The sequence below is a fragment of the Pseudarthrobacter sp. Hb11 genome, assembly GCF_059383655.1.
Window position 1 is genome coordinate 1 of sequence record NZ_JBWZCM010000004.1, and the last position, 227,529, is coordinate 227,529.

The window sequence follows — 227,529 nt, forward strand, 5'->3', positions numbered from 1 at the left end:
CCAGCCCAGCGTCAGCAACTACGCCTTCACCACCCTCAAACCCATCCCATACCAGATCGATGGAGAAGTGAAATCCGTGGAAGCGCACACACGGGTCACCATCGAATCCGCCCCGGCTGCCCTCGCCACCTTGGGCTAACGAACAAATCGAACCACCCCTTTAGGAATAGGACACCCGGTGCACGCCGCAACCGACCAACAACCCGACACTGAATCAACGCCTTACCGTCTGCAACCAGTGCCTTACCGTCTGCTGGGTCCCGGGAGGGGCCCGCGCCTCACGCCCAGGATCGTCACCACCAACTCCTTGACCTCCCACGTGCACACCCTGGCCGGCCCGCCGGATTCACCGGGTCCGGTCTTTGTGCTGCTGCACGGCATCGGCATGTCCCACCGCTACTACCGCCGGCTCCAGGCCCTTCTGTCCCGGCACGGGAAAACCCACGCCATCGACCTGCCCGGCTTCGGCGGAACACCCACCCCGGCCCGGCAGCTCTCCATCGCCGACTACGCAGCCCACACCGCGGCGACACTTGAAAAAATGGGCGCCTCCCGCGTGGTGCTGATAGGGCACTCGATGGGCACACAGTTCGCGACCGAGCTCGCCGTTCAACGCCCCGATTTGGTCTCCCACCTCGTGCTCCTGGGACCTGTAGTCGACCCAACCCGCCGAACAGTTCTTCAGCAGAGCCTGTCCCTGGGTCTTGACTCACTGCTCGAAAGCCCCGCTGGCAATGCCATCGTCTTCCGCGAGTATGCCCGGTCCGGCCTGCGCTGGTACCTCACCGAACTCCCCGTCATGATGACCTACGACCTCAACGCCCGACTGGCCCTGGCAAACCAACCCACTCTGGTCATCCGCGGATCCCGGGATCCCGTGGCACCCCGGCTCTGGTGCCAAAAACTGGCCGCTACCGCCCCGGATGGGCACTTCCTTGAAGTACCGGGCAAACCCCACATCGTCCAACACGGCGGCGCCGCCGCCACAGCCGCAAGCATCCTGGCACTAACCCGCCAGCAGCTCTAACAGCCAGGACCAGGGGCCATCGAGAAACACGCAGGGTAAGTTTCGACAGCGCGTGAAGCAGACGCGGAGCTTGGCCTGTCTTTAGCAGAGCGGAAGTCAGCTAAAGTCCGGGTGGTCCCGCTTGCAGTATCAACGTGCTCCGCCAGCGGCGCAGTCGCTATTGACACTGCTGCCACCTTGCACCCGTTTCGCTGCGTAGGAACTGGGCACACCCCCAACCTGACACAGAGGGCCTTGTCGGGCTCCAGAATAAGGGACCTCAACCCAAGTCCACTGCGAAACCAAGAGCTGCCAACCTGTGCCGTATGTGCAAAGTGGCTCCATTCCCCGGTGGTAGCGTGACCGCTATGCGTTTCGTGCCCGCTGTAAAGCGAAGAATTTCTGCTCTGACCGGGCTCGTATTGGCGACGTTCCGGGCCTCGTCGTCGGTGGCTAATGATGCAGTTCAGGCGCTCTCGCCTAAGCACCCCGCCCAGGTCATCGTGCTGGGCTTCGCCGCCGCCGTGGCGCTAGGAACCGGTTTGTTGATGCTGCCGGCAGCAAAACAGAGCCCGGGCAGCGCGAGCTTTTTGGAAGCCCTGTTTACTGCGACATCCTCGGTGTGCGTGACGGGGCTAATCACGGTGGATACCCCGGTGTTCTGGACCGGGTTTGGACACGTCGTAATCCTGGCGCTGATCCAGGTCGGTGGTTTCGGTGTGATGTCCTTCGGCACCCTCCTGGGTGTCCTCATGGCCCGGAGGCTGGGGCTGAGATCACGAATGACGACAGCGACCGAAACCAAAGCCACCGGTTTCGGCGACATCACGAAGGTCCTGCTCGGCGTCTTGACGATCACCGCCATCGTGGAACTCCTTCTCACCGCGATCCTCACCGCCCGCTTTATGGCCGGCTACGGCTACCCCTTCGGACAGGCCCTGTGGCACGGGTTTTTCCACTCGGTGTCCTCGTTCAACAACGCCGGTTTCGCCCTGTATTCGGACAACCTCATAGGGTTCGCCGGCGACCCCTGGATCTGCCTGCCCATCGCCTTTGCGGTGATCATTGGCGGCCTTGGTTTCCCCGTGCTGTTCGAGCTGCGCCGCCGGTACCGGACGCCGGTGCACTGGAGCATGAACACCAAACTGGTCCTGACCGGCACCGCAGTCCTCTTGACCAGCGGAACGGTGTTCCTGACAGCCGTTGAATGGGCCAACCCCGCAACCCTGGGAGCCCTCCACCCTGCCGACCGTGTTCTGGCCGGGTTTTTCCAGTCCGTCATCACCCGCACGGCAGGGTTCAACAGTATCGACATCGGCCAGATGCACCCCGTCTCCTGGCTCGGGATGGACATCCTCATGCTCATCGGCGGCGGGCCCGCCGGCACCGCCGGCGGCCTGAAAATCACCACGTTCGCCGTCCTGCTCTTCATCCTCACCACCGAACTGCGCGGAGACACCGCAGTCAACATCTTCGGCAAACGCCTCTCCCGGGCCGTCCACCGCCAAGCCATCACCGTCGTCCTACTGGCCCTCGCCCTCATCGTCGGTTCCACCATGTTCCTGATGCTCATCACCGACTTCGGGCAGGAACGGATCCTGTTCGAAGTCATCTCAGCGTTCGCGACCGTCGGCCTATCGACCGGCATTACCGCTGGCATGCCCCCTGCCGGGCAGGTCGTGCTGATCCTGCTGATGTTCATCGGCCGGCTCGGCCCGGTCACCCTCGGCGTGGCCCTCGCAGTCCGCACCCGCCCGGTGCTCTTCGAATACCCCAAGGAAAGGCCCCTCATTGGCTAAGAAACTCTTCTCCCGCGCCCCCGAACGGCTCGCCAAGGCAGACTCAGTCGCCGTCATCGGGCTAGGACGCTTCGGAGGCTCACTGGCCCTTGAACTCGAAGCCCAAGGCACTGAAGTTCTCGGCATCGACACGGACGAAAGCATCGTTCAGTCCTTCAACGGCCGCCTCACCCACGTCGTTAGGGCCGACTCCACCCAGGAAGAAGTCCTCCGGCAACTCTCCGTCCACGAGTTCGACCGCGCCGTCGTCGGCATCGGGACGGACATCGAGGCCAGCATCCTCACCACCTCCCGGCTCCTGAAATTTCAGGGACCCCAGATCTGGGCCAAAGCCATCTCCGAACCCCACGCCGAAATCCTCGACCAGCTCGGCGTCAACCACGTCATCCGCCCCGAACACGACATGGGCAAACGCGTCGCGCACCTGGTCCGCGGCGGAATCCTTGACTACGTCGAGTTCGAAGACGACTTCGTCATGGTCCGCACCACTCCCCCGGCCGAAGCGCAGGACCGACCCCTGGGCATCCTCGGGCTACGGGACAAATACGGCATCACCATCGTCGCCTTCAAACGCCTAGGGGGAACATGGGGGCACACCACAGCCCAAACCGTCCTCTACGACGATGACCAAATCATCGTCCAAGGCAGCAAAACCGACGCCGAAAAATTCAGCACCCTCCCCTGAACAAGCCACGCATCCCTACGCCCAGTGGCTCCGGGCTTAAATGCAGTAACCGGGTTAGGCACACCCCGACCTGACAAACATCCCCATGCCTGGACTGCAGAAGCAGTGGGAACTGATTCTCCGCTCTACCGTGAAGAAGTATGCTGCCGCCACCCACCGCCGCGGACAATTCTCATAGTTATCCACCGCTAATGCTGCAAAGGAGCTACCCCAATGCTCCCACTTCCAGCCGTGCATAACCTGAATTGACCCCAGCCCTGGACGGGTCAAAGTCGCCACCCAATTCCGGCCGCGTAATCAGCACGGTGTTTATACATGAGCGGGAGTCGAAGTTACTGTGCGAACTCCCGAGCCTTGCCGTAGCGGCAAAACCCATGAAGCTCGAAACCCCACCACTGGCTCCTGGAGCATCGAACAGACACAGAAGAGACGATGACAAGAAGGCCAGGATGTCAGTACTGTCAATTCGTTTTGGGCGGCAGTGCGAGCTTGCAGATCTTGGCCCAGGTGGAGCCGACCTGCTTCCAAATGGGGCCGGTGGTGTAGATCAGTCCGTAGCGCTGGCAGATTTCGCGGACCTTCGGCGCGATTTCTGCGTACCGGTTGGAGGGCAGGTCCGGGAAAAGGTGGTGTTCGATCTGGTGTGAGAGGTTGCCGGTCATCAGATGCATGAATTTGGACCCGGAGATGTTGGCGGAGCCGATCATCTGGCGGACGTACCAGTCGCCGCGGGTTTCGCCTTCCACCATTTCTTCGGTGAAGGTGTCCGTGCCTTCGGGGAAGTGGCCGCAGAAGATCACGGCGTGGGCCCAGAAATTGCGGACGGCGTTGGCCGTCAGTGTGCCGTAAAGTGCCTGCTTGCCGGAGCCGGTCAGCATGGCCACGGCGGGGGTCGCGGCATAGTCCTTGGTGAACTGCTTGAGGGCCTTTCGCCCGAGGGCTTTGAGGTCCTTGACCAGGGCCTCCTTGGACTTCTTGCCTTCCTTGTATTCGGTCAGCTCAAGATCGTAGATAGCGATGCCCCACTCGAAGACCGGCGCCAGCAACGCGTTATAAAGCGGGTTGCCCAGGTTGAACGGCGTCCATTCCTGCTCAGGGTCCATTCGCAGCAGGTTGAATCCGACGTCGTTGTCTTTGCCCACCACGTTGGTCCAGCGGTGGTGCGAGTCGTTGTGGGTGTGCTGCCAGGCACGGGAGGGGGTGACGAAGTCCCACTCCCAGGTGGTGGAGTGGATGTCCGGGTCCCGCATCCAGTCCCACTGGCCGTGCAGCACGTTATGCCCGATTTCCATGTTCTCGAGGATCTTGGCCATGCTCAACAGGGTGGTGCCGGTGACCCACGCGGCTTTGTGCTTGCTGACCAGCAGGGCGGCGCGACCGGAGATCTCCAAGCCGCGCTGAATCTTAATCATGCGGCGGATGTACGCGGCATCGGAGGCACCGCGCTTGGCGAGGATGTCGTCACGGATAACGTCCAACTCGCGGCCCAGTTCGGCGACCTGCTCGTCCGAGAGGTGCGCAGCGGACGGAGGGCGCCGCGTGGGGCCGCCGGACTCGGCAAGAGCGCCCGGGCGGATCTTCACCGCACCCGCTGCCTTCTTCGTCGGGGCATCGTCTGGCACGGCGTCCCCGGAAACGTCTGGTTTGTTGGTAACTGTGGTCATGCGGTGGTACTCCTGCTTTTTTCGAGGTTCGCGGGTCCGGCACCTGCCGTAGGCCCCGTATGGATTAGTTACGCGGCCCGATGTGAGGGCGAGCTGGTTGGGGTCGCGTTGGTTCAACCCAAGAACAGCTCAGTCCGGGGGTCCGCTGCCGTCCGGAACGAAGAGCCACGGCGGCATGAAGCTGATGAGTTCGCGTGCAAGGTCGTAGGCGGTGTGGGGTTGGCCTGTCCTGAAGGCGTGCATCACTCCACTCACGATCAGCCCGGCGAACGAGCTCGCCATGAGATCGATTCGCGCGTCCGGCCATTGCGGTCGGGCGATCGCCATGATCGGGCGGCAGCCCCGCGCGAACCCTTGGATGGCTCTGGCCACGGTGCCGCCGGCGTGCTCGGAGAGCAGCAGGTGCTCGTAGAGTTCCCGGTTCTCGAAGACGGTCTGGAGGATGAGTTCGAGAGCGAACTCGGAGACGGCTTGCCCGTCGGCGCCGTGCACGGTCCTGGCCTCGATATCGAGGGCGGCAATCTCGGCGACCAGGTAATCGAGGATGAATAACGCAAGCTCCTCAACGCTGGCGAACTGCTCATAGAACCCGCTCCGGCTCAGCCCCGCCTCAAGCGCGATGCGGGTCACCGAAGCGGCACCGAAGCCTTCAGCCTTCACTACCTTTGTTAGCGCCTCCACCAGAAGGCGTTGCGACGCGACCGCCCGAGGATCCGTCGATCCCCTCCGCGTCACGCGGGCCTGACTGCGTCCGTACTGTGCCATGAACACCATTCTAAGGGAGTTACTGCACAGGTGTGCAGTAACTGGTCCCTTAAGGCATTTGTCAGCCCTGCTGACAGTCTGCATCGCACACATAGGCCCACGAAACAGGTGGTGATCCGGCGTTACGCTGCAGCCTGATTCCTCAAGCTCCGGATTGAACTACACCCCAACCTGACGTCAGGCAAGTACTCAAAACTTGTCAGAGTAGGACTTGCGCCGCCGTTTCCTGACACGCGTTTGAGACTGTCATAGATCTCATCCTGACACCTTCCGCGCAGGAGATTCAGTGTCAGGTCAACGAATCAGCTGGACCGGTTCGCGCACAATCTGGATGACCTGCGCGCCCTGGTCCAAAAGATGACCAACAAAGAAGCAGCCCAAGAAGTAAGGGGCAGCAGCAGCTAGGCCACGGGCCACTTGTAATACAAGTACCTTACTTGTATCCTAACAGGGCGGGCGAAGGAGCCCGGCGCCCGCCCAAAGGAGAACCAATGAGTACCGTCGATCTGATCCGGCACGTCAAACTGTCCACCGCCAAGCTCCCCCTCGCCGTTCCCATCAGCGACGCTAAAGTCTTCACCGGCCGGCAAAAGCCCATGACGGAAGTAGTCTTCCTCTTCGCAGAGATCACCACGGAACTGGGTCACACCGGCGTCGGCTTCAGCTACTCAAAGCGCGCCGGTGGTCCCGCTCAGTACGCCCACGCCAAGGAAGTGGCCGAGGGCATCATCGGCGAGGACCCCAACGACATCGCCAAGATCTACACCAAGCTGCTCTGGGCAGGCGCCTCTGTGGGCAGGTCCGGCGTCGCCACCCAGGCCCTCGCCGCCATCGACATCGCCCTCTACGACCTCAAAGCGAAGCGAGCCGGCCTGCCGCTGGCCAAGTTCCTCGGTTCCTACCGCGATTCCGTCCAGACCTACAACACCTCCGGCGGCTTCCTCAACGCCACCCTGGAGGAAGTCAAGGCACGCGCCACTCAGTCCATCGAAGAAGGCATCGGCGGCATCAAGATCAAGGTAGGCCTCCCGGACAGCAAAGAGGACCTGCGGCGCGTCGCCGGCATCCGCGAACACATCGGCTGGGACGTTCCGCTCATGGTGGACGCCAACCAGCAGTGGGACCGCGCCACCGCCCTGCGGATGGGCCGCCAACTGGAGGAATTCAACCTCATCTGGATCGAAGAACCCCTGGACGCCTACGACTTTGAGGGCCACGCGCATCTGGCCAACGTTTTGGACACCCCCATTGCCACCGGTGAAATGCTTGCTTCCGTGGCCGAGCACAAGGGCCTTATCAGCGCCAACGGCTGCGACATCATCCAACCGGACGCACCGCGCGTCGGCGGCATCACCCAGTTCCTCCGCCTCGCCGCCCTGGCCGACGAACGCGGCCTGGGCCTCGCCCCGCACTTCGCCATGGAAATCCACCTGCACCTGGCCGCCGCCTACCCGCGCGAGCCGTGGGTCGAGCACTTCGATTGGCTCGACCCCCTGTTCAACGAGCGCCTCGAAACCAAGGACGGCCGCATGGTGGTCCCGGACCGCCCCGGCCTCGGCGTCACCCTTAGCGACCAGGCCCGCGCCTGGACCACCGACTCGGTGGAGTTCGGCGCCTAACCCGGAAGCCATAACGCAAGCCATAACAATGAAGCCGTAATCTTGAAGCCATGAGCCGGAACCTCACCGCGGACCTCGCCGCTGACCTTCGCACCCGCATCGTCGACGGCGCCATCCAGCCGGGAGAGAAGCTTCCGAGCGAAAACACGCTCATCAACGATTTCGGCGTCAGCCGGACCGTTGTCCGGGCCGCGCTCACCCGGCTCCAGGCCGAGGGACTTGTGGAAACCGAACGAGGGCGCGGCAGCTTCGCCCTCACCCCGCCGTCGGACGGGCCCCAGGCAGCACCCGGGGCCCGTCCCGTGGCCACGATGGAGGACCGGCTCCACCTGCTCGAGTTCCGCATGGGAGTGGAAACCGAGGCCGCAGCACTGGCGGCAAGGAACCATACCGAGCGCCAGCTGCGGGCCGTCACCGCCGCCCTCGACGAGTTCACGGCGAGCGCCGGGCACCCGGCGCACGCCATGAAGTCCGACTTCGAGTTCCACCGGGCCGTGGCCGCCGCCTCCGGCAACCCCTTCTACTCCGACTGCCTGGCCGCCCTGGGCCAGACCATGATCGCCATGCCGCGCACCCGGTTGATGACCGGCGTCGAACACTACGCACGCGACCACTTCGACCAGGTGGTCCAGGAACACCGCTCCATCTCCGACGCCATCGCGGACGGTGACGAGGCTGCCGCGGCGGCTGCCATGCGCAGCCACCTGGCCAACTCACGACGCCGGTTCAAGGCTTCCGCGCGCCCGTAACCAGGGCGCCCGTAACCCCAGCAGGTTCCTAGCTCATACCTGCTCCGCCTCCACCAGTGCCGGCTCAATAAGGTGCAGGAGCCTCAGCACCGCCGGATTGTCCGTTTCCTCGTTCCAGGCGAGCTCCAGGTCCACGCGGTTCAGCTCCTGCATGCCGTGCCGGCCGTCGATCTCGTGGAACTCCACTCCCGGCGGGGCGAAGGCCATGGCTGAGGCCGGCACCAGCGTCACCCCAAGGCCCGCCTGCACAAACGCCAGCAGCGCCGGGACCTGGCTGGCGTACTGGGTGATGTTGGCGTGGGCGCCGGCGCTGGCAAACAGGCGGAGCACCAGGTCGTGGAAGTAGCGGGCCTCCTTGGTGGAGTACATCAGCAGCGGCCGCCGGTCCAGTGAACCCAGGGGCAACGGCTCCCCCGCGGGCGGCACAGAACTCCCCAGGATGGAGCTGCCCTCCGGCAGCGCCACCACCAGGCGGTCCTGCATCAGCGGCCGCGAAACCACCCCCGGCCGCGCCACGATGGGACGCAGCAGGCCAATATCCACGCTCCCCTTCACCAGGCCATCCATCTGGTCGGTGGAAACCAGCTCGCGCAGAACAAAGGAAACCCCCGGCATCCCCTCCGCCGCCCGCCGCAGCATCATCGGCAGTGCACTCTGGCCGGCAATGGCGGTGTACCCCACCGTGATGGTGCCCGCATGGCCCGACGAGACCCGGCGGACGTCCATGTCCGTCTTAATACACATGTCCAGGATCTGCCGCGCCCGCGGCAACAGCGTGGCGCCGGCGGCCGTCAGCTCCACCTTCCGGCTGGTCCGGCTAAAGAGCAGCGTGCCCAGCTTCTTCTCAAGCATCTGGATCTGCCGGCTCAGGGGCGGCTGCGTCATGTTCAGCCGCTCAGCAGCGGCACCGAAATGAAGCTCCTCGGCAACGGCCACAAACGCCTCTAACTGGGGTAGCGAAAACATTCATACCTTTACTGGATGGTTGAGTGCAGAAGTTGGCTTGGACGTGTATTGATCCCTTCCCATATGGTCAGTGACCAGGACCACAATTAGCAAGCCAGCCCGCACCGACGTCGACGAGGACACTGATGAACGACCAGCCCGCAGGCCACCCTCATGAAGCCCACCTCAACCAGGCACGGATCACCGGCGTCACCGTCACGCCGGTAGCCTTCAAGGATCCCCCGCTCCTTAATACCGTGGGCGTGCACGAGCCGTTCGCGCTGCGCGCCATCGTGGAAGTCCACACCGACGCCGGCGTCTCGGGCTTCGGTGAAACCTACGGGGATGCCGGCCACATCGCCCGGCTCCAGCTGGCCGCGGCTGCCCTGCCCGGTACTGACATCTTCAACATCAACTCCATGCGCGGTGCCATAGAACAAGCCCTTCGGCAGGACACCATCCAGGGCGGCCACGGCATGAGCGGCATGGTCACCGGCTCCAGCACCGCGGACCGTGTGCTGTCCGCCTTTGACGTTGCGGCGTTGGACATTCAGGGCAAGCTTCTGGGCCGGCCGGTCAGCGACCTCCTCGGCGGCGCCGTCCGGGACGCCGTGCAGTTCAGCGGCTACCTGTTCTATAAGTGGGCGGGCCACCCCGGCCAGGCCGCGGACACCTGGGGCGAAGCACTGGACCCGGCCGGGATCGTCCGGCAGGCCCGGACCATGGTGGACCACTACGGGTTCGGTGCGCTCAAGCTGAAGGCCGGCGTCTTCCCGCCGGAAGAGGAGATCGCCGCCATCCAGGCCCTCCGTGACGAGTTCCCTGACCTGCCCCTGCGCATCGACCCCAACGCCGCATGGACAGTGGAAACCTCCATCCGGGTGGGCAAGGAACTCGATGGCGTGCTGGAGTACCTTGAGGATCCCACGCCGGGCATCGAGGGCATGGCTGCCGTCCGCCGGCAGGTCGGGATGCCGCTGGCCACGAACATGTGCGTTGTCAGTTTCGCCGATGTTGCCCCTGCCGTTGCAGCCGGCGCCGTGGACGTCATCCTGTCCGATCATCACTTCTGGGGCGGCCTGCGCCGCAGCCAGTTCCTTGCCGGAATCACAGAGACCTTCAGCCTGGGCCTGTCCATGCACTCGAATTCGCACCTGGGCATCAGCCTGGCTGCCATGGTCCACCTCGCGGCGGCCACCCCCAACCTCGACTACGCGTGCGACACCCACTGGCCCTGGAAGGACCCTGCCGAGGACGTCATCAAGGACGGCGTGCTGGCCTTCAAGGACGGGGCCGTCCAGGTCCCCACCGCGCCCGGCCTCGGCGTCGAGATAGACCGTGATGCCCTGGAACGGCTCCACCGGCAGTACCTCGAATGCGGGATCCGCAGCCGCGATGACACCGGCTACATGCAGCGCCTCCACCCGGGCTACGAGCTCCAGAGTCCCCGCTGGTGAGCTCCGACGCCCCCAGGAATCCGGAAGCCCTGCGGATCGTCGTCACCGATCCCATCATCAGCCGGTTTGAGGACAAGTTGAAGTACGACGGCGGCGCGCACCAGTGGGACATGGCGGCGGCTTGGTCCCCTGAACGGCGACGCCGCGCACTGGCGGGTGCCGACGTCGTCGTCTGCTCTTCCCTTCCCGCCGCGGAAGCGGAGGCTGCCGGCAACCTCCGCCTGGTCCACGTCACCGGCGCCGGCTACGACAAGATCGCCCTCCACCACCTGCCGCCCGCAGCCGCGGTGGCCAACACATTCCACCACGCCCGCCCCATCGCCGAACACGTCCTGATGCTCACCCTGATGCTGACCCGCAACGTCGCCAGGGCGGACCGGGAGGTACGCAGCGGGCAGTGGCGGACCATTGCCACAGCTCCGGACGTCCCCTTCCACCCCGTCCTCGCCGACCTCACCCTGGGGCTGGTGGGCCTCGGCTCCATCGGCGGGGAGGTGGCCCGGGTGGCCGCCCTGATGGGAATGAAAGTCCATGCCGTCCGGCGGAACCCCGCTGCAGCCCTTCCCGAGGGGGTACACCTGGACTGGGTGGGCGGGAACCTAGAGCTGCACACGCTCCTGGCCGGTTCCGACGTTGTGGTGGTCACCGTGCCGCTGGATGAGGACACCAGGGGAATGATCGGGGAAGCCGAACTGGCTGCCATGAGAACCTCGGCCGTGCTGATCAATGTGGCACGCGGGCCAGTGGTGGACCAGGCCGCCCTCTATGCGGCCTTGAAGGACCGGCAGATCGCGGGGGCGGGCATCGACGTCTGGTGGGGAGCACCTGCCGACGGCGTGATCCCCCCGGCGGAGCTTCCTTTCACCTCGCTGGAGAACACCGTGCTGACGCCGCACCACTCCGGCCACGCCCGGATCACCTTTGAGCGCCGTGCTGGCGACATCGCCGCCAACATCGACCGCCTGGCCCGCGGCCTGGCGCTCAGCAACCTGGTCCGGCGTCCGGATGCTTAGGCTGCCAGAAGCAACTGCAGAATCAGCAGAACGCTCCCCAGCGCGGAAGCGCCGAGGGCCAGCGCCCTGAGCCGTCGCGGATTGAGGAAGCGGTTGACGTAGCGCGAGGCAGCGTAGCCGGCAACAACGGCCGGAACCATCCACAGCGCCAGGACCAGCATGTGCGAGGTGACCGCACCGGCCAGCCACAACAATGTCATTGAGATAATTGAGCCCACCATAAAGAAGGCGCTCATGGTGCCCCGCAGGCGTGGCCCCTCATGCCCCTGCCAGACGAGTGCCATGGGCGGGCCGCCGATGGACGTTGCCGTTCCCATGATTCCGGAGGCGGCGCCGGCGGCGATCAGGTTCACGCGCCGGGGCCGGGGCGCCCAGCCCCTGCCGGCCAGGACCAGGCCCGTGAGCACCACGGCCACCACCACCCAGGCCAGGCCTTCCTTTGAAGACACCGCCACCAGCCACGCACCCACGATGCTGCCGGGAAGCCTCCCTGCGAGCGCCCAGCCTGTCCCGCGCAGATCCAGGCTCTGGCGCTCCGTCACGGTGACCATCACCGTGACCAGCAGGGCCAGGAGGATCAGGGTGGCCGGCAGCAGCGCCGGGTCGATGATGGCGATCACCGGCGCTGCCAGCATTCCCATGCCGAAGCCGCTGGATGCCTGCAGGCAGGCGGCCAGGAAGATTATTCCGGCTATGACGGCGTATTCTGCGCCTGTCACAAGGCGCTGGCAGCAGCGCCGGTCAGGCCCTTGACGGAGTCAAGCGGGAAGTGGCATTCCGCGCTGTGCCGCCTGCCGTCGGGGGCGGTGATGACCTGGGGTTCCGGCGATACTTCGGCGCAGATATCCTGTGCCTTCCAGCAGCGGGTGCGGAAACGGCAGCCCGACGGCGGATCCAACGGTGAGGGCAGCTCGCCTTTGAGGACAATCCGGTCGCGCTTGGCCCCGCTGACGTCCAGCTTCGGGGACGCCGACATCAGGGCGGCGGTATAGGGGTGGCGGGGATGGTCGAAGACCTCCTCGGTCTCCCCCATTTCGATGATCCTGCCCAGGTACATCACTGCCACCCGGTCCGCCACGTGCCGGACCACCGTGAGGTCGTGGGAGATAAAGATATAGGAGACACCGAGTTCCCGCTGCAGCTCATTGAGCAGGTTCAGGACCTGCGCCTGGACCGACAGGTCCAGGGCGGACACCGGTTCATCGAGAATGATGACGTCCGGGTTCAGGGCCAGGGCGCGCGCGATACCGATCCGCTGGCGCTGGCCGCCGGAGAACTCCTGCGGCGACTTCCGGGCATCGGACGCGCGCAGGCCCACCATCTGGAGCAGCTCGCTGACTCTCTCCTGGCGCTCCTTGGACGTCGGGTACAGGTTGCGGTGAGTGGCCCACGGCTCGGCGATGATGTCGCCGGCGCTCATCCGCGCGTTCAGGGACGCGAACGGGTCCTGGAAAACCATCTGCACCCGCCGCCGCCAGCCCAGAAGCTCCTTGCCGCGCAGTCCGAAGGGGTTGGTCCCCTCGAAGCTGACGGTTCCCTCATCCGGGGTTTCCAGCATCATCAGCGTGCGGGCCAGCGTGGACTTGCCGCACCCGGATTCACCCACCAGGCCCAGGGTTTCCCCGCGGCCCACGGTCAGGCTGATCCCGTCCAGGGCTTTGAGCTTGGTGTTGCCGCTGGCGCTTTTGGCCACGTGGAACGTTTTGGTCAGGCCCTCAATGGTTAATAGCGGCTCAGCCATTGTTAATCTCCTCGCTGAAGTGGCAGGCTGCGGCGCGAACTGGCCGTCCCTCCGCGCTGGTGGGCGTAACCGCCTGGCTATCCTGGGCGGGTGCAACTCTGGCACCGGCCACAACGCTCGCGCCAGAGGCAGGCCGGGCCACGGGGCGGAGCGCCGGGCGCTCAGCCCGGCAGATAGCCTGCACCATAGGGCACCGCGACTGGTAGACGCAGCCGGGTGGGATGTCGTGGAGCTCCGGCGGGCTGCCGGGAATCGATTTCAGCTCGGCACCGCGTTCCAAGTGGACGGGTACGGATTCGAGCAGCCCCTTTGTATAGGGATGGCGGGGGTCGGCGAACACTTCGGCCACCGGCCCGCTCTCCACCACGTTGCCGGCGTACATCACAGCGACGGAATCAGCCTCCTCCGCCACCACAGCGAGGTCGTGGGTAATGAGGATGACCGCCATCTGGCCCTCCTCGCGGAGCGTGCGCAGCAGCTGCATGATCTGTGCCTGGACGGTGACGTCCAGGGCTGTCGTGGGTTCGTCCGCGATCAGGAGCCGCGGATTGAGGGCCACGGCCATGGCGATGAGGATCCGCTGGCGCATACCGCCGGAAAACTGGTGGGGGTAGGAGTTGACCCGGGACTCAGGCTCCGGAATACCCACCCGCTTCATCAGGTCGATCGCCTCGAGCCGTGCCTGCTTGGCATTCAGCCCGCGGTGGATGCGGAAGGCCTCACCCAGCTGCGTCCCGACTGTATATACGGGGTTCAGTGCTGTGAGCGCGTCCTGGAAGACGATGCCCAGTTCCGGCCCGGCGAACTTCAGCCGTTCCTTGGGAGTGAGTGCCGCAAGGTCGGTGCCGTTGAGGACGATTTGTCCGTCGGCGAGGTCGCAGACCGGGTCCATGATCCCGGCCAGGGCTTTGGCGGTCATGGATTTGCCGCAGCCGGATTCACCGAGCAGCGCCAGGGTTTCGCCGGCCCGGGCCTCGAACGCCACGCTGTTGACGGCGCGGATGGTGCCGCGGTGGGTGCGGATGTCCACGGCAAGATCGCGGACCTGCAGGACGACGTCGTGGGCTTTGGCCTGGGCGGCCGATGTTCCGGCGCGGGCTGCTGCTGTGGCGGGAGCTTGTTCGGCAGCTGTTTTCACGGCTGTGCCTCCTTCGCTGGGATGCGGGCGATCAGCCGCTTACGGGGAAGTGCAAGGCGCCAGCGCTGCGCGGGATCGGTGGCAATGCGCAGCCAGGCGGCGAGGACGTTGGCGGCGATGGTGGTCACAACGATTGCCACGCCCGGGAAGATGGACAGCCACCATGCGGTCTGCAGGTACTGGCGGCCCTGCGAGACCATCAGGCCCCAGCTGACGTCCGGGGGCTGGATGCCGATGCCCAGGAAGCTGAGCGAGGACTCTGCGAGCATCACGTAGCAGAACTCAAGGGTTGCCAGGGTGAGCAACGTCGGCAGCACCACCGGAATGACGTGCCGCCCGATGATGGCGTTGGGCTTCGCACCGAAGGTGCGGGCCGCGTCCACGAACGTCCGGCTTTGCAGCTCGGCGGACTCGGCGCGTGCGGTGCGCAGGTAGATCGGGATGCGGGTGAGGGCCAGGATCAGGACGATGTTCGCAGCGGAGGGGCTGAAGACGTAAAGCACAACGACGGCAAGCAGCAGGGAGGGGAAGCTCATGATCACATCGGCGATGCGCATCGAGACGTTCTCCCGCCAGCCGCGGTGGTAGCCGGCCCAAACGCCCCACAGGGAGCCGATCACCAGGGCCACGGCCACGGCCGGGAGGGCGACGGAGAGGGTGGTTCGGCTGGCCACCACCAGCCGTGCCAGCATGCTGCGGCCCAAGGAATCGCTGCCCAGGAAGTACTCCCAGCCGTGCGCCAGCGTGAACGGTGCCTTGTTGGCGAACAGCAGGTTCTGCTTGGTGGCCAGGTCCCCCATCAGCGCCGGACCCACCAGAGCGGTCAGGCCGACAAAGAGCAGGACCAGCGCCGAGGCCGCTGCAAAGCGGTCCTTGAGCAGGAGCCGGAACAGGCCCGGCTTTCCACCCTTGGTGTCCTCAGTGTTTTTGGTGGGCGGTTGGGCGGCCGGCGGCTGCGGTGCCGCGCCATCTGTCAGTGAGCTCGTCATGGTTACTCCTAGGCCTTGACCGTCACGGGACGGACGCGTGCGTCCAGCAGCGCGTAGCCCATGTCAATGAGGATGTTCAGGGCAAAGATGGCGACGGCGGTAAGCAGCACCGCTGCCTGCAGGACGGCGAAGTCCCGCTGCAGGATGGAGTCGATCATGAGCTTTCCGATGCCCGGCCAGCCGAAGATCGTTTCCACCACCACCGCGCCGTTAACCAGGCCCACGGTCAGGTCGCCGGCGACGGTCAGCGCCGGCGCCGCAGCGTTGCGCAGTGCGTGGTGGGTGACCACCCGCAGCTCGCCGGCGCCGCGGCTCCTCGCCAGCTTGATATATGGCTCGGAGAGCGCGGACACCATGGAGCCGCGGACGATCTGCACCAGCACGCCGAACGGCCGCAGGAGCAGGGTGGCGATGGGCAGCACCCAGGCGCTGGCTCCCGACACACCGGATGTCGGCAGCCAGCCCAAGGTGATGGCAAAAATCCAGATGCCCACGATGGCCAGCCAAAAGTCGGGAATGGAAGCGGCAGCCATGGAGATGAAACTTGAGATGCGGTCCGCGATGCCGTTCGGCTTCAGAGCCGCCCAGCAGCCCACCACCAGGGCGAGCACCACGGCCAGCACCATGGTGGTGGCCGCAAGCTGCAGCGTTGCGGGGAAGGCGCGCAGTGCCATCGCGGCGGCGTCCTGCCCCGTGCGGAGCGACTGCCCGAAGTCCAGCCGCAGCACGCCGCCGAAGTAGTCCGCCATCTGGACCAGCAGGGGCTGGTCCAGGCCGTTGCGGGCCGTGAAGTCGTCCCGCATCTGCTGGGTTGCGTTCAGTGGCAGGTACAGGCTGGCCGGGTTTCCGGTCATCCTGGCCAGTGCGAACACCCCCACGATCACCACCACCAGCGGCAGGGCGCTGGAAACGATGCGCTTTCTCAAGTAGATCAGCATGGCTGTCCTTCTCTTCCTGAGGCCCGGGCTAGCTTGCCGGCGTCATTTCCGAGATGCGCAGCTCGTCACCGCTGGACGAGTTGGGCTTGTAGCTCAGGGACTTGGCAAGGCCGAGGATGCCCGTCTGGTGTGAGATGTGCGCGAACTGCACCACCTTGTCGTTCTGGTACGCAAAGATGTTCTCGAATTCCTTCTTGCGTTCGTCACCCGAGGCGGCGTCGGCCTTCTTGATCATGGCGTCGAACACGGGGGTGCCGAAGTAGCTCTGTGCTCCGGTGGACAGCATGTACTGGTCCACGGTGAACGCCGCGTCGCCGGCCTGGTTGCCGTGCTGCGTCATCAGGGCGACAGCTCCTTCATCCTCCGGGAACGGCCGGACCTGGTAGGTCAGGTGCTGGCTGGTTTCGAGCATCTTGAGCTTGACGTTCAGGCCTGCCTGGCTGAGCTGCTCCTGGAGCACCTGGGCCAGTTCGGTGATTTTGGGGAACTGGGCGCTGCGGACAACCAATGAAATCTGCGCGGAAGTGTCCACGCCGTCGGACTTCGCTTCAGCCACCAGGGACTTGGCCTTGTCCAGGTCGAACGGCCAGCCCTTCAGCTCGGAGTTGTGGCCGACAATTCCTTCAGGAACCAGCTGCGCGGCCACCTGGTGCTTGCCCTGGTAGAGCGAGCTGACAATTCCTTCTTTATCGATGGCGAAGTTGACTGCCTGGCGGACCCGGATGTCGTTAAGCGGTGCCTCATTCGCGTCCATCCGCAGGGCCACGGTTTCGTTGTTCGGGTAGTCCACGCCGAGGTCGCCGATGTTGTCGTCCGGGCTCAGTCCCATGGCCACGTCCGCTTCACCGCTGGTGACCATCGCGGCACGCACGGAGCTTTCGGAGCGCCACTGGTATTCAGCCTTGGCGTACGCCGGCTTGTCACCCCAGTAACCGTCCCAGCTGGACAGGGTGATCTTCTGGCCGGCATCCCAGGTATCGATTTTGTACGGGCCGGTGCCGATGGGTTCCCGGACCTTTTCCGTGCTGCTCGTCGACGTCGGGACCACTTCAAGGAAGGAAAGCCGCAGCGGCAGGATGGGATCCGGTTCGGGCGTGGTGACAGTAAGGGTGGTTGCGTCGACGGCCTTCACGGCGAGGTCAGCATCACCGAAGACGTAGCCCTCAACGTTGCAGCCCAGCTTTGAGTTGACGGCCCGTTCGATGGTGAAGGCAGCTGCCTCGGCATTGAAGGGAGTGCCGTCCTGGAAGTTCACGCCTTCGCGCAGCTTGAGCGTCCATTCCGTGTCGCTGGTGGCCTTCCACTCGGTAGCGAGCTTGGGCTCCAGTTCGCCGCTTTGCGGGTTGCGTTCAATCAGCGGCTCGGTCACGTTCGAACGGACCACAACACCGGTGGAGGTCAGGTTCGATTCACACGCCTCCAGCGTGGGTGGTTCCTGGCTAAGGACTACGCGGACCGAATCGGTGGCGGCGGCAGCACCGCCGTCGTCCGTGTTGGCAACGGTGCAGCCGCTCAGGCTCAGCACCGCGACGGACGCCAGGGCTGGCCACTTGAGCACGGTGGCAAAGGGAAGCTTTGAAGAAGACATCTTTGGGTTCCTCCAGATCGATACTTACGGCAGCGGGACGCTCGTGTACCAGTGCAGAACACCGATAACAAGGGCTGTAAGGCCGCCGCGCTGGACTCAAGCTAATTGAGGTACCAGGGGTCCACAAGGAATTTGGGCGGCCCGCCAACCGGATGAAGGGGCGCGGGAGCCTGCCGGCGGCCCTGTGACGGTCCTCACTTGGAACGGTATTCCGCGCCAGTCCGCGGAATCGGCCGGATCGATACAGTTCCGGCATCGAACTATGCCAATTCCAAGTTGGACCTGTATGAGTGCCGAAACCTATGGTGCAGCTATGAAGAACATCGCCGTCCTCCAGGTAGGGCCACTTATGCCGATCGTCCAGGAATCGATAACGGAGGAATACGGTGCTGTCCGGCTGCCCGATCCGCCTGCGGAGCGGGAGGAGTTCCTGCGCAGCCGCGGCGGGTCCTTTGAGGTTGCGGTGACGTCCGGCAAGGTGGGCGTCGGCACTGAACTGATGCAGGCGCTGCCCAACCTCCGCGCGGTCATCAACTTCGGCGTGGGCTACGACACCACCGACGCCGCCCAGGCGTTTGAGCGTGGCATCACCGTCAGCAACACACCGGATGTCCTCAACGACTGTGTTGCGGATACGGCCATTGCCCTCTACGTCGATGTGCTGCGGGGAATCAGCGCCTCGGACCGATTCGTTCGGCGGGGTGACTGGCTGAGCAAAGGCAACTTCCCCCTGGCCACCAAGGCCAGCGGCAAAAAGGTAGGCATCCTCGGACTGGGCAGGATCGGAAAGGTCATTGCCAGGAGGCTGGAGGGGTTTGACTGCGAAATCAGCTATCACAGCCGGCACCCGGTGACGGGCGTCAGCTACCGGTACGAACCCTCACCCCGCGACCTGGCGGCTGGTTGTGACGTGCTGATCGTTGCAGCGGCAGGCGGCGCAGGCTCCGCGAAGCTGGTGGATGCGGAGGTGATCGCTGCCCTTGGACCCAGGGGCTACCTCATCAACATCGCCCGCGGGTCAGTGGTGGATGAAGAAGCCCTGGTGGCCGCACTGCTCGCGGGGAAACTGGCCGGCGCCGGACTTGATGTCTTCGCCGACGAACCCAAGGTTCCCGAAGACCTCCTGGCCCTGGACAACGTAGTCCTCCTGCCGCACCTCGGCAGCGGCACCCACGAAACACGGGCAGCCATGGCGGACCTGACCCTCGCGAATCTGCGAGCCTTTGCTGACAACGGTTCGGTACTGACACCTGTGGAGCCCTAAGGACAAAAAGCAAAAGAGCCCCGGTCTGTTGACCGGGGCTCTTCGTTGCGTGCGCGAGGGGGGATTTGAACCCCCACACCCTTTCGGATACTGGCACCTGAAGCCAGCGCGTCTGCCGTTCCGCCACTCGCGCGCAACTTCCTTCACCGAATCCCGGCCGGTTTCCCGAACCGCAACCCTGTAAAAGCAGCGAGATCAAGCATAACGGACATTGGCCGGAAAACACCAATTGAGGTCCCAAGGCCCTGCCAAGCGCCATCGAAACCAGGGCAGGGACCGACCCGCGAGACGGCTCAAACCCCAGGCGGCCCGGCGCCGCGGTCAGCCCGGTACCGAACTTTTGCCAGCGCCCGGCCGTTGTGGATTAAGGTCATTCACAGGCCTGCCCAGTAGTATCTGATGTAGGAGTGACTGCAGCACGCAGGCACACCGGCGGCTTAAGAACATCACCGCAAGTGAACTTACGGAACGAAAACTGCCCCGCAGCCGGGGGGAAAGGAGAAGAACCATGGGTCTGCTGGACAAAGTCGAGCGCGGCATCGAAAAGGCCGTCCGGGGTGTCTTCTCCACCGGCTCGCGCAACCAGGTTGAACCCGTGGAGATCGCCAGCAGGCTGCGCCGGGAAGTAGACCACAGGTCCCTTACCGTTGCCGCGGGCCGCACCTTGGTGCCCAACGTTTTTGATGTCCAACTCAGCGATGAGGACTTCAAACGGGCCCAGGAATGGGGCACACCGCTGGCCGAAGAACTCTGCGACGTGGTCATCAACCATGTCCGCGGCCAGGGCTACACCCTGCAGGGTTCGGTGCGGATCTCCTTCCGGCGTGATGCGGAACTGCGGGCGGGTGACTTCGAGATCCTCTCCTCAACGGAGAAATCCAAGGGCGCTCCCAGCGGTGCTCCGCCCCGGCCCAACCTTCCTGCCGCTCCCAGCCGTCAGCCCGTCCGCCTGCAGCCCATCCTGGACATCGACGGTCAGCGGTATTCACTCAACGCCCCGTCCATCGTGCTGGGCAGGTCCTCCGAAGCGGACATCCTGGTGGAGGACACGGGCGTTTCCCGCCGGCACCTCGAGATTCGGACCGCCAACGGCGTCACCAGCGCAGTGGACATGGGTTCCACCAATGGGAGTTACGTGAACGGACACAAGGTTTCCGGAAGCACCGAACTCACTGACGGCTCCACAATCACGATGGGACGGACAAAGATCATTTTCCGCCTGCTTCCTGCCGGCCCTGGCGGCCACGCATGAGTGAACTGACCATCACCGCCCTGCGCTTCGGCTTCCTGCTCCTGCTCTGGGTGCTGATCTTCAGCATCGTTTCCGCAATGAGGCGCGACCTCATGGTGGGCCGCAAGGCCGCCGCCGGCGCGCCAACAGCCCGGCAGGTCCGCAAGAATCCCGAGCTTGCCGAAGAGCCGCCGCAGCCCGTGAAGCAGCAGGCCCGGCAACTGGCCGTTATCGAAGGCCCGCTCAAGGGACGGACACTCCCCTTGGCCGCAAGCCCCATCCTGCTGGGCCGTGCCCAGGAGGCCACCCTGGTCCTGGAGGATGACTACGCCTCCGGCCGTCACGCGAGGCTGTTCCCGCAGGGCACCCGCTGGTTCATCGAGGACCTTGGTTCAACCAACGGCACTTATCTGGCGGACCAGCAGCTTACCCGTGCCCTGCCCGTTGAGCTTGGCGTACCCGTGAGAATCGGCAAGACGGTCATCGAATTGAGGCCATAGCCGTGGCCGCTTCGCAAACCCCCGCAACCGATTCCAAGCCGGCGCAGCGGCCCCTCATCATGCGCTTCGCGGCTAGGTCCGACGTCGGCAAAATCCGCTCCAAAAACGATGATTCCGCTTATGTGGGGCGCCATTTGGCCGTAGTAGCCGATGGCATGGGCGGGCACGCGGGCGGCGACGTCGCCTCGGCTGCCACCGTCCTGGACATGATCCACCTGGACCGCGGCGACTACACCGGGGACGCCGCCACCACCCTGGCTGACGAGATCCAGACCGCCAACTCCCTGCTGTCCGAGCTTGTGCACATCAACCCCAAATTGGCCGGCATGGGCACCACCGTCACGTCGCTCCTGCTCGCCGAGGGAAAGCTGCACTTTGCCCACATCGGTGATTCCCGGGCCTATCGTCTGCGGAACGGCGTATTTGAGCAGGTCAGCGTCGACCACACGTTCGTGCAAAGGCTTATCGATGAGGGGCGGCTCCGGCCCGAGGAAGCCGAAACGCATCCGCACAAGAACGTCCTGATGCGCGTCCTGGGTGACGTGGACGCCAGCCCTGAGCTGGACCTGGACACTTTGGACGTGGAACCGGGGGAACGCTGGCTCCTCTGCTCGGATGGCCTCAACTACGTCGCCGGGCACGCTGTTGAACGCACCGTGCGCGAAACCAAAGACCTCCGCGAGTGCGTGGAGACCCTCGTGGACCTCACCCTCGAGGCGGGCTCACCGGACAACGTCACCGTTGTGATGCTTGAAATCGTGGAAGAAACGCCCGACGACGTCAGTACAGCCGCCGTCGACGTCATTCCTTCCCTCGAAGTCACCAAGGCCGCTGCCGTGGCGCAGAACGCGGGCTCCCCCGCTGCCAAAGCACCGGATTCGGTGGACGGCGGAAAGCCTGCTGCCGGCGGTCCGGCGAGACCGCCCGCTGCCAACGCGTCAAACTCCGGCCCCGGCAAGGAACCGCCCGCATCGGAACAAGGCGACAACAGCGGCAACTCGGATTCCTCTGAAGCCGGAGCAACCGACCCGCACCTCGGCGAGCACCTCTCTGCCGAAGTCCTTCGTGACGAACTCGCGTCCCGGCCGCACGAACTCGTGGGAGCAGCCGCGTCAGCTGCGGAGTCGGGCTCCATTCCCACCATCGCCGGCCGCACCGTGGCCCGTCGCGCCGCCACCCTCCTCACCCACAAGGCTGAACCGCAAACCAGCGATGCGGATGACACCGCGGCACCTCCCAAACCACGGCGGTGGCTGACCTGGTCCATTGCCGCATCCGTGCTGGTGGTACTGACCATCGGGCTCTGGCTCGGATACGCCTGGACCCAGACCCGCTACTACGTCGGCGAGTTCGATTCCCGCGTGGCTATTTACAATGGTGTTTCCCAGCGTCTGGGTCCCATCCAGCTCTCCAGCCTCGAGACGGTCACGGCCATCCGGATGGATTCCCTTCCGCCGTTCTCGCAGCAACGGGTCCGCCAGACTGTACCTGCCCAGGACCTTTACGACGCCCAGCGCATCGTGAAGAACCTCGAACTGACGGGCACCACGTCACCTGAAGAAGAATGCGTGCCGCCGTCGGCCTCTCCTTCGGCCTCCGCCAGCCCCAGCGCGCGGGCCACTTCTTCGGGCACCGCAACTCCGGCACCCAAGGCCTCGGCCACTGCTTCGGGCACCGCAACCCCCGCCACCAGCGCCTCGACCACCCCGGCGAGCCCGTCCCCCACAGCCAGTCCCACAGTTACCTGCGAGGTGGGCCAATGAGCCAGCTCAGTACCACGCCCAAGCCACGCCGCAACGTGGAGCTTGCGTTGCTGCTTCTTGCCCTTGCAGTAGGCATCGGCGCCAACATGCTGGTGGGGGTGGACCAGGAAAAGGCCTTTGATTCCGACTTCTGGTTCCAGTCCAGCCTTCTCGCTGTCGCCGCCCTGGTATTCCACGGCGTGCTCCGCTTCCGCGCCAAATATGCTGATCCGGTAATACTTCCACTGGTGGTGGCTCTGAACGGAATTGGCTTGGCCATGATCCACCGGCTGGACCCGCCCGGAGGCGATACCGGCAACAACCAGCTCCGCTGGACCCTCATCGCCATGGCCGTGGCCATCGCCGTGATCTGGTTCCTTAAAGACCACCGCATTCTGCGCAGGTTTACCTTCATTTCGCTTGCGGCCAGCGCCCTGCTGCTGGTGCTGCCGCTGATTCCCGGCATCAGTGCGGGCGAAATCCTTGGCGCCCGGGTGTGGATCCGGCTCGGCCCCATGACGTTCCAGCCGGGTGAAGTCGCCAAAATCACCCTTGCCATATTCTTCGCCGGGTACCTATCTTCGAACCGGGACCTGATCCTGCTGGCCGGCCGGAAAATCGGGCCACTGCAGTTCCCCCGGTTCAAGGACATGGGCCCCATGATTACGGCCTGGCTGGTGAGCATCGGGGTGCTCATCTTCCAGCGTGACCTCGGCTCATCCGTGCTCTTCTTCGGCCTGTTCATTGTCATGATCTACGTTGCAACCAGCCGCATCAGTTGGGTAGTGATCGGCCTGGCCCTCATCCTTGGCGGCGGATTCGCGGCGTCGCGGGTCTTCTCGCACGTTGAACTGCGCATCGACGGTTGGCTCAACGCGTTCACCGAAGAGGTCTACGGCCGTGCCCCGGGTGGAAGCCACCAGATCGTTCAGGGACTTTTCGGCATGGCCAACGGCGGCCTCGTGGGAACAGGCCTGGGCCAGGGCCGTCCGGACCTGGTTCCATTCGCCAACAGCGACATGATTATTGCCTCCCTCGGCGAGGAACTTGGCCTGATCGGACTCTTTGCCATCGTCCTGATGTACCTGCTGCTCTTCACCCGCGGCTTCCGCGCGGCCCTGGGCACCCGGGATGCGTTCGGCAAGTTGCTCGCGTGCGGCCTCTCCTTCGCCGTCGCGCTGCAGTGCTTCGTCGTCATCGGCGGCGTCACCCGGCTCATTCCGTTGACGGGGCTCACCACACCGTTCCTGGCCGCCGGCGGTTCCTCCCTGCTGGCCAACTGGATCATCGTGGGCTTGCTCCTGATGATTTCCCATACCGCCCGCGGTCCGGTGGACACCACACCCCTGCCTGCCGCAAAGGGCGCGGAATCTGTGGGCATTGATACTCCAACCGAGGCGGTGAAGCACCTGTGAACCAGGCAATACGGCATTCATGGGTAGCAGCGATCGCGATGTTTGCCCTCATCTTCGGCGCCATCAGCTACGTCCAGGTGGTCGGCGCGGAGGAGCTCGAGGATAATCCCTGGAACCAGCGCGCCATCCTTCAGGACTACTGCAATGACCGCGGCGCCATCGTCGTGGCCGGAACGCCGGTGGCGGAGTCTGTGGAGAGCGGTTCGGAGACGTGTGCGTTCCAGCGGACCTACCCGCAGCCGGAGCTGTACGCCGGGATCACTGGGTACTTCTCCCAGAACTACGGCGCTACAGGCCTGGAACAGGCCATGCGGGAGCAGTTGGCAGGCGACGCGGATCAACTGTTCCTTGACCGGGTGGGCCAGCTTTTCCTGGGCAACCAGCCGAAGGGCGCATCGGTAGAACTCACCATCGATCCGGAGATCCAGCGGCTCGCCTACGATCTCATTCCGGATGGGCAGCGCGGCTCCATTGTGGTGACCAACCCGAAGACCGGTGCGATCCTGGCCATGGTGTCCAAGCCGTCCTACAACCCCAACCTCGTTGCCACCCAGAATCCCGCCGAAGAGTCGGCCAACATTAACGAACTCGTCAAGGTCCCGGGCATCAACCTGAACCCGAACGTCAGCGGTCCCACCGGCGAACTGCTCGCCCCGGGTTCGGTTTTCAAACTCGTGGACACCGCTGCTGCCCTTGCCTCCGGCAAGTACAACAAGGACAGCGAACTTCCGAATCCCGCCGAGATGCCCTTCCCCGGCATCCAGTACAAGCTTCCCAACTATGCAGGCGGCAACTGCTACACGCGCAACACGGCGGATTTCGCCTTCGCGCTGCAGCAGTCCTGCAACACCCCCTTCGCCAGCATCGCCCTGGACCTTGGACGCGATGCGATCGCCGAGCAGGCCAAGAAGTTCGGATTTGCCGAGGACATGGGAGACCAGCTGAAGCTCGGTTACGCCCGGGGCAATGGATTCCCGGACGATCTGGACGAGCCGGGACTGGCTCAGTCCGCCATCGGACAGCGGGACGTCCGGGCCACACCCCTGCAGGTTGCCATGATGACCGCGGCCATCGCGAACGACGGCGTGCAGATGAGGCCCAACCTCATCAAGGCCCTGCGTTCCCCTGATCTCCGAGTCATCGACGAACCGCAGCCTGAACAGCTGCGCACCTCCACCACCCCGGAGATCGCCAACCAGATCACGGAATGGATGACCAGCGCGGTCAGCGAGGGCATCGCCAACAGGGCAGCCGTTCCGGGCGTCGACGTGGCGGGCAAAACGGGGACTGCAGAGTTGGGCAATGGCGCGAACAACTCCTGGTTTACCGGCTTTGCCCCGGCAAACAACCCGCAGGTGGGTGTCACGATCGTCATGGAGGGCGTGGACATCAACACCGGCGCACAGCTTACGAGTCCGAACGCGAAGAGAATTTTTGAGGCGGTGTTGAATAAGTGAGGCCTACAACCGGAATCACCCTCGGCGGCAGATTCCAGCTGACCACGCGGATCGCGATTGGCGGCATGGGTGAAGTCTGGAAAGCCAAAGACCTCGTCCTCGGCCGCATCGTCGCCATCAAGGTGTTGAAAGAGGAGTACACGGGAGATCCCGGCTTCCTTCAGCGCTTCCGCGCAGAGGCCCGTCACACCGCCCTCCTCAACCACGTTGGCATTGCCAACGTATTTGACTACGGCGAGGAAGAGGGCTCGGCTTACCTGGTGATGGAACTGGTACCAGGCCAGCCGCTCAGCGCCATCATCGAACATGAGCAGGTGCTGTCCCCGGACCGCACCCTGTCCATCATCTCGCAGACTGCCCGTGCGCTCTCCGTTGCCCATGCCCAGGGACTGGTGCACCGCGACGTCAAGCCGGGAAACCTCCTGATCACCCCTGAAGGTCGCGTGAAAGTCACCGACTTTGGCATCGCCCGCCTTGCTGACCAGGTGCCCCTTACCCAGACCGGCCAGGTGATGGGCACGGCCCAGTACCTGGCACCTGAGCAAGCCACCGGCCAGACGGCCACGGGTTCTTCGGATATCTACTCGCTGGGCGTCATCGGCTACGAATGCCTTTCGGGGCATCGGCCGTTCTCCGGTGAGTCCCAAATCGCCATCGCCCTCGCCCAGGTCAACGATGCGCCGCCGCCACTGCCGGAATCACTTCCCACCCCGGTGCGCGCCCTCCTGATGTCCATGCTCGCCAAGGATCCCAAGAACCGGCCGGCCAATGCCATCAAGCTGGCAGAAGCAGCGGAAGCCATCCGGAACGGAGACGTCAGCGCGGCACGCGCTGCCGTCCCGGGAATGCTCCTGTTTGATGCTGACACGGGTCCCATCACAGCCCCCGTGGACACCGCAACCGCCCCCACCGGTGTGATCGGTGTGGAGCGGGACAGTTCGCCCACTGCCACGTCCGCGTTGCCGGTGTTAGGCGCTGGTGCTGCCGGTGCTGCAGCGGGAATGGCGGCCGGTGCAGGACCATCGCCTGCGGATGCTGATGAACCGCAGGGTACACTCGCCCGGGCCAACGCCCTCGCCGCCGAGCGGAAATGGGTCCCGGAAGAATCAACGTACGACGACGAGCCCGCCGATGAGCCCCGGCGCAAGGGCCGCAGCCCCTGGACTTGGCCCCTAATCGCCCTGGTTCTGCTGCTCCTGTTCGCGCTGGTCGGGTTCCTGGTGAACCAGCTCGGAGTCTTCTCCCCGTCCGGCAATCCCTCGTCCAGCGCTCCCGCGACCAGCGCCCCAGCCACCTCGGCGACCCCCACCCGGGCAACGCCGTCGGCCACACCCACCCAGTCCCCCACCGCACCCGAGCCCACCACCGCCCCGGTGCCGGAAACCGTCAACGTGATCCCGGCCGCCTTCTTGGGTGAGAACTTTGAGGTAGTTCGGACCGAGCTTTCCAATCTCGGGCTTGCAGTGACAGTGGAACCGGTCCAAACCAACACAGCTCCGCCAGGAACAGTGGTGCAGTTGAACCCCACTGGTTTGTTGCCTGTTGGATCTCCCATCACCGTGACCTATGCAGTGGCACCGCCCGCGCCCACCACATCCGCTCCGGCGCCGACAACGGCTCCGGCACCCACCACCTCCTCCGCGGCAGCAGCCCCAACTGCACAGCCGTCACTCCCGGATTGCGCCGAAGACGAGCTGCCGGGGCTGCCCCCGACCTGCCAGCCGTAATCGCCAGGACAGCCAATGAACGAGTCAGCGCGCACACCGTCGCACCGGGAGGACAACCTTCCGGTGGATAACCGGCGTGTCCTGAGCGAACGATACGAGCTGGGCGGCCTCATCGGCCGGGGCGGTATGGCGGACGTGCACCGGGGCCTGGACACCCGGCTGGGGCGGACAGTGGCCGTCAAGCTTTTGCGCCCGGACATGGCGCGTGATCCCCAGTTCCAGGCGCGCTTCAAGCGCGAAGCCCAGGCCGTGGCTGCGTTGAACCACCCGTCCATTGTGGCGATCTACGATACGGGCGAGCACCTCGTCCACGATGGTTCGGATGACAACGTCCGGGTGCCGTACATCGTGATGGAATTTGTTGAGGGCAAGACCATCCGGGACCTTATCCGGGCCAACGACGTCACCATCGCCCAAGCAATCGATTACTGCCTGGGCGTGCTCGCGGCCCTGGAGTACAGCCACAAGGCCGGCATCGTGCACCGGGACATCAAGCCGGCCAACGTGATGTATTGCGAAGGCACGGACTCGGTGAAGGTCATGGACTTTGGCATCGCCCGTGCCATTGCGGATTCCTCAGCCACTATGACCCAGACGCAGGCCGTGGTGGGGACTGCCCAGTACTTGTCCCCGGAGCAGGCACGCGGCGAAACAGTGGATGCACGCAGCGACCTCTACTCCGCCGCCTGCCTCCTCTACGAAATGCTGACCTCGCGGCCACCGTTCGTTGGTGACAGTCCGGTGTCCGTTGCTTACCAACACGTCCGTGAGATTCCGGCACCGGCCAGCAGCCTGAACCCGGAGATTTCGCCTGCGCTGGACACCGTACTGGCCAAGGCGCTGCAAAAGAACCGCGACGACAGGTTCCAGGATGCCGCCGCTTTTATGCGTGCCCTGCGGGCTGCCAGGGCAGGTATCCCTGTTCCCGCTGTCTCCGCCTCTGAAGCGCCCACCGATCCCAACGACCATGTCCCAACGCCTTCCACTGGCCCTGCCACTGAAGCGTTTGCGGTGACCGGTGCCAGCTTCCTCGACGACGCGCCCACCGGCCGGCTCGCTGCCACGAGTGCACTGGCGGACGACGGCGGCCGCATAGCTCCCGCCGCTTATGAACTTTCCACACGGGATGAGTTGCCCCTGGGCCTGCCTCCGGAACGCGAGCGGACTGCGCGGCAGAAGTCCCGCCGTCGCGCATGGATCAGCACCCTGGTGATCTTCACCGTCCTGGTCCTTGCCGGCGGCGGACTGTGGTTGTACAACATTGTGAACCGCCCGGCACCCCCGCCGCCCAAGATTGCGATTCCGGCGGTGGCCGCCATGACTGAGTCCGCGGCGCTGCAGGAACTCTACGGCGCGGACTTCGAGCCCCGGATAGTCCGTTCGCAACACGCTACAGTGCCCAAGGGCACCGCCATCGGCACGGATCCGGCCTCCGGTGTGGCCATGGACCCAGGATCCGAAGTGATCCTGAAGATCTCCGACGGACCCAGCGCCGTCAAGATTCCGGACACCCTCCCGGGCAAGACGGAAGCTGCGGCGCGGGACATGCTGCGGCAGATCGGGCTGGTGGGCGCACCCTCCACCACCACTGCCAACAGCGCCACGGTTCCGGCCGGCATCGTGATAACCACAAGCCCCGCCCCAGGGCAGAGCGTCGGCATAGGTACAAGCGTCGAACTGGTGGTGTCAACGGGCAAGGTGGCAGTACCGGAACTGCGCGGACTGACCCGGCAGGAAGCAGAAGCAGCCCTGAAGGAACTGGGCCTGGTACCTGCCGTCGCCGAGGCCGAGAACGCGCAGGTGGAACCAGGCAGGGTCACGGATCAGAGCGACGCCGTGAACTCCGCAGTGGAACAGGGAAAGACCGTCACCATCGTGGTGGCCAAAGCGCCGCCCCCGCCGCCCACCCCTAAACCAACCCCTAAACCAACTCCGACTGAGACGGAGCCGGACCCAGACCCGGATACGGAGAGGTCCGGCAGGAGGGGTTGACTCCGTACTGCCGCCTCGCATTAGCGGCCGGCTTCGGTAAGCGGCGCACTGGGCTTGTTCTGCTGGGCCCGTTCTGTCTGGTCAGTGCTGGATGAGCGGGCTCAGCTTGGCTGCCCGCGCAGCCGCGCCTTTCATACCCAGGGACTCCAGCCAGTTTCCCAGCATCTGGTAGCCGCCCTCGGTCAGCACGGATTCCGGGTGGAACTGCACGCCGCACAAAGGCGCCGTCCTGTGCTGGAGGCCCATCACCACTCCGGTGGCAGTTTCCGCTGTGACCTCCAGGACGTCAGGAAGGGTGTCCCGCACCGCAGCGAGCGAGTGATAGCGGGTGGCCGTGACGGGGGAGGGGAGACCCGAAAAAACGCTGGTTCCGATGTGCTCCACCAGGGAGGTCTTCCCGTGCATAAGTTCCGGTGCGTGGGTTACCTTGCCGCCGAACGCTTCGGCCAACGCCTGGTGCCCCAGGCAGACGCCGAACATGGGCACGCTGTTCTCGCCGCACCACCTGATGAGCTCGATGCAGACGCCGGCTTCGGCCGGGTTGCCCGGGCCCGGTGAGATCAGCACGCCGTCGCGCGTGCCGGCCAGTTCGATGGCTTCCGCGAGGGTGACGTCGTCGTTGCGGACCACTGTGGTCTCTGCGCCGAGCTCCTGGAGGTAGCCCACCAGGGTGTAGACAAAGCTGTCGTAGTTATCCACCACGAGGATCTTGGTTGTGGTCATGGCTGGCTTGCGGCACCAATCGTTGAGTCGGTGAATGCGGTGTACTCGGACATCCAGGGAAAAAGGAATTGCACCATCAATACCAGTGCCGCGGCGATGAGCACCAGCGACGCGACGATCCGCAACCACAAAGGCCCGGGCAGATGGCGGAAAATCCAGCCGTACACGCTCAGCCCCTTCCAACCGCTGCGGCCACCTGGGCTGCGATTTCAGCGGGTGGACCGGCGGACGCAGGGCGCCACGTGTCCAGCAGTGCATAGGCGATGATGCGTTCTTCCGCCCCGAAGCGGGGGTTGCAGCTGGTCATGGTGAGGAAGCTTTCCGTGGGGGTGACACCCGGAAGGGTGGGCACCGGTTCCAGGACGTCGGTCCGCGACGGCATCACAATCTGGTTGTTGCGGAAGACATACACGTAATAGCCGTCCTTGGTCTGGACGTAGATCTTGTCCCCGGGCACCAGGGTGTGGATGTTGTCCAGAACGGCGCCGTGAGTCTGGCGGTGCCCGGCAACAGCGAAGTTGCCCACCGCTCCGGGCATGGCCGTGTTGGCGTAGTGTCCCAATCCCAGCGTGTCCAGCACGTCGCCAGTGGTTCCCTGGACGATGGGCCGGGTGTAGCTTTCGCCGAACCGGGGAATGTACATGATGCCGATGGTGCCTGCATGGCCCGGTGCAGCCGAAACCACAGGGGGACCAAAATCCTGGGGAGCCGCCGGAGCTGCCGGTGCGTCAGGGGCGGCTGGAGCCGCGGCGCCGAGGTCCTGGGCGAACTCCTTGATGACTTCACTCTGCTTCGCGTCGGATTCGACATTGGTCCACCACAGCTGCCAAGCAACGAAGAGAAGAAGGATGATTCCGGCTGTTATGAGCAGCTCACCCACAACCTGGATGGTCCCGCGCAGAATTGCGACGCCGGCAGCCGGCGCAGCGGCGGGCCTCGCCTTCTCCTGCAGTACCACGGGTTCTCCTCCGGGCGGGTGCGATGGGCATTGGTGACCCATGACTACGGCTAGAATTGGCTGCTAGTAAGAATCCAGATTTGACCAAGATCGCGCAGACCGCTGGCAACATCCTTCTTGCAGGATATCAAGCCCGGAACGCCGAGCTTGCCTCAGCCCGCCAAGGAGAGCCCGTGCCCGAGTCAAAGCCTCGCAAGAAGACCGCCAGCACCCCCCAGCAGGCTACGTCGCAGTCCTACAAGCCCAACCCGGTCTGGTTCAAGCCGGTCATGTTCGGCCTGATGATCATCGGCCTCTTTTGGATCATCACGTTCTACATCAGCGAAGGCCGCCTCCCGGTCCAGGCATGGGAATCCTGGAACATCGTGGCCGGCTTCGGCATCGCGATTATCGGCTTCCTGATGACCACCCGGTGGCGCTCATAGTTCCTGACCGCGGCGCAGTCGTCAACGCTGCGGCTGCCGCCGGTGGCGCAGTGGTCGGCGAGGACGGCCTCGCCCGGCCGGCATGGGCGTCGGTGGACCCGCTCCTGCGCGACTACTACGACCAGGAGTGGGGCCTTCCTGTCACCGACGAACGGGGGCTCTACGAGCGCATCTGCCTGGAGGGATTCCAGGCAGGTCTGTCCTGGGCAACCATCCTTCGGAAGCGCCCGGCTTTCAGGGCTGCCTTTGCAGACTTCAACCCTGACACGGTAGCCCTTTTTACCGAGGCCGACATCGAACGGCTCCTGCAGGACCCCGGCATCGTCCGGAACCGGCTGAAGGTCCGCTCTGCCCTGACCAATGCACAGGCCACCCTCGCGCTGCGAAAGGAAGGCGGCCTGGTGGACTTCGTCTGGCAGTTCAAACCGGTTGATACGCCCCGCCCTGCGGCCCACTCCGACATCCCCACCCAGTCGGCGGAGTCGGTTGCCCTGTCCAAGGCACTCCGGAAGAAGGGGTTCTCGTTCGTCGGCCCCACCACCATGTTTGCCCTCATGGAAGCCATAGGCATGGTGGACACACACCTGCTGGACAGCCACCGCCGTGGTTCTTCGGGAATCTGGCCGGGGCCCCACCTCTAAGTAGTTTTCCCCAACTGTTGGGAAAGTCATCCACACTGTTGAAAACTTCGACGGGCAGATTGCAAGCAGGCTTCGTAAGCGCCCTGCAGGGCCAAACTGCTAATCACGCCGCCGATATGCAGTTATTAACAGTGTGGAAGACCTGTGGATAACGAGGCCCCGCTGTGAAAACCGTGCATCAGCCATCCCGCCGGACGGGATGGTGGCTGGTGATGGAAACCCGGTTGAACGCGTTCATGGTGATTGCCAGCCAACTGATGACCGAAAATTCCTCGTCCGTGAGGTGCTCGCGGGCGAACGCTTCCTCGTGAGCCTGTGAACGGTGGTCCGGCAACTCCGTGATGCTTTCAGCCAGGGCAAGGGCAGCCCGTTCCTTTTCGGTGAAAAGAGCCGTCTCGCGCCAGGCGGGGAGCACCGCCAGCCGCTGCCCGCTCTCGCCCGCCTTCAGCGCGTCCCTGACGTGCACGTCCAGGCAGTACGCGCAGCCGTTGAGCTGCGATATGCGGACGTGCAGGAGTTCTACAGTCTTCTCGTCCAACCCCGCCGCGTCGGCCGCCTCACGGACTCTGAGCCCCAGCCCGTTGAGTGCCCGCCACAGGGCAGGATGCTGCTTGTCAAGGAAGATGTGCTGCGGGGTAGCGCTCAAAGGATTCTCCTGGTCGGAAGGCTGGGCAGGCAGTGACAGTCAGCCTGGGGCAGGCCGGCTTGCCGGCAAGCTGGGCTGCCACCCAGCTTCAACTACCCCACCGCAGTTGTCCACTTACCAACACCGCGATACCCACAACTTATCCACAGCTGTGGAAACCTATGGGCACTGCCGGGAGGCGGTGGCTCTCCTCGCCCTGCTACGCAGGGAATTACGAAATTGCGGTTACATCGCTGTCACTTATTAACACTGTGCACAAAGTTGTTGAAAGAGGGGGACAGTCGCTCGTATATCGCCTGTATCAGGCTTTCTTTCACTGGTTCATCCACAAATCGCCCAGGTTGGTACGCTTTATCCACTTACGCACACCGGTATCCCCAAGAGTTATCCACAGATGTGGATTCCGGGAGGCACTGTAGCGGCGAGCTCCCGCCGCTCCGCGGGAAAGGTGCTTTTCCCGAATGAACTACAGTCGTGTAAGTTACCAACACTGTGGATAAGTCCTGTGGATAAGAAAAGGTCCCGACACCATCGGTGTCGGGACCTTCCCAAGAGGACGCTTGCCCTGGCCATAGGGCTGAAGGTTTATGGGCTACATGGAAATTTTGGCCCAGCTCGCGGCGGCCAGCAGCACCAGGACCGCCACCAGGCCTGCTGCCTGAACAAGACCCTGCCGCGGCCCACGGGGAGTGTAGGCGAGAACTGCCGCGCAGAGGGCACCTGTTACCAGACCGCCCAGGTGCGCCTGCCATGCGATCTGCGGGATCAGGAATCCAATCACGCCGTTGATCGCAATCAGAACCCAAAGTTGGCGGGTATCCCCGCCGCGATGGCGCTGCACCAGCAGCATGGCGCCGAAAAGGCCAAAGATGGCACCTGACGCACCTACAACCCCTACCAACCCCTGTCCCGGCACCAGGACGGGATTCAGGAGCAGGTATCCAACGGAGCCGCCTACTGCAGAAATGAGGTACAACGCCAGGAAGCGGGCACGGCCCAGGAGTGGCTCAAGGGCCTGGCCAAAGATCCACAGGGTGTACATGTTCAGGGCAATGTGCAGGACCGAGTCCGGCGAATGCAGGAAAGCTGCGGTGAGCATCCGCCACGGTTCAAACGCCCCATATTCAGGGGTAGCGAACACATTGTTGTAGGCGAACTGTTCATAGACCACTTGGCCCGGAATGAGCCACTGCAGCGCGTACATCAGCGCACAAACGGCGATGATTCCGTACGTCATCAGCGGTTTGCCCGACGCTACGGCGCCGCCGTAGACCGTCCGGACCTCCGGCGTCGTGCGCCTTGTTTCATTGACGCAGTCAACGCACTGGAATCCGACGGCGGCCGCCCGCTGGCAGTCCGGGCACGCGGGGCGCCCGCACCGCTGGCAGCGCACATAGGATGGCCGGTCCGGATGCCGCGGGCATACCGGAACCTGCGCGGACGGCTCAGCCGACGGAATTCCGTAACTCATGCGTCGAAATTACAGCTGTTCGATATCGATGCTGTTGATGGTGACGTCCTCCACCGGGCGGTCGCCCATGCCGGTGCGGACGCCCTCGATGGCATCGACTACCTTCTTGGATTCCTCGTCAGCCACTTCACCAAAGATGCTGTGCTTGCCCTGCAGCCAGTCAGTGGGAATGGTGGTGATGAAGAACTGGGAACCGTTGGTGCCCTTGCCCATCCGAATGCCGGCGTTGGCCATGGCCAGCTTGTAGGGCTGGTTGAAACTGAGTTCGGGGTGGATCTCGTCGTCGAACTGGTAGCCCGGGCCACCCACGCCGCGGCCCAGCGGATCGCCGGCCTGGATCATGAAGTCCTTGATGATGCGGTGGAAGATGGTGCCGTTGTACAGTGGCGTGCCCGTCTTCTCCTCGCCCGACTCCGGGTGGGTCCACGCCTGCTCGCCGGTGGCGAGGCCAACGAAGTTCTTGACCGTCTTGGGCGCATGGTTGCCGAAGAGGTTAACGACGATGTCGCCGAGGCTGGTGTGAATGGTTGCTTTTGCGGTTGCGATTGCAGTCATAGGGCTCATTCTTTCACGGCGGTCCGGGGTGGGGACGGCTGTGGCAACAGTTCCGCGCTGGGTGAAATCCGCCTGAAATCCGCAGAGCGAATAGCCGGTGAACATCAAGCCACGTAGGCTAACCACAGACCGTCACATTAAATCGGGAGGTAGTTGTGAAGAAATCGGATCGTATTGCCCGTGAGCTTGAGCTGTCAGTCACCAGCGCCGTAGAGAACGCCAGGGATTGGGCGGGCCCCCGTGTGGAAGCAGCGGTTGACCGCCTGCAGCACAGCCTGGATGCGGCATCTCCCAAGATCCAGGAAAGCCTGAAGACTGCCGCGCACAGGGCTGCGGACGGCGTCGCTGTGGTGACACCGCGCATCCAGGATGGCCTTGCGCAGCTCGCTCCCCGGATCAATGACGCCGTGGAGGGCGCTTCGCCGCGCCTGCATGAGGCCCTGGACCGGGCAACACCGGTCATCCTTAATGCGCGGGACCGCGTTGTGGTCGAGTACCTTCCCCGGCTGTCGGACCAGATCGGTGTCGCGTCAGGCGTGGTGCACCGGACGTTGGAGAACACGCCGGCACACGTTGACGCCGTAGCCCAGAAGCTTGGGGACGTCGGGATCATCCACGCCCTTCAGGAGCAGGCCCTGGCCACCGGCACGCAGCTCAAAGCGGCCGCAACCCAGGCCGGCCGCACGGCTACAGTCCAGCTCGCTGAGCCGGAGACGCCGAAGAAGCGCGGCTGGCTGGTCTTCGGTGTTATCGCCGCAGCAGTTGCCGCCGGCGTGGCGGCCTGGAAAGCGTCCAAGCCCGTGGAGGACCCGTGGAAGACGCCGTCACCCGTCACCGGCACCGGCGCGCCTGCACCGGTTCCGGCCACCACAGTGAACGAGGTTCCCGAAGCGACCACCGGATCCGCCTCCAAGGTGGCAGAGGCTGCCAAGGACACGGCCGGAGACGGCACCGACAAGGCCAAGCACGTAGCCGAGGACGTCCCCAGCAGCGCTGGCCCGGACAAAGGCACCGTCCAGTCCTAGCAGTCCACGTTTCTGGTGAGGGGTCCCGCCTTTTAGGCGGGGCCCCTCATTCGTCTCCGCATTGCGCCCTCCCGGCTGGACATCTGATCGGTGCTAGATTTGGACTGATGCCAGCCGACCAATCCTCTGGGGATGCCTTGAACGACGCAGCAGAACTGCCCCGCGTATCAATAGTTATCCCGGCATATAACGAGGAGAGCGTGATCCGGCAGTGCCTCATAGCTGCTATCTACCAGTCTGTTCCCGCGCACGAGATCATCGTGGTGGATAACCTGTCAAAGGACCGGACCGCGGACATTGTCCGGCAGATGCAGCTCGAGTATCCGGAAAGCCCCATCATCCTGCTCAGCCAGGACAGGGAACAGGGCCTCATTCCCACCCGGAACTTCGGCCTGGACAACGCCACCGGGGACATTCTGGGCCGGATCGACGCGGACTCCGTAGTGGAGCCGGACTGGGTGGAGCAGGTGCAGCGGGCATTCCTGGACCATTCAGTCCAGGCAGCCACCGGCCCTGTGGTCTACTACGACATGCCCATGCGCCGCTTCGGCCTTAAGGCCGATGACAAGATGCGCCAGCTCATGCTGAAGCTCGCCAAACACCAGTACCACTTCCTGTTCGGCTCCAACATGGCCCTGCGTTCATCTGCCTGGCAAATCATCCGGTCAGAGACCTGCCGTGACGAGAAGGACGAGATGCATGAGGACATCGACCTTTCCCTGCACCTGGCGGACCACGACCTGAAGATCAACTACTGTCCGCAGATGGTTTCCGGCATGTCCGCACGCCGGCTGGAGGACTCACCGCGGGACTACCGCTACTACGTCACCCGGTTTGACCGGACCTACAAGGCCCACAACGTCAAGAAGATGGCCCTCAAGGCGCCCATGGTGGTGTTTTTCTCGGTGTACTTCCCGGCGAAACTCCTGCGCGCCATCCACACGGTCAACACAGCGCAGCCCGTCCGCCGCGGCGGACAGTAGGGGCGTTTTTGCCAGGGCTTCATCAGCCGGCGAAGGGTCAGTCCGTCCCCAGTTCCGCCAGGGGACGCTCCGGCGGTCCATCAGCGTCGCCTGTACCTTTGTCCCGTACCCGCCACGCTGCCCTTCCGGGCTTCTGCCCGAGGACGACGACGGCGAGTCCCACCAGGATGAGCGCCAGCCCGGCGTACGTGCCGGCAGGAAGCACCTCGTCCAGGAACAGGGCTGCGAGCAGAGCCGCGCCGGGGATCTCCAGAAGGATGATCATCGATACCAGGAGCGGACTCATGGTGGCCAGCAGATGGTTGAAGGCAGTGTGCCCAATAAGCTGTGCGCAGACGGTGATGGCTGCGATGCCAAGCCAACCGGCGGCTTCAAACCCCACCAGCGGCTGGCCGCCAAGCAGGGCCAGAACGGCCACCAGCGCGGCACACATCCCGTAGCACAGCGTGGTGTAGGTTCCCGTGGTCATGCTTTGGCGGGCCTTGCCGCCTGCCAGCGTGTAGAGTCCGGCCAAGGCCCCGCCGGCCACCGCCAGCAGGTCTCCCGTCAGTGCTTCAGGAGAAGATCCCATGTCGAAGCCCGTGATGGCCACGACGCCGCCAAACGCGATGCCCAGCCCGGCCAGCACCTGCCAGCGGTGCCTGGTGCCCCGGAAAAGCTGGAAGACCGCGATCCATGCGGACTGGAGGCAGACCAGGGCTGTGGCTGCGGCAACGGACGTCAGCTGCAGGGACGTGATGAAGCAGGCAAAGTGCAGGGCCAGTGCGACGGCGGCCAGCACGGACCAGCGGAACTCCGCCTTCGTGACCCTCCCGAACTGGGCCGGCTCCCGAACGAGGGTGGGGGTGGCCATGACGGCGGCACCGATGGCATTCCGCCAGAATGCTATGGCCAGCGCACTGACACTGGTAGCTCCAAGCGTGGCAGCTATCAGGGGGCCGGAGGAGGCAACGCCTAATACGCCCAGGGCCGCGAAAAACAAGTTCACTGTCCAACCCTAGTGTGGGCTGCTGCGGGGCAAAACAAAAGTCCCGGCCAGCGTTGGACGCTAACCGGGACTTTCTTATGGTGGAGGCACGGGGACTCGAACCCCGAACCCCCTGCTTGCAAAGCAGGTGCGCTACCAATTGCGCCATGCCCCCATAAGAAGCAACCCGTCCATCATACCCTAGAACCACGGGGCTTCTGACCAGCCCGGGGACCAGGTGTCCGGCCTAGTCAACCGTATCGGTCGACTTGCTCCAGACTGTTTTCCGGGCTTCGGATTCCTGTGCCTTGCGGTAGACCAGGACGCCTGCGATTGCAGCTGCCAGTACCAGCAACTTCTTCACATGCTCCCCATTCCGGTCCGGCCGCAGTGATGCGAACCAAACCTCCACTTGAACCTGCACAGGTTCCGTGGGCGTACCAGGACTTGAACCTGGGACCTCTTCGTTATCAGCGAAGCGCTCTAACCGCCTGAGCTATACGCCCCGATACCTCATCGGGCCGAGACATGACTTTACAGCACATCCCGGCCCGATCTCAAATCGGGCGTCTCCACCGGCGATTAGCCGGTGAAAACACGACCTAATCGTCCGTGAGGGTAACGCCGATGCCGCCCACCAAGGTGGCAGCGATGTTGTAGAGCACGGCAGAGAGCATGGAGAGCGCGGTCAGCAGGACAACGTTCACCACGGCGATGATGGTGGCGAAGGAAGCCACCTGGCCCAGTGAAGCAACTTTCTTCAGCTCGAAGCCGCCGCCCTCGGAGCCAGCAAGCGTACCCAGCAGGCTGTCCACCTGGTCAAAGATCCCCGTGAGGTCCAGGACCGTCCACAGAACGATTGCGGCCACCACGGTAACGATTCCCAGCGCAACCGACAGCAGGAACGCCATCTTCAGCACGGACCAGGGATCCACCTTGCTGACCAGCAGCCGCGCGCGCCGAACCTTGGCCTTCGGCGCCGGCTTCACCAGTCCGGGCGTCCCCTGCGCAGGACGCTGGCCCTGTGCGGGGCTTCCCTGCGCCGGCCGCTGGCCGGGCTGGCCCTGCACCGGCCGCTGACCCTGTGCCGGAATTCCCGTGGCCGTGCGCGGGGCTGGTTGGCCCGACGCCGGACGGTCGCTTTGGACAGGCCGCTGGCCGGGAGCCGAGGGGCGCTGGCCCGGAGCAGCTGCCGGCGCTGCCGGCCGCTGCTGGGGACGAACAGGAGCGTTCACGCGGGGCGCAGCCGAGGGCCGGCTTCCCTCGGGAACAGAAGTGTTCGGCTTGGGAAATGAGTCCGGATTACTCACTCGTTACCTCCGTGTTGTCTTCGTTCGGCTCAGCGTCGCCCGAGGCGTCCTCTGACTCTACGGCCGGTGATTCTTCTGCCACTGCTGACTCTGCGGCTTCCTCCGGGGAACCGCCATCTTCAGCCAACGTTACGTCATCCTCAAGCGATTCCTCGCCCTCGAGTCCGCGTTCGCTGTTGCGTGCCACTTCGATGATCCGGTCGTTTTTGTCCGGCTTGGCGAAGATGACGCCCATGGTGTCGCGACCCTTGGCGGGGACACCAGCCACGGAGGAACGGACAACCTTGCCGCCCTCCATGACCACCAGCACTTCATCTTCTTCCTGGACGATCAGCGCCCCCACCAGGTCACCGCGTCCTTCTGCCAGCTTGGCAACCTTGATGCCCAGGCCGCCGCGGCCTTGGAGCCGGTATTCGTCCACCGCAGTGCGTTTGGCGTAACCACCCTCGGTCACGATGAATACGTACGAACCGTCAGTCACCACGTTGGCAGCCAGGAGTTCGTCCTCCTCGCGGAACTTCATGCCAGTAACACCGGAGGTGGCCCGGCCCATTGGGCGCAGGGCATCCTCTGTAGCGGTGAAGCGGATGGACTGGCCCTTGCGGGACACCAGCAGGAGGTCATCGGTTTCAGATACCAGCTGTGCGGAAACCAGTTCGTCGCCGTCGCGGAGGTTGATGGCGATCACGCCCGCGGAGCGGTTGGTGTCGTAGTCCTCCAGCCGAGTCTTCTTAACCAGGCCCCGCTTGGTGGCGAGAACCAGGTACGGCGCCTGCTGGTAGTCCTTCAGATCCAGGACCTGGGCAATGTGTTCGTCCGGCTGGAACGCCATGAGGTTGGCCACGTGCTGGCCCTTGGCGTCACGGCCCGCTTCCATCAGCTCGTAGGCCTTGGCGCGGTAAACCCGCCCGAGGTTGGTGAAGAACAGCAGCCAGTGGTGGGTGGTGGTGACAAAGAAGTGTTCCACCACGTCGTCGCCGCGGAGCTGGGCGCCCTTGATGCCCTTGCCGCCGCGCTGCTGGGACCGGTAGTTGTCGCTCCGGGTGCGCTTGACGTAGCCGCCGCGGGTGATGGTGACCACCATCTCCTCTTCGGGGATCAGGTCCTCCATGGACATGTCCCCGTCGTAACCCATGAGGATCTTGGTGCGCCGGTCATCGCCGTGCTTCGCCACGATTTCACCGAGCTCGTTGCTGATGATTTCGCGCTGGCGCTGCTCCGAGGCAAGGATCTCGTTGTACTCGGCGATGAGGGCTTCAAGCTCTGAATGCCGGTCCTGGATTTTCTGGCGCTCCAAAGCCGCCAGGCGGCGCAGCTGCATGTCCAGGATGGCCCGGGCCTGCAGTTCGTCGATGTCCAGCAGTTCCATCAGGCCGTCGCGTGCTGCCTCGGTGGTGTTGGAAGCACGGATGAGGGCAATGACTTCGTCCAGCATGTCCAATGCCTTGAGGAGTGCCCGCAGGATGTGGGCTTCTTCCTCGGCCTTGCGCAGCCGGTACCGGGTGCGCCGGGCGATGACGTCCATCTGGTGGGTCACCCAGTGCCGGATGAAGGCGTCGAGGCTCAGCGTCCTCGGGACTCCGTCCACGATGGCCAGCATGTTGGCGGAGAAGTTGCTCTGCAGTTCGGTGTGCTTGTAAAGGTTGTTCAGCACTACCTTCGGCACAGCATCGCGCTTCAGGACGATGACCAGGCGCTGGCCCGTGCGGCCGGAAGTTTCATCGCGCAGGTCGGCGATGCCCTGGATCTTCCCGTCCTTCACCAGTTCGGCGATCTTGATGGCCAGGTTGTCCGGATTCGCCTGGTACGGCAGTTCCGTGACCACGAGGCAGGTACGTCCCTGCAGTTCCTCCACGTTCACCACGGCCCGCATGGTGACGGAGCCGCGGCCGGTCCGGTAGGCATCCTCGATGCCCTTGTGGCCCAGAATGGTGGCGCCGGTGGGGAAATCGGGGCCCTTGACCCGCAGCAGGAGCTCTTCCAGCAGTTCCTCGCGGCTGGCTCCCGGGTTGGCCAGGTACCACTGCACACCGTCCGCTACCTCGCGGAGGTTGTGCGGCGGAATGTTGGTGGCCATGCCGACGGCGATGCCCGAGGATCCGTTGACCAGCAGGTTGGGGAACCGGGCCGGCAGGATGGTGGGTTCCTGGTTCTTGCCGTCGTAGTTGTCCTGGAAATCGACTGTTTCCTCGTCGATGTCCCGAACCATTTCCATGGCCAGCGGCGCCATCTTCGTCTCGGTGTAACGGGGTGCAGCAGCACCATCGTTGCCCGGGGAGCCGAAGTTGCCCTGGCCGAGGGCCAGCGGGTAGCGCATGGTCCAGTCCTGGATCAGGCGGACCAGAGCGTCGTAGATCGCGGTGTCGCCATGGGGGTGGTACTGGCCCATGACTTCGCCCACCACACGGGCGCACTTGTTGAAGGACCGCTCCGGACGGTACCCGCCGTCGAACATGGCGTACAGCACGCGGCGGTGGACCGGCTTAAGGCCGTCCCGGACGTCAGGGAGGGCGCGGCCCACAATAACGGCCATGGCGTAGTCCAGGTAGGACCGCTGCATTTCCGTCTGCAGGTCCACCTGCTCCACGCGATCCACCAGCACGTCGCCTTCAAGAACGGTGTCCGGGTTTCCGGCCTCGGGGACCGGATTCCCGGGTGTTTCGTCGCTCATTTTCTATTTCCGTTTCAGGTATATGTCAGTTCTGGAATATGCGAAGGGAGTGCGCTCAGATATCCAGGAACCTGACGTCCTTGGCGTTCTGCTGGATGAAGTTGCGGCGTGATTCCACGTCCTCGCCCATCAGGACGGAGAAAATCTGGTCCGCGGCGAGGGCGTCATCCATGGTGACCTGCAGCAGCGTGCGGTGGTCCGGATCCATGGTGGTGTCCCACAGTTCCGTGTAGTCCATTTCACCGAGACCCTTGTAACGCTGGATGCCGTTGTCCTTGGGGATGCGGCGCCCGGCTGCCTGGCCGGCAACCAGCTTCGCGTCGCGCTCCCTGTCGCTGTAGACGTAGTCGTGGGCGGCATTGGACCACTTGATGCGGTACAGCGGCGGCTGGGCGAGGTAGACGTAGCCGTTCTCGATCAACGGACGCATGTAGCGGAACAGCAGTGTCATCAGGAGGGTGGTGATGTGCTGGCCGTCCACATCGGCGTCTGCCATCAGCACGATCTTGTGGTACCGCAGCTTCGCGAGGTCAAAGTCCTCACCAATACCGGTTCCGAACGCCGTGATCATGGACTGGACCTCTGCGTTCCCCAGTGCCTTGTCCAGGCGGGCACGCTCCACGTTAAGGATTTTGCCGCGCAGCGGAAGGATGGCCTGCGTCTCGGGGTTCCGGCCGCGCTTGGCGGAGCCACCTGCCGAGTCACCCTCCACGATGTAGACCTCGCACTTCTCCGGGTCCTTGGAGGAGCAGTCGGACAGCTTGCCCGGCATGCCGAAGGATTCCAGCGGGCTCTTGCGGCGCGCGTTGTCCCGTGCCTTGCGGGCCGCCATACGCGCCTGGGCAGCGGAAATCGCCTTGCGGATCACGTCCCTTGCGGGGCCGGGGTTGCGTTCCAGCCAGTCACCGAGCCCGTCAGTGACAACGCGCTGCACGAAGCCCTTGACCTCGGAGTTGCCCAGCTTGGTTTTGGTCTGGCCCTCGAACTGGGGCTCAGCAAGCTTGACGGAAATGACGGCGGTGAGGCCCTCACGGATATCGTCACCGGTGAGGTTGTCGTCCTTTTCCTTGATAATTCCCTTTTCGCGCGCGTAGCGGTTGATCAGGGAGGTCATGGCAGCGCGGAAACCCTCTTCGTGCGTACCGCCCTCATGGGTGTTGATGGTGTTGGCGTAGGTGTGGACGCTTTCGGAGTACGCGTTGGTCCACTGCATCGCCATTTCCAGGGCAATCCGGCGTTCTTTGTCCTCGGTCTCGAAGGCAATGACGTCCTCGTGGACAACTTCCACCTTCTTGCCGGAGTTCAGGTGCTTGACGTAGTCCAGCAGGCCTTCGTTGTACTGGTAAACCACCGTGCGGTGCTCCGCGCTGACTTCGCCCTCGGTGACTACACCGTCGAGGTCCAGGTCGGCGTCCGCTTCGCTGTCGCTGGCCGAGGTGCGTTCGTCGGTCAGGGTGATGCGCAATCCCTTGTTGAGGAATGCCATCTGCTGGAAGCGCGCGCGCAACGTCTCGAAATCGAACTCGGTGCTCTCGAAGATCTCGGCGTCCGGGTAAAAGGTCTGGGTGGTTCCGGTGCGGTCGGTTTCCTCACCCTTGACCAGGCTGCCCTGCGGCTTGCCGCCGTCGGCAAAGGACATCCGCCAGACGTGGCCCTGACGGCGGACCTCGGTGTCCACTCTGCTGGAGAGGGCATTAACAACGGAGATACCCACGCCGTGCAGGCCACCGGATACGGCATAGCCGCCGCCGCCGAACTTGCCGCCGGCGTGCAGGATGGTCATAACTACTTCGACGGTGGGTTTGTGCTCGGTGGGGTGCATGTCAACGGGAATACCGCGGCCGTCGTCCACAACCTTCACGCCGCCGTCGGCCTGAAGCACTACCTCGATGTGTGTGCAGTAGCCGGCCAGGGCTTCATCCACAGAATTGTCCACCACTTCGTATACCAAGTGATGGAGTCCGCGGGGTCCGGTGGAACCGATGTACATGCCCGGACGCTTCCGCACTGCCTCCAGGCCTTCAAGGACAGTGATGTCGCTGGCGCCGTACTCGCGTGGAGTGGCAGCTTCCGCAGGGGTGTCGGGCGTGCGGGCATCCTCGACTGCGGGTTCAACTGCCAGGATGTCTGTATTGTCGTTAGCCACAGGCGCTGTCGACTCCTCTGTTCTCGATGATGGCCGACCGATTCTTTCCCCGGTTCCACCAGGACTGTCATCTGCCGGCAGGCACAAACTTATAGCGCCGGTTATTAGCTGATGGCGGAACCCGTTGCCCGCGTGCTGGAAGCCTGCGGAAAACGGACTCAGTCAACGTTTCACCCGCGCCCAGTTATCTACAACGATTCTACCGCGGGACGGGCAGTATCTCCGCATTCCAAGGGTGTGGGTGGCGGCTAATGTGCCTGTTGCAAGCCGTAGATCCCGCCTTGGGCGCCCCAACGGTCCCGCCTCTGGGTGCCTATACACCCTCCTGCTCCTGCACGGCCCTGTACGCCCTTAGCTGCCGGTTCGGAATCGCGTGCACAGGAACGTGAGCACTGCACCGTCCGTATCAGCGTTGGAGAACGGGCATCGCTCTGAGTTATGTCGAATAACGCGCATTACGAAGCGAATTTCGTCAAGCAAAAAGCGAAGCTCAGCGCCTTTACGAAACAAAGCGAAAGAAGTCGTTGTCTAAAACGCTAGAAACCGCCGGAGTTCCGGTGTTTACTGATCAAGAGTTGTCGAACCGAAACTTCTTATGGCTTGATGCCGTCGGGTACGAAGGTCAATAACTCTCAACCTTGTGCCCAACTGGCGTTTGTCCGATCTGGGAACACTGAAACAAGAGGAGCGCAATGAAGCGATACATCCGTAAGGCAGTCCTCGGCGTACTTGGAACAGCGCTCGTCGTTCCTGCCCTGGTGGTAACTCCAGCCCAAGCCGGGCCCGTTCCGGGGCAGGCCGAGGTGGTAGAAAACTATGACGTACTCGTCGTTGGCAAGACGACCGGCTTTCGTCACAGCAGCATTGATGAGGCGACGACGGCGATCATCGCCCTCGGCGAGGCAAACGGTTTCAGCGTTGATGTCTGGGACCCACCGACGTCATCGCGGAATCAGGGCCAGCCCGACCGGACGCTGCCCAGCACGCCATTCACCAGTGCCTCCGACCTTGCCAAGTACGAGACCATCGTCTTCGTTTCCACTGTCGACGGCACCAATAACCTCGATCCTGCAAAGCCGACGCTGCTCGATGCGGACGAGCTGACGGCCTTCCAAGGCTATATCCGGTCAGGCGGCGGGTTCGCGGGCGTCCATGCAGCAACAGACTCAATGCACACGATTCCCTGGTACAGCCAACTGACCGGTGGCGGGGCACGGTTTGTCAGCCATCCTGAGCAGCAGACTGCTGTCCAAGTGGTTGAAGACGGCACCCATCCTTCGACAGAGCACCTGTCAGGGACCTGGACGCGCTTTGACGAGTGGTACAACTTCACGCAAAGCCCCCGCGACAGCGTTCGCGTCCTCACGAACCTTGACGAAACCACGTACAACGCGCGCGGCAACGCTATGGGTTCCGACCATCCCCTCTCTTGGTGCCAAAATTTTGAGTCCTCCCGCTCGTGGTACACCGGCGGAGGACATACGGAAGCATCGTACGTCGAGCCCGCTTTCCTTAAGCACCTGCTGGGCGGCATTGCATGGTCAGCCGGTGCGGTAAGCGGCGGCGGTGACTGCGTCACTTGGGCCGAGGTTGGATCAACGACAGGGGACCTACTCGCTGAAGGAAAGATCTCATCGAAGGCCGCCACCCAACTGACCAAACAGCTGGACAAGGCCCAGGACCTTGCCGAAGCCGGCCTGCATGCCGATTCTGCAGACAAACTCAACGCAGCTGCTGCCCAGGTCCTGGCGCACATCGACAGTGATTCCGAAGCTTATGACCTGTTGCTCGGAAAGGTACGTGACCTGCAAACCTGGCAGCTCGGACTGGAGTAAACATGGCGTCTGGCGCATCGGCGGCTGGAGTATCCGCCAGTGCGCCAGACACCATCAGCCCGAAGTCCGGAAATGCTCCATTCACTCCGCATCGTCAGCAAGCGGAGGAACAAAACGACCTGCTTGGTCTCCGAAGGTAGTCGATCCTCTTGAACCGTTCTTCGCGCCCCTCCCGCAGAACACACATTTTTGCCCTGGCGGCCGTTACTGCCGTCCTCGTAGCCGTGACCATTACATTCAGCGATGGGCGCGCCGGCGACGGCGGCAATGCCCAAGAGGCCAGTTCAATCGAGGCGGTTGCTGAAAAGCTCGCCGCTGGCCAGGCCACCGGAAGAGCTGAGCTGAACGCGCATTTGGCTTCTGCTGCCGAAGTGGCACAGGGGCATCTGGTACGGGTCCTGCAGGAACTCGCCCTCGCTGTACCGGTGGACCCAACCATCAGTTCAACTCCAGCCAGCGTCGGTGATGTGGACAAGTGGAATCGGAACTTGGCATCTGCGGCGTCTGCACTGGAAGCCGTCAAAGACGGCACAAGTGAACAGACGGTTACCCGGGAGGCCCTCATTGGTGCCGCTGAGCTGCTGCAGTCGGCAGCTGCCGGCTACGGACAATCATTAACCGCGCCTGCTGACCAGCGTGATGCACTTGCTGTAACTGTAGCGAAGCAACGCGAGGCGGCGGTGCGCCTGTGGCAGGCCGGAGCGGGACAACTGGATACGCTCACTGTTGGGTCAGGCGGAGGGCATGTGCACGTGTTCCTGGCCCTAAATGGTGACCCCGAGGCCGTCCCGGAGGAGTTCCAGGAGCCAGAGACCCAGCAATAGGCTGGCCTGCTTCAGGAGTCCGACGGCGGGCTATCCGTAGGTGTCGCGGGGTCCCCGGCCGTTGACGGACCGGCCGCCCTTGCGCCAGCTCGGCGCGGAGGGCCCAAGGACCTGAATGCTGGTGACCACTCCATCGCCCAATTCCACCCGGAATTTCTCCAGCAGGCTCAAGCTGAGGAGCCGCAGCTGTGTGGCCCATGCAGTCGAATCGCACCTGACGTGCAACGTTGTGTCGGTGAAGCTCTCCGGCGTGCAGTGGGCCGAGATTTCCGGTCCAACCAGGGTGGCCCATTCCGCCATGACGGAACCGACAGCAACAGGTGAGGTCCAGCCACGTTCAGCCACGAGGCGGCCCACTACTTTTCCGAGGCCGAGGGGATCGCGGCCGGTGGCATGGAACTGACTGAAGCCGCGGGTGTCCCGGATTCCCCGTTTGGCCTTTTGGGATCCGGGGCGCGGTGCGGCCCGGCGGATCTCGCCCCGCGCTGCGGCAGCCTCCCGCATTCTGTTCAGTGCAGCCTGGGGCGCATCGATGCTGTCAGGGACGCGGCTGTCGTATCCGCCAGGTTTTTGGCCACCTGCCTTTTCCTCGTCCCTATTCATCGATACCTCCCGCGATGACCTTCACCCGCCGGCCGGACAGCTCTTCCGGGATATCGGCGTCGACGGCGGCAGTCACCAGGACCTGTTCCGCACCCGAGACTATTGCCGCCAGTTTACGCCGGCGCTGGACATCAAGCTCAGCAAAAACGTCATCGAGGATGAGGATGGGGGCGGAGCCTCCAGTGCGGGCATCGTCCAGCATCACGTAGTAGGAAGCGAGCCGCAGCGAGAGGCACATGGACCACGTTTCACCGTGGGAAGCGTAGCCCTTGGCGGGTGCCTGGCCCAGGACCAGTTCCAGTTCATCTCTGTGCGGGCCAACCAGTGAGATGCCCCGTTCCAGTTCCTTCCGTCGCGCATCGGCGAAGGAGCGTACGTACCGTTCCGTCAACTGCTCAACGGTCAGCCGGCGCAGGTCGTCCGCGTCTGACGAAGTACCCCCGGCTCCGGTAGCCGCATCGCGCAGCAAGGGAGCGCCGTCGTCGTCCATCTGGTCCTGAAGGGTGGAGCGGTAAACGGCATCAGCAGGCTTTGACGCGTCAGTCAGCTCGGCATAAGCCCGGGCCAGGTGAGGGCGGAGGCGCTCCACAAGTTCAAGCCGCGCGTAAAGCAGCTCGGCACCGGCCTTGGCCATGTGCTGGTCCCACACATCGAGTGTTGCTTCGTGCGCGGAGGTGAACTTCCCGGCACGGGCTGACTTCAGCAGGGCGTTGCGTTGTTTCAGCACCCTGTCATAGTCGCTGCGCGTGGCCGCGTGGTGCGGAATCAGGCTGGCGAGCAGCTCGTCAAGGAAGCGGCGCCGGTTTGAGGGATCACCCTTTACGAGAGCCAGGTCTTCCGGGGCGAAGAGCACTGTCTGGCAGATACCCAGCAGATCGCGGGCGCGCACCGGGTTACTCCGGTTGATGCGGCCGCGGTTGGCGCGGCCGGCGTTGATTTCCAGCTCCAGTACAGTGATCTGCCCGCCGCGGACCAGCCTGGCCCGCACCAGCGCGCGGTCGGTGCCGAAGCGCAAAAGCGGCCCGTCGGAACTGACGCGGTGGGAGCTCAGGGTAGCCAGGTAGCCGATGGCCTCCATCAGGTTGGTCTTGCCGATGCCGTTGTATCCCACCAGAACGGTGACCCCCGGACCCAGGGCAAGGTCAACCTGGGCGTAACTGCGGAAGTCGGTCAGGGAAAGGTGTTCTAGGTACACGCGGGGCTGGCAATTCTGGGAACCGCGGAGGTTCCCGGTGGTGGCTACTTGGCGGGACGGGTTGCGTGGCCGCCGAACTGGTGGCGCAGTGCGGACACCATCTTCATGGCCGGGGAGCTGTCCTCGCGGGACTCGAAGCGCGCGAACAGCGCGGCGGTGATGGCCGGTGCGGGGATTGCGTTGGCGATGGCTTCTTCCACGGTCCACCTGCCCTCGCCCGAGTCCTCGACGTAGTCGTCGATGTTCTGCAGTCCCGGATCCTCGTCAAGTGCCTTAACCAGGAGGTCGAGCAGCCACGAACGGACAACGGTGCCCTTCTGCCAGGCGCGGAAAGTGCCTGGCAGATCGTTGATGATGTCCTTGGAAGCGAGGAGTTGGTAGCCTTCGGCGTATGCCTGCATCAGGCCGTACTCGATGCCGTTGTGCACCATCTTGGCGTAGTGGCCTGCACCGATTCCGCCGACGTGCACGAAGCTGTCCTCGCGTTCGCCCTCCGGACGCAGGGCGTCGAACACCGGAAGTGCCCGTTCGATGTCGGTTGCGTCGCCACCAGCCATCAGCCCGTAGCCGTTTTGCAGCCCCCATACTCCGCCGGAAACACCGCAGTCCGCGAAGCGGATGCCCTTGGCGGCGAGGAGTTCCCCGTGCTTCTGGTCTTCCGTGAACCGTGAGTTGCCGCCGTCGATGACAAGGTCGCCCTCGTCGAGCTTTTCGCTGAGTTCCTTGATGACAGCGTCCGTGACGTCACCGGCGGGAACCATCACCCAGATCAGCCGCGGACTTGGAACTGCGGCGAGGAGCTCATCGATCGAGCCGGCGTCAGTGACGTCCGGGTTCCGGTCATACCCGGTGACGTCCACACCGCCGTTGCGCAGGCGTTCGCGCATGTTGAATCCCATTTTGCCGAGGCCGATCAGTCCGATGTGCACGGTGGATCTCTTTTCTGCGCAGGTTTGGCTTTTGTTTTGGGGCAGAGAATGATGGGGACTTGCGAGGCGAGGGTGGCGGTGGGGACTAGTTGGGGAGGCGGACCGGCATCACGAGGTACCGGTAGTCATCCTGGTCCTCGCCGTCGGCATCAGCCTGGGCCGTAATCATGGCTGGCTTTGGTGCCGTCGTGAACGAGAAACGGACGAACTTAGTTTCAATCACGCTCAGGCCCTCCACCAGGTAATGGGGGTTGAACGCAACGGTGATGTCGTCACCGGAAAGCTGGGCTTCCAGTTCCTCCGAGGCCTGGGCATCTTCACCGGTGCCGGCATCAAGGTTCAACAGGCCTTGGGTGAATGCAAGGCGGACAGGTGTGTTGCGTTCAGCAACGAGGGACACGCGGCGTACCGCTTCCACGAGTTCCTGGGTCTGCACTGTGGCGTGGATGGGGGTGGAATCCGGGAAGAGTGAGCGGATTTTCGGGTAGTCGCCGTCCACGAGCAGTGATGTGGTGGTGCGGCCGCCGCTTTCAAAGCCGATCAAACGGCTTTCGTCATCGGATAGGGCCAGCTGGATGTCACCGCTGTTGCCGAGAGTCTTGGCCACTTCGTTCAGGGTCTTGGCCTTGACCAGCGCACTGGTGGAGATTCCGGGCGTTACCGGCTTCCAGGGCACCTCACGCATGGCGAGACGGTAGCGGTCTGTGGCGAGGAGGGTGATGAGGTCGTCCTCGATCTCCATCCGAACGCCGGTGAGGATGGGGAGGGTGTCATCCTTGCTCGCAGCGATGATCACCTGGGAGACGGCCTGGGCAAACGAGTCACCCGGAACCGTTCCACTCACGGTGGGAAGTGCCGGAAGCGGCGGGTACTCAGCTTCCGGCATCGTGGCCAGGTGGAAGCTGCTGCGGCGGCAGGTCAGGGTGACCTTGTTCCCATCCGTCTCGACGTCGACAGGGGCCGAAGGAAGGCTGCGGCAAATGTCCGCAAGGAGGCGGCCGGAAACCAAAATGGTGCCTTCGTCACGGATGTCAGCGGCGATTTCCAGGCGCGCGGAGGTCTCGTAATCAAAGCTCGAGAGGCTGACCGTGCCTGCTTCAGCCTTCAGCAAAAGGCCGGAAAGGACGGGGACGGGCGGCCGCGGAGACAACGAGCGGGCTGTCCAGGTGACGGCTTCTGCCAGGACGTCCCGATCGACTCTGAACTTCACGGAAGGGTGCCGCCTTTCATTGCTGCTGCGATGGTGTTCCGGAAACTTCCCGCAGGAAGTCACAAAAGGAGTTGTCCCGACACCTGAACCTGCATGGTCCGTTCTGCCTGGACCACGCAGAAACCCAAGGATGGGAGCGCTGCTGACAGCTTAGCCGGAAGATCAGCGATTAACCCATCCCCCGTCTTCCAGCGCCAGCTCCTTCGGGCCATTGGTCCCTCGGTGCGGCGCGGGAGATCGGAGTTGTTATTTGAGGGACTTCAAATTTTTGGGATTAGTAGTGTTAATAACTGCTGTGGAAACTGTGGATAACCTCCTCCGCCCGCAGGATCCGGCGGTTAAGCCCTGTTCATGGGTTGTGGGTGGAGCAGGTTTTAAACAGGGTGTGGATGGGGACAACATTTTTCGCGATTTTTCGAATCCACAGGCGCCTTAAGGGTTTTAAGCCCATTAACGGCGGTTGTCCCCTTAACTATCCACAGGCTTATCCACATGCACCTGTTAATAAGGTATAGATGCTCCGCTAGGAATCGCGCTGCTGCTGCTTGATCCGGTTGGTCAGCTCTGTCACCTGGTTGTAGATCACACGGCGCTCGGCCATCAGTTCGCGGATCTTGCGGTCTGCATGGATCACAGTGGTGTGGTCGCGGCCGCCGAGTTCCTGGCCGATCTTGGGAAGCGACATGTCCGTCAGCTCCCGGCACAGGTACATAGCGATCTGGCGGGCGGTGACCAGGGTCCTGGTGCGGGACTTGCTGCAGAGCTCTTCCATGCTGAGCTTGAAGTAGTCAGCGGTCTGCGTGAGGATCTGGCTCGAAGTGATTTCCTGGGCGCCGTCGTCGGTGATGAGGTCCTTGAGGACCATCTCGGCGAGGGCAACGTCCACGGGCTGGCGGTTGAGGCTGGCAAAGGCCGTCACGCGGATCAGGGCGCCCTCGAGTTCACGGATGTTGCTCGAAATCTTGGACGCGATGTACTCCAAAGCGTCATCCGGCGCGGAAAGACCCTCGCTGAGCGCCTTCTTCCGCAGGATGGCGATACGGGTCTCGAGCTCCGGCGGCTGGATATCCGTCAGCAGGCCCCACTCGAAGCGGGATTTCATGCGGTCTTCGAAACCGGCGAGCAGCTTGGGCGGCTGGTCCGAAGTGATAACAACCTGCTTGTTGTTGTTATGCAGCGAGTTGAAGGTGTGGAAGAACTCCTCCAGCGTCCGGTCCTTGCCGGCCAGGAACTGGATGTCGTCGATCAGCAGGACGTCCACGTTGCGGTACGTGGTTTTGAAGCTGGCGCCTTCATCGTCGCGGATGGAGTTGATGAAGTCGTTGGTGAACTCTTCCGAGTTGACGTAACGGACACGGATTCCGCTGTACAGGCGGCGCGCGTAGTGACCGATGGCATGCAACAGGTGCGTCTTTCCCAAACCCGAGTCGCCGTAAATGAACAGCGGGTTGTAGGCCTTGGCCGGCGCTTCTGCCACTGCGACGGCGGCGGCATGGGCGAAGCGGTTGGAGGAACCGATCACGAAAGTGTCGAAGACGTATTTGGGGTTTAGCCGGCCGAACTCGTGGGAGGTGCTGGGCAGCATGGGCTGCGGCTTCTGCTCGATGAGCTGGTCCGGCGAGAAGGAAGGTTCGACGACGGGTTCCGGCTCTACATGGACAGGCACCAGATCGGTGTCCACATCGATGGCGCAGCGGATGTCTTCGGAGAACACGTTGTGCAGGGCGTCGTCCAGGGCGTCCTTGACCTGGGTCTGCAGCACTTCGCGGGTGAGCTCATTGGGGACGGCAACCAGAAGGGTGGAGCCGATCAGGCCCTGTGCCTGCGCCAGGATGACAAAGCCCCGCTGCCGCGGCGTCACGCGGTGGTCCTGCTCCAGCAAGGTCACAACCCGACGCCAGGAACTTCCGACAGTATTGGCGTGGTTGGCTTCGTCTACTGTCATCAATCGGTTCCCTCAAAACTTGCTTTGCCTGCATTGCCTGCAGCCGCAAGTCTTGAACCAGGATGGGTTCAGCTTCATCCACAGGGTTATGCACAGCACGTGGATAATCGGCTACTGGGCAACTCTAGGGGATGAAAAGCCTAGAAGATAGCTGGCAAGTAGCTTGTGGATAATTACACGGGTGTTGTTCTGAATGGGGCCCTGTGAGCCACTTCATCCACAGGCTGGAGGGGCCAGTTGGCCACAGTTGTGGATAGCGCACGCGGCCTGCTCCGGTTTGACTCAGGGGCTTAAATTGCCCTAACGTTGTGAAGTCCTTTGTGTCCGCTTTTTGGCCCCATCTGAACCTCTCAGACGCAGTGCGTGTGAGCAGCCGGGGGAAGCGTGCATATACAAAACTTAGCGTCGGCCAGTTCTTCCCCTTTACTGATCGGGTGGGCGCACCTTTGATCCACTGGAGTAACTAACGTGAGCAAGCGGACTTTTCAGCCGAATAACCGCCGTCGAGCCAAGAAGCACGGCTTCCGCCTTCGTATGCGTACCCGTGCCGGCCGCGCCATCCTGGCAGCCCGTCGTGGCAAGGGCCGTACCGAGCTGTCGGCCTAAATAACTGACTCGTCGGTAGACATTTCTTTGCGAGTTTAAGGTGCTGGCCACCCGTAACCGTTTGAGGACTGCAACCGATTTTTCAACAACTGTACGTTCCGGTGTCCGCAATGGACGCCGGAACGTAGTGTTATATACGGCAGCTCTTGCTGCTGACGAACCCAGCCGGATCGGGTTCATCGTTTCCAAGGGTGTCGGGAACGCTGTGGTCAGGAACCTCGTTAAGAGGAGACTGAGAGAAGCAGGTGCTGCCTCGCTGCGCGAGAACGGTACCGGTTTTGCCATAGTGGTCCGGGCGCTTCCTGCGTCTGCGTCCGCGAGCTGGGATCAGCTGTTGTCGGATTACAACGCCGCACTGGCAGCGACTATGACCCGGCTGGCAGGCCGCCCTGTACAGGCTGCTGCCAACGGTTCGCCCGGTACAACACAGGAGGGGACACTGCGTGCGTAACGCCACCGCCGTCGTCGTCACCTATCTCCGTCCTGCTGCTGCCGCTGCCGGGAGGTTTTTCTGGAACCTGCCCCGCAACATCCTTATTCTTCTGTTGACCGCGTATCGCAAGGTGATTTCTCCCTTGTACGGCCAGGTCTGCCGCTTCTTTCCTTCATGCTCGGCCTATGCCCTTGAAGCGATTACTGTTCATGGTGCCGTCAAAGGAAGCTGGCTTGCCGTCCGCCGCCTGGGCCGCTGCCATCCATGGAATGCCGGCGGTGTGGACCATGTCCCCGCCGGCCACCGGGAATGGCCTGTCAGCCAGACCCCCACGATTGTTGTGCTGAACAACCCGGACAAGTACCTGGCTGCTCGGACTGATGGAGAAGGCCGCACGGCGGCCTGACGAATAGGGATAAGTATGGACTTCTTTGAAACAATCATGTTTCCGTTCAAGTGGCTGGTGTCCGTCATCATGGTGGGCTTCCACGAGGGCCTGAGCACCATTGGCATGCCCGAAGCTTCGGGCTGGACCTGGACTTTGTCCATCATCGGCCTGGTGCTGGTGATCCGTGCCGCCCTTATCCCGGTGTTCGTGAAGCAGATCAAGGCGCAGCGCGGCATGCAGCTCCTGCAGCCGGACCTGAAGAAGCTACAGGACAAGTACAAGGGTAAGACTGACCAGCTCTCCCGCCAGGCAATGGCCCAGGAACAGATGGCCATGTACAAGAAGCACGGCACCAACCCGTTCTCCGCCTGCTTGCCCATGCTGATCCAGATGCCGTTCTTCTTCGCGCTGTTCACAGTGCTGTCCGGGATCTCGACGGCGAGCCGCGAGGGCGAGGGCATCGGCGCCATGAGCCACGAGCAGGTTGTGCAGTTCGATGACTCCACCATCTTCGGTGCCACTCTGTCCGCGTCCCTGCTGCATGGCGGCGACGGAAACCAGGTGGCAGTTTGGATCCTCTCCATCCTGATGATCCTTGCAATGACGGCCTCGCAGTTCATCACGCAGAAACAGATCATGGCCAAGAACATGTCTGAAGAAGCCATGGCCAGCCCCTTCATGCGCCAGCAGAAGATGATGCTCTACATCCTGCCCATCGTCTTCGGTGTTGGCGGCATCAACTTCCCCATCGGCGTCCTGATCTACTGGACCACCACCAACCTCTGGACCATGGGCCAGCAGTTCTTCGTTATCCGCCGCATGCCGACGCCGGGATCCCCCGCCGCCAAGGCCCTCGCCGAGCGCCGTGCCGCCAAGGGCCTTCCGGCTCTCTCGATCCTGACGGGCAAGAAGGACGAGGACGCCGACGCAGCTGCTGCCGCCGCTGCCGTGGCGCAGGCCAAGAGCCAGCGCATCCAGCCACAACGCAAGAACAGGAAGAAGAAGTAATGTCAGCCGAGAGTACCGAACACGCCCTTTCCGAAGAGATCATCGACGATCCGGACGAGTCCGTGGCCGAGGACTCCTCCGTCCCCAAGGTTTCCTCGGCCAGCCGGCTTGAGGAAGAGGGGGACGTGGCGGCGGATTATCTCGAGGAACTGCTGGACATCGCGGACATCGACGGCGACATCGACATCGAGGTCCGCAACGGCCGCACCTACATCTCCATCGTTACCGAGGAAGAGTCCGATACCCTGGACGGCCTGGTGGGTGAGGACGGCGAAGTCCTTGAAGCCCTGCAGGAACTGACCCGGCTTGCTGTGTTGTCCGCAACGGAGAACCGCTCACGGCTGGTGCTGGACATCAACGGCTACCGGCAGGAACGCACTGGCCACCTGCAGAAGATCGCCGAAGACGCAGCGGCGGCTGTGAAGCAGACCGGCGAGGCTGTGGCCCTTGAGCCAATGAGTGCCTATGAGCGCAAGATTGTCCACGACGCCGTCGCTGATCTTGGCTTGGTGAGCGAGTCCGAGGGCGAAGGCGCCGGACGCCACATCGTTGTATCCGCGGACTAGAGAATTGCTGATTCGCTAATCATGGTTGACATCACGGCAGCTGAGCTTCTGGCGGCTGAAAAGATTTTTGGCGATCGCCTGGACCTCGCTAAGCGTTATGTGGAACACCTCGCCACCTCCGGAACGGAGCGTGGGCTTATTGGGCCGCGGGAAATTCCCCGCTTGTGGGGACGGCACGTCCTTAACTGTGCGGTCATCGAAAGCGAGATCGCACAGGGAAGTCACGTTGCCGACGTCGGCAGCGGCGCCGGGCTGCCAGGCCTTTGCCTGGCGATCGCGCGCCCGGACCTGGAGCTCACTCTGATCGAACCGCTGGAGCGCAGGGTGATCTGGCTGCAGGAAGTGGTCGATGATCTGGGCCTGGACAACGTGACAGTCATGAGGACCCGCGCTGAACTTGCAGTTGGCCATGTGGAGGCCGACGTTGTGACGGCGCGGGCGGTATCTGCTCTTAGTAACCTCGCAGGCCTCACCATCCCCCTGCTCGGCGGGCATGGTGAAGTTGTTGCCATCAAGGGCCGCAGTGCAGCCGAGGAAATCGAGAAGGCAGCGAAGGTTATCCGCAAACTGGGGGGCGTTCATACATCCGTCGTTACGGTGGGCGACAATATGCTGGAAGAGCCCACCACCGTAGTACGCATCGTTGTAAACAAGTCCCAAAAGAAGGCCTAGGGTAGGCCCGGCGGCCACAGTCTGCCGGGGTAAGCAGTTAGGCTAGTCAACGGCAGCAAAAATAGCTGAACGAGAGTGAGTGTGCCCCAGTGACCAGTAGCGAAGCCTCCACGCAACGGATACCGCCGTTCGTGTCATTGGGGTCAGCGCGTTCTCTCGCTGGTGCTGTTTCTGCCGCCTCGGGTTCCCTCGGAAATCAACCGAAGCAGGTATCAAAGTCTTCGCCGGCATTTGTTTCACGTGAAACAACGTCTACCGGTAGAGCGAACGTCATCGACGCAATTGACGATTCGAGCCCTATCGCGCGCGAACTTGCCCACGAGACCCGCCGGCGTGAACGGCTAGTCGGACGTCAGCTGCCTCGTCCGGAAAAGACGCGCATTTTCACGGTGTCGAATCAAAAGGGTGGCGTAGGCAAGACCACTACTACGGTTAACATCGCTGCCGCCCTAGCCGCTGCCGGCTTGAACGTCCTGGTTATCGACATTGACCCCCAGGGCAACGCTTCCACCGCCTTGGGCATTGAGCACCACGCAGATGTGGACAGCATCTATGACGTCCTGATCAACGATGTTCCCCTGGCCGACGTGGTGGCGCAGTGCCCCGATATCGGCAACCTCATTTGCGCACCGGCAACCATCCACCTGGCAGGTGCGGAAATCGAACTCGTGTCCCTTGTGGCCCGTGAGCAGCGGCTGCGCCGGGCCATTGATGTTTACGCAAAGGCACGCGCGAAGAAGGGCGAAGAGCGCCTGGACTACATCTTCATTGACTGCCCGCCAAGCCTTGGGCTTTTGACCGTCAACGCATTCTGCGCGGCGAGTGAAGTCCTGATTCCGATCCAGTGCGAGTACTACGCCCTGGAAGGCTTGAGCCAGCTCCTCAAGAACATCGAGATGATCCAGAAACATCTCAACGCTGATCTTGTGGTTTCCACCATTCTCCTGACCATGTACGACGGCCGAACCAACCTTGCTGCCCAGGTCGCCGCCGAGGTCCGCCAACACTTCCCCGAACAAGTACTGTCTGCGGTAGTGCCGCGCTCGGTTCGTATCTCTGAAGCTCCGAGCTACCAGCAAACCGTGATGACCTACGACCCTTCATCCAGTGGCGCCCTGTCCTACCTGGAAGCCGCTGCTGAAATAGCAGAACGCTAAAATCTTCAAGAACTGCAACAACTGGAGTGCGGCCAGACTGTGCTCTACCACTGGAGGGATTTACCCATGAGCGAGAAGCGAAGGGGCTTAGGCCGCGGTCTTGGCGCGCTGATTCCGAGTTCCGCCGGTGCGAATGGGGCGGGCAACGGGGCAGCAGTTTCGCGTCCCGTTGATCTCTTTTTCCCTGAGGGGCGCAGGAAGACTGTAGAGCCCGAGGAAGTTGTGGTTACTTCACCGGCGGAGGAATCCGAGCCGACAAGTAATGGTGTCACCAAGCCTGCGGGCACCAATAATTCTGCTTCCAAGGCTCAAGGCAGCACCTCGCGTAAAACGACTTCATCCAAATCATCCGCAGCGCAGCGGGCATCAGAGTCGGCGGGCACTTCCAGCCGCTCCGGTAGCGAGACGGCGACGAAGACCACCGTCAGCACTAAGGTTGCCGGGAAAGCCGCGGTCGATACGGCTGCGGAAGCGGCGGACTCAACTGATGCGGAGAGGCCCGAACCACTTGACGCCACGACCGGCGAATCCTTGGGATCGTTTGGTTCGGATACTGGTGTGGAGCTTGTACCGGTTCCCGGAGTCCGTTTTGCGGAAATCCGCGTCTCCGATATCCATCCCAACCGGAAACAGCCGCGTGCTGTGTTCGATGAGGACGACATGGCGGAGCTTGTCCACTCCGTCCGCGAAATTGGAGTCCTCCAGCCAATTGTGGTGCGGAATTCAACCGAAGCCGGTGGCGAGCCGTTCGAGCTCGTCATGGGCGAGCGGCGATGGCGTGCGGTACAGGCTGCCGGACTGGAAACCATCCCTGCAATCGTTCGGGACACTACCGACGATGACCTGTTGCGGGATGCACTGCTGGAAAACCTCCACCGGAGCCAGCTGAATCCATTGGAAGAGGCAGCCGCCTACCAGCAGTTGCTCGAAGACTTCGGTACTACCCACGAACAGCTGGCGGACCGCATTGGCCGCTCCCGCCCCCAGGTATCCAACACCCTCCGGCTCCTGAAGCTGCCGCCTCTGGTCCAGCGCCGGGTTGCAGCCGGAGTGCTGTCTGCGGGCCACGCACGCGCCCTTCTGGCACTTCCTGACGCAGCGGCTATGGAACGCTTGGCACAGCGCATCGTTGCTGAAGGGATGTCCGTGCGCGCCACGGAAGAAGCTGTGGCACTGTACCAGGACCCGACTAAGCCGGCGAAAAACAACATTCCTCGTCCGGGAGCGCGCCATGAGCGCCTTGACTACCTCGCGTCTTCGCTTTCGGACCGCTTGGATACAAACGTGAAGATCTCGTTGGGTGTGCGCAAGGGCCGGGTCAGCATTGAATTCGCCAGCGTTGAGGATCTCAATCGGATCATGGATGTGCTCGCTCCGGGTTCTGAGAACTGAAGTGCCCAGGCGCCAGACGCTCTCGGCGTCTTTGCGAGGACTTGTGAAGAAGTTGTCGTCTTACTTTGGTAGGCCCTTGTCAGGGTTCTGTGCTGCGCTGGCTGGGTACAGCTTGCCCGCTTGGACAGTGCGGTGTGTCCCGCACCTCCATGTACTGCTCGTGGTCCACATGCCTTTGGTAACCAGCAATAAATCTTGATACCCGGCGGGTGCAATGCCTGGACTGCCCCAAGGCTGGGAGCCCGGTCCACGATGGGAACGCGTTCCGCCCGGTTTGCTGCTTGTTTCACGTGAAACAGACCGTGGATCTCTAGTCAAAAGCCTGTCAAGTGTAATTGAGGCTTCCCTCGCTGCTCACGGCCCGAAGAAGCCGCGTGCATTCGGTTGGCGGACCGTATGGGACTCGCGACGCGACTCCCAAGCCCGAACGGAACTGTGTCCCTCGGCTCATCAAGACCGCACCGCTTCTGTTCTGTGCCAGACGGCCGGTTTGGGACGCCGCACTGATCCTGCCCCGCGATCTTCAGAGCCGACCTGCAGGGTGTTGCGTTGCCGAAACAATGAAAGTGCTCAAGTCTGAGTACCTTGGCATTGCCTTTTGCTTCAGTTCCTCCCAAATCATCTGCCGTACGCACTATGGGTGCGGAGTCCGACTCACAGCCAGGCAAGTGAGTACTCTTTGGCCTTTCCAAGCAAATCCTAGGCCCGATCTTACTGATTCACGTGAAACGTTAAGACGGACGGCGGCTCGCCTTCCCAAGTGCACCAGCCCGTCAGGGTTGCGCGCCACCGATGCCCCGCCAGCTAGGAAAAGAGTGGCGTGGGAACCGCAGTGGTTTAGTACTTCGCGGTAGAACGTCATGGCGCGGCGCTAATGCTAGGGCCCCTTGGTATCGCCTGTGCCTACCCATGACAAACCGGCTCATACCGGGAAAGCAGTTACACTCCAGGCACAAGAGCTGCAGGTCTGCGCACCTTTTACCAAGAGGGCCCTTCGGTTTAGAGGGCGGCTCCAGTCACATTCTGCCTAAGCCTTCAACATCCGTCCAGCGGCCATGCCTCGGATGCGACAAGGCCAGATAGGCCAGGACCAAGCGATTTCCAGACTGTACCAAGACTCATTCATGCGTGTTGCAGTAGCTACTTGCATAGCCGAAGGCCAGAGCTGTACGGAACATCGTGCGCCTGGTGGCAGACAAACATGACCGGCGTGACTGGACCGCTGCTGTTCCAATCAGTCCCCTGGTCGGGCTACGATCTGGAGCTCTTGCATTTATAGGCGCAGCGTGCCGCCCTGGTCATTCATGCAACCCCGCTGGTGGATTGGCAGCGGCACTCCCTTTACCCCTATCCCACCTTCCATAGGTCCCGGAACGCAAGCCTCGTCTTCTCTGCTTCGCGCTCCCATTTGCGAGAGACCATAGCCCCCCTGTGGCGGAAGGTAGCAACTCCTCTTGTTTCACGTGAAACGGCGCAGGGCAGTCTTGCCTTCGTTCCGTTTGCATGGGAGCTCCGCAGTGCTGAGTCGGCGGTCTCACCCCAACTGAGTCTGTGCGGCCCAGGAAGGTGGACTCCAGGCTACCGGTCAGTCACATGCTTCATCACAAAAGGGCCACTAACGATAAAGAGGTTTGCGGTCTTGCTACTTGCCCTCCTCGCTAGTGCTTCTGCCAGTCGGAGGATCGCGGGGTGAATTGGCCGTGCCCGACTAAGTGAGCCTCGTCGCGCTCGATGAGTACAGGCGCCCAGGAGCACACGACCAGATGCGCCTTCCCCGTAGCATCACGCCCCCTTCCATTGAGCGGAGGATGACTAGGAACCACAAGGCAGGCGAGCATTGGGCAGTAGTTGCACCAGGGTGAAGACAGGACGCATCTTCATCCCCCACTTTTTGCGGGAGCAGAGGCACATCGGGTTGGACACCCGGCTGCCAACTGGCGATGCGGTGCACCTGCACAACCCAAATCTAGCAGTTCAAGTCGTGCTACCCCCGGCCGGCCGAGCGCCATAGCGTAGCCATTCACCGACAGACAAACCTCCTTCTCGGCGTGCAGGACCTAACGTCATTCTCATGAACGGCGCAGCGGACTGGACGTAACTGCGCCTGAAGAGATACTTCTCTATTCCTCGATGGTGCTCAGCGCGTGCTGACGCTGTTAAATCGGGAGACGATAATCCGTGGCAGCCGTGTGGAAAGCGCGGTGGACAAGGATGTGGATAAGTCTGTGGATAGGATCGTGGGCAGGGGTGTTTCGCGGACGCAAAGTGGTCGGCCGCGACGACGTATTTCACGCGGTTTGCCGACTCGCTCCGCTGAACGTCTGACGTGTTTCACGTGAAACACCTCGACCTCGGAAGTGTAGGAGTAGCAAGTAGACGCATTGTAGCTGCGGACAGCTGAGTTTAGCGCCGTTGTGGTTTATTTGCGCACCTGCGGGGGCTGAAAAGACTGTGCTGCCGGCCAACCTGTCGAGCAACATGATGCGCACGACTGTCGCCTCGCGCCCGGTGATCCAACCTTCGACTTCTTCCCACGGGAGAGGAACCTGTAACCCCCGCTAACGGGCTGTGGATAAACGTGGTGATAAGTCGAGCGGGCGCTGTGGATAATAGTGTGGACAAACCATCGACGGCCTAGTCTTAGTCCGGCGCAATTTGTGTACACAACGATCGTCAGCAGTCGAAAAGGAGACCGACGCTTCCGCAACTCATGACCGTCATGGTCGAATGTTGACCTCAGTCGGACAGTAGTGGCCTGGCCCTCTACGACTCGACTAGGGCGCGGCTCGCGACACCGCCGGCGATGCCCGGCACATGCTTGTTTTTGGAATGTCTCCGGCACTCCAAGTGATGAGGTCCTGCGCTTCTTGCCTTCCTGCGTTGTCTGCATCTGATGAGCGGTGCCGTGGCATTCCGAATAGCGCCAAAGGCTGAGTGTCCTTAGGTTCAGTCCACTACAGCCTCCTCGAGCGGCACTGACCGGTCTGTCCGCTGCTCTTGTTTCTCCGGGCGCCTTGCTACGAAGGGAAGCCGGCATGATGAGTTAAAGTTGTCACCTTAGCGTCACTGTAACGCGCTGGTTCATCAGTTGGGCGCCAGAGCTCGGCTGTTTAGTCATCGTAGGATTAGTTGCATGGTTTCAGTTGGGCTTCTCGAAGACGCTAATCATCTAGCCGGCCACTTATGGACAGCTCCCCATACCGATCCATGGTGTGGCTTGTAAGCACAACGTTGGCACACGCGATGTGATTAGGATCTATGAGCCGCCAAGGACCCACTGATGCCCCGCGTTTCACGTGAAACATTGAACGGAGCCCATCCTTCCTGCAATCTGAAGGGGACCAACACTTTCGTACCATCGAGAGTGATGCCGCCAGTGTTGGGTGACGGTCGAGCTCGCGGAGGTAAGTATGGACCGGAGCTTGAGGCGCACTCTCGTGGGCGCCTAGTCTGCTTGCTTGGAGATGGTTCGGGGGCTGTCCGTCTCGACTCAATGCGTCGGAATCGTGAGGTCGCAGATTGGAGCGGCCGACAGTATAGCCGCCTAGGTGCTGACGAGTACTTGTGGCAGCACTGGGGACCTCATTGGCGCGGAATAGGTAGCGCTCGTAGGGTCGACAGCCCGGTTTGGCTACTGAACATTTTAGAACCTGAATTTGATGCCCGCTTCTCGCAATTCCAGCATGAGTACAGAATGCTGCTTCAAGCCCGACCAGGTGAGGAAAGCAAACGGAGCCCCTTTCGCGTCGTATAGAGCCGGCCCCCCACTCAGAGTGTCGTTCCAATCATTCGTCACAGACGTCTTGCTTGCGCCAGCTACTTCGAAATCGCGCTACTAGAGTCACTGGCACAAACGAAATGGCTGGCGTCTATCCGCGTGGATAACATTCACGTGCCCGAGCGCTAACTGGATTACTTGGCAGACGCGTAGGTAACACAAGTCAGTATGGTCCCGGTCTCGCCGTGCCGCAGCTAGTACAGACGGGCTGGTCTTACCGGGTTCCACACCCAGGTCATGTGTTTCACGTGAAACAGGTTCATGGCTGCGGCGGCGTCGTCGTCAGCCTGAACAGCGGTACCCGTGGGAAAAAGGAGCGCAAACAGGCTGGAGCTCCTCACCTCATGTGTGCGGAACGTTCAGGACGTCGACCTAGAGGCGCACGCGATGCCGTCATCCGGAACCAACAGGAAGTTCACTCCTATTCGGCTAGTTTCGTGAAACACTGCATCGCACGGCTGACACAAAAAGTGGCCACCGCTAAAAAGCGGTGGCCACTTCAATACCACTGGACCAAGCCCAGCGTCAGCCGGTCCTAGGAAAGGACGTCAGCGAATTCCTTTTCGAAGAACTGCTTCGGCTTTGCCCCGATGACGGTGCTCTTCACTTCCCCGCCCTGGAACAGGTAAACAGCAGGAATTGAGGTAATCCCGTATTCCGCGGCGATCCCCGGATTGTCATCGACGTTCAGCTTCACAACGTCAACCTTTTCGCTGTACTCAACAGAGATCTCATCAAGAATCGGGCCTAGCTTGCGGCAGGGGCCACACCACTCTGCCCAGAAGTCCACGATAACGGGCTTATCGGAGGACAAAACATCCGTACCGAAACTTGCGTCTGTTACGTCTTTCGCTTTGCTCATAGCTTTATCTCTCTCTTCGTCTTATAACGCTTAGGACTTATGCGGACAGGTCTGCGAGGTAGTGCTCAACGTCAAGGGCGGCAACGCAGCCGGAACCAGAAGCTGTGATTGCTTGACGGTAGGTGGGGTCAATGACATCGCCGGCGGCGAATACGCCTGGCAGGCTGGTCCTGGAACTTCGCCCTTCCACGGCGATGGTTCCCTCCAGCGTCAGGTCCAGGATTCCCTTGACGAGATCCGTGCGGGGGTCGTTGCCAATGGCCACGAACACACCCGTTACGGCCAAATCCGAAACGGATCCGTCAATGAGGTTCTTCAACTTGAGACCGGTGACTTTCTGGTCACCGACAACGTCGTCCACGGTGGTGTTCCAAACGAAATTGATCTTCTCGTGTGCCAGGGCACGGTCGGCCATAATTTTCGAGGCCTTGAGCGAGTCACGGCGGTGGACAATCGTTACCGATTTCGCAAACTTGGTAAGGAACAGTGCTTCTTCCATTGCAGAGTCTCCCCCGCCGATGACAGCAATGTCCTGGTCCTTGAAGAAGAAACCGTCGCAGGTTGCACACCAGCTGACGCCGTGCCCTGAAAGGCGCTTCTCGTTCGGCAGGCCGAGCTCCCTGTAGGCCGATCCGGTGGAGAGGATCACCGCCTTCGCCTGGAAGCTTTCACCCGTGGCGATAGTGACCGTCTTTACAGGCCCGTCGAGCTGGAGCGAGGTGACGTCCTCGAACTGAATCTCAGTGCCGAAGCGTGCTGCCTGCTTCTCGAAGTTCTCCATTAGGTCCGGTCCCATGATGCCTTCCGGAAAGCCCGGGTAGTTCTCGACATCTGTGGTGTTCATCAGTTCACCGCCGGCAGTGACAGAACCTGCCAGCATCAGGGGCTTCAGGTTGGCGCGGGCAGTATAGACAGCTGCCGTGTAACCAGCCGGGCCGGAGCCGACAATAATGACATCACGTACGTCTGACGTGGTGTTTTCTGTGATGGTCACTGAACGGTGAACCTCTTCCTTATTCGACGCGCCCCGCTTTGGAGGCCGGCCACATGGCACAACTGATACTGCAGGCTGAATATTCCGGCACCAGGGCGCGGCAGATTGCCGGTGGACCGCAGTAAGCGAACTCCGCGAGACGCCTTTTCCAGATTACCGTCCCGTGACAAACCCGAACACCGCGTCAAGTACCTCCAGCCGCGGTTCCGCGGCACCCACGCGAGGCAGCGGGAGTTACTGGACCTTGACCTCGGCCAGGCGGAGTCCGTAGCTGTAGCGTGTCTTCGGCGCAGCGAGCCTGGGAAGGGAGTTGATGGAGACTATGACGTACTGGGCACGGACCGGTGTTGCAAGGGGCACGTTCAGGTCGGTTGAGGTGAAGCTGTTGGTCCCGACGGCCTTCCCACCGTCCAAGGACGGCTGGTCATTGGTGTACACGGTGATGTTTCCACCCGAGCCACCCAGCTGGGAAAGTGTCACGGATGAAACCGTTGCAGGGTTCTTGAGCTTTACCACCAGCGGCACGCCCTGGGCGGCGAGTCCGCCCCAGTTTTCGGTGGCGAACTCCATGTCTGACCAGTAGCTGGCTGCGTTGCCGTCGTAGGCCTTGACCAGGTCGCCGTCAAAAGTCGCCGCAAAATCGAAAGCACCCTGCCGGCTGACGCTTTCGATGGCGGGCGGAAGAGCGGGCGGAGCGGTGGTAGGTGCCTGCGTTGGTGCGGGGGCGGCTTCGGGAGCGTCATTGTTGGTGGCAGGAGCCGACGGGTTGGCCTGTGGTTCCGGGGAGAAGAGGCTGCCAAGGTTGGTCACGGCGAAAATAAGGCCGGCAATCAGAACGACGGCCAGCAGCCCGCCTACAAGCCACCGCATGGAGCGCGGTTCCCGTGCTGGTGCATCCCGGTCGTCGTCATAGTCGTTCTGCTCAGCGTAAGAAGGGCGGGCAGCGGCAGAAGCAGCGGCCGGGGCTGCCGCACGAGCCAAGACAGAGGACTTTTTCCGAACAGGCCGATCATCTTCCACCAGCGCATCCTCATAGCGGTCCTGGCTATCAGCGCTGGCGTAGTCGTCCTCAGACCAGAGGGACACCTTTGGCTTCCCTGAACCGGGCGCCTCCGCCTGGTTGGAGTTGGAGTTGGAGGCGAAACTGGCAGTGGCTGGATCTTCGGCGGGTCGGGTTGAAGGGCCGGCCGGGCGCGTCGTGGCGCTCGAAGCTGCAGCCCCGGCGGCGCCACCAAGGGCTGCTCCCCCTAAAGGGGACGCACCGGATGGCTTGCGGCCGGCGGGTGCCGTCGCCGGCCGGACAGGAGGCTTCTGCGGCATTGTAGGCGCGGCCCGGTAAGGATCTACCTGGCTGGGGTGGGCATCACCATAGTTGATGTAGCCCGCGTCTACGTGGTCTTCCTCGTCGTAAGGCTCGGGCTCGTGGGACCGCGGCTGACCGAAAATCTCACTTCCGAGGGTGTCCGTGAAGAAGGGCTCCACATACGGAGGGTTGGATGCGACCACGAGATCCAGAAGGTCCGCGGCGGACGTGTGATTGGTGATGAGGTACGTGGCAGCCTCGGTGACGCCCAGGTCCAAAACCTGGACCGTTCCGGGGCGTTCCCCGGTGGCAACTTCGCGGGCGCTCTGTGCAACCTGCTCCGTGTTGTCCGGTCCGGCAACCAGGATGCTGACGGGACGGTTAAGTACCTGGTCCACACCATCCAGCACCAGATCGTGGTCGTGCGAGGCCAATACAGTGGCTGTGACCTTGTAACGGCCGCCCAGTACTGATCCGACATCGATCGGGTTGGACACGTGTTCCTCCTAGACTGTCCGGTATTGCCGGCACGGATGACGCAACCACCGTTCAAGGGGGCCGCCGGGGAGGCAGATCCTTGAATGCAACTACCCCTGTTCCCTTTCGATCCTAGCCGATTGCGCCCGGCGCACCGTGGACAAAGACAGCGGCAGACCGCGCAAGAATCACTTTTTTCGGGGCCGTCGGGGCCTAAAGTGGGGGTTCTCGCCGGACTTCCCCTGGAAGGTCCGGCGGCCCGGAAGCGGGATCTCATCGCGCAGCAATCCGCCCCGTGCGGTGCTGGGCTGATCCTCACCGGGGAGATAGTTGCCCTCAGCGGCGGTGCCGTCACCGCCGTCGGACTCACGCCTGCGACCTGCAGCGCGATCCGGAGCCGGCCCGGCGCGGAAAGAGACGGCGTCGAATTCTCCTGAAATGCGCGGGATGAGCCCTGTATCAACAGAGGTGGTGGCGCGCTCCGGTGCGGAGCGCGGGCGGTCCCCGGAGGACGCACCCGGTGAGGAGTCCGACGGCGGGTTCCCGGCGTCGGTGGCAGGTGCTGCTTGCCCGCCGCGTCCCAGCCGTCCCAGGAGGGGTTGAAGCAGGTCCCGCAGTTCGGAGACCCGGAACAGCTTGAGCAGGAAGAAGTAGACCACGAGCATGACCGGGCCCACCACGATGACTGTCATGAGAGCAGTCAGGCGGTCACGCCAGGCGAACCCGTCCGGGCTGTAGCTGCCCATCAGCCAAAGGGCCCCTGCACCTGCAATCGCTGAGCCCAGGGCCGCGTAACCCATCCGGATGTAGGAGTTGGCAATCCGCGGGCCGTCCAGATGCCCCAGGAGCCGCCGCAGGAAGTAGGCGCTGATAACCACCGAGAGGATGTTGCCCACCATGTAGAGCACCGCGATGGCGTAAATGATCTGGTTCACCGGCAGGAACTGGATGGCGAAGGCCCCGGCCACGTAAACAACCGCCAGGAGCAGCTGGACGTAGAAGGGGGTCCGGGCATCCTCATTCGCGTAGAAGACCCGGGACATCATGAAGTTGGCACTCATAAACGGTGTGCTGAGCGCAAGAATGGTCAACGTCTGGGCCAGCATCACGCCGTCCTGGCGAAGGCCACCGGAGAAGAACATCCCCAGCGGCCCGGCCAGCGCAAAGAGGGCAAGGGCACCAAAGACAGTGGCCACGGCCATGGTGCGGAGCCCGTGCGACAGGGCATCGCGGAGCTCGGCTTTATTGCCGTCCTGCGAGGCACGGGTCATTCGATTAAAGAGGACTGTCGCCAGGGACAAGGCAATGATGGAGTGTGGCAGCAGGTACAGCTGGCTGGCCACCTCCAGCACGGCGTTGCCGGGCAGCAGGGTGGCGGAGGGGTCGCCCGACTGCTGAAGCCGGATGCGCTCAGCTCCGGGAATGGTGGCGATGCGCATGACGTACAGGAAGGCAAGTTGCCCGACGGCGGCGGTCAGCAATGTCCACACGCTCAGCTTGGCTGCCTGGCCCAGTCCCACTCCGCGCCAGCCGAACCGCGGGCGGAGTCGCAGTTTCAGCCGGATCACGGGGATCATCAGGATGGCGGTCTGCGACACCACGCCGATGGTGGAAAATCCGGCCACGAACAGAGTCTGGGTCTCGCCCCAGTTGTCCAGTGTGTGCGGATTGAACTCGTTCGAGCCGAAGATCCAGATGAACATCCCCAGGCCTGCGATGGCCACGAGGTTGTTAAGGATGGGCGCCCACATGGCCGGTCCAAAGGCACCGTTCGCGTTAAGGACCTGGGTAAGGAGGGCATAGAGGCCGTAGAAGAAAATCTGCGGCAGGCACCAGAACGCGAAGGCCACGGCCAGCGCTTTTTGTTGCGGGGAATACCCCTGGGTGGTCAGTTCGATGACCCATGGAGCTGCCAGCGTCACCAGGGCCGTCAGTCCCAGCAGGAGCAGGACAGCAAGCGTCAGGAGCCGGCTGATGTAGTCCGCTCCCCTGTCCGGAGCCTTGCTGGCCTTGATGATCTGCGGCACGAGCACTGCGTTGAACACACCGCCGGCCACCAGCAGGAAGATCAGGTTGGGCAGGTTGTTGGCGTTGATGAACGTGTCATTGACCGTGGAACCGAGGCCCAGGGCAGTGCCCAGCATCCAGGTCTTGCCGAATCCCAGGAAGCGCGAAACGAGGGTTCCGGCGGCCATGATGGCGCTTGACCTGGTTTCGCTCGCCTGCTCGGCGCCGGCTTGTGCACCGTTGGCGGAACCGCCGTCCGTGGACACGATCTCTGCGGGTGCGCCGTCTACGGGTCCCCCGTCCAGGGGTGCCCCATCCAATGGCGGGCCGGCCAGGGGTGCACGGTCGGGAAATGCGCCGTCGCCAGGCGCGTCGTCTCGGGCGCCGCCGGCCCGGCCGGCTTGATCGGAAGGATAATTGGAAGCTGACATCAAGTTCATCGTCTCACCCGCACGCGCCTATCATGGCAACACTTGCGCCGGCAGTGCGGTCCTAGAGGTGTTCGGGCAGGACTTCACGGGCCAGGTCGGCGATGCGGCGTTCGTTGGGGAAGGACAGCTTGCGCGCGAGTTCGTGGATGGGAACCCATGCAACGTCCACTGCTTCCTGGTCCGGATCGTTCTCGATGGTCAGCTCGCCTCCGGTGGCCCGCAGGAGGTAATGATGGACCGTTTTATGCACCCGGTGGCCGCTGACGGTAAACCAATAGTCGATGCTTCCAAGCGGTGCGAGGATGTCGCCTTCGATGCCGGTCTCTTCCGCAATCTCGCGGACCGCGGCCTGCTCGTTGTTTTCCTTGCCCTCCGGATGACCCTTGGGAAGGCACCACTCCAGGCGCCCGCCGCGGTTAAGGCGGGCGATAATCGCAACCCTCAGTTCGGCGTCGGACGTGTCCACCACGACGCCGCCGGCGGAGACTTCCTCCACCGTAGGCAGCGAGGCCGGCGCCGAATGCTGGGCAGGCGCAACGTGCGCACCGATTGCCGACGGCAACGGTGCGTTTGTCCTCCTGCCTGGAGCGCTCGGTACTGGATGGGCCATGGAGTCCACTCTAACGACTGTTGCCCGTTCGTGATGACCGGAACATGACACCAACATGGACTGCATATGACGCGCTTTGCCGTCAGTGGACGGAATGAGCAGGATCTTGACGGTATTTTGGCCTGCGCTGCCGCTGGTTTCTGACAAGCTTAAGTAACTATGGCGCACGCACATCACAAGACTGAATCCCACACCGTCGATTTCCAGGTGGACCCGGTGGTCCTGGAGCTCGGCCAGCGTTTTGTGGACGCCGGCCACGAACTGTCGCTGGTGGGCGGCCCGGTGCGTGACCTTTTCCTGGGCAGGACCTCCCCGGACCTGGACTTCACCACGGACGCCACGCCGGACCAGACGGTGGCACTCATCAAGAAGTGGGCGGACAACTACTGGGAGATCGGCCGCGCCTTTGGCACCATCGGGATGCGGAAGGCCGGCTTCCAGATTGAAGTAACCACGTATCGTGCCGAGGCGTACGACCCCGAGTCCCGGAAGCCTGTGGTGGCCTTCGGTTCCTCTTTGACGGATGACCTGCTCCGGCGTGACTTCACTATCAATGCAATGGCCCTGAAACTGCCTTCCCTGGAGCTGGTGGATCCTTTTGGGGGTGTGCGGGACCTGCACGCTTCCATCCTGGCCACGCCCGGGTCCCCTGAAGCGTCCTTCTCGGATGATCCTCTGCGGATGATGCGCGCCGCCAGGTTCGCGGCGCAGCTGGGTGTCTCCGTCCACGACGACGTCCGCCAGGCCATGACCCAAATGGCTGAACGGATCACCATCATTTCCGCGGAACGGGTGCGGGACGAACTCACTAAGCTCATTTGCGGTGTTAGGCCGCGGGTGGGCGTTGACCTGCTGGTGGACACCGGCCTGGCCGAATTCGTGCTGCCCGAGGTCTCCGCTCTCCGGCTCGAATCGGATGAGCACCACCGGCACAAGGACGTGTATCAGCATTCGCTGCAGGTTCTGGAACAGGCAGCGGAGCTGGAAACATCCGCTGAAGGCCCCGTGCCGTCACCGGACTTTGTGCTGCGTTTCGCGGCATTGATGCACGACGTCGGCAAGCCGGCTACGCGCCGCTTCGAACCGGGCGGCGCGGTCAGCTTCCGTCATCACGACATGGTGGGTGCCAAGCTCACCACCAAGAGGATGAAGGCGCTGAGGTTCGACAACGACACCATCAAGGCCGTAGCCCGCCTGGTGGAGCTCCACATGCGCTTCTACGGCTACGGGGAAGCCGGCTGGAGCGACTCCGCCGTGCGCCGCTACGTGACCGACGCCGGGCCGCTGCTGGAAAGGCTGCACCGGCTGACCCGGTCCGACGTCACCACGCGCAACCAGCGTAAAGCAGAGCGGCTGGCTTTCGCCTACGACGACCTAGAAGCCCGGATCGCGACACTGCGCGAGCAGGAATCGCTGGACGCGGTGCGCCCGGACCTGGACGGTGCCCGGATCATGGCCCTCCTGGAGCTCAAACCCGGCCCCGTGGTGGGCCGGGCCTACAAGTTCCTGCTCAACGAGCGGATGGAGCACGGTCCCCTGCCCACCGAAGAAGCGGAGGCGAGGCTGCTCCGCTGGTGGGCGGAACAGCCCGAGGCTGCACCTGCCGGAACCGGGGATGGAACGCCTCCTGCCGCCGTCGACCTTTCCTCCAAGGAGTCCAAGTGACCAATCCTGCCCTTGCCCCCCGGCCCCAGCTCTGGATCCTCCGCCACGGCGAGACCGAGTGGTCCAAAAGCGGGCAGTACACCGGACTCACTGATTTGCCCCTCACTGTTGAAGGTGAACAGCAGGCGGTGGAAGCACGCAAGGTACTGGATCCGGTCGATTTTGATCTTGTGCTGACGTCTCCTCTGCGGCGGGCGCGCCGGACTGCGGAACTCGCCGGTTTCCCTGACGCCCAGCACGAGCCGCTCGCCGTGGAATGGAACTACGGCGACTACGAGGGCATCAGCTCGGACCTGATCCGCAAGGACAACCCCGAGTACCTGATCTGGACCCACGGCGTTCCCAACGGCGAAACCCTGGACGAAGTGGCCGCGAGGGCGGACAAAATTATTGGACGCGTACTGGAATCGGGAATGGACAACGTCCTCATTGTGGCGCACGGACACTTCTCCCGGATCCTCACCGCCCGTTGGCTGGAATTGCCTCCTACTGAGGGACGCCACTTTATTCTCGGAACCGCGAAAGTGTGCACCCTGGGCTGGGATAAGAGGACTCCGGCAATTGTCCGGTGGGGTCTTTAATAGTTACTCACCAGTTTTATTGGAAAAGTTTTGCGGATTAGCTAGCCGCGGACTCTAATCGTGCTGTACTTTTATTTCTAACCCCAGAGCGTCTCGCCGGGGTCATGGCGACCGTTGGCAGGCATGTTAGCCGCAGCAACGGCAGAGCAGAAAAGGAGGTTGGGAAAAATGATTACTTTGACTGGCGGATGGAAGACGACCATCACCGCGGCCCCGGCCTCTGATGCTTTTGCGCGCCCGAATACAGGGCTCCTCGGCGCCTAGCCTTCGTTCCTGCCGCCGGCGTGACCGGTGATGACGCTTTGGTTTCTCCGGGTGCCGGTGCGGGCGTCATAAGGGTTCCCCTGGGCTACCCTGCCATTCCTTAGCCGAACGGCGTGCCTTTAACTCAACGGGCCGCCTTTGCGCTTTTGCATTGCATTTCCCTCATTTATATCCGCGTGCCCTTTTCCGGGCCTTTCCCTGCCCTGGTCCGACGAATTTCGAGGTGGAAATTGAGGGCTTTATTGCTGCGCCCAGTTTCGGGCCAATCAGTTTCGACAAGGAGGTGACCACAATGATCAAAAAGCTTCAAAAACTTCTGTCTCCTTCACGCCGAAGACGCAGCAGCCGCTGGCAATTCAATCGCCCGCTACTGGAGAAGCAGCGGGAAGACGTATTCCTCCTGATGCACCAACAACTGGGTGGCATGCGCTAACCACTCGTCCCTCCTTCAGGAAAAGCCATGTTGCACCTCAATGCCGTGCCGGAGTCCACGCGGCAACGCGTGGGCTCCCGTAGGCCCTCTCCCGCTGGTGCCCGGCTGCGGCGGTATGCTCGATGCCATGCAGGAGACCCAGCCGCCGGAGCATCGAGGTCGGTCCCGCCTGGTAGTTCCCAGCCGAAGTGATGTCCTGCTGCGCAACTTCACCGAAGTCATCGGCGGCCCCCTCGGATCAAGGGCCGCCCCGGGCATCGTCTCCCCCGGCATCTTCACCGTGGAACGCGTACTGATACTCCTCACAGTCCTGGCGGCCGTTACGGGAATCCTGGTCAAAGGGTATTGCCGTGCCAACGGCTGGGAGTCCCCCACGCAGTTCTACGCCACCTGCTATTCCGACTTTCCCGAGCTCTTTCGGAACCGTGGACTGGCCGAGGGAACATTTCCCGTCCTTGGCACCGGGAGCCAGTTTGAGTACCCGGTCCTGATTGCCCTGATCGCGGGGTTAACGGCATGGCTCGTTCCGGGGACCGGGATCTCGGATGCGAGTGTGCTCGCCTACTTCGACATCAATGTTGCGCTTCTGGCCGCCGTCACCGTAGTCACGGTCCTGGCTACCGCCCGGATGACCAGCCGCCGTCCCTGGGATGCCGCCATGGTGGCCCTGGCCCCGGGGATCGTATTGGCTGGCACCATCAACTGGGATCTTTGGGCTGTCGCGCTGCTCGCCCTGGGAATGTACTTCTTCTCGCGGCAACGGCTGGTGCTTGCCGGGGTCTTCATCGGGCTGGGCACAGCCACGAAGCTGTATCCGCTGCTGGTTCTCGGCGCGATCCTGCTGTTGGCCCTCCGGACCGGCCGGTTCCGCCCCTTCCTGGTGACAGCGGGCGCTGCCGCTGCCTCGTGGCTGGCCGTCAACCTGCCCTTCGCGGCTGCCAACCCCTCCGGCTGGGCCTACTTCTTCCAGTTCAGCGCAGAGCGCGATGCCGGGTATAGCTCGCCCTGGTTCGCCTACAACCTGGTGGCGGACCGGCTGCGGTGGACGGAACTCAGCCCGGCCGCCGTCGACCTCTTGTCCCTTGGCTTTTTCCTGCTGTCCTGCACGGCCATCACAGCTGTTGCCCTGACTGCCGCCCGGCGCCCCCGGCTGGCCCAGCTGGCCTTCCTCATCGTGGCGGCCTTCATCCTTACCAGCAAGGTCTACTCCCCGCAGTTCGTGGTGTGGCTGATCCCCCTCCTGGCGCTGGCGCGGCCGAGGTGGCGTGACTTTCTGATCTGGCAGGGAATCGAAGGCCTGCACTGGGCAGCAGTGTGGATGTACCTTGGACAGGTGACCAGCGCAGGCTCTTCCCAGCACAACCTGGATATGCCCTACTACGTCCTCGCCGTGGCCGCGCACATGGCTGCGGTGGGCTACCTCATGCTGCGCGTGACCTGGGATATTTACAACCCGGATTACGACCCCATCCGGCGGCATCACCTTGATGACCCCCACAGCGGCCCCTTCACCGGGGCGCCCGACTGGCTCCGGGTGAACCCCCGGGCCCGATCAAACTCCATCATGCCCTGGAAGGTCGGTACCAATGCCTGACGTGGCGGTGGTTGGCGCCGGACCCAACGGGCTTGCAGCGGCAGCGGTGATGGCGCGCGCCGGGCTCTCGGTGGAGCTCTTCGAGGCTGGCAAAACCATTGGCGGCGGCACACGCACCAGCGAACTAATGCAGCCGGGACACTTCCACGACATCTGCTCGGCCGTCCATCCGATGGCTGTGGCCTCGCCGTTCTTTAAGGCTTTTGAACTGTCCCGCCGGATAAACCTCATCACCCCGGACCTGTCCTATGGATCTCCCCTGGACGGCGGCCGGGCGGCCCTGGCCTACCGGTCCCTGGACAAGACAGCTGCCGGACTGGGCCGCGACGGTGCTGCGTACCGGCGGCTGATGGCACCCCTCGTCAACCGTGTGGACGACGTTATGGACTTCACCCAGAACCAGCTCCTCCGTATCCCCCGCAATCCCATAGCGGCCGGAATCTTCGGCCTGCGAACGCTGGAGCAGGGAAGCGGCGTGTGGAATGCCCGGTTCAAGGAGGAATCAGCCCCGGCGCTGCTCTCCGGAGTGGCCGCCCATGCCATTTCGCATCAGCCATCCCTTGCCGCTTCCGGAGCCGGGCTGATGCTCGGGGCACTCGGACATGCGGGAGGCTGGCCTATCCCCGAAGGCGGCTCAGCTGCCATAGCCGCCGCGATGGCGGAGGACCTCGTTGCACATGGCGGTGTTATCCATACGGATGCCCCGATCGACCGGCTGGAAGATCTTCCCGCCACCCGCGCAACTTTGTTGAATGTCGCTCCCCAAGGGCTGCTGAACATGGCCGGTAACGCCTTGTCCGGGCGTTACCGCGGTGCTTTGGAATCCTTCAGGTACGGAAATGGCTCGTGCAAGGTGGACTTCATCCTCTCGGGACCCGTGCCGTGGGCTGCAAAAGAATTGGCTGACGCCGGAACCGTCCACCTGGGCGGTACGCGGGCAGAAGTGGCACGTTCGGAGAACGAAGTAAACGCCGGCAAACACCCGGAACGCCCTTACGTCCTGGTGGCTCAGCAATCCCGCTTCGACTCCGGGCGGGCGCCGGCCGGACACCACACCCTGTGGGCCTACTGCCACGTTCCCACGGGGTCCACCAGGGACATGACGGAAGCCGTAACGGCGCAGGTGGAGCGCTTCGCGCCAGGGTTCCGGGACCTGATAGTGGAGTCCAAGGCCATCACGGCTGCGGGGCTGGCAAAGTACAACCGGAATTATGTCGGCGGGGACTTCAGCGCGGGCACCATGGACATGCTGAACCTGGTTCAAAGGCCTGTCGTATCCCGGGTCCCATGGCGGACCCCGTTGCGCGGCGTCTACCTATGTTCCTCCTCCACCCCGCCAGGGCCTGGTGTTACCGGCATGCCCGGCTATCACGCGGCGAAGTATGCCCTTCGCGACATGTTTGGCCTGTCCGTCCCCGCACTGGGACTGGCCACAACCTAGCCCCTTGTCATCCAGCGCACGCGGCGCGACATGTGCCAAATCAACCCTGAAAGCAGGGGATAATGGCGCGATGGGGATATCAACAAAACTTTCTTTAGGCATCGCTGCCGTCATTCTCGGAACATCGCTGGTTGCCTGCGACGACGGCAGGAGCGGCGCTGAAGCGGCCGCGGGGCAGTTGGCTACCGCAGTCTCCGGACTCGATGTGGGCTCCGTGCCGTTCGACGGCAAGGAATCAGCGGCTGCAAACGACCAGCTGAAAAAAGTCTTTGCGGCGCTGGATCCGCAGAAGCCCGCCGTCCAGGCGGGCGAGCTGGCCCTCGACGGCGACAACGCTTCCGCACCCCTGAACTACACCTGGAACTTCGGCGGCGCCGAGTGGAAGTACACCGTTTCCGCCAAATTCAAGAAGTCCGGGGACAACTGGCTCACGATCTGGGATCCCGCCACCCTGGCACCGGACCTTGCCGACAGCGAGATTTTGACCAAGGGTTCCCAGTCGCCCCAGCGGGCAGACATTTTGGGTGCGGGCGACGTTCCCCTTGTGACCTACCGCCCCGTGGTGAACGTCGGCATTGACAAGCCCCAGCTGGGAGGCTCGGATCCCGCTGCTTCCGCCACCAAGCTTGCTGCGCTCGTAGGCGTGGACCCGGCGGCGTACGTCCAGCAGGTACAGGCCTCCGGTGCCGAAGCCTTTGTCTCCGCGATCACCCTGCGCGAAGAAGGCCGCACCATCACCAATGAGCAGATCGCAGTGATTCCCGGGGCCCGCGCCATTCCCGATACGGTGCCCTTGGCTCCCAGCCGCACGTTTGCGCGTGCCGTGCTCGGCTCGGTGGGCGAGGCCACAGCGGAGCAAATCGAAGCCTCCGAAGGCGAGCTGACAGCGGGTGATGTCACCGGCGTCGGTGGCCTCCAGCAGCAGTACGACGACCAGCTTCGGGGGACGGACGCCGTCGTTATCCGTGCCCAGCGCGCCGACCTGACCAGGGAAGAGATCCAGGCCGCCGCAACGGACCCCCGCCGGGTGCTCTTCGAGGTGAAGCCAACGCCCGGAACGCCGCTGAAGACGACCCTGGACCCGAAGCTGCAGTCGCTGGCCGAGAGCACCCTGGAAGGTGTGGACCCGGCCTCCGCCATCGTTGCGCTCCGCCCCTCCACCGGCGCGGTCCTGGCGGCCGCCTCCGGCCCGGGAAGCAACGGCTACAACACCGCGATGCTGGGCCAGTACGCTCCCGGCTCCATTTTCAAGATGGTGGACTCGCTGGCTATGTTCCGCAATGGCCTGACCCCCGAGTCGAAGGTCGAGTGCACGCCCACGTTGACGGTGGACGGGCGGAAGTTCAAAAATGCCGAGGGGTACCCGGAGGATTCCTTGGGTTCGGTGACGCTCCGCGATGCTTTCGCGCACTCCTGCAATACAGCCTTTATCGCCGCGCGCGACACGGTCTCGCAAAGTCAGCTTGAATCGGCCGCGAGGGCGATGGGCCTTGCCGTCGAAGCACCGGCCCTCGGCGCAGCCGCCTTCCTGGGTTCCGTCCCCGGCGAGGCCGCCGGAACAGAACACGCGGCCTCGATGATCGGCCAGGGCAAGGTGCTGCTGTCACCGTTGGCGGCTGCCATGATGGCCGGCTCCGTGGCCAAGGGCGCGCCGGTTGCCCCGCAACTGGTCTTGAATCCCGACGGCGGCGCCGCCGCTCAGGGAACAACCAGCGGTTCCACAGCCCCCGCTGCGCAGCCGTCCGCCACGGCTTCTGCCCAGGCGCCGTCACAGGCGTCCGATAACCCGATCACCGCTGAAGAGGCAGCGTCCCTGGCGGACATGATGCGTGCCGTGGTGACGTCGGGCCACGCGGGCTTCCTGTCCAGCGTCCCGGGCGCTCCCGTGGGAGCCAAGACCGGAACCGCCGAGTTCGGCAACGCGAATCCGCCGAAGACCCACGCCTGGATTGTTGCTGTGCACGGTGACCTCGCCGTCGCCGTGTTTGTTGAGGATGGCGGCCTGGGCGCCACAACGTCGGGGCCGCTGCTGCAGAAGTTCCTGACAGCCGCGGGGTAACTTCCGGAAAAAGTTCAGCGGGTGCGCCCGTGGGAAGATGGAGTACGTGGCCCATATTGACGTTTCCGGTATCGATTACTTCCTCTCCGACGGCACCCAGCTGCTCAATGGGGTGACCTTCAAGGTTCCGGACGGCACCAAAACTGCCCTGATCGGCCCCAACGGCACCGGCAAAACAACGCTGTTCCGCATCATCGCCGGGGACCTGGTTCCCGATGAAGGCGTGATCGGGCGCTCCGGCAACATGGGCATCATGCGCCAGTTTGTGGGCCAGGTCCGGGATGATTCCACTGTCCGCGACCTGCTGGTGTCCGCCGCCCCGCCCGCCCTGGCTGCAGCGGCCCGCGAAGTGGACGACGCCGAGTTGGCAATGGTGGAGGACGACGACGAACCCAGCCAAATGCGCTATGCCCAAGCCATCGTGGACTGGGGAGATGCAGGAGGCTACGACGTCGAGACTGTCTGGGACGAAGTGTGCATGGCCGCGCTGGGACTTCCCTTTGACCGAGCGCAGCACCGTCCGGCGTCGACCCTCTCCGGCGGGGAGCAGAAGCGGCTTGTGCTGGAGGCGCTTTTTGCCGGACCCGACGACCTGCTGCTGCTGGATGAACCGGACAACTACCTGGACGTGCCCGGCAAGCGCTGGCTCGAGGACAAACTGAACGAATCGAAGAAGACTGTTTTCTTCATCAGCCACGACCGCGAACTGCTGAATAACGCCGCAGGGCGCATCGTTACGCTGGAACCGGGCATCAACGGCGCCGGCGCCTGGATCCACGGCGGCGGGTTCGGTTCCTACGTGGAGGCGCGGGCGGACCGGAACGCCCGCTTCGAGGAACTGCGCAAGCGGTGGGACGAGGAGCACATCAAGCTCAAGGAACTCGTCAACATGTACAAAAACAAGGCCGCATTCCGCTCCGACATGGCCAACAGGTACCACGCGGCCCAGACCCGCCTCGCGAAGTTCCTTGAGATCGGACCGCCCGAGGCGCTGCCCATCGAGCAGAACGTGCAGATGCGGCTCAAAGGCGGACGTACTGCCAAGCGGGCCATTGTTGCCGAGAAACTCGAACTCACCGGGCTCATGAAGCCGTTCTCCACCGAGGTGTGGTTTGGCGACCGCGTGGGCGTCCTGGGATCCAACGGCTCGGGTAAATCCCACTTCCTGCGGCTGCTCGCCACCGGCGGGACCGACCCGGAACGCGAGCACCTGCCGGTGTCCGATGTCGAGATTGCCGAAGTGCCGCACGAGGGCACGGTTAAACTCGGCGCAAGGATCCGTCCAGGCTTCTTTGCCCAGACGCACGTCCGGCCGGACCTGCTCGGAAAGACGCTGCTGGAAATCCTGCACCGCGGCGACGAACACCGGTCCGGCCTGGGCCGGGAGGCAGCAGCCGGTGCTCTGGATGGCTACGGGCTGGCAGCCCAGTCCGAGCAAAAGTACGAGTCCCTGTCCGGCGGCCAGCAGGCCCGCTTCCAGATCCTGCTGCTGCAGCTCAGCGGCGCCACCCTGCTGCTTTTGGACGAGCCCACGGACAACCTGGACCTGCACTCAGCTGAGGCTTTGGAGCGGGCCATCGACCACTTCGAGGGGACTGTCCTGGCCGTGACGCACGACCGCTGGTTCGCGCGGACCTTCGACCGCTTCCTGGTGTTCGGTTCCGACGGCAAGGTGTACGAGTCCGACGGGCCGGTGTGGGACGAGAAGCGCGTGGTTCGCACACGCTGACGCGCTGTGGCAGTACTGGCTGAATAAGACAACTGTGTGAAAGTAGTGAATGTATGAGCATAAATACCGGAACGGAACAGCATGCCGGCCTAAAGGCAGCAGCCGCCGCCACGTTCGTTGTCTTCGGCATCAACGGTTTGGTGTTCGCCAGTTGGGCAGCCCGGATCCCCGCAGTTACCGAGACCCTGGAGATCACCTCCGGCCAGATGGGCACCTTGCTGCTCTGCACCGCCGTTGGCTCATTGCTCGCCCTGCCTACGGCCGGTTGGGTGGTGGGCAGGATCGGCACGGCCAACACCGTGCGCTTTGGCGGACTGCTGGCCTCGGCGGCCGGTGTGGGCATCGCGCTCTCCCTGGCCGCGGCGTTCATTCCGGGCACGGCCATCGCCCTGTTCTTCTTTGGCATAGCGATCGGCCTCTGGGATGTGTCCCAGAACATTGAAGGGGCCGACGTCGAGCACAAGCTTCGGCGCACCATCATGCCTCAGTTCCACGCGGCCTTCAGCGGCGGCGCCTTTGTGGGTGCACTCATCGGCGCAGGACTGTCCAACCTCGGGGTCGGACTGCCGGTGCACCTGCTGGTCATCGCGGGCATCGTGCTGCTGGTGACGATGACCGTTCCGCGATACTTCCTTCCGCACATCACGGCACCTGTGCCGACCGAAGGGGAGCCGAAAGCCGCCAAGGGACCTTCGGCCTGGCGGGACGGCAGGACCTTGCTCATCGGCGTTGTTGTCCTCGGCGCGACCCTGACTGAGGGCGCAGGCAATGACTGGATCGCCAAGGCATCCGTTGACGGCCTGGGCACCTCCGAATCGACCGGCGCCCTGATGTTCGCCCTCTTTGTCCTGGCCATGACAGCCATGCGATTCCTGGGCGGCCGTGTCATCGACCAGTATGGCCGCGTCGCCGTCCTCCGCGCCAGCATGGCAGCAGCCGCCGCCGGGCTTTGCCTCTTCGTGCTGGCCGGGAACGTGTGGCTCGCCGCCGTGGGGGCCGCGCTCTGGGGCGTAGGCGCTGCCTTGGCCTTCCCCATGGGAATGTCCGCTGCTGCTGATGATCCCCGGCACGCAGCAGCGAGGGTCTCCGTGGTCTCCACCCTCGGATACATCTCATTCCTGGCCGGCCCGCCCCTGCTGGGATACCTGGGCGACCTCACCGGGATCCACCTCGCGCTGCTGGCAATCCTTGCCCCCATCCTCCTCGCTCTCCTGCTCGCCGGCGCGGCCAAACCGCTGAAGGTCAAGTAGGCGGCACAGCCGGAAGGAGGGCTGGCGAGCCGTTGACGAGGCGGCAGCCAGGCACACCGGCGGCGGTATGGTGAGGGCATGCAGAGGAAGTGGCATAAGGGCCATCGCTGGATCAGCCGTACGGACAGATACCTTGTACGGCATGTATCAAGGCTGCCGGGCGGGAACCATGATGACTTCTTCCGGTGGCTCTCTGCTGCGGGGAACCACGGAAAACTCTGGATGGGCGTCGCAGCCGTCCTCGCCACCATCCCCGGCTGGCCACGACGCGCGGCACTTCACGGACTGATCGCGCAGGCGGTGGCCTCCGCTGTTACCAACGGAATATTCAAGACCCTGCTGCCCCGGGCCCGCCCGCTGCCCGAACACCTGCCCGTATTCCGGTTTGTGCATCCACAGCCCCGGAGCTCGTCCATGCCGTCGGGCCATTCAGCTTCGGCTGTGGCGTTCGCCGTAGGGACAGGGCTGGTCAAGCCCGCTTTGGGTGCCGCATTGGCCCCGGCAGCGCTGGGAGTGGCGTACTCCCGCGTTCATACGGGCGCACATTGGCCCTCCGACGTGGTCTTCGGGTCAGTCCTTGGAGCCGGCGCCGCTCTGGTGACACGTCGGTGGTGGCCTGTCCGTCCGCCCATTCCGCACGCTGCCAGGACCTGGACCACGGCGCCTCAACTGCCCCGCGGGAAGGGGCTGGCGATTGTGGTCAACACTCTGGGCGGTTCCTTTACGGAAGAGACAGCTGCCGCGCTGCTGCAGGTATTCCCCGAGGCGTATATAAAGACAGTGCAGCCGGAGGATGACCTGATGGCGGCAATCAACCACACGGCGGACCTTCCTGGAACCCGGGCACTGGGCGTATGGGGTGGCGATGGAACAGTGGGAGCTGCTGCGGCTGCCGCCGTCGAGCGGTCACTGCCGCTGTTGGTCCTGCCCGGTGGAACCCTCAACCACTTTGCCCGCGACGCGGGAACGGGGGGCCTCAAGGAAGCCCTGACAGCGGCTTCGAGAGGTGAAGCTGCTTTGGCCGACGTCGGGACGGTTACGGTTGAACGCGGCCTCGCTGGGAAGCCTCAAACCGCGGAAGTGATCATGCTCAACACTTCGAGTGTGGGTTTGTATCCCGATTTTGTCCGGCGGCGTGAACAACTGCGGCCGGCACTGGGAAAACCCCTCGCCGGGGTGGTGGCCATGTTCCGGACTTTCGCGGCGGGCACTCCCACCACCCTGACGGTGGACGGCAGGCTGCACAAGGTCTGGATCGCATACGTGGGACGGGGCCGGTACTTTCCCCGCGACCACGCCCCGCTGCTGCGCCCGGTGATGGACGACGGCGTCCTGGACGTCCGCATGATTACGGCAGACGAGTCCTTCGCCCGGCTGCGGCTGCTGTGGTCCGTGCTGACGGGCACTGTGGCCACCTCCCGCATCACCCACCTGTCGGAGGCAAAGGAGGTGCGCATCGAAGCAGGCGGATCACCGATGGTACTGGCCGTCGACGGCGAGGCGCTGGCCGGGGTTCGCAGCGTGGCCTACCGGGTCCTGCCCCGGGCCCTCGCTTACTACTCCCCCCGCCCCTGACGGACGTCCTCCCTGGCGAAGACTTCAAGCGGCCTTGACCGGATGAACGGGGATCATCCAGGGGGACTACCCCGGTTCACCCCTGAATCATCCCTGAGACCGGCGAAAACAGCGACGGGCCTCGGTAGCGTGGTGGATACACAAGCGTCCCTAAACATCTGCCGCAGCCACGCGCTGCCGTCCGAAGGAACAATCAATGATTGAGGCAACAGGCCTGACCAAGGTCTATGGTGGAAAAACCGCCGTGGCAGGGGTCAGCTTTACCGTCAAAGCCGGGCAGGTCACGGGCTTCCTGGGCCCAAATGGTGCCGGCAAGTCCACCACGATGCGCATGATCATGGGGCTGGACCGGCCGACGTCGGGCTCCGTTACCGTCAACGGGCGGCCCTACGCGGAGCACAAGGCGCCGCTGCACGAGGTGGGGGCGCTGCTGGACGCCAAGGCCGTACACACCAGCCGCAGTGCCTACAACCATCTGCTGGCCATGGCCGCCACGCACAACATTCCCAAGGCGAGGGTCCGGGAAGTCATCGAAATGACCGGACTGGAAGCGGTGGCCCGCAAGAAGGCCGGCGGTTTCTCGCTGGGCATGGGCCAGCGGCTGGGAATCGCTGCGGCACTGCTGGGTGACCCGCAGACGCTGATCCTGGACGAGCCCGTCAACGGCCTGGACCCGGAGGGTGTCCTGTGGGTCCGCAACCTGGTCCGGTACCTCGCCAACCAGGGCAAAACAATCTTCCTCTCCTCGCACCTGATGAGCGAAATGGCACAGACCGCGGACCACCTGATCGTGATTGGCCGCGGGCGGATCATTGCCGATGCCCCCGTCAAGGAGATCATCGCCGGAACCCGGCAGGCCAGGACCCTGGTCCGCACGAGCGCGGCCCTGCAGCTGTCTGCCCTGCTGGCCGGCGACGGCGTCACGGTGGACCAGAGCGAGCCCGAAACCCTCGAAGTGGCTGGCATGGATTCCCGCCGGATCGCCCAGGTGGCCCTGGACAACGGCGTCCTGCTCTACGAGCTCACCCCGCAGCTCTCCTCCCTGGAAGACGCGTACTTCGACCTCACCAAGAACGAAGTGGAATACCACTCGCACCTGACCGGCGAACCGGCAGTGGCCGCCCCGGCAGCGGCAGGAAAGTAAGGACGATGAGCACCATGACTGATACCCGTACGGCGCCCTCCCGTTCCTCTGCCGGCTCGAAAGGCGTCACCTTTGGCGGCGTCCTCCGGTCCGAATGGATCAAGCTGTGGTCGCTGATGTCCACCCGCATCCTGCTGCTGCTGACACTGGCCGCCATCATCGGAATCGGCGCGCTGGCAGTACTGATCCGCTACACCTACCTCGATGAGATGGTCCGCAGCGCCAGGGACCAGGGCCAGACGATGACCCCCGAAATGCTCGAGGCATCCTTCCCCCCGGGCTCCGGCTTTGACCTCTACAACCTGCCCAACGCAGGCCTCCAGATCGGCATCCTGATCCTCGGATCACTGGCAGTCCTCTTTATGTCCTCTGAATACGCCACCGGAATGATCCGTTCCACCATGAACGCCGTCCCGCGGCGCACCCCGGCCTTTGTGGCCAAAGCGATCATCCTTGCCGTCATCTCCTACGTGATCACCACCATCGCCGGAGTAGCTACCTTCCTGATCGCCATGCCGGTATTCCAGGGCATGGGCTTCGACCTCGATTGGTCCACCGACGGCGTGCTGTACAGCATCTTCACCGGCGGCCTTTACGTAGCCGGCGTTGCCCTGATCGGCCTCTCACTGGGAACCCTGCTGCGCAACTCCGCAGGCGGCATCACGGTCCTCGTGGCGATGTTCTTTGTCCTGTCCATCGCCGCCGGCTTTATGACCCTCATCCCCGGTGAATTCTGGAAGTACGTTCCGCAGTACATCCCCAGCGAGGCCGGCGGACGGTTCCTGTCGATCGGCCACACCGACGGCGTGATTGATCCCTGGCACGGCGGCCTGATCTTCCTGGGCTACGTGCTGCTGTTCCTGGTTCCGGCAATGATCGTGTTGAAGAAGCGCGACGTCTGACCGGGTAGTACCAAGAATAGGGACCATGACAGAAACGGCGGTGGGAAGGGACGCGCCGGCCGGACAGGCCGACGCGTCCTTTGCCGAGCTCACGGCCAGGCGCAGGGGACTTCTCCGCCGCTACCTGCACCGGCACCCCCGCGTTATGGACGCCGTGGTGGCCCTCAGTTACTGCCTGCTGGTGGCGCCCACGGTCACGGACGCCGTCAGGTCCGGCAATTGGCTTGCCATCGCCCTGCTCGCGACGGTGGCCGGGGCGCTTTTCCTTCGCCGTTCCAACCCGGTGGGCCTCGTTGCCTTTGTTGCAGTGGCTGAGGTGGCCGTGACGCTCGTGCACCCGTGGGGTTCCAACGTCTCGGCCGGCCTCTGGTTCTCGCTGTATGCAGTGGCAGTGGCCCATACCCGCCGCTTTGCGCTCATCACCATGGCCGTGGCCACGGCGCCGCTGGCACTCCTTTACCTCCTTGCGGCCGTCGGGCCGATGGAGAACTCCTTCGTGCACGACACCGGGGTGGACCCCGGGGACTTCCACCTGCTGACCAGCATCGCCACCGGGGCCACCATCACCCTCTCCAACTTCATTGCCACGGGCATCGGCATCTCTGTCCGGCAGCGGCGGGAACACGAACAGGAAGTGGCCGCCTGGGCGGCGCGGACAGCCCGTCTCGCCTCAGTGAACGAACGGAACCGGATCGCCCGGGAGATGCACGACGTCGTGGCCCACTCGCTGACGGTGATGATCAGTCTGTCGGACGGCGCCGCCGTCGTGGTGCGGAAAAGTCCGGAACGTGCCGGTGAAGTCCTTGGCGAACTGTCCCGGACCGGCCGGACGGCCCTCGGCGACATGCGGCGGGTCCTCGGTGTCCTCCGCGATGATGCGGGAGCCGCGGCGCCGCCGCTGCCGGTCGCTGCGGGGGACAGCCTGTCCAAGCTGCTGGAGGGGTTCCGCACCGCAGGCTTGCCCCTGCACTATTCCCACACCGGCCCGGCGTTGCCCGATGACGCCGCGTTCCAGCTCACCGTGTACAGGATCGTCCAGGAATCGCTGACCAATGTGCTCCGCTACGGGCGTTCGCTGGGACGGGTAGACGTCTCGATCGTCCGAAATGGTTCTACAGTCACCATTGACGTGCTCGACGACGGGGCGGGAGTCCCGGGGGTTCCCGCCTCTGACAGCACTGCGGGCCATTCTTCGGTGCCCGGCTCGTACGGCACCGGCCAGGGAATCACTGGAATGTCAGAGCGCGCCCGGATTTATGCCGGATCCGTCGAAGCCGGCCGCAGCGGGCGCGGCTGGCGGGTGCACGCCGTCCTTACCTGGCCTGGCGATGACGTTTCCGAACCCCTCGGTCCCTACGAATTCCAAGGCAAAGCATGACCAACAATACGGCCATTCGCGTCCTGCTGGTGGACGACCAACCGCTGCTCCGCATGGGCTTCCGGCTCATCCTTGAGGGCGAGGATGACCTGCGGATCGTGGGCGAAGCCTCAAACGGCGCCGAGGCCGTCCGCCAGGTCCGTGAACTGGACCCCGATGTTGTGCTGATGGATGTCCGGATGCCGGTGCTGGACGGCATTGAAGCGACGCGCGCCATCACGGAATCCGGGGCCTGCTCCCGGATCATCATCCTGACCACCTTCGACGTGGATGAGTATGCGTTCGCAGGCCTCCAGGCAGGCGCGTCGGCGTTCCTGCTTAAGGACGCGGCGCCGTCGGAACTGATCAATGCCGTCCGGCTGGTGGCCAGCGGCGACGCCGTAGTGGCGCCCCGGATCACCCAGCGGTTGCTGGAAACCTACGTCCGGGGTGCGAACAAGCCGGCACCCGCGGCCACTGCGCCCGATCCGCTCCTGGCCGACTTGACGCCCAGGGAGACAGAGATGCTGCAGGCCATGGCGGAGGGGCTTTCCAACGCAGAGATCGCGCACCGCTACTTCCTGTCCGAGGCCACGGTGAAGACGCACGTCCGGCGCATCCTTACCAAGCTCCATCTCCGCGACCGTGTCCAGGCTGTGGTCTACGCCTACGAAACCGGCCTGGTGGTTCCCAGCAACCCGGACTACTGACTCACCCGGCAGAGGAAAACCCTATGCAGACGGTGGGCGGGCGGGTTGGATGGTTCCATGACCAACCGTGTCCCCCAACGCCGGCCCTTCGACGTCCTCCGCCGGACCGGCGACCGCTGCCGGGACCGGCACTCCTGCGGCGACCGGCTCTGCTGCGGCGGCGTCGCCGTCGCCCACCCTGACCCGGGCCATTGCCGAGTGCGGGGTGGAGATTCCGACCGAAACCGCCGGACCGTTTCCGGCCGACGGCTCGAACGGGCCCAAGCTGCTGGAAGCCTCGGGAGTAGTGCGGCGTGACATCGCGTCCAGCTTCGGGACGGGGACCGCCAAGGCTGAGGGTGTGCCCCTGACCTTCACCCTCACACTGCTGGATAACGCCAATGGGTGCGTTCCGCTGGCCGGCGCGGCCGTGTACGCGTGGCACTGCGACCGGGAAGGCAGGTATTCGATGTACAACCCGGAGCTGGCCAACGAAAACTACCTGCGCGGCGTGCAGGAAGCCGATGCGAACGGCCAGGCGACTTTCACCTCCATCTTCCCGGGCGCCTATTCGGGACGCTGGCCGCACATCCACTTCGAGGTGTTCGAGTCCATGAGCAACGCGACGGCCGCCGGACAGGTGCTGGCCGTTTCGCAGATCGCGCTCACCAAGGCGTCATGTGACAACGTTTATGCCACCCCCGGCTACGAGGAGAGCCTGCGAAACATGGGCCGCACCACCCTGCAGTCGGACAGCGTGTTTCGAAACGACGGCGGCATCTACCAGCTCGCCACGATGACGGGATCAGCCGCGGCGGGCTACACGGCGGGGCGGAACGTCACCATCTAGACTCGGGAGCATGGCTTCTTCCTCCTCCGCAGACCATATCCAGGACCTTGGCGCCTACGTCAGCGCATCGCCGTCGAGCTTTCACGCGGTGCATGAAGCAGGCCGCCGGCTGGTGGAGGCGGGGTTTGTCCGTCTGGATGAGCTGGAGCCCTGGGAGCGCGGCGCCGGCGCGTTTTTTATCATCCGCGACGGCGCCCTGATCGCCTGGGTGGTCCCCGAGGGGGCCGGACCCACTACCGGGTTCAACATCCTGGGGGCGCATACCGATTCGCCGTCCTTCAAACTCAAGCCCAAGCCCACCATCGGCGCGCACGGCTGGCTGCAGGCGGGAGTGGAGGTGTACGGCGCGCCGTTGCTCAACTCCTGGCTGGACCGGGAGCTGCAGCTCGCCGGGCGGCTGGTCATGCTGGACGGCACCGAGCATCTGATGGCCACCGGTCCCATGCTCCGCTTCCCGCAGCTGGCCATCCACCTGGACCGGGCCGTCAATGACGGCCTTACGCTGGACAAGCAGCGCCATATGAACCCGGTGTGGGGACTGGGGAATCCCGGTGATTTTGACCTGCTCGCTGTGCTGGTTTCCCACGTTCCCGGCGCTTCCGTGGATCCTGCCCGGATCGGCGGGTACGACGTCGTCATTGCAGACACGCAGGCCCCTGCCGTTTTCGGAGGGAACGGGGAGTTCTTCGCCTCCGGGCGGTTGGATAACCTTTCCGCCACCCACGCGGGACTGGTGGCGCTGATCGGGCATGCTTCGTCTGCTGTTCCTGGTTCCGACGGCGCCGGCACGCCGATCGCTGTGCTGGCCGCCTTCGATCACGAGGAGATCGGCTCCAACTCGCGTTCGGGGGCCTGCGGACCCATCCTTGAGGATGCACTGGTGCGCATCTCTGACGGCCTTGGAGCTACGGCGAGCCAGCGGCGGCAGGCGCTGTCGGCGTCGTTCTGTGTATCTGCCGACGCCGGCCATGCAGTCCACCCGAACTATGCGGAGCGGCACGACCCCGCCAACCACCCGGTGCTCAACGGCGGCCCGCTGCTGAAAATCAACGCGAATCAGCGGTATGCCACGGACGCGGCGGGTGCGGCTTTGTGGGCGCGGCTCTCTCACGAAGCGGGGGTGCCGTACCAGGAGTTCGTATCCAACAACGCGATTCCCTGCGGCTCCACGATCGGCCCGCTGACTGCCACCCGCCTGGGCATCCGGACGGTGGACGTGGGTGTTCCACTACTTTCCATGCACTCTGCCCGGGAGCTGTGCGGGGTTGAAGATCCGCGGCGTTTGGCTGCAGTGACGGAGCTGTTTTTCCGGACGGCTTTGTAGGGCGCGCTGCTTAAGTTTCCGCGGGATTTCCGCGATGCCTGGCAGGAATCATCTGGTTCGCAGTCTGCCTTTAAAATGGAAACCCGCCCGCTTTGCTGTGTTTGAATTTGTGCTTCTGCACAGTCCCGACGGCTCATGACCGGTTTAGGGTGGGAGAAACCTGTGACCCATCGCACTGGATGCTGCGTCCCGGCGCACGGCCTTGCCCGCGCCATTTGATGCCATCCATACCCAGAGAACTAAGGACGGCGCACCATGCCCGCTGACCAGCAATTAGCCAAGTCGCTCAAACCGCGGCACCTGTCCATGATCGCGATAGCCGGCGTCATCGGCGCCGGGCTGTTCGTTGGTTCCGGCGCGGCCATTCAGCAAGCCGGCCCTGGAATCCTGCTGGCCTACATGGCCGCCGGCGTCGTGGTGATCCTCGTGATGCGCATGCTCGGTGAGATGGCTGCGGCGAACCCCGAGACGGGTTCCTTCTCCACGTACGCCGACAAGGCCCTGGGCCGTTGGGCCGGGTTCAGCATCGGCTGGCTTTACGCCTGGTTTTGGATCATAGTGCTCGGCATCGAAGCAACCGCCGGCGCCGCGATCATGCACCGCTGGGTTCCCGGGATCGACCAATGGGTCTGGGCGCTGATCCTGATGGTCCTGCTCACCCTCACCAACCTGGGCTCCGTCAAGTCCTACGGGGAGTTCGAGTTCTGGTTCGCCTCCATCAAGGTCGCCGCAATCGTGCTGTTCCTGTTGTTCGGCGTGGCCGCCATCCTGGGGCTCGTGCCCGGCGTACCTGCGCCCGGATTGAGCAACCTGGTGGAGAACGGCGGCTTCCTGCCCAACGGGCCGGGGGCAGTGCTGGCGGGCATCCTGGTGGTGGTCTTCTCCTTTTTCGGCGCCGAAATCGCCACCATCGCAGCCGGTGAATCCGAGAACCCGGTGGACGCCGTCAAGAAGGCCGTGAAGTCCACTGTGTGGCGCATCCTGGTGTTCTACATTGGCTCCATCGCCATCGTTGTCACACTCCTGCCGTGGAACGACGCGAACGTCGCCAAAAGCCCTTATGTGGCCGTGATCGAGCTCTTCGGAATCCCCGGAGCGGGCACCATCATGGACATCGTGGTCCTCACCTCCGTGTTGTCCTGCCTGAACTCCGGCCTCTACACCGCCAGCCGCATGCTCTTCTCCCTGTCCCGCCGCGGCGACGCCCCCGCATCCTGGACGAAAATCTCAAAGCGCGGGGTGCCGGCTGCTGCCGTGCTCGCCTCCACCGTGGTGGGGTTCCTCACCGTGGGCCTGAACTACATCGCACCGGACACCGTCTTCCTGTTCCTCGTCAACACCTCCGGGGCCATCGCCCTCTTCGTGTGGCTGGTCATTGCCGCCTCCCAGCTGGTCCTGCGCAAGCGCATGGGCGCTGCCGCCAAGGACCTCGCCCTGAAGATGTGGCTTTTTCCCTACCTGACGTGGGTGGCCATCGCCAGCATCGTGGCCTTGCTGATCGGCATGGTGATCCTGGAGTCCACCCGCGAGTCCCTGTTCCTTTCGCTTGGCCTGGCGGCCCTGGTGGTGGGAATCGGCATATGGCGCTACCGCAGGAGCGGTCCTGGCGCTGCGGCCGAGGGCGACGCTGGACGCGAAGACGTCCCCATGGGTGCCGGCCCGGCGTCGTAGGCCTCTGGAGGCGTTTTCCACATAGCCGCATCCGTGCGGCCGTTCGGGCAACCATGGCCCATAGCCTTGAGTCAAGCGCGAATCGCCATACCGGTCCAAATGCACTAAGATATTGAAGTCTGTGCTGCGTCCTGCCTCCGTTCCGGCGGCGGGGCATTGCACGGCATCGCAAATGAACCTCCTGTTACGGAAATGCCGTAACCGCTTAGCCCAAAGGAGGTGGGTTCACATATGCGTCCTTACGAATTGATGGTAATCATCGACCCCGAGGTCGAAGAGCGTACCGTTGAGCCGTCGCTTCAGAAGTTCCTGAACGTCATCACCAACGATGGTGGAACCATCGAAAAGGTTGACATCTGGGGCCGTCGCCGGCTGGCTTACGACATCAAGAAGAAGTCCGAAGGTATCTACGCCGTGGTGAACTTCACCGCCAAGCCGGAAACCGCCAAGGAACTTGACCGTCAGCTGTCTCTTAACGAGACCATCATGCGCACCAAGATCACCCGCCCCGAAGAGCAGAAGGTTGTTGCTGAGTAATTTCAGCCCAATTTTCATTCTTTACCCCGCAGGAAACGCACTCTTCACCCAGGATCGAACAAGGAGGCAGTAGATGGCAGGCGAGACCACCATTACGGTCATCGGTAATCTCACCAATGACCCGGAATTGCGGTTCACACCGTCCGGTTCGGCAGTAGCGAACTTCACCATCGCTTCCACCCCCCGCACCTTTGATCGCCAGTCCAACGAGTGGAAGGACGGGGAAACCCTGTTCCTCCGCGCCGCTGTGTGGCGTGAAGCGGCCGAGAACGTCGCCGAGTCCCTGACCAAGGGCATGCGCGTGATTGTTACCGGGCGCCTGAAGAGCCGTTCCTACGAAACCAAAGAAGGCGAAAAGCGTACCGTCATCGAGCTTGAGGTCGACGAAATCGGCCCGAGCCTGCGCTACGCCAATGCCAAAGTCAACCGCACCCAGCGCTCCGGCGGTGGGGGTGCCGGAAACGGCAGTCAGGGTGGCTTCGGCGGCGGCAACAGCGGCGGTGGCTTCGGAGGAGGCAACACTGGTGGAAACCAGGGCGGCAACTCCGGTGGCGGTTGGGGCGGCGGCAACCAGCAGGCTGCACAGGACGATCCTTGGGCAACGCCCGGTGTCTCCAGTGCAGGTGGCTGGGGCAACGGCCCCGATTCCGAACCTCCCTTCTAACAACTAATTAAGGCCCGACGCCGGGACCACCGAGCGTGCCGCAAGGCACCCGGGTGACTGCCGCCGCCGGACCACCACCATCCCGTGGATCAATATCCACGGGCTCCCTAGAATAGGAGCTCCACGATGGCTAAGGCTGAACTCCGTAAGCCCAAACCAAAGTCCAACCCCTTGAAGGCCGCTGACATCACTGTCATCGACTACAAGGACGTAGCATTGCTGCGCAAGTTCATCTCCGACCGCGGAAAGATCCGCGCCCGTCGCGTCACAGGCGTTACGGTGCAGGAACAGCGCAAGATCGCACAGGCAATTAAGAACGCCCGCGAAGTTGCCCTGCTGCCTTACTCCGGCGCTGGCCGCGGCTAAGGAAGGGATTAACTAACATGGCAAAGCTCATTCTGACCCACGAAGTAACCGGTCTCGGTGCTGCTGGCGATGTTGTAGAGGTCAAGGACGGTTACGCACGTAACTACCTGCTCCCCCGCAACTTCGCCCTGACCTGGTCGAAGGGTGGCGAGAAGCAGGTTGAGTCCATCAAGGCTGCCCGCGCCGCCCGCGAGCACGCTTCCCTGGAAGACGCTCAGAAGCAGGCTGCTGCACTCTCCGCCAAGCCGGTCAAGCTCGTTGTCAAGGCTGGCGAGACCGGACGCTTGTTCGGCACCGTCAAGCAGGGCGACGTCGCTGACGCTGTTGAGGCCGCTGGCCTTGGCCGCATCGACAAGCGCAAGGTTGAACTGCCGGCACACATCAAGTCGGTTGGTTCCTACCAGGCCAACGTCCGTCTGCACGATGACGTTGCTGCTGTGATCGAACTCGACGTAGTGGCAGGCAAGTAGTCTTTACGGCTACGCATTCCTGAACTGCTCAAAAGACCCCCGTTGCCGGATTCCGACTGCGGGGGTCTTTTGGCTGCACGCCACCCTCGCGGGACGCTCAGGGACGGTGCAGTTCCGCCATGACATGCTCGTAGCCGGTCCGTATCATCTCCGTGAGCACCTTGCGGTCCACGTCCTCAAGCTTGTTGATGTAGAGGCAGGCAGCCCCGGTCTTGTGCTTGCCCAGCTCGGGGAGCAACCTGTCAGCGTCCGGGCCGTACGTCAGGCCGTAGAGTGCCAGATTGGTCTTGCGGGGCGAAAAGCCGACGGCGGCTGCGTCCCCCTCCCGCCCGCTGCCGTACCGGTAGTGGTAGCTGCCGAAACCAATAATCGTCGGTCCCCACATCACCGCCTCCTGCCCCGTGATGCCGCCCATCAGCTCGAGCAGCTCAAAGCTGTCCGCCTGCCGCCCAGGGTGCTCCACCGCCGCCAGGAACTCCGCAACGGGCACACTCGTGGGCTGGGTCTTGTTCTCGGCCATGGACGTAGTGTCGCAGAACTGCCGCTTGCCTGCCAGCACCGGTGATAGCCTGCAGCGGTGAGTTCACCTTCCCCGCGCAGCCGCCCGTTCCATCAGGTTGATGTCTTTTCCCGCGAGGCATACCGCGGCAACCCGCTCGCCGTCGTCGTCGAGGCCGAGGGACTGACCGCGGAGCAGATGCAGCAGTTCGCCAACTGGACCAACTTGTCCGAAACAACATTCCTGCTGCCCCCCACGGACCCGCGCGCGGACTACCGGGTTCGGATTTTCACGGGCAGTGAGGAGTTTGCGTTTGCCGGGCATCCCACACTCGGTTCGGCCCACACCTGGCTGGAGTCCGGGGGCGTGCCCAAAGCCGAGGGCTTCGTAGTGCAGGAATGCGGGGCCGGTTTGGTCCGGGTGAAGCACGATGACGGCCGGCTGGCCTTCGCGGCCCCGGCCCTTATCCGCTTCGGTCCGGCCGTGGGGGAGCTTCGAAGCCAACTGGCCGCCGGCCTCCGCGTTCCCGAATCCGACATCCTTGACGCCTCCTGGCTGGTCAACGGACCGGAGTGGATCGGCGTGCTGCTCGGATCTGCTGACCAGGTGCTGGCAATCGAGCCGGACTTTGCGGCGATGGGCGAACTGAAGGTGGGAGTCGTCGGAGCCCACAGGCCGGGGGCCGAGGCGGACTTTGAAGTGCGCACTTTCCTCCCCGGTGATTCCATCATGGAGGACCCGGTCACCGGCAGTTTCAACGCCGGGGTGGCGCAGTGGCTGATCAACAGCAACAGGGCCCCGGGCCAATATGTCGCTGCCCAGGGAACCGTCCTGGGCCGGGCCGGCCGCGTCCACGTCACGGCGGAAGACGGCGATATCTGGGTAGGCGGACACTCCACCACATGCATTCGGGGAACTGTGCTGCTGTAAACGCAGAAGCGGGAATACCCGGGGAGCCCGCCCGGTTCAGTAGGTAGATGCATATGCATGTATGCTGGAACGAACGAGCAACAGGAGAACGCCATGGAGACCCGCCGCATCACAGTCCTTTCCGCCGGACTCGGCATACCGTCGTCGAGCCGCCTGCTGGCTGACCAGCTGGCCGCATCCGTCGAGCGGGAAATGAACGCCGCAGGCTTCAGCGTGCAGGTGGACGTAGTCGAACTCCGCGATCTGGCAGCGGACATCGCCAACAACTTTGTAACGGGCTATGCGGCCCCCCGCCTGGCTGAGGTCATCGCGGGCGTGGAAGCTTCGGACGGAATCATAGCTGTAACGCCGGTCTTCAGCGCCTCCTACAGCGGCCTCTTCAAGTCGTTTATCGACATCCTCGACCCCAAGTCACTTGACGGCAAAGCGGTGCTGCTCGGCGCCACTGGCGGCACAGACCGCCACCAAATGATCCTGGACTACGCAATGCGGCCGCTGTTCAGCTACCTCCGCACCCGGATGGCCGCTACCGGCGTCTTCGCCGGCCCCCAGGACTGGGGCACCACGGACGACGGCGGCTCCGGCCTGGCCGAGCGCATCAACCGGGCTGCGGGCGAATTTGCGCGCCTGCTCGAAGGGCCGCAGCCGGGGCGGAAGCCCGCCCCGATGGAATCACTGCCCTTCGAACAGCTGCTGGCGGGCATTTCAGGAATGCGTTAGGCCGGCCGCGCCGAACTTTCGGACAGTGCCGGACGTTGTGTGGGCATGAAATGTCCTGTGGATTCCGTGGAACTGATGATGACCGAGCGCAGCGGGGTGGAGATCGACTACTGCCCCCAATGCCGGGGCGTGTGGCTTGACCGCGGGGAGCTGGACAAGATTCTGGACCGTGCGGCAGATATGTCCGGTCCCGCACCGGCGCGTCCCTCAGCCCCGGCTCCCGGGCTGGCGCCCCCGCCGCTGTATCCCGACTTCGAACCGCGCCGCGAGCAGCGCAGCTACGACGACCGCCGCTACGGCAAGCAGGACTATGACCGGGACCATGACCGGCGGCGGTCCAAGAAGAAGGAAGGCTGGCTGGGCGAGATTTTCGACTTCTAGGCCTGGTATCCGGGGCGCCGTGCCCTCCGGAAGGGCCAGCGATTCAGGCGTCAGTCGTCCAGCAGTTCGATGAATTCCCGCGCCTGCTTCAAGGTGATGTCCGAGTGCCGCGTCAGGGCGGTTGCTGCAGCTTCGGTATCCCCGCTCCGGGCCAGCGTGCGGATCCTGCCGTAAATCTCGTCATTGAGCATGTTGCTGCTGACTTCCCGGGTCACGTCGCCCTTGCTGGCGATGGCGCGGTAACGGTAGGGAAAACGCTGGGGCTCTTCGTCCTCGTCGTCCTCAATGGTGGCTGGGGGAGCCTCCGCGCCCCGGTACGGCTGGGGATGGGCTGCCAGTGCCCCGACGGCGTCCCGGGACGCCCGCAGGCCCTCTCCCGTGCTCTCGTAGTACAGCTTGATGGCCGCCATTGCCTGGCCCTGGGCGATCAGGGCATAAAGCCGGCGGTGTTCTTCCTCGGAAAGTTTGGCCGCGGCTGTCCGCGCGAGCTCAGCGGGGGTAACGGCCGGCTCCGCCGGTTCGGCGCTGCGGGCGGCCTTCCGGCTGCTGATGGCGCGGGCAGCCAGCGTTACTCCTGCAATGACTGCCAGGAGGATAAGGACGGGGGCCACAAGCGATTCCATTGTCTAAAGCCGTTCTATGTTCTTCCTGGCAGCAGCCAGATCTGTTTGCTTTGCCTGGGCGGCGTTCTGGCTGGGCTTTATGGTCCGTTCCAGGCGGGCGCGGGCGGCGGTGGCAGCCTGGACCTGGGCCGCGTAGTGCTGCGCCGAACGCTCCGCGAGGTCGCGCTGGTATTTTTCGGCGTCGGACATGCCCGAATCGCGCGGGCTCAGGGCTGTAAAAAGACCCCAGATGAGCGCCACCAAAACGATCGCAGGCAACAGCACCAGCAGTAGTTCGCCCATGCATAGAGCTTATGCCAGATCCCGGTTATCCACAGCAGTATTCGGCATAGTGCATGGAGACGGGCCGGGGGCCGGGACAGATCAGCGCAGTGGAATATGAGGACCGCCACAACGGCGGCCACGCGATCCGCTGACGTCTCCCCGCAGCCGCTTTCCCGCCCAGAGCCGGAACCAAGCTGTGGATGAAATTCCACAAAAGAAATATTTCCTCCACATGCCAGCGGGAACGTTTTCGCAGGTCAGCGCCCATATGGGTGACAAAGTTTTTTTGTTTCCACAGCTTTCTCAACAGGCTGTGCACAAGCTATGCCAGTTACTGCACAGGTTATCCACACCCCTTCCGGCATGCTGGCTTTGAGGCTGAACCCAAGGCGGCTACCGTAGCGGGGTACCTGTTCTTCGGCGCCTCAGACGGCTTTCAAAAGCGGCGCCGCGACTGTACAGGGCGGACCGCAGCAACCTGCAGGGACGGCCCAATGTGGAAAACCTGTGGATAGTGGGGATAACTCCGGCGAAAGCCCGCGCACGCGCGGGCAGCGCAGGATTGTCAGACCCCGCCGGTAACCCTGGACAGGTGGCGGAGCGCGGCTTTTGCGGCGCGACGCCTTTAGCAGGATGGTTAGCCACCGGGCACTTCGGTCCCCGGTACACAGTGGAGGACGGCAGCTTTGTCAGTAGCGCATCTGGACCCGATCGAGGCCACCCGCGGATCGGACGTGAGCCGGAAGCCTCCCCAGGACATTCCCGCCGAACAATCCGTCCTGGGCGGCATGATGTTGTCCAAGGACGCCATTGCCGACGTCGTGGAGATCCTCCGCGGCCAGGACTTCTACCGGCCGGCGCACGAAACCATCTATGAAGCGATCATCGACCTCTACGGCCGCGGCGAACCGGCTGACGCTGTCACGGTCTCCGACGAGCTCACCAAGCGCGCCGAGATCAACCGGATCGGCGGCCCTGCGTACCTGCATGAGCTGATCCAAACCGTCCCCACCGCAGCCAATGCCGGGTATTACGCCGAGATCGTTGCTGAACGCGCGGTCCTTCGGCGCCTGGTGAATGCCGGCACCAAGATTGTGCAGCTGGGCTACGGCTCGGATGGCGAGGTGGAGGACCTGGTCAACCAGGCCCAGGCCGAGGTTTATGCCGTGGCTGAGCGGCGCACTGCCGAGGATTACGTGGTGCTCAAGGACGTCATGGAGTCCACGGTGGACGAAATTGAGGCGTCCGGCCACCGCGGCGAGGGCATGACCGGTGTGCCCACCGGTTTCTACGAGCTGGACGAGCTCACGCACGGGCTCCACCCCGGCCAGATGATTGTCATCGCAGCCCGGCCCGCAGTGGGCAAGTCCACGTTCGCCTTGGACTTCGCCCGCTCCGCCGCCATCAAGAACAACCTGGCCACCGTGATGTTCTCGCTCGAAATGGGCCGGAACGAGATTGCCATGCGCCTGCTCTCGGCGGAGGCAACCATCGGCCTGCAGGACCTCCGCAAGGGAACCATCAAGGACGAGCAGTGGTCCAAGATCGCCACCACCATGGGCCGGATGAATGACGCCCCTCTGTTTATCGATGACAGCCCCAACATGTCCCTAATGGAAATCCGGGCCAAGTGCCGGCGGCTGAAGCAGCAGCACGATCTGAAACTCGTTATCCTCGACTACCTGCAGCTGATGAGCTCCGGCAAAAAGGTGGAGTCCCGCCAGCAGGAGGTTTCGGAGTTCTCCCGTGCCCTGAAGCTGCTGGCCAAGGAACTCCAGGTTCCGGTCATTGCGCTGTCCCAGCTGAACCGTGGTTCCGAGCAGCGCTCGGATAAGCGGCCCATGGTTTCTGACCTTCGCGAGTCCGGCTCAATCGAGCAGGACGCCGACATGGTGATCCTGCTACACCGCGAGGATGTCTATGACAAGGAATCTCCGCGCGCCGGAGAGGCGGACATCCTCATCGCCAAGCACCGTAACGGCCCCACTAAGGACATCGTGGTGGCCTTCCAGGGCCATTACTCCCGCTTTGCCAACATGGCAGCCGACGCCGGCGGCGGAGGCTTCTAAGGCAATGCCCCCCCTGGTGGCGGCGGGTCAGCCGTGGGGACCTATGGCCTTTTAGGCCTGCGTGAGCAGGTGGTTCGGAAGCCGGTTCCCTGGCGCCGTTCCCCTGATTTCCAGCAGCTCGCGGGCATGGGCGTGGAGCCTCCTGTCCTCTTCGCTGACCGGCACCCAGGCGGGGACAGGCACGGAGTTGCCTTCGCCGTCGCGCGCCACCATGACGGTGAGGCAGTAGGTGGTGAGGTTCAGCTCGCCGCTCTTGGGGTCGCCGGACCTGACGTGTACGGCGATGTGCATGCCCTTCGTCCCCGTGTACACGAGGCGGGCCTCCACCTCCACAACGTGGCCGATCAGCAGCGGGCGGTAGAACCGGACGCCGCCCGAGAACACGGCCACGGTGTCCATCCCGCAGTAGCGGGACGCGCAGACGTAGGCGGCTTCGTCAATCCACTTCATCACAATGCCGCCGTGGACTTTGCCGCCCCAGTTCACATCTGTGGGAGCGGCCATAAACCGCAAGGTAACGCGCTCGGCTGTACCGGCATCGGTATATTCCTGCCGGTTCATAGCTTCCACGATCTGCTCGCGGATTTTGACGCGCGCCAGGGCATGGTCCCGCTGCTCGATCTCCCCAGCAGTGACAGGTTGGAACTGCTGCACCGGGATGGGTTTGCCGTCCTCGCCGACGGCCACGAAGATCACCATGCACTGGGTACGCATGGTGGCAGGGCCGCCCTTGGGATCCCCTGAGGAGACGACGGTCCGGATGTGCATCGACGACCGGCCGGTGTAGACGATGGTTGCTTCAACCTCCACCATGTCGCCGCTGTTGACGGGGTCGGCGAAGTGGATGTTTCCTACGTAGGCGGTGACGCAGTAGGACTTTGCCCAGCCCACGGCCGCAGCGTAGGCGGCCTTGTCCACCCACTCCAGAACGGTTCCCGCGTCCACCGAGCCGCTGTGGCCTACGTCCGTTGGGGCGGCCAGGAAGCGGAGGGTCACGGAGTTGGAGGTGCCGGTCTCAGTCATGGTGCGATCTTACTGACGCCACCGGTTACCCATGAGTTGGGCCTGCAACATTGGAGCCAACAGCAATGCCCCGCCCGCCGAAGGGCGGACGGGGCAGAGCTTGGTCACCTTAGTGCGGCCGCGGCAGCCTAGCCGGCGCGGGTGTACACGATGTCCGGCTGGGCCGGAAGCTCCATCCCCTCGCCTATGAAGAAGCCGGGGTGCGGCGGCTGGTTGTAGGCGATGTTCTCGCGCGCCACCGAAAGGCGGTACACCGGATCATGCATCAGGGTACGGAGCCGGACGTCCGTGGACGCGGAGGTGGTGTAGATCCGCAGTTCCGTGCTGTCAGCCGAAGGCCACGCCAGTTCCTCCCGCCAGTCACCCAGGAGGTCGGCCTGGAGGGCCGGGTTCCCCTTGGTGCTGTTGTTGGTCTTGGCGCCGGTGGCTGTCAGCAGCCGGTCGCTGGACTCCGTCTCCCAGTTCCATTTGGCGATGCTGGGCGTGCCGGTGTTGGTTGCGGCGTTCCAGTCGTGGTCCACGATTTCGCGGAGCAGGTCGCCGTCCCACCAGGCCAGGAAGTTGGCCGCCGGGATGTTGTTGGCGATTAACTGGCCCTTGGCCGACCGGAGCTCGCCGACAGGGGAGTTCCAGGCGGCGTCGCCGCCGATGGCCCAGCCTTCGGCACCTGCGTGGCGGGGGTCTATATCTCCGGCCGCAGCGCGTCCGGTGTCCTTGGTGGCCGGGATGCTCCAAAGCAGCTGACCAGTCCGTGAATCCCGGAATGTCGCACCCTTGTTGCCGCTTGAGCCCATGTCCTCGTGGGCGGCAAAGGTCTCCAGTCCCGGGCGGGACGGATCGAGGTCGCTGGTGTGGATGGCGTCGCCGTGGCCGAGGCCGGTGTTGTAGAGCGGCTTGCCGTTGTCATCGATGGTCATGGAGCCGAAAACGAACTCGTCCTTGCCGTCGGCGTCAACGTCCGCGACGGAGAGGTTGTGGTTGCCCTGGCCCCGGTACTGGGCGCCGGCAGCATCCGAATCGAAGACCCAGCGCTTGACGATCTTGCCGGCCACCAGGTCGTAGGTGGCCAGTGCGGCACGGGTGTAGTAGCCGCGGCTGAACATCATGGAGGGGTGCTCGCCGTCCAGGTAGGCCACGCCTGCAAGGAAGCGGTCCACGCGGTTGCCGTACGTGTCTCCCCAGGCCCCCACGTCGCCGCGCGGCGGATCGTACTTCACGGTATCCATCACAGTGCCCGTGGCGCCGTGGAACACGGTCAGGAATTCATCGCCGGTGAGCACGTAGCCGGTGCTGTTGCGGTGGTCGGCGCTTGGGTTGCCCACCGCTGTGCCGGCCGCGTCCCGGGTTCCGTCCGCCGTCTTCATGGCGATCTCCGCCTTGCCGTCGCCGTCGAAGTCGTACGCGAGCAGCTGGGTGTAGTGGGCGCCGGCCCGGATGTTCGGGCCCATGTTGATGCGCCAGAGCCTGGTGCCGTCCATCCTGTAGGCGTCCACGTAGACAGTACCGGTGTAGCCTGCCTGCGAGTTGTCCTTGGAGTTGGACGGTGACCACATCTGGATGACCTCGTAGGTGCCATCGCCGTCCAGGTCCGCCACGCTGGAGTCACCTGCGGAGTAGCTGTAGGGCTGGCCGTCCTTGGTGTAGTCGTCCGCCGGCTTGTCCAGCTTGATGGCCAGGTAGTCCTGCGCCAGCGGCGCAAACTCGGCGGTGAGCTGGTCCCCGCCGTTGCCCACTGTCTTGATGACGTACCTGGAGGCCGCGGTTCCTGTGGCATCCAGGTAGGTGGTGCTGTTGCGGATCGGCTCGTCGGTGAGCTGGACGCCGTCGCGGATTACATGGAAGCCAACCTGCTCAGGGTCCAGGCCAAGCATCCGCCAGCCGACGCGTACACCGTCACCGGTCAGCAGGGCCACGGGGGCGCGGTCCAGCTTCTCCATCTGGCGGTTGATTACGGTGACCTTCCCGGTTCCCACCGCAGGGGAGGGCACGGATTCGCCGCCCTTGTTGACGGTGGTCACGCGGTAGTAGTACTTGATGGTGGTCAGCACGCTGTAGTCGGTGTAGTTCACCTCGGTTGCGCGGCCGACGTAGTCGAAGGGGCCATCGGGGGACGTGGACCGGTAGACCTGGTACGCGGCAGCGCCGGAGACCTTCTGCCACTTGAGCGTGACGCTGGTCTTCTCCACCGCCTTTACGTCCACTTTGCCGGTGGCTGCAGGGACAGGGGTGCTGGGATCCACCAGGGCGGTCTGCACCGTGTTGGAAGGGACGGATTCCAGTCCTGTGCTGTCCAGCGCCGTGACGAAGTACTTGTACTTCAGTCCGGCGAAGGCAGTGGTGTCCTGGAAGGACGGTGCCGTGACGTTTTCGGCGATCACCTGCGGTTCAGCTTCGAAGGAGGCCTGCCGGAACACCTTGTAGCCGGCGGCGTCTGCCACGGCGTCCCAGGCGAGGTCCACGGTGGGCGGTTCGGCAGCGGCGTCAACCGCAGCGGTGCGCAGGTTGGTGGGGCCCACCAGGAGCGGGGTAACCTCCAGCCCGTTGAGCCGCTGGCCGGAGCCGCTGATAGCCAGGTTCAGCTGGCCGTCGGAAACCAGGACCTGGTTGATGATCTTGGTGGCCGAGGATGCCCTGCTGGAGGACACCTGGCCGAAGGGAGTGCCCTCGGCGGCCACGTCCGTCCGGGTGGAGCCGATCCAGTCGCTGTGGTAGGTCTTCAGGGCGTACGTGCCGTTGGGGACGTCGAGCTGGAACTCGAAGCTGGAGCCGCTGAGGACGAAGTCGCGCAGCAGGTTGCTGGTCACCGCTCCCCGGTCCCGGTCGCTGAGCACAGCGATGTCCTTGAAGCCGAAGCCCCGCTCCGGGGTGTAGGCCATAGTCCGGTTGACCTCGGTGTAGCCGGCCTCAAGCGGTGCTCCCACCGGCCCGAAATCGAACTTGTACTTCGCCTGTTTGGTGGTCACGGTGAGGGTGTCGCTGGGCTCGGAGAGGCCCTTGCCGTTCATGGCTGCAACGCGGACGCTGTAGGCCGTGCCTTCAGCCAGTCCGGCCAGGTTGGCGGTGGGGACAGTGGCGGTGGTGGTGAGCTTGTAGGCGCTGTCCGGCTCGGATGCCAGTTTGCGGTACACCTTGTAGATGTCCGCGCCTTCGACCGGCTGCCACTTTAAGAGCGCTCCTGCGTTGGACACGCTCCCGGCCACCAGTCCCTGGGGCTTTGCAGGAACGGACGACGGCGGCGCGACTTCCTTCACGCGTGCCGCCAGCGGAACGCTGAGCTGCTTTACTCCGCCGGCCACCAGGCGTGCGATCTGGATGGCGCCGTACTCCTGGAAGTGGGTGTTGTCCACCGTGCCGGTGGGGCGGCCGGGGTAGACGCCGGCATCGACGTGGAGGAACACGGACTTGGTGTCCTCCGGGCCGATGGCGTCATAGTAGGCGCGGCTCGAGGCGGAGAGGTCCACCAATGCCACGTTTTCCTCGGCGGCCAGTTCCTGCATCTTGGCCACGTACTCGGGGAAGCTGACCCGGAACTTGCCGGTGGCTTCGTCAAAGTCCCGGCGGCCCACGGGGGTCACCAGCACAGGGGTGGCCCCTCGCTGGCGGGCGCCGTTTACGTACGTCCGGAGGTATTCCTTGTAGTCGGCGGGGGAGGCGTAGCGGTCATCGACGCCGATGGTGGCATCGTTGTGGCCAAACTGGACCAGCAGGTAGTCGCCGGGGTTGATAACGCGCAGGATCTCGTCCAGCCGGCCCTGGCTGATGAAGTTCTTGGAACTGCGGCCGCCGATGGCGTGGTTCTTGAAAGAGACGCTGTCATCAAAGTACCGGTCGATCATTTGGCCCCACCCTGCCTGGGGCGCAAAACCGGGATCGTAGGTCTGCACGGTGGAGTCGCCGGCGAGATAGACGCCGGGATCTGTCGTAGCGGTGCGGGGAGCGCGGGCCGTGACCACCAGGGAGTTGATCTTCGCGGCCGTTCCCGTGAAATCGAGGTTGAGTTGGCCGTCCACCAGGGAGATGGGGAATTCCATCTCCAGGTACTGGCCGGCCGGCTTGTCGGTTGCCTGGACCTTGGCCATCTTCTCCGCCGTGATGGCGATGTTCGTGGCTTCGGCTGCGTCACCGGCGATGAGCTTGACGGTGTAGTCACCGTTGGGCAGGTCCACCAGGAAGGAGCTGCCCTCGGCCTGGACAAAGTCGGACCGCAGCGGGTCCCCCGTGCCGCGGTCCACGCCGGAGGTGACCGCCGTATCTGTGAAGCCGAACTTGGTGCCGGAAGAATACTGCGTGCCGGCGCCTACAGCTGTGTAACCGTCTGCCAGGGCTCCCGGGCCGAAATCGAATTTGAAGCCGCTTCCCACCGGCGGCAGGGCGGTATCGGCCTGGACTGCCGGGAGTCCGGTGAAGGCGATGGCAGCGGAAGCCACGGCGGCTGTGACTGCTTTCGCTCCGGCGGGGAGCCTGCGCTGGCGGGGTGGTGGTGCTTCCTGGGGCAGCGGTGTCACTTGCGGGGGTGTAATCACGGACATCTCCTTCGATGAGCGGTGGCAAAGCGGTACCCAGGAGGATTGGAACGATTCAAGAACGAGGGCGCACAAACTGCGGCGAAGTTACGCGCTTGAGGCTTCCGAGTGAAGCGGTAATGGCTGAGACCTGGGAGGGGTGATGCAGCTCTCACTGCAGCACTCAATGGTTTATCAGCTCGGGAAGCCGGATGGCAAGCGTTTTCCCAACTTTCCCGTGAGTTTCTGGTGCCGTATGTTCCAGTTTGTTTCCCTGCCCCTGAAGACCACACAATGCACCGGCGCCGCAGTCTTGCGCTCCAACGCGCGACGGCGGATGCGCACCTGAGTGCCCATCCGCCGTCGCGCGCTTCCCGGCTGAGGCCGGCTATAAGGATCAGGCCAGGAGGGCCAGTTTCGAGTTGCTGCGGCCAAAGAGCGCGCGGTCCGCCGAGAGGCGGCCGGCGCCGGTCAGCGCCAAGGCGAAGGCTGCGGCCGCGAGGAGCAGCACCAGTTCGTAGCCGCCGTTCGCGGCGAACACGCCGGCGGACGCGTGGACCAGGAACAGGGCGCCCAGCATGTCCAGTGCCAGGAGCGCCGCGACAACGCGGGTGAGGATGCCGAGGATCAGGGCGATTCCGCCGGCCAGTTCCAGAATGGCCACGGCCGGCGCGGCAATCTCAGCTGCCGGGACGCCCATCTTGGCGAACGACGCCTGCGTGCCGGCGATGGTCCACTCGTTGAACTTCTGCCAGCCGTGGGCGGCGAAGAGGAAGCCCAGGATGATGCGAAGGGCGGTAATGGCGGTGGTGGTAAGTCGTGACTGGTTCATGGGACTTAAGTCTTCCGCGCCAATGGTTGAAGTGTCAACTATTGGCGTCATAATGTGGGCTTTGTCATGCACCCGCGGCCATCCGCACGAGGCGCATTAAGCTGGCTGGATGCCCCCATTACCTGCCCATTCACCGGTTGCGCCGCCGAAGGGGCATGCCCGCGAAATCCTCCGGCTGGCTGTCCCCGCTTTCGGTGCGCTCGTGGCCGAACCGCTGTTTTTGCTGGCGGACTCGGCCATCGTGGGTCACCTTGGCGTCGCCCAGCTGGCTGGGGTGGGATTGGCGTCGGCGGTGCTGCATACAGCCGTCGGCCTGATGGTCTTCCTCGCCTATTCCACTACCCCGGCCGTGGCCCGCGCCATCGGTGACGGCCAGCTGGGCAAGGCCCTCGCTGCCGGGCGCGACGGCGTCTGGCTGGCACTGCTGCTCGGCACAGTTCTGGCCGTGGCCGGCTTCCTGGCCGCCGACCCGCTGATCGGCCTTCTGGGAGCGGAAGGCGAGGTGCGCACTTTCGCCGTCGACTACCTTCGCTGGTCCATGCCGGGGCTGGTGGCCATGCTGCTCATCTTTGCCGGCACCGGCCTTCTCCGCGGCCTGCAGGACACCCGGACGCCGCTCGTGGTGGCCACCGCCGGGTTTGGCCTCAACATCGTCCTGAACCTGTGGCTCGTCTACGGTCTGGGCTGGTCGGTTACCGGTTCCGCCGTGGGTACGAGCCTGGCCCAATGGGCCATGGCCGCCGTCTACCTGGTGATGGTGCAGCGGAATGCCCGGCGCAACGGCGTCAGCCTCCTGCCGAGCTGGCGCGGCATCAGGAGCATGACGCGGGTGGGGTCCTGGCTGATGCTGCGGACCCTCAGCCTCCGGGTGGCCATCCTGGCAACGGTTGTTGTGGTCACCGCGCAGGGGCCCGTTAACCTCGCTGCCCATCAACTGGCCATGACCATCTTCTCGTTCCTGGCCTTCGCTTTGGACGCCCTCGCCATCGCCGCGCAGGCGCTGATCGGCAAGGAGCTTGGTGCCTCGAACCCTGCAAGGGCACGGCTTCTGACCGGGACCATGACCCGCTGGGGACTCGGCTTCGGAGCGGTTACCGGGGCGCTGCTCGCCGTTGCCGCGCCCTGGGCCGGCTCACTTTTCACCTCCGATCCCGAAGTGCACTCGGCCCTGGCCGTGGCGCTGTGGATCCTTGCCGCCGGCCAGCCCATCGCCGGTTATGTTTTTGTCTTGGACGGGGTGTTGATTGGCGCCGGGGATGCAAAGTACCTCGCGCTCGCAGGTGTGGTTAACCTCGCGGTGTACGCGCCGCTGCTGCTCGCCGTGGCCCTGACGGGTGCAGGCGGCGCGGCGGGCCTTAGCTGGCTGTGGGCAGCCTTCGCCCTCGGTTACATGGCGGCCCGCGCCGTCACCCTGGGTGCCCGCGCCCGGTCTGACCGCTGGATGGTGCTCGGTTCGCCGTAGGCCGGGCCCCCACTAAACTGGACCGGTGACTCAACCGAAAACTCCCGCCGGCGCTGCTTCCGGAACGGCTCCCACGGCCGAGCTGTGGAAGCCTGTGCTGCTCCGTTCTGTGGCGGCGCTGGTTTTCGGGGCCGTGACCATTTTCTGGGCGGCGCCCTCCGTAGAGGTTATGGGCTGGTCCGGCGGGCTTTACCTGCTGGCAACAGGCCTGCTCCTGATGTGGGGCATTCCGGCGGCGGGCTTCCAGCGGGACAGCGCGGTTGGCAAGATGCTTTCCGCCGCCGGTTCCGTGCTGGCCGGTGCCGGGTTCGCTCTGGTAGTGCTGCACGGGGACCTGCTGTTCGGTGTGACTGCCTCCCTCGGCCTGGGCGTAGCGGGGGCCCTCGAGCTGACCTGCGGGCTGAGATCCCGGGGCCGGCATGTGCTGGCCCGGGACTGGATCGCGTCGGGGCTCATTGCCCTTGGCACCGCCGTCATCCTGCCCTTTTTTATCAGCCTCGGCGCGCATGCGCTGCTGGGTGTTGCCGGCGGCGGGGCCATCATCTCCGGCGTGCTCTGGGCCCTTGCCGGTCTGACCATCCGGCACGATGCCCGCAGTGAAGCGGGGAACCCGTAAACTAGGAGGGTGTCCGGTTCTACTTCTCGTAGAAAATAGCCGGGCGGACTACCGAAAGACATTGACCCAGGCGGCCCCGCACCGCCTGCAGGGAGGAATCACCGTGGCAGACCAGCAACCAGGACATCCGCGCAAGATGCGGACCTCGGTGAGGGGCCCGCTGATGTTTTCCGCGTTTTGGGCCGTAGTTGCCTTCGTCGCCGTCGTGATTTTCGCCTCCGGCGGCAGCGCACGGGCCCCCCGCTTCGATCTGGCCTTCACCGCTGCCGGCATTGCGTTCATTGTCACCCTGGTGATTGCCGCGATGCTCTCAATGAGCCACAAGGACAACGCTGATTACCTGGGCAAGGGATCCGGCGTGAACCTCAGCTCAGCACCCAAGCAATCCCACGGGTTTGGATCTCCACGCCCACAGGACCCGGGTGCCCCTGACGAGCCAGACACTCCGGGCTCCCGCTAGTCTTCTGCTAGCCGGTTGCCGCCTGGCGTGCCCGGTAGGCTGCCACGTGCGCACGGTTGGCGCAGTTCCCCGTATCGCAGTACCGCTTCGACCGGTTCCTGCTGAGGTCCAGCACTGCAGCGTCGCAGTCCTCCGACTCACAGATACGCAGCCGGTCCATCTCCTTGCCGCGGATCACGTCCGCCAAAGCCATGGCCGCTTCCGTGCTCATCCGGTCCACCAGCGGGGCCTCGTGGGTGGTGGCGTGCAGGTGCCAGTCCCAGTGATCGTGCTTCACCAATTGAGGCAGGGCCCGGGCCTCCCGCAGCAGGCGGTTCACCGTCTCCACGGCAGCGTCTTCGTCCGCGGTCCACACCGCCGAGAGCTGTTGGCGCAGTTGGCGCACGCTGGCCAGTTCGTCCTCATCCCGGGTCCGCGAACCGGTAAATCCTTCAGCTGCCAGGAAGCTGTCCAAATCCGCTGCCGATCCAAGCCCTTCGCTTCCATTGGCTGCTGAATTGACCAGGTGAACCACTGTCCGCAAAGCCACCTCAGTGTCAGGGGCAAAAACCATTTTGACTCCTTACGGCGCTTCCCGTACTGTCATGACCATCACCCCACTTTACTCCTGACAGGAGGCAGCGATGTCTGCCGCGAGCAAACGCACCCCCAACTTGAGGGTGCCCGCAGGTAAGCGCAGCTTCCTGGCCTCCGGCCTCGGCATCGCGCTGTTCTCGTCCGCAGTGTTTGGCCTCTCCGGATCCTTCGCCAAGGCCTTGCTGGAAACGGGGTGGTCTCCCGGGGCTGCCGTCACTGCCCGGCTCACCGGCGCTGCCCTGATTCTCGCCGTCCCCGCGGTTCCCGCCCTGCGCGGCCGCTGGCACCAGCTCCGGGACAACTGGCTGACCATTCTGCTTTTCGGACTGATCGGCGTCGCCGCCTGCCAGCTGTTCTACTTCAACGCCGTGGCCAGGCTTTCGGTGGGCGTGGCGCTCCTGCTCGAGTACCTGGCACCGGTGATCATCGTGCTGTGGCTGTGGGCGGCCAGCCGGAAGCGGCCGCGGGTGCTGACCTTCGCCGGAACGCTGCTTTCCCTCGCCGGCCTGGTCCTGGTCCTTGACCTCACGGGTGCGGTCAGGATTGACCTGGTAGGTGTTTTTTGGGGCATGGCCGCAGCAGTCTGCCTCGCCGTCTATTTCTTCATCACCGCGAAGGAGAACGACTCCCTTCCACCCATCGTCCTGGCCTCCGGCGGACTTCTGGTGGGCGCTGCCATCATGTGGCTGGCGGCGGCAACCGGCCTGCTGCCCATGGCCTTCAGCACGGCCGACACCAAGCTGGGCCCGTGGGTCACTCCCTGGTGGGTTTCGCTGGCCGGCCTGGTCATCCTGGCCACGGTGCTGGCCTACGTCTCCGGCATTATGGCCGCCCGTGCCCTCGGCTCCAAGGTGGCGTCCTTCGTGTCGCTGACCGAGGTCCTGTTCGCCGTGGTGTGGGCCTGGCTGCTGCTGGGCGAACTCCCCGCCGCCATCCAGCTCCTCGGCGGCGTGCTGATCGTGGGAGGCGTCATCCTCGTCCGGCTCGACGAGCTGCGGCGCCCGGCAGTCCTGCCCGCCGGAGGGGCCATGGAGGCACCCAGGGCGGCGTCCCCGCTGGAACACGCGAACGACGTCGAACCTGTCCCGTAGGTGCGGAGGCCGCCGGCTTCCTTGCGTGGTTCCGCCACCTTGGTGAGCATGGTGGTGCGCGTTCCGGAGCATTCATTGCGGGGCCCCTAAACCCGTAGCGGAGGGGTCGATCCCAGGCGGTTCAGAGCCTAGCATGGCTGTATGTGCCGGAATATCCGAACCCTTCACAACTTCGAACCCCACGCCACGTCCGAGGAAGTGCACGCCGCAGCGCTGCAGTACGTGCGCAAGGTCAGCGGAAGCACCAAGCCTTCCAAGGCCAACGAGGAAGCCTTTGAGGAAGCGGTCCACGAGATCGCCCACATCACCCAACACCTTCTGGATGCGCTGGTGACGCAGGCGCCACCCAAGGACCGGGACGCCGAGGCCGCCAAGGCGCGGGCGCGGGCAGCCCTGAGGTATGGGGCTGCCTGAAGCCAGCCTTAGCCCTGCTTCCCGAAACTCCGCAGGCGGAGTGAGTTGGCCACCACCAGGACGGAACTGGCTGCCATCGCGGCGCCGGCGATCATTGGGTTGAGCAGTCCCAGGGCCGCCACCGGGATGCCCACCGCGTTATAGAAGAACGCCCAAAACAGGTTGGTTTTGATGGTGGCCAAAGTCCTGCGGGACAGCTCGATGGCCTGGACCACCTGCGAGAGGTCGTTTCCCATCACAGTGAGGTCGGCCGCCTCGATGGCCACATCAGTGCCGGATCCCATGGCGATACCGAGGTCAGCCTGGGCCAGCGCTGCGGCATCATTGACGCCGTCTCCTGCCATGGCCACGGTCGCGCCCCGGGACTGCAATGTGCGCACCACCTCCACCTTGCCTTCGGGCAGGACCCCCGCGTAGACGTCTGCGGAATCAATGCCGACGGCGGCGGCCACCTGGGCGGCGACGGCGGCGTTGTCCCCGGTCAAGAGGATGGGCCGCAAACCCAAGGACTTCATCCGGCCGACGGCGGCTGCCGAGCCGTCCTTGATGGTGTCCCGCAGGTTGATGATGCCGGCAGCCGTACCATCCACGGCAACCCAGATGGCTGTGGCGCCTGCTGCTTCCGCCGCTGCCAGCAGCTTCAGCTGCCCGGGAGCCATGGTGATGCCGTTTTCCTCAAGCCAGCCGCTGCGTCCTGCAGTGATCTGCCTGCCCTCGACGGTTCCGGCGACTCCGCCGCCCGGAGCGGAACGGAAGGCCTGCACCGATGGCAAGCGCCCGCCGTCGGACGCTGATTGAGTGGCTGTCCCCGCCTGCTGGGCCAATGCCGCGGCGGCGATGGCACGGGCGATAGGGTGCTCGGAAGCCGCTTCCACCGCGCCGGCCAGCCTCAACACCTCACGCTCCTCAAACCCCTCGAAGGCAAGGGTGGTGTCCACGGCGAGCAGTCCTGTGGTGACGGTCCCGGTTTTGTCCAGCAGGATGGTGTCCACCGTGCGGGTGTCCTCCAGGACCTGCGGGCCCTTGATGAGGATTCCCAGTTGGGCGCCCCGGCCGGTGCCCGTGAGCAGGCCGACGGGAGTCGCCAGCCCCAGCGCACACGGGCAGGCAATCACCAGGACGGCGACGGCGGCAATGAAGGCCGATCGCAGCCCTGCTTCTTCCAAGCCCGCGAAGAGCAGCCAAAGCACAAACGTGAGAGCGGCGATCGCCAGGACTACGGGAACGAACACGGCGCTGATGCGGTCTGCGAGACGGGCGATGGGAGCCTTGCCCGTCTGGGCCTGGGACACCAGCCGTGCCATCTGCGCGAGGGTGGTCTCGGAGCCCACACGGGTGGCCCGGACCAGCAGGCGGCCGGATGTGTTGATGGTTGCGCCGGTGACCCGGCTGTCCGGGCCCACCTCCACGGGTACCGATTCTCCGGTGACCAGGGAGGCGTCCACTGCCGAGGTCCCCTCTATCACCACGCCATCAGTGGCGATCTTCTCGCCCGGCCGGATCACCAGAATGTCGCCCACCTGGAGCCGCTCGGCGGGGACCCGGTGTTCCGTTCCGTCGTTGAGAAGGGTGGCGTCTTTGGCGCCGAGGCTGAGGAGGGCGTGCAGGGCGTCGCCGGCCTTTTGCTTGGCGTTGGCTTCAAGGTAGCGGCCCAGGAGCAGGAAAGTGGTGACGACGGCCGCAACCTCAAAATAGAGGCCGCCCTGCTCCATCCCCTCCATGCCGGGGTGCTGGGTCAGCAGGGGATCTGCAAACAGCTGCCAGGCCGAGAACAGGTACGCTGCGACAACGCCGATGGACACCAAGGTGTCCATGGTGGAGGCGAAGTGGCGGGCATTGATGGCGGCGGCACGGTGGAACGGCCACGCTGCCCACGTCACCACAGGCAGTGCCAACCCGGCCGCAGCCCAGCCCCACTGCGGGAACTGGAACGCGGGGACCATGGAGATCAGAAACACCGGCACCGTGAGGGCAGCAGCCAGGATCAGGCGGGGGCGGAGCCGGCCGGGTGAGTGCTCGGTCTCCGCTGCCGGAGTGGGTTGGCGGACGGTTGCTTTATAACCGGCGGCACTGACCGTATTCAGCAACTGTTCGTCCGTGATGGCGGCCGGGACTGTTACGTGGGCGGATTCCAGGGGCAGGTTGACCAGGGCCTGGACGCCTTGGAGCTTTCCGAGCTTCTTTTCCACCCGGTTGACGCAGGAGGCGCAGGTCATGCCCTCGATGTCGAGTTCCACCACCCGGGTTTTGGGTTGGTGGAGAAGTTCGTGGCTGCTCATGCGGCTCCTCGAGTCAGTGTTCGTGTTTACGCTTCGTTGGCGACGACCAGGTAGCCCGCCTCTGCAACGGCCTCGCCGATCTCGGACGGTGACAGTTGGTTGCTGGAGGTAATGGTGACTGTGGAGATACCGCCGGCGTTCAGTTCGACGTCCACTGCCTCTACGCCTGCGAGGGCCTCAAGTTCTTCGCTGACGGCCGAGACGCAGTGCCCGCAGGTCATTCCGGAGACGCTGACAGTGGTGGTGGTAGGGGAAATGGTGCTCATGTGCTGCTCCTTGTTGGGTGGGACGGCGTTGTTTAGGAAAGTTAGGGATGCGTCGACGGCAGGCAGTTGTTACCGGAGGAGCCGGCCGATGGCGTCGGCGGCTTCCTTGACTTTGGCATCGATGGCTTCTGCGCGAAGTTCAGGGTCAGGTTCGGAGGCGGCACCCACCACGCAGTGGCCAATGTGCTCCTCGACGAGTCCCAGGCTGACGGCGTGCAGTGCCTTGGTGACTGCGGAGACCTGGGTGAGGATATCGATGCAGTACTTGTCCTCATCCACCATGCGTGCGATTCCCCGCACCTGGCCTTCGATGCGCTTGAGCCGGCGGAGGTAGGCATCCTTGTTCCCGGTGTACCCGTGCTCCGGCTGGTCGATGGCGGTTTCCGTGACAGCTTCATCCGTTGCGCTCATGCCATCACCCTATACCCCTTGGGGGTATAGGTGCAAGTACCCCCTGGGGGTATCTGCAATCGCCGCATGCGGAGAATTTTGAGCACAAAAAAGCTCCGGAGTGCGTTATTGGGGGATACGCACTCCGGAGCAGCTCTTGGGCAAGGCCAGCCTCCACATCGCTGGGATTGGCCTGCTCACATCAGCTTACGGGCTGGTAGCCCGGTCCGCCAGCACCCGGAATAACTACTTTCGCTTTACTTTCTTCCCCGTGATTTCTGCGCAAACGGGAGGGCTTTGGAAGGTCAGGATCGGTCCTCGTGGGCTGCCATCCGGTAGGGGACGATGAGGACAGGCCTGCTCTGGTGATGCGTGAGCCAGGCACCCACCGACCCGCTGAGTGCTTCCGCAAGGCGATGCGAGAAGCCCCGCTCGGAAGTTCCCACAATGATCATCGGCGCGTTGGATTCCGCTGCGAGCTGGGCCAGGGCGCGGGCCGGATCCCCTGTGAGCGTTTGCAGGGTCCATTCCGCCGCCGCGGTTCCGGGCGGCACCTGGGCCACCGCGGCCTCTATCGCAACCTTAAGCTCCAACGTCACGCCGCCGATGTTCCCCGCGTCGGCGTCCGGGTGCAGGGAGAGTCTGTGGGCGGACCTCGCCGGGTCCCATTCCACAAGGTAGCTGGCTTCATCCACGTACGCACAGAGCAAGCGGGTCCCCAGCCGTGCGGCGAGGTTGGCGGCGGTTTGCAGGACCTCTGGATGCTGGTTGGGGGCCACGCCTACCAGCAGGGGTGAGGTACCGCGGATGTGTTCTGACGACATAGCTTATTCTCAGCCCGCCCGCACCCTCTTGAACAGCGCCGGTCCGCCAAGGAGGGTCAGGATCTGGCAGGCGAAGCCGTCACCACCACGTTTTTGCCCCAGGGATCTTCGGTATAGCAGCTGATCAGGACCAGCCGGTTGGGCACTATGTCCCAGATGGGGCTGTCTTTCAGGCCGGACTTCAGGTACGTGGTTACGCTGTCCACCCGGTACGGAATGGTGCCAGCGGCGGTGTCCACCTCGAACAGGTCGCCCACGGTGGCGGCTGAGCTCAGATGGTTGAAAGGTGCGTCTGCGCCTTCCCAGCTGTGGCCGATGACATAAGTGGTGTTGACGGAGCCGTTTCCCGGGGTGCCGAACGGGGTCAGCCAGTAACCGTCCTTAGTGGCCGGGGGCACGATCGTTTGGCTGCTCCGTGCGCTGGAGTCCAGGTCAAGCGCATGCACCGGAACGTCGAACGCGGCGGCCGCGTAGCGGATGCGCACCGGAGCCGATGCTGCCGGCAGGACAGGAGGCGGCGCCTGCCGAACAGTGGAATCGGCGGGAGCTGGCGTTACTCCTGCCGGTATCCCCGCGCCGGCCGTGGGCTCGGGTTCCACGGAGCTGTCGGCGGCGGGATGCGAGGTAGCGGCTGTCCCGCCAACACCGGGGGACAATCCAGCCGGTTGGAACAAGGGGGCGCCGAAAGTGATGGATAAAAAGGCCAGGATGCCGCACAGGATAATGACCAGGTCGCCACGGTTCCAGCGCCTCCACCGGCGTGCCTTCGCGGCTGCGTGCCTGCTGCGTTCCTTGGACATGCTGTTCCTTACCTGTTGCAACGGCGAATCGGGAAAGGAAGGAAGGCGTCCCGCCGGGCACTGGCGGGACGCCTTCCTTGTCGTGGCCACAAACTGCGGCTTAGCCTTTGTCAGCCGTCCAAGGGCAGCATGCGGGACTTGCGGCGGAATGCCACTGCCCCTCCCGCTGCGAGCAGTGCACCCACTCCGGCCAGCCAGGACGGTGCGCCGTCAGACCCGCCGACGGCAGTCTGGGCGTTGTACCCCTGGTTGGTTCCGGGGCTTGCGTTGGCAGTGGCTCCGGCAACGGGGGCCGCTGCTGCGGCGTGAGGCGCGTTGGCTTGCACCGGGACGGTCGACGGCGGAACAACCGTGGGCGGGTTGACTGCAGGTGCACCCGCGGGCGGGTTCTCGACGACGGGCTGGTTTGCGACGGGAGGAACTACAGGCGCGTGCACTACCGGCGGGTTGCCGACGGGTGGGTTGATGACGGGTGGGTTGACGACCGGTGGGTTGACGACGGGCGGGTTGACGACGGGTGGGTTCACAACAACCGGCGGCGCTACGGGTGGTACGACGACGGGCGGAACAACAGGCGGGACGTCAACGTCGGCAACTACGCATCCGTTGGCATGGATGGCCCTCCCCACCGCATCCCAGTTCTGTCCGTAGTCCATTCCAACGTTGGGCGGGATAATGTCTGCGCCGTGCTCGTCATGGCCGTTCAGCGACGGGACGGCAACGGTGATGGCGCTGAAGTGCCCGGAGTTGGAGCCCGAACCGGCGTGGCAGACGACAACCTTGTCGTCGTCGTCACCCCCGCGGTCCGCCACGGCTGGAGCGGCGACGGCAAGTGCCGCCAGGCCCAGCACCCCCAAGGTTGTTATGGCTAGTTTCATACTGATTCTCCCCAGTTTTTGGCGTGGAATTGACCATGAGGAGGAGGACCAGCGAATGCACCGATTGCCCCAGCAGCACGGTCAGCTTGCTTGAGTTTTCAGGCTAGGTTGGGCCGCTGTTGCCAGTCGCGAGTAGGGACTACTCGTCTTTGGCGTGCTCCTGGCAGCCTGGTTACTTGCCGGTACCCGAAAAAATCGGATGCGCCACTTGGTGCCGCCCCAATACCTTGTAGCCCGTCCTGCCCGCGCCTACCGTTGAATCAACCGATGAAAGGGCGTGAGGGCATGGAAATTTTCATGTGGTGGCTGGACTTGGACCTTGCAAGCAAGGAATGGCTGCGGGAAAACCTTCGCGCCGAGGAACTTCCGCTCCCAGTGCTGCAAGGCATCGCGGACGCAGGTGGCCCCCACCCGGATAGCCCGGCGGCAGCCCTGACGGCAGCGGACTGGGACTTCATTGAAACCCAGTCGGAGTTCGTTGACTAACACCCGCCAGGACGGCCCGGATGGCAAAGAAAACCGTTGCGGGCCGCCCGGGGCGGTGGTTGCATGGGGGGCATGACAACCGCAGAGAGTTTTGTCTTAGCGATCGGGACCAAAAAAGGCCTGTGGCTGGCCACCAGCCAGGACAGGCGCCAATGGTCCTTCACCGGCCCGCACTTCCTGATGGCTGAAATCCCCAGCATCGGCATCGACACCCGGGAAGGCCGCACCCGGATCATGGTCGGGGTCCGGAACGAGCATTGGGGACCTACCGTTGCCCATTCCGATGACCTTGGCACCACCTGGACGGAGCCCGAGCAGGGCGCCATAAAATTCCCCGAGGATACCGGCGCCGCACTGGAGCGGATCTGGCAGATCTATCCGGATGCCGAGTCCCGTCCGGGTGTGGTTTGGGCAGGAGCCGAGCCCATCTCGGTCTGGAAGTCCACCGACGGCGGCGAACACTTCGAACTTAACCGTGGCCTGTGGGACCACCCCCACCGGAGCGAATGGGGCGCCGGCTACGGCGGCGCCGCTGCCCACTCCATCGTGGTCCACCCCGCCCGGGAAACCGTGCATGTGGCTATGAGCACCGGAGGCGTGTACCGCTCGCTCGACGGCGGCACCTCCTGGGAAGCCCGCAACCGTGGAATTTCCGCCTACTTCATGCCGGACCCCAACCCCGAGTTCGGCCAGTGCGTACACAAAATTGCCGCGGACGCCGCCGTCGACGGCCGCCTGTACGCCCAAAACCACCACGGCGTCTACCGCACGGATGACAACGCCGAGAGCTGGAACTCCATCGCCGAAGGCCTGCCGGCCGACTTCGGATTCGTGATGCTGACCCATCCCCGCCGGGAAGGTACCGCCTGGGTTGTCCCGCTCAAGGCCGACGGCGAGCGGATCCCGCCCAACGGCGAGCTGGCAGTCCATCGCACGGACGACGCCGGCGGCACTTGGAAGAGGCTCAGCAACGGGCTGCCAACAGGGGAGTACAACAGCGTGCTGCGCGACGCCGCCTCCGTGGATACAGCGGAACCCGCCGGTGTCTACTTTGGCACCCGCGGCGGCACCGTTTACGCCAGCGCGGACGAGGGGGAGACGTTCGCCGAGGTGGTGGCCCATCTGCCGGATGTGCTGTGCGTCCGGGCAGCAGTGGTGGCCGGTGCCTGAGATCAGCGTTGTTCTTCCCGGCGTCCTGCAACCCTTCGCCGGCGGGCAGTCCGTACTGACTGCGCCCGCCGACGGGCCGGTGTCGGTGGTGAAACTGCTGGACTCTGTGACTGCCGGCTATCCTGTGTTGGCCAGGCGGCTTCGCGACGAAACAGGCGCGTTGCGCCGATTCGTGAACATCTATGTGGGCGGTGACGAGGTGCGGCGCCTGCAGGGCCTGGAAACGGAGGTGGCGCCCGGCCAGGAGGTGCTGGTCATCCAGTCAGTGGCCGGAGGCTGAAACGCGGTTCTGCAGGGCCATGCTTCGGGGGCGGCGGGCAGTCCTTACTGACTACACCCGCCGCTGCGAAACTGAGGGCCCTGGGAAGCGCAACTGCGCGCGAACATGTCAGGCGATTCGCCATACGCTGCATTCGTCGGTATTGATTGCTTTGCGGAGGCCGGTGATTCCGTCCAGGATCCACACCACGCCGATGCCTGGCGCTGTTTCCTGGACGCTGCCGCGCCGGACCACTACGTCATCGTAGGAAGGGCCTACCGAGAGGCGGGCTTCAATTTCATCGCCGCGGCGGAGCTGGTCCAGGGCGCGGACTCTGGTTACATGGGCTGCTGCTTCCTTCAACATGGGGGGCCTCCTGGCTGGAGCTGGTGCCGGCTCTTGCCTGCACTACTCAGTGTGGACGGCCAATGTTGCGCGCTGGTTTCGTGAGGGTTAGGCGCTGGTTAGTTCTTGAAGCCGGTACTGTTTCCCGGCGGCGGGCCAGGACAGCCCGGCCCTAAGGTGGTGCCATGGAGATCTTCGAAGGGATCCGGGCCGCCTTGCTGGGTGCGGCGGCCATAGCGCCGCTGGCCACGTTTGGCGTGGTTCTGGTGGCCTACCTGACGTACCGGCAACGCTCGCGGGCAGACCGGCGGGACCAGTGGTGGAAGCGTGCGCAATGGGCCATTGACTCCGCGCTGAACGACGCCGACCCGCAGCGCCGCCTGGCCGGCCTGAAGGTGCTGGTCCAGCTCATCGGCAGCGACCTTGCCACGAAGGAGGACGCGGACCTGATGAGTGCCCTTGCGGTGGGCATCCGCGACCAGGAGCAGGAAGGCCGGCGCACAGTAACGGCGTCCCTGCCGGTGAGGGAGCGCATCCTGGCCGAAGCTGAACGCCTGTTGGCGGCGTCCTCCGCCCGCTGACCGCCGTCGTGACCGGGACTTGGGCTTCCTAACTGCTGCCGCGCCGCCCCGCCGGATTCACGCGCGCCAATCTCCGCACGCTCAGGGCGCCAGCCGGTCACCTTTCCCGTGCACCCGGTACCACCGGTAACCGTAACGTCCCAGCTCCACCGTGAAGCCGCCGTCGGGCTCCAAAGGCACGTTGTCGCCGTCGAACAGGTCCAGCAGGATGGCGCCCTTGAACGCCTGCGCCGGCCCGTCCTCCGGGCCGGCTTTGCCGGCCACCTTCACCGGTTCCTCGCCGAGGTTGTGCAGGAGGACCACAGTGCCGCCGTCGGAGCTGCAGGTGTGCGCGAAGACGGCGGGTTCGGGCTGGTCGATGACGGCGAAATCGCCCCAGCCCAGCTCCGGCGATTCCCGGTACCGCAGGATCAGGGTGGTCATGAAGTTGAACAGCGAATCAGGGTCGCGCTTCGCGGCGGCGGCGTTGACCCGGTCCGGCCCATAGTCCCCGCGCACCAGCGGCGCCACCAGGTCTGAGGCCCTGGCACTGGAGAAGCCGGCGTTCTTTTCGTCGCTCCACTGCATGGGGGTGCGCACCGCGGCGCGGCTCTTCTGCTTGAGGTCCTCGCCCATGCCGATTTCCTCGCCGTAGAACAGCACCGGGGTGCCGGGGAGGCAGAACATCAGCGAGTACACCATCCGCAGGCGTTCCGGGTCCCCGCCCAGCATCGGCGGAAGCCGGCGGCGCAGGCCGCGCCCGTAAATCTGCATGTTCTTCTCTGGGCCGAAGGCGGCGAAAACCTCCCCGCGCTCGCCGTCGCTGAGCTTGTCCAAGGTGAGTTCGTCATGGTTGCGCACGAACATTGCCCACTGGTTGTCCGGATGGAGCGCCGGGCGGCTCTTGAGCGTCTCGGCCAGCGGCCTCGCGTCCTGCCGCGCCAGCGACAAGTAGAGGTGCTGCATGGTCATGAAGTCGAACTGCATGTTCAGTTCGTTGCCCTCCGGCCCGCCGAAGTACTCCAGCTGCTCCTTGTACGGCAAATTTACCTCGCCCAGCAGCACCGCGCTTCCATTCCGGCGGCTGACGAAACTCCGCAGCGCCGTCAGGTAGCCGTGCGGATCCAGGTTTGCGGCCTCGTCCTTGGGCTGGCCCCGGGTCTCCAAAAAGAAAGGCACCGCGTCCAGCCGGAAACCGTCCAGGCCGAGTTCCAGCCACAGGCCCATCGCCTTTGCGATTTCGTTCCGCACGGCCGGGTTAACGACGTTCAGGTCCGGCTGGTGCCTCGCGAACATATGCAGGTACCACTCCCCGGTGGCGTCATCCTGGGTCCACAGCGACGATTCTTCGCCGGGGAACACCACCTCCGAGGACGTGTCCGGGGGAGTGTCGCTCCGCCACACGTAGAAGTCCCGGCACGGGTTGTCCGTGGATTTCCGGGCCTCCACGAACCACGGGTGCTGGTCCGAGGTGTGGTTGACCACGAAGTCCGCGATCACCCGCATTCCCCGGTCCTTGGCGGCGCGAATGAATTCCACCAGGTCCCCCATAGTGCCCAGCCGGGGATCCACGGTGAAGAAATCGGTGACGTCGTAGCCGTCGTCCCGGTCGGGGGAGGGGTAGAACGGCATGAGCCAGATGCAGGTCACCCCGAGCGCTGCCAGGTAGTCCACGCGCTGGGTGAGGCCGGCGAAATCACCGGTGCCGTCGCCGTCGTCGTCAAAGAAGGTCTCAACATCCAGGCAGTAGATGACCGCGTTCTTCCACCACAGGTCCGAGGTCTCGGCGATTCTCACGCGCCGGTCCCGCGATCAGCTGCCGCACCAGTCGCGGCGGCAGACGTGGCCAAAGCGGGGGAAGGGCGCAGTTGCGGCAGGACTTCACCCGCGAACGTATCAATGAAGCGTTCCTGCTCCTGGCCCACAAAGTGCAGGTAGAGCTCGTCGAAACCCAGGTCCGCGTAACCGGCCAGCCACTCAACATGCCGGTCAAGGCTGGCCGAGATGTTCACCGTTTTGCGTACCTGGTCCTCGCCCACGTGGTTCCCTACGCCGTCGAAGTGCCCGGCAGTGGGGAGGTCCCACGGGATGGGCGGATCAAAGGTGTTGGTGCGCCACTGGTCCAGCGCGACGGCGGTGGCCTCATCTTCGCCGGGAGCCCAGGAGAGGTGTACCTGCAGGATGGCCTTTCCCCTGCCCCCGTTGCTGCGGTAGGCGGCAAGCATCTCCTTGAGCTTGCCCGGAGGCTGGTTCACGGTGACCAGGCCGTCAGCCCATGCCGCAGCGCGACGGGCTGTCTCCACACTGATGGCAGGGGCAATGAGCTGCGGCGGAGTGTCCGGGACCTCCCAAATCCGAGCCTGTTCCACGGTGACGAGGCCATGATGGGTGACCTCCTCGCCCCGGTGCAAGCGCCGGATGACCTCCACGCTCTCCTCCAGCCGCCGCTGGCGGGTTTCCTTAGGCGGCCACGCGTCCCCGGTGATGTGTTCATTCATGTTTTCGCCACTCCCCGTGGCCATCCAGAAGCGGCCCGGGAACATGCTGGCGAGGGTGGCCGAGGCATGGGCGATGATGGCCGGGTGGTACCGCTGCCCCGGCGCTGTTACCACTCCGAAGCGCAGCTTTGTTGTGGCCAGCGCAGCCCCCAGCCACGACCAGGCGAACCCGGAGTGACCCTGCCGGGCGGACCACGGCTCAATGTGGTCCGAGCACATGGCCGCGTCGAAGCCCGCACGTTCCGCGTGCTGGACGTCTTTGAGCAGTTGGCCGGGACTGATCTGTTCGTGGGAGGCGTGGAAGCCGACAGTAACCATCGTTAACCTCTACCGTCCGTCGTGGTGCTGTGTCGAGGATTTTCTAACCTTCCTCGCCGGGGCTGGGCCCGCGTGCCGTAGCCACGCCACTTGTCAGATAAGTTTGTAACTTGTGATACTGCGCGTCCAGGATCTCCTGCGCAGGCGGCGGACTGGAAGGAAGTACCACTCGTGGGCGGTGTGCTGATCGGGCTGGCGGTGATCGGCGTCGTCATTGCAGTGGGGTACATAGCCGCACGGTGCGGGCTGGGTGGGGAGCCCACGGTCTCGGCACTGACCCGTACTGCCTTTTTCATCACCAACCCCGTCCTGCTGTTCACGGTGGTGCTGGAATCGGACATCACCACGGTCTTTTCCGCTTACGTGCCGCTTGCGCTGATAACGGCGGCGGCCACTGCCCTGCTCTACATCCTTTCCAGCAGGCTGTGGTTCCGCCGGCCGCTGGCTGAAACCACTATCGGCGCGATGGCCAGTTCCTACGTGAACGCCAACAACATCGGCATCCCCATTACGCTGTATGCCCTGGGAGATGCCACCCCGGTGGCGCCAGTCCTGCTGGTCCAGCTGCTTCTGTTTGCCCCGCTGGTCCTTACCGTGCTGGACCTCTCCGAGGCCGGCCGGTTTTCACCGCGGCTGCTGCTCACCCAGCCGTTCCGGAACCCCATGATCATCGCCTCCCTGCTGGGCGTGGTCCTGGCCGCGTTCAACGTGGAACTTCCCGATCCGGTGATGGCGCCCCTCACCCTGCTGGGCGGCGCGGCAGTCCCGGTGGTGCTGCTCGCCTTCGGCATGTCCCTGCGCGGCACCCGCATGCTGCAAAGCGGCGGGCACACGGCGGAAATCCTGACTGCCACCGCGCTGAAGTCCGCGGTGATGCCCGCGGTGGCGTTCGTCGTCGGCCGCTTCCTGTTCAACCTGGACCAGCACATGCTCCTGGGCGTGGTGCTGATGGCGGCGTTGCCGCCCGCCCAGAATGTGTTCCTGTTTGCCAGCAAATACGGCAAGGGAGTCGCGGTGGCGCGGGAAAGCATCCTCATTTCGACGGCGGCGGCCGCCCCTGTACTTGTCCTGATTGTCTGGCTTCTGGCTGGGTAAGCCCGGCCGGCTGCCAGGGCGCCGGGGTTCCGCGAGCGGCCGCCTCCGGGCAAGAATGGGCACATGGAACTTCCCGTGATGCCGCCCGTCCCGCCCATGCTCGCCAAGGCCGTCAGCGGCGTCCCGGATGGGGACCTCAGTTATGAGCCGAAATGGGACGGCTTCCGGTCCATCATTTTCCGTGACGGCGACGACCTGGAGATCGGCAGCCGCAACGAAAAACCCATGACCCGCTACTTCCCCGAGCTCGTTGAGGCGCTGAAGGAAAACCTGCCGCCGCGCTGTGTGATTGACGGTGAGATCATACTGGTGGGTGCCTCAGGGGACCGCTTGGATTTCGACGCCCTTCAGCAGCGCATCCACCCCGCGGCCAGCCGGGTCAAACTGCTCGCTTCCCAGACACCGGCCAGTTTCGTGGCGTTCGACCTGCTGGCCCTGGGTGATGATGACTACACGGACCGGCCCTTCACCGAGCGGCGGGCGGCGCTTGAGAAGGCGCTCGCGGCCAGCAAAGCCCCGGTTCATCTCACCGCCGCCACCACGGACAAGGACACGGCCGAACAGTGGTTCCGGCAGTTTGAGGGGGCAGGCCTGGACGGGGTTGTCGCCAAGCAGCTGGACGGCCGGTACCAGCCGGACAAGCGGGTGATGTTCAAAACCAAGCACGAACGCACCGCTGACTGTGTGGTGGCCGGTTACCGCGTTCACAAGAGCGGACCGGACGCCATCGGCTCGCTGCTGCTGGGCCTGTACACGGACGACGGCGCCCTGGCCAGCGTGGGCGTGATCGGCGCCTTCCCCATGAAGCGGCGACAGGAGCTGTACGAACAGCTGCAGCCGCTGGTCACTGGTTTCGACGGCCACCCGTGGGCGTGGGGCAAGCAGGAGGAAGGGGAACGGACCCCGCGCAAAGCCGAAGGCAGCCGCTGGAGCGCCGGGAAGGACCTCTCCTTCGTGCCGCTGCGCCCGGAGCTGGTGGTGGAGGTCCGGTACGACCACATGGAAGGTGACCGGTTCCGGCACACCGCCCAGTTCAACCGCTGGCGGCCGGACCGGGACCCGGAATCGTGCACCTACGCGCAGCTGGAGGAACCGGTCAACTTTGACCTGGCGTCGGTGCTGGAGACGGGGCGGCCGTAGCGGGGTTCCGGTTGCAGTTGGTCCGGCCATGGGGTGGTTCCCAGTAATGGTGTTCGCTTTTGTAGTGCCGGCCGCTCGGTGAGATCCAGCGCGGTGGTTCGTTCATTGTGGCCGGGGTGGGTTTCCAGCCGCTGGTGTGCCGGAGTTTGTGGTGTTTGCGGCACGGCTGGCCGAGGTTGCTCATGCCGGTGGTGCCGCCCTTGTGCCAGGCGAGGATTTGGTCTGCTTCGTTGTCGAGGGAGTTGTTGCTGCAGCCGGGGAAGGGGCATTTGCCGTCCCGCAAACTGAGCCAGTTCCGCATCGCCTTGCTGACCCGGTAACTGGTGCGGCCAATCTCCAACGGTGCCCCGTCCCGCGGGTCCACCAGCACCCGGTAGAACGAGCCGGTCCCGTTGGCCACAAGCTTCCGTGCCATGGATGCCGGGATAGGTCCGCTTTCCATACTGAAAGCATCGCAGGGGGTCTGACAAAACGGTTCCCACACCTGCAGACAGCGCCGGAGTTCCCCTGACTTGCGGCTATAACAAATCGGTAGGGCTTGCTTAGCTGTCCGGAGTTGGCGGCAAGGCCACTAAGTTCGCGGTGCCAAACGCGGTCCGGTCCGCAATGTCGTAAATCACCACGCTCCGGACTGGTTCCGGCAGGGTGGACCACATCCTGCTATCCATGTCCACCCGCTGGTCGGCCGTGTGATCGAGCGGACCTACATCAATGAGGGTGGTCGAGGTCAATCCCAGCCCTCCACTCGCATCAGGGCTTAACGTTCCGGGGCTGAGCATGAGGCGGAGGTCCCCGCCCTGCTCAGTTGCAAAGTCTTTGAGCTGCAGCACTGCGCCTGCATCCGTGACCCGGAGAGTGGCAGAACCGGTGGTAACCGCAGCCTGGGACTGGAACTTTCCCCCGAGAGTCATCGGCGCCGTGGACGGGGCGGGAGCGGAAGGCGCAGTCACACCGGTGGGCGCATTTGGTCCCTCCGGGGCCTGGCCGGAGTAGGTGCAGCCGCTAACCCCTGCCATAAGTAAGACCAGGACCAACGCACGACGAAGCAGTTTCATGACTTTCCCCCAATAAGTGCTCGCCTACGCACCCTACCGGACTCCGGACAACCACCTACGGCTTGGCAACATCCAGGACGCTCCACATCCCATCCGCCCGGCACGGGATCGAGGCCTCCACGAGCGCCTGGCTGTGCTGGTGCTGCGGCGCCGCGAAGAAGTCTTTGGTTTCCGCCACTTCAACTACGCGGCCCTCGAGCAGCACGGCAACCCGGTCGCACATGTACCGCACTACGTCCATGTCATGCGAGATGACGATCAGGGACAGGTTGTGCTCCCGCTGCAGTCGCAGCAGCAAATTGAGGATGGTGCGCTGCGTGAGGGCGTCCAGTGCCGAGGTGGCTTCATCACAGATCAGGACCTGCGGTTCCAGCAGCAAGGCACGCGCGATCGTGGCGCGCTGGAGCTGGCCACCCGAGCACTGCCCCGGCCGCTTGTCCAGCAGCGCGACATCCAGCTCCACCTCTGCCATGGCGGCGGTGATCCGCTCGTCCCGCTGTTCCGGCGAAAGGTCATGGTGTGCCCGCAGCGGGGCCTGCAGGCTGGTGCGGAGTGTCATCCTCGGGTCAAAAGCGCCGTGCGGTTCCTGGAACACCAGCTGCACGGCGGTAGCCTCACGTGACCCGGCAGGGTCCAGCTGCCGCGTGATGGTCCCCGTGCTGGCCGTTTCCAGGCCCACGATGGCCTTCGCCAAGGTGCTCTTGCCGGACCCCGACTGGCCCAGCACGCCCAGGATTTCCCCGCGCCGGAGAGTCAGCGAGACGTCCTGCAGCGCGGCATGGCCCAGCTTCCGCCTCGACCCGAAGTGCTTCCCCACGCCCTTCAGTACCAGGATCTCGCGTTCCCTGGACGGCGGACGACGCCGGGACTCCGGCGCCAGGCGGGCGGCGGCCAGCAGTTCGCGGGTGTAGGCAGACTTGGGTCGGGTAAGGAGCGCACCGGCGGGTCCGGCCTCCACAATGCTGCCGGAGTTCATCACTAGGACCCGGTCCGCGAAGGCGGCAACGGAGGCGATGTTGTGCGTGATGTAGAGAATACCCAGGCCGCGTTCCCGGCGTTCACGGTCCAGCAGCTGCAGGATCTGGCGTTCCAGCACCTTGTCCAGCGCCGACGTCGGCTCATCCGCCAGCAGCATGCGGGGCTGTCCGGCCAGTGCCAGGGCGGTCATCGCCCGCTGGGCCATGCCGCCGGAAAGCTGGTGCGGGTACGCCCGGATCCCCTTCACCGGATCGGTGAAGCCCACCTCCTCAAGCAGCTCCAGCGCCTTGCTGCGGGCCTTCCCGCCCCGCAGGCCCCCGTGCAGGCGCAGCGGCTCCCTAAGGTGCTGCTCAACGGTCCGGTTCGGGTTGAACATCCGCTTGGGCTGCTGGAAAAGCATCCCCAGCCGGCCGCCGCGCACCGAGTTGAGCTCCTGTTCGGACGCGCGGGTCAGGTCGAGGTCCCCGAGCTGGATGGAACCGCCGGTGATGTCCAGGCTGGGCGGCAGCAGCTGCAGGCAGGACATCGCGGTCAGCGTCTTGCCCGAACCGGAACTGCCCACAAGCGCAACAAACTCACCCGGATCAACGGACAGGGAGACTCCGGAGAGGATGCGCTTGCCGGAGTTCCCGCCGTCGGAAGCTCTATGGCTCACCGCCAGGTCATCCAGGACCAGCCGCGCGCTCATGAGCCTGCTGCCTGCGGCATCAGCAGCGGCGCCGCAGCCATGTGGGCGGCCCGCTGACCGATCAGGGTCACGCACAGGGCCACGGTGAAGATGACCAGGCCCGGGGCGAGGATTCCCAGCGGGGCACGGTCCGCGAACGGTTGCGCCGCCGCCAGCATGGAACCCCAGTCCGATTGCGGCGGCTGAACGCCCAGGCCCAGGTAGGACAGGGCGCCCACGCTGATGAGGAGGTGCCCAAACCGGAGCGTCGCCTGGCCCAGAATCGGGGCTGCGAGGTGTGGCAGGACATGCCGGAAGACAATGAACGACGGCGGGCAGCCCACCACGCGCGCGGCGTCAACGAAGCCGCGGGCCGAGACGTCGTACGCCAGGGTGCGGGCAAGCCGGGCAAAGGGCGTCCACCCGGTGACCACAAGCGCGAGCAGCAGCGGCCCGAAGCCCGTGCCCAGCGCCGCCACAATGAACAGCGCCACCACCATTTCCGGCAGGGCAAGCAGGACGTCATTGGTGCGGGTCAGGAACTCATCCACCCAGCCGCGCCGCCTTGCACTGAGGATGCCGATGGCGACTCCCAGCAGGCACGTCAGCAGCGTGGCCAGTGCGGCCACGGACATGGAGAATCGGCCGCCCTCAAGGATTCGGCTGAGGGTGTCCCGGCCCAGGTTGTCCGTTCCCAGCCAGTGCCCGGACGAGGGCGGAGCCAGGCGCTCCGCCAAATTCTGCTCCGCCGGCGGGTAGGGCGAGATCCACGGGGCCAGCAGCACCGCCAGCACAATCAGGGCAAGCACCGCCGCGGCCAGGGTGCTGGCGTTCAACCATCTACGCAAGGGAGGCTCCCACCGTGCGGCTGAGGAACCGGTGCACGAAGTCCGCCAGGGTGGTCACACCGACGGCGAGGGCCACCACTACCACCACGCCCCCTTGGGCGAGCGGGATGTCGCTGTTGACCACGGCGTCGAAAAGCAGCCGGCCCATGCCGGGCACCGCGAAAATGACTTCCACGATCACCGATCCGCCCAGCAGCCCCGCGAACCACACGGCGAACAATGTGGAAAGCGGCACCAGGCCGTTCGGCACCACGTGACGGAGGATGGCCTGGCCCTGGCTCAGGCCGCGCGCCCGGGCGGCCGGCACGTGCTCCGCGGCGGCTGCGTCAATGATGCCCGCCCGGACGGCCGAGGTGAAGAAACTGATGGGGCGCAGGGCCAGGGTCAGGGCTGGCAGGACGGCGGACGAGAGGTCGTTCCAGCCCGCCGTGGGCAGGACGGACAGCTTCAGGGCGAAGACCAGCACCAGCACGGGAGCTACCCAGTACTCCGGCATGGCGATCAAGGCCTGCGTGACGGCGGTGATGGCCTTGTCCGGGGCGCTTCCCGGCCGCAGTCCGGCAATGATCCCCAGCGGCAGCGATACCGCCGCGGCGAGGACCAGTGCCATGGTGACCAGGCTGAGCGTGACGGAGAGCGCCGGAAGCACCTGCTCGGCCACGGGCGTGCGGCTGACGAAGGACAGCCCCATGTCGCCACTGAAGAAGTCCCCCAGCCAACGGAAGTACTGGACGGCTAGGGGGTCGTTCAGGCCGAGGCTTTCGCTGAGGCCCTGCACCGCGGACTCGTCGACGGCGTCCCCCGCCACCCGTGACCGGATGATTTTCCGCACCGGATCACCTGGCGTGAAGTACGGGATCAGGAAGACCGCGAAAGAGGACACCACAACGGCGGCCACCAGGGTGGCCGTCCGTTTGGTGATGAACTGCAGCATTCGCGGGAGCTTCGGGGAACGTGACTAGGACGCGGCCTTGGCCGTCTTCGCCGTCAGGACGTAGCGGGACAGCGGGTCCTGGACGTAGGAGAGGACGTTGGTGCGGATCGCGTCGGTTGCCTGTTCGTTGACCAGCCAGGCGTTGACTGCCTTGTCCTGGAGGATCTGGCCTGCCTCCGCGTACAGCTTGTAGCGCTCGTTCGTGTCCACGGTTGTCGCGGCTTCGGCGATGATCCGGTCGTACTCCGGGTCGCAGAAGTGGCTCAGGTTGTAGGTGCCTTTGCAGGTGTAGTCCGCGGTGAGGAACCCGATGGGGTCGGCGATGTCGATCAGCCGGTTCCGCTGGCTGAGCAGCATGTCGTAGTTCCCGGCCAGGACGTCCGGCTCCGCCGAGGCGTATTCCTTGGACTCGATAGTGACCGGGATGCCGATGTTCTTCAGGTTTTCCTGGACGACGGCGGCAACGTCGGCGAATTCGGCGCGCTCCACGATGGCGATGATCTCCAGGGGGCGGTCGGCGGTGTAGCCGGCCTCGGCGAGCAGCTTGCGGGCTTCCTCAACGTTCTGCTGCTGCTTGTCCTGCTTTTCGCCGGCCCATGGCTCGGAGGGTGCGAACGGGCCGGTGGCGGGCAGGGCGGCACCCTCGTAGACACTGGCAGCGAGGGCGTCCAGGTCCAGCGCGTCGCGGATTGCCTTGCGGACCTCCACTTTGTCCAGCGGTGCGCGGCCGTTGTTCATGTACATGGTGGCAGTGCGGGGGGAATCGGCACCCAGCACGGAGACGCCGTCGTCCGCCTTCAGCGCGGCAAGGCTCGCGACCGGGATGGACAGAGAGATGTCCGCCTCGCCGGTCTGCACCTGTGCGGCGCGGGTGGCGCCGTTGGTGATGAAGCGGACTTCGGCGCCGGCGAGCTGCACGTCGCCGCCCCAGTAGTTCTCGTTGCGGTCCAAAGTGAGGGACTGTTTAGCCTTCTCGGAGACGGGAGTGAAAGGACCGGTGCAGTGGCCGAACGGGTCCAGGCCTTCGGCCTTGTAGGCGGCGGGCGCCAGGATTCCGGTGTTCACGCTGGCCAGCCGGTACGGCACCAGCGGGTTCTCGGCCGGCGTGCTGACGCGGACGGTCTGCGCGTCCACCGCGGTGACGCTGCTGATCATGGTGCGGTTGAAGGCGCGGGCGGGAACCTTTGCGTCCAGCACGTGGTTGAGCGCTGACACCACTGACTCTGCGGTGAGATCCGTGCCGTCCTGGAACTTGACGCCCTGGCGGATGCTGAAATCCCAGTCCAGGGGTGAGGTCTGCTTCCACTCGGTGGCCAGCGAGGGGAGGACCTTGCTCTCCGCCTGGTTGAAGGTGGTCAGCGTCTCCAGGCAGCCGGACAGGGACAGGATGTAGGCGGCGTCGGACTCGACAGCCCAGTTCGCGACCGGTGCCCGGAAGTTGTCGACGACGATCCGCTGGCTGGTGTCCGCAGCTGCGGCGGGCTGCGAGGCCTGGGTCTGGGTGCCGCTGAAACCGCAGCCGCTCAGGGTCAGGGCAGCCGCCGCGGCCATCAGGACGCGGGGACGGAGGTAGGAACGCACAGAAAACCGCCTTGCAGGGCTGCCGTGGGAAGGGCAGAAATAAAAAAGGGGACGACTTAGGGTAGCCTTCCCTTCCGGCAAAGCGTGAATTGATGACGTGGCTGCTCAGTAGCTGCCTCGGGCAGCGGAAAGCCCGCCGCTTCAGAAGCAGGGCGGGCTTTGCGCGGAAGGATTCGGGGAGCAGCGCGGCCCCCGGCAGATTACTTCAGGCCGAGTTGCTTCGTGGGAACCTTGAACGTCTCCTTGGCGGTGAGGGCGGAGACGGCTGCCACAGTGCAGATGACGGCGGTGAAGATGCTGATCTGCACCCAGCCTCCGGGCTTGATGCCGCCCATGGCCGCCACGATGGCAGGCGCGAATCCTGCCATCAGGAAGCCCAGCTGGGTGCCGATGGCCAAACCTGAGAACCGCACCTTGGTGCTGAACATCTCGGCGTAGAACGACGGCCAGACGGCGTTGGAGGCCGCGTAGCCGCACGAGAAGAAGCCGATGGCGGCCAGGAACATCAGAGGTACGCTGCCGGATTCCAGGCTGAGCAGGAAAACGGGCGTCAGCGCGGCGCTGGCCAGGGCGCCGTAGATAAAGACGGGCTTGCGGCCGATCTTGTCCGCCAGCATGCCGAACAGCGGCTGTGTGCCCAGTGCCACCAGGTTGGCACCCACCACCAGCCACAGGGTGGTGGTGCCGTCCACGCCGGCAACGGTTTTGGCGTAGCTGATGGCGAGGGTGCCGAACACTGTGGAGACAGCGGCAATGAAGGCGCAGCAGATCACGCGGAGGACGTCGCGCCAGTGGCCCTTGAGGAGGTCGGCGACGGGGAGCTTGGAAATTTGGGCGGTCTTCTGGGCTTCCTCAAAGGCCGGCGGCTCGTGCAGGGTGCGGCGGATAAAGAACGCAACCACTACCACGACGGCGCTCAGCCAGAAGGGGATCCGCCAGCCGATGCCGTACTTGATGTCATCCGGGAGGGCCAGGACGGGGATGAAGACGAGGGCGGCGAGGATCTGGCCGCCCTGGGTGCCGGTGAGGGTCCAGGAGGTGAAGAAGGAGCGCCGGTTGTCCGGGGCGTGTTCAAGCGTCATGGAGGAGGCTCCGGCCTGCTCGCCTGCGGCGGAAAGGCCCTGGCAGAGCCGGGCCAGTACCAGCAGTGCAGGTGCCCACCAGCCCACGGTGTTGAAGTCCGGGAGGCAGCCGATCAGGAAGGTGGAGGCGCCCATTAGGAGGAGGGTGAACATCAGGACCTTCCGCCGGCCTACCCGGTCGCCGAAGTGGCCCAGGATCACGGCGCCGACGGGTCGGGCCACGTAGGCGAACCCGAAGGTGGCGAAGGACATGATGGCCGCGTTGGCGTCAGCATCCGGGAAGAAGACCGTGGGGAAGATCAGGGCGGCGGCGGAACCGAAGATAAAGAAGTCGTAGTATTCGACGGCGCTGCCCAGGAAGCTGGCGAGGGCTGCTTTCTTCGGCGTCCCGGCCGGGGCAGCAGTGCCTGGCTCGGCGGACGGAAGTATCTGGCTCATGGAGTTCCTTTGATGTGACGACTTTGTCGCGGATGGATCAGGGACTCGCAGCCGGCGCGGCCTAGGTGTGGTGGCTTGGCGCGGCACGGCTGGAGGTGCGGGAAGAACCCGGACAGTAGCCACATTGTGGGAGCTACTTGTGCGATACAGCAATGGTGGCTGTGGTCCCTGTCACTTGTCAAGAAAATAATCACCATCTAGAAATAGCTCTCACATTGTGGCAACATCGAAGGATGAGTGTGAACCAAGACACAGCAGCCGATGACGTCACTGAAGATGAAACTCCTCCGAAGGCGGGGCGGGCATCCGATCGGACGGACATGGTGGGCAAGGCCCTGGGCCTCCTGGTCCTGCTAGGTGACGAACCGCGCGGGGCGAGTGCGGCTGAGATCTCCCGCCGGGCACAATTGCCCTTCAGTACCACTTACCGGCTCTTGGGCTCCCTCACCCGGGACGGCTTTGTGGATTACGAGGCCGAGGGCCGTCGCTACCACTTGGGCCTGCGGATCTTCCAGCTCGGGCAGCGGGTTTCCAACCACCACGGCTTCGCCGGGACTGCCATGCCCGTCCTTCGCCGAGTCACCGAGCAGACGGGCGAGGCTACTATCCTCAGCGTCCGCGATGGCCACCACCACCTCACCGTGAACAAAGTGGACGGCCCCCAAATCTTCCGGGTCACAAGCGACCCCGGCCATCTGGGCTCCCTGTCAGCCACCGCCGTCGGAAAGGCCCTGGTGGCGTTCGCCGAGGACGCCGAGCGTGAAAAGCTCCTCGCGGAACTTCCGCTTGAGCCGCTCACGGAAAAATCCATCACCAGCCGCGACGACTTCCGCGCCGAAATTGAACTGGTCCGGCGTCGCGGGTACGCGGTGATGGATGAGGAGAACGAGGCCGGCATGCGAGCCGTGGCGGTGCCGCTGTTGAACGACCAGGGGAACGCCTTCGCTTCGCTGGCCACCGCCGTCCCTGTTTTCCGCATGAGCCTTGAGGAGCTTGAGGCGCACGTTCCCCTGCTGCAGGAAGCGGCCGCGGAGCTCGCCGCCAGGTTGCCGCAGCGGTAAGGGTGCTGGCCTCGCACTGCTAGTCCACCGCCTCGTTCGTATGTTGAACAACAGTGCGGTGAGTGAACATGTCATGTATCGTAAATCCCAACACCAAGCAGCTGGCTTTGCCAAGCGGCTGCCTAAGTGGCCGTATCAAAGGAGCTGCACGGATGAGTAATCGAACTGAGTCCTACCTGGTGGGACTGGTCGGCGATGGCGTGATGCCGTCACTCACCCCGCCCATGCACGAACGCGAAGGTGATGTGCAGGGCCTGCGCTACCTTTACCGGCCCATCGACCTCCTGGAACTGGGCCTTCCCGGCGAATCCGTGGGCCAGCTGCTCCACAGCGCGCGCAGCCTCGGCTTCAACGGGCTGAACATCACCCACCCCTGCAAGCAGCTGGTCCTGCAGCACCTGGACGAGGTGTCGCCGGATGCGCTGCGGCTCGGGGCCGTCAACACCGTGGTGATCCACAACGGCCGGTTCGTGGGCCACAACACCGATTTTTCCGGCTTCGGGGCCGCCCTCGCCTCCGGTCTTCCCGGCGCCCGGCTAAACCGTGTGGTGCAGCTCGGAGCCGGCGGCGCCGGGTCCGCGGTGGCCTACGCCCTGCTCACCGCCGGAGTCCGCCACCTGGACCTCGTGGACATGGATGCTGACCGCGGTGCTGCCCGCGCCGCCGAACTGGCCGGGTTCTTCCCGGACAGCACCGTCACAGCGCGTACGACGACGGAGCTCTCGCAGCTGATGCCGCTGGCCGACGGCCTGGTGCACTGCACCCCGGTGGGCATGGCCGCGCACCCCGGCGTCCCGCTGGACCTGGACCTGCTGGAATCCCGCCACTGGGTAGCGGACATCGTCTACCGCCCCATCGACACCGAGCTGGTCCGGGCTGCCCGTGCCAGGGGCTGCGATGTGCTGGACGGCGGCCGGATGGCGGTGGGCCAGGCAGCCGACGCATTCCGCATCTTCACGGGCCTGGAGCCTGATCCGGACCGCATGCGCTCGCACTTCCTCGAACTCGTTGCCGCCGAAGGGGTGGCCGCCTGATGCGTACGGGAATCGCCACTGTCTGCCTGTCCGGCACCTTGAAGGAAAAGATACAGGCCTGCGCCGTCGCGGGCTTTGACGGCATCGAAATTTTTGAACAGGACCTGGTCACCTCGCCCCTGAGCCCCGAGGACGTCCGCAAGATGGCCGCCGACCTGGGCCTGGGACTGGACCTCTACCAGCCGTTCCGGGATTTCGAAGGCGTCACCCCGGACCTGCTGAAGGCCAACCTCCGGCGGGCGGAAGCGAAGTTCAAGCTGATGTCCCGGCTGGGCATGGACACCATCCTGGTTTGCTCCAACGTTGCCACCGCCACCATCGACGACGACGCCCTCCGCGCCTCGCAGCTCACCGAACTCGCCGAGCTGGCCGGGGACCACGGCGTTAATGTCGCCTACGAGGCCCTGGCCTGGGGCAAATACGTCAACGACTACGAGCACGCGTACCGGCTGGTCGAGCTGGTGGACCACCCCAACTTCGGCACCTGCCTGGACTCCTTCCACATCCTCTCCCGCGACTGGGACACGTCGGCGATCGAGAAGATCAGCGCGGACAAGATCTTCTTCGTCCAGGTGGCCGACGCCCCGAAGCTCTCCATGGACGTGCTGTCCTGGAGCCGCCACTACCGGGTCTTCCCGGGCGAAGGCCAGTTCGAGCTCGCCAAGTTCATGGGCCACGTGGTCCGCGCCGGCTACACCGGCCCGGTTTCCCTAGAAGTCTTCAACGACGTCTTCCGCCAGTCAGATGTTGAGCGCACCGCCGTGGATGCCATGCGCTCGCTGATCTGGCTTGCGGAACAGAGCGCCAAATGGCTCGTTGACACCTCAGCTGAAGGGGCAGCCGCCAACGGTGCCGCGTCCCGCCGTCGTTACCCCATGGAACTGGCTACGCTGCCCAAGGTGAGCGAGCCGGCCGGCTTCAACTTCGCAGAGGTGAAGGCGGACGACACCGTCCAACTCGAGAAACTCCTGGGCCAGCTTGGTTTTGCCTTTGAGGGACGGCACCGCACCAAGAACGTCCAGCTTTGGAGCATGGGCCAGGCGCGCGTCATCATCAACGAGCAGGCGGCGTCCCACTCGGAGCCGGCCATCGCCGCTTTGGGGTTCGACGTCGATTCGCCCGTGATTGCCTCCGCGCGGGCCCAGCAGCTCAAGGCGCCGGTGGTGGCGCGCAAGGTCCAGGCCGACGAGGAAGTCTTCCAGGGCATCTCCGCCCCGGACTCCACAGAAATTTTCCTGTGCCAGGGCAGCCCGGACGGCACCGCCGCCTGGACCCATGAGTTCGGCGAGGGGCTTGAACACGGCAGCAGCACCGGGCCGGGCGCGGTCATCGACCACGTCAATTTGGCCCAGCCCTGGCAGCACTTCGACGAAGCCGTCCTCTTCTACACCAGCGCACTCGCCCTTGAGCCGCAGCCGTTCGCGGAGGTGCCGAGCCCCAGCGGCCTGGTGCGCTCGCAGGTCATGCAGACCTCCGACGGCGCGGTGCGGCTGGTCCTGAACCTGGCACCCAACCAGCAGGCGCCGGCCCAGCAGGCGCACAAAACGTACCAGGAACACATCGCGTTCGCTGTGGACGACCTTGTGTCCGCCGCCAGGTCCGCCCGGGACCGCGGCCTGGAGTTCCTGCAGATTCCGGCCAACTACTACGAGGACCTGGACGCCCGTTTCGACCTTGAACCGGGATTCCTGGCCACCCTTCGGGAGCTCAACCTCCTGTACGACCGGGACGCCAGCGGGGAATTCCTCCATTTCTACACGGCCACCGTGGGCAGTGTGTTCTTCGAAATGGTGGAACGCCGCGGCAACTACGACGGCTACGGGGCGCCCAACGCTCCGGTCCGCCACGCAGTCCAATACGACTCGCTCCGCCGCGTCTGAACCACACCACCTAGGAAACCCCACGAAAGGAGCCAGCCGTGCCGCAGGACGTCAACACCCAGCCCACCGAAGAGCTCGTACCGGCCGCCGAACCCCACGCCGCGCACGTGACCCTGGACCGCGCCGTCGAGACCCAGGCTGATCTCAGTGCAGAGATTAACGGACTCGCCGACGCCTACGCCCGGGCCCTCAAGGACGGTGCGCCGGCTGAAACCCAGCCCCGGCTGGACTATGCGCCCTACCGCAGCAGCATCCTGCGCCACCCCACCAAAAGCCTGCACCACACGGACCCGGAAACCATCGAACTGTATTCCCCGGCGTTCGGCCACCAGGACGTGCATGCTTTGGAATCGGACCTCACCATCCAGCACAACGGCGAGCCCCAGGGTGAGCGGATCGTCGTGGCAGGCAAGGTGCTGGACGGCAACGGCCGCCCTGTTGCTGGCCAGTTGGTGGAGATCTGGCAGGCCAACGCATCCGGCCGGTACATCCACAAGCGCGACCAGCACCCGGCCCCGATCGACCCCAATTTCACGGGCATCGGCCGCTGCATCACCGGCCTTGACGGTTCCTACCGGTTCACCACCATCAAGCCCGGCGCCTACCCCTGGAAGAACCACCTGAACGCCTGGCGCCCGGCGCACATCCACTTCTCGCTGTTCGGCACCGAGTTCACCCAGCGCATCATCACCCAGATGTACTTCCCCGGCGACCAGCTCTTCCCGCTGGATCCGATCTACCAGACCATCGTGGACCAGGACGCCCGTGACCGGCTGGTGGCCAACTACGACCACAACCTCACCGAGCCGGAGTGGGCGCTGGGCTACAACTGGGACATCGTCCTGACCGGTCCCAAGCGGACGTGGACCGAAAACGAGGCGTTTGGCACAGCAGGCGACGAGAGTGAAGAGGAATAAGCACATGAGCAACCAGACCACCCAGCTTGTCCCCACCCCCGGCCAGACCGTTGGCCCGTTCTACGGCTATGCCCTGCCGTTCGAGAAGGACAACGAACTCCTGGCCCCGGGCTCGCCCGGTTCCATCCGCCTCCAGGGCACCGTGTACGACGGCGCCGGCGAGACCGTTCCGGACGCAATCCTGGAAATCTGGCAGCCGGACGCCGAGGGTAATGTCATCCAGCAAACCGGCTCCCTGGTCCGCGACGGCTACACCTTCACCGGCTGGGGCCGCGGCGCCGTGGGCTACAGCGGCGTGTTCACCTTCACCACCGTCAACCCCGGCCCCACCAAGCCGGGCGCTGCGCCGTTCATCTCAGTGGCGCTGTTCGCCCGCGGCCTGACCAACCGCCTCTTCACCCGCATCTACCTGCCGGAAAACGAGGAGGCGCTGGCCAGCGATCCCCTGCTCAGCTCGCTGGAGCCGGAGCGCCGCAGGACGCTGATCGCGCGCCGGGATGCCGACGGCGGCCTCACGTTTGATATCCGCCTTCAGGGCGAGGGCGAGACAGTTTTCCTGGACTTCCAGTGAATGACGTCGGTTTGCTCAACCCCGTTTCGGCGTCGCCCTTGCTGGGGGCGCTGACGGGCGACCGTGCAGTGCTGGCGGCGATCCTCGGCGTCGAGTCCGGCTGGGCTGCCGTGCTGGAGAAGGCGGGTCTGGCACCCTCCGGAGCTGCCGCCGTCGTCTCCTCCGCAGCTGAGGCGGGCCGGTACGATCCTGCCGACATTGCGTACCGCGCCCAGGGCGGCGGCAACCCGGTGATCCCCCTGCTGGCCGATCTGCGCAAGCAGGTCGCGGCGCTCGATACCGCCAACGTCGGGGCCGCGAAAGCCGTGCACACGTCCCTGACCAGCCAGGACGTGCTGGACACCGCGCTGATGCTGGTTGCCCGGAACACCGTCGAGGCGCTGCTGGCGGAGCTGAAAGGCGCGACGACGGCGCTCGCCACCTTGGCGGAACGGCATGTGGACACGCTGTGCGTGGGCAGGAGTTTGACGCAGCATTCCTTGCCTTATACGTTCGGGCTCCGGGCGGCGCAGTGGTTCCACGGCGCGGCCGCCGCCGGCCGGTACCTTGAAAACGTTGAGTTCCCGGTCCAGTTCGGCGGTGCCGCGGGCACCTTGGCGGCAGGAACCGCCCTGACCTCCGGTTCGACGGCGACGCCCTTCAGCCTGGCGGATGCACTGGCCACCCAGCTGGGTTTGGCCTCCGCCGCCGTTCCCTGGCACACGAACCGGCTGGCCATCACGTCGCTCGGCCATGGCCTTGCCGCAGTGCTGGATTCCTTCGGCAAGATCGCCGCAGACGTCCTGTTCCTGAGCCGTCCCGAGGTGGGTGAGCTGGCCGAGCCGCGGGCCGCCGGCCGTGGCGTTTCTTCAGCCATGCCGCAGAAGCAGAACCCCGTGCTGTCCGTGCTGGTCCGCAGCGCAGCGCTGCAGGCACCCCAACTGGTAGCGCAACTGCATCTGGCCGCCGCGAACTTCAATGACGAGCGCCCGGACGGGGCCTGGCACACCGAGTGGCCGGCCCTCCGGCAGCTCCTGTCCCTGGCACTCGGCGCGGCCGGCCACGTCCGGGAGCTCGCCGAGGGGCTGCAGGTTTTCCCGGACGCCATGCGCCGCAACCTGGACCTCGCCGGTCCGCTGCTTTTGGCCGAGGGAGTGGGTGCCGCCGTCGCGCCCCTACTGGAGGACAAGGACGGACGCACCGGCAAGCAGCAGCTCCAGGCCGTGGTGGACCAGACCCTGCAGGCACCGGCTTCTGAACAGGGCGCCACCTACCGCAAGCTGCTCCGCGAAGCCGTCCCCGCAGGGGCGCTTCCCGACCTCCGGCTGGAGGAACTACTCAACCCGGCCAGCTACCTGGGTGAGGCCGCCGAGATCTCCCGGCGGGTTCTTGACGCCTACCCGGACTTTGTCCTTTCAGCATCTGCAACAACCGAAGCGAACGGAGCCCACCGTGGCTAAACCTGCCTTGAAAGCTGCCCTGCTGTCGCCTCAGCGGTCCCTGGGCGACCACCCGCTGCTGGTGGTGGGCCCATCCCTTGGCACCTCGTCCGTCCTGTGGAACCGGGCGGCGTCCCTGCTGGGCAACGACTATGACGTGGTGGCCTGGGACCTGCCCGGCCACGGTGTTTCACCTGCGGCTACGGAAGCGTTCGACGTCGGGGCGCTGGCTGACTCAGTGGTGGACCTTCTGGACTCCATCGCCCCCGGCGAGTCCTTCCACTACTCCGGTGTTTCCTTGGGCGGAGCCACCGGCCTGCAGCTGGGCATCAAACACGGCGAACGGCTGAAGAGCTTGTCCGTACAGTGCAGCGGCGCGAAGCTGGGCACGCCGGAGGGGTGGTTGGAGCGGGCCGAAACGGTGCGCGACCAAGGCACTCCGGTGATGATCCAGGGCTCGGCAGAGCGCTGGTTCGCCCCCGGTTTTATGGAGCGCGAACCCGAGCTGAGCAGCCGTCTCCTTCACGCCCTCCGCGACGCCGACCGCTTCAGCTACGCCTTCTGCTGTGAAGCGCTGGCAGCCTTCGATGTCCGTGGGGAACTGGGCAGCATCCGCGTCCCCACCCAGGTCATTGCAGGAGCGCTGGACGGTGTGGCCCCGCCGTCGGCCGCTCAGGAAGTGGCCGCAGGCATCACCGCCGGCGGCGGCACCGCCACCGCCGTCACGCTCGAGGGCGTGGCGCACCTGGCTCCCGCCGAGGCGCCCGCACACGTGGCGGAGCTGATGCGCGGGCTTCTGGCCTGGGCCGAATCGAATGGAGCAAACGCATGAGCACCGACAGTTCCCGCCACGGCGTGGTCCAGCCCGGGGCCACCGGCCAGGAGATTTACGACGGCGGCATGGTGGTCCGCCGCGAAGTCCTGGGCGAGGCGCACGTGGACCGCGCCAACGCGAACAAGGACGAATTCACCGAGGACTTCCAGGACATGATTACGCGGATCGCGTGGGGTGGCATCTGGACCCGCCCGGGTCTGACCCGGCAAATGCGCTCGGCCGTCACCATCACCGCGATGGTGGCGCACGGGCACTGGGAAGAGCTGGCCATGCACATCCGCGCGGCCCTCACGAACGGTTTGACCCGGGACGAGATCAAGGAAATCCTGCTGCAGACCGCCATCTACTGCGGGGTCCCCTCCGCCAACAGCGCCTTCAAAACCGCCCAGCAGGTCTTCCGCGAAATGGACACCACGCACACGCCCACCGACGAAACCCCCGCCCCACCCAACTAACTCGCAGTTAACGTCCCCAATCGTGCGAATGGGGACATTAACTGCGACCTAGTTGGGCCCCGCCAGACAGATTTAGAGGAGCATCATGAATCAGGCTTTTGTGTACGATGCCGTGCGCACCCCGTTCGGCAAGTTCGGCTCGGGCCTCGCGGCCGTCCGCCCGGATGACTTGGCAGCGCATGTGATCAGGGAGTCCGTGAAGCGGGCGCCTGACCTTGATCCGCAGCGGATTGATGAGGTGGTGTTCGGTAACGCGAACGGCGCCGGTGAGGAGAACCGCAACATTGCCCGGATGGGCACCCTGCTTGCGGGTTTGCCGGTGTCCATTCCGGGGACCACGGTGAACCGGCTGTGCGGTTCGTCGCTGGATGCGGCGATTATCGCCTCGCGGCAGATCAACGCAGGCGACGCCGATTTGGTGCTGGTGGGCGGGGCCGAGTCGATGTCCCGTGCCCCGTGGGTGCTGCCCAAGACGGAGAAGCCCTACCCGGCCGGGGACATGACTCTGGCTTCCACCACGCTGGGTTGGCGTCTGGTGAACAAGGCCATGCCGAAGGAGTGGACCATCTCCCTGGGCGAGGCCACCGAGCGGCTCCGCGAGAAGTACGGGGTGACCCGTCAGCAGCAGGACGAATTCGCGGCGAATTCGCACAACCTCTCCGCTGCCGCCTGGGACGAGGGGTTCTACGACAACCTGGTGGCCCCGGTACCGGGCACTGACCTGGTCCGGGACGAGGGCATCCGGCCCGGTTCCACCGCGGAGAAGCTCGCGGCGTTGAAGACGGTGTTCCGCAATGAGCCGGAAGGCGCGGAGACGGGCGGCACGGTCACAGCCGGGAATGCATCCCCGCTGTCCGACGGCGCCTCCGCGGCCTGGATCGGCAGCGAAAGCGCCGCCGGGCTGCTCGGGCTCGAGCCGCTGGCCCGGATCGCCGGCCGCGGCGCGCACGGCAACGATCCGCAGTACTTCGGGTACGCCCCGGTGGAAGCGGCGAACAAGGCCCTCGCAAAATCGGGCATCGGCTGGGACCAGGTGGGCGCCGTCGAACTTAACGAAGCCTTCGCCGCGCAGTCCCTGGCCTGTATCAACGGCTGGGGCATCAACCCCTCCATTGTGAACCGGCACGGCGGCGCCATCGCCATGGGCCACCCGCTCGGCGCGTCCGGAACCCGCATCCTCGGCACGTTGGCCCGTTCCCTGCAGGCCTCCGGTCAACGGTGGGGCGTCGCGGCCATCTGCATCGGCGTCGGGCAGGGCCTGGCCGTCGTCCTCGAAAACGTCACCGCTTCCGGCAACAGCACAGGAAAGGCCTAAGCGCATGCTGAACTTCGTAGATTCGGTCCAGGATGCCGTGGCCGGGATCCAGGACGGCTCCACCGTGATGATCGGCGGGTTCGGCAACGCCGGGCAGCCGTTTGAACTGATCGACGCGCTGCTGGACTGCGGCGCCGGCGAGCTGACCGTGGTGAACAACAATGCCGGGCAGGGCGACCAGGGCCTGGCGCTGCTCATCAAGGAAGGCCGGGTGCGGAAGATGATTTGCTCCTTCCCGCGCCAGTCCGATTCCTGGCACTTCGATGCCAAGTACAAGGCCGGCGAGATCGAGCTGGAACTGGTGCCGCAGGGCAACCTGGCCGAGCGCATCCGCGCCGCCGGAGCCGGGATCGGCGGGTTCTTCACCCCCACCGGTTACGGCACCATGCTCGCCGAGGGCAAGGAAACCCGCATCATTGACGGCCGCGGCCAGGTGTTCGAGACGCCCATCCATGCCGACGTCGCCCTGATCAAGGCCCTCAAAGCGGACGGCAAGGGCAACCTCGTCTACCGCAAGACCGCCCGGAACTTCGGCCCTATCATGGCCGCAGCGGCAAAACACACCATCGTCCAGGTGTCCGAGATCGTGCCCACCGGGGGACTGGACCCGGAAAACATCGTGACCCCAGGGATTTACGTCAACAGCGTTGTCCGGGTCGCCGGCAGCGGCGAAAAGACAGAGAAGGCGGCCTGACATGAGCGTGCAATCCAAAGACGTGCAGTCCAACGAAAAGTCCCTCCAGACCTCCGACGCGCCCCTGGGCCGGGACGACCTCGCCCGGCTCGTGGCCAGGGACATCGCCTCGGGATCCTTCGTGAACCTGGGCATCGGCCAGCCCACCCTGGTGTCCAACTACCTCACCGAGGAACAGAACATCACCCTCCACACCGAGAACGGGATGCTCGGCATGGGCCCAGCCGCCGAAGGTGAAGAGATCGATGGCGACCTCATCAATGCCGGCAAGATCCCCGTCACCGAACTCCCCGGCGCCTCCTACTTCCACCACGCAGACTCCTTCGCCATCATGCGTGGCGGGCACCTGGACATCTGCGTCCTCGGCGCCTTCCAGGTCTCGGCCACCGGTGACCTGGCGAACTGGCACACCGGCGCACCGGGTGCGATTCCCGCCGTCGGCGGTGCCATGGACCTCGCCACCGGCGCCAAGGACGTGTTCGTGATGATGACCCTGCTCACCCGCGAAGGCGCCTCCAAAATCGTGGAATCCTGCACCTACCCCCTGACCGGCGTGGGCTGCGTCACCCGCGTCTACACGGACAAGGCAGTGTTCCTCACCGGACCCGAGGGCGTCACTGTCCGCGAAACCTTCGGCTGTACCTTCGAGGAGCTCCAGGAACTCGTGCCCGTACCGCTGAAGGCTGCTGCCGCCGCCGGTAGTTGAGCGTGCATAAAACGCGACCCTGTCGCCGCCCCTAGGATTGGTAACCATGACCAACGCCGTCCGTTCAGCCACCCAGCCTGCCCCGCAGGCCAGCGACCAGTACGTCCAGTCGCTGGCCCGCGGGCTCGCCGTAATACGCGCGTTTGATACGGAGCACCCGGTCATGACCCTCACCGAGGTGGCCGGCAGGACTGACCTGACCCGTGCCACGGCCCGGCGGTTCCTGCACACCCTGGTGGAACTGGGTTACGTGCGGACCGACGGCAAGACGTTCGCCCTGACTGCCAAGGTGCTGCAGCTCGGCTACGCGTACCTGTCCGGGTTGTCGCTGCCCCAGCTTGCCCAGCCGCACCTGGAGGAACTGTCCCTGAAGCTGGGGGAGTCGACGTCGGCGGCCGTGCTGGACGGGACTGATATCGCCTACATCGCCCGGGTCACCACGCGGCGGATCATGACCATCGGCATCACGGTGGGCACCCGCTTCCCGGCATACGCCACCTCCATGGGCCGGGTCCTCCTTGCGGGGCTGCCGCCTGCGGACCTGAAGGCCTACCTCGCCGCGGCGGACATCAAGCCGCTGACACCGCGTGCCCTGGGAACGGCGAAGGAGCTGCTCGCGGTCCTGGAGACCGTCCGGGCCCAGGGCTGGTGTGTGCTGGACCAGGAGCTGGAGCTGGGCCTGATGTCTGTCGCGGCCCCCGTGTACGACGGATCAAAGGTGGTAGCTGCGGTGAACGTATCCCTGCAGGCCCAGTCCGTGGCCTCGAAGCCCGACCCGGAATCCTACCTCGCATCGGTAGCCCAGGAAATCGTGGCGACGGCCAAACTCATCTCCGCTGATCTCACCGCCCGGGGCTGACAACTCCCAGGTATGGCCAGCTGTTGTCCACGGGCCTCCCACGGTGCAGACTGTGGCTCATGGCAACCGAGGATGACGTCAGGACCGCTGCCCTCGCGCTGCCGGGAGTCACAGAGCGGCTGAGCTGGGGCCAGCCGGCGTGGTTTGCCAAGACCCTGCTGGCACGGATCTGGGAGCCCGGAGTCCTGACGGTCAAAACGGAAGAGCGCGAGGCGCTGGCCGGCACGGAACCGGAAACCTACTTTTGGACTCCCCATCACGAGCGCTCGCCACAACTGCTGCTGGTCCGGCTCGACCGGATCGATGGACAGCTGCTGGCAGAACTGCTGGCGGATTCCTACCGGCTCGCGGGAGGGGAACGCCACCGACGCCGGCAGCCCGGGGGCCAGTAAGGTAACTGTTTGCCACCCAAGGCCGCCGCGCCACTCCCGCCGCAACGGTGCTGGCCATAGACTCTAGCCAACTACGTGCAGCAGCGCCGCTCCGCGTAGCCCACTGATGAGACGAACCAGAGTACGGCCCGGCAGGGCGGCGCTGCCGTACTCGTGCGGCGAGGGGAGTTGGCGGGGTGAAACTGGGCATACCGAGGGAACGCCATGAGGGTGAACGGCGGGTGGCCGCCACGCCGGAAACGGTAAAGCAACTGGCGGCGCTGGGCATGGAAGTACTCCTCGAAACAGGCGCCGGTGCCGCCGCCGGGTACCCGGACGCCGATTACCGCCAGGCCGGAGCCCGCATCGTCCCGGAACTCGACGAAGCCCAGCTGGACGTCCTCACCCACGTCCGGCCGCTTGATCCGCACATCGTGGCCACCCTGAAAAGGGGAGCGGTCACGGTGGGGCTGGCATCGCCGTCGTCCGAACTGCCCACCGTCCAGGCACTCGCCGAAGCCGGCGTCACCTCCTTCGCCCTCGAACTGGTGCCCCGAATCTCGCGTGCCCAGTCCATGGACGCCCTCAGCTCGCAGGCGCTGGTGGCCGGGTACCGCTGCGTCCTGGAGGCGGCCATCCGGCTGCCCCGCTTCTTCCCGCTGTACATGACCGCCGCCGGCACCGTCCCCCCTGCACGGGTCCTGGTGCTCGGGGCCGGAGTTGCCGGACTGCAGGCCATCGGCACGGCAAAACGGCTCGGCGCCCGCGTCTTCGCCAACGACATCCGGCCCGCCTCGGCAGACGAGGTGGCATCCATGGGCGGCACCTTCATCCGGCTGGACCTTGAAACCGCCGAGGCAGCGGGCGGCTACGCACGCCAGCTCAGTTCCGACGCCGGCACCCGGCAACGGCAGCTGCTCGCCCCGCATGTTGCCCAGGCGGACGTTTTGATTACGACGGCGGCCGTCCCCGGCAGGCGCGCCCCGCTCCTGGTCACCACCGGGATGGTGCAGGGCATGCGTTCAGGGTCCGTCGTCGTCGACCTTGCCGCCGAGTCCGGCGGCAACGTGGAGGGGGTACTGCCAGGCGAGGACATCCCCGTGCCCACGGCCGACGGTTCCGGTTACGTCACCCTCGTGGGCCTGAAGGACGCGCCCTCCGCGATGGCGTTCGATGCCTCCCGCCTCTACGCGAAAAACGTTGCCAACCTGCTCGCGCTGATGATCCGGGACGGCGCCCTGGCCCCCGATTTCGACGACGACGTGCTGGCAGGCGCCTGCCTGACCCGTGACGGCACGGTGCGGCACCAACCCACGGCGGAACTGCTGGCCGCGAGGGCCGGCAGCAGGCGGGGAGAGGTGATCTGATGGACGGAATGAGCCTGCTGACCATCACGGTCCTGGCGGTTTTTGTGGGCTTCGAGGTTGTCTCCAAGGTCTCCAGCACCCTGCATACGCCCCTGATGTCCGGCGCCAACGCCATCCACGGCATCATCCTTGTGGGGGCCATCATCGTCGCCGGCCAGGCAACGGACCCGTGGATGCTCGCGGTGGCGCTCCTCGCCGTCGTCCTCGCCACGGCAAACCTCGTGGGCGGGTTCGTGGTCACCGACCGGATGCTGCACATGTTCCACGCGCGCAAACAAGTAGCCGGCAAGGAGGCCGGCACTAAAGCGATGCCAGGGGAGGTGGACGGCAGATGAGCCTCCTCAACCCCGTCTGGACCTCGCTCCTGTACCTTGCAGCCGCCGTCTTCTTTATCCTGGCCCTGCGCGGCCTCAGTTCGCCAAGGACCGCCCGCCGGGGCAACCTGATCGGTGCGCTGGGTGCCCTGATCGCCGTCGTTACGGTGTTCCTGTCCTCGGGGCTGGAGAACATCCCCTGGATCCTGGCTGCGATAGCCGTAGGCACCGTGGTGGCCGCCCCCGTTGCGAGGCGGGTGAAGATGACCCAGATGCCGCAGCTTGTAGCCCTCTTTAACGGGGTGGGCGGCGGTGCGGCGGCACTGGTCGCGCTCCTGGAGCTCAGCCATGCGGACGATCCCTGGGTCCGCCTGGCCATTGTGTTCACGCTGCTGGTGGGCGCCGTTTCCTTTGCCGGATCCGGGGTGACCTTCGCGAAGCTGCAGGAACTGATGACTACCCGGCCAGTGGTCTTCCGGGGCCTTCCGGCAGTGATGGCTGCAGTGCTGCTGGCTGCGGTGGCCGCTGGCGTCGCCGTCATCATGACGGGCTCTGCCGCGCTCGCGGTGCTGCTCCTGGTCCTGGGACTCGCCGCCGGGGTACTTCTGGTGCTGCCGGTGGGCGGCGCCGACGTCCCGATCGTTATCTCGCTGTTGAACGCGTTCACCGGCCTGGCCGTGGCGGCGTCCGGTGTGGTGCTCGGCAACGTGCTGCTCGTGGTGGCGGGCACGCTGGTGGGCGCCTCGGGCACCATCCTGACCCGCGCCATGGCGGCGGCAATGGGCCGCAGCGTGGCAGGCATACTGTTCGGTGCCTTCCGGGGAGGTTCGACGGCGGGATCCACCGCCGTGAGCGAGCGTCCGGTGCGGTCTTCCAGCGCCGAGGATGTGGCGGTGCTTCTGGGTTACGCGCAGCGCGTCATCATTGTTCCCGGCTATGGCCTGGCGGTGGCGCAGGGCCAGCACACCGCTGCTGAGCTGGCCCAGGCGCTGGAAGCCCGCGGCATCGTCGTGGATTTCGCCATCCATCCCGTGGCCGGCCGGATGCCCGGGCACATGAACGTGCTCCTGGCCGAGGCGAACGTGCCCTATGAATCGCTGAAGGAGATGGGCGAGATCAACCCGGAGTTCAAGACCGCCGATGTTGCGCTGGTGGTGGGCGCCAATGACGTGGTGAACCCCGCAGCGAAGACCTCATCGGGCTCACCCATTTACGGCATGCCCATCCTGGAAGTTGCCGACGCCCGCCAGGTGGTGTTCCTGAAGCGGTCCATGCGGCCAGGCTTTGCCGGGATCGAGAATGACCTCCTCTACGAACCCCAAACGTCCCTGCTGTTCGGTGACGCCAAGGACTCGCTTGCCCAGGTGCTTGGAGCAGTGAAAACGCTATAGGTGCCCAACTGCTGCCCGGCCCTCAGCAGGCAGGCTACTCTTCTTTGAGAAGTACCCTTTCCATTCGCCACCGAAGGACGCCATGACTGCCAACTCCACTGCCCCCCAGCGCGCAGCCATCATCATCAATCCTGCCAAGCCGGTGGACATCGATGTGCGCGAACTGGCAGCCAAGCACAGCGCCGAAAACGGCTGGGGCGAAACGCTCTGGTTCGAAACTACCAAGGAGGACCCCGGCGTCGGCCAGGCGAAAGAGGCCCTTGCGCAGGGGGCCGACATCGTCATCGCCGGCGGCGGCGACGGGACGGTCCGCTGCGTGGCCGAAGTCCTCTCCGGGGGAAATGTTCCCATGGGCCTGCTTCCCTTGGGCACCGGCAACCTCCTGGCGCGCAACCTCGGCATGGATGTCACGGACTACGACGGCGCCATGGCCGGCGCGCTCGCCGGCACCGAGCGGAAGATCGACGTCGTCCGCGCGCGCCGCAGCGACCCGGACAAGGAGCAGCTCTTCCTGGTGATGGCCGGCGTGGGATACGACGCTACCATCATGGCCGACACCGATGAGAAGCTGAAGCACAAGGTGGGCTGGCTGGCCTATGTTGACGCCGGCATCCGCAACCTGCCGGGTAAACCGGTCAAGGCAACCATCGTGATCGACGGCAAACGGGCAGTGCGCCGCGGGGTGCGCAGCGTCATGGTGGGTAACTGCGGCAAGGTCCAGGGCGGCCTGGAAATCTTCCCTGAGGCCAAGATGGATGACGGGCTGCTGGACGTGGCAGTGCTCGCTCCCCACCATGGCCGGCTGGGCTGGCTCTCCGTGGTTGCCGGAATGATCGGCAAGGGCCGGGGCAAGGACACCGCCGTGGAGTACTACCAGGGCAAGACTGTGGAGATCACCCTGGAACATAAGGATGACTACCAGCTGGACGGCGACCACGAGGGCCAGGGCAAGCACGTCCTGATGACCATGGACCCGGGCGCCCTGACGATCCGGATGTAATTCCCCAACTGAGTCGCACTTGACGTCGTTTTCAGGGCTCAAAACGACAACAAGTGCGACCTAGCTGGGTGGTGCGGCGTGGCTGCCCGATGCTGCGGTCAGCTGGGGGAGGCCGCCGGCCGGTGGGACAGGATCTCCGCGAGCTCTGCGAGCCTGTGGGCCCGCGCCGACTCGGCCGGAGTGAACGGTTCCCCTGGCCGGACGAAGGTGATGGGCCCGTGCCATGCGGTGGGAATCTTGAGCCGGGTGCCGGCGTCGTGCTTTTCCAGGGCGGCTTCTGCCGGGGTGAGGATCCGCGCCCGGAGCAGCTCCGCAACAGCGAGCGGTAGCTCCTCCGGTGCGTCCGCGATGCGCGCCGCGAGGCTCAGCGCTTTGGTCTGCCCGTCCGCCATGGCCAGCGCGGTGGTGGGCCAGACATGTGAACGTGTGCCGCCGCCGTCGTACAGCGCCTCCATCAGCGCGCGCTCGCCGAGATAACCCGGCGCCGAGAGGACAAACTCGTCCAGCACCCCGCCCGGCACCGGATGGACGTGGATGCTCAGGATGTTGACGCCCGTGCGGGCCAAGGCCTGGGTGACCTTCTGCAGGGAACCGGGCTCGTCGCGCAGGACGGTGCGGGCCCGCCACAGGGCAGGGGCCGTCCCCAGCTTCCTTCGGTGGCTCAAGGCGGGCGCGTGCAGCCACCCGCGCAGCATCCGGGCAGCCGAGGGCTCGGCCACCCAGATCACCAGGACCGTGGTGGTCAGGGTCAGCACCAGGACTTTCGCAACGTAGGGCAGGTGGGTTTCCACCACCATGGCGTGCACCAGGAGTTCGATGGGCAGCATCACCGCCACGTTGGCGAGGGTCAGGCGGGCCTTGGGAGGTTCCGGCATTAGGCCGCAGACTTCGCAGCTCAATTCAGCCGCGGGCGTGTTCCGTGCGGAAGGCTTCATGCCTCAAGCATTAGCGGGAGCTGTTTCAGCTGTGTTGCCTTGCCGTTCCATTCAGGGGAACGCTGCGACCGGTAGTGGAGCGACGCAACGTAGGATTTAGCAGGAACGTCAGCGCGGCCGCCCGCCAGAAGTCCACCCCGCAGGAAGGCCGCCCCGTGAAGCTGGTCGTTGAGATGTTCCGCATCGGTCCCGGCAATAAGGACCACCACCCGGCGCTGAGGTGCGCCGTGGGCGTCTTCGTTCCGCTCCTCACGTTGGTACTCCTAGGCCGGCTGGATTTGGCGATTTTTGCGTCCTTTGGCGCGTTCACTGGCATCTATGGCCGCGGCGAAGCCCACGGAACCCGGTTCGTACTGCAACTGCGGGCGGGACTGCTGATGCTCGCGGTCATCCTGCTCGCAACCCTCGCTGCCAGCGCAACGGCCGCCCTGGAGCTGGATGGTGCCGGCGCCGCGTGGCTTCTGGTTCCGGCCACCACCCTGGTGGCCGGTGCGTGCTCGCTGATCATCTCCTGGTGGCGGATGCGCCCGGCCGGCTCGCTGTTCCACATCTTTGCGTTCGCGGCCATCGCGTCCATTCCCAACCAGCCACCCCTGTGGCAGACCATGCTGGTGGCCGTTCTCACCACGGTGTTCTGCCTGCTCATCGGCTTCTCCGCCAGGGTCCTGCCCAGCCGCCGGACCCCCTGGATCCGGCCGTTGCCGGTCCGCCGCACGCCGAACGAGAAGCGGGCCGCCTTGCTGGAGGGCCTCGGCTACCTCCTGGCTGCCGGGCTGGCCGGCGTACTGGCAACCTGGGCGGGACAGCTGTTGGGCTTCGGGCACAACTACTGGGCCATGGTGGCGGCCGTTGTGCCGTTGGTGGGGCATACCACCAGGCACCGCGTCCGCCGCGGGGTCCAGCGAATCATCGGCACCGTCCTGGGCCTGGTGATCCTGGCCGGGATTGTGCTGCTGAACCTGGAACCCTGGCAGACGGTGTTGGTGATGGCCCTGTGCCAGTTCGGCGCGGAAATGTTCATCATCCGCCAGTACTTGCTCGCCCAGCTCTTCGTCACGCCCCTGGCCCTGATTTCCACCCTCCTGGTGGTCCCGTCACCGCCCGCCATCCTGCTGCGCGACCGCATCATCGAAACGGTGATCGGGGCTGCCGTCGGGATCGCCGTGGTGCTGGCGCCGGAAGTATGGCGCCGTGTTCGGGAACGGACGACGGCGGTGCTTTAGCGGGTGCCCCTGCGCCCCTGGGCACGGCGCAGGTAGGCCCGCGTGCTGCGCGGCGGAGACCGGCACGACGGCATGGAACTGCGCTTCAACGGCGAAACCCACCGGGTCGACTTCAAGGAGCTGGTGGGGGAGTCCGTATGGCTTTACCCGCAGACTGGCACGACGGCGGGCTGCGCCGGCTGCGGCGGACGGTCGCCGTCGAGCGCGGGCCTGAGCTAGCCCAGCAGCCGCCGGATCGCCGCCGCGATGGCGGCTGCGTCCGGCTCCTCGTCCCGCCTGACGGTTAGCAGGTGGAGAATCAGACCGTCGCCGTAGTCCGCAACGTCGCGTGCCCGGGCCGCTGCGTCGGCTAAACCCAAGGCGGCAAGGGCCTGGTCCAGGCCGCCCACCAGCAGGTAATGGCCAGCGGTCACTGCCTCGGGCCGGTCCAGCGAAAGGGCCAGCCGGGCCCGCGTGAGACCCGCGTGCTCCCCGGCCAGCGCCAGCACCATTGCCGCCAGTTGCGCCGCCAGTTCTGTGACGTTGGACGGAGGGCCGGCCGGGCCGACGTTCTGGAGGAGGTCGGCATCAAGCTCCAGCAGGCGGTCCAGCACCGCCTCAACGAGGGCTGCCCGGTTGCGGTAGTAGTTGGACGTGGTGCCTTCGGCAAGGCCTGCCGCCGCATCCACCGCGCGGTGGGTAAGGCCTTTCATGCCCTTATCCGCCACCACGGCCAGCGCGGCATCGAGCAGTTGGGGGCGGCGGTCGGGCATGGAGCCAGTCTAATGACACTCTTCCCATTCACTACAAACGTAGTAAAATAGCGGGATGGAAACGATCTCGATCGTTGGAGGCGGCATCGCAGGGCTGGCTCTGGCTGCCTGCCTGGACCCGGAGCGCTTCGAGGTGACCGTTTACGAGAAGCGGCCTGAGTTGCCTGCTGTGGGAAGCGCGCTGGGCATGTGGCCAAACGCGCAACGGGCGCTTGCCCGGGTGGGCGTGCTGGATGAGGCACGGTCCGTTAGTCCGGTGATCGGCAGCGGATCGGTGCGCAGCCCGGATGGCGAGCCTTGGGTCACCGTCGATGCCGGGGAGATGTTCGGCATTTCCCGCATTGACTTGCTGCGGTTGCTCCACGCTGCTGTGCCGGCGACCGTCCGCCGGGTCACGAGCCATCTGCGCGAGGTGCCCGCTGACGGGGGACTGGTGGTTGGCGCCGACGGCGTTCACAGCGTGGTCCGCCGCCAGGTCTGGGGCGCTCGTACAGAGGCCCGCCTCACCCCATACCTTGCCCTCCGCGGCACTCTCCCTTCTCCTGTCAGCCGGGACGAGGTGGGCGAGTACTGGGGCCGCGGTGACTTGTTCGGCATGGCCGCCGCCCGGGGCGGTTCCTTCTGGTACGCCAGCTACCGGTCCGGGCTTGGCCCTTACGGAATTGAGGTGGCGACAACACTGGAGCAGGCCCGGCAGCGCTACGCCACTCACGCGCCCGCCATTCGCCGTGCGCTTGCCGCAGCCACTCCGGAATCCTGCCTGGTCCAGCGGCTCTGGACAGTTCCGCACTTGCGCTCCTACGTCCGCGGCAGGAATGTGCTCATTGGCGACGCCGCACACGCGATGATGCCAACCCTGGGCCGCGGTGCCTGCGAGTCGTTGGTGGACGCAGTAACACTGGCCGGCCTGCTCAACACGCTGCCCGAAAGCCAGGCGCTCCGCGCCTACGACCGGCAGCGGTGCCTGAGGACCGGAGCCCTGAGCCTGGCGTCCTCGGCACTCGGGCGCATCGCTTTGGCCGAGGGCGGCCAGCCCCTTCGTGACCGTTTGCTCAATATGGCCCGACGGCGGCAGGCGCGTGCCGCCGTCGTAAGCGGTTCCGGCTGATCACCGCACCGGCGCGGCCGGGAGCTTACTGTCCTCACCGGCTACGGAAGCGCCGGAAACAGGGGGCGCCGCGGCGGAAGCGGGCGGTGGAACCGCGGGGAGCCGCTTCTTCGTTGACCCCTGACGGCGGGACCGGCCGTACACCAGGTACATGGTGACGCCGGTGATGACCATCAGGAGCACGGTGTAGACGAAGGTGTTGGCTACACCTTCCACGCCTTCCGCCCCGTCCGTGTTGTTCTTAATGACCAGGCCCAGGGGCTGGACCAGCGGGTGGGCGAGGAAGATGGCGGTGTCGTAGTCATCCAGCAGGCTGTTGAAATTCAGGGCCGCGATGGCGGCGGCCGCCGGCAGCACCAGCGGCAGGAGGATCCGCCGGAACACGTACAGCGTCTTGGCCCCCATGATGGCCGCCGCTTCCTCGAGCGACGAATTCACCGAGGCGAAGGAGGCCTTGAGCATGCGGAGCGTGAACGGGATCTTCACCGTGACAAAAGCGATCAGCAGAATCACGGTGGTTCCGGTGAGCACTGCTCCACCCACCAACGGATTCGGGTGGTCGTAACTGATGATCAGGCCCAGGGCCAGCAGCGCCGACGGCAGGATCCAGGGAATGTGCAGCAGGTATTCGAAGACGTTGGCCACCCAGTTCCTGTACTTCTGCAGCAGCCGGGCCACGAAGAGCAGGCCACCGACGGCGATCAGGGCTGCCAGGGCGCTGTACACAACACTCACGATGAACGGCCGCAGTCCGGACGGCTGGGTCAAGACCCGCACGTAGTTGTCCAGCGTCAGGCTGCCGAAGGTGAGTTGTCCGGTCTGGATGGCGGCGCCGTCCGCGAACGAATACAGGACGATGAGCACCACCGGAAGGGTGTACACGGCAAAAAGCAGGTAGGCCACGGCGTGGACGGCCACGTTGGCCACCGGGCTGGAGATGTCCTGCTTCTGCAGGGCAGATGAAACCTTTGACACCGAAAAATAGGTGCCGCCCTTTTCGAGGCGGGACATCACCGCGAGCATCAGGATGGTGGCCACGCCCAGGATAACTGCGAGCAGTGCCGCCAGATCCCGGGAAGTGGGGCTGTTGGTGAATGTCAGGATCATCGGCGTGATGGTCTGGAAGTCCCGCCCGCCCAGCACCTGCGGGGCGCTCAGCGCACCAAGACCGGTGAGGAAGGACAGGATGGTCACGGCGAACAGCGTCGGCTTGAGCATGGGCAACACCACCCGCCGCAGGATGGTCCAGGGTGAAGCGCCAAGGTTTTTGGCGGCTTCGACGGTTTGGTAGTCAATGCCCTTCAGTGCGTTGGCCACAAACAGCATGTGGTTGGTGGTGGTGGCAAAAGTCATCACCACCAGGACCGCAAAGAACCCGGAGAACCACGCCGGGTCCATGGCCGGAAAGATCTTCACCAGCAGCGACGTGACAATTCCCTTGTCCCCGTAGATGAATTTGTAACCGGCTGCCAGCACGATGCCGCCGTAGATAAAGGTGGAGGCGTAGCCCAGGAAGAGGATCCTGGAGCCGCGGATCCGGAAGTAATGCGTCACGAGGACAATAAAAATCCCCACCAGGTTCACCGTGACGGACAGCGCCACCGCCAGCAGGAAGCTGTTCCCCAGGGCTGTCATGGCGCGCTGAGATGAGAAAAGCTTCTCTGCCGCCCGGCCGGAGAAATTGCCGTCCGGAAAGAAGGTGGCGATCAGGACGTTGACGTTGGGCCACACCAGGAACGCCGCGATGAACCAGGTCAGCACAACCCCAACGACCAGGACGAAGGGGGAGCGGGCCATGCTGCGGGCCGGTGTCCCGCCCGTCACAGGGCTACCGCCTGGTCTTCCCGTGTGAGGGCGGCGCCGGTGCCGGGATGGTACTGCAGGACATGTCCAGGCTGGACATAGACGGTGGTTTCCGTGCCAGGCCCGGGGTGGGCTGCGCCGTCCTCCCGGACCAGCAAACGGATTTCCGCGCCATGGCTCCGCACCACGTACCGGCTGTGGAGGCCGTGGTAGGTGCGGGAGACCACCGTTCCGGGAAGTCCGACGGCGCCGCTCCCGTCCGCCGCAGGGCTCAGGGACGCCTTTTCCACCCGGAGATAGGAATTGGCATCCGTGCTGAGCCCTGCCCCGGTGAGCCGGTTCAGCTCCGCTGCGAACTCGGGCGTCAATGCGGAGCTGTCCCCGATGAAGTTGCACACGAACTCGGTGGCCGAGTGATCGTAGATCTCCTGCGGAGTGCCCACCTGTTCCACCACGCCGTTGTTGAAAACAGCCACGCGGTCGCTCATCGCCAGTGCCTCGTCCTGGTCGTGCGTGACATAGACGGTGGTGATGCCGAATTGGCTTTGCAGGTCCTTGAGTTGCCGCCGCAGCTGGTGCCGGAGCTTGGCGTCCAGGTTGGACAGGGGCTCATCCAGCAGCAGGATCTTGGGCCGCAGCACCAGTGCACGCGCTACTGCCACCCTTTGTTGTTGACCTCCGGACAGCTCTGCCACGTTCTTCGACAACTGCTCATCGCTGAGCTCCACTCGCCCGGCGATGTCGCGGACCAGGCGGTCGCTGTCCGCCGGTTTCTCCTTCCGCACCCGCAGCCCGAACGCGATGTTCTCCCATACGCTCATGCTGGGGAACAAGGCATAGTTCTGGAACACCATGCCCACCTGCCTCTTGTCGCTCGGAAGCCGCGTCACGTCCTTGCCGTCCACATGGACACTCCCCCCGGAAGGCTGGATAAAGCCCGCCAGGGTGCGGAGCGCCGTCGTCTTCCCGCACCCTGACGGACCCAGCAGGGTGAAGAACTCGCCGGGCTGGACGTGCAGGTCCAGGTGCGGGATGGCGGTGAAGTCACCAAAGGTCACTTTGATGTTGTCCAAGCGGATCATGGCAAACCTGTCTGGGAAGCGGGTGGGATGGCCGGTAAGCGGTTGCTACGTCATGTACTCGAGCTCGATCTTCTCCACCCAGGCGCCCATGTTCTCCTGGACAAATTCCCAGTCGATGTCCTGCTGCTTGAGGTCTGCGAAGAAGGCCACCACCTCCGGGTTGGCTTCTGCTTCGGCAGCCTTGTTCACCGGCATGGAGTTGAACTGCTTGGCAAACTCGCCCTGGACCTTGGCGCTGCCGAACCAGTCGATGAACTTCTGCGCCTGCTCCTTCTTCTCGGTGCCCTTCACCAAGGCGATCTGCTCCACGGCAAGCGGCACTCCGACGGAGGGAATCACCGTTTCAACGTTGACGCCGAAGGACTTTTCCCGCTCGGCGATGATCGAGGACGGCATCTGTCCCATGTCCACTTCACCGGAGGCGATGCGGGCAAAAAGGTCTGTTTTGGCGACGGCGGGGCTGCCGTTCTGGAAGTACTGCTCAACCTGCTTCCAGCCTTCATCTGAAATGCCAAGATCGCCGGCGTCATCCCGGTAACGGCTCAGGATGCCGGCGAAGACCAGCTGCGCCGTGGCAGTGCCCAGGCCGGTGACGCGCTCGTAGCGGTCCTTGAGCTCGTCCTTTGTCCACAGGTCCGTCCAGTCCTGCGGGGCGGCGTCCTTGGAAAGCTTGTCCGAGTTGTAGCCCAGGAGGATTGCCTGCTTGACCAGCGGCCAATAGGTCTCGCCGTCGCCCAGTTCCTTGTCCACTTCGCCGGCCCAGGCAGGCTCATACGGCTCAAGGGCGTCTTGGGCTTTGACCTGCGAGAAGTACATGTTGTTCAGCCCAAAGGCCACGTCTGCGATGGGGTTGTTCTTCTCCGCGATCAGCTTGTTGGTGGCGTCTGCGCCGCCGGCACCTACAATCTCGATCTTGTAGCCCGCCTCGGCGGCCTTTTGGGTCCACCACTCGCCGCGGCCTTCACCGTTGGAGTTGGTGTAGACAACAAGGGTCTCCCCTGAACCGCCTGCCGGTGCCGACGAGGCGTCACCGGAGGCCGCTGGTGTTGCTGTACCTCCGCCGCCGCATCCGGCGAGGAGGGTGGCGGCGACGGCCGCGGCAACCAAAGTCTGGAATTTACGCACGATCAGGACTCATTTCTGGACTGGAATCGGAGCATGTCCGGCCAGCCTATAGCCGGGCACGCCGAAAGTCGGGCTGTCTTGCTATCGATTCGATAAACAGCCGGGCTGTCCACTCTGCTCCAGTTGCAGGAACGGGTGGTGCCGCCTACGTGAACGAAAGGTAAATGCTGCAGCTGCCGCGCCGCCGTCGGCCGTCCTGCTCTGTGGCGATACCTGCCCTGAGTCCTGCTCCGCCGTCAGTCCTGCTGGAGTGTGTCTGTCAGGTGATGCGTCGGGATCCGGTCCCGGTCGTAGGTGATGTCGGTGTAGCCGTGGGGCTCCGGCTTGCCTGAAGGGCTCAGGTTCACGAAAACAATCTCTTCGATGGTGAGGATGCTTTGCCGCGTGATCATGTTCCGGACCTCGGCGCGCATGGTCAGGGACGTCCGGCCGAACCGGGTGGCGGTCAAGCCCATCTCGATCAGGTCGCCCTGGACCGCAGAGCTGACGAAGTTGATTTCCGAGATGTACTTGGTGACAGCGCGTCCATTGCCGAGCTGGAGGATGGCGTAGATCGCCGCTTCCTCATCGATCCACTTCAGCAGGCTGCCGCCGAAAAGGGTGCCGTTGGCATTGAGATCCTCGGGCCGGACCCACTTCCGGGTGCGGAAGGTGATGTCTGCTGATTCCATAGGCCCGAGGTTAGCCGAGCGGCGCCGGCAGCACCGAGTGTGACGGTTTCGTCCACACGTCCCGGTCCCGCCCGCACTACGCCATGGCAGTGTGGGCAGCGCTGCGGGCGTTGATGCTCTTGGCGTAGCAGTAGGAGTGCTTCACGCCGGCGTAGGCACCGAAGTTGGGAACGGCCTCGAAGCCGGAGTTCTCGTAAAAGTTCCGCCCGTCGGGCTGGGCGGAACCGGCTTCCGCCTTGATCCGGGTGATCCCCTGCTTGAAGGCCTCCGCTTCCAGGGCCGCCAGGATGGAGCTGGCTACGCCTGACCCCCGTGTGTAGGGGAGAACGTACAAGCGCTTTATTTCTGCTGTCCGGTCATCCAGGAGCCGCAAGCCGCCGCAGCCAACAGGCTGGCCGGAGCCTTTGTCATACGCCACCAGAAACACCGCGCAGTCAGCGTCCGACGGCGGGCTGCCGGGTTCATGGTCAGCGGTACCAAAGCGGGCATCGAGTTCGGCCTGTTGCGCGCGGCGCAGGTCCGCGCCCACCGGGTTGGACCAGGCAACCTGCCGGATGTTCAGGCGCGGGTTGGTTTGCATGTCTGCCTCGATTCGCCGAAGGGATATGCACACCTAGCGTAGAAGGGTAGGGTTACGCTCTTGTTTCTACCCGGTAAGCGCCGTGAGAACGCCTAATTCCAACTCGCTTGGTTGTCTAGATACAAGCTGGACTAGAATGTTTTTATGCGTTCAACCGGTAATGAAGGCTCTGGCTATTGGTATGGGCCGGACGGGCAGCTGGAGTACAGCGCGGCAGTCCTGAAGTCCCTGCGGGACTATCGTGCTGCTGAGACGGCCGTACGGAGGTCCACCCGCAACTCCATGGGCATGGGCGAGACGGATATCCTCGCCCTGCGCTACCTCCTGCGAATGCAGGCCTCCGGTAAGGCGACGGCGCCGAAGGACTTGAGTCAATTCCTCGGGATTACCAGCGCGTCCACCACTTCGCTGATTGACAGGCTGGTGGGCAGTGGCCACGTACGGCGTGAGGCCCACCCAACGGACCGCCGCTCCGTTGTGGTGGTGCCAACAGTGGAATCCGATAAGGAAGTCCGGGTGACCCTGGGGGCGATGCACCGGCGCATGATGGCGGTTGCGGAAGAGCTGACTGCTGAGGAGGCGCATGTCGTGATCGGTTTCCTGCAACGCATGACCGATGCCCTTGCGGACGTTGATAAAGGGCACGAACAGAAGTAACTAGCGGGACTAGCTAGATGGCCTAGTAATATGTATGCTTACGATCGGTCCTGGAAAATTCCCTCAGCTGGAGTCGTGAGTGTGTTGGTAACTTTTACAGAGCTTGGCGCCCCTGCCGCCTTGTCCAACAAGGCTTCGCAGGACAGCGCGGAGCATGCGGACGGCGCCGCCGTGCACTGCGGAACGGCCATGGAACTGGTGACGCCTGCTGTGGGGCCGGCCGCCGTCGGTTACAGCTTCGAGCCGGACGGCGGCGGGCCTGTCCAGCTGCCTCCGGTCTGGCGCTGCGGCTGCGGGTTTCAGCTCGACGCCTGGTTTTTCTCGCCTTACGCTTCCCATGACCTGGGTGCTTTTCCGGTAGCAGTGCATACCGCGGCCCTCTCCGCATGACTTCCACCGCCGTGGCACCGCAGCATCGCGGTGCTGGCCTTCCTTCCCGGGAGGTGGTGGTGGCTGGCCGTTATGAGCTCAAGGAACGCCTGGGCCGGGGCTCGCTGGCAGAGGTGTTCCGCGCTGCCGACCTTGAGGGTGGTCCTGATGTTGCCGTCAAGGTGGCCGTTGGCGACTCGGAACAGCACTTCGAGCGGATCCGTAATGAAGCCGACGTTCTGGCAGGACTGAACCACCCTTCCATCATCAGATTCATCACCCGGTCCATCATGCCTGCCGCGACCCGTCTCGCCGGCCGTCCGTTCCTTGTTGAAGAGCTGGCGCTCGGCGCAAGCCTGGCCGAGGCAACCCGCACCGGCCTGCCCCGGCCCGGTGACGTTGCCGGCTGGGCCCGCGGCCTTTTCGGAGCGCTTGCCCACCTGCATGGACAGGGGCTTGTCCACCGGGACATTAAGCCCGCCAACCTGATGCTCAGCGGCCTGCGACGGAGTCCGGTGCGCATCATCGATTTCGGCATTGTGGCTGCTGCCGGTGCGGCTCCCGAGCCAGGCATCTCGTCCGGAACGGTGCACTACATGAGCCCCGAGCAGGCTTCGGGCGGACCAGCCCAGGCTTCCTGGGACGTCTACGCCATGGGTCTGGTCCTGCTGGAGCTTCTCACAGGCTCCAGGGCCTTTCCCGGCACAGCCATAGAATCCCTGGTAGCCAGGACACTGCGGAGTCCCGAAATACCGGACTCCCTGGGGCCGGGATGGTGCACCTTTCTCGGCGCGCTGACCGCAATGGACAGCGTTGCGCGGCCGACGGCGGATGAGGCGGCAGTTATGGCAGGGAGGCTTGTACCCCCGGCAGACCAGCAGACCGACAGCGCCTGCCGAAGAATGGCTGTGTTCCCGGCCCGCCGGATCAGGCAGCTGGTTTAGGGCTCCGCCACCTTCCGTCCCATCGGGTCCTCAGCGGTCGGATCAGCAAGTGCCAGTCCGCCCACCGGGCTGCCGTCCCAATGGATCAGACGCCACCCGCTGTCCGGATCACCATCCAACGCGACGATCCCGGTATTGGCCAGCACATGCTTCGCAGCGAACTCGTGGTCTGCGTCCTGGGCCCGGCGCCCGGCCCACGTGCGGATGGCTGCACCATGGCTGATGACTGCTGCCGTTGCCTGCTCCCCGGACGTACGTTCCAGAACGCGGGCAATGGCGGCATCAAACCGCTCGAAGAAATCATGGCCGTCCGGCCCGGCAGGCATCCGCCGGTCAAGATCCCCGGCTGCCCAGGAAATCACTGTCCCCATGTACCGCTTGTGCGACTCGTGGTCCGTCAGCTTTTCCAGTGACCCGGCTTCGATTTCGTGAAGGCCGTCCATCACTTCGACGTCAAGGCTGTGCAGCCGGCCCAGCGGCGCTGCGGTGATCTGGGTTCGCACTAGCGTGGAGGCATAAAGTGCCTCGATCGGTTCGTTGGCCAGCGAACGGGCCAAGGCCTCCGCCTGCCGCTCACCCAGCTCGGTGAGTCCGGGACCGGGGTGGGCGGTGTCCAGTTGGCCGAGCACGTTGCCCGGGGTTTGCCCGTGGCGGATCAGGAGCAACTTCATGCCTCTAGTTTCGCACTTTGAAGCGGGCCGCCTGCTGGGCCACGAGGAAGGGAGCGAAGAAGGCCCCGGGCCTTGTCAGCCCGGCGCCGTCGTCGTACTTCTACCTCAGGTGGTCCACTAGCTGGTCCGCGATGCCGGTGTACTTGCCGGGCGTCAGCGCCAGGAGCCGCGCTTCGGCTTCGGGGGAAAGGCCAAGGCCCTGGACGAATTCCTGCATGCGGGCTGCGTCCACCCGCTGTCCTCGGGTAAGGTCCTTGAGCCGCTCATAGGGGTTTTCCATGCCTTCGACCCCGGCAATTGCCTCGGCGCGCATTACCATCTGGATCGCTTCACCCAGGACTTCCCAGTTGGTGTCCAGGTCCCCGGCCAGGACGTCCTCCGCAACGTCCAGCCGCTCCAGGCCCTTGACTACGTTGGAAATGGCCAGCAGCGAGTGGCCGAACGCCACACCGATGTTGCGCTGGCTCGAGGAGTCGGTGAGGTCGCGCTGCCAGCGTGAAGTGACCAGCGTGGAACCCAGCACGTCCAGCAGCCCGGAGGAGATCTCCAGGTTCGCCTCGGCATTTTCGAAGCGGATGGGGTTTACCTTGTGCGGCATGGTGGAGGATCCCGTGGCGCCGGCAACCGGGATCTGGGCGAAGTAGCCGATGGAGATGTAGCTCCAGATGTCCGTGCAGACGTTGTGCAGGATGCGGTTGAAGCGCGCGACGTCGGCATAGAGTTCCGCCTGCCAGTCGTGGCTTTCGATCTGCGTGGTCAGCGGATTCCAAGTCAGTCCCAGGGCTTCCACGAAGGATCTGGACACCTGCTGCCAGTCGGCGCCGGGAACGGATGCAACGTGGGCGGCGTAGGTGCCGGTGGCGCCGTTGATCTTGCCCAGGTATTCGATTTTCTCGATCCGGTCCAGCTGCCGCGTCAGGCGGTGCGCGATGACCGCTAGTTCTTTGCCGAGGGTGGTTGGAGTGGCGGGCTGTCCGTGGGTGCGGGACAGCATGGGGACGGCGCGGTTGTCCTGGGCCATCTTGCTGATCTGGGCCACGAGTGCGCGCGCCGCCGGAAGCCACACGTCCTCCACAGCGCCCTTGACACCCAGCGCGTAGGAGAGGTTGTTGATGTCCTCGGAGGTGCAGCCGAAGTGCACCATGGCCGTGAGGTTTTCGATGCCAATGGCCGGGAGGCGGCGGCCGATGTAGTACTCCACGGCCTTGACGTCGTGGACCGTTACGGCTTCGATGTCGGCCAGTTCCGCCACTGAATTGCTGTCGAACTCAGTGACGATGGCGCGCAACTGGTCCTGCTGCCGGGCCGTCAGGGGACCGGCGCCCGGAAGGACGTTGTTGCTGGTCAGGTGGATGAGCCATTCAACTTCCACTGCCACGCGGTCGCGGTTGAGCGCGGCTTCCGACAAATAATCCACCAGCGGGGCGACGGCGGACTGGTAGCGGCCGTCCAGCGGGCCGAGCGCGATTTTTTCCGGGGACGCGGCGAGGGCCAGGCGTCCTGAGGGCGTACGGGTGTCAGCTGTGGCGGCGGTTTCAGGCATGTGCTGATTCTTTCATGAACTCCCGCGGCGGCTTTAGCCCTCCCCCGGACGTTACTTGTCCACATAGGCGACGGCGGTGGTTGGGCCGGTGGGTTGTCCTCCGTAGCGTTCATCGCAGGCAAGGCGTGTTGGCCGGCGTCGTGGGTGCAGGCCGCTTCTGGAGAGGGAACAGTGATGGGAAACCAACTGGCGGGGGTGGATTTGCAGCATGACATGCTGCGCGCTTCGCAAGTGGAGCAGTTGGCGGGCCGCATAGCATTCTGCGTTGGCCGCGGAGAGGAGGTGCTGGCCGGCTTCCGGGATGTTCAGTTGCTGGAATGGGAGTCACCGGCCGGCCGTGCTTACCGCGACACGGTTTCTATGCAGTCTGCCGCCTTGCGGCGTGCCCTGGAAGCGCTGATTGAAGCAAAGGCTGCTGTGGAGCGGCATGCCCGCGAGACCTTTACCGCTGGATGCGCCTATCCGGGCAACTTCTGATGGCCGAGGTTGCGCCGTCGGGCAGCGGTCCGATCAGAGTGTTCAGTCCTCCCGACGACGGGATCCTCACCATCCGCGGCGGCGTGGGCGGCATAAGCTTCCAGCTGGAAGAGCTGGCAGCGGGCGCGAAGAAGCTGGATGACCTGGCGGGCGCACTCTCCGAACTGGAGGTTGAAGTCCGACGGATTTGGGAGGACCTGGTTCCCTTCCAAAACCTGCCCCGCTGGTCCGGGACCGTGGCTCTGGGCGCGGTGGGTGAGTCCGGGCGGAGTGTCCAGGCAGTGCGCACCGAGCTGCAGCGAATCAGCGGCCAGGTCCGCGCCTGCACGCAGGAGTACGAAGTGGCTGAGGCCTTTGCGGCCACGACCCGCACGGTTGGCATCTGGGATTTGGGAACTGAGCTGGAAAGTCACGCGGACTTCTGGAGGACAGGCGTCCTCAGCAGAAAAGCCTTTGAGGACATGACAGGTGTGGGGCCGGCCACCCCCATCCTCACGGCCCTGGTGGAAGGTGCGTTTCCAGGAATGCGGCCCCGCCCGCTTGAGGTCCGGCGGGAGGAACGTATTCCCATCGACCTTGATCCTTCTCCTGCCGGGCTGCTCGCGCGGATCCAACTCATTGATGAACGCGGCGGCGGCTTCGTTGAAGTCATCGAGATCGAGAACGGAGGGCAAAAGGTCTACGTGGTGGTGATTCCCGGCACGCAACTCGACGGTGTGGACGAGAATCCATTCGGCCTGAACGGGATAGTGGAAGGAGTAGGAAACGCTTCTGCAAACGTCAATGCGGCCATACAGGAGGCACTGAAGGAAGCCGGCGCCGAAAGAGGAGCCCCGGTTGTGGGTGTCGGCTACAGCCAGGGAGGCATACATGTCATGAATCTGGCAGCGAGCGAGGACTTTTTGGATGAATACAACCTGAAGTACGTGTTGACCGCGGGATCGCCGGTCGCAGGAATCACGCCGGGTCCGGATGTCAGCACGCTCCACATGGAGCATCGAACCGACTGGGTACCCGGCACCGACGGCGCAGCCAACCGGGACACCAAAAACCAGGTCACGGCGACAATGACCAACGATTTGTACCTTCAGACGGGAGAGCGCGTCGGAATCGGTCCCGGCCACCAGCTTGCCGGTTACCAGGACGGCGCCCGGCTCGTTTCAGCGAGCAACGATCCCTCGCTGGTGGCATCCACGGCCGCGTTGGGCGCTGTGATTGGAGCCGGCGGCGCAGCCACTGCCACCCGCTTCTCCCTCACCCGGGCCACGACTCCCGCGCAAAATCTCCACGCGGCAGACACCCGCAGGCAGGAGCGCGGACATGGCGGACGGTAGCGAGGGCTGGCGTGAAATTCCGCGCAGCGCCGTAAAGGCCGGCGCAGCACCACAAGTTCCCAGCTACCGCCGGGCTCCGGTAATGCGGCCGGCAACCAGCGAGATCAGGGTGATGATGATGGCAGCCAGAATGGCAGTCCAAAAGAAGGAGTCAATGGTGAATCGAACCGGGGTGTAGCTGCTGATCCAGGATGTTAGGTAAAGCATCGCCGCATTGATGACGATAGTGAACAGGCCGAGGGTCAGGATGGTGATTGGCAGCGCGAGGAGACCCACCAGCGGGCGGACCAAGGCGTTCACCAAACCGAAGATGACGCCGATGAACAGGTAGGCGAGAACGATTCCGATGGTGTCCGTCCCCTGCGTCACACCGGTTTTTGCCACTGCATCGGTAGCTGCGGAGCTGGAGATCTCCAGCCCTGGCAGTATCCAGCTCGCTACCCAGAGGGCAAGGCCGTTGATCAGTACCCGCGCAATCAGCCGCATAAGGCCAATGGTTGCACACGTCCCTGAGCGTCCTTGCAGGGTTTTCGGCCCTACCGCTGGCCTCTTTTTGCCTGTTTGGCCCGAGACGGGACCAGCAGGTCCCGAAGTGACTTCCAAGAAAAGAGGCTGTCAAAAATCAACTGAACCCTTGACAGGTAGAAACCGTTTTCCCATAGTTGAGAAATCGCTTTCCACAGATGCCGTCCGTTTCCCGCGCCGGCACCGAAGCGTGGTTCATTCCAATGGAGGAAGAGAGATCATGCGTCAAAAGATGCCATTAGCGCCCGTATCGGTCGCGGCGGCCATCGCCGTATCCCTGCTCGCAGTCCCTGCCCATTCGTCAGCAGCTCCCTCGCCACAAGCGGACCCAACAGCCCAGACCGCCCGCCAGGTTCTTGAACGCCAGGTACTCGCACCCAATGACGGCTGGGCAGCCCTGGGAGCCGGCACCACCGGCGGCTCGGCGGCATCGGATGACCGGATTTACGACGTCTCCAATAAGGGACAACTTCTTGCCGCCCTCGCCACTGGCAGCGAACCCAAAATTATCAGGGTCCATGGTGACATTGCCGCCAACGCTCGCGCGGACGGCTCACCCATCAGCTGTGAAGACTACGCCAGCGGTACCGGTTACTCACTCGCCCAGTACCTTTACGACTTCGACCCGGTCCGGTACGGAACTGCGAAGGAGCCGGAGGGCCCACAGGAGAATGCCCGGCGGCTGGCGGCATCCAAGCAGGCCGCCGCAATCCGCTGGGACATCCCCAGCAACACCACCATCGTGGGTGCCGGCCCGGACAGCAGCATCACGGGTGCAGCCCTGAGGGTCAACGGCGCCGAAAACGTCATCTTCCGGAACCTTGCGGTTCGGGACGCTGCCGACTGCTTCCCGTCGTGGGACCCCACGGACGGTGCCACCGGTAACTGGAACAGCGAGTATGACCTGCTGCAGATCATCAACGGCTCAAAGCACGTCTGGGTGGACCACTCACACTTCACCGATGAGCCCAACCTGGACAGCGCCCAGCCCAGCTACTTCGGCAGGCCGTACCAGGTCCATGACGGAGCAGTGGACGTCACCAACGGCTCGGACCTGGTGACGATGTCCTACAACCGGTTCTCGGAGCACGACAAACTCCTGCTCATCGGGTCCACGGACTCCACCAACCGAGGAGATGCCGGCAAGCTGCGGGTAACCATCCACCACAACGTATTCGAGAACGTCGGCCAGCGGGCACCCCGCGTCCGCTTCGGCCAGGTGGATGTTTACAACAACCACTTCCAAACCACCACCGATTCGGAAATCCCGTATGGGTACACCTTCGGTGCCGGTGTTGAATCCCACCTGTACGCCGAGGCCAATGCCTTCACCCTCCCGGCGGATATTCCGGTGGATTCCCTGATCTCCTACTTCAAGGGGAAGGTCATCAGCACCAGCGGAAATGCGGTCAACGGCAAGATCGTTGACCTTCGCGCCGCCTATAACGCTGCCGCGCCTGCTGACAGGCAGTTGGGTGCCGACGATACCTGGACGCCAGTGCTGCGGACGCACGTAAACGCAGCCCAGGCTGTTCCCGCCCTCCTGGCGGACGCCGTCGGGCCCGTCTTCGCGGCGGGGGATGCTCGCTGATGCGCCGTTTCGAACCCAGCCGCCGCTCGATGCTGGCGGCAGTGGCCACGGGAGCCCTCACTGCTGCCGCAGGGCTCGCCGGTCCCGGGGCTGCGCGCTCGGAGGCCACGGACGGGTCCGCAGCGGTACCACCGCAGGGCCGCACCAGGCCGATAATTTTCGTGGTGGGCGATTCCACGTCCTCCGCCTACCAGCACTCCGAACGTCCGCGGGCCGGCTGGGGGCAGGCGCTCCCGTTGCTGCTGGGGCCACAGGCCGACGTTTTCGACTACGCCTGGTCCGGCGCTTCGTCCAAGAGCTTCGCGGACGCCGGCCTGCTGGACGAGGTGGTGGCCCTCCTCCAGCCGGGCGACTACCTGCTCATCTCCTTCGGGCACAACGACGAGAAGGTTGAAGACCCGGCCAGGGGCACCGACCCGCAGACCACCTTCAAGGAGTATTTGCAGAAGTACATCGATGGCGCCGAGGGCCGTGGCGCGAAGGCTGTACTGGTAACGCCGGTGGAACGCCGCCGGTTCAGCGCCCTTGGCGTGGCCCAGGACTCCCATGGTGCGTACCCCCAGGCAGTGCGGGAACTCGCAGCTGCCACCGGCACCCCGCTTGTGGACCTCACCGCGTTCTCCAAGGGCCTCTGGCAGAAGCTCGGCGCCGAGGGAACCAAGTCGCACTTCCTATATGCCTCGCCGGGCCAGTATCCGCAGTACCCGCAAGGCGTGACCGACAATACGCATTTCCAGGCGGAGGGGGCCCTGGCCGTGGCCCGGCTGGTTGCCTCGGAACTCCGGTCACAACAGACACTGCCGCCTGGGTACTTCCAGCACCTCGACGCCAGACTGGACGCCATCGCCGGCATCTACTGGCCAAGCGAACGGCCCGTGGATAAGCCCGTTGTTATTGACGTGGGCAAGGGGCAGGCGTTCCCGACCGTGCAGGCGGCCATAGACGCGGTGCCCGAAGGCAGCACCCGCCGGACCCACATCCGGATCCAGCCAGGCATCTACCGGGAGGCCATCAGGGTGCCGGCCAGCAAGCCCAGAATCTCGTTCTTGGGGCAGGGGGAGAGGGCGGAGGGTGTTGTGTTGGTTTACAACAACGCCTCCGGCACACCCAGGCCGGATGGCACCGGACCCTATGGGACGGGCGGAAGTGCCAGCGTACGGATTGACGGGCCGGACTTTACGGCTGCAAACCTCACGTTCAGCAACGACTTTGACGAGGCCGCCAACCAGGACATGAAGAACCGGCAGGCAGTGGCACTCTTCCTGACGGGAGACCGTGCAGTTCTGAGCAACGTCCGGTGCCTGGGCAACCAGGACACGCTGCTGGTTGATTCACCGTCCCGCGGGGTGCAGGCGCGGTTTTTCTTCCGCGACTGCTATATCGAAGGCGACGTGGACTTGATCTTCGGCCGGGGCACGGCGGTCTTCTCCGGAACCGAAGTCCGCTCCCTGGACCGCGGATCAAGCAGCAACAACGGCTACGTGTCGGCCGGCAGCCTGAATATTGGAACCAAGCACGGGTATCTGTTCACGGGCTGCCGCTTTGTGTCCGACGCTGCACCGGGATCCGTCCACCTCGGCCGGCCCTGGCACCCCAGCGGTGACGTGGACGCCATCGCCCAGGTGCTGATCCGGGATTCCTGGCTGGATGCGCACATTTCCAGCGCTCCGTGGACAGACATGGGCGGGTTCTCCTGGCGGGAAGCCCGGTTCCACGAGTTCAACAACAACGGCCCGGGGTCCCGTGTCACCGCCGACAGGCCGCAGCTTGAACCGGCACTGGCGAAGGAGTTCACCCTGGAGGCCTACCTCCACGGAACCGACGGCTGGGCTCCCCAGCTGGGGGGCACCCGGGCAGACAGCACCCCGCGGGTGTAGGGAGGCCCTGGCTGGCAAGGTGGAAGGAACAGGTGGGTGGACGGGTGCAGCGCCGGTCCACCCACCACCGGCACAGTGCGTGCCGTGGACTGCAGTTCGGGCGGGAATGCCGCGTTACGCAGTGCAGCCGGAGAAGTAGGCTGGTCTCCATGACGTCATCAGAGACCCTCGCCGGGGGCATCCAGCCGCGCCCTGTGGTGGCAAAGCTGCCCCGCTACGCCGCCGGCAAGCCGCCTGTCGCCGTGGACGGACTGGCCAGTTACAAGCTGTCCTCGAATGAAAACCCGCTGCCCCCGATCCCTGCGGTCGTTGAGGCAATCGCGCAGCAGACAGATTTCAACCGCTACCCGGATCCTCTGAGCAGCAGGCTCCGCACAGAGCTGGCCGCATTCCTCGATGTTCCCGCCAAGGACATCGTCACTGGCGCCGGCAGCCTGGGGGCTTTGAACCAGCTGCTGGCCGCATTCGCAGGGCGGAACGAAGATGGCAAACCCGATGAGGTGGTTTACGCGTGGCGCTCCTTTGAGGCGTATCCCATCAGCGTTGGTCTTTCGGGTGCGGAGGGTGTCCCCGTTCCCCTGGCTGCCGGCGGCCGCCACGACCTCAAGGCGATGGCTGCGGCAGTAACAGCCCGCACCAAGGTGATCCTCCTCTGCACGCCAAACAATCCCACGGGCCCTGCGCTGACAGCCGCCGAGACAGAGGCGTTTATCCGCTCTGTGCCGGCAGGTGTGGTGGTGGTGGTTGACGAGGCCTACCAGGAGTTCGTGCGGGACGCGGAGGCGGCGGATGGGATTGCGCTCTACCGCAAGTACCCCAACGTGGTTGTGCTCCGGACCTTCTCGAAGGCCCACGGGCTTGCCGGCCTGCGGGTTGGCTACAGCATCTCCAATCCCGGGTTGACCCAACACCTTAGGGTCGCTGCCACGCCGTTCGCCGTGTCGCAGATTGCAGAAACTGCCGCAATTATTTCCCTGCAGAATTACCCGCAAGTTGTAGAGAGGGTACAAAAACTTGTGGATGAGCGGGAACGCGTTACGGCGGGGCTCAGGAACCTGGGCTGGGCTGTTCCGGACGCACAGGGCAACTTCGTTTGGCTGGACCTTGGAGCCGACAGCGCCGGATTCGCAGAGCAGGCGGCCACGCAGGCCTTGTCCGTCAGGGCGTTTCCCGGGGAGGGAGTGCGGGTAAGCGTCGGCGAGACCGAAGCAAATACGCGGTTCCTCAAGCTGTGTGCGAACTATACAAAGGCCCCACGCGGTTCCTAGCACTTAACAAGTATCCCCGCGCTTACTTACTGAAGATAAAGTTAGGATCAGTAAGCCATTATATATGCCGCAGCCGGAATCTATTCCTTTTGCGGCATATATCCCAGCGACATTGCATCCGCATCCGGATGCGGCAAGCAAGGAGACGGTATGGGCACACATCTGCCTGCCACCGAGTTCGACGGAACAGCTGTAGACGACCAGCGCGAGGCTGATGCCGAAGCCATCATGGGCGAACCCCCGGCGCAGATGGTCCAGCTCCTCGGCCCTGACGGGAAACTCGGCTTTGATCCCGTCTTCACCGGATACGCCGAAAAACTCACCCCGGAGAAACTCCAGGGACTCTACGCTGACATGGCTGCCATCCGCCGCTTCGACGTCGAAGCCACCGCCTTGCAGCGCCAGGGCCAGTTGGCGCTCTGGGTTCCGTTGACCGGCCAGGAAGCAGCCCAAATCGGTTCGGGCCGTGCCAGCCAGCCACAGGACTACATCTTTCCCACTTACCGGGAACACGGCGTCGCCCTGACCCGCAATGTGGACCTGGCCGAGCTCCTGCGCCAGTTCCGCGGGGTCTCCAACGGCGGCTGGAACCCCAAGGACACCAACTTCCACCTGTACACGCTGGTCCTGGCGGCGCAGACGCTTCACGCAGTGGGCTATGCCATGGGCATCCAGCGGGATCAGAAGCTGGCCGCCGCCAACGCCGCCGCCTCCGGCGCGTCCACTTCAGAACCGGACGCTGCAGTTATCGCCTACTTCGGGGACGGCGCGAGCTCCGAGGGGGACGTCCACGAATCCATGGTGTTTGCGTCCTCCTACAACGCCCCCGTGGTGTTCTTCTGCCAGAACAACCACTGGGCCATCTCCGTTCCCACCAACGTGCAAACGCGGGTGCCGCTGTCCAACCGGGCCAAGGGCTACGGCTTCCCCGGCATCCGCGTGGACGGCAACGACGTCATTGCCGTGCACGCCGTCACCGAATGGGCGCTGGAGCACGCACGCCAGGGCAAAGGCCCCGTCCTGATCGAGGCCTTCACCTACAGGGTGGGTGCGCATACGACGGCGGACGATCCCACGAAATACCGCGAGTCAGCGGAGGAGGACGCCTGGCGGGCCAAGGATCCGCTGGTACGCCTGGAGAAATACCTGCGTGCCGAAGGCCTGGCGGACGAAGCGTTCTTCGCCAAGGTCAAAGCCGAAGGTGACGAGCTCGCAGCTTATGTCCGGCGCACCACACACGACCTTGAAACGCCGGATATCCGGTCCGCCTTCGCCAACACCTACGTGGAGGCCCACCCCCTGGTGGCAGAGGAGCTGGCCTGGTTTGAGGAGTACTCGGCGGGTTTTGCAAACGAAGGGCAGACAGAAGAACGGCAGGCAGTAACAGCCCCGGCGTCCCAAGAGGCAGGCCACTGATGACCACCATGACCATCGCAAAGGCCATCAATGAGGGCCTGCGCGCAGCATTGACGGACAACCCGAAATCCCTGCTGATGGGCGAAGACATCGGCGCCCTGGGCGGCGTGTACCGGGTGACGGACGGGCTGATCCGCGAGTTTGGCCCGGACCGCGTGGTGGACACCCCGCTCGCAGAGTCCGGCATCATCGGCACCGCGATCGGCCTCGCACTGCGCGGCTACACGCCGGTATGCGAGATCCAGTTCGACGGCTTTGTTTTCCCGGGCTTCAACCAGATCACCACCCAGCTGGCCAAAATGCACGCGCGCAGCAACGGCAACCTCACCGTTCCAGTGGTCATCCGCATCCCCTATGGCGGAGGCATCGGCTCCGTTGAGCACCATTCGGAATCCCCGGAAGCGCTCTTCGCCCACACGGCAGGCCTGCGCATCATCACACCGTCCAACCCGCATGATGCCTACTGGATGATCCAGCAGGCTGTGGAGTGCCAGGATCCGGTGATCGTTTTCGAGCCCAAGCGCCGCTACTGGCTCAAGGGTGACGTTGACGTCCAGTCACCGGGCCGGGCGGATAACCCTTTCAAGGCCCACGTTCTCCGGTCGGGGACGGACGCCACTATCGTGGCCTATGGCCCGCTGGTTCCGGTGGCCCTGGCTGCTGCCAACGCGGCGGAGGAGGACGGACGCAGCGTTGAGGTCATTGACCTGCGCTCCATCTCGCCCCTCGATTTCGATACCGTCACCGCCTCCGTGGAAAAGACCGGGCGCCTGATCGTGGCCCACGAGGCGCCCACGTTCGGCGGTATCGGCGGTGAAATCGCGGCCCGGATCAGCGAGCGGGCTTTCCATTCCCTGGAGGCGCCCGTGATCCGCGTAGGTGGCTTCCACATGCCCTATCCCGTTGCCAAGGTGGAGGAAGATTACCTTCCGGACATCGACCGCATCCTCGAGGCGCTGGACCGCGCCCTTTCCTACTGAGGACACCATGACTCTCAACAAGTTCAACCTGCCTGACGTAGGCGAGGGCCTCACCGAGGCGGAAATTGTCTCCTGGAAGGTCAAGCCCGGTGACGCCGTCGCCATCAATGACGTCCTGTGCGAGATCGAAACTGCCAAGTCGATCGTGGAACTGCCGTCCCCCTTTGCCGGGACCGTCACGGATCTGCTGGTCCCGGAAGGGGTGACCATCGACGTCGGCACGGCCATCATCAGCGTCAGCGATGACGTCGCGGGCGATCCCACGCCGGCGGACGTGCGGGCCCCGGAGACCCCGGTGCAGCCGCTCTACGGCAAGTTGCCGGCAGAAAATGAAGCGCCCGACGCCGGCTCAACAGACAGTGCCCTGGCCGGCGGTCCGCTCGTGGGCTCGGGTCCCAAGGCCGACGCCGTCAAGCGCCGCCCGCGGAAGGCGGCACCTGCCGCCGGTTCCCTGACGGTCAACGCTCCCGAGGTGGAGCCTGTCCAGCCCCACACGCCGGCCGAGGTGGCGACGCCTGACGAGGCCCGGTCCGCCGAAGCGATGGACAACCGGCCCACCTTTGGTGGGGCCATCACCGGCCTCGTGAACAAGGTCCTGGCCAAGCCGCCGGTCCGCAAGATCGCCCGCGACCTCGGCATCGACCTCGCAGACGTGGTGGCAACCGGCCTGCGCGGCGAGGTGACGCGCGAGGACCTGGTCAGCTACCAGGCCCAGCGCGACGCAGAGCTGGACAAGGCGGACGGGTTTTGGGGCAAGGCAGGAAAGCCGCAGGACCAGCGGATAGAACGGATCCCCGTCAGGGGCGTCCGCAAGGCCACGGCGAAGGCGATGGTGGAGTCGGCATTTTCGGCACCCCACGTGAGCATCTTTGTGGACGTGGACGCCAGCCGCACTATGGAGTTCGTCAAGAGGCTCAAGTCCTCCCGCGACTTCGAAGGCATCCGGGTATCTCCGCTGCTCATCCTCGCCAAGGCCGTTATCTGGGCGGCCGCGCGGAACCCCAGCGTCAACGCCACCTGGGTGGACAACGGCGAAGGCACCGCCGAAATCCAGGTCAAGCACTACATGAACCTGGGAATCGCAGCGGCCACTCCCCGCGGCTTGATGGTCCCGAACATCAAGAACGCCCAGGACCTCTCCCTGAAGGAGCTGGCGTTGGCCCTGAACAACCTCGCCACCACCGCCAGGGCTGGAAAGACACAGCCCGCGGAGATGCAGGGCGGCACGCTCACCATCACCAACATTGGGGCCCTGGGCATCGACACAGGTACGCCGATCATCAACCCCGGCGAGGTGGCGATCGTCGCCTTCGGAACCATCAAGCAGAAGCCCTGGGTCCTGGACGGCGAAGTGATTCCCCGCTGGATCACCACCCTTGGCGGCTCGTTCGACCACCGCGTGGTGGACGGGGACCTGTCCGCCCGCTTTATGGCCGACGTCGCCGCCATCCTGGAGGAACCGGCACTGCTGCTGGACTAGGAAACCGACAACATGGTGATGAACGCCGGCGCCATTCGTGCCAAAAACAGGACAGCCAGGTGGATCACGGAGACGCTCCAGCCACCAGTGGTGGTCAGCGTGCAGCTGTTGATCAGCCCGCTGACCCAGGCCGGCTTTCCCGGAACCATGGCCTACGGTGCGTTGGCAGCCCTGTTCGTCTGCGTGATCCCGCTGTTGCTGCTGCTGGTCCTGGTGAAACTGGGTAAAGTCACCGACCATCACGTCAGCGACCGCAAGCAGCGGGCACCAGTGCTGCTGATGGCGCTGGCCTCCATCGCGGCCGGACTGCTGGTCCTGAATGCTGTCGGGGCTCCGCAAAGCGTTGTGGCCATGGTTCTTGGTGTGGTGGGCGGCGTGGTGGTCCTGGCAGCCGTCAGCCCGTTCTGGAAAATCAGCGGGCACGCCGCCGCCATATCCTCGTCCGCTGTGATTGCGGTTCTGATGCTCGGAGCGCCGTGGCTTCCGTTGCTGCTGCTCATCCCCGCCGTCGGCTGGTCCCGGGTGGTGCTGCGCGCCCACACGGTGGCGCAGGTGGTTGCCGGCTCGTTGTTCGGCGGCGTGGTGATGGCCGGGATCTGGTGGGTCCTGCAGGGCTGGATGGTCTCCTAACCCACGGAGGCCTAATAGATGGTGTAGGCCGAGAGCATCTCAATAGTGGTTGGATCCGTCATTGATCCGAGCGCAACCGCTGCTGTCACCATCAATGCACCCATTCCCGCGGCCACCGCCCCGCAGACGGCCAGAATCTTCCAGTCTTCACGCAGTACGCTGCCCACCGTGGCGGGAAGTTCGAGGCCCGGGGCAATGAGGTTCGGTGCGCTGTCAACGGTCCCGTCGTCCAGCAGCGCCACCACCCTGCCGCTGCTGCGGTCAACGCGCATGGAACAGATGTGGTTTCCGTGGCGGGCCAGGAGGATGTCGTGCCCTACGAGCTGGCGGCGCTGGAGAGTTATCAATGGAGCCCCTTGAAAATGGTGAATGCCGGATGTCCGCACCATTGAGGGCTTATCCAATTTTATCCCCGGCTTCAGCTCCAAAAACCCTGCCTTGAGGGTGAGAACGGACACCATGGGGCGGGAGAATGCCGCCCCATGGTGACCTTGTCCGTGCTAGTCGGCGTCGTAGGTGTTGGCGATGTAGACGTCGCAGGGAGCGTTGTGGGCCACGCTGTTGGCAACGCTGCCGAGGACGCGCCCGATGCCCTGCATCCTGCGGTTTCCCACCACGATGATGCGGGCCTCCATCCGGAGGGCCTCCTTGATGAGGGCGTCCGCCGGGCGGCCGCGGGCTGCCGAGTAGGTCACCTTGATGTCCCGGCCGAGGGAATCCGCGACGGTGCGCGCTACGTGCTCGGCGGCATCGGCGTCGGACACAATCCACTGGTCGCTGCCGCTGCCGAAGACCTCGGTGCGGTCGCTGTCGAAGGCTGAGACCACGTGAAGCGAAGCGCCCAGTGCTGCGGCCAGGTCCCGGGCGGACTCCGCTGCCTTCTTGGCCGTACCGCTGCCGTCAACCCCTACAACGATGATTCCGCTCATGTGTTGCTCCTTTGCTTTGTGTGTGCGGCTTAAGTCAGTGAGCCCAAGGCTACAGCTCCGCTATGGCTTCCCGCAGTACCGGCGCCAGGCGCCGAACGCCTTCGGTGATGGCTTCCGGCGGCACAGCGCTATAGGCCAGGCGCAGCTTGTTGGACGGCTCGTCCGACGGCGTGAAAGCCGCTCCGGGGATAAACACCACGCCGGCGTCGATCGCCTTTTGCAGCAATGGGTAGGTGTCCACCCCTTCCGGGAGCGTCACCCAGACGAAAAATCCGCCTTCCGGGCTGGTCCAGCTGGTCCCGGCAGGCATGTGGGCCTTAAGGGCTGCGAGCATGGCGCGGCACCTCTCTGCGTACAGTCCGCGGTACGTTTCGATTTGGCCCCGCCAGTCAAAGTCGCGCAGGTAGGCAGATACCAGCATTTGGTTGAGTGCAGGCGGGCACAGGGTCACAGCTTCCGCTGCCAGGTAGTAGCGGCGCTGCAGGTGCTCGGGCACCAGGGCCCAGCCGATGCGAAGGCCGGGGGCGAAGATCTTCGAGAAGGACCCCATGTAGATGACGTCCCCGGGGTTGCCGGCGCGCAGTGGTGCCAGTGGTTCGCCATCAAAACGCAGGAGGCCGTAAGGGTTGTCTTCAAGGATAAGAATATTCGCCTTACGGCATATGTCTACCACCTGCTGCCGCCGCTCGCGGGCGAGGGTGATTCCGGAGGGATTGTTGAAGTTGGGGATGGTGTACAGGAACTTCACGCTCTTGCCAGCCAGTTGCAGGGCCGCGATCTTTGCCTCAAGGAGATCCGGAACCAGGCCGTCCCCGTCCATCTCCACTGTTTCAACCTGCACCTGGTAGGCCTCGAAGGTGTTCAGCGCGCCCACATACGTGGGGTCCTCCACCAGCACCACGTCCCCGGGATTGCAGAAAACCTTGGTGGCGACGTCCTGGGCTGACTGCGACCCTGCCGTAATCACCACGTTTTGGGGCAGCGCGTCCTCGATGCCCTCGGCGGCCATCACCTCGCAGATCTGGGCGCGAAGCTCCTCCGTGCCTTGGCCTCCGCCGTACTGCAGGGCCGTCAGTCCGTCCTCGGCAATGATGGCTGCTGCGGTGCTCGCAAGCCGGTCAAGGGGGAGGGACTGCAGGTAGGGGCTTCCACCTGCAAGGGAAACCAGCCCGGGGCGCAAAGATATCTCGAAGACATCCCTGACGGCGGACTGCCGGATGTTGGCGGCACGCTCTGAGAAGAGTTCCTCATGGCGGTGGGCGGACGTCGCCGCCCGTTCGATGGCGTCAATGGCTTCGGCAGGCAGCGTCCGTGCTGCGGCGTCGAGTGTCTCGTGGCTCACAACAAACAGGATACAGCCGAGTGTTGCTGCTGAGGCAACAGCCGTTGAGTCACCATGCACGCCCGGTACCTGCGATGGTCGAACGGTCAGTCCAGCCTCAGGGCATCAGCCAGGGTCAGCCCGTTGACATAGATTTCCGCCCGGATTGCCCCCACCGCCGAAACCGCAGTATGGGTCAGCTGCGCTTCCACCCGAGGAAGGTCGCAGACCCCTCCCATGCTGAGCGTTCCGGCGAGGTACACCGTGACGGTGGTGCCGTCGAAACTTCCGGACAGAAACTTCAGGTCGGATTCCGAAAGTGCGTTATAGACCTCCGGCGGCTGCTGTGACTGTTCTGGCTCAGCCTGCGCGTCCAGCAGGGCGCGAACGGCAGCAGCCAGCGCATCCTCCCCGGCCGAACTGGTGTGGGCAACCCCCACCAGGCTGTCATTGCAGCCGAACCGCACCCCGTTGCTGCCGCCGTCGTCCAGGAGTACGTAGTAGGCGGTCACAGTTTGCGGTCCTGCCACCTTGCCTGATGGAGCCGGCGGGGAAGGAAGGGGATCCTCGGACGCCGGTACTTCCGGCGCAGGGGCTGTGGCCGTGCCAACTGGTGCGGTCTCGGCCGGGGTCGCGGGTGCACCGCCCTGGGTCTCCGGGGCCGGGGGCGTGACTGCCGTTCCGGGCGGCGGCGCCTGCGGCTGGGGAGCGGGGACAGGGGCCGCGGCTGCCGGGGTGGGGGTGGTGCGGGCGTCAACGAGGGGCGGCGCCGAGGAGGGCGGTGTGTCCTGGGGAGGTGGGGTGACGCAGGCGGCCGCCCACAGTGGAAGTGACAGCGCGGATGCCACCATCACAGCGCGCACCCCCGCCATCCGCCTTCCAGCCGTTGGCCTTTTTGCCATTGCTGCACCGCAATCCCGTCCCGGTACCTCCGTGGATTAACGTTACGGCTGGCCGGTCTGCCAAAGGATGTCCGCCAGGTACCGGTTGGGACAAGAGTTGGTCACGGCAGCACCACCCGGGCGCGCGCCACGTGACTCAGGATCCGGGGCGGCCCGGCCACTCCTTGCCCGCCCAAGGGTCATAGTCTGAAATGAGTTCCTCCTGTGCGGGACGGTCGGCATCGGGGATGTGCTGCAGGTTTACCCGGACCCGGTACCAGAGCGAACTCGACCCGCGCATTCCGTCCACGAGCACGTCCGCGGGGTGCAAGGCGGGGATCAGGTCCGTATGCCTGGACTTCCATTCGTCGAGCGCCGCGAGTGCCTCGGGTTTGGTTTTGGTGCGTGCCACCTCGATGAGGGGCATCGCTGACTGCCGGCGGCCGGAGCCGTCACCGCTGCGCGGGGCTTTTTCCGCAGGGCCCAACGCGGCTGCCAGTGCGAGGAGGCCATCCAGTGTGCCCACGGCTTCGTTGATGCCGGCATGCGGGTCCCCAACGTCCGTGAAGCGTCCGGGTACCGTACGCACCGTGAACTGATCGGGACGGGCGGAGCGCACTTCGTCCCACGAAAGGGGCGTCGAGACCCGGGCATCGGGGAGGGCCCGGACGGAATAGGCGGATGCTACGGTGCGGTCCTTCGCGTTCTGGTTGAAGTCGACAAACACACTCTCGCCGCGCTCCTCCTTCCACCACCGGGCGGTGGCGAGGCCGGGCGCGCGGTTCTCGACTTCGCGGGCGAGGGCCTCGGCGGCGAGCCGTACGTCGCGGTAGGACCAGTGCGGCGCGATGCGCACCAGGATGTGGAGTCCCCGGGAGCCGCTTGTTTTCGGCCAGCCCACCAGTCCCATGTCGTCGAGCACCTCCCGGGCCACATAGGCGACATCCACGATCTGTGACCAGTCAACCCCCGGCATCGGATCGAGGTCCACCCGAAGTTCGTCAGGATGGTTCAGGTCCTCTGCCCGGACGGGGTGTGGGTTGAGGTCGAGGCAGCCCAGATTCACCACCCACGCAAGGCCTGCGGAGTCCCGGATAACGGCCTCCTCGGCTGACGTTCCGGACGCGTAGTGGAGCGTTGCAGTGTCGATAAATTCGGGGCGGTTCTCGGGCACGCGCTTTTGGAAGAACGGTTCGGCGTCGATGCCCTTCGGGAAACGCTTGAGCACCATGGGCCGCCCGCCGGCGCCGCGCAACGCACCGTCCGCGACCGCGAGGTAGTAGCGCACCAGGTCCAGCTTCGTGAGCCCGGGTTCCGGGAACACCACCTTGTCCGGGCTTGAGATGCGGACCTCTTCGCCGTTGATGTCGAGGATCTCGGCCGGGGTCTTCGAGGGGCTCATTCCGTCACGCTAGCAACGATTGAATGTCACAGCCAGAGCACGGCTGATGCCCGCGTTCCCCGCGGACCAAGGGTCCTCGGACACAGCGGTGCCCGGCACGGTTTTCCGCGCCGGGCACCGGGAAGTCCGTTTAGGCGGCAGGCTGGGCAGCTGTGAGGGCATCGAAAACGCCCTTGATCTGCTCCACAACCTCTGCGTCGTCCTTCGGGTGGAGTTCAGCGAAGCGCACCATGGAACCCGGCACTGCGAGCTTGACGTCCTCAAGGATCTGCGCCCCGGCAATTCCTGCTGCCTTGCGTGCCTCGTCCTGGGCCCACACTCCGCCGTACTGGCCGAACGCGGTGCCGACGACGGCGGTGGGCTTGCCGGCGAGGGCACCGGCGCCGTAGGGCCGGGACAGCCAGTCGATGGCGTTCTTCAGCGCGGCGGGGACCGTGCCGTTGTGCTCGGGGGTGACCAGGAGGAGCGTGTCGGCGTCGTTGGCTGCGGCGCGCAGGGCGGCAGCGGCCACGGGAACCTGGCCTTCGACGTCGATGTCCTCGTTGTAGAAGGGGATGTTTCCCAGGTTCTCGTGGATGACAACATCCACCTGCTCCGGTGCGTTCAGCTGGATGGCTTCCGCCAGCTTCTGGTTGGTGGACTCGGCGCGGAGGCTGCCGACGAGGGTGAGTACGGTGCTCTTGGTCATGGGAACTCCTGGGGTAGGGGCGGCGGGAGGGGTCCGCCGGCGGGTGACAGCTGAGGCTTGTTCGTGCCTTCACCTATCTAAACGGACTACGGTCCGCTTCTTATTCCCGGGGTCTAGAATGTGGAATGTGAGCTTCATCCCAATGCGCCCCCGACTATCCCCGGGCGAGGCGGTGGAACGCAGCGACGCCGCGCGGAACCGGGAGCGCCTGCTCGAGGCAGCCCGCGATCTGATCGGCGAATGCGGGGCAGAAGCCCTCACCATGGACCGGCTCGCCGAGCATGCCGGGGTGGGCAAAGGCACAGTATTCCGCCGCTTTGGCAGCCGGGCCGGACTTATGCTTACCCTCCTGAGCGAATCCGAGGCTGCCTTTCAGGCGCGCTTTATGTTCGGGCCGCCGCCTTTGGGGCCAGGTGCGCCGGGGCTGGAACGCCTCGTTGCTTTCGGCATTGAACGGATTGCCTACGTTATGGAGTTCGGCGACCTGGTCCTCGCCGCTGAGAACGCCTCAAGGGGCCGGGTTGAAGTACCGGCCGCTGCCCTGTGGTACCGCCATATCGAGGTGCTGCTCACGGAGGAAGGCTTTGTGGCGGACCCCTGGCTGATGGCGCGTTCCCTGGGGGCCACGCTGGCTCCGGACCGGCTCCTGAACCTGGCACGGGTGCACGGCGTGGATGCTGACCGCCTCAGTGACTCCTGGAAGGAGCTTGTTACACGGGTTGTCACCGCCGCGTAGGTCACGCCGAACGGATTCTTTCCGGTTGGTCACACTGAATTTACAGAATTATTCATAACGATCTGATACGGGCGGGTGGGTTTAACCACAACGGGCCCGTTTCGGCTAGCGGCTTGTGATAGTTTCCTCTGGAATGTGACCCGCGACATAGTCCACAAGGGCCAGGCCTTTAAAAGGCTGCGGGAGCCAGCTATCCGCTGGCAAGGACCCGGTGAGGCGGCACAACCCCCGCTGACCCGGGGATAACGGAAGGATCCAGCACGTGATTGTTGATTTGCCCAACAGCCTGGCCCCCCTGCTGACACCGCGGGGTCTTACCGTTCAGCTGCCGGCGGCGAAGTAAAACCAGCGCCATGCTCAGGTACCTCGCGAAGCGCGGCATCACGTACGTTTTTATGATCTTCCTGACCACCTCGGCAGGATACTTCCTGGCGGTGAGCTCCCTCAAGCCCGCGCTGCTTGAACAGGAACGTATTCCCCGGCCCACCCCCGAGCAGGTGGCCAACTCGATGCGCCTCAAGGGCCTGGACCCGGACCTGAGCCCGTGGGAGCGTTACGTGGAATGGCTTACCGCCATCGTCACCCGCTGGGACTGGGGCCGCAGCCCGAACGGTGCCTTCATCAACGCGGAGTTCGGGGACCGGGTATGGATTTCCACCCGGCTCTTCCTGGCCTCCATCATCCTGACGCTAGTCATCGGAGTGGCACTCGGGGTCTATTCGGCAGCGCGGCAGTACAAGGTCCAGGACCGTGTCATCACGTCCTACAGCTACCTCGCCTACATCGTGCCTGCCCCCATCGCGTACTTTCTGGTGCAGTTGGGCGCCATCAACATCAACGAAACGGTGGGGGAGCGCATCTTCTTCGTCACCGGCATATCCACCCCCGGCATGGAACCGGGCTGGGCGCAGTTCGTGGACATGCTGGCGCACTACGCTGTCCCAACCATTGCCATCACGCTGGTGGGCTGGGGCTCGTACCAGATTGCGCAGCGGCAGTACCTCCTGGATAACGTCAACGCAGACTTTGTCCGGACGGCACGCGCCAAAGGACTCACCCGCAACCAGGCGATTTCCCGGCATGCCCTGCGGGTCTCGTTCATTCCGGTGGCTCAAAGCATTGCCTTCACCATCCCGGCCATTTTTGCCGGCGGCTTCTTCGCGGAGAAAATTTTCGCCTGGCCCGGGGTGGGCTCCTGGAGCATCGACGCCATTTCGCTCCAGGACGTCAACGCCGCCACTGCCACGCTGGCCTACGGTTCCGTTATCTTCGCCCTGGGGGCCATCCTGGCGGACTTCGCCACCACGCTTGTTGACCCGAGAGTGCGGGTGCAGTAGAAATGACCAACCTCAATGCCGTAGACCCGGCCGCCGTCGCACAGGACTCGCACCTGGATAACGCCGACGTCATCATCGGCAAGAACACCATTATCTTCCGCCGCTTCATGCGCAATAAGACGGCCGTGGCGGGCCTTGCCATCTTCCTTGCCCTCACCGTCTTCTCCTTTGTTGGCGGCTACTTCACCCAGTGGGACAAGGAGACTATCGATCCGTTCAACATCGGTATGCCTCCCTCCGCGGAGCATTACCTCGGAACGTCCCAGGCAGGCATCGACCTGTACGCCATGACGGTGGAAGGCACCAGGATCTCCATCCTGATCGGGCTGATCGTGGGCCTTGTGTCCGTCCTCATTGCCGCTGTCTACGGCTGCACCATGGCCTACTTCGGCGGCAAGGTGGACAAGGTGATGCTCTTCATCCTTGAAGCGCTCATCATGATGCCCGCACTGCTGGTGGTGGCGGTTGCCACCAGCGGCGGAGGGGAAGGCCTGAAGCGGGACCTGCCCTCCTGGCTGCTGCTGATCATCGTGCTGCTGGTCTTCAGCTGGATGGGCACCGCCAGGCTGATCCGGTCGCTGTCCATGTCCCTGATGCAGCGCGACTACGTAAAGGCCGCCCAGTACATGGGTGTCCCTCCGCGCCGGATCGTCTGGCGGCACCTGGTTCCCAACATCGGTTCCCTGCTGGTCCTGGACATCACCCGCGGCGTTACCGGCGCCGTCCTTGCGGAGGTGGCCTTCTCCTTCATCGGAATCGGCATCAAAGTTCCGGACGTCAGCCTGGGTGTCCTCATTGGCGGCGCCACGTCGCAGGTGCAGACCTTTCCCTGGATGTTCTGGGTGCCGTTGACTGTGATGTTCCTGCTTACGGGGTCGCTGGCCATGATGAATGACGGCCTGCGCGACGCTTTCGACCCCAGCTCCAGCTCAAGCGGCAGCGCCAAGAAACGCAGAGCCCTCAAGACCCGAGCCAAGGGGAAGTCCTCATGAGCAGCAACCTTGACGCCGGGCCCGCCGGGCAGCCCCAGTCAGCCGTCGAACGGCTGCACGTCGCCGGGCTGCACGCCCCTACGGATGCAGTCCTGTCCGTCCGGGATCTGAATGTCCGCTTCAACACCGAGAACGGCGTGGTCCACGCAGTCCGTGGTGTTGATTTTGACCTCCTGCCCGGTAAGACGCTGGGCATCGTGGGTGAATCGGGTTCCGGCAAATCCGTTACGTCCCTGGCCATCATGGGACTCCTGCCCGTCACGGCTGAGGTTTCAGGGTCCGTCCGGCTTAGAGGCAAGGAGCTGCTGGGCCTCACCGACAAAGCAATGTGCGGGTACCGCGGCAACGATCTCGCCATGGTCTTCCAGGACCCGCTGTCATCCCTGACGCCGGTGTACACCGTGGGCACCCAGATCGTGGAAGCACTCACCATCCACAATCCCACGATGAGCAAGCAGGCCAAAGAAGCCCGCGCCGTCGAACTCCTGGCAATGGTGGGCATTCCCAGCCCCAGGGACAGGCTGAGGGCCTTCCCGCACGAGTTCTCCGGCGGCATGCGCCAGCGCGTTATGATCGCCATCGCGATCGCGAACAATCCGCGCGTCCTCATCGCTGATGAGCCGACGACGGCGCTGGACGTCACCATCCAGGCCCAAGTGCTGGAGGTGCTGCATACCGCGCAGGAGGAGACGGGCGCCGCCGTCGTCATGATCACCCATGACCTGGGCGTGGTGGCCGGGATGGCGGACGACATCATGGTGATGTACGCGGGCAAGCCCGTGGAGACAGGGGCGGTGGATGACATCTACTACAACCCGCGGATGCCGTACACCATGGGCCTGCTCGGTGCCGTGCCGCGCGTGGACGTTGCGCAGAAGTCGTCGCTGATTCCCATTGAGGGCATGCCGCCCAACCTGATTCATACGCCCACCGGCTGCTCGTTTGCGCCCCGCTGCCCGCTGGCCTCCGACGCCTGCCTGGACGGCGAGCCTGCGCTGGCGCCGGTACCCGGAAGCGCCCTTCACCGTGCCGCCTGCATCAAGTCCGGGGCCTTGGGGGGCGAAGTGGACGTCCATGACGTCTTCTCCGCTCCGCCGCTGCCGGTGTCCCGTTTTGATGCCATTCCACGCGGGGAGCGCTCGGCTGTCCTGCAGCTCAAGGATGTGCGCAAGCACTTTCCCCTGACCAAAGGCGCACTGCTCAAGCGCAGGATCGGCACCGTCAAGGCCGTGGACGGCGTCACCTTCGACATCCGCGAAGGCGAGTGCTTCTCCATCGTGGGCGAGTCCGGTTCCGGAAAGACCACCACCCTGCTGGAAATCATGGAGTTCCACAAGGACCAGGACGGCGAGGTGGTGATAGGCGGCATCAGCAACAAGCAGGCGGCCGATGCCAGGACCAAAGCCGCCATGCGCCGCGAGCTCCAGATGGTGTTCCAGGATCCCACCGGTGCGCTGGACCCGCGGTTCACGGTGTACGAGGTGCTCGCCGAACCGCTCCAGAACGCGGGGATGGACAAGCAGGCCATTAAGAAGCGCATCATGGAACTGATGAAGCTGGTGGGCCTGCAGCCGGACCACGTCAACCGCTTCCCCAACCAGTTTTCCGGCGGACAACGCCAGCGCGTCGGCATCGCCCGTGCCCTGGCCGTGAACCCGAAGCTGGTGGTCCTGGACGAGCCTGTCTCCGCCCTTGACGTTTCCGTTCAGGCCGGCGTCATCAACCTCCTGGACAAGCTCCGTGCCGAGCTGGGCCTCAGCTACCTCATGGTGGCGCACGATCTCTCCGTGGTCCGGCACATATCCAACCGCGTTGCCGTGATGTACCTGGGCAAAATCGTGGAAGTCGGTGAAGTGGACCGGGTGTTCGATAACCCCCGCCACCCCTACACCCGGGCCCTGCTCTCGGCAATCCCGGTGCCGGACCCGCAGGTGGAGCGGACCAGGGAACGGATTATCCTGCGGGGAGACCTGCCGTCACCGCTGGACGCCCCAAAGGGCTGCAACTTCGCCACCCGTTGCCCCGTCTTCGCTGCCCTGCCGCCGGCTAAGCAGGAAAAGTGCCTCACCCTGGAACCGCCACTGGAACCGGTGGCACCCTCGGCAGCGGCCCCGGCCCTCGCCGCGCATCCGCTGCCGGTCCTGGACCAGCGCTTCGCCTGCTTCTTCCCCGACGGGGAACTGGACGAGGACATGCTGGTAGTCCACGAATCGACGGACCACCATGCACCTTAAGTTTTTTCGACCCACCAGCATCACCACCCGCACCAACGAAGGGAACACCATGAGGAATCTGAACAAGATCGGCGGAGCGGCAGCCATTGCTGCGGCTCTGGCGCTGACGGCCTGCGGCGGCGGCGGTGGCGGGGCCACCGGGCCGGAAACGGCCAAGGGCCAGGAGGCAGGCAGCGACCTGTCCAAGCTCATCAGCGTCAATGAGAAGCCCGCAGCTGATCTTGAACAGGGCGGTAAGGTCACCCTGCCCCTGGGCAACATCGGCCCGGACTTCAACGGCTTCTCCAACAACGGCAACAGCGCAGACAACTCCGCGTTGATGGCCCCGATGAATCCTGTTGCGGTTTCGGGCGGCGGCATCGGCGGCTGCTGGAAGGTCGACTTCGAGGGCAAGGCCACGCCCAACAAGGACTTCTGCGAGGAGGTCAAGAACGAAGTCAAGGATGGTAAGCAGACCATCACCATCAAGGTCAACGAAAAAGCCACGTACAACGACGGCACCCCCATTGACGTCAAGGCTTTCAAGAACACCTGGAACATCCTGAAGAGCCCCGATGCCGGTTACGACATCGTCACTTCCGGGTCGTACGAATTTGTTGAATCCGTAGAGGCCGGCAGCAGCGACAAGGAAGTCATCGTCAAGACCAGCCGGCCGGTGTATCCGCTGGAGGACCTCTTCTTTGGCCTGATCCACCCCGCCGTCAATACGCCGCAGATCTTCAACGAGGGCTTCAACGGCGAACTTCACCCGGAGTGGATGGCGGGCCCCTTCAAGCTGGACCAGTACGACACCGCAGCCAAGACCGTTAGCCTGGTTCCCAACGAAAAATGGTGGGGCACCAAGCCGGTCCTGGAAAGCGTCGTCTTCCGTCAGCTGGAGACGAGCGCCCAGATTGCCGCTTTTAAGAACGGCGAGATCGACGGCGTGTCAGCCAACACCGTCTCCCTCTACAAGCAGTTGGAAGGCACCAAAGACGCTGAGGTCCGCCGCGGCCAGCGCCTGTTCGCCGGCGGCTTGAACCTGAACGCCCAACGCATCACCGACGTTGCAGTCCGCAAGGCGATCTTCGCGGCAGTGGACCGTGAGGCCCTGCGCAAGGTGCGCTTCAACGGCCTGAACTGGGAAGAGCCCAGCTCCGGCTCCATGATGCTGCTGCCCTTCTCGGAGTACTACCAGGACAACTACCCCGTGAAGGAAACCGGTCCGGATGCTGCCAAGAAGGTATTGACGGACGCCGGCTACACCGCGAATGCCAACGGCATCATGGAGAAGGACGGCAAGCCCGCCGCCTTCAAGATCAGCAATTTCGGTGACGATCCCACCACCCTCGCCTTCGCCCAGACCCTGCAGAAGCAGCTCCAGGCCGGTGGCATGGATGTTGGCATCGACCAGCGCGCCTCTGCCGATTTTGGCAAGGTCCTCGGTGCACGGGAGTTCGACATGAGCGTCTCCGGCTACACGGTAGGTGCGGATGCAACGTCCGCCGTCAAGCAGTACTACGACTCCAAGACCAACGAGAACCAGCTGGGCGACGCCGAACTGGACAAGAAGATCGCTGACCTCGCATCCATCGAGGACAACGCCGAGCGCAACAAGGCAGCCATGGAGGTTGAGAAGGAGCACATGGCGAAGTACTACTCCATGGGCGTGGTCATGAACGGCCCGCAGATCTCCTTCGTCCGCACCGGCCTGGCGAACTACGGCCCCTCCCTGTTCCAGAGCCTGTCCCAGGTTCCGGACTGGACCACCCTCGGCTGGGAAAAGAAGTAACAGCCCGCGCTGACTAGGTTCAGCTGAATACAGGCAACACGGCTAGGCCGGCATCTCCTGGAACACCAGGGGATGCCGGCCTTCGCCGTATCCCAAATGCTCCCTCACTTACTGCGGGTTTTCCTGTGACGCTCTATCACTTCCAGGGGGTCTGGCCGACGGTGCACGGGGGTACCGTAGCCCTATGACTGACTCCGCCGCTCCACGCACCATCCGCACAGCCGTCGTCGGCTACGGCCTGTCAGGCAGCGTCTTCCATGCGCCCCTGATCGGGTCCGACGGTCGTTACTCGCTGGAGGTCATTGCCACGTCCAACGTGGAACGGCAGAAGGCGGCCACTGCCCGCTATCCGGGCGTGAGGACAGTGCACGACGGCGATGCTGTCCTTGCGCGCGCCGCTGAACTTGACCTGGTGGTGCTGGGCACGCCGCCGGCGACGCACTACCCGCTGGCCAGGGCCGCGCTGGAGGCCGGGCTGGACGTGGTGGTGGACAAGCCGTTCGCCGTGACGAGCGAGCAAGGGCAGGAGCTTGTTGCCCTCGCCCGGCAACTGGGCCGGGTGTTGACGGTGTTCCAGAACCGGCGATGGGACGGCGACTTCCTTACACTGCGCAAGCTCCTGGCGGCGGACGCCGTGGGGAAGGTCACCAGGTTCGAATCGAGGTTCGAGCGGTGGTCCCCCGCCATCGCCAAGGCCTGGAAGGCTCACGCCACTGCGGCTGACGGCGGCGGCGTCCTGTTCGACCTCGGCAGCCACCTGATTGACCAGGCCCTCCTGCTGTTTGGTCCCGCAACCGTGGTCCATTCGGAGCTGAAGGCCCGGCGCGCGGATGAACGCGCGGATGACGACGTGTTCCTGGTGCTGCGGCACCACTCCGGGGTGCTGAGCCACCTCACCATGAACATGCTCTGCGCGCAGCAGGGGCCGCGGTTCCGCGTGCTGGGTTCCGTCGGCGGCTTCACCAAGAACGGTGTGGACCCGCAGGAGCCCTACATTGTGGCGGGCGGCAGCCCCCTCGACGCAGAGTACGGCGAGGAAGCGCCGGAGTGGGCGGGCCTCCTGGGCCGTGACGGCCACCTGGATGCCCTGCCCACTGAGCGCGGCAGTTACCCGGAGTTCTACCGGCTCCTGGCGGATAAGATCCTCGACGGCGGAGCCACTTCAGCACTCCCCGTCCCGGTAGATCCGGCAGACGCCGTCGAAAGCTTAAAAATCATTGAACAAGCAAGGGAACTGGCTTCGGCCAGGTCATAAACCCGCAGCGAAAACCAAGGACTTACGCCGAGACCAGTTCGTGCCAGTCCGCTACGAGGGGCAGGTCGTGTGCCTCGGAGACGGAGTGGTGGGCTACGTGGCCCGCGGCGATGTTGAGGCCGGCCGCGAGGGCGGGGTCGCGCTCGAAGGCTGCCTTGACGCCCAGGTTGGCCAGCGACACGGCGTACCGCAGGGTCACGTTGGTCAGGGCGTAGGTGGAGGTGTTGGGGACCGCGCCGGGCATGTTGGCCACGCAGTAGAAGATGGTGTTGTGGACCTTGTAGGTGGGTTCCTGGTGGGTGGTGGCGCGGGTGTCCTCGAAGCAGCCGCCCTGGTCCACGGCGATGTCCACGAGAACCGAGCCGGGCTTCATGCGGGCCACCAGATCGTTGGTGACCAGCTTGGGGGCCTTGGCCCCCGGGATCAGGACGGAGCCGATCACCAGGTCTGCGTCCACCACTGACTTCTCAATTTCGTAACTGTTCGATGCCACGGTCTTCAGGCGGCCCTGGTACTGGGCGTCCAGTTCGCGCAGGCGGTTGATGTTGATGTCCAGGATGGTGACGTCGGCGCCCAGGCCAAGTGCCATTGCAGCGGCGTTGGTTCCGGCAACGCCCGCGCCAAGGACAACCACCTTGGCAGGGCGGACGCCGGGGACGCCGCCCAGCAGCACACCCTTACCGCCGGCGGGAGCCATGAGGGAGGAGGCACCCACCTGCACGGATAACCGGCCGGCCACCTCGGACATGGGGGCCAGCAGTGGAAGCGTCCGGCCTTCCTGCACCGTTTCGTAAGCGATGGCCGTGACGCCGGAGTTGATGAGCTCGCGGGTGAGTTCGGGTTCGGCGGCGAGGTGGAGGTAGGTGAAGAGGATCAGGCCCTTGCGGAAGCGGTGGTATTCGGCCTTGATGGGTTCCTTGACCTTCATGACCATGTCCGCGCGGGCCCAGACGTCATCGGCGTCGTTGACGATCTCGGCGCCGGCGATGGCGTATTCCTCGTCGGTGATGCCTGAGCCCAGCCCGGCGCCGCGCTCCACCAGCACGGTGTGGCCGTGGGTGCGGAACTCGTGAACTCCGGCAGCGGTGATGGCTACCCGGAATTCGTTGTTCTTGATTTCTTTGGGGACACCGATGATCATCGTGGGCTCCAGGTTCTCGGCCGGTAGGCCGGAAAGTGCGGAAGGATTGCGTGTTTCCACGATAAATCCGTTTGTGAGCCAGCTGACATGATGTGGTCGACGGGGCACCAGAGAAATCCCGGGATTCCGCGGATTTCCTCCTAGCGTGCTCGACATTTGTATAGTCACGGAGCGTCAGGTGTCGCCTCGTGTTCGTTCGTCTCCCAGGCTGCAAAAGCAGTAGTGTTGGCCCATGCAGCAGGGCGTGGAACAACTGGTTGAGCAGGTGGCGCAAAAGCTGGGCCGCGGACTGTCCCTGGAGGACCTGGACGGCGTGCTGCTGGCTTACAGCTCGAACCAGTCCCATGCTGACCGCGTGCGCGTGAACTTCCTGCTCAGCAAAAAAGTGCCGGCGGACGTGAGTGCCTGGCAGCTGTCCCACGGCATTGCGACAGCGGTGCGGCCGGTGGTGGTTCCGGCGAACCCGCACCTTGGAATGCTGGGGCGTGTTTGTGTGCCGCTGATGGTCCGTGGCTTCCGCGTGGGTTACCTCTGGGTGCAGCAGGACTCCGTGGAGGAAAACCCGACGGCGATCCTCACCCAGTTGCCGTCAGTCAACAACGAGTTGGAGATGCTTTCCGGGCTGCTGCTCGACTCGAACACCGCGGAGTCCGAGTTCCGGCGGGGGCGTGAGCGGGAGTTCCTGGCTGCGTGTGCCGGGGAAGCAAACGCGGTGGCGGCAGTGGCAGGGTGGAAGGAGGTGCAGGGCCGCGGGCCGTGGCAGATGGTCAGTGTGCTCGATGCCGACGGCTGGGCCGGCGGCCCCGATCCCGTCGCGTCCACCCTGATCCACCGGTCGGCAGCGCTGCAGGCCACGATCGGCGTGGATGCAACCCTCTTCAGCGCCGGCACGGAAACCCACTCGGTGGTGCTGTTCCGCGAGTCAACGGGAAGGGCGAACCATGCGCAGGTCCTGGTCCATTACCAGCTGGAGTTGGCCAAGCGCTCCGGCCGGCCGGTCCACCGGATCATCCTGGGGATCAGCGAAGGGTTTGCCAGGCCGCGGGAGCTCGCCGAGGCCTACCGGCAATCAAAAGTGGCTGCGCAGGCCGCTGCCGTTGATCCCCAGCTCGGGGAACTGGTGGACTGCCGGTCCACCGGCGTTTACCAGCTCCTGGCCTCCGCCGGAGGAGGGGCCGGCGCCTGGGCTGACTCCGGATCCGTCTACTTCCGCATGCTCGAGGACCACGACCGCAACGGTGAACTGATTCCAGTCCTGGAACTCCTGTACGACAACGACGGCTCCGTCCAGGACGTGGCTGCGAAACTCCACCTGCACCGCAGCAGCATCTACAACCGGCTGGGCCGGATCCGCCAGCTGTTGGGCGTGGACCCGCTGAAGGGCCTGCCCCGGCTGGAACTCCACGCGGCCCTCAAAATGCGCCGCTGGGCACTTCGGCCCCGGATCTGACGCGAGGATCAGCCGCCGTCGGCCTCATTGCCGGCAGCCTGATCCGTAGCCGCCTTCTTCTGCCGGTCCTTCTTCTGCCCCTCCAGCCACGCCATGATCGCAGACAATGGGATCCGGCGGTGGCTGCCGCGGTACTCCACAGGGATTTCCCCGCGGTCCGTCATGTTGCGGAGGTAGGTGTGCGAAATTCCCGCCAGTTCTGCCGCCTTGGAGGTGGTCAGCATCTCCTCCACGCTGCTCACGGTCACCGCCTCGCCGCGGCTGAACCGCTGCAGGAGGTCGACGACGGCGTCCTTCGCCACGGGCGGCAGGCGGTGGACGGTGCCGTCCACAAAAACGGTGATGTCGTCGCTGCCGGCCAGAGCTTGCTGGAGCCTCACGGCCTCCTCGGGCGGGAGTGCGCCGGCCATCCTGGGAGCAATCAGTGCCATGGCTCCAGCCTACCGGTGCGTCCCCGCCTGCCGGTGTGCCCCGCGCTCCGGCGGTAAGCTCGGCTGATGGCATTAGGTGATGGCAAAGACGTGCAATCCGGCGGTTTACAGGGAAGGCTCTACGCCTCCGTCCATCCGGGGGAGGCTGGAGCGCGGCCTACTTATGTGCTGCTGCACGGCATCGGTGTTTCCCATCGCTACCTGGCGCGGTTGCATCAGGAACTGGCAAAAGAAGCGGACGTCTACTCCTTCGACCTGCCCGGCTTCGGGAAGTCGTCAAAACCCGGGCGTCAGTTGCAGATCGAAGAGTTTGCGGCGTTTGTGAGCGCTGTCCTCGCGGAAGCCGGAGTCCATCATTATGTCCCGGTGGGTCATTCCATGGGCACACAGTTCGCAGTGCAACTGGCGCTGCAGGAACCTGAGCGGGTGGACGGCGTCGTTCTGATGGGCCCGGTGGTGGAGACCACGAGGAAGTCGGTGGCCAGGCAGGCGATGGCACTGACGCGGGATTCGATGTTCAGCGAGTCGCTGACCTCGAACGCCATCGTGTTCAGCGACTACCTCCGGGCAGGCCCGCGCTGGTACCTGACGGAATTGCCCGTGATGATGGAATACCCGCTGGAGGAACGGCTCGCGGGGGTCACCCAGCCGGTGCTGGTGCTCCGCGGCACCAAAGACCCCATCGCCCGCCGCCCCTGGTGCGTGAACCTCGCCGAGGTTGCCCGCCAGGGAACTATGGCCGAGATCCTGGGCCAAGGCCATGTCTTCCAACACACTGCCCCGGAAACCGCTGCGCAGGCCATCAGCGGCTGGGTCAGGGCCGTCAACGGCTTCGGCGTCCCGGCCTGACAGAGGCCCCCGCCATCACGGCGGGGCCAGGGGCGTCAGAGCCCGAGTTCCTCCAGTACCGGCAGCTTTTCCCGCACCCACGCGCGCGCCTCGGTGGCGCTGGGGGCAGACAGGGCAAGTTTGGCCAGCTGCTGCGCCTCATCCAGGGTGACCGTCTTCAACACCGCTGCAACTGCGGCAAGGGACCGGGCGGTCATGGACAGCGTTGCCACGCCCAGGCCGGTCAGTACGACGGCGAGGGCCGGGTCCGCGGCCGCCTCACCGCAGACGCCCACGGGTTTGTTGCTCCCCTCGGCGCGTGAGCCCTCCACAGTCAGCCCGACCAGGCGCAGGACTGCAGGCTGCCAGGGGGTGTTGAGGTTGGCGAGCGGGCCAAGCTGGCGGTCCGCGGCCATGGCGTACTGGGTCAGGTCGTTGGTGCCAAGGCTCGCGAAGCCCACTTCGCGGAGGATGGCTTCAGCAGTGAGGGCAGCGGACGGGACCTCCACCATCACGCCGGGGGTCTTGATGCCGGCATCTGCGCACATGGAGGCAAAGCGGGCAGCCTCTTCCGCCGTCGAAATCATGGGCGCCATGACCCAAACATCCGCTTCCGACTGCTTCTCGGCCAGCGCGATCGCTTCCAGCTGGCGGTCCAGGACGCCCGGGGTGGTGAAGTCCGTGCGGTAGCCGCGGACGCCCAGGGCGGGATTGGGCTCCGTGGAGTCGGTCAGGAACGGGAGCGGCTTGTCGGCGCCGGCATCGAGCGTCCGCAGGACCACTTTTTTGCCCGGGAAGGCGTCAAATACGCTCTTATACGCCGCGGCCTGCTCTTCCACGGAGGGTTCGGTATCCCGTTCCAGGAAGCAGAACTCGGTGCGGAAGAGGCCCACGCCCTGGGCGCCCAGCTTGGCGGCCGCCTCGGCGTCCTTGCCGCCGCCCACGTTGGCGAGCAGCGGCACAAGGTGGCCATCCGCCGTCGCGCCCGTTCCGCTGAACTCGGCCAGCAGTGAAGCGGTGGCCGCCCATGCCTCCGCTGCTGCCAGCAGGGACTGGTCAGGCTCGGACGTGATGCTGCCCGCCGCGCCGTCAACATACACTTCGGTGCCGTCCGGAAGCTCGTCCACGCCGACGGCGGCAACGACGGCGGGAAGGCCGAGCGAGCGGGCGATGATGGCGGTGTGGGACTGGGGCCCGCCGCCCGCGGTGACAAGGGCCAGGACCTTGTTCGGGTCGAGGGTGGCGGTGTCGGCCGGGGCCAGGTCCTCGGCCACCAGGACAAAGGGGGTGCTGGATGCGGGGATGCCGGGCGCGGGAACACCGCGCAGTTCGGCGACGATGCGGGCCCGCACATCCAGGACGTCGGTGGCGCGCTCGGCCATGTAGCCGCCCAGGTTGTGCAGCATTTCCGAGACGGAGGAGCCGGACTCCCAGATGGCGCGCTCACCCGACATGCCGCGGGCAATGAGCTTGGCGGCACCCTTGATCAGCATGGTGTCCTTGGCCATCAGCGCCGTGGCTTCAAGGACTGCTTTGCCGTCGCCGGTGGCGTGGGCTGCGCGGGCCTTGAGTTCGTCATGCACTGCCTGGGATGCCGCCTTCAGGGCTGCTGTGGCTTCCTCGGCGGTGGTCCCTGCTGCCAGCTGTTCGCCGGCTGGAGGTTCGCTGATGGGTTTGGGCATCTGCCGCACGGTGCCCATAACGCGGCCTGGACTGACGCCTACTCCTGGGAAGTTCTGCACTGAAGGTCCTCATTCTCTGCCGGTTGCCAGGCCCGCCGATGTTGTCCGGCGTCATGCCGGTCCGCCGGAGGACTGCTACGTCCGGAAGCGGGAAACGTGCCTGAAAAAAATTGTATGTGATTCAGTTCATATAGCAATGCTATAGGTGCTAGGGTAGCGGTTATGAGTTTGGATGGCCAGCTTCCCCCCAAAATGCGGCTGCTCCGTGCAGCGGCAGAACTGCTGGCAAATTCTGCGGGAGCGCCCGTCTCCACCCGCCAGATCACGCAGCTGGCAGGGGTGACGGCGCCCACGCTGTACCACCACTTCGGTGACAAGGAAGGCTTGTTTGACGCCGTCGTCGCCGCAGGGTTTGAAGAATATGTTGCGGGCGAAAGGGACTTCGCCCCCTCCGGACAGCCGCTCGAGGATATCCGGAGAATGTGGGACAACCACGTGCAGTTCGGGCTCAACCAGCCGGAGCTGTACCTGGTGATGTTCGGCAATATCCGCCCGGAAAGCCGCCCCGCCATCGTTGCCGATGCCGAGGCGCTGATGGAGGAGATGCTGAACAAGGCAGCGGTGGCGGGCCAGCTGAACGTCCAGCCCAGGGAGGCGGCCAGGTCCATCCTGGCGGCGAACGTGGGCGTGACGCTGATGCTGATTGCGGAACCCGCCTCCGACCGGAACCTAGAACTGTCCACCATGACCCGGGACGCCATGATCTTCGCGGTGTCCGCGGAGCCCGCCAACGGCGCGGCCCCGGGCAGCGCCGGAAAATCTTCGGTGGTGGTGGCAGCGATCGCCCTGAACGCCGCACTTCAGGCCTCGCACTCAGACCAGCTCTCCAGCTCGGAACTCAAACTCTTCCTCGAATGGCTTCACCGGATCTCCACCAGCCCGGCCGGCTGAAAAGCGCCACACAGTTCCACCAGTACGTCGTTGTAAGTATCGGACCATCCTGCGGAGCAGCGGGAATGACGGTTAGGAAATCACATGGCAACAGAGACAGTTGCGAAACCCCGTACCAGCATGCGGGTTGGCGTCCAGAAATTCGGGACGTTCCTGTCCGGAATGATCATGCCCAACATCGGCGCGTTCATCGCCTGGGGCCTCATCACGGCTCTCTTCATTGAGAAGGGCTGGCTGCCTGTTCCGCAGCTGGGCGGATTCGGCGAGACAAACGGCGTGCCGAACACAGGCCTCGTAGGGCCGATGATCACGTACCTGCTGCCCCTCCTGATCGGCTACACCGGCGGCAAGATGGTCTACGACGTCCGCGGCGGCGTGGTGGGCGCCATCGGCACCATGGGCGTGATTGTGGGTGCAGGCATCCCCATGTTCATCGGCGCCATGATCATGGGCCCGCTGGGCGGCTGGACCATGAAGAAGATCGATTCGATCTGGGACGGCAAGATCCGCCCCGGCTTCGAGATGCTGGTCAACAACTTCTCGGCAGGCATCTGGGGTGCACTGCTCGCCATGCTCGGCTTCTATGCGATCGCTCCGGTGGTCTCGGCGTTCAGCGCCGGTGCCGGCAATGTGGTCCAGTTCCTGGTCAACAACGGCCTGCTGCCGCTGACCAGCATTTTTATCGAACCTGCAAAGGTCCTCTTCCTCAACAACGCCATCAACCACGGCGTGCTGACCCCACTGGGCGTCCAGCAGTCACTGGAGCAGGGCAAGTCGATCCTGTTCCTGCTTGAGGCCAACCCGGGCCCGGGCCTTGGCATCCTGCTGGCTTACATGTTCTTCGGCCGCGGCGCCGCCAAGGCGTCCGCCCCCGGTGCCGCCATCATCCACTTCCTGGGCGGCATCCACGAGATCTACTTCCCGTACGTGCTGATGCGCCCACTGCTGATCCTGGCTGCCATCGCCGGCGGCATGACCGGCATCGCCACCCTTGCCATCACCAACTCCGGCCTGGTTGCACCGGCAGCCCCGGGTTCCATTTTCGCTGTTCTTGCCCAGACCTCACGTGACAGCTACATCGGCGTCATCCTCGCGGTCCTGCTGGCCACGGCGGTGTCCTTCCTGGTGGCCTCGGTCATCATGAAGACCACCCGCCACAGCGATGAGGGCGACCTGAACGCTGCCACCTCCAGGATGGAGCAGATGAAGGGCAAGAAGAGCTCCGTTTCGTCCACCCTCACTGGCGCAGGCGCCGCTGCCGGTGGCGGCGGGGTTGGCGTACTGGCGGGACCGGTGCGGAACATTGTTTTCGCTTGCGACGCCGGCATGGGCTCGAGTGCCATGGGAGCCTCCGTGCTGCGCAACAAGATCAAGGCTGCCGGCTTCCCGGACGTGAAGGTCACCAACGCCTCCATCGCCAACCTCAAGGACGACTATGACGTTGTGGTCACCCACCAGGACCTGACCGAACGCGCCAAGCCGGCCACGTCCAGCGCGGTCCACTACTCCGTTGACAATTTCATGAGCAGTCCGGAATACGACGAGATCGTGGAGCTGGTCAGGGATAGCAACACCGAAGGTTCCGTGGCAACGGAAGGCCCGGACGCCGGTGCGGGAACGCCGGGCGGAGCCTCCGCCTCCGGACCCGCGACGGTCGTAGCCGGCGGAGCTGCCGCAGGCACCGCCGTCGGAACATCCGAAACCGAAGCGTCAGCAACTGGAACCGCCGAAATCCTGGCCCGGGAAAGCGTAGTGCTCCGCGGAACGGCCACTACCCGTGACGCCGCCATCGACGAAGCCGGCCGACTCCTGCTGGCCCGCGGCGCCGTGGACGAGGATTACGTCCGGGCCATGCACGAGCGCGAGCAGTCAGTGTCCACGTACATGGGCAGCTTCCTGGCCATCCCGCACGGAACCAACGCGGCGAAGGACCACATCCGGAAGTCCGCAGTGTCCGTGATCCGCTATCCGGAAGGCATCGACTGGAACGGCAAGCAGGTCAAGTTCGTCGTGGGCGTGGCCGGCATCAACAACGAACACCTGCACATCCTGTCCTCCATCGCGAAGGTCTTCACCAACAAGGAACAGGTGGCCCGGCTGGAGGCCGCAACGTCCGAGGACGAGGTCCTGGAGCTCTTCGGAAAGGTCAACGCATAGTGAAGGCAGTACATTTCGGCGCCGGAAACATTGGGCGGGGCTTCGTGGGCCTGCTCCTGCACAACGCAGGCTACGAGGTGGTGTTCGCCGACGTCGCCGAGGAGCTCATCAACCAGCTCGCCACAGCGGACAGCTACGCCGTACACGAAGTGGGGGAGAACCCCGCGGTGCGGACCGTGAACAACTTCCGGGCGTTGAATTCCAACACGCAGGAGGAAGAGCTCATCGCGGAAATCGCGACGGCGGACATCGTCACCACCGCAGTGGGGCCGCACATCCTCAAGTTCGTGGCTCCGGCCATCGCCAGGGGCATCGTGGCAAGGGGGACCGGGCTGGCCCCGCTGCAGGTGATGGCCTGCGAGAACGCCATTAACGCCACGGACATCCTGGCCAAGGAGGTGGCCTCCCAGCCGGGTGCCACCGCCGGGGTGCTGGACGGCAAAGCGGTGTTCGCCAACACCGCCGTGGACCGCATCGTCCCCAACCAGGAAGCCGGCCAGGGCCTGGACGTCACGGTGGAGACGTTCTACGAATGGGTCATCGACCGCACCGCCTTTGCCGGTGCCGCCCCGGAAATTCCAGGCGCCACCTTTGTGGACGAGCTCTCGCCCTACATCGAGCGGAAGCTGTTCACCGTCAACACCGGCCACGCTTCGGCTGCCTACTTCGGATACGAGGCGGGTTTGGAGAAAATTTCCGACGCCATGGCGGACCAGGACGTTGCCGAGGACGTCCGGGCGGTGCTGGAGGAAACCAAGCAGCTCCTGGTGGCAAAACACGGCTTCAGCAATGACGAGCAGGAGGCCTACGTCCAGAAGATCCTGGTCCGGTTCTCCAACCCGTACCTGCCCGATACCGTGAACCGGGTGGGGCGCGCTCCGCTCCGCAAGCTGAGCCGGCACGAGCGGTTTATCGGACCGGCCGCAGAACTGGCCGAACGCGGTGTGGTGCCGGAGGCGCTCCTCGGCGCCATCGCCGGCGCCCTGCGGTTTACCGATCCCGCTGATGCCGAGGCAACAGAGCTGGCCGGCATCCTGGCGTCGACCGGCCCGGAAGAGGCCACTGCCCGGATCACCGGCCTGGAGCCCGGGCACCCGCTTTTCAACGCCGTCTCCACACTTGTGGAGGAGCGGCAAGCGGAGGTCACCCGCACCCCCGCCTAAGCCGAGCCGGGCCCCGACGCGCGCTCACTTACTGCAGCTATTAAGGCGACGCGCGCTCAGATCCTGCGGGCATCCAGCCAACGCTCGCTCACATCACGACGCCGGCACTCACCTGGGTGCCGGCGTCGTTTTGTGTGACCTCTCCCACTTATGGGGAATTACGGCCGCTCCCGTTTTGAAGTTAGCCTTCCCTTACTTATAGGCTCTGTTTCATTAGGCAACAAAGTTGTGACGTATTAGCCGAGCGGAGATAAACGTGAAGAAGAAGCTGTCGAGCTACGTGGGGGCACTTGCGGCGGGAGCGGCACTTTTGACCGTCACCGCCTGTGGAGGAAGCGCGACGGCGACGCCCGCCGAGGAGCCGGCCACCATCACCGTGGAGCACGCCCAGGGCAGCACCGCCAACGTCCCCGTCAACCCGGAGAAGGTCTTCACGTTCGATCTCGGCGTACTGGACACCCTGGAGGCGCTGGGCGTCGAGCCCGCGGGCGTGCCCGAAGCCGCCTACCCGGAGGCGCTCAGCAAGTTCGCCGACGCGAAGTACACCAAGATCGGTTCCCTGAAGGAGCCTGACTTCGAAGCCGTCAGCGCCGGCGACCCGGACCTCATCATCATCTCCGGCCGCACAGCCGGCGCCTATGAGGAACTGAGCAAGATCGCCCCCACCATCGACCTGTCCATTGATGCGAAACAGCCGCTGGACAGCTTCAGGGCCCAGACCGAAAAGCTCGGGACCATCTTCGATAAGTCAGCAGAAGTGGAAGAGAAGCTCGCCGCCGTGGACACCACCATCGCCGAGACCAAGGCCAAGGCTGCCAATGCCGGCAATGGCCTCATCGTCCTGACCTCCGGCGGCGAAGTGACCGCTTACGGCGCGGGCTCACGCTTCGGCATCATCCACGACGTCCTGGGCGTTCCCACGGCCGCCGACGTCAAGGTTGACGGCAGCCACGGTGAAGCAATTTCCTTCGAATACATCAAGCAGGCCAACCCGGACATCCTTTACGTGATCAACCGCGACACCGCGGTAGGCACCGAAGCTTCCGCCGCCAACCCCATCCTCGACAACGAACTCGTCCAGTCCACCAACGCCGCCAAGAACAACAAAGTCATCAACCTCGACCCCGCCGGCTGGTACATCGTGGGCTACGGCCTGAACAACGTCAAGGCCATGGTGGACGCCGTCGCCGACTCCGTGGCCTGACGCTGCCAACCTGGTTCGACGCCCATGACCGCCACCGCCGTGCGCCCGCTTGCGCCGGCAACCCGCAGCCAGGCCCGCCACACTGCAGGCCTGGCTGCGGCCGCAGGTGCAATCCTTGTCCTCGCGGCCGCCAGCATGTTTGTGGGCGTCAGCGACGTCTCGCTTCCAGTCCTCCTGGCGGGGGACCCGGCCACGGTGGAGGTCTTCTGGATATCCCGTGTTCCCCGGACCCTCGCCGTGCTGCTCGCCGGGATGGCGGTGGCCGTTGCCGGCCTGATCATGCAGCTCATGGCTCGGAACCGCTTCGTGGAGCCCTCCACGGTGGGAACGGTTGAATCCGCCACCCTGGGGATCCTGGTGGTCACCGTCTTCGCCCCGCAGGCCCCGGTGCTGATGAAAATGCTCGTGGCCAGCGCCTTTGCATTGCTGGGTACCGCCCTCTTTTTGGCCATCCTGCGGCGGCTGCCTGCCCGCAACACCCTGCTTATCCCGCTGGTGGGAATCATGCTGGGCGGCGTCATCGCCGCCGTCACCACGTTTTTCGCCTACCGCTACGACCTGCTGCAGACCCTGAGCAACTGGATGATCGGCGACTTCTCCGGCGTCCTGCGCGGCCGGTACGAGCTGCTCTGGATCGTCGCCGTCCTGATGCTGCTGGGACTGCTCGCCGCCGACCGGTTCACCGTTGCCGGCATGGGCCAGGACTTCACCACCAACCTCGGCCTGAACTACGGCCGGACCATGCGCCTGGGACTGATCATCGTCTCGCTGATCTCGGCCGTGGTGGTCACCACCGTGGGCGCCGTTCCCTTCCTGGGACTGGTGGTGCCGAACATCGTGTCCCTCATCTTCGGCGACAACCTCCGCCGCGCCGTGCCCTGGACGGCCCTCTTCGGAGCCGCGTTCGTGCTGATGTGCGACATCATCGGCCGGACCATCCGTTACCCCTATGAGGTCCCCGTGGGAATGGTGATGTCCGTGCTGGGCGCCATTCTCTTCCTCGCCCTGATCCTGAGGAAGCGCAATGCCTGAAAGCACAACGCTGCTGCCGCCCGTGAAGAAGCCAGCCGCAAAAGGTCCGACGGCGGGGATGCCACGGAAGCTCAAAGCCGCCATCCGCAACGCCTCGCCCCGGCTGGTGGTGGGCGTCCTGCTCGCGGCCACAGCCGCCGTCGTACTCTTCTTCCTGTTCTTCGAACTCAAGGGCAACGTGGGCTATATCCTGCCGCGCCGCGCCATCAAGGTGGCCGCCATGCTCCTGGTGGCCGTTGCTGTGGGCGTGTCCACGCTGCTGTTCCAGACCGTCACCGCCAACCGCATCCTCACGCCGTCCATCATGGGCTTCGATTCGCTGTACATCCTGGTGCAGACGTCCATGGCCTTCACGCTGGGGGCCGCCGCGGTGGTGGCCGCGGCACCCACGCTGCAGTTCGGCGTCGAAGTGCTGCTGATGGTGGCGTTCAGTGCGCTGCTGTACCGCTGGATGTTCACGGGTGCCACCCGGTCCCTCCATCTGCTCCTGCTGGTGGGTGTCATCCTGGGGAGTCTGTTCCGCGGACTGTCCTCGCTGCTGCAGCGGCTGATGGAGCCAAGCGAGTTCATCATCCTCCAGGACCTGTTTTTTGCCAGTTTCAACAACGTGGACCCCGCGCTGCTGGGTGTCTCGGCGGTCCTGGTTGCCGTTGTTTGTACCCTTGTGTGGCGGGCCCGGCACACGTTGGATGTCTTGGCATTGGGCCGGGATGTTGCCATCAACGTGGGCGTGGACCACCGCAAAGTGGTGATGCGCGTGCTGCTCGGGTGCTCGCTGCTGGTGGCGGTGTCCACCGCGCTGGTGGGGCCTGTGACGTTCTTCGGGTTGCTGGTGGTGAGCCTGGGCTACCAGCTGTGCCGCGGCTTCAGCCATGCCTGGCTGCTGCCCATCGTGGTGCTGATCGGCGCTGTCGCCCTGGTGGGTGGGCAGCTGCTGCTGGAGAAGGTGTTCGGTTTCGGCACGGCCCTGAGCGTGGTCATCGAATTCGCCGGCGGCATCCTGTTCCTTTACCTCCTCCTGAAGGGGTCCTTGAAATGACCTGTCCTCTGCCCGGCGCCCGAAGCCTGGCCGTAACCCGGGGAGCCCGGCCATGATCGACGTCCGGAACGTCTCCAAGAGCTACAGCGGCCAGGCAGTCCTCGATGACGTGAGCTGCGTGATCCCGCAGGGCGGCATCACCTCCATCATCGGTCCCAACGGGGCGGGAAAGTCCACCCTGCTCTCACTGATCAGCAGGCTCCAGCCGCTTGAGGCCGGCGCTGTCTCCGTGGCCGGGCTCGACATCGCCTCCACGGACAGCCGGGAACTGGCCAAGACCATGGCCATCCTGCGGCAGGAGAACCACCTGACCATGCGGCTGACCGTGCGGGACCTCGTGGCTTTTGGCCGCTTTCCCCACTCCGGCGGCCGGCCCACGGTGGAGGACCTGGCCAAGGTCCAGGAGGCCATCGCCCACCTGGACCTGACGCCCATGGCGGACAAATTCGTAGACGAGCTCTCCGGCGGCCAGCGCCAGCGGGCGTTCATCGCCATGGTTCTGGCGCAGGACACCCAGTACCTGCTGCTGGATGAGCCGTTGAACAACCTGGACATGAAGCACTCGGTGGAGATGATGCGGCTCCTGCGCCGGCTGGCCGACGAGTTCGGGAAAACCATCGTCCTGGTGGTCCATGACATCAACTTCGCGTCCTGCTACTCGGACACCATCCTGGCCATGAAGGACGGGCGGCTGGTCCACCAGGGCAGCCCCCGGCAGATCATGCAGCAGGCAATGCTCCGCGACGTATACGACATCGACATCCGGATTGAAGACATCGACGGCAACCGGATCGGCGTCTACTTCGCCTGACCGCGGGCTTCGCTCCTACCGCAGGGCACCCTTAAACAGACATTGCACCCTGGAATTCCATGGTGCAATGTCTGTTGGAAGGTGCCTCACTGCGCCGGGTAGGGGTGCAGGTTGCTAGTCCTTCTTAGAGCCCTTGGCCACAAACAGCGTCTCGGCCTGCTCCAGGGACATGCCGTTGGTCTCCGGCACCTTGAACATCACAAAGAAGAACGACGCCGCCGCGAACAGCGCGTACATGGCGTACGTCAGCGGCAGCGAACCCGCGGCCATGACCGGGAAGCTCAGCGTGATGGCAAAGTTCGCCACCCACTGCGCGGCGGCGGCCAGGCCAAGTGCGCGGGCGCGGATCCGGGACGGGAAGATCTCACCCAGGAGGACCCACACCAGCGGACCCCAGGACGCGCCGAAGCTGACCACAAAAACGTTCGCCGCCACCAGTGCCACCGGTCCCCACGCTCCCGGCAGGGAAATCTCCGAGCCGGAGCCGACAGCCGAGGAGAACGCCAGGGCCATGGCAGCCAAAGACACGGCCATACCCACCGAACCCGCCAGCAGGATGGGGCGGCGGCCGATGCGGTCCACCAGCGCGATGGCCACAAGGGTGACCAGGATGTTGGTGACGGAGGTGGCCACCGAGATGGTGAGCGAGTCCTTCTCCTGGAAGCCCACCGCCTTCCACAGCGTGGTGGAGTAATAGAAAATCACATTGATTCCCACGAACTGCTGCAGGACGGACAGGATGATACCCACCCAGACAACCGCCTGCAGGCCGAAGGTCTTGCCGCGCAGCGAACCCTTCTGGCCGGCCAGTTTGTCCTCTTCGATCGCTTCACGGATCTCGCGGATGTGCCGGTCTGTGTCCTCGGCAGGAGCGATCGAGTCAAAGACCTCGCGGGCTTCGTCCTCCTTGCCCAGGAACACCAGGAAACGCGGGGATTCGGGCAGGGTGTAGGCCACCCAGCCGTACACCACTGCGGGCAGGGCGGCGGCCAGGAACATCCAGCGCCAGGCCTCGATCCCCAGCCAGAACGCCTGGTCGGCGCCGCCGGCGCTGGTGGCGAACAGCGCGTCAGACAGCAGGGCGGCGAAGATGCCCGTGGTGATGGCAAGCTGCTGCAGCGAGGCGAGACGGCCCCGGACCTTGCGCGGCGAAATCTCTGAGATGTACGCCGGGGCAATCACCGAGGCCAGGCCGATGCCCAGCCCACCCACCAGGCGCCAGAAAATCAGGTCCCAGACGCTGAAGGCGAAGCCGGTGCCGAGGGCGCTGACCAGGAAGAGCAGCGCACCCAGCTTCATGGCGGGAATGCGGCCATAGCGGTCGGCGACCTTGCCGGCCAGGTACGCACCGGCGGCGCAGCCCAGCAGGGCGATGGCCACGGCGAAACCAGTGACAGCCTCCGACAACGCGAACTCATCCTTCATGGCATCCACGGCGCCGTTCACCACGGACGAATCAAAGCCGAACAGGAACCCGCCCACCGCACCTGCAAGCGCCAGCCAGATCACCCGCCGCGGTATCTGGGCGGTTGTCTGCTCCTGGGCAGTGGGCATGGTTCTCCCTTGGTCTGGGGTTCGGTGGATGCGGTGCGGACGTCGTCGGCTGCGGAACCGGCCACCCGGCCGGCGCACACGCGTTACACAGTGTTCCACGCCACCGCCCGAGGTTCCACTTGGCGACCTTCGCCCCCTTAGGCAGAAGACGACGACGGCCGGAGGCGCCGCCGTCGTACGCTGACCGTGCTCACCACTTACCGGGGGAAAAGGGGGAACCCTCCCGCACTTGACGTGGGGGAGGGTTCCGTTTAGCAGCTGAGATATGAGCGCGCGTCTGTAAAATTCGTGCCAAAAGTGAGCGCGCGTTTCAGTGGGCCATGGCCGCTGCGCTGTCCTCGGTGGATGCCTTCTGGTCCGTGAGCTTTTTGTTCGGCAGCGCGAAGCTGATCAGGAACGCGACGCCGGTGAGCACGGCAGCCGTGAGCATCACGGTGTCGATCGCGTACGCGAAGCCCTCGGTGATGGGGCGGGTCAGCGTGCTGTTGGCGGTGTGGAGCCAGCTCGTGTCGTTAAGGGACTCGTTGGAGGCCCCGTTCCGGAAGAACTCGTAAAGCTTTGCGTTGGCGGGGTCCGCGGCTACCGCGGGATCCTGAAGGACCGCCTGGTAGTCGGCATTTCCCATGGCGGTCTTCATGGTGTCTGCAATCCGCCCGGCGGCCAGGCTGAACAGCATGGAGATGAACACGGCAGTTCCTACTGCGCCCCCCATGGAGCGGAAGAACGCGGCGGAGGAGGTGCCCACGCCCATGTCCCGGCGCGGCACGGACACCTGCATGGCCAGGGTGAGCGGCTGCATGCAGAAGCCCAGGCCCATGCCGAAGAACACCGCGATCAGTCCCGGAACCCACAGGTCGGTGTCCACGCCCAGCGACAGCCCCATCGCCACGGCGGCGGCAGTGAGGATGGCCGTGCCCATGATGGGGAAGATGCGGTAGGTGCCGGACGATGAAATGGTGCGGCCGGCCGTGATTGAGCCGCTGAGGATGCCGATGGTGAAGGTGATCATCATCAGGCCGGCCTCGGTGGGGGTGAGGCCCTTGACCAGCTGCAGGTACATCGGGAGCATGGCGATGGCCCCGAACATGCCGATGCCGATGATGAAGTTCAGCAGCGAGGACAGGCCGAACGTGGCGTTCCGGAACAGCCGAAGCGGGATCAGTGCGTAGTCCCCGGCTCGCTTTTCGGCCAGCAGGAACCAGGCGATGCCCACTACGCCGAGGCCGTAGCAGAGGAAGGAGTTCAGGGACGCCCAGCCCCAGCTGCGGCCCTGTTCGGCCACCAGCAGGAGGGGCACGATGGCCAGGGTGATGGCGGCCGCACCCCAGTAGTCGATTTTCTGCTTCACGTGCTTGGCGGGCAGGTGCAGGAACAGGAAGACCACAGTCAGCGCGGCCAGGCCGATGGGCAGGTTGATAAAGAACACCCAGCGCCAGCCCTCGAAGCCGAGGATGTTGGTGGAACCGGCAAACGCGCCGCCCACTACGGGTCCCAGCACCGAGGAGATGCCGAACACGGACATGAAGTAGCCCTGGTATTTGGAGCGGTCCTTCAAGGACACGATGTCGCCGATGATGGTCAGGGCCAGTGCCAGCAGGCCGCCGGCACCCAGGCCCTGGACGCCGCGGGCCACGGCCAGTTCGGTCATGGAGTGGACCGAGCCTGCGTACAGGGATCCCGCCAGGAAGATCACGATGGCGGTCAAGTACAGCGGGCGGCGGCCAAAGATGTCGCTCAGCTTGCCGTACAGCGGGGTGCTGACGGTGGAGGTAATGAGGTACGCGGTGGTGGCCCAAGCCTGGAGCGAGAGCCCGCCCAGGTCGTTGGCGATGGTGTAGATGGACGTGGACACGATGGTCTGGTCAAGCGATGCCAGAAACATGCCCAGCATCAGGCCCACCATCACGGTGACAATTTGGCGCTGCGTCAGGGCTTCTCCGGCGGCGCGCGCGGCAGTGGGTTTGGACATGGGTGCTCCAAGGAAGGGTGACAAGCGATAGTTGCTTTCAGTAACTATCCTACGCCCCGGCCTATTCCCTCGAAGCGGAAAGTTCCCGGTCTTTGCCCCGGGAGGCGATCAGCGCTCCACGAGAATCCCGTCCGGGTCGCACCAGATCATCACGCCGGTCCGGATGGTCACGCCGTCAATCTCCACGTCCACGTCGACTTCGCCGGCGCCGGCCTTGGCACTCTTGCACGGGTTGCTGCCCAGTGCCTTGACGCCGAGGTCCAGCCGGGCAATCGCTTCTCGGTCCCGGATCGCTCCGTTGATGACGACGCCGGCCCAGCCGTTCGCCACGGCGCTTTCGGCGATCATGTCACCCATCAGAGCCGTCCCCAGCGAGCCGCCGCCGTCCACCACGAGGACGTTGCCGCTGCCCGGGGTTGCCAGGGTGGACTTCACCAGGGCGTTGTCCTGGAAGCAGCGGATGGTCCGGGCCTGCCCGGAGAAGTGCGTTCGGCCGCCCAGGGACTGGAACTGCAGCGCAACGGATGCCAGCTCATCGCCGCGCTCGTCGTAGAGGTCCGCCGTGTTGATGGCAGGGGTAGAAGCAGCGTTCATGTGGTTCTCCTTTGAGCCTCGGGTGCCGCGGGCTCGCAACTGCCCCGGCGTGCGGCACAGACGTCGGGAAAGGCCCACGATAGTCTGAATTCCAGCATCAGCACCTGCCCTGGGGGGAACCAGCAATGAGCCTGTCCAACACACCGGTCCCGCCGGACGTTCCGCGGACCACGACGGCGGCGCTCGCCGAGCCGACGCAGAAGGTCACCGCGCGCTGGGTCACCGGGCTGGTGCTGGTCAATGTTGGCATAAACGCCGCGTTCTTCGGACCCATCAACATCTTTATCGCCCAGCAGGCCACTGGCATCGACGAAGCCAACAAGGAAGCCATCGCCTCCCTCGTACTTGGGTGCGGGGCCGCCGTATCCCTGGTTGCCAATCCGCTCTTCGGTGCGCTGTCCGACCGGACGGTCTCAGGTTTCGGCCGGCGTTCCCCCTGGGTCCTGGCGGGTGCCATCCTGGCCACGGCAGCGTTGCTGGCATTGTCCGGGGCCACGGCTGTCGCCCTGCTGGTTCTGTTCTGGTGCCTGGTCCAACTGGGCGCCAACGCGGCCTACGCGGCCATCACCGCCGCCATTCCGGACCGCGTGCCGGTGCTGCAGCGCGGCGGCGTGGGGGGACTGGCCGCCCTGGGCCAGACGGCGGGGATCCTCCTCGGTGCGGTCTTCGGGGCGGTGGTTTCCGGCAACTTCATGGTGGGTTATTGGCTGTGTGCGGCCGCCCTGCTGTTTTCCGTGCTGCCCTACTTGTTCCACCGGAATGACCCGACGCTGCCCAGAGAGCTCCGCCCGCCGTTCTCGTGGGGCAATTTCCTCCGCGGCTTCTGGATCAGCCCGGCCCGTCACCCGGACTTCGCGTGGGCGTGGCTCACCCGCTTCCTGGTCAACGTCTGCAACCAGCTGACCATTGTGTACCTGATCTTTTTCCTCACGGACGTCATCAAGCATGAGAACCCGGCGCTGGGGGTCCTGACCCTTACCGGCATTTATGCGGTGTTGGTGATGATTACTGCGGTGATCGCGGGCCCGTGGAGCGACCGGGTGGGCAAGCGCAAGCCATTCGTGATCGCTTCCTCCGTCATGATCGCCATGGCAGGCCTCACCATGGCGATCTTCCCCGTGTGGACCGGCGCCCTGATTGGGGCCGGTATCCTGGGCATCGGCTTCGGCGCCTACCAGGCCGTTGACTTCGCCCTGCTGACGCAGGTGCTCCCGCAGGCCTCGGACCGTGGCAAGGATATGGGGGTCATTAACGTGGCCGCCTCGCTGCCGCAAGTATTCGCGACAGGCCTCGCTTTCCTCGCGGTGACGCAGTTCGGCGGGTACGGAACCCTCTTCACCACGGCGGCCGTTATCGGGCTGCTGGGCGCTGTTTTCGTCGTCAAAATCAAGGGCGTGCGCTGACCCTGCCCGGGGGCCGGAACTAAGGCAACTGACTAATTACGGCACATCGCTGTGCCGTATAGTTGAACCGGATTGCGGGCGGTCCGGGATGGGGACGCTCCTGCCTGCTGCACCGTCAAACACAACCCCGGAATACAGATGCCTGAGACCTTTCCAGACCATCCGCCCATGGCTGCCATGCCCTCAGCTCCGCGCCAGAGGCTGCGCTATTCGCGCATCCTCGAGGCTGCCGGGGGTTTTGCCCGGAAGGGCCTGGACGCGGTGGAGCTGCCCGAGGTGGCCGGCAAGGCAGACGTACCCTTGGGCACGCTGTACCGCTACTTCCCCACGAGCACCCACCTGATGCTTGCGCTCTACCGCCATCAGCTTGAGGAGCTGCAGGGTGCCGGCCGGACCACCGCCTCGCGGTTCCGCGGCAGGGCGTTGGGCGGATTGGTGATGGAGATCTTCCATATGAGGGTCATGCAGCCGGCGGTGGAGCAGTGCTTGAGCCGCGGCGTCTACCTTCCGGAGCGGGACACGACAGTCCTGCTGCGCGAAATCGACGCGCTGAGTGAAAAGGTGGTGGCCAATGCCTGCGGTGACGCCACTGCGGCCAGGGTGCTCCTGCTGACCGTCACTGGTCTGGTCCAGTCGGTCCGGAACCGCCGCCTGTCACTCTTCGAGGCCGAGGAAGACCTCAAAAAGGCCTGCGCGCGGCTCGCCCCGGCCACCGGGGGCAGCTACACACTCCAGCGAAGCGCGTAACCGGTCTAGACCAACCGCTCGTTGAATCCGCCTTATTGCCGTGACGTGAGTCACGATCAGCCGTGAGAAACCGTTTTGGCACGCGCGGCCGCCGTCATATCGCCCGCAAGCGCCTCGCCCCGGTGCCTACCATTGTCGAAATGGAGCAGCAGGGCACATCCCTGCAGCTCCTGTGGACCCGCCACCCTTGGGTTTTCCGCCGCACCACTTTCGCCTCAGGCCCGTCCGGGCCCGAGCCCCACGTGCCGTGTGCCCACGGCGAGCACCAGGAGACAACGACGTGTCCATTGACGCAATTGCAGCCACTGACAATTCCGCAGCCACACCGCTGAGCGAAACCGAGATCTTCGACGCACACCAGGGCGGCAAGCTCTCCATCGCCAGCACCGTCCCGCTGTCCAACAAGCGCGACCTGTCCATCGCCTACACCCCTGGAGTGGCCGAGGTCAGCCGGGCCATCCACGCCAAACCTGAACTTGCCCGCACCCTTACCTGGGCCGAACGCCTGGTGGTTGTGGTCAGCGACGGCACCGCCGTCCTGGGCCTGGGCAACATCGGAGCCAGCGCCTCCCTGCCCGTGATGGAGGGCAAGTCTTCCCTGTTCAAAACCTTCGGCGACCTGGACTCCATTCCGCTGGTGCTCAACACCACGGACGTGGACGAAATCGTGGAAACCCTGGTCCGACTGCGTCCCAGCTTCGGCGCAGTTAACCTCGAGGACATCTCCGCACCCCGCTGCTTCGAGCTGGAGGAGAAGCTTATCGAGGCCCTCGACTGCCCCGTGATGCACGATGACCAGCACGGCACCGCCGTCGTTGCCCTCGCTGCGCTGACCAACGCCGCAAAGGTGACCGGCCGCCAGCTGGGCAGCCTGCGCGTGGTGGTCTCCGGCGCAGGTGCCGCGGGCATCGCCGTCGCCGAAATCCTGCTGGCCGCCGGCATCACCGATGTGGTCCTGCTGGACTCCCGCGGCGTCATCAACAGCGCACGGACGGATCTCGTCGCGGACCAGGGCAGCAAGAAGTCCGACATCGCCGGCCGCAGCAACCCCCGCGCCATCGAAGGCGGCCCCGCCGAGGCCCTCACCGGAGCCGACGTCTTCATCGGCGTCTCCTCCTCGAAGCTGGACGAAGCGCACCTGGCCCTGATGAACCAGGACGCCATCGTGTTCGCCCTCTCCAACCCGGACCCCGAGGTCCTGCCCGAGGTCGCCGTGAAGTACGCCGCCGTGGTGGCCACCGGCCGCAGCGACTTCCCCAACCAGATCAACAACGTGCTCGCCTTCCCGGGCATCTTCCGCGGGGCACTGGACGCCGGGGCCCGCCGCATCACCCCCGCCATGAAGCTCGCAGCCGCCTACGCCATCGCCGAACTCGCGGCAGAGGACCTCGCGGCCGACTACATCGTGCCCAGCCCGCTGGACCCGCGCGTCGCACCGGCCGTCACCGCGGCCGTCGCCGCAGCGGTGGAAGCGGAGTAACAGCCCCAACCCTGACGGGAATGACGACGGCGGTGCCTCCTCAGCGAGGGAGGAACCGCCGTCGGGGGTTAAGCGGGCTCAACCATAGACTGGGGATCATGAACTCGGAAACCGTGGTGACCGTCCTGTGCGGCCTGGCGATTCTTGTAGGCGTGGCAGGCACCGTGATCCCGGTGCTTCCGGGCAGCATCCTTATCGGCGCCAGCCTGCTGGCATGGGCCATTTGGGGCGGCGCCGGCACCGCGGGCTGGGTGGTGCTCGCCATCGCCATGGTGTTTGTGGTTGCGGGCATGGCCGCCAGTGCCGTCCTAACGGGCAGGAAGCTCAAACAACACGCCATACCCAGCCGAAGCATCGCGGCCGCGCTGGTCACGGGCGTGGTGGGAATGTTCATCATTCCCGTGGTGGGGCTCTTCGTCGGTTTCGCCGCGGGCCTGCTGCTCAGCGAATTCCTCCGCACGCGGAACATCGGGACGGCGACGACGTCCAGCTGGGCTGCCCTCAAAGCCACAGGGCTGGGCATGCTCGCTGAGTTCGGGCTGGCCTGCCTCGCGGCCAGCACCTGGGTGATCGGCGTCTGGATCGCCGCCGCCAACGGCTGAAGCGCTTGCGGCCCATACGCTCAAGGGCGTAGAACGGCACCATGACTGAGCAAAGTTCAGCGCGGGAGCACGTGTCCGCGTGGATGGAAAAGTACCAGGCCGCGTGGACCAGCAACCAGCCCGAGGACATCCGCGCCCTTTTCACCGAGGATGCACGGTACGAGACGCGGCCCAATGACCCTCACGCGTGGCAGGGGCAGGACGGCATCGTTAAGGGGTGGACCGCCGCCCGTGATGAACCCGGCGACTGGACCTTCACCTGGGAACTGCTGGGCACGGACGGCGCCACCGCCTTTATCCAGGGCGTCACCACCTACTCCGGCGACAGGCCCACCTACGACAACCTCTGGGTCCTCCAGCTGGACCCCTCGGGGCGGGCTTCCGCCTTCACCGAGTGGTTCATGGAACGAGGCTGAGCTAGAGGCCCAGCCCTCCAAGCTTGTCCCCCAGGCCGCCGGGAAGCTTACCCAGTAAGTCCGCGGGGTTGATGCCCAGTTTGGACAGGAGTCCTGCATGCTGCTCGGTGTCCACCTGGTCCGGCAGCTCGGTCTCGGCCTGGGCAGCCTTGTCGTTGTCTCCCTGGTTTCGAAGGAGCTCGAGGATCTGGGACTTATCGATTTGCACGGCGTTCTCCTTGCTGATCGTGGAACTGCTAAGGGCACTTACCAGCCTTGCGGAAATCTCCTGCCGCAACAAGTGCCGGCTTGCCCGGGGAGTGTGTGGCAGGCATCTGCGGTGATCGGTCCCTGCTGTCGGAGGTCCCGGTTAGCATGGAACGATGACGCACGGGGACCCTGCACCGATCTATTGGGACAGCCGGGACCTCACACCCTTCGGCCAGCCCCAGCTGCGCACGCCCGTCCATGACCTCGCGGGGGGAGTGGGCGACCTGCTCACCGGCGTGCTCGGAGGACGCCACCCTGCGTTGCTCTCCGTGGACGGTGAGATTCCCCGGCTGAAACGGATGCCGCCCAAACCCGCCAAGGCTGTGCACGAGGCGGTCTTTACCAGCCGCCAGCCCGAACAGCTGATCACGCTGGCACGCGCCTATCCCGGATGGGCCGGCCTCTGCTACCTCATGGCCGGACTCCTGGTCTACAAGCAGGGCGGCTACCTGCGCGCATCGGAACTTCTCCAGCGTGGGCTCACCACCAGGAATGAAGACGAAGCCAACCGCTATTCGTCCACCTATCTCACCAGGATCATCACGAACATCGAGCTGGCCGAGCGCGTGGAGATCCCGGTCCTGTTCAGCGAGGAGTCGGTATTCCTGGCACTGGCGCACTCGTTGCGGGAGACGGGACGCACGGAGGCCGCGCTAGACGCCCTCACCGGGCTGCCGCCGTCGCTCCCCATGGCCTTGGCACGTTGCTCGCTGGCGCTGACCCTGGGCCGCAGCCGGACAGTCATCGACTGGACCGACGGCCTGCTCAACGCAGACGATCTCTCGGCCGCCCTGTTAATCGTCCGGGCCCGGGCGCTGCGGCGGGAGGGCCGGCTGGAGGCGGCGAACCGGGCCCTTACAGAGGTCCTGCGCCGGCGGAAGACGCACCTTACCCTGCGGAACGACGCCCTTACGGACCGGGCGCTGCTGCTCCTTGACTCCAGCCGGAGGTCGCTCAACCCGCGGGACTGGGGGCGGCGGCACGAGGACCCGGTGCCGCAACGGGAAATCGCGGCGCCGGTGCCCATCCGCAAGGACGAGGAGATGCGCCGGATCTGGGAACAGGACTGGAAGAAGCTCAGCGACGACTAGGTTCGCTGGCTAGGCGCCGGCAGCGTGGGCCCCGTTGAAGTGCGGCAGGAGCTGCTCGCCGAGGAGAACCGTCCCCAGCGCCACCATGATCACTCCGCTTGCCAGGGTCACCGTCCGGGCGGCACCCGGCCGGCTCTGCAGCAGGGTCCGGGAGAGGAGGGCGACGGCGGTGTACACGAGCCCCGCAAGCAGCACGAACGTCATGCCCAGCAGGCCCGACTGGACCGGGACAGGCAGGGGCGCCTCCGTGCTGACGAACTGGGGAACGAGTGCCACGTAGAAGAGCAGGCCCTTGGGGTTGATGCCGCTGGTTCCCATTCCCTGCAGGAACGTGCGGAGCCGCGTGTTCGCGTCACTGCCGGCTCCTGCCGAGAAGCTCGCCCCGCGCCAGGAACGAAGCGTACTTACGCCGAGCCACATCAGGTACCCGGCACCGGCCAGGGTGATCCAGCCAAGGACCCCGGGCATCCCGGTGAGCAGGGCAGCGAGCCCGGCCACCAGCAGCACCGTGTGGAGGACGTATCCACCGCACAGGCCTGCCACCGCCGGCACAAAGCTGCGCTGCCTCAGGCCTGCAGCGATGGCGTACGCCCAGTCCACACCCGGCGTGCAGGCCAGGGCGGCGGCAACCAGCACAAAGGCCAAAAACAGCTCAGGGTTCATCGTTTTCTCCTGCCAACGGATCCGTCAGGAAAACCCTAGATACTTTCACCGCCGAAGTGCTGTCCTTTTTCGCCCGCTTGACCGCTCTGGCGGTAAGATTTTTGCGTGATTGACCACATTGACAGAAACATCTTGCGCCACCTCAAGGAGGACGGTCGGATGACCGCCACTGCGCTCGCCGGGAAGGTCGGTTTGACTGTGGCTCCCTGCCACCGGCGGCTGCGTGATCTGGAGCAGTCGGGTGTGATTCGGGGCTACCGCGCAGACATTGATCCCGCAGCTGTAGGGCTGGGATTCGAGGCGATTGTGTTTGTCACCCTCCGCCAGGTGGACCGTTCCACCATGGAGGTCTTCGAAAACCGGGTGGCGGACAACCCCAACATCGTGGAGGCCCAGCGGCTCTTCGGATCACCCGATTACCTGCTGAAGGTCATCGCTGAGGACCTGCCTGCCTACCAGCGCTTCTATGACGCCGAACTCACGTCCCTGCCCGGGGTTGAGCGGCTGACCTCCACCCTGGTTATGAAGAACCTGAAGTCCAACGCCGGCCCGCCGGTGTGACTGTCAGTCGTTGAGCAGGCCGGTGGTGCGGTAGGGGATGACTTCGCGGAGGAACATGCTGGTGGAGGTCCGCACGATGCCCGGGCACAGCCTGATTTCCTCCGAGACCCGGTAAAGGTCGTCCGGGCTGGTGGCCACCACGCGGATCAGCAGGTCGGTATCTCCGGCCGGCGCATGGCACTCCAGCACCTCCGGAATTTTGCGGAGGGCGGCAATGGCTTCGTTGAGGTGGCTTTGGTCCAGTTCGGCGCTTACGGAAGCCGCTACCCCGCGTCCCAGCGCGGCGGGAAGCACCCTGCTGCTGTTCGGGCGCAGCGCTCCGGATGCTGTCATCCGTTCCAGCCTGCTCTGCACGGTTCCGCGGGCAAGGCCCAGCCGCTGTGCCAGGACCATGACGGGAACGCGCGGGTCTTCGTCCAGGCCCTTCAGGATGCGCTTGTCGGTGACGTCCAGTTCCTGCAATCTGTTCAGTTCCTGTCGGTGCCGGGGGCGGAGTTTGGTCAGATTGACCAATCGGGGCGCTGCTTGTTGTTCCAACTGTAGGGGTTCTGTTCAAATTATAGCAACGAAGGCAAAGCTACCGCTGAATCCTGAAGGCTTACAGACTCCCCGGCACACCACCCGGCGACTGGACACCGCCTCCCGCAAGGAGGCCGCCGCTGATTGACACTTGTTCACACCATGGTCATTCTGCAAACACGGCAAGAGCCCCTGAGCTACCGACGTCGGATTCCCGAAGTCATCGGTAGCTGAGGGGCTCTTGTGTTGTCCCTGCACACCTTCCCGTCCCGCATAGGGTTGATCCATGACGTCCGCAGGCCGCTTTGCCCCTAGCCCCTCCGGCGAACTCCATGTGGGCAATCTTCGGACCGCGATCCTTGCCTGGCTGTTTGCCCGCTCCACGGGCCGGAAGTTCCTGCTCCGCGTGGAGGACCTGGACCGCGCGCGGGCGGGCGCGGAGGCGGAGCAGTTGCGGGACCTGGAGGCCGTCGGTGTTACCTGGGACGGGGACGTGGTACGCCAGACTGCCCGCGGCCCCCTCTACGCCGAGGCGATCTCGCAGCTGGCGGCTGCCGGACTGACCTACGAATGCTTCTGCACGCGGCGCGAAATCCAGGAGGCTCCATCTGCGCCGCACGCCCCGCTGGGTGCGTATCCGGGGACCTGCCGCAACCTCGACCCTGCTGAACTGGAGTTCAAGCGCTCCAGTCGGCCCGCTGCCATCCGGCTGCGCGCCGACGTGGCCGAGTGCACGGTGCATGACGCGCTGCACGGTGCCTATACGGGGATGGTGGATGACTTTGTGCTGCGCCGCAACGACGGCGTGACAGCGTACAACCTTGCCGTGGTGGTGGACGACGCCGAGCAGGGCATCGACCAGGTGGTCCGGGGTGACGACCTCCTCCCATCCACCCCGCGGCAGGCATTCCTCGCCTCGCTTCTGCATATTCCCATTCCGGAATATGCGCACGTTCCGCTGGTGGTGAATGCCGACGGCGTCCGGCTGGCCAAGCGCGACGGAGCGGTGACGCTGCGGGATCTGGCGGAGGCGGGAAAGTCTGCCGCTGTGGTGCGGGACCGGCTGCTGGCATCGCTGGGCCTGCCGGCTGGGCCGCTTGAACAAGTTGTGCGGGCCTTCGATCCGGCTGCCCTGCCCCGCGGGCCCTGGGTGTGGCCGGCGATGCGGCCCTCCGGACGCTGAGCTCCCGCCCCGCCCTTGCCGCGCGTCCCGGCAGGGTTCGTCAACTTTCGTTGACGGACCGGGTGGCGTCAACTAGTGTTGACGCCATGGAGGTGGACCGCATGAAAACACTTGTGGGATCAATGGATGGAATGGGGCCGGCAGAGGCGCTGCACGCCGTCGCCGAACTGCAGAAGGAAGTGAACCGGACCGAATCTTCGCTGGTCCGGAGCGCAAGGCAGGCCGGATTGTCCTGGGAAGCCATCGCGTTGTGCCTGGGAGTCAGCAAGCAGGCAGTTCATCGGAAGTATGGCAAGCAGTAGCCCGGAATGACTGAGGCCGGTTGAGCCCAGGCGGCCTGTTCAGCCTAGGCTTAGGACATGTCAGACCAGCAGGCCGCGGAGCAGAGCCCGGCGCCCAGATTCACGGTAGAGACCGCAAAAGTCCTTGCCGAGGTGGCCCACAACCGGCAGAAGGACAAGCTGAAGCGCCCTTACCGTGAGCATGTCCTCGCCGTTGGTGACGCCCTTGCCGATTTCGACGCCGATATCCGGATCGCCGGATACCTGCACGACATTGCCGAGGACACCCCGATTACCCGCCAGGCCCTGCTGGACATGGGCGTTTCGGAGCGTGCGGTGGAAATTATCGAACGCGTCACCAACCGGCTGCACAGCAACCCGGACGACTACCAGGCCGGGATCCGCGAGATCGCCGAGGACCATGATGCCGCCCTGGTCAAAATTGCGGACAACGCCCACAACTCGCTGCCGGAGAGGGTCAAGGCGCTGGCTGAGAAATGGCCGGACAAGCCGCCGGCCACCAAGTACCGCGATGCGCGTCCGGTGCTGTACGCCGCCGTGGAGGTGGAGGAGGTCCGGAAAATCCTTGCCCGGGTGAATCCGTGGCTGCTGGAGGAGCTGGACAACCAGCTGGACGAGGAAGACACCACGGATTACGAGAACCTGTCCTATGAGGAGCCGGATGCCGCGGGTGAGGCGGCGTCGGACGCTAGGACGGGCGGGGAGCGGTAGTCTCCGCCTCCAGCTTCTCCAGGGCGTGATGCAGCCGCTCGGAGCCGCGGCGCTCATCAACCACGATTGAAAGGCCGAGTGCCAGCACAATCACCAGCAGGCACACCGGGACCGAAACCCCTGCAGCAGCCAGGCCAACTGCTGCAGCCAGCGCCACCAGGACTATGCCGGCCACGGTGATGACGGTGCGGTCCGGGCCGACCATGGCGCTGTACAGCCAGGTCAACGAGCCCTTGAACAGTGCCACCGGAATCGCAATGCTGGCTACGGCCACCGCCGCGCTGATGTGCGCCTCGTGGTCGATGTAGTAAGCGGCGACGTGCAGCCCGGCGCCGGTGGCCGCGATCGCGGCGAAGATGGGGATATGCCCGTACCCGAACAGGAACGACCGGTGCCTGCGCAGGTGCAGTGCCCGTCCGGCGGGGAGCATGAAGTAGATCCACCACATGGCGAACGCCAAGGCGGTTCCGCCGAAGCCGACCAGCGCCGCGTCGACGCTCCAGCCGTGGTTGGCAACGATGGCGCGGAGGGTTTCGATGGCGCCGATGAGGCATTCGCCCAGGGCGATGATGGCCAGCAGCCCGTACCGCTCGGCGATATGGTGTGCGTGCCACGGCGTCCTGGCCTTTCGCTCCGCGGCATAGGGGGTGGCCATCTCCAGCACGATCAAGGGCAGAATCATGAGGAATGTGGTGAGGACGTCGGCCTCAATAATCAGGACCGCAATCCAGCCGAGCTGCACCAGCGCGAGGTACCTGGCATAGCGCAGGCATGTTTCGCGGCGCGCCGGATCCTGCCTGGCCGCCCTCAGCCACTGGGCCACCAGTGCGAGCCGCATGATCACGTAACCGCCCACGATTACCGCATTGTTTACATGATCGCCCTCCACCAGCGAGCGGAACATGGGCTCGATTCCCATGGCAAGGATCAGGACCCCCACGATCTGGATCATGGTGACTACCCGGAAGATCCAGTCATCAGTGTCGTAGGCGCTGGCGAACCAGGTGAAATTGATCCAGGCCCAGATCACGGCGAACATCGAGAAGGAGAAGCCCATCAGGCCGGGAATAAAGTGCGCTTCCGCGACCTGATGCGCGAACTGGCTGCCCGCGACGCCGAAGGCAATCACAAAGGTCAGGTCGAAGAAGAGTTCAAGCGGCGTGGCTGCGCGGTGCTTTTCGTGCGGATCGCGGCCGCCCATGCGCGCCATGGCATGCCGGAGGGGATTGGAGGACATGGTTCAAAACTACACGCGGCCCAGGGCGTCGATGTCCTCCAGAAAGTCCTGGTGCACTTCGGCGCTGACGGTGGTCCGGGTATCGCCGATGGCGTCGAGGTAATCCTGGGTGGAGGGGCCCTTCCGCACCGCCTCGCGAACGGAAAGCGTGCCGCCGGAAGCGAGCCCGCCGTCGCTGTCCCTTCCGTATACAACGTTCTCCAGCGCACGCTGGGAGGCGCTGCGGGCGGCGTACTCGATGTCCGCGGGCGAGAAGCCCTCCGTTTTTTCCACGAGCAGTTCCACGTCCACGGCGTCCACCACGGGTGCCGGGATGAAGCGCTGCCACATGGCTTCGCGGGCCTGCCGGTCGGGGAGCCCGATGGGGATGACGTAGTCGAAGCGGCCGTGGCGCAGGAAGGCGGTGTCCAGGGCACGGATGAAGTTGGTGGCGCAGACCAGCAGGCGGCCGGGCTGTTCACGGAACGCGGGGATGATCTTGAGCAGCTCGTTGGTGACGCCCTGCAGCGGCGACGGTGGCTCCCCGGATCGCTGGGACGCGATCTCTTCCACTTCGTCGATGAACACCACGGCGTGCTCCAGCTCCGCGATCTCGAGGAACGTCTCGCGCAGCGCGCCGGCCAGGCCCTGCGGATCGGAGGCGAGCCTGGACGGGAACACTTCGACGAAGGGCCATTCCAGCCTGGAGGCGATGGCTTTGGCGAAGGTGGTTTTGCCGGTGCCGGGCGGGCCGAAGAGGACGACTGCACGCGGCGGCACTACACCGAATTCGTCGGCGAGGTCGGCTTCGGCCAGGGGCAGGACCAGCCGGCGTTCGAGCAGTTCCTTCTCCTTGCGCATGCCGGCGACGTTCTCCCACAGGTCCCTGGCCAGGACGCGGCCGCCGAGCTGGCCCAGAGCGCCGAGTTCCTGCCGCTGGACGGGGATGGTCCGCTCGAAGTAGCGCAAATTCTTCTTCAACGCGAAGCCGCGGCCCAGGAACGCTTCCACCCGGGTTTCTGATTCCGGCATGAGAGCCGAGAGCTTGTTCAGGCCGTGCGGGGCCATGCGGTTTTCGACGGCGGCGAGCAGTGAGGTGCCGATGCCGCGGCCGCGGTATTCAGGGAGGGTGGCGAGGAAGACGATCCAGCCCTGGTCGTGGGCAGCGCGTCCGACGGCGGCGCCCACCACCTGGTCACCCTGCACCGCCACCACGGCGTGGTCCTTTTCGCAGGACGCGAGGACCTCGGAAAGTGCGTACACGGGTTCAACGTTGTGCGACTTGAGGGTCTCCCAGAGATGCAGGATCCCGTCTAGGTCTGCTGAGTGGAAGTCCCTGATCCGCCAGTTGGTCATGCCGTCTCCCGCTTTGGTTCGTCGTTGAACTGCTCCCTGAACACCACCCCTACGGGCGCCGGCGCCCGAAAGGCGCTCTGCTGAGCATAGGGGATCGGCTCGCAGCCGGGAGTTGCGGGAGCGTTGCGTTACGCCCGGACGGATGGGGACTACAGCTTCGCGGCGTCCTTGCCTTTGGAGCCTCTCCACAGATGGTGTGGGCGGTGGCTGCCGTCGGTGTGCACCACCAGGACCGGGCAGGCAGCGTGCGAAACACAGGCTGAGCTCACGGAACCAAGGTGCATGCCAATGAACCCTCCGTGCCCGCGGCGGCCAACCACCAGCATCGCCGCATCCGCGCCGGCTTCGACCAACTTGGCGGGCGCAGGGCCGCGGACTAATTCCTGACTGATGTGCGCCGGGACGTCCGGTCCGAACGCTTTGCCGAGGGCCTCGGCCAGGGTCTGTGTTATGGCTGATTCAAAGGCATCAAAGTCCGGCGGAACGTAGCCGGCGTAGATCTGCGGGAAATCCCAGCAAGCCACGGCGTGGATCCGCGCATTGAGTGCGGGCGCCAGCCGGGCTGCCAGACGCAGGGCCTGCACTGAGGAATCGGAGCCGTCCACCCCTACAACAATTTTTGCTTCCGGGTTGTTCACCAAGGTCCTCCTGACTGACGAAAACGAACGACGGCGGCACCCGGGCTCCGTATCGACGGAACCTGGCGGGCCGCCGTCGGACTCTGCTGCCTGTTCAGACCTTGATCGGAACCGGGTGGACCTCGTCCGCCGGGTGGCCCGCGCGCTCATGGATACGGCGTACGGCATCCGCTGACGGAGCCTCGGACAGGCAGTAAACGAGGCCTGAGTCGGGATCAGCCCAAGCCGACTTGAACTCAACCATTTCCTCGCTTTGAATGGCGACATCGGCGTCGTGGGCCGCTTGTAATGCCTCCTTGGTGATTCCGGTCATGTTGCGGTGAACATCCATAAATTCCGGCATGAAACTGATGCTCCTTAACCTGGCCCCACCGCTGAAGCGGCGAGATGGGGCTGATGATAGACCTGAGCCTGTCACGGGTCAAGGAAAAAACCCATGACGCGTATCCACCCCGCACCAGCGCCGATCCTCGTACTTAGAGAAGAGCGGGATTGGCGCCACCGAGGCAGCCAGAGCTCTTCTGAAGGGCGGCGACAAGGGGTAGCAGCAGCCGTTGAGAGTGCCCTGCCCGAGGAGTAGCGTGACCTCCATCACTCAAACCGGTTCAGGAGCAATCATGCCAAATCTGGGACGCCGGCTTGCAGCCATGACGGCGGCGCTGGCAATGAGCGTAACCACAGGAGCGTTGGCCAGCCCGGCCTCTGCCCACTCCGGGCCTGCCGAGGAGACCAAAAAGACCCCTACCGCCACGGGCTATGGCGGCGCCGTGAGTACCGTGGACCTGGACGCCTCCGCCGCGGCCATTGAAGTCCTCCGCAAGGGCGGCAACGCCGTCGACGCTGCTGTTGCCGCAGCAGCCACCCTCGGTGTCACCGAGCCCTACAGTGCCGGCATCGGAGGCGGCGGCTACTTCGTGTATTACGACGCGCGGAAGGGCAAGGTCAGCACGATTGACGGCCGCGAAACTGCGCCGGCCGCGATGCCCCGGGATGCCTTTGTTAAGCCTGGCACCACCGAGGCGTATCCCTTTATCAAGCAGGCAACCAGCGGCATGTCGGTTGGTGTTCCGGGTACGCCAGCCACCTGGGAGCGGGCGCTGGACCGGTGGGGAAGCCTGAGCCTTGCTGAAGCCCTGAGGCCTGCCATTGACGTGGCAACGGAGGGGTTTGTAGTGGACCAGACATTCCGCCAGCAAACCGATGAAAACGATGAGCGCTTCAGGCCATTCGCCGCAACCACTGAGCTGTTCCTCCCGGGAGGGCAGCTTCCAGTTGTCGGTTCTGTCCTGAAGAACCCGGACCTGGCGGAGACGTACCGGCTGCTGGCCGAGAAGGGCATCGATGAGTTTTACGAAGGTCCGATCGCCGACGAGATCGTCACCACAGTCCGGAACGCGCCTACTAACCCGGATCCCAATACGCTGCCCGGGCCGGCAGGCGTTATGACAACCGAAGACCTTGATGCATACAGGGCTTTGGACCAGGATCCCACCCACGTCAACTACCGCGGCTACGACGTCTACGGCATGGCGCCCTCCAGCAGCGGCGGCACCACCGTGGGGGAGGCATTGAACATCCTCGAGGTGTTCGATCTTCCCGCCTTGGCGAAGGACAAGCCAAAGGTCCTGCACCACTACCTTGAGGCAAGCGCACTGGCATTCGCGGACCGCGGCAAGTACGTGGGTGACCCGGCATTCGTTGATGTTCCCACCGAGGAGCTGCTGGACCCGGTCTTTGGCAAGGAACGGGCCTGCGAGATTGACCCGGCGAAGGCGGCCCCGAAACCGGTGGCCGCGGGTGACGTCAACGCTTACGACGGCGCCTGCCCCGTTGAACCGGCAGCGCTTTCCGGCAATTCGGACACCGAGAACATCAACACCACCAACCTCACCGTTTCAGACAAGTGGGGCAACGTGGTGGAGTACACCCTCACCATCGAGCAAACCGGCGGGTCCGGCATTGTGGTTCCAGGCCGGGGCTTCATCCTGAACAACGAGCTGACGGACTTCTCGCCGGTGTACAGCGCAACCGACCCGAACCGCATTGAGCCGGGCAAGCGTCCCCGTTCGTCCATGTCGCCCACCATCGTCCTGAAGGACGGCGAACCGTTCGTGGCGCTCGGTTCTCCAGGCGGCGCAACCATCATCACCACTGTGCTGCAGACACTTATCAACAGGATTGACCTCGGCATGGATATCCCGGACGCGCTTGCCGCGCCGCGCGCCTCCCAGCGGAATTCGGCGACCCCGCAGGCAGAGCCGGCGTTCATCGCGGCCTACGGGAGGCAGCTTAGGGAGTACGGACACCCGGCTTTCAGCTCCATTGCCGAACTCGGCGCAGCCACAGCCATTGAGTTCCTCCCTGACGGAAGGGCAGTGGCGGCGGCCGAGCCGGCGCGGCGTGGCGGCGGATCGGCGCTGGTGGTCAAGCCCTCGCCGTAGCCCCGCAACTGATCAGATAACAACGACGCGGCACCCCAGGTTCTGGACTTCCAAAACCTGGGGTGCCGCCGTCGTACTCCCTGAGGCGGGACTACTTCTTGAAGGTGTCCGCCGGCGGGTTGGCGACCACGGGGGAGATCCCGGTGAAGCCTTCGCGGGTCTCAGCGATCTCATGGATGCGTTTGCGGCAGGCATACCAGCCGGCGACCATCAGGACCGAGGCGATGGCGGTGACAAGCATGGTGAGCGGGGATTCGATGAACACCATCACCAGCACGCCTACCAGGAAGAGCAGAGAGAGGTAGCCGGTGTATGGGGCACCGAACATCCGGAACGAGGGGCGCTTGAGCCAGCCCTTTTTTGCCCAGCGCTGAAGCTGGATCTGGCACAGCACGATGGTTGCCCAGGTCATGATGATGCCCACGGAGGCGACGTTGAGGACGATTTCGAAGGCGTCGGCTGGCACGAGGTAGTTCAGCGGGACGCCCAGCAACGACACGCCGGCGGTGATGGCGATGCCGCCGTAGGGCACGCCTGCCTTGTTCATGCGGGACGCGAACTTGGGGGCGGAACCGTTGACGGACATGGAGCGCAGGATCCGGCCGGTGGAGTACAGGCCGGCGTTGAGGGACGACAGCGCGGCGGTGAGGACCACGAGGTTCATGATGACGTCCACGCCCTGGATGCCGATGGAGCCGAAGAACGTCACGAAGGGGCTGACGCCCTTTTCGTAGGAGGTGTACGGCAGGAGCAGGGCCAGCAGGATGACGGAGCCAACGTAGAACACGGCGATGCGGAAGACCACGGAGTTGATGGCCTTGGGCATGATCTTTTCCGGGTTTTCAGTTTCACCGGCAGCGGTGCCCACGAGTTCAATGGAGGCGTAGGCGAACAGCACGCCCTGCATGAGGATGATCATGGGGAGCAGGCCGTTGGGGAAAATGCCGCCGTTGTCCGAGATGAGGCTGAAGCCCACCTGCTGGCCGTCCACCGGGGTGCCGAAGATGACGAAGTAGGTGCCGACGATAAGGAAGACCACCAGGGCGGCGACCTTGATCAGGGCGAACCAGAATTCCATCTCGCCGAAGACCTTCACCGAGACCAGGTTCAGTGCCAGGACCACGATGAGGGCAATCAGGGCCCAGGCCCACTGCGGCACGGCTGCCATCCAGGGGATGTAGTTGCCGAAGAAGTTCATGTAAAGCGCGGCGGCGGTGATGTCCACGATGGTGGTGGTGGCCCAGTTGATCCAGTAGAACCAGCCGGAAACGAACGCGGCCTTTTCGCCGAAGAATTCTCGGGCGTAGGAAACGAACGAGCCCGAGGACGGGCGGTGCAGCACCAGTTCGCCCAGGGCGCGGAGGATCAGGAACGCGAAGAAGCCGCACACGGCGTAGGCGATGACCAGGGACGGGCCCGCGGCGTTGAGGCGGCCGCCGGCGCCGAGGAACAGTCCGGTGCCGATCGCGCCGCCGATGGCGATCATCTGGATCTGCCGCGGCTTGAGGTTCTTGTGGTAACCCTTGTCCTCGGCGTGCAGGGCAGCCTCAGAGGCGTGCGCCTGGGGCGGAACCGTGTGGTCCGTGATGGGGGAGTTTGTCATGGGGAGTCCTATTTGCTGAGGTTGGCGAGGCGTTCGGGGCTGAGGAGTTCCTGGAGTTGGGTGCTCGTTAGGAGTCCGTGTTCGAGCACGAGTTCGGCCACGCCCTTGCCGGTGGCGAGGGCTTCCTGCGCGATGGCGGTGGCGGTCGCATAGCCCAAATGGGGATTCAGGGCGGTGACGAGGCCGATCGATTGCTCCACCGTGCGGCGGAGGTGGTCCGTGTTGGCGGTGATGCCACGGATGCAGCGCGCCGTCAGTGTGCGGCAGGCCGCTTCCAGGTGGGAGATGCTTTTGTGGAGGCTGTGGACAATGACGGGCTCGAAGGCGTTGAGCTGGAGTTGCCCGGCTTCGGCGGCCATGGTGATGGTGACGTCGTTGCCGATCACCTCGTAGGCCACCTGGGAGACTACTTCCGGGATCACCGGGTTGATCTTGCCGGGCATGATGGAGGAGCCGGACTGGACGGCCGGCAGGTTGATCTCGCCGAACCCGGCGCGCGGGCCGGAGGAGAGCAGGCGGAGGTCGTTGCAGATTTTGGACAGCTTCACGGCGACGCGCTTCAGCACTCCCGAGAGGTGGACGAAGGCGCCCACGTCCTGGGTGGCTTCGATCAGGTCCGGGGCCGTGACCAGAGGCAGGCCGGTGATCTCGGCGAGGTGCCGGCAGGCGGCTTCGGCATAGCCGGCCGGGGCGTTGAGCCCGGTGCCGATGGCGGTGGCGCCGAGATTAATTTCGTGGATCAGCAGGTCGGCTTCGGCGAGGCGGAGCCGGTCCTCGCCGATGGTGATGGCGTAGGTGCCGAATTCCTGGCCCAGCGTCATGGGGACGGCGTCCTGCAGCTGGGTGCGGCCCATCTTGACCACCGTGCGGAACTCCAGCGCCTTTGCCGCGCAGGCTTCCTCAAGTTCGGCCAGGGCGTCGAGCAGTTCCCGGGCGGCGAAGATGGTGCCCAGCTTTACGGCCGTGGGGTAGACGTCGTTGGTGGACTGGGACAGGTTTACGTGGTCGTTGGGGTGCAGGCGGGGGTAGTCGCCCTTGGGGTGGCCGAGGATTTCCAGCGCACGGTTGGCGATGACCTCGTTGGCGTTCATGTTCGACGACGTCCCGGCGCCGCCCTGGATCACGTCCACCACGAACTGGTCGGCAAGCTGGCCGTCCAGGATGTCCTGGCAGGCCTGCTCGATGGCGTCCGACCGTTCGGCGTCCAGCAGGCCGAGTTCGCGGTTGGTACGGGCTGAGGCAAGTTTTACTGCCGCGAGGCCGCGGACCAGGTGCATGTTCGAGGACAGCTTCTGGCCGGTGATGGGGAAGTTTTCCACGGCCCGGAGGGTGTGCACACCCCAGTAGGCGCCGGCTGGCACGTCACGGTCACCGAGCAGGTCGTGTTCGGACCGGACATCTTTTTCAGAGAGGGTGGTGGTGTCGATGGTGGTCATGGGGTCCTTACAGGGCTTCGCTGGCGGGTGCGGACAGGGAATGTTGGGGCAGGAAGTCTGTGGCTTGCAGCAGGCCAACCTGGTGGCCGCCGCCCAGCACGGGGGCGGTGGCGATGCCGGAGAGCGGAACGGTGTCCACGCCCAGCGCCTCAAGCAGTTTGACGGTGGCGGACATCCTGGCGCGGTCGCCGCCGTCGGAAATCTTCACGGCAACGGCACTGCCGTCGGCAAGGCCCACCAGCTGCACGCCTTCAAAGCCGTCCTTGGCCACGGAGCCCGGGAGCAGGCGCATCAGTTCCGTGACGTCGCGGCCTTCCCCGGCCACCATGTCCGGGTGCTGCTGCATGGCGAGCCCGACGGCGGCTTCCGCACTCTGGGGAGCGGGCCCGCCGTCGTCGTTTGTGGCAACGGAGGCTGCCGCGGCACCCGCGATAAGGCCGAAGGCACGGGCCATGCCCCGCAGGGTGAGGGCAAACAGGGGCGTGCCGCAGCCGTCGGTGCTGACGGTGAACGGTTCCTCGTCGGTCAGGTCCCTGACGGTTGTGGCCACGAGCTGCTGCAGCGGGTGGGAAGGATCCAGGTAGCCGCGGACCGGCCAGCCGTTGATCACGCAGGTGGCGGCCATGGCTGCGTGCTTGCCGGAGCAGTTCTGGGTGAGCTGGGTGGCCGCACCGCCGTCGCGCAGCCATTCCTCGCGCTCACGGGTGCCGTAGGGGAGGTCGGTGCTGTTATCGAAGTCAGTGACGCTGAGCCCGTGCCGGTCGAGGATGCGCAGGGCTCCTTCGCGGTGCTTGGCTGCGCCGGAGTGGCTTGCCGCTGCCAGGGCAAGGAGATCCGCCGGCAGCTCGAGGCCGGCCCGGACCATGGCGACTGCCTGGAGCGGCTTCAGCGAGGACCGCGGATAGAACGGCGCCGAGGGATCGCCCGTGGACGCCACTGTTGAGCCATCTTCTGCAATGGCAACGGCCGAGCCGTAGTGCACGCTTTCGACGAGGCCGTCGCGGATGGCGGTCACCAGGGGTGCGTGCTGCGGAAGCATCGCGGCAGTGTGGGCAGCAGTAAGCGCAGGGGATGGCATGGGGTCCTTGTGGGTGTCTCGTTTTAGTTGTTCAGGATGGAGTCGAGGGCGATGCCGACGGCGCGCAGGTGGTGGGCCATGGCTGCACTTGCGGCCTCCGCCGAGCCTGCCTCGATGGCAGCCAGGATCTCCTGGTGTTCCAGGTCTGAGGCATGCTGCCGGTCCGCTACCATGTTCAAAGTTTCGGACTGGTGGGCCAAAGCCCCGCGGATGTCAGCCACCACGCTGGCGAACACCTTGTTGCCGCTGGCGCGGGCGATGGCGGCATGGAAGCTGGAGTCCAGGGCCACCCAGGACTCGGGATCGGATTCGGTGGTCATCGCGGCAACGATGTGGCGGAGGGTCTCCAGCTCTTCGTCGCTGCGGCGTTCTGCAGCCAGTCCGGCTGCCGGAACCTCGATGTGCGGGCGGGCTTCGGTGAGGTCCCGCGCTGAGTACTGGCCGAGGGTGAGGTCGTTGGCCACTTTATTGGCGACGACGAACGTCCCCTTGCCCGTTTTGGTCACCGTAAGGCCAAGGGCGGTGCAGGAGCGGAGCGCTTCGCGGATGACTGACCGGCTGACCCCGTACTGCTGGGAAAGGGTTGCCTCCGAGCTGAGTTTGCTTCCAACCGACAGCCGCTCGGTCTCGATGTCCTGGCGGATAGCGTTGAATACCGCCTCGGCTGCACTGAGTCGTGCGAGCGGGGACGCAGCAGGCTGTCCTGCTGTCCGGCTGTCTGACAGGTTCACGCCTTAAATATGGCAGGGGTCACAGCTGCTGTCAATGCGGGGTGGCTAGCTGACCCGGGCGCGGTCTTCAATGCTTCGCAGGATGCCAAACAGTTTCACCACGCCGTCATCACCGAACAGCACATCGCGGCCGGACGGCGCGAGTTCGTTGTAAGGGGAGTCGAACAGTGCCGCCGGGTTGACCTTGCCTTTCTCCACCAGGTGTCCCGTCAGGACCTGGAGGAAGTTGATCTGCTGGGCTGTCAGCGGGAACCGACGCCTCTTTCGGGCAGGATGCGTTCCAGTTCGGAGAGGTCAAGGGCAGTCGCACTGACGAACATGGTTCGGATGGACTCATTGGAAATAATCCATGGAGCCGCCGCAGACGCAAGAGGGACACACGCCCGGCACGTTGAGCAGGCCCGGGAACGCCGGCTTGAGCTAACACGGTCAAAGGTCCAAAAACTGGCCGACGCAGCGGTGAAAGCTTCCAAGGTTGACACCTTCACCCGGGTTACAAACCCCTTCGAAATGCCCAAACTCTATGATGCCGTATCTGAAATCCAACGGCTTCTCACCGTGTTCTCGGAAAGCTACGGTATGCCAGCGACGGAGGCCTTCGAGCGCAAGGAATGGCATACTTCCCTTCTCGATCTGGGCCACTCAGCCGGAAGCGCCGTGGCCGGAGCTGTTGGTGCTGCGGCTGGCACTGTTGCGGCGGCGCCAAAGGCCATCGCCGGAGGTGTGGAGGACGGCATTCTGCAGGTCGCCCAGAGCATCGAGGAACGCCGCAAGAGCGCCAACTCGGACGATCAACCGACCTCCTGATTCGGCACATACGACAGCGGGTCCGAAGAGCACTCAAGCTCTCGGACCCGATGTTCAGGGGTGTTTAGCAGGGGGTCCAGCTCTTCCCGCCAGGTGCGTAACATCTTGGACCTGTGTACTTGGAGGGTGCCGGCGGTACGTAGGGCGCTGGTGCCGGTGGGACATAGGGCTGGGGAGCTGGGGGTACGTATGGCGCTGGTGCTGGCAACCTACGAAGCCGCTCTGCTTCTATGGCGGCCTGCCGGGCTGCTTCCTCTGCGGCCTTCTTCTCCGCAACTGCACGTTCTTCAGCGGCCTTTTTCTCGGCCGCCGCGCGCTGCTTAGCAGCCTTCACTTCCGCGGCTGCTCGTTCTTTGGCAGCCTTCTTCTTCGCCGCAGCATGTGCTTGCGCGGCTCGTCTTTCCTCTTCCGCCTTCTTTTCAGCAGCTACCAATGATGTGTGCAGAGACCTGATCTGGGCTTGCTTCATTTCAGCTGAATAGATCTTTTTGTCCAAGGTGGTGAGGGCCGCCGCAGTGGCGACGGCGGAAAGCCCGGCCCAGTAGATGGCCCTGTTGGCGTCCTTGGTGGCAGCATAAACTGCCCTGAGAGATTTAGCGGCGGCAAGGTCGGTAACTAGCAGAGCTGCAGCAGCCCCGGCGGCTGCAGAAGTTGATGCCGGCGCTGCTGCCGCTGCCGCATCCAGCGTCGCTGTAGTCTGCGCCAGCTGCGCGGGCAGGGTGCAGTCAATCCCCTCGGAAAAGAGGCCGGTCTTCTCGGTTCCCGCTTCCTCATAGGCTGCTTGAACTGGCGGTAGGAATTTTACGTTCTTGCCATACTGTACGGGGATACCAAGCCCCTCCCGTGCAATCTCCGCATTCACAAGGGACCCGTCCGGAGCGAAGACACCAGCGAGAGTCCTGCCGTATTTGTCGTGGCGATCGACGTCGAATTCCAGCCTAATTTGGGCGCCTTTTGGCAGCCGGTCTTCCAGGTATTCGGTGGCCTGGGGGCCGAGGCATTCCACCGGCTGATGGGGGTCCTTGGTTTCCGGCGTATCCACGTTGAGAAGCCGAATAGTGTGATCCCCGTTGTTTATCGACGCGATCAAAGTGTCGCCGTCAATGACCCGCACCACCGTCCCGGAGTCTTCATTCGCAGCTGCCCCGACTGCCACGGAGCCGGCCACCAAGGCTGTGGTAGCCAATGTGGTGATTATCAGATTCTTCATCTACTGCCTTCAATAGGACCTTGCGCCAGGTCTTCATAGCTGAAGGGGATCGAACCGTGAAGGAACCTGAATGCTTGCCATATAGATGGTCCCTATAGAAGCACAAGGCTTCCTCAAGAAAAGCTCATGATCGCAGCAGTTCTAGGCCTTCCTCATCCGATGGCGCTAGCTATGCCGGGTGGGCAGGAGCGCGTCGGGGGCTCGCAAGTGTAGCCACACCTCCGGCATGATCGTACCGCTAAGGCCTTGGGCTGCGCCCTTTCCCGGTACTAAACTTGGCGCAAGTACACGAACGGCACGATCGTACCTATCGGAGAGCCATGTCGAAGGGTATTACCAAAATCTTAGGGGCTGAAGTTAGAGCACGCCGTGCGTCTCTGAAGCTGACTCAGCACGACCTCGCCCAGCTGGCGGGCGTATCCGAGCGGTTTGTCCGCTTCGTCGAGCAGGGAAAGCCGAGCGTCCAGCTGGATTCCTTGGTCGCGGTGCTCGAAACGCTCGGCCTCGAACTGAAGATCACCACGCGACCTGGCTCTGCGGCCCATACGCTGGTGAAGCTGCCTTCGGACGGGGGCTCCGAGAGATGAGGCACCGCATCGCCGACATCTACAAGGCAGGTGCGCTGGCCGCTCGGCTTGAACGTCAAGACGGCGGCACCAAGTTCAGCTATGTGCCGGCGTACCTCGCATCAGGGGGACCCGCCGTCGCCACTTCCCTGCCGCTCATTACAGAACCTGTGCTGTCCAGCGCGGGAGCCGCACCGCCCTATTTCACCGGGCTGCTGCCGGAGGGCCGCCGGCTCAACGCCCTGCGCCGCTCGATCAAGACCAGTGCCGACGACGACCTGTCCCTGCTCATCGCAGCAGGTGGAAATCCTGTTGGAGACGTCCAGATTGTGGGCCACGGCGAGCCCTTGAACCCGGACGGGCATGCAGTGCAACTGGACCCAAAACAGCCGGTGGACTTCGACCAGTTGCTAGGTGACCCGGACCTGATTGACCCTGTGGCCCTGGCCGGGGTGCAGGATAAGTTGTCCGCCGGAATGATTTCGGTGCCAGTTACCAGCACAGGGCGTCAGTTCATCTTGAAACTCAACGCACCCGAGTTCCCGCACGTAGTGGAAAACGAGTTCGTGATGTTCCGCTACGCCGCCAAACTTCGGATTCCCCTGAGCCCCGTCCAGCTGATCCGCGATGTCGCGGGCAGGCCTGGACTGCTGGTGGAGCGCTTCGACCGTGTGCCAGGCGCGGAAGCCGGGCCCGACGGCGTACAGCGTCTGGCCGTGGAAGACGGCGCCCAGGTGCTGAAGCTCTACCCGGCGGACAAGTACAACGTAGGGTACGGCCAGGTTTGCCGTGCGCTCGCAGACTACTGTTCGGCGCCGCTTCCCGCTCTTCGAAACTTGGCGATACAAGCGGTATACGCATGGCTGACGGGGAACGGCGATCTCCATGCCAAAAACGTCTCCATGGTCCAGCAGCCCTCCGGTGAGTGGGTGATCGCGCCGGTGTACGACATTCCCTCCACAGTGGTTTACGGCGATAAGACTCTTGCCCTAACCATGAACGGGAAGCGGACTGGGATTTCGCGCCGCCACTTCCTTGGCTGGGCCACAGGGCTGGGTCTTACCGACCGGGCGGCTGTCCAGGTTGTGGAGATCGGGCTAAAGGCAGCGGGCCCTTTGATCTCGGACTTGGAGTCCGGGACCGCCTTCAATGGGCTGAGCGGGGCAAAGCAAAAGCGTAACGTCGACGCCGGCTCACCGTTTCCTGACATGGTCACCAGAGCGTTGGTCAAGGAGTTGAAGCATCGCCGAAGACTGATGGAAGGCTGAGCCGGCGCTGGGAGCAGTTACGCGCCCTCGTACCATCCCAGCACCCGCAGGGCGCGGAGGGTGTTCCACCGGCTTGGTTGTCCGTCACCGTCTTCCAGCTCGAAGTGGACCTTGCCTGGGTGGGTGTTGTCCAGCAACCACCTGCCGTCGGGCTGCTCCTTTGATCGCACCACCTGCACTGCCTCTTCGAGGCGTTCGTCAGGTGTGCCCCCGACGGTCCGGAAGTAGTCCAGACCACGCAGTACGTCGTAGTACCAGCGCGTGGGATAGGAGAACTGCAACCAGTCCCTGCTGATGAGCTCGCCGGTCGAACTCCGCCTGAGAAGGCCGCGGTCCAGGAGATACTCTTCCCCGCGATGCCGCGCCTCACGCCCTTCAGCCGTTCCGCCGGTCGCATTTTCGTGCTCGAGGAGTCCTTCCAGGACGCAGATGGTGGTGTGAAACGAAGAGCGGGTGGAGCCTCTCTCTGCCTCGCAGTTCCATCCACCGTCAGCGAGCTGTTCCCGAATCAGCCGCTGCACTACGGGCTCCACTTTTTCCCCGAAGTACGACCCAAGTGCAACGGTCATCCCGTTAATACAGGGTTCCACTTCGCCTTCGAAGAAGGGCTGGTTGCCCTCCTCCCAGCGGCTGTTGTCGCGGACCAGCCCGATCGCTTGCCTCGCTTCCCGGCTGCCGGGTTCCAGGCCGAAGTCGCGCAGGAGCAGGAGGCTGTACGTGGTCGCCGTCCACGGCTGGTTGTCCGGATCATCGTCGTCCTCCGGCCAATAGGTGGCCCCGGCCCATTGTCCGTCCGTGCCCTGGAGGGCGAGGAGTTTGGCAGCCCAGCCGTGGTTCGCAACCCGCTCCCGCTCTGACCGAATATCCTCAGGTGAACCGTCCGTGAGGTCGCGGAGGACCTGCCAACGGATTGCGGGATCGGAGCCCAGCAGCCAGTCGAGCACATGCATTGGCATTACCAATTCAGAGGTGCTGGATACCTGCCCGCTGCATCGCGTCCTTGTAAATGTCCACGCTCTTGGCCAGAAGCTCTTCCTGTTTAGCGTCCGAGACGGCGAACGCGCGGCCGCCAAGTGCGGTGGCCTTGTACACCTTGATGCCGCTGTTCTTCAGTGAGGAGTGGTAGGTCTTCTCGAACAGGGTGAGGAAGGTTGAGGCGTCCGTGCCGTGGGCAATGATCGCGGAAACACGGGAGTTGATCTTGAGGAACTGGCGGAAGGGGCGCAGGCCGTCGGTCTTTTCCTGCACGCTCAATGCCGACGGCATACCTGGATCGCGGACCCACGGGTAGGCATTCCACGGCATTACGTAGCGGGGGTCAAGCTCGGCGAGCTCGTAGATCTGGGTGGCGCGGCGTGCGGCTTCGTCGTCGTTGTAGTGCGA

213 protein-coding genes, 3 tRNA genes and 2 pseudogenes (1 of these 218 only partly in view) are annotated in these 227,529 nt (G+C 64.6%); 125 read left to right on the plus strand and 93 right to left on the minus strand.

Features of this window, described 5'->3' with window-relative positions:
• The first annotated feature begins 238 nt into the window (after positions 1-238).
• The 3 genes from AC50X7_RS08465 to AC50X7_RS08475 all read left to right on the plus strand — a co-directional run bounded on the left by AC50X7_RS08465 (position 239) and on the right by AC50X7_RS08475 (position 3,490).
• Positions 239-1,027: an alpha/beta fold hydrolase gene (locus tag AC50X7_RS08465; protein WP_494978605.1), complete on the plus strand. Its 789-nt coding sequence runs from the start codon at positions 239-241 to the stop codon at positions 1,025-1,027.
• Between the two features lie 347 nt (positions 1,028-1,374).
• Positions 1,375-2,805, plus strand: a complete 1,431-nt coding sequence (locus AC50X7_RS08470) for a TrkH family potassium uptake protein (protein ID WP_494978606.1) — start codon at positions 1,375-1,377, stop codon at positions 2,803-2,805.
• Entirely contained in the window at positions 2,798-3,490 is a 693-nt protein-coding gene (locus AC50X7_RS08475) for a potassium channel family protein (protein WP_494978607.1), read from the plus strand. Before AC50X7_RS08470 ends, AC50X7_RS08475 begins: the two co-directional genes overlap by 8 nt.
• Positions 3,491-3,951: 461 nt before the next feature.
• Here AC50X7_RS08475 and AC50X7_RS08480 read toward each other — a convergent pair whose 3' ends face one another.
• Together AC50X7_RS08480 and AC50X7_RS08485 are read right to left on the minus strand one after the other, a co-directional pair.
• The gene (locus AC50X7_RS08480; protein ID WP_494978608.1) at positions 3,952-5,154 is read right to left on the minus strand and encodes a fatty acid desaturase family protein; all 1,203 of its coding nucleotides are present in this window, start codon (positions 5,152-5,154) and stop codon (positions 3,952-3,954) included.
• A 129-nt stretch (positions 5,155-5,283) separates the two neighbouring features.
• Positions 5,284-5,835, minus strand: coding sequence for a TetR/AcrR family transcriptional regulator (locus AC50X7_RS08485; protein WP_494978609.1), 552 nt, complete (start codon positions 5,833-5,835; stop codon positions 5,284-5,286).
• Positions 5,836-6,410: 575 nt separating this feature from the next.
• On the opposite strand from AC50X7_RS08485, the gene AC50X7_RS08490 reads away from it, so the two are divergent.
• Together AC50X7_RS08490 and AC50X7_RS08495 are read left to right on the plus strand one after the other, a co-directional pair.
• Positions 6,411-7,538 (plus strand): L-talarate/galactarate dehydratase, encoded by a 1,128-nt coding sequence (locus AC50X7_RS08490; RefSeq protein WP_494978610.1) that lies wholly within the window; start codon positions 6,411-6,413, stop codon positions 7,536-7,538.
• A gap of 50 nt (positions 7,539-7,588) precedes the next feature.
• Positions 7,589-8,287: a FadR/GntR family transcriptional regulator gene (locus AC50X7_RS08495; RefSeq protein ID WP_494978611.1), complete on the plus strand. Its 699-nt coding sequence runs from the start codon at positions 7,589-7,591 to the stop codon at positions 8,285-8,287.
• A 33-nt stretch (positions 8,288-8,320) separates the two neighbouring features.
• Here AC50X7_RS08495 and AC50X7_RS08500 read toward each other — a convergent pair whose 3' ends face one another.
• Positions 8,321-9,253, minus strand: coding sequence for a LysR substrate-binding domain-containing protein (locus AC50X7_RS08500; protein WP_494978612.1), 933 nt, complete (start codon positions 9,251-9,253; stop codon positions 8,321-8,323).
• A 125-nt stretch (positions 9,254-9,378) separates the two neighbouring features.
• Between AC50X7_RS08500 and AC50X7_RS08505 the strand changes: the two genes are divergently transcribed.
• Both AC50X7_RS08505 and AC50X7_RS08510 read left to right on the plus strand, forming a co-directional pair.
• The gene (locus tag AC50X7_RS08505) at positions 9,379-10,689 is read left to right on the plus strand and encodes a glucarate dehydratase family protein (protein WP_494978613.1); all 1,311 of its coding nucleotides are present in this window, start codon (positions 9,379-9,381) and stop codon (positions 10,687-10,689) included.
• Complete coding sequence (locus AC50X7_RS08510) at positions 10,686-11,702, plus strand: 2-hydroxyacid dehydrogenase (RefSeq protein WP_494978614.1); 1,017 nt, start codon at positions 10,686-10,688, stop codon at positions 11,700-11,702. Before AC50X7_RS08505 ends, AC50X7_RS08510 begins: the two co-directional genes overlap by 4 nt.
• Here the strand turns inward: AC50X7_RS08510 and AC50X7_RS08515 are convergent.
• The 6 genes from AC50X7_RS08515 to AC50X7_RS08540 are packed head-to-tail and all read right to left on the minus strand — an operon-like array spanning position 11,699 to position 18,096.
• Positions 11,699-12,421 carry a sulfite exporter TauE/SafE family protein gene (locus AC50X7_RS08515; protein ID WP_494978615.1) on the minus strand — a complete coding sequence of 241 codons (723 nt, stop codon included), beginning with the start codon at positions 12,419-12,421 and terminating at the stop codon, positions 11,699-11,701. The two genes, AC50X7_RS08510 and AC50X7_RS08515, sit on opposite strands and share 4 nt — an antisense overlap.
• Entirely contained in the window at positions 12,418-13,443 is a 1,026-nt protein-coding gene (locus AC50X7_RS08520) for an ABC transporter ATP-binding protein (protein ID WP_494978616.1), read from the minus strand. Before AC50X7_RS08520 ends, AC50X7_RS08515 begins: the two co-directional genes overlap by 4 nt.
• Positions 13,436-14,581 (minus strand): ABC transporter ATP-binding protein, encoded by a 1,146-nt coding sequence (locus tag AC50X7_RS08525; protein WP_494978617.1) that lies wholly within the window; start codon positions 14,579-14,581, stop codon positions 13,436-13,438. Before AC50X7_RS08525 ends, AC50X7_RS08520 begins: the two co-directional genes overlap by 8 nt.
• Entirely contained in the window at positions 14,578-15,570 is a 993-nt protein-coding gene (locus AC50X7_RS08530) for an ABC transporter permease (RefSeq protein WP_494978618.1), read from the minus strand. Before AC50X7_RS08530 ends, AC50X7_RS08525 begins: the two co-directional genes overlap by 4 nt.
• An 8-nt stretch (positions 15,571-15,578) precedes the next feature.
• Complete coding sequence (locus AC50X7_RS08535; RefSeq protein WP_214865474.1) at positions 15,579-16,508, minus strand: ABC transporter permease; 930 nt, start codon at positions 16,506-16,508, stop codon at positions 15,579-15,581.
• A 28-nt stretch (positions 16,509-16,536) separates the two neighbouring features.
• Positions 16,537-18,096, minus strand: a complete 1,560-nt coding sequence (locus AC50X7_RS08540) for an ABC transporter substrate-binding protein (protein WP_494978619.1) — start codon at positions 18,094-18,096, stop codon at positions 16,537-16,539.
• 313 nt (positions 18,097-18,409) lie between these two features.
• Between AC50X7_RS08540 and AC50X7_RS08545 the strand changes: the two genes are divergently transcribed.
• Entirely contained in the window at positions 18,410-19,360 is a 951-nt protein-coding gene (locus AC50X7_RS08545; protein ID WP_494978620.1) for a 2-hydroxyacid dehydrogenase, read from the plus strand.
• 50 nt (positions 19,361-19,410) lie between these two features.
• Here the strand turns inward: AC50X7_RS08545 and AC50X7_RS08550 are convergent.
• Positions 19,411-19,493 (minus strand) — tRNA-Leu (locus AC50X7_RS08550).
• Between the two features lie 375 nt (positions 19,494-19,868).
• On the opposite strand from AC50X7_RS08550, the gene AC50X7_RS08555 reads away from it, so the two are divergent.
• From AC50X7_RS08555 to pknB, 7 genes are read left to right on the plus strand one after another with little or no spacing between them, the layout of a single operon-like run.
• Positions 19,869-20,612 carry an FHA domain-containing protein gene (locus AC50X7_RS08555; RefSeq protein WP_494978621.1) on the plus strand — a complete coding sequence of 248 codons (744 nt, stop codon included), beginning with the start codon at positions 19,869-19,871 and terminating at the stop codon, positions 20,610-20,612.
• Positions 20,609-21,091, plus strand: coding sequence for an FHA domain-containing protein FhaB/FipA (locus AC50X7_RS08560; protein ID WP_494978622.1), 483 nt, complete (start codon positions 20,609-20,611; stop codon positions 21,089-21,091). The genes AC50X7_RS08555 and AC50X7_RS08560 overlap by 4 nt, the downstream gene beginning before the upstream one ends.
• Positions 21,092-21,150: 59 nt before the next feature.
• Entirely contained in the window at positions 21,151-22,854 is a 1,704-nt protein-coding gene (locus AC50X7_RS08565) for a PP2C family protein-serine/threonine phosphatase (protein ID WP_494978804.1), read from the plus strand.
• Positions 22,851-24,248, plus strand: coding sequence for an FtsW/RodA/SpoVE family cell cycle protein (locus AC50X7_RS08570; protein WP_494978623.1), 1,398 nt, complete (start codon positions 22,851-22,853; stop codon positions 24,246-24,248). Before AC50X7_RS08565 ends, AC50X7_RS08570 begins: the two co-directional genes overlap by 4 nt.
• A complete protein-coding gene (locus AC50X7_RS08575; RefSeq protein WP_494978624.1) occupies positions 24,245-25,705 on the plus strand; it encodes a peptidoglycan D,D-transpeptidase FtsI family protein in 1,461 nt (486 codons plus the stop codon). Before AC50X7_RS08570 ends, AC50X7_RS08575 begins: the two co-directional genes overlap by 4 nt.
• Positions 25,702-27,432: a serine/threonine-protein kinase gene (locus tag AC50X7_RS08580; protein ID WP_494978625.1), complete on the plus strand. Its 1,731-nt coding sequence runs from the start codon at positions 25,702-25,704 to the stop codon at positions 27,430-27,432. The genes AC50X7_RS08575 and AC50X7_RS08580 overlap by 4 nt, the downstream gene beginning before the upstream one ends.
• Positions 27,433-27,447: 15 nt before the next feature.
• Positions 27,448-29,424 carry a Stk1 family PASTA domain-containing Ser/Thr kinase gene (pknB, locus tag AC50X7_RS08585; protein WP_494978626.1) on the plus strand — a complete coding sequence of 659 codons (1,977 nt, stop codon included), beginning with the start codon at positions 27,448-27,450 and terminating at the stop codon, positions 29,422-29,424.
• 81 nt (positions 29,425-29,505) lie between these two features.
• On the opposite strand, the gene AC50X7_RS08590 is transcribed toward pknB, so the two are convergent.
• The 3 genes from AC50X7_RS08590 to AC50X7_RS08600 are packed head-to-tail and all read right to left on the minus strand — an operon-like array spanning position 29,506 to position 31,105.
• Entirely contained in the window at positions 29,506-30,147 is a 642-nt protein-coding gene (locus AC50X7_RS08590) for an anthranilate synthase component II (protein WP_307097514.1), read from the minus strand.
• Positions 30,144-30,314 (minus strand): hypothetical protein, encoded by a 171-nt coding sequence (locus tag AC50X7_RS08595; RefSeq protein ID WP_494978627.1) that lies wholly within the window; start codon positions 30,312-30,314, stop codon positions 30,144-30,146. The genes AC50X7_RS08590 and AC50X7_RS08595 overlap by 4 nt, the downstream gene beginning before the upstream one ends.
• A gap of 2 nt (positions 30,315-30,316) precedes the next feature.
• Positions 30,317-31,105: a class E sortase gene (locus tag AC50X7_RS08600; protein ID WP_494978628.1), complete on the minus strand. Its 789-nt coding sequence runs from the start codon at positions 31,103-31,105 to the stop codon at positions 30,317-30,319.
• A gap of 173 nt (positions 31,106-31,278) precedes the next feature.
• Here AC50X7_RS08600 and AC50X7_RS08605 point away from each other — a divergent pair, with 173 nt between their 5' ends.
• Positions 31,279-31,530, plus strand: a complete 252-nt coding sequence (locus AC50X7_RS08605) for a cell division protein CrgA (RefSeq protein WP_307097935.1) — start codon at positions 31,279-31,281, stop codon at positions 31,528-31,530.
• Positions 31,527-32,171: a DNA-3-methyladenine glycosylase I gene (locus AC50X7_RS08610; RefSeq protein ID WP_494978805.1), complete on the plus strand. Its 645-nt coding sequence runs from the start codon at positions 31,527-31,529 to the stop codon at positions 32,169-32,171. The genes AC50X7_RS08605 and AC50X7_RS08610 overlap by 4 nt, the downstream gene beginning before the upstream one ends.
• Before the next feature lie 178 nt (positions 32,172-32,349).
• Here AC50X7_RS08610 and AC50X7_RS08615 read toward each other — a convergent pair whose 3' ends face one another.
• The 3 genes from AC50X7_RS08615 to AC50X7_RS08625 form a co-directional block, all read right to left on the minus strand.
• A complete protein-coding gene (locus AC50X7_RS08615) occupies positions 32,350-32,817 on the minus strand; it encodes a carboxymuconolactone decarboxylase family protein (RefSeq protein WP_494978629.1) in 468 nt (155 codons plus the stop codon).
• 592 nt (positions 32,818-33,409) lie between these two features.
• Complete coding sequence (locus AC50X7_RS08620; RefSeq protein ID WP_494978630.1) at positions 33,410-34,288, minus strand: rhomboid family intramembrane serine protease; 879 nt, start codon at positions 34,286-34,288, stop codon at positions 33,410-33,412.
• A gap of 9 nt (positions 34,289-34,297) precedes the next feature.
• On the minus strand, positions 34,298-34,843 hold the full coding sequence (locus tag AC50X7_RS08625) for a peptidylprolyl isomerase (RefSeq protein ID WP_104043860.1): 546 nt from the start codon (positions 34,841-34,843) through the stop codon (positions 34,298-34,300).
• Between the two features lie 155 nt (positions 34,844-34,998).
• Here AC50X7_RS08625 and AC50X7_RS08630 point away from each other — a divergent pair, with 155 nt between their 5' ends.
• Together AC50X7_RS08630 and AC50X7_RS08635 are read left to right on the plus strand one after the other, a co-directional pair.
• Positions 34,999-35,868 carry a hypothetical protein gene (locus AC50X7_RS08630; protein ID WP_494978631.1) on the plus strand — a complete coding sequence of 290 codons (870 nt, stop codon included), beginning with the start codon at positions 34,999-35,001 and terminating at the stop codon, positions 35,866-35,868.
• 107 nt (positions 35,869-35,975) lie between these two features.
• Positions 35,976-36,851: a glycosyltransferase family 2 protein gene (locus AC50X7_RS08635; RefSeq protein ID WP_494978632.1), complete on the plus strand. Its 876-nt coding sequence runs from the start codon at positions 35,976-35,978 to the stop codon at positions 36,849-36,851.
• Between the two features lie 37 nt (positions 36,852-36,888).
• Here the strand turns inward: AC50X7_RS08635 and AC50X7_RS08640 are convergent, their stop codons facing one another.
• From AC50X7_RS08640 to gyrB, 7 genes are all read right to left on the minus strand, one after another.
• Complete coding sequence (locus AC50X7_RS08640) at positions 36,889-37,839, minus strand: DMT family transporter (RefSeq protein ID WP_494978633.1); 951 nt, start codon at positions 37,837-37,839, stop codon at positions 36,889-36,891.
• A 78-nt stretch (positions 37,840-37,917) separates the two neighbouring features.
• Positions 37,918-37,993, minus strand: a tRNA-Ala gene (locus AC50X7_RS08645).
• A gap of 72 nt (positions 37,994-38,065) precedes the next feature.
• Positions 38,066-38,182, minus strand: a complete 117-nt coding sequence (locus tag AC50X7_RS08650) for a DLW-39 family protein (protein WP_229748488.1) — start codon at positions 38,180-38,182, stop codon at positions 38,066-38,068.
• 68 nt (positions 38,183-38,250) lie between these two features.
• A tRNA-Ile gene (locus AC50X7_RS08655) sits at positions 38,251-38,324 on the minus strand.
• A gap of 96 nt (positions 38,325-38,420) precedes the next feature.
• Positions 38,421-39,128: a DUF3566 domain-containing protein gene (locus tag AC50X7_RS08660; RefSeq protein ID WP_494978634.1), complete on the minus strand. Its 708-nt coding sequence runs from the start codon at positions 39,126-39,128 to the stop codon at positions 38,421-38,423.
• Positions 39,121-41,799 (minus strand): DNA gyrase subunit A, encoded by a 2,679-nt coding sequence (gyrA, locus tag AC50X7_RS08665; protein WP_307097528.1) that lies wholly within the window; start codon positions 41,797-41,799, stop codon positions 39,121-39,123. The genes AC50X7_RS08660 and gyrA overlap by 8 nt, the downstream gene beginning before the upstream one ends.
• Positions 41,800-41,854: 55 nt before the next feature.
• Positions 41,855-43,945, minus strand: coding sequence for a DNA topoisomerase (ATP-hydrolyzing) subunit B (gyrB, locus tag AC50X7_RS08670; RefSeq protein ID WP_494978635.1), 2,091 nt, complete (start codon positions 43,943-43,945; stop codon positions 41,855-41,857).
• A 692-nt stretch (positions 43,946-44,637) separates the two neighbouring features.
• Between gyrB and AC50X7_RS08675 the strand changes: the two genes are divergently transcribed.
• Together AC50X7_RS08675 and AC50X7_RS08680 are read left to right on the plus strand one after the other, a co-directional pair.
• The gene (locus tag AC50X7_RS08675) at positions 44,638-45,780 is read left to right on the plus strand and encodes a ThuA domain-containing protein (protein ID WP_494978636.1); all 1,143 of its coding nucleotides are present in this window, start codon (positions 44,638-44,640) and stop codon (positions 45,778-45,780) included.
• A 224-nt stretch (positions 45,781-46,004) separates the two neighbouring features.
• The gene (locus AC50X7_RS08680) at positions 46,005-46,604 is read left to right on the plus strand and encodes a hypothetical protein (protein ID WP_494978637.1); all 600 of its coding nucleotides are present in this window, start codon (positions 46,005-46,007) and stop codon (positions 46,602-46,604) included.
• A 30-nt stretch (positions 46,605-46,634) separates the two neighbouring features.
• Here the strand turns inward: AC50X7_RS08680 and AC50X7_RS08685 are convergent, their stop codons facing one another.
• From AC50X7_RS08685 to dnaA, 5 genes are all read right to left on the minus strand, one after another.
• Entirely contained in the window at positions 46,635-47,207 is a 573-nt protein-coding gene (locus AC50X7_RS08685; RefSeq protein WP_494978638.1) for a DciA family protein, read from the minus strand.
• Positions 47,200-48,402 carry a DNA replication/repair protein RecF gene (gene recF, locus AC50X7_RS08690; protein ID WP_494978639.1) on the minus strand — a complete coding sequence of 401 codons (1,203 nt, stop codon included), beginning with the start codon at positions 48,400-48,402 and terminating at the stop codon, positions 47,200-47,202. The genes AC50X7_RS08685 and recF overlap by 8 nt, the downstream gene beginning before the upstream one ends.
• A gap of 44 nt (positions 48,403-48,446) precedes the next feature.
• Positions 48,447-49,331: a phosphogluconate dehydrogenase (NAD(+)-dependent, decarboxylating) gene (gene gnd / locus AC50X7_RS08695; RefSeq protein WP_494978640.1), complete on the minus strand. Its 885-nt coding sequence runs from the start codon at positions 49,329-49,331 to the stop codon at positions 48,447-48,449.
• A gap of 85 nt (positions 49,332-49,416) precedes the next feature.
• On the minus strand, positions 49,417-50,541 hold the full coding sequence (dnaN, locus tag AC50X7_RS08700) for a DNA polymerase III subunit beta (protein ID WP_307097536.1): 1,125 nt from the start codon (positions 50,539-50,541) through the stop codon (positions 49,417-49,419).
• A 523-nt stretch (positions 50,542-51,064) separates the two neighbouring features.
• Complete coding sequence (gene dnaA / locus AC50X7_RS08705) at positions 51,065-52,486, minus strand: chromosomal replication initiator protein DnaA (protein WP_307097537.1); 1,422 nt, start codon at positions 52,484-52,486, stop codon at positions 51,065-51,067.
• Positions 52,487-52,954: 468 nt separating this feature from the next.
• Between dnaA and rpmH the strand changes: the two genes are divergently transcribed.
• From rpmH to AC50X7_RS08745, 8 genes are all read left to right on the plus strand, one after another.
• Complete coding sequence (rpmH, locus tag AC50X7_RS08710) at positions 52,955-53,092, plus strand: 50S ribosomal protein L34 (protein ID WP_003800212.1); 138 nt, start codon at positions 52,955-52,957, stop codon at positions 53,090-53,092.
• 40 nt (positions 53,093-53,132) lie between these two features.
• On the plus strand, positions 53,133-53,543 hold the full coding sequence (rnpA, locus tag AC50X7_RS08715) for a ribonuclease P protein component (protein WP_494978641.1): 411 nt from the start codon (positions 53,133-53,135) through the stop codon (positions 53,541-53,543).
• Positions 53,536-53,931 carry a membrane protein insertion efficiency factor YidD gene (yidD, locus tag AC50X7_RS08720; protein ID WP_494978642.1) on the plus strand — a complete coding sequence of 132 codons (396 nt, stop codon included), beginning with the start codon at positions 53,536-53,538 and terminating at the stop codon, positions 53,929-53,931. The genes rnpA and yidD overlap by 8 nt, the downstream gene beginning before the upstream one ends.
• Before the next feature lie 15 nt (positions 53,932-53,946).
• Positions 53,947-54,921 carry a membrane protein insertase YidC gene (gene yidC, locus AC50X7_RS08725; protein WP_307097543.1) on the plus strand — a complete coding sequence of 325 codons (975 nt, stop codon included), beginning with the start codon at positions 53,947-53,949 and terminating at the stop codon, positions 54,919-54,921.
• Positions 54,921-55,487, plus strand: a complete 567-nt coding sequence (locus AC50X7_RS08730; protein ID WP_494978643.1) for a Jag family protein — start codon at positions 54,921-54,923, stop codon at positions 55,485-55,487. Before yidC ends, AC50X7_RS08730 begins: the two co-directional genes overlap by 1 nt.
• A gap of 21 nt (positions 55,488-55,508) precedes the next feature.
• Positions 55,509-56,159 carry a 16S rRNA (guanine(527)-N(7))-methyltransferase RsmG gene (gene rsmG, locus AC50X7_RS08735; protein ID WP_494978644.1) on the plus strand — a complete coding sequence of 217 codons (651 nt, stop codon included), beginning with the start codon at positions 55,509-55,511 and terminating at the stop codon, positions 56,157-56,159.
• An 89-nt stretch (positions 56,160-56,248) separates the two neighbouring features.
• A complete protein-coding gene (locus tag AC50X7_RS08740) occupies positions 56,249-57,316 on the plus strand; it encodes a ParA family protein (protein WP_494978645.1) in 1,068 nt (355 codons plus the stop codon).
• A gap of 66 nt (positions 57,317-57,382) precedes the next feature.
• The gene (locus AC50X7_RS08745; protein WP_494978646.1) at positions 57,383-58,708 is read left to right on the plus strand and encodes a ParB/RepB/Spo0J family partition protein; all 1,326 of its coding nucleotides are present in this window, start codon (positions 57,383-57,385) and stop codon (positions 58,706-58,708) included.
• A 4,313-nt stretch (positions 58,709-63,021) separates the two neighbouring features.
• Here the strand turns inward: AC50X7_RS08745 and trxA are convergent.
• The 5 genes from trxA to AC50X7_RS08770 form a co-directional block, all read right to left on the minus strand.
• Positions 63,022-63,348, minus strand: a complete 327-nt coding sequence (gene trxA / locus AC50X7_RS08750) for a thioredoxin (RefSeq protein WP_494978647.1) — start codon at positions 63,346-63,348, stop codon at positions 63,022-63,024.
• A 37-nt stretch (positions 63,349-63,385) separates the two neighbouring features.
• Entirely contained in the window at positions 63,386-64,342 is a 957-nt protein-coding gene (gene trxB, locus AC50X7_RS08755) for a thioredoxin-disulfide reductase (RefSeq protein WP_494978648.1), read from the minus strand.
• 234 nt (positions 64,343-64,576) lie between these two features.
• On the minus strand, positions 64,577-66,142 hold the full coding sequence (locus AC50X7_RS08760; protein WP_494978649.1) for an ABC transporter substrate-binding protein: 1,566 nt from the start codon (positions 66,140-66,142) through the stop codon (positions 64,577-64,579).
• Between the two features lie 168 nt (positions 66,143-66,310).
• Positions 66,311-68,560, minus strand: coding sequence for a murein biosynthesis integral membrane protein MurJ (gene murJ, locus AC50X7_RS08765; protein WP_494978650.1), 2,250 nt, complete (start codon positions 68,558-68,560; stop codon positions 66,311-66,313).
• A 61-nt stretch (positions 68,561-68,621) separates the two neighbouring features.
• Positions 68,622-69,122, minus strand: a complete 501-nt coding sequence (locus tag AC50X7_RS08770; RefSeq protein ID WP_163165305.1) for an NUDIX hydrolase — start codon at positions 69,120-69,122, stop codon at positions 68,622-68,624.
• A 207-nt stretch (positions 69,123-69,329) separates the two neighbouring features.
• Here AC50X7_RS08770 and AC50X7_RS08775 point away from each other — a divergent pair, with 207 nt between their 5' ends.
• The 20 genes from AC50X7_RS08775 to rplI all read left to right on the plus strand — a co-directional run bounded on the left by AC50X7_RS08775 (position 69,330) and on the right by rplI (position 91,735).
• Positions 69,330-70,835, plus strand: a complete 1,506-nt coding sequence (locus tag AC50X7_RS08775) for a CCA tRNA nucleotidyltransferase (RefSeq protein ID WP_494978651.1) — start codon at positions 69,330-69,332, stop codon at positions 70,833-70,835.
• The gene (locus AC50X7_RS08780; protein WP_494978652.1) at positions 70,832-71,416 is read left to right on the plus strand and encodes a histidine phosphatase family protein; all 585 of its coding nucleotides are present in this window, start codon (positions 70,832-70,834) and stop codon (positions 71,414-71,416) included. The genes AC50X7_RS08775 and AC50X7_RS08780 overlap by 4 nt, the downstream gene beginning before the upstream one ends.
• A gap of 487 nt (positions 71,417-71,903) precedes the next feature.
• Positions 71,904-72,113, plus strand: a complete 210-nt coding sequence (locus AC50X7_RS08785) for a hypothetical protein (protein ID WP_494978653.1) — start codon at positions 71,904-71,906, stop codon at positions 72,111-72,113.
• Between the two features lie 127 nt (positions 72,114-72,240).
• Positions 72,241-73,707 carry a glycosyltransferase family 87 protein gene (locus AC50X7_RS08790; RefSeq protein ID WP_494978654.1) on the plus strand — a complete coding sequence of 489 codons (1,467 nt, stop codon included), beginning with the start codon at positions 72,241-72,243 and terminating at the stop codon, positions 73,705-73,707.
• Positions 73,700-75,148: a phytoene desaturase family protein gene (locus AC50X7_RS08795; RefSeq protein ID WP_494978655.1), complete on the plus strand. Its 1,449-nt coding sequence runs from the start codon at positions 73,700-73,702 to the stop codon at positions 75,146-75,148. The genes AC50X7_RS08790 and AC50X7_RS08795 overlap by 8 nt, the downstream gene beginning before the upstream one ends.
• 70 nt (positions 75,149-75,218) lie before the next feature.
• Complete coding sequence (locus AC50X7_RS08800; RefSeq protein ID WP_494978656.1) at positions 75,219-77,207, plus strand: penicillin-binding transpeptidase domain-containing protein; 1,989 nt, start codon at positions 75,219-75,221, stop codon at positions 77,205-77,207.
• A 46-nt stretch (positions 77,208-77,253) separates the two neighbouring features.
• A complete protein-coding gene (locus AC50X7_RS08805) occupies positions 77,254-78,936 on the plus strand; it encodes an ABC-F family ATP-binding cassette domain-containing protein (protein WP_494978657.1) in 1,683 nt (560 codons plus the stop codon).
• 53 nt (positions 78,937-78,989) lie between these two features.
• The gene (locus AC50X7_RS08810; protein WP_494978658.1) at positions 78,990-80,186 is read left to right on the plus strand and encodes an MFS transporter; all 1,197 of its coding nucleotides are present in this window, start codon (positions 78,990-78,992) and stop codon (positions 80,184-80,186) included.
• Between the two features lie 78 nt (positions 80,187-80,264).
• Entirely contained in the window at positions 80,265-81,761 is a 1,497-nt protein-coding gene (locus AC50X7_RS08815; RefSeq protein WP_494978659.1) for a bifunctional phosphatase PAP2/diacylglycerol kinase family protein, read from the plus strand.
• A 196-nt stretch (positions 81,762-81,957) separates the two neighbouring features.
• Positions 81,958-82,905, plus strand: a complete 948-nt coding sequence (locus tag AC50X7_RS08820; protein ID WP_494978660.1) for an ABC transporter ATP-binding protein — start codon at positions 81,958-81,960, stop codon at positions 82,903-82,905.
• Between the two features lie 14 nt (positions 82,906-82,919).
• A complete protein-coding gene (locus tag AC50X7_RS08825; protein ID WP_494978661.1) occupies positions 82,920-83,807 on the plus strand; it encodes an ABC transporter permease in 888 nt (295 codons plus the stop codon).
• 25 nt (positions 83,808-83,832) lie between these two features.
• Positions 83,833-85,185 carry a sensor histidine kinase gene (locus AC50X7_RS08830; protein WP_494978662.1) on the plus strand — a complete coding sequence of 451 codons (1,353 nt, stop codon included), beginning with the start codon at positions 83,833-83,835 and terminating at the stop codon, positions 85,183-85,185.
• Positions 85,182-85,874, plus strand: a complete 693-nt coding sequence (locus AC50X7_RS08835; RefSeq protein ID WP_494978663.1) for a response regulator — start codon at positions 85,182-85,184, stop codon at positions 85,872-85,874. The genes AC50X7_RS08830 and AC50X7_RS08835 overlap by 4 nt, the downstream gene beginning before the upstream one ends.
• Before the next feature lie 67 nt (positions 85,875-85,941).
• On the plus strand, positions 85,942-86,703 hold the full coding sequence (locus tag AC50X7_RS08840; protein ID WP_494978664.1) for an intradiol ring-cleavage dioxygenase: 762 nt from the start codon (positions 85,942-85,944) through the stop codon (positions 86,701-86,703).
• A gap of 10 nt (positions 86,704-86,713) precedes the next feature.
• Positions 86,714-88,027, plus strand: a complete 1,314-nt coding sequence (locus tag AC50X7_RS08845) for a M18 family aminopeptidase (RefSeq protein WP_494978665.1) — start codon at positions 86,714-86,716, stop codon at positions 88,025-88,027.
• Positions 88,028-88,282: 255 nt separating this feature from the next.
• On the plus strand, positions 88,283-89,698 hold the full coding sequence (locus tag AC50X7_RS08850; protein ID WP_494978666.1) for an amino acid permease: 1,416 nt from the start codon (positions 88,283-88,285) through the stop codon (positions 89,696-89,698).
• Between the two features lie 231 nt (positions 89,699-89,929).
• Positions 89,930-90,235: a 30S ribosomal protein S6 gene (rpsF, locus tag AC50X7_RS08855; RefSeq protein WP_015939036.1), complete on the plus strand. Its 306-nt coding sequence runs from the start codon at positions 89,930-89,932 to the stop codon at positions 90,233-90,235.
• Positions 90,236-90,308: 73 nt separating this feature from the next.
• Positions 90,309-90,899, plus strand: a complete 591-nt coding sequence (locus AC50X7_RS08860) for a single-stranded DNA-binding protein (RefSeq protein WP_494978667.1) — start codon at positions 90,309-90,311, stop codon at positions 90,897-90,899.
• 126 nt (positions 90,900-91,025) lie between these two features.
• Entirely contained in the window at positions 91,026-91,265 is a 240-nt protein-coding gene (rpsR, locus tag AC50X7_RS08865) for a 30S ribosomal protein S18 (protein WP_003800144.1), read from the plus strand.
• A 17-nt stretch (positions 91,266-91,282) separates the two neighbouring features.
• Positions 91,283-91,735, plus strand: a complete 453-nt coding sequence (rplI, locus tag AC50X7_RS08870; RefSeq protein WP_050057159.1) for a 50S ribosomal protein L9 — start codon at positions 91,283-91,285, stop codon at positions 91,733-91,735.
• 97 nt (positions 91,736-91,832) lie between these two features.
• Here rplI and AC50X7_RS08875 read toward each other — a convergent pair whose 3' ends face one another.
• Positions 91,833-92,255: a DUF1801 domain-containing protein gene (locus AC50X7_RS08875; protein ID WP_494978668.1), complete on the minus strand. Its 423-nt coding sequence runs from the start codon at positions 92,253-92,255 to the stop codon at positions 91,833-91,835.
• 57 nt (positions 92,256-92,312) lie between these two features.
• Between AC50X7_RS08875 and AC50X7_RS08880 the strand changes: the two genes are divergently transcribed.
• The 3 genes from AC50X7_RS08880 to AC50X7_RS08890 all read left to right on the plus strand — a co-directional run bounded on the left by AC50X7_RS08880 (position 92,313) and on the right by AC50X7_RS08890 (position 94,265).
• Positions 92,313-93,164, plus strand: a complete 852-nt coding sequence (locus AC50X7_RS08880) for a PhzF family phenazine biosynthesis protein (protein WP_494978669.1) — start codon at positions 92,313-92,315, stop codon at positions 93,162-93,164.
• Between the two features lie 93 nt (positions 93,165-93,257).
• Positions 93,258-93,884 (plus strand): FMN reductase, encoded by a 627-nt coding sequence (locus AC50X7_RS08885; protein ID WP_494978670.1) that lies wholly within the window; start codon positions 93,258-93,260, stop codon positions 93,882-93,884.
• 57 nt (positions 93,885-93,941) lie between these two features.
• Positions 93,942-94,265: a TFIIB-type zinc ribbon-containing protein gene (locus AC50X7_RS08890; protein WP_494978671.1), complete on the plus strand. Its 324-nt coding sequence runs from the start codon at positions 93,942-93,944 to the stop codon at positions 94,263-94,265.
• Between the two features lie 50 nt (positions 94,266-94,315).
• Here AC50X7_RS08890 and AC50X7_RS08895 read toward each other — a convergent pair whose 3' ends face one another.
• Positions 94,316-94,888 carry a hypothetical protein gene (locus tag AC50X7_RS08895; RefSeq protein WP_494978672.1) on the minus strand — a complete coding sequence of 191 codons (573 nt, stop codon included), beginning with the start codon at positions 94,886-94,888 and terminating at the stop codon, positions 94,316-94,318.
• A gap of 3 nt (positions 94,889-94,891) precedes the next feature.
• The gene (locus AC50X7_RS08900) at positions 94,892-95,170 is read right to left on the minus strand and encodes a DUF2514 family protein (protein WP_494978673.1); all 279 of its coding nucleotides are present in this window, start codon (positions 95,168-95,170) and stop codon (positions 94,892-94,894) included.
• A gap of 668 nt (positions 95,171-95,838) precedes the next feature.
• Between AC50X7_RS08900 and dnaB the strand changes: the two genes are divergently transcribed.
• Positions 95,839-97,221: a replicative DNA helicase gene (gene dnaB, locus AC50X7_RS08905; protein ID WP_461188346.1), complete on the plus strand. Its 1,383-nt coding sequence runs from the start codon at positions 95,839-95,841 to the stop codon at positions 97,219-97,221.
• A gap of 51 nt (positions 97,222-97,272) precedes the next feature.
• On the opposite strand, the gene AC50X7_RS08910 is transcribed toward dnaB, so the two are convergent.
• The 3 genes from AC50X7_RS08910 to AC50X7_RS08920 form a co-directional block, all read right to left on the minus strand.
• Positions 97,273-98,244, minus strand: a complete 972-nt coding sequence (locus tag AC50X7_RS08910) for an acyl-CoA thioesterase (RefSeq protein WP_494978674.1) — start codon at positions 98,242-98,244, stop codon at positions 97,273-97,275.
• A gap of 128 nt (positions 98,245-98,372) precedes the next feature.
• On the minus strand, positions 98,373-102,767 hold the full coding sequence (locus AC50X7_RS08915) for a rhamnogalacturonan lyase family protein (RefSeq protein WP_494978675.1): 4,395 nt from the start codon (positions 102,765-102,767) through the stop codon (positions 98,373-98,375).
• A 376-nt stretch (positions 102,768-103,143) separates the two neighbouring features.
• Positions 103,144-103,578, minus strand: coding sequence for a DoxX family protein (locus AC50X7_RS08920; RefSeq protein WP_494978676.1), 435 nt, complete (start codon positions 103,576-103,578; stop codon positions 103,144-103,146).
• Positions 103,579-103,687: 109 nt separating this feature from the next.
• Here AC50X7_RS08920 and AC50X7_RS08925 point away from each other — a divergent pair, with 109 nt between their 5' ends.
• The 3 genes from AC50X7_RS08925 to AC50X7_RS08935 all read left to right on the plus strand — a co-directional run bounded on the left by AC50X7_RS08925 (position 103,688) and on the right by AC50X7_RS08935 (position 106,116).
• Entirely contained in the window at positions 103,688-105,040 is a 1,353-nt protein-coding gene (locus tag AC50X7_RS08925; protein WP_494978677.1) for an MATE family efflux transporter, read from the plus strand.
• 25 nt (positions 105,041-105,065) lie between these two features.
• Positions 105,066-105,656, plus strand: a complete 591-nt coding sequence (locus AC50X7_RS08930) for a hypothetical protein (RefSeq protein ID WP_494978678.1) — start codon at positions 105,066-105,068, stop codon at positions 105,654-105,656.
• A 103-nt stretch (positions 105,657-105,759) separates the two neighbouring features.
• The gene (locus tag AC50X7_RS08935) at positions 105,760-106,116 is read left to right on the plus strand and encodes a hypothetical protein (RefSeq protein WP_494978679.1); all 357 of its coding nucleotides are present in this window, start codon (positions 105,760-105,762) and stop codon (positions 106,114-106,116) included.
• Positions 106,117-106,123: 7 nt separating this feature from the next.
• On the opposite strand, the gene AC50X7_RS08940 is transcribed toward AC50X7_RS08935, so the two are convergent.
• Complete coding sequence (locus tag AC50X7_RS08940) at positions 106,124-106,669, minus strand: CGNR zinc finger domain-containing protein (RefSeq protein ID WP_494978680.1); 546 nt, start codon at positions 106,667-106,669, stop codon at positions 106,124-106,126.
• A gap of 70 nt (positions 106,670-106,739) precedes the next feature.
• Between AC50X7_RS08940 and AC50X7_RS08945 the strand changes: the two genes are divergently transcribed.
• Both AC50X7_RS08945 and AC50X7_RS08950 read left to right on the plus strand, forming a co-directional pair.
• Positions 106,740-107,783, plus strand: coding sequence for an EamA family transporter (locus AC50X7_RS08945; RefSeq protein ID WP_494978681.1), 1,044 nt, complete (start codon positions 106,740-106,742; stop codon positions 107,781-107,783).
• A gap of 141 nt (positions 107,784-107,924) precedes the next feature.
• On the plus strand, positions 107,925-108,197 hold the full coding sequence (locus AC50X7_RS08950; protein WP_307097600.1) for a DUF2277 domain-containing protein: 273 nt from the start codon (positions 107,925-107,927) through the stop codon (positions 108,195-108,197).
• A gap of 8 nt (positions 108,198-108,205) precedes the next feature.
• On the opposite strand, the gene AC50X7_RS08955 is transcribed toward AC50X7_RS08950, so the two are convergent.
• The 6 genes from AC50X7_RS08955 to AC50X7_RS08980 all read right to left on the minus strand — a co-directional run bounded on the left by AC50X7_RS08955 (position 108,206) and on the right by AC50X7_RS08980 (position 113,634).
• The gene (locus tag AC50X7_RS08955) at positions 108,206-110,476 is read right to left on the minus strand and encodes a heavy metal translocating P-type ATPase (protein ID WP_494978682.1); all 2,271 of its coding nucleotides are present in this window, start codon (positions 110,474-110,476) and stop codon (positions 108,206-108,208) included.
• Positions 110,477-110,502: 26 nt separating this feature from the next.
• Entirely contained in the window at positions 110,503-110,742 is a 240-nt protein-coding gene (locus tag AC50X7_RS08960) for a heavy-metal-associated domain-containing protein (protein ID WP_494978683.1), read from the minus strand.
• A 69-nt stretch (positions 110,743-110,811) separates the two neighbouring features.
• The gene (locus tag AC50X7_RS08965) at positions 110,812-111,153 is read right to left on the minus strand and encodes a metal-sensitive transcriptional regulator (protein WP_494978684.1); all 342 of its coding nucleotides are present in this window, start codon (positions 111,151-111,153) and stop codon (positions 110,812-110,814) included.
• Between the two features lie 284 nt (positions 111,154-111,437).
• A complete protein-coding gene (locus AC50X7_RS08970) occupies positions 111,438-111,956 on the minus strand; it encodes a universal stress protein (RefSeq protein ID WP_494978685.1) in 519 nt (172 codons plus the stop codon).
• Between the two features lie 56 nt (positions 111,957-112,012).
• The gene (locus tag AC50X7_RS08975; RefSeq protein ID WP_494978686.1) at positions 112,013-112,756 is read right to left on the minus strand and encodes a class F sortase; all 744 of its coding nucleotides are present in this window, start codon (positions 112,754-112,756) and stop codon (positions 112,013-112,015) included.
• A gap of 110 nt (positions 112,757-112,866) precedes the next feature.
• Positions 112,867-113,634: a hypothetical protein gene (locus AC50X7_RS08980; protein ID WP_494978687.1), complete on the minus strand. Its 768-nt coding sequence runs from the start codon at positions 113,632-113,634 to the stop codon at positions 112,867-112,869.
• A gap of 285 nt (positions 113,635-113,919) precedes the next feature.
• Between AC50X7_RS08980 and AC50X7_RS08985 the strand changes: the two genes are divergently transcribed.
• From AC50X7_RS08985 to AC50X7_RS08995, 3 genes are all read left to right on the plus strand, one after another.
• On the plus strand, positions 113,920-114,120 hold the full coding sequence (locus AC50X7_RS08985; protein WP_494978688.1) for a hypothetical protein: 201 nt from the start codon (positions 113,920-113,922) through the stop codon (positions 114,118-114,120).
• Positions 114,121-114,183: 63 nt separating this feature from the next.
• Positions 114,184-115,290, plus strand: coding sequence for a WD40/YVTN/BNR-like repeat-containing protein (locus AC50X7_RS08990; protein WP_494978689.1), 1,107 nt, complete (start codon positions 114,184-114,186; stop codon positions 115,288-115,290).
• Positions 115,250-115,570 carry a MoaD/ThiS family protein gene (locus AC50X7_RS08995; protein WP_373461630.1) on the plus strand — a complete coding sequence of 107 codons (321 nt, stop codon included), beginning with the start codon at positions 115,250-115,252 and terminating at the stop codon, positions 115,568-115,570. Before AC50X7_RS08990 ends, AC50X7_RS08995 begins: the two co-directional genes overlap by 41 nt.
• Positions 115,571-115,678: 108 nt before the next feature.
• Here the strand turns inward: AC50X7_RS08995 and AC50X7_RS09000 are convergent, their stop codons facing one another.
• Entirely contained in the window at positions 115,679-115,915 is a 237-nt protein-coding gene (locus AC50X7_RS09000) for a hypothetical protein (protein ID WP_494978690.1), read from the minus strand.
• A 164-nt stretch (positions 115,916-116,079) separates the two neighbouring features.
• On the opposite strand from AC50X7_RS09000, the gene AC50X7_RS09005 reads away from it, so the two are divergent.
• A complete protein-coding gene (locus AC50X7_RS09005; protein WP_307097617.1) occupies positions 116,080-116,475 on the plus strand; it encodes a hypothetical protein in 396 nt (131 codons plus the stop codon).
• An 81-nt stretch (positions 116,476-116,556) separates the two neighbouring features.
• On the opposite strand, the gene AC50X7_RS09010 is transcribed toward AC50X7_RS09005, so the two are convergent.
• Together AC50X7_RS09010 and AC50X7_RS09015 are read right to left on the minus strand one after the other, a co-directional pair.
• Entirely contained in the window at positions 116,557-118,251 is a 1,695-nt protein-coding gene (locus AC50X7_RS09010) for an alpha-amylase family protein (RefSeq protein ID WP_494978691.1), read from the minus strand.
• The gene (locus AC50X7_RS09015) at positions 118,248-119,270 is read right to left on the minus strand and encodes a TIGR03885 family FMN-dependent LLM class oxidoreductase (RefSeq protein ID WP_494978692.1); all 1,023 of its coding nucleotides are present in this window, start codon (positions 119,268-119,270) and stop codon (positions 118,248-118,250) included. The genes AC50X7_RS09010 and AC50X7_RS09015 overlap by 4 nt, the downstream gene beginning before the upstream one ends.
• Positions 119,271-119,441: 171 nt before the next feature.
• On the opposite strand from AC50X7_RS09015, the gene AC50X7_RS09020 reads away from it, so the two are divergent.
• Together AC50X7_RS09020 and AC50X7_RS09025 are read left to right on the plus strand one after the other, a co-directional pair.
• On the plus strand, positions 119,442-120,365 hold the full coding sequence (locus tag AC50X7_RS09020; RefSeq protein ID WP_494978693.1) for an AEC family transporter: 924 nt from the start codon (positions 119,442-119,444) through the stop codon (positions 120,363-120,365).
• 63 nt (positions 120,366-120,428) lie between these two features.
• Positions 120,429-121,505, plus strand: a complete 1,077-nt coding sequence (locus AC50X7_RS09025) for an ATP-dependent DNA ligase (protein ID WP_494978694.1) — start codon at positions 120,429-120,431, stop codon at positions 121,503-121,505.
• Here AC50X7_RS09025 and AC50X7_RS09030 read toward each other — a convergent pair.
• The 7 genes and pseudogenes from AC50X7_RS09030 to AC50X7_RS09060 form a co-directional block, all read right to left on the minus strand.
• Positions 121,462-121,938: pseudogene (locus tag AC50X7_RS09030) on the minus strand (HNH endonuclease signature motif containing protein); the annotation flags it as partial. The gene AC50X7_RS09025 and the pseudogene AC50X7_RS09030 sit on opposite strands and share 44 nt — an antisense overlap.
• Before the next feature lie 109 nt (positions 121,939-122,047).
• Positions 122,048-122,455 carry a DM13 domain-containing protein gene (locus tag AC50X7_RS09035; RefSeq protein WP_494978695.1) on the minus strand — a complete coding sequence of 136 codons (408 nt, stop codon included), beginning with the start codon at positions 122,453-122,455 and terminating at the stop codon, positions 122,048-122,050.
• Between the two features lie 160 nt (positions 122,456-122,615).
• Positions 122,616-124,226 (minus strand): ATP-binding cassette domain-containing protein, encoded by a 1,611-nt coding sequence (locus tag AC50X7_RS09040; RefSeq protein ID WP_494978696.1) that lies wholly within the window; start codon positions 124,224-124,226, stop codon positions 122,616-122,618.
• Positions 124,223-125,041, minus strand: a complete 819-nt coding sequence (locus AC50X7_RS09045; RefSeq protein WP_494978697.1) for an ABC transporter permease — start codon at positions 125,039-125,041, stop codon at positions 124,223-124,225. Before AC50X7_RS09045 ends, AC50X7_RS09040 begins: the two co-directional genes overlap by 4 nt.
• 4 nt (positions 125,042-125,045) lie before the next feature.
• Positions 125,046-125,987, minus strand: coding sequence for an ABC transporter permease (locus AC50X7_RS09050; RefSeq protein WP_494978698.1), 942 nt, complete (start codon positions 125,985-125,987; stop codon positions 125,046-125,048).
• Positions 125,988-126,011: 24 nt separating this feature from the next.
• A complete protein-coding gene (locus AC50X7_RS09055; protein WP_494978806.1) occupies positions 126,012-127,538 on the minus strand; it encodes an ABC transporter substrate-binding protein in 1,527 nt (508 codons plus the stop codon).
• Positions 127,539-127,768: 230 nt separating this feature from the next.
• The gene (locus AC50X7_RS09060) at positions 127,769-129,088 is read right to left on the minus strand and encodes an MFS transporter (protein ID WP_494978699.1); all 1,320 of its coding nucleotides are present in this window, start codon (positions 129,086-129,088) and stop codon (positions 127,769-127,771) included.
• Between the two features lie 233 nt (positions 129,089-129,321).
• Here AC50X7_RS09060 and AC50X7_RS09065 point away from each other — a divergent pair, with 233 nt between their 5' ends.
• The 17 genes from AC50X7_RS09065 (at position 129,322) to AC50X7_RS09145 (ending at position 145,276) form a co-directional block, all read left to right on the plus strand.
• On the plus strand, positions 129,322-130,149 hold the full coding sequence (locus tag AC50X7_RS09065; protein WP_494978700.1) for an IclR family transcriptional regulator: 828 nt from the start codon (positions 129,322-129,324) through the stop codon (positions 130,147-130,149).
• A gap of 152 nt (positions 130,150-130,301) precedes the next feature.
• Positions 130,302-131,183, plus strand: coding sequence for a shikimate dehydrogenase (locus AC50X7_RS09070; protein ID WP_494978701.1), 882 nt, complete (start codon positions 130,302-130,304; stop codon positions 131,181-131,183).
• Complete coding sequence (locus tag AC50X7_RS09075) at positions 131,183-133,063, plus strand: bifunctional sugar phosphate isomerase/epimerase/4-hydroxyphenylpyruvate dioxygenase family protein (RefSeq protein WP_494978702.1); 1,881 nt, start codon at positions 131,183-131,185, stop codon at positions 133,061-133,063. Before AC50X7_RS09070 ends, AC50X7_RS09075 begins: the two co-directional genes overlap by 1 nt.
• 38 nt (positions 133,064-133,101) lie before the next feature.
• Positions 133,102-133,980 (plus strand): protocatechuate 3,4-dioxygenase subunit beta, encoded by an 879-nt coding sequence (gene pcaH / locus AC50X7_RS09080; protein WP_494978703.1) that lies wholly within the window; start codon positions 133,102-133,104, stop codon positions 133,978-133,980.
• Between the two features lie 4 nt (positions 133,981-133,984).
• Positions 133,985-134,551, plus strand: coding sequence for a protocatechuate 3,4-dioxygenase subunit alpha (pcaG, locus tag AC50X7_RS09085; protein WP_494978704.1), 567 nt, complete (start codon positions 133,985-133,987; stop codon positions 134,549-134,551).
• Positions 134,548-135,990, plus strand: coding sequence for a lyase family protein (locus AC50X7_RS09090; protein ID WP_494978705.1), 1,443 nt, complete (start codon positions 134,548-134,550; stop codon positions 135,988-135,990). Before pcaG ends, AC50X7_RS09090 begins: the two co-directional genes overlap by 4 nt.
• The gene (locus AC50X7_RS09095; protein WP_494978706.1) at positions 135,983-136,801 is read left to right on the plus strand and encodes an alpha/beta fold hydrolase; all 819 of its coding nucleotides are present in this window, start codon (positions 135,983-135,985) and stop codon (positions 136,799-136,801) included. Before AC50X7_RS09090 ends, AC50X7_RS09095 begins: the two co-directional genes overlap by 8 nt.
• Entirely contained in the window at positions 136,798-137,259 is a 462-nt protein-coding gene (gene pcaC, locus AC50X7_RS09100) for a 4-carboxymuconolactone decarboxylase (protein WP_494978707.1), read from the plus strand. The genes AC50X7_RS09095 and pcaC overlap by 4 nt, the downstream gene beginning before the upstream one ends.
• Before the next feature lie 85 nt (positions 137,260-137,344).
• A complete protein-coding gene (locus AC50X7_RS09105; protein ID WP_494978708.1) occupies positions 137,345-138,574 on the plus strand; it encodes a thiolase family protein in 1,230 nt (409 codons plus the stop codon).
• A 4-nt stretch (positions 138,575-138,578) separates the two neighbouring features.
• Entirely contained in the window at positions 138,579-139,268 is a 690-nt protein-coding gene (locus AC50X7_RS09110; RefSeq protein ID WP_494978709.1) for a 3-oxoacid CoA-transferase subunit A, read from the plus strand.
• Between the two features lies 1 nt (position 139,269).
• Positions 139,270-139,974, plus strand: a complete 705-nt coding sequence (locus AC50X7_RS09115) for a 3-oxoacid CoA-transferase subunit B (RefSeq protein ID WP_494978710.1) — start codon at positions 139,270-139,272, stop codon at positions 139,972-139,974.
• Positions 139,975-140,020: 46 nt separating this feature from the next.
• On the plus strand, positions 140,021-140,833 hold the full coding sequence (locus tag AC50X7_RS09120; protein ID WP_494978711.1) for an IclR family transcriptional regulator domain-containing protein: 813 nt from the start codon (positions 140,021-140,023) through the stop codon (positions 140,831-140,833).
• 59 nt (positions 140,834-140,892) lie between these two features.
• Complete coding sequence (locus AC50X7_RS09125; protein WP_307097629.1) at positions 140,893-141,225, plus strand: MmcQ/YjbR family DNA-binding protein; 333 nt, start codon at positions 140,893-140,895, stop codon at positions 141,223-141,225.
• A 176-nt stretch (positions 141,226-141,401) separates the two neighbouring features.
• Entirely contained in the window at positions 141,402-142,571 is a 1,170-nt protein-coding gene (locus tag AC50X7_RS09130) for a Re/Si-specific NAD(P)(+) transhydrogenase subunit alpha (protein WP_494978712.1), read from the plus strand.
• Positions 142,571-142,906 (plus strand): NAD(P) transhydrogenase subunit alpha part 2, encoded by a 336-nt coding sequence (locus AC50X7_RS09135; RefSeq protein WP_494978713.1) that lies wholly within the window; start codon positions 142,571-142,573, stop codon positions 142,904-142,906. The genes AC50X7_RS09130 and AC50X7_RS09135 overlap by 1 nt, the downstream gene beginning before the upstream one ends.
• Positions 142,903-144,276: an NAD(P)(+) transhydrogenase (Re/Si-specific) subunit beta gene (locus AC50X7_RS09140; RefSeq protein ID WP_494978714.1), complete on the plus strand. Its 1,374-nt coding sequence runs from the start codon at positions 142,903-142,905 to the stop codon at positions 144,274-144,276. Before AC50X7_RS09135 ends, AC50X7_RS09140 begins: the two co-directional genes overlap by 4 nt.
• Positions 144,277-144,358: 82 nt before the next feature.
• The gene (locus AC50X7_RS09145; RefSeq protein ID WP_494978715.1) at positions 144,359-145,276 is read left to right on the plus strand and encodes a diacylglycerol/lipid kinase family protein; all 918 of its coding nucleotides are present in this window, start codon (positions 144,359-144,361) and stop codon (positions 145,274-145,276) included.
• 98 nt (positions 145,277-145,374) lie between these two features.
• On the opposite strand, the gene AC50X7_RS09150 is transcribed toward AC50X7_RS09145, so the two are convergent.
• The gene (locus tag AC50X7_RS09150; RefSeq protein ID WP_494978716.1) at positions 145,375-146,211 is read right to left on the minus strand and encodes an ACT domain-containing protein; all 837 of its coding nucleotides are present in this window, start codon (positions 146,209-146,211) and stop codon (positions 145,375-145,377) included.
• A 155-nt stretch (positions 146,212-146,366) separates the two neighbouring features.
• Between AC50X7_RS09150 and AC50X7_RS09155 the strand changes: the two genes are divergently transcribed.
• Together AC50X7_RS09155 and AC50X7_RS09160 are read left to right on the plus strand one after the other, a co-directional pair.
• Positions 146,367-147,434: an FUSC family protein gene (locus tag AC50X7_RS09155; RefSeq protein WP_494978717.1), complete on the plus strand. Its 1,068-nt coding sequence runs from the start codon at positions 146,367-146,369 to the stop codon at positions 147,432-147,434.
• Positions 147,435-147,473: 39 nt separating this feature from the next.
• Positions 147,474-147,590, plus strand: a pseudogene (locus tag AC50X7_RS09160) (4-hydroxybenzoate 3-monooxygenase); the annotation flags it as partial.
• Between the two features lie 59 nt (positions 147,591-147,649).
• Here AC50X7_RS09160 and AC50X7_RS09165 read toward each other — a convergent pair.
• Positions 147,650-148,186: a TetR/AcrR family transcriptional regulator gene (locus tag AC50X7_RS09165; RefSeq protein ID WP_494978718.1), complete on the minus strand. Its 537-nt coding sequence runs from the start codon at positions 148,184-148,186 to the stop codon at positions 147,650-147,652.
• A gap of 55 nt (positions 148,187-148,241) precedes the next feature.
• Between AC50X7_RS09165 and AC50X7_RS09170 the strand changes: the two genes are divergently transcribed.
• Complete coding sequence (locus AC50X7_RS09170) at positions 148,242-149,294, plus strand: FAD-dependent monooxygenase (protein WP_494978719.1); 1,053 nt, start codon at positions 148,242-148,244, stop codon at positions 149,292-149,294.
• Here AC50X7_RS09170 and AC50X7_RS09175 read toward each other — a convergent pair whose 3' ends face one another.
• From AC50X7_RS09175 to AC50X7_RS09195, 5 genes are all read right to left on the minus strand, one after another.
• Positions 149,295-151,091, minus strand: a complete 1,797-nt coding sequence (locus tag AC50X7_RS09175) for an ABC transporter permease (protein ID WP_494978807.1) — start codon at positions 151,089-151,091, stop codon at positions 149,295-149,297. It lies immediately after the preceding gene.
• 23 nt (positions 151,092-151,114) lie between these two features.
• On the minus strand, positions 151,115-152,179 hold the full coding sequence (locus tag AC50X7_RS09180) for an ABC transporter ATP-binding protein (protein WP_494978720.1): 1,065 nt from the start codon (positions 152,177-152,179) through the stop codon (positions 151,115-151,117).
• Between the two features lie 45 nt (positions 152,180-152,224).
• On the minus strand, positions 152,225-153,304 hold the full coding sequence (locus AC50X7_RS09185; protein ID WP_494978721.1) for an extracellular solute-binding protein: 1,080 nt from the start codon (positions 153,302-153,304) through the stop codon (positions 152,225-152,227).
• A gap of 236 nt (positions 153,305-153,540) precedes the next feature.
• Positions 153,541-153,975, minus strand: coding sequence for an acyl-CoA thioesterase (locus tag AC50X7_RS09190; protein ID WP_307097645.1), 435 nt, complete (start codon positions 153,973-153,975; stop codon positions 153,541-153,543).
• Positions 153,976-154,051: 76 nt separating this feature from the next.
• Entirely contained in the window at positions 154,052-154,555 is a 504-nt protein-coding gene (locus tag AC50X7_RS09195; protein WP_494978722.1) for a GNAT family N-acetyltransferase, read from the minus strand.
• A gap of 144 nt (positions 154,556-154,699) precedes the next feature.
• Here AC50X7_RS09195 and AC50X7_RS09200 point away from each other — a divergent pair, with 144 nt between their 5' ends.
• The 3 genes from AC50X7_RS09200 to AC50X7_RS09210 all read left to right on the plus strand — a co-directional run bounded on the left by AC50X7_RS09200 (position 154,700) and on the right by AC50X7_RS09210 (position 156,525).
• Positions 154,700-155,212: a MarR family winged helix-turn-helix transcriptional regulator gene (locus tag AC50X7_RS09200; protein ID WP_494978723.1), complete on the plus strand. Its 513-nt coding sequence runs from the start codon at positions 154,700-154,702 to the stop codon at positions 155,210-155,212.
• An 81-nt stretch (positions 155,213-155,293) separates the two neighbouring features.
• The gene (locus AC50X7_RS09205; RefSeq protein WP_494978724.1) at positions 155,294-155,602 is read left to right on the plus strand and encodes a hypothetical protein; all 309 of its coding nucleotides are present in this window, start codon (positions 155,294-155,296) and stop codon (positions 155,600-155,602) included.
• Positions 155,599-156,525 carry a serine/threonine-protein kinase gene (locus AC50X7_RS09210; RefSeq protein WP_494978725.1) on the plus strand — a complete coding sequence of 309 codons (927 nt, stop codon included), beginning with the start codon at positions 155,599-155,601 and terminating at the stop codon, positions 156,523-156,525. The genes AC50X7_RS09205 and AC50X7_RS09210 overlap by 4 nt, the downstream gene beginning before the upstream one ends.
• Here AC50X7_RS09210 and AC50X7_RS09215 read toward each other — a convergent pair.
• On the minus strand, positions 156,522-157,196 hold the full coding sequence (locus AC50X7_RS09215) for a histidine phosphatase family protein (RefSeq protein WP_494978726.1): 675 nt from the start codon (positions 157,194-157,196) through the stop codon (positions 156,522-156,524). The genes AC50X7_RS09210 and AC50X7_RS09215 overlap by 4 nt on opposite strands.
• 100 nt (positions 157,197-157,296) lie before the next feature.
• Positions 157,297-158,739 (minus strand): adenylosuccinate lyase, encoded by a 1,443-nt coding sequence (purB, locus tag AC50X7_RS09220; protein ID WP_494978727.1) that lies wholly within the window; start codon positions 158,737-158,739, stop codon positions 157,297-157,299.
• Positions 158,740-158,913: 174 nt separating this feature from the next.
• On the opposite strand from purB, the gene AC50X7_RS09225 reads away from it, so the two are divergent.
• Positions 158,914-159,216, plus strand: a complete 303-nt coding sequence (locus tag AC50X7_RS09225; RefSeq protein WP_494978728.1) for a hypothetical protein — start codon at positions 158,914-158,916, stop codon at positions 159,214-159,216.
• Complete coding sequence (locus tag AC50X7_RS09230; protein ID WP_494978729.1) at positions 159,216-160,550, plus strand: hypothetical protein; 1,335 nt, start codon at positions 159,216-159,218, stop codon at positions 160,548-160,550. Before AC50X7_RS09225 ends, AC50X7_RS09230 begins: the two co-directional genes overlap by 1 nt.
• 63 nt (positions 160,551-160,613) lie before the next feature.
• Here the strand turns inward: AC50X7_RS09230 and AC50X7_RS09235 are convergent, their stop codons facing one another.
• Positions 160,614-161,036, minus strand: a complete 423-nt coding sequence (locus tag AC50X7_RS09235; protein ID WP_494978730.1) for a phage holin family protein — start codon at positions 161,034-161,036, stop codon at positions 160,614-160,616.
• Between the two features lie 259 nt (positions 161,037-161,295).
• Here AC50X7_RS09235 and AC50X7_RS09240 point away from each other — a divergent pair, with 259 nt between their 5' ends.
• From AC50X7_RS09240 to AC50X7_RS09270, 7 genes are all read left to right on the plus strand, one after another.
• Entirely contained in the window at positions 161,296-162,666 is a 1,371-nt protein-coding gene (locus tag AC50X7_RS09240) for a pectate lyase family protein (RefSeq protein WP_494978731.1), read from the plus strand.
• On the plus strand, positions 162,666-164,543 hold the full coding sequence (locus AC50X7_RS09245) for a pectinesterase family protein (RefSeq protein ID WP_494978732.1): 1,878 nt from the start codon (positions 162,666-162,668) through the stop codon (positions 164,541-164,543). The genes AC50X7_RS09240 and AC50X7_RS09245 overlap by 1 nt, the downstream gene beginning before the upstream one ends.
• A 149-nt stretch (positions 164,544-164,692) precedes the next feature.
• The gene (locus AC50X7_RS09250; protein WP_494978733.1) at positions 164,693-165,811 is read left to right on the plus strand and encodes a histidinol-phosphate transaminase; all 1,119 of its coding nucleotides are present in this window, start codon (positions 164,693-164,695) and stop codon (positions 165,809-165,811) included.
• Positions 165,812-165,961: 150 nt separating this feature from the next.
• Positions 165,962-167,227 (plus strand): pyruvate dehydrogenase (acetyl-transferring) E1 component subunit alpha, encoded by a 1,266-nt coding sequence (pdhA, locus tag AC50X7_RS09255; protein WP_494978734.1) that lies wholly within the window; start codon positions 165,962-165,964, stop codon positions 167,225-167,227.
• Positions 167,227-168,207, plus strand: coding sequence for an alpha-ketoacid dehydrogenase subunit beta (locus AC50X7_RS09260; RefSeq protein ID WP_494978735.1), 981 nt, complete (start codon positions 167,227-167,229; stop codon positions 168,205-168,207). The genes pdhA and AC50X7_RS09260 overlap by 1 nt, the downstream gene beginning before the upstream one ends.
• A 7-nt stretch (positions 168,208-168,214) precedes the next feature.
• On the plus strand, positions 168,215-169,687 hold the full coding sequence (locus AC50X7_RS09265) for a dihydrolipoamide acetyltransferase family protein (protein ID WP_494978736.1): 1,473 nt from the start codon (positions 168,215-168,217) through the stop codon (positions 169,685-169,687).
• Between the two features lie 12 nt (positions 169,688-169,699).
• Entirely contained in the window at positions 169,700-170,317 is a 618-nt protein-coding gene (locus tag AC50X7_RS09270; RefSeq protein WP_494978737.1) for a phosphatase PAP2 family protein, read from the plus strand.
• A gap of 11 nt (positions 170,318-170,328) precedes the next feature.
• Here the strand turns inward: AC50X7_RS09270 and AC50X7_RS09275 are convergent, their stop codons facing one another.
• The 6 genes from AC50X7_RS09275 to AC50X7_RS09300 form a co-directional block, all read right to left on the minus strand.
• Positions 170,329-170,664, minus strand: coding sequence for a hypothetical protein (locus AC50X7_RS09275; protein WP_494978738.1), 336 nt, complete (start codon positions 170,662-170,664; stop codon positions 170,329-170,331).
• A 153-nt stretch (positions 170,665-170,817) separates the two neighbouring features.
• Positions 170,818-171,246: a universal stress protein gene (locus tag AC50X7_RS09280; protein ID WP_104043756.1), complete on the minus strand. Its 429-nt coding sequence runs from the start codon at positions 171,244-171,246 to the stop codon at positions 170,818-170,820.
• Between the two features lie 49 nt (positions 171,247-171,295).
• Entirely contained in the window at positions 171,296-172,588 is a 1,293-nt protein-coding gene (locus tag AC50X7_RS09285) for an aminotransferase-like domain-containing protein (RefSeq protein ID WP_494978739.1), read from the minus strand.
• Positions 172,589-172,674: 86 nt separating this feature from the next.
• The gene (locus AC50X7_RS09290) at positions 172,675-173,439 is read right to left on the minus strand and encodes a GerMN domain-containing protein (protein WP_494978740.1); all 765 of its coding nucleotides are present in this window, start codon (positions 173,437-173,439) and stop codon (positions 172,675-172,677) included.
• A 166-nt stretch (positions 173,440-173,605) separates the two neighbouring features.
• On the minus strand, positions 173,606-174,850 hold the full coding sequence (gene ligD / locus AC50X7_RS09295; RefSeq protein ID WP_494978741.1) for a non-homologous end-joining DNA ligase: 1,245 nt from the start codon (positions 174,848-174,850) through the stop codon (positions 173,606-173,608).
• A gap of 130 nt (positions 174,851-174,980) precedes the next feature.
• Positions 174,981-175,538, minus strand: a complete 558-nt coding sequence (locus AC50X7_RS09300; protein WP_494978742.1) for an NAD(P)H-dependent oxidoreductase — start codon at positions 175,536-175,538, stop codon at positions 174,981-174,983.
• A gap of 127 nt (positions 175,539-175,665) precedes the next feature.
• On the opposite strand from AC50X7_RS09300, the gene AC50X7_RS09305 reads away from it, so the two are divergent.
• The 6 genes from AC50X7_RS09305 (at position 175,666) to AC50X7_RS09330 (ending at position 183,863) form a co-directional block, all read left to right on the plus strand.
• Entirely contained in the window at positions 175,666-176,274 is a 609-nt protein-coding gene (locus AC50X7_RS09305; RefSeq protein WP_494978743.1) for a TetR/AcrR family transcriptional regulator, read from the plus strand.
• A gap of 353 nt (positions 176,275-176,627) precedes the next feature.
• Positions 176,628-177,611: an ABC transporter permease gene (locus AC50X7_RS09310; RefSeq protein WP_307097674.1), complete on the plus strand. Its 984-nt coding sequence runs from the start codon at positions 176,628-176,630 to the stop codon at positions 177,609-177,611.
• 2 nt (positions 177,612-177,613) lie between these two features.
• Complete coding sequence (locus AC50X7_RS09315; protein ID WP_494978744.1) at positions 177,614-178,603, plus strand: ABC transporter permease; 990 nt, start codon at positions 177,614-177,616, stop codon at positions 178,601-178,603.
• Positions 178,600-180,837, plus strand: a complete 2,238-nt coding sequence (locus tag AC50X7_RS09320; RefSeq protein ID WP_494978745.1) for an ABC transporter ATP-binding protein — start codon at positions 178,600-178,602, stop codon at positions 180,835-180,837. The genes AC50X7_RS09315 and AC50X7_RS09320 overlap by 4 nt, the downstream gene beginning before the upstream one ends.
• Before the next feature lie 49 nt (positions 180,838-180,886).
• Positions 180,887-182,608 (plus strand): ABC transporter family substrate-binding protein, encoded by a 1,722-nt coding sequence (locus tag AC50X7_RS09325; protein WP_494978746.1) that lies wholly within the window; start codon positions 180,887-180,889, stop codon positions 182,606-182,608.
• A 184-nt stretch (positions 182,609-182,792) separates the two neighbouring features.
• Positions 182,793-183,863, plus strand: a complete 1,071-nt coding sequence (locus tag AC50X7_RS09330) for a Gfo/Idh/MocA family protein (protein ID WP_494978747.1) — start codon at positions 182,793-182,795, stop codon at positions 183,861-183,863.
• 22 nt (positions 183,864-183,885) lie between these two features.
• Here AC50X7_RS09330 and ald read toward each other — a convergent pair whose 3' ends face one another.
• The gene (gene ald / locus AC50X7_RS09335; protein ID WP_307097944.1) at positions 183,886-185,004 is read right to left on the minus strand and encodes an alanine dehydrogenase; all 1,119 of its coding nucleotides are present in this window, start codon (positions 185,002-185,004) and stop codon (positions 183,886-183,888) included.
• Positions 185,005-185,236: 232 nt separating this feature from the next.
• Here ald and AC50X7_RS09340 point away from each other — a divergent pair, with 232 nt between their 5' ends.
• Positions 185,237-186,454 carry a PucR family transcriptional regulator gene (locus AC50X7_RS09340; RefSeq protein ID WP_494978748.1) on the plus strand — a complete coding sequence of 406 codons (1,218 nt, stop codon included), beginning with the start codon at positions 185,237-185,239 and terminating at the stop codon, positions 186,452-186,454.
• 8 nt (positions 186,455-186,462) lie between these two features.
• On the opposite strand, the gene AC50X7_RS09345 is transcribed toward AC50X7_RS09340, so the two are convergent.
• The gene (locus AC50X7_RS09345; RefSeq protein ID WP_494978749.1) at positions 186,463-186,885 is read right to left on the minus strand and encodes a helix-turn-helix domain-containing protein; all 423 of its coding nucleotides are present in this window, start codon (positions 186,883-186,885) and stop codon (positions 186,463-186,465) included.
• A gap of 66 nt (positions 186,886-186,951) precedes the next feature.
• Between AC50X7_RS09345 and AC50X7_RS09350 the strand changes: the two genes are divergently transcribed.
• A complete protein-coding gene (locus AC50X7_RS09350) occupies positions 186,952-187,734 on the plus strand; it encodes an alpha/beta fold hydrolase (RefSeq protein ID WP_494978750.1) in 783 nt (260 codons plus the stop codon).
• A 35-nt stretch (positions 187,735-187,769) separates the two neighbouring features.
• Here AC50X7_RS09350 and ptsP read toward each other — a convergent pair whose 3' ends face one another.
• Positions 187,770-189,455: a phosphoenolpyruvate--protein phosphotransferase gene (gene ptsP, locus AC50X7_RS09355; protein ID WP_494978751.1), complete on the minus strand. Its 1,686-nt coding sequence runs from the start codon at positions 189,453-189,455 to the stop codon at positions 187,770-187,772.
• Positions 189,456-189,617: 162 nt separating this feature from the next.
• On the opposite strand from ptsP, the gene AC50X7_RS09360 reads away from it, so the two are divergent.
• From AC50X7_RS09360 to AC50X7_RS09390, 7 genes are all read left to right on the plus strand, one after another.
• Positions 189,618-190,346, plus strand: a complete 729-nt coding sequence (locus tag AC50X7_RS09360) for a TetR/AcrR family transcriptional regulator (protein ID WP_307097688.1) — start codon at positions 189,618-189,620, stop codon at positions 190,344-190,346.
• Between the two features lie 84 nt (positions 190,347-190,430).
• Positions 190,431-192,503 (plus strand): PTS mannitol transporter subunit IICBA, encoded by a 2,073-nt coding sequence (locus AC50X7_RS09365; RefSeq protein WP_494978752.1) that lies wholly within the window; start codon positions 190,431-190,433, stop codon positions 192,501-192,503.
• Positions 192,503-193,666 (plus strand): mannitol-1-phosphate 5-dehydrogenase, encoded by a 1,164-nt coding sequence (locus AC50X7_RS09370; RefSeq protein ID WP_494978753.1) that lies wholly within the window; start codon positions 192,503-192,505, stop codon positions 193,664-193,666. Before AC50X7_RS09365 ends, AC50X7_RS09370 begins: the two co-directional genes overlap by 1 nt.
• Positions 193,667-193,922: 256 nt before the next feature.
• Positions 193,923-194,870: a siderophore ABC transporter substrate-binding protein gene (locus AC50X7_RS09375; RefSeq protein ID WP_494978754.1), complete on the plus strand. Its 948-nt coding sequence runs from the start codon at positions 193,923-193,925 to the stop codon at positions 194,868-194,870.
• 24 nt (positions 194,871-194,894) lie between these two features.
• Positions 194,895-195,902: an ABC transporter permease gene (locus AC50X7_RS09380; protein WP_494978755.1), complete on the plus strand. Its 1,008-nt coding sequence runs from the start codon at positions 194,895-194,897 to the stop codon at positions 195,900-195,902.
• A complete protein-coding gene (locus AC50X7_RS09385; RefSeq protein ID WP_494978756.1) occupies positions 195,895-196,941 on the plus strand; it encodes an iron chelate uptake ABC transporter family permease subunit in 1,047 nt (348 codons plus the stop codon). The genes AC50X7_RS09380 and AC50X7_RS09385 overlap by 8 nt, the downstream gene beginning before the upstream one ends.
• A 52-nt stretch (positions 196,942-196,993) precedes the next feature.
• Positions 196,994-197,752: an iron ABC transporter ATP-binding protein gene (locus AC50X7_RS09390; RefSeq protein ID WP_494978757.1), complete on the plus strand. Its 759-nt coding sequence runs from the start codon at positions 196,994-196,996 to the stop codon at positions 197,750-197,752.
• Positions 197,753-197,866: 114 nt separating this feature from the next.
• Here the strand turns inward: AC50X7_RS09390 and AC50X7_RS09395 are convergent, their stop codons facing one another.
• From AC50X7_RS09395 to rraA, 3 genes are all read right to left on the minus strand, one after another.
• A complete protein-coding gene (locus AC50X7_RS09395) occupies positions 197,867-199,306 on the minus strand; it encodes a sugar porter family MFS transporter (protein ID WP_307097697.1) in 1,440 nt (479 codons plus the stop codon).
• A 310-nt stretch (positions 199,307-199,616) separates the two neighbouring features.
• A complete protein-coding gene (locus tag AC50X7_RS09400) occupies positions 199,617-201,275 on the minus strand; it encodes an MDR family MFS transporter (RefSeq protein WP_494978758.1) in 1,659 nt (552 codons plus the stop codon).
• A gap of 108 nt (positions 201,276-201,383) precedes the next feature.
• Complete coding sequence (rraA, locus tag AC50X7_RS09405) at positions 201,384-201,869, minus strand: ribonuclease E activity regulator RraA (protein WP_494978759.1); 486 nt, start codon at positions 201,867-201,869, stop codon at positions 201,384-201,386.
• A 125-nt stretch (positions 201,870-201,994) separates the two neighbouring features.
• Here rraA and AC50X7_RS09410 point away from each other — a divergent pair, with 125 nt between their 5' ends.
• The 5 genes from AC50X7_RS09410 (at position 201,995) to AC50X7_RS09430 (ending at position 206,517) form a co-directional block, all read left to right on the plus strand.
• The gene (locus AC50X7_RS09410) at positions 201,995-203,272 is read left to right on the plus strand and encodes an MFS transporter (protein WP_494978760.1); all 1,278 of its coding nucleotides are present in this window, start codon (positions 201,995-201,997) and stop codon (positions 203,270-203,272) included.
• 138 nt (positions 203,273-203,410) lie between these two features.
• Positions 203,411-204,019 carry a TetR/AcrR family transcriptional regulator gene (locus AC50X7_RS09415; protein ID WP_494978761.1) on the plus strand — a complete coding sequence of 203 codons (609 nt, stop codon included), beginning with the start codon at positions 203,411-203,413 and terminating at the stop codon, positions 204,017-204,019.
• A 280-nt stretch (positions 204,020-204,299) separates the two neighbouring features.
• Positions 204,300-205,499, plus strand: a complete 1,200-nt coding sequence (locus AC50X7_RS09420) for an NAD(P)-dependent malic enzyme (protein WP_494978762.1) — start codon at positions 204,300-204,302, stop codon at positions 205,497-205,499.
• A 98-nt stretch (positions 205,500-205,597) separates the two neighbouring features.
• Positions 205,598-206,101: a DUF456 domain-containing protein gene (locus AC50X7_RS09425; RefSeq protein WP_494978763.1), complete on the plus strand. Its 504-nt coding sequence runs from the start codon at positions 205,598-205,600 to the stop codon at positions 206,099-206,101.
• Between the two features lie 41 nt (positions 206,102-206,142).
• A complete protein-coding gene (locus AC50X7_RS09430) occupies positions 206,143-206,517 on the plus strand; it encodes a nuclear transport factor 2 family protein (protein WP_494978764.1) in 375 nt (124 codons plus the stop codon).
• A 1-nt stretch (position 206,518) separates the two neighbouring features.
• Here AC50X7_RS09430 and AC50X7_RS09435 read toward each other — a convergent pair whose 3' ends face one another.
• Positions 206,519-206,725: a hypothetical protein gene (locus AC50X7_RS09435; protein WP_307097705.1), complete on the minus strand. Its 207-nt coding sequence runs from the start codon at positions 206,723-206,725 to the stop codon at positions 206,519-206,521.
• A 154-nt stretch (positions 206,726-206,879) separates the two neighbouring features.
• Here AC50X7_RS09435 and AC50X7_RS09440 point away from each other — a divergent pair, with 154 nt between their 5' ends.
• Positions 206,880-207,857 (plus strand): hypothetical protein, encoded by a 978-nt coding sequence (locus AC50X7_RS09440; protein WP_494978765.1) that lies wholly within the window; start codon positions 206,880-206,882, stop codon positions 207,855-207,857.
• Positions 207,858-207,866: 9 nt separating this feature from the next.
• Here the strand turns inward: AC50X7_RS09440 and AC50X7_RS09445 are convergent, their stop codons facing one another.
• A complete protein-coding gene (locus AC50X7_RS09445) occupies positions 207,867-208,520 on the minus strand; it encodes a LysE family translocator (protein ID WP_494978766.1) in 654 nt (217 codons plus the stop codon).
• Positions 208,521-208,625: 105 nt separating this feature from the next.
• Between AC50X7_RS09445 and AC50X7_RS09450 the strand changes: the two genes are divergently transcribed.
• Entirely contained in the window at positions 208,626-209,081 is a 456-nt protein-coding gene (locus tag AC50X7_RS09450) for an Lrp/AsnC family transcriptional regulator (RefSeq protein WP_307097708.1), read from the plus strand.
• Between the two features lie 3 nt (positions 209,082-209,084).
• Here AC50X7_RS09450 and AC50X7_RS09455 read toward each other — a convergent pair whose 3' ends face one another.
• Complete coding sequence (locus AC50X7_RS09455; RefSeq protein ID WP_494978808.1) at positions 209,085-209,543, minus strand: Lrp/AsnC family transcriptional regulator; 459 nt, start codon at positions 209,541-209,543, stop codon at positions 209,085-209,087.
• 343 nt (positions 209,544-209,886) lie between these two features.
• Here AC50X7_RS09455 and gluQRS point away from each other — a divergent pair, with 343 nt between their 5' ends.
• From gluQRS to AC50X7_RS09470, 3 genes are all read left to right on the plus strand, one after another.
• Positions 209,887-210,783, plus strand: coding sequence for a tRNA glutamyl-Q(34) synthetase GluQRS (gene gluQRS / locus AC50X7_RS09460; protein ID WP_494978767.1), 897 nt, complete (start codon positions 209,887-209,889; stop codon positions 210,781-210,783).
• 101 nt (positions 210,784-210,884) lie between these two features.
• Positions 210,885-211,085, plus strand: coding sequence for a death domain-containing protein (locus AC50X7_RS09465; protein WP_494978768.1), 201 nt, complete (start codon positions 210,885-210,887; stop codon positions 211,083-211,085).
• Between the two features lie 57 nt (positions 211,086-211,142).
• Entirely contained in the window at positions 211,143-211,796 is a 654-nt protein-coding gene (locus AC50X7_RS09470) for an HD domain-containing protein (protein ID WP_494978769.1), read from the plus strand.
• Here the strand turns inward: AC50X7_RS09470 and AC50X7_RS09475 are convergent.
• The 4 genes from AC50X7_RS09475 to AC50X7_RS09490 all read right to left on the minus strand — a co-directional run bounded on the left by AC50X7_RS09475 (position 211,774) and on the right by AC50X7_RS09490 (position 215,349).
• On the minus strand, positions 211,774-213,033 hold the full coding sequence (locus AC50X7_RS09475; RefSeq protein ID WP_494978770.1) for a low temperature requirement protein A: 1,260 nt from the start codon (positions 213,031-213,033) through the stop codon (positions 211,774-211,776). The two genes, AC50X7_RS09470 and AC50X7_RS09475, sit on opposite strands and share 23 nt — an antisense overlap.
• A gap of 9 nt (positions 213,034-213,042) precedes the next feature.
• The gene (locus AC50X7_RS09480; RefSeq protein WP_494978771.1) at positions 213,043-214,368 is read right to left on the minus strand and encodes an ATP-binding protein; all 1,326 of its coding nucleotides are present in this window, start codon (positions 214,366-214,368) and stop codon (positions 213,043-213,045) included.
• Positions 214,369-214,517: 149 nt separating this feature from the next.
• Complete coding sequence (locus AC50X7_RS09485) at positions 214,518-215,006, minus strand: universal stress protein (RefSeq protein WP_494978772.1); 489 nt, start codon at positions 215,004-215,006, stop codon at positions 214,518-214,520.
• A 94-nt stretch (positions 215,007-215,100) separates the two neighbouring features.
• Positions 215,101-215,349, minus strand: coding sequence for an SCO4226 family nickel-binding protein (locus AC50X7_RS09490; RefSeq protein WP_307097715.1), 249 nt, complete (start codon positions 215,347-215,349; stop codon positions 215,101-215,103).
• A gap of 274 nt (positions 215,350-215,623) precedes the next feature.
• On the opposite strand from AC50X7_RS09490, the gene ggt reads away from it, so the two are divergent.
• The gene (gene ggt, locus AC50X7_RS09495) at positions 215,624-217,447 is read left to right on the plus strand and encodes a gamma-glutamyltransferase (protein WP_494978773.1); all 1,824 of its coding nucleotides are present in this window, start codon (positions 215,624-215,626) and stop codon (positions 217,445-217,447) included.
• Positions 217,448-217,538: 91 nt separating this feature from the next.
• Here the strand turns inward: ggt and AC50X7_RS09500 are convergent, their stop codons facing one another.
• From AC50X7_RS09500 to AC50X7_RS09520, 5 genes are read right to left on the minus strand one after another with little or no spacing between them, the layout of a single operon-like run.
• On the minus strand, positions 217,539-219,050 hold the full coding sequence (locus tag AC50X7_RS09500; RefSeq protein WP_494978774.1) for an amino acid permease: 1,512 nt from the start codon (positions 219,048-219,050) through the stop codon (positions 217,539-217,541).
• Between the two features lie 8 nt (positions 219,051-219,058).
• Positions 219,059-220,486 (minus strand): aspartate ammonia-lyase, encoded by a 1,428-nt coding sequence (locus AC50X7_RS09505; protein ID WP_494978775.1) that lies wholly within the window; start codon positions 220,484-220,486, stop codon positions 219,059-219,061.
• A 7-nt stretch (positions 220,487-220,493) separates the two neighbouring features.
• Positions 220,494-221,564: an asparaginase gene (locus AC50X7_RS09510; protein ID WP_494978776.1), complete on the minus strand. Its 1,071-nt coding sequence runs from the start codon at positions 221,562-221,564 to the stop codon at positions 220,494-220,496.
• A gap of 23 nt (positions 221,565-221,587) precedes the next feature.
• On the minus strand, positions 221,588-222,295 hold the full coding sequence (locus AC50X7_RS09515; RefSeq protein WP_494978777.1) for a FadR/GntR family transcriptional regulator: 708 nt from the start codon (positions 222,293-222,295) through the stop codon (positions 221,588-221,590).
• A 45-nt stretch (positions 222,296-222,340) separates the two neighbouring features.
• On the minus strand, positions 222,341-222,541 hold the full coding sequence (locus tag AC50X7_RS09520) for a hypothetical protein (RefSeq protein WP_494978809.1): 201 nt from the start codon (positions 222,539-222,541) through the stop codon (positions 222,341-222,343).
• A gap of 264 nt (positions 222,542-222,805) precedes the next feature.
• Between AC50X7_RS09520 and AC50X7_RS09525 the strand changes: the two genes are divergently transcribed.
• Positions 222,806-223,102 carry a hypothetical protein gene (locus AC50X7_RS09525; protein ID WP_494978778.1) on the plus strand — a complete coding sequence of 99 codons (297 nt, stop codon included), beginning with the start codon at positions 222,806-222,808 and terminating at the stop codon, positions 223,100-223,102.
• Positions 223,103-223,166: 64 nt separating this feature from the next.
• Here AC50X7_RS09525 and AC50X7_RS09530 read toward each other — a convergent pair whose 3' ends face one another.
• Positions 223,167-224,312 (minus strand): thermonuclease family protein, encoded by a 1,146-nt coding sequence (locus tag AC50X7_RS09530; protein ID WP_494978779.1) that lies wholly within the window; start codon positions 224,310-224,312, stop codon positions 223,167-223,169.
• 320 nt (positions 224,313-224,632) lie between these two features.
• On the opposite strand from AC50X7_RS09530, the gene AC50X7_RS09535 reads away from it, so the two are divergent.
• Positions 224,633-224,899: a helix-turn-helix transcriptional regulator gene (locus AC50X7_RS09535; protein ID WP_494978780.1), complete on the plus strand. Its 267-nt coding sequence runs from the start codon at positions 224,633-224,635 to the stop codon at positions 224,897-224,899.
• The gene (locus tag AC50X7_RS09540; protein WP_494978781.1) at positions 224,896-226,146 is read left to right on the plus strand and encodes a type II toxin-antitoxin system HipA family toxin; all 1,251 of its coding nucleotides are present in this window, start codon (positions 224,896-224,898) and stop codon (positions 226,144-226,146) included. The genes AC50X7_RS09535 and AC50X7_RS09540 overlap by 4 nt, the downstream gene beginning before the upstream one ends.
• A gap of 17 nt (positions 226,147-226,163) precedes the next feature.
• Here AC50X7_RS09540 and AC50X7_RS09545 read toward each other — a convergent pair whose 3' ends face one another.
• Positions 226,164-227,096 carry a prenyltransferase/squalene oxidase repeat-containing protein gene (locus AC50X7_RS09545; protein ID WP_494978810.1) on the minus strand — a complete coding sequence of 311 codons (933 nt, stop codon included), beginning with the start codon at positions 227,094-227,096 and terminating at the stop codon, positions 226,164-226,166.
• A 13-nt stretch (positions 227,097-227,109) separates the two neighbouring features.
• Positions 227,110-227,529 carry the 3' portion of a uracil-DNA glycosylase family protein gene (locus AC50X7_RS09550; protein WP_307097725.1) on the minus strand. The gene runs 198 nt beyond the window's last position, so 420 of the gene's 618 nt are visible here — the last part of the coding sequence; its start codon lies beyond the right edge, outside the window; the stop codon is at positions 227,110-227,112.

What these genes read in the sequence shown, in the direction of transcription:
- AC50X7_RS09235 (WP_494978730.1), bottom strand. Translation starts at nt 161,036, where the DNA reads ATGCGGCTGATTGCGCGGGTACTGATCAACGGCCTTGCCCTCTGGGTA.
- AC50X7_RS09070 (WP_494978701.1), top strand. Translation starts at nt 130,302, where the DNA reads ATGAGTAATCGAACTGAGTCCTACCTGGTGGGACTGGTCGGCGATGGC.
- AC50X7_RS08895 (WP_494978672.1), bottom strand. Translation starts at nt 94,888, where the DNA reads ATGGAATCGCTTGTGGCCCCCGTCCTTATCCTCCTGGCAGTCATTGCA.
- AC50X7_RS09280 (WP_104043756.1), bottom strand. Translation starts at nt 171,246, where the DNA reads ATGAGCGGAATCATCGTTGTAGGGGTTGACGGCAGCGGTACGGCCAAG.
- AC50X7_RS08730 (WP_494978643.1), top strand. Translation starts at nt 54,921, where the DNA reads ATGTCAGCCGAGAGTACCGAACACGCCCTTTCCGAAGAGATCATCGAC.
- AC50X7_RS09310 (WP_307097674.1), top strand. Translation starts at nt 176,628, where the DNA reads ATGCTCAGGTACCTCGCGAAGCGCGGCATCACGTACGTTTTTATGATC.
- AC50X7_RS09390 (WP_494978757.1), top strand. Translation starts at nt 196,994, where the DNA reads ATGATCGACGTCCGGAACGTCTCCAAGAGCTACAGCGGCCAGGCAGTC.
- AC50X7_RS09225 (WP_494978728.1), top strand. Translation starts at nt 158,914, where the DNA reads ATGGGAAACCAACTGGCGGGGGTGGATTTGCAGCATGACATGCTGCGC.
- AC50X7_RS09480 (WP_494978771.1), bottom strand. Translation starts at nt 214,368, where the DNA reads ATGACCAACTGGCGGATCAGGGACTTCCACTCAGCAGACCTAGACGGG.
- AC50X7_RS09110 (WP_494978709.1), top strand. Translation starts at nt 138,579, where the DNA reads ATGCTGAACTTCGTAGATTCGGTCCAGGATGCCGTGGCCGGGATCCAG.
- gyrA (WP_307097528.1), bottom strand. Translation starts at nt 41,799, where the DNA reads ATGAGCGACGAAACACCCGGGAATCCGGTCCCCGAGGCCGGAAACCCG.
- AC50X7_RS08940 (WP_494978680.1), bottom strand. Translation starts at nt 106,669, where the DNA reads ATGGTTTTTGCCCCTGACACTGAGGTGGCTTTGCGGACAGTGGTTCAC.
- AC50X7_RS09180 (WP_494978720.1), bottom strand. Translation starts at nt 152,179, where the DNA reads ATGATCCGCTTGGACAACATCAAAGTGACCTTTGGTGACTTCACCGCC.
- AC50X7_RS09540 (WP_494978781.1), top strand. Translation starts at nt 224,896, where the DNA reads ATGAGGCACCGCATCGCCGACATCTACAAGGCAGGTGCGCTGGCCGCT.
- AC50X7_RS08535 (WP_214865474.1), bottom strand. Translation starts at nt 16,508, where the DNA reads ATGCTGATCTACTTGAGAAAGCGCATCGTTTCCAGCGCCCTGCCGCTG.
- AC50X7_RS08920 (WP_494978676.1), bottom strand. Translation starts at nt 103,578, where the DNA reads ATGAACCAGTCACGACTTACCACCACCGCCATTACCGCCCTTCGCATC.
- AC50X7_RS08850 (WP_494978666.1), top strand. Translation starts at nt 88,283, where the DNA reads ATGCCCGCTGACCAGCAATTAGCCAAGTCGCTCAAACCGCGGCACCTG.
- AC50X7_RS08965 (WP_494978684.1), bottom strand. Translation starts at nt 111,153, where the DNA reads ATGAGCGCAACGGATGAAGCTGTCACGGAAACCGCCATCGACCAGCCG.
- AC50X7_RS09250 (WP_494978733.1), top strand. Translation starts at nt 164,693, where the DNA reads ATGACGTCATCAGAGACCCTCGCCGGGGGCATCCAGCCGCGCCCTGTG.
- AC50X7_RS09385 (WP_494978756.1), top strand. Translation starts at nt 195,895, where the DNA reads ATGCCTGAAAGCACAACGCTGCTGCCGCCCGTGAAGAAGCCAGCCGCA.
- AC50X7_RS08675 (WP_494978636.1), top strand. Translation starts at nt 44,638, where the DNA reads ATGAAGCGATACATCCGTAAGGCAGTCCTCGGCGTACTTGGAACAGCG.
- rsmG (WP_494978644.1), top strand. Translation starts at nt 55,509, where the DNA reads ATGGTTGACATCACGGCAGCTGAGCTTCTGGCGGCTGAAAAGATTTTT.
- AC50X7_RS09025 (WP_494978694.1), top strand. Translation starts at nt 120,429, where the DNA reads ATGGAACTTCCCGTGATGCCGCCCGTCCCGCCCATGCTCGCCAAGGCC.
- AC50X7_RS09425 (WP_494978763.1), top strand. Translation starts at nt 205,598, where the DNA reads ATGAACTCGGAAACCGTGGTGACCGTCCTGTGCGGCCTGGCGATTCTT.
- AC50X7_RS09055 (WP_494978806.1), bottom strand. Translation starts at nt 127,538, where the DNA reads ATGGCCGCGGCGGCTGCCCTGACCCTGAGCGGCTGCGGTTTCAGCGGC.
- AC50X7_RS09530 (WP_494978779.1), bottom strand. Translation starts at nt 224,312, where the DNA reads ATGAAGAATCTGATAATCACCACATTGGCTACCACAGCCTTGGTGGCC.
- AC50X7_RS08945 (WP_494978681.1), top strand. Translation starts at nt 106,740, where the DNA reads ATGTCTGCCGCGAGCAAACGCACCCCCAACTTGAGGGTGCCCGCAGGT.
- AC50X7_RS08560 (WP_494978622.1), top strand. Translation starts at nt 20,609, where the DNA reads ATGAGTGAACTGACCATCACCGCCCTGCGCTTCGGCTTCCTGCTCCTG.
- AC50X7_RS09150 (WP_494978716.1), bottom strand. Translation starts at nt 146,211, where the DNA reads ATGAAGCCTTCCGCACGGAACACGCCCGCGGCTGAATTGAGCTGCGAA.
- AC50X7_RS09215 (WP_494978726.1), bottom strand. Translation starts at nt 157,196, where the DNA reads ATGAAGTTGCTCCTGATCCGCCACGGGCAAACCCCGGGCAACGTGCTC.
- AC50X7_RS09510 (WP_494978776.1), bottom strand. Translation starts at nt 221,564, where the DNA reads ATGCCATCCCCTGCGCTTACTGCTGCCCACACTGCCGCGATGCTTCCG.
- AC50X7_RS09315 (WP_494978744.1), top strand. Translation starts at nt 177,614, where the DNA reads ATGACCAACCTCAATGCCGTAGACCCGGCCGCCGTCGCACAGGACTCG.
- AC50X7_RS08635 (WP_494978632.1), top strand. Translation starts at nt 35,976, where the DNA reads ATGCCAGCCGACCAATCCTCTGGGGATGCCTTGAACGACGCAGCAGAA.
- AC50X7_RS08995 (WP_373461630.1), top strand. Translation starts at nt 115,250, where the DNA reads ATGTGCTGTGCGTCCGGGCAGCAGTGGTGGCCGGTGCCTGAGATCAGC.
- AC50X7_RS09105 (WP_494978708.1), top strand. Translation starts at nt 137,345, where the DNA reads ATGAATCAGGCTTTTGTGTACGATGCCGTGCGCACCCCGTTCGGCAAG.
- AC50X7_RS09240 (WP_494978731.1), top strand. Translation starts at nt 161,296, where the DNA reads ATGCGTCAAAAGATGCCATTAGCGCCCGTATCGGTCGCGGCGGCCATC.
- AC50X7_RS09140 (WP_494978714.1), top strand. Translation starts at nt 142,903, where the DNA reads ATGAGCCTCCTCAACCCCGTCTGGACCTCGCTCCTGTACCTTGCAGCC.
- rraA (WP_494978759.1), bottom strand. Translation starts at nt 201,869, where the DNA reads ATGAACGCTGCTTCTACCCCTGCCATCAACACGGCGGACCTCTACGAC.
- AC50X7_RS09060 (WP_494978699.1), bottom strand. Translation starts at nt 129,088, where the DNA reads ATGAGCCAGATACTTCCGTCCGCCGAGCCAGGCACTGCTGCCCCGGCC.
- AC50X7_RS09200 (WP_494978723.1), top strand. Translation starts at nt 154,700, where the DNA reads ATGCGTTCAACCGGTAATGAAGGCTCTGGCTATTGGTATGGGCCGGAC.
- AC50X7_RS08990 (WP_494978689.1), top strand. Translation starts at nt 114,184, where the DNA reads ATGGGGGGCATGACAACCGCAGAGAGTTTTGTCTTAGCGATCGGGACC.
- AC50X7_RS08980 (WP_494978687.1), bottom strand. Translation starts at nt 113,634, where the DNA reads ATGAAACTAGCCATAACAACCTTGGGGGTGCTGGGCCTGGCGGCACTT.
- ald (WP_307097944.1), bottom strand. Translation starts at nt 185,004, where the DNA reads ATGATCATCGGTGTCCCCAAAGAAATCAAGAACAACGAATTCCGGGTA.
- AC50X7_RS08985 (WP_494978688.1), top strand. Translation starts at nt 113,920, where the DNA reads ATGGAAATTTTCATGTGGTGGCTGGACTTGGACCTTGCAAGCAAGGAA.
- AC50X7_RS08810 (WP_494978658.1), top strand. Translation starts at nt 78,990, where the DNA reads ATGAGCATAAATACCGGAACGGAACAGCATGCCGGCCTAAAGGCAGCA.
- AC50X7_RS09365 (WP_494978752.1), top strand. Translation starts at nt 190,431, where the DNA reads ATGGCAACAGAGACAGTTGCGAAACCCCGTACCAGCATGCGGGTTGGC.
- pknB (WP_494978626.1), top strand. Translation starts at nt 27,448, where the DNA reads ATGAACGAGTCAGCGCGCACACCGTCGCACCGGGAGGACAACCTTCCG.
- AC50X7_RS09065 (WP_494978700.1), top strand. Translation starts at nt 129,322, where the DNA reads ATGAGTGTGAACCAAGACACAGCAGCCGATGACGTCACTGAAGATGAA.
- AC50X7_RS09410 (WP_494978760.1), top strand. Translation starts at nt 201,995, where the DNA reads ATGAGCCTGTCCAACACACCGGTCCCGCCGGACGTTCCGCGGACCACG.
- AC50X7_RS08835 (WP_494978663.1), top strand. Translation starts at nt 85,182, where the DNA reads ATGACCAACAATACGGCCATTCGCGTCCTGCTGGTGGACGACCAACCG.
- ggt (WP_494978773.1), top strand. Translation starts at nt 215,624, where the DNA reads ATGCCAAATCTGGGACGCCGGCTTGCAGCCATGACGGCGGCGCTGGCA.
- pcaC (WP_494978707.1), top strand. Translation starts at nt 136,798, where the DNA reads ATGAGCACCGACAGTTCCCGCCACGGCGTGGTCCAGCCCGGGGCCACC.
- AC50X7_RS08820 (WP_494978660.1), top strand. Translation starts at nt 81,958, where the DNA reads ATGATTGAGGCAACAGGCCTGACCAAGGTCTATGGTGGAAAAACCGCC.
- AC50X7_RS09545 (WP_494978810.1), bottom strand. Translation starts at nt 227,096, where the DNA reads ATGCATGTGCTCGACTGGCTGCTGGGCTCCGATCCCGCAATCCGTTGG.
- AC50X7_RS08685 (WP_494978638.1), bottom strand. Translation starts at nt 47,207, where the DNA reads ATGAATAGGGACGAGGAAAAGGCAGGTGGCCAAAAACCTGGCGGATAC.
- AC50X7_RS08845 (WP_494978665.1), top strand. Translation starts at nt 86,714, where the DNA reads ATGGCTTCTTCCTCCTCCGCAGACCATATCCAGGACCTTGGCGCCTAC.
- rpsR (WP_003800144.1), top strand. Translation starts at nt 91,026, where the DNA reads ATGGCTAAGGCTGAACTCCGTAAGCCCAAACCAAAGTCCAACCCCTTG.
- yidC (WP_307097543.1), top strand. Translation starts at nt 53,947, where the DNA reads ATGGACTTCTTTGAAACAATCATGTTTCCGTTCAAGTGGCTGGTGTCC.
- pcaG (WP_494978704.1), top strand. Translation starts at nt 133,985, where the DNA reads ATGAGCAACCAGACCACCCAGCTTGTCCCCACCCCCGGCCAGACCGTT.
- AC50X7_RS09500 (WP_494978774.1), bottom strand. Translation starts at nt 219,050, where the DNA reads ATGACAAACTCCCCCATCACGGACCACACGGTTCCGCCCCAGGCGCAC.
- AC50X7_RS08520 (WP_494978616.1), bottom strand. Translation starts at nt 13,443, where the DNA reads ATGGCTGAGCCGCTATTAACCATTGAGGGCCTGACCAAAACGTTCCAC.
- AC50X7_RS09120 (WP_494978711.1), top strand. Translation starts at nt 140,021, where the DNA reads ATGACCAACGCCGTCCGTTCAGCCACCCAGCCTGCCCCGCAGGCCAGC.
- AC50X7_RS09440 (WP_494978765.1), top strand. Translation starts at nt 206,880, where the DNA reads ATGACGCACGGGGACCCTGCACCGATCTATTGGGACAGCCGGGACCTC.
- AC50X7_RS08625 (WP_104043860.1), bottom strand. Translation starts at nt 34,843, where the DNA reads ATGACTGCAATCGCAACCGCAAAAGCAACCATTCACACCAGCCTCGGC.
- dnaA (WP_307097537.1), bottom strand. Translation starts at nt 52,486, where the DNA reads ATGACAGTAGACGAAGCCAACCACGCCAATACTGTCGGAAGTTCCTGG.
- AC50X7_RS09465 (WP_494978768.1), top strand. Translation starts at nt 210,885, where the DNA reads ATGAAAACACTTGTGGGATCAATGGATGGAATGGGGCCGGCAGAGGCG.
- gluQRS (WP_494978767.1), top strand. Translation starts at nt 209,887, where the DNA reads ATGACGTCCGCAGGCCGCTTTGCCCCTAGCCCCTCCGGCGAACTCCAT.
- AC50X7_RS09135 (WP_494978713.1), top strand. Translation starts at nt 142,571, where the DNA reads ATGGACGGAATGAGCCTGCTGACCATCACGGTCCTGGCGGTTTTTGTG.
- AC50X7_RS09270 (WP_494978737.1), top strand. Translation starts at nt 169,700, where the DNA reads ATGGTGATGAACGCCGGCGCCATTCGTGCCAAAAACAGGACAGCCAGG.
- AC50X7_RS09360 (WP_307097688.1), top strand. Translation starts at nt 189,618, where the DNA reads ATGAGTTTGGATGGCCAGCTTCCCCCCAAAATGCGGCTGCTCCGTGCA.
- AC50X7_RS08970 (WP_494978685.1), bottom strand. Translation starts at nt 111,956, where the DNA reads ATGTCGTCAGAACACATCCGCGGTACCTCACCCCTGCTGGTAGGCGTG.
- rpsF (WP_015939036.1), top strand. Translation starts at nt 89,930, where the DNA reads ATGCGTCCTTACGAATTGATGGTAATCATCGACCCCGAGGTCGAAGAG.
- AC50X7_RS09290 (WP_494978740.1), bottom strand. Translation starts at nt 173,439, where the DNA reads ATGGCGGGGGTGCGCGCTGTGATGGTGGCATCCGCGCTGTCACTTCCA.
- AC50X7_RS08495 (WP_494978611.1), top strand. Translation starts at nt 7,589, where the DNA reads ATGAGCCGGAACCTCACCGCGGACCTCGCCGCTGACCTTCGCACCCGC.
- AC50X7_RS09345 (WP_494978749.1), bottom strand. Translation starts at nt 186,885, where the DNA reads ATGGCACTGATTGCTCCCAGGATGGCCGGCGCACTCCCGCCCGAGGAG.
- AC50X7_RS08565 (WP_494978804.1), top strand. Translation starts at nt 21,151, where the DNA reads ATGCGCTTCGCGGCTAGGTCCGACGTCGGCAAAATCCGCTCCAAAAAC.
- AC50X7_RS08775 (WP_494978651.1), top strand. Translation starts at nt 69,330, where the DNA reads ATGGCGCACGCACATCACAAGACTGAATCCCACACCGTCGATTTCCAG.
- AC50X7_RS08800 (WP_494978656.1), top strand. Translation starts at nt 75,219, where the DNA reads ATGGGGATATCAACAAAACTTTCTTTAGGCATCGCTGCCGTCATTCTC.
- AC50X7_RS08975 (WP_494978686.1), bottom strand. Translation starts at nt 112,756, where the DNA reads ATGTCCAAGGAACGCAGCAGGCACGCAGCCGCGAAGGCACGCCGGTGG.
- AC50X7_RS08910 (WP_494978674.1), bottom strand. Translation starts at nt 98,244, where the DNA reads ATGACTGAGACCGGCACCTCCAACTCCGTGACCCTCCGCTTCCTGGCC.
- AC50X7_RS09415 (WP_494978761.1), top strand. Translation starts at nt 203,411, where the DNA reads ATGCCTGAGACCTTTCCAGACCATCCGCCCATGGCTGCCATGCCCTCA.
- AC50X7_RS09040 (WP_494978696.1), bottom strand. Translation starts at nt 124,226, where the DNA reads ATGAGCGCGCGGCTGGTCCTGGATGACCTGGCGGTGAGCCATAGAGCT.
- AC50X7_RS09165 (WP_494978718.1), bottom strand. Translation starts at nt 148,186, where the DNA reads ATGCCCGACCGCCGCCCCCAACTGCTCGATGCCGCGCTGGCCGTGGTG.
- AC50X7_RS08505 (WP_494978613.1), top strand. Translation starts at nt 9,379, where the DNA reads ATGAACGACCAGCCCGCAGGCCACCCTCATGAAGCCCACCTCAACCAG.
- AC50X7_RS09125 (WP_307097629.1), top strand. Translation starts at nt 140,893, where the DNA reads ATGGCAACCGAGGATGACGTCAGGACCGCTGCCCTCGCGCTGCCGGGA.
- AC50X7_RS09340 (WP_494978748.1), top strand. Translation starts at nt 185,237, where the DNA reads ATGCAGCAGGGCGTGGAACAACTGGTTGAGCAGGTGGCGCAAAAGCTG.
- AC50X7_RS09445 (WP_494978766.1), bottom strand. Translation starts at nt 208,520, where the DNA reads ATGAACCCTGAGCTGTTTTTGGCCTTTGTGCTGGTTGCCGCCGCCCTG.
- AC50X7_RS09470 (WP_494978769.1), top strand. Translation starts at nt 211,143, where the DNA reads ATGTCAGACCAGCAGGCCGCGGAGCAGAGCCCGGCGCCCAGATTCACG.
- AC50X7_RS08925 (WP_494978677.1), top strand. Translation starts at nt 103,688, where the DNA reads ATGCCCCCATTACCTGCCCATTCACCGGTTGCGCCGCCGAAGGGGCAT.
- rplI (WP_050057159.1), top strand. Translation starts at nt 91,283, where the DNA reads ATGGCAAAGCTCATTCTGACCCACGAAGTAACCGGTCTCGGTGCTGCT.
- AC50X7_RS08545 (WP_494978620.1), top strand. Translation starts at nt 18,410, where the DNA reads ATGAAGAACATCGCCGTCCTCCAGGTAGGGCCACTTATGCCGATCGTC.
- AC50X7_RS08540 (WP_494978619.1), bottom strand. Translation starts at nt 18,096, where the DNA reads ATGTCTTCTTCAAAGCTTCCCTTTGCCACCGTGCTCAAGTGGCCAGCC.
- AC50X7_RS08470 (WP_494978606.1), top strand. Translation starts at nt 1,375, where the DNA reads ATGCGTTTCGTGCCCGCTGTAAAGCGAAGAATTTCTGCTCTGACCGGG.
- AC50X7_RS09050 (WP_494978698.1), bottom strand. Translation starts at nt 125,987, where the DNA reads ATGCTGCAGTTCATCACCAAACGGACGGCCACCCTGGTGGCCGCCGTT.
- AC50X7_RS09265 (WP_494978736.1), top strand. Translation starts at nt 168,215, where the DNA reads ATGACTCTCAACAAGTTCAACCTGCCTGACGTAGGCGAGGGCCTCACC.
- AC50X7_RS08815 (WP_494978659.1), top strand. Translation starts at nt 80,265, where the DNA reads ATGCAGAGGAAGTGGCATAAGGGCCATCGCTGGATCAGCCGTACGGAC.
- AC50X7_RS09170 (WP_494978719.1), top strand. Translation starts at nt 148,242, where the DNA reads ATGGAAACGATCTCGATCGTTGGAGGCGGCATCGCAGGGCTGGCTCTG.
- AC50X7_RS09525 (WP_494978778.1), top strand. Translation starts at nt 222,806, where the DNA reads ATGCCCAAACTCTATGATGCCGTATCTGAAATCCAACGGCTTCTCACC.
- AC50X7_RS08960 (WP_494978683.1), bottom strand. Translation starts at nt 110,742, where the DNA reads ATGAGCACCATTTCCCCTACCACCACCACTGTCAGCGTCTCCGGAATG.
- AC50X7_RS08950 (WP_307097600.1), top strand. Translation starts at nt 107,925, where the DNA reads ATGTGCCGGAATATCCGAACCCTTCACAACTTCGAACCCCACGCCACG.
- AC50X7_RS09400 (WP_494978758.1), bottom strand. Translation starts at nt 201,275, where the DNA reads ATGTCCAAACCCACTGCCGCGCGCGCCGCCGGAGAAGCCCTGACGCAG.
- AC50X7_RS08875 (WP_494978668.1), bottom strand. Translation starts at nt 92,255, where the DNA reads ATGGCCGAGAACAAGACCCAGCCCACGAGTGTGCCCGTTGCGGAGTTC.
- AC50X7_RS09505 (WP_494978775.1), bottom strand. Translation starts at nt 220,486, where the DNA reads ATGACCACCATCGACACCACCACCCTCTCTGAAAAAGATGTCCGGTCC.
- AC50X7_RS08620 (WP_494978630.1), bottom strand. Translation starts at nt 34,288, where the DNA reads ATGAGTTACGGAATTCCGTCGGCTGAGCCGTCCGCGCAGGTTCCGGTA.
- AC50X7_RS08555 (WP_494978621.1), top strand. Translation starts at nt 19,869, where the DNA reads ATGGGTCTGCTGGACAAAGTCGAGCGCGGCATCGAAAAGGCCGTCCGG.
- AC50X7_RS08500 (WP_494978612.1), bottom strand. Translation starts at nt 9,253, where the DNA reads ATGTTTTCGCTACCCCAGTTAGAGGCGTTTGTGGCCGTTGCCGAGGAG.
- AC50X7_RS08590 (WP_307097514.1), bottom strand. Translation starts at nt 30,147, where the DNA reads ATGACCACAACCAAGATCCTCGTGGTGGATAACTACGACAGCTTTGTC.
- AC50X7_RS09430 (WP_494978764.1), top strand. Translation starts at nt 206,143, where the DNA reads ATGACTGAGCAAAGTTCAGCGCGGGAGCACGTGTCCGCGTGGATGGAA.
- AC50X7_RS08860 (WP_494978667.1), top strand. Translation starts at nt 90,309, where the DNA reads ATGGCAGGCGAGACCACCATTACGGTCATCGGTAATCTCACCAATGAC.
- AC50X7_RS09175 (WP_494978807.1), bottom strand. Translation starts at nt 151,091, where the DNA reads ATGGCCCGCTCCCCCTTCGTCCTGGTCGTTGGGGTTGTGCTGACCTGG.
- AC50X7_RS09475 (WP_494978770.1), bottom strand. Translation starts at nt 213,033, where the DNA reads ATGTCCTCCAATCCCCTCCGGCATGCCATGGCGCGCATGGGCGGCCGC.
- AC50X7_RS09380 (WP_494978755.1), top strand. Translation starts at nt 194,895, where the DNA reads ATGACCGCCACCGCCGTGCGCCCGCTTGCGCCGGCAACCCGCAGCCAG.
- pdhA (WP_494978734.1), top strand. Translation starts at nt 165,962, where the DNA reads ATGGGCACACATCTGCCTGCCACCGAGTTCGACGGAACAGCTGTAGAC.
- AC50X7_RS09015 (WP_494978692.1), bottom strand. Translation starts at nt 119,270, where the DNA reads ATGGTTACTGTCGGCTTCCACGCCTCCCACGAACAGATCAGTCCCGGC.
- AC50X7_RS09000 (WP_494978690.1), bottom strand. Translation starts at nt 115,915, where the DNA reads ATGTTGAAGGAAGCAGCAGCCCATGTAACCAGAGTCCGCGCCCTGGAC.
- AC50X7_RS09145 (WP_494978715.1), top strand. Translation starts at nt 144,359, where the DNA reads ATGACTGCCAACTCCACTGCCCCCCAGCGCGCAGCCATCATCATCAAT.
- AC50X7_RS08570 (WP_494978623.1), top strand. Translation starts at nt 22,851, where the DNA reads ATGAGCCAGCTCAGTACCACGCCCAAGCCACGCCGCAACGTGGAGCTT.
- AC50X7_RS08795 (WP_494978655.1), top strand. Translation starts at nt 73,700, where the DNA reads ATGCCTGACGTGGCGGTGGTTGGCGCCGGACCCAACGGGCTTGCAGCG.
- AC50X7_RS09115 (WP_494978710.1), top strand. Translation starts at nt 139,270, where the DNA reads ATGAGCGTGCAATCCAAAGACGTGCAGTCCAACGAAAAGTCCCTCCAG.
- AC50X7_RS09535 (WP_494978780.1), top strand. Translation starts at nt 224,633, where the DNA reads ATGTCGAAGGGTATTACCAAAATCTTAGGGGCTGAAGTTAGAGCACGC.
- AC50X7_RS08745 (WP_494978646.1), top strand. Translation starts at nt 57,383, where the DNA reads ATGAGCGAGAAGCGAAGGGGCTTAGGCCGCGGTCTTGGCGCGCTGATT.
- AC50X7_RS09230 (WP_494978729.1), top strand. Translation starts at nt 159,216, where the DNA reads ATGGCCGAGGTTGCGCCGTCGGGCAGCGGTCCGATCAGAGTGTTCAGT.
- AC50X7_RS09320 (WP_494978745.1), top strand. Translation starts at nt 178,600, where the DNA reads ATGAGCAGCAACCTTGACGCCGGGCCCGCCGGGCAGCCCCAGTCAGCC.
- AC50X7_RS09210 (WP_494978725.1), top strand. Translation starts at nt 155,599, where the DNA reads ATGACTTCCACCGCCGTGGCACCGCAGCATCGCGGTGCTGGCCTTCCT.
- AC50X7_RS09260 (WP_494978735.1), top strand. Translation starts at nt 167,227, where the DNA reads ATGACCACCATGACCATCGCAAAGGCCATCAATGAGGGCCTGCGCGCA.
- AC50X7_RS09330 (WP_494978747.1), top strand. Translation starts at nt 182,793, where the DNA reads ATGACTGACTCCGCCGCTCCACGCACCATCCGCACAGCCGTCGTCGGC.
- AC50X7_RS08825 (WP_494978661.1), top strand. Translation starts at nt 82,920, where the DNA reads ATGACTGATACCCGTACGGCGCCCTCCCGTTCCTCTGCCGGCTCGAAA.
- AC50X7_RS08830 (WP_494978662.1), top strand. Translation starts at nt 83,833, where the DNA reads ATGACAGAAACGGCGGTGGGAAGGGACGCGCCGGCCGGACAGGCCGAC.
- AC50X7_RS09490 (WP_307097715.1), bottom strand. Translation starts at nt 215,349, where the DNA reads ATGCCGGAATTTATGGATGTTCACCGCAACATGACCGGAATCACCAAG.
- AC50X7_RS08490 (WP_494978610.1), top strand. Translation starts at nt 6,411, where the DNA reads ATGAGTACCGTCGATCTGATCCGGCACGTCAAACTGTCCACCGCCAAG.
- AC50X7_RS09300 (WP_494978742.1), bottom strand. Translation starts at nt 175,538, where the DNA reads ATGACCAAGAGCACCGTACTCACCCTCGTCGGCAGCCTCCGCGCCGAG.
- ligD (WP_494978741.1), bottom strand. Translation starts at nt 174,850, where the DNA reads ATGAGCCCCTCGAAGACCCCGGCCGAGATCCTCGACATCAACGGCGAA.
- AC50X7_RS08955 (WP_494978682.1), bottom strand. Translation starts at nt 110,476, where the DNA reads ATGAGCAGCCACGAACTTCTCCACCAACCCAAAACCCGGGTGGTGGAA.
- AC50X7_RS09325 (WP_494978746.1), top strand. Translation starts at nt 180,887, where the DNA reads ATGAGGAATCTGAACAAGATCGGCGGAGCGGCAGCCATTGCTGCGGCT.
- AC50X7_RS08885 (WP_494978670.1), top strand. Translation starts at nt 93,258, where the DNA reads ATGGAGACCCGCCGCATCACAGTCCTTTCCGCCGGACTCGGCATACCG.
- AC50X7_RS08790 (WP_494978654.1), top strand. Translation starts at nt 72,241, where the DNA reads ATGCAGGAGACCCAGCCGCCGGAGCATCGAGGTCGGTCCCGCCTGGTA.
- AC50X7_RS08530 (WP_494978618.1), bottom strand. Translation starts at nt 15,570, where the DNA reads ATGACGAGCTCACTGACAGATGGCGCGGCACCGCAGCCGCCGGCCGCC.
- AC50X7_RS09245 (WP_494978732.1), top strand. Translation starts at nt 162,666, where the DNA reads ATGCGCCGTTTCGAACCCAGCCGCCGCTCGATGCTGGCGGCAGTGGCC.
- AC50X7_RS09395 (WP_307097697.1), bottom strand. Translation starts at nt 199,306, where the DNA reads ATGCCCACTGCCCAGGAGCAGACAACCGCCCAGATACCGCGGCGGGTG.
- purB (WP_494978727.1), bottom strand. Translation starts at nt 158,739, where the DNA reads ATGCCTGAAACCGCCGCCACAGCTGACACCCGTACGCCCTCAGGACGC.
- murJ (WP_494978650.1), bottom strand. Translation starts at nt 68,560, where the DNA reads ATGTCAGCTTCCAATTATCCTTCCGATCAAGCCGGCCGGGCCGGCGGC.
- AC50X7_RS09195 (WP_494978722.1), bottom strand. Translation starts at nt 154,555, where the DNA reads ATGCAAACCAACCCGCGCCTGAACATCCGGCAGGTTGCCTGGTCCAAC.
- AC50X7_RS09075 (WP_494978702.1), top strand. Translation starts at nt 131,183, where the DNA reads ATGCGTACGGGAATCGCCACTGTCTGCCTGTCCGGCACCTTGAAGGAA.
- AC50X7_RS09190 (WP_307097645.1), bottom strand. Translation starts at nt 153,975, where the DNA reads ATGGAATCAGCAGACATCACCTTCCGCACCCGGAAGTGGGTCCGGCCC.
- AC50X7_RS08900 (WP_494978673.1), bottom strand. Translation starts at nt 95,170, where the DNA reads ATGGGCGAACTACTGCTGGTGCTGTTGCCTGCGATCGTTTTGGTGGCG.
- trxA (WP_494978647.1), bottom strand. Translation starts at nt 63,348, where the DNA reads ATGAGCAAAGCGAAAGACGTAACAGACGCAAGTTTCGGTACGGATGTT.
- AC50X7_RS08480 (WP_494978608.1), bottom strand. Translation starts at nt 5,154, where the DNA reads ATGACCACAGTTACCAACAAACCAGACGTTTCCGGGGACGCCGTGCCA.
- AC50X7_RS09005 (WP_307097617.1), top strand. Translation starts at nt 116,080, where the DNA reads ATGGAGATCTTCGAAGGGATCCGGGCCGCCTTGCTGGGTGCGGCGGCC.
- AC50X7_RS09350 (WP_494978750.1), top strand. Translation starts at nt 186,952, where the DNA reads ATGGCATTAGGTGATGGCAAAGACGTGCAATCCGGCGGTTTACAGGGA.